The following is a 228,374-nucleotide window of genomic DNA, read 5'->3' as shown; positions in this document are numbered from 1 at the left end:
GTCGGCCCGCGGCGCGGACTGCTTCCTGATCCAGAGCCACACGGCTCCGATCAACAAGTGGATCATGGAACAGCTGATCATGATCGATGCGCTGAAGCGGGCCTCGGCCCGGAGCATCACCGTGATCATCCCGTCGTACGGCTACGCCCGTCAGGACAAGAAGCACCGCGGCCGCGAGCCGATCTCGGCGCGTCTGGTGGCGGACCTGCTGAAGACGGCGGGCGCGCACCGCATCCTGACGGTGGACCTCCACACGGACCAGATCCAGGGCTTCTTCGACGGCCCGGTGGACCACCTGTCGGCGCTGCCGGTGCTCGCGGACTACGTGGGTGCGAAGGTCGACCGCTCCAAGCTGACGATCGTCTCCCCGGACGCGGGCCGCGTGCGGGTCGCCGACCGCTGGTGCGACCGTCTGGACGCCCCGCTGGCGATCGTGCACAAGCGTCGTGACAAGGACGTCGCCAACCAGGTCACCGTGCACGAGGTCGTCGGTGACGTGAAGGGCCGCGTCTGTGTCCTGGTGGACGACATGGTCGACACCGGCGGCACGATCTGCGCCGCCGCGGACGCGCTGTTCGCGCACGGCGCGGAGGACGTCATCGTGACGGCCACGCACGGCATCCTGTCGGGCCCGGCCGCGGACCGGCTGAAGAACTCCAAGGTGAGCGAGTTCGTGTTCACGGACACGCTGCCCGTGCCGGGCGCCCTGGAGCTGGACAAGATCACCGTGCTGTCGATCGCGCCGACCATCGCGCGCGCGGTGCGCGAGGTGTTCGAGGACGGTTCGGTGACGAGCCTCTTCGAGGAGCACTGAGCCGCAGCGGCACAGCAGGCACGAGGGCCGTTCCCCGTTCGGGGGAGCGGCCCTCCGCCGTGTTCCGGGGGTTTCGGTGATCGAATTGGGTGGTAAGGCGGCGGGCCGGTAGACTGCCGTAGTTGCTCGGCGAGGGAGGCCGTACCCGTACGGATGTACAGGGTCACGGCGGTCCGTTATCGACGCGCTCTTCGTAGCAGGCCATCGCCAGTCGTGGCCGGGTGACCACTTTTTTCGTCACCTTTCTACGAGGAGTGCACCATGTCCGAGGTCAAGATCGCCGCTGCCGTCCGCACCGAGTTCGGCAAGGGCGCCGCCCGTGCGATCCGCCGCGCCAGCCAGGTTCCCGCCGTCGTCTACGGCCACGGCTCGGAGCCGGCGCACGTGACCCTCCCGGCCCACGAGCTTGCCCTCGCCCTGCGTACGCCCAACGTCCTGCTCTCCCTGGACGTCGACGGCAAGAACGAGCTGGCGATCCCGAAGGCCGTCCAGCGTGACGCCATCAAGGGCTTCCTGGTCCACGTCGACCTGCTCCTCGTGAAGCGCGGCGAGAAGGTCACCGTCGAGATCCCCGTGCAGGCCGAGGGCGAGCTCGCCGCCGGTGGCAACCTGCTGGAGCACGTCCTCAGCACCCTCTCCATCGAGGCCGAGGCCACCCACCTCCCCGAGTCCGTCACGGTCTCCGTGGAGGGCCTGGAGGCCGGTGCCTCCGTCCTCGCCAAGGACATCGCCCTCCCGAAGGGCTCCACCCTGGTGACCGACGCCGACGCCGTCGTCCTCCAGGTCCTGGCCGCGCAGGCCGAGGAGCCGTCCGCCGAGGCCGAGGCCACCGAGGGTGACGAGGCCTGAGCCGTAGGCTCTGTCTGACGTGACGGGGTGACGGGCCACACGGCCCGTCACCCCGTTTCTCTGTTCTTCCGCTGTTCTCTTTTCCCGGTTCCGGTACGCATACGAGGAGACCTGACGCACATGACGGACGACGCGAACGCCCCCTGGCTGATCGTCGGCCTCGGCAATCCGGGGCCGGAGTACGCGGCCAACCGCCACAACGTGGGCTTCATGGTCGTGGATCTGCTCGCGGACCGGATGCGCGGCTCCTTCAAGCGGGCGCAGAAGGCCCAGGCGCAGGTCGTCGAGGGCCGGATGGGGCCGCCGGGACCCGCGAGCCGCCGGGTGGTCCTCGCGAAGCCGATGTCGTACATGAACCTGTCGGGCGGCCCGGTGACGGCGCTGCGCGACTTCTACAAGGTGCCGACGGCGAACATCGTGGCGATCCACGACGAGCTGGACATCGACTACGGCGTGCTGCGGCTGAAGATCGGCGGCGGTGACAACGGGCACAACGGACTGAAGTCGATGACGAAGGCGATGGGCGCGGAGTACCACCGGGTGCGGTGCGGGATCGGGCGTCCGCCGGGCCGGATGCAGGTGGCGGACTTCGTCCTGAAGGACTTCTCCTCGACGGAGCGCAAGGATCTGGACTGGTTCGTGGACCGGGCGGCGGACTCGGTGGAGTGCCTGGTGGCGGAGGGCCTGGAGCGGGCCCAGTCGGCGTACAACACGTAGCCCTCTGGCGGTCGGAGCGTACGACTGTACGATCGCGGGTCATGACGCACGTCCGTAACGCCGCCATGGCCCTGGTCGCCCTCCTTCTCGTCGTCGCGGGCGCCTGGGCCTCCTGGAACTCGGCCCAGCACGTCCTGCTCGCCAAGGGACGGGAGCACGGCACGCTGACGGTGACCGGCTGCACGGAGAAGACCTGCACCGGCCGCTACGCCCCGGAGGACCCCTCCTCGACGCGCCGCACGCTGACGATCGCGCGCTCGGTCGCGGCGGAGCCGGGCGCGACGATACCGGTGGTGGTGAAGCCGGGCACGGACGAGGGCGTGCGCACGGGCTGGGGCGGCGGGCTGCACGCCTGGCTGCCGCTGGGCGGGGCGCTGCTGCTCGCCGCCCCGCTGATAGGCGGCGGCCTGCGGCTGCCGAGGACGGCGTGGTCGCTGGCGGGGGCGGGCGGCGCGCTGCTGGTGGCGGCGTTCTTCGCGCTCTGACGCGGACCACGGGGAAGCCCCCGCCGGAAGGGTTCCGGCGGGGGCTTCCGTGTGTGCGGGGGGTGTCAGCCGGTGTTGCGGAGACCCGCCGCCACGCCGTTGACGGTGAGGAGCAGGGCCCGTGCGAGCAGCGGGTCCGGGTCCTCGCCGCGCTCGGCGGCGCCGCGCTGGCGGGCGAGGAGGGCGACCTGGAGGTAGGAGATCGGGTCCAGGTAGGCGTCGCGGATGGCGAAGGTCTGCTGGAGGACCGGGTTGGAGTCCAGGAGCTTCTCGCCGCCGGTGATCTTGAGGACCTCGGCGACGGTCAGCGCGTGCTCGGCCTCGATGGTGTCGAAGACGTGCTTGAGGTCGTCGGGGACCAGGGTGTCGACGTAGTGGCGGGCGATCCGCAGGTCGGTCTTCGCGAGCGTCATCTCGACGTTGGAGAGGAAGTTGCGGAAGAAGTGCCACTTCTCGTACATCTCGCCGAGGACCGGGTCGAGGCCCGCCTCGCGCAGCGCCTTGAGGCCGGAGCCGACGCCGAACCAGCCGGGCACGATCTGGCGGGACTGGGTCCAGCCGAACACCCAGGGGATGGCGCGGAGTCCGTCGAGGGAGACGCCCGAGCCGGGGCGGCGCGAGGGCCGTGAGCCCAGGTGCAGGTCGGCGAGCTGGTCGACGGGGGTGGAGGCGAGGAAGTACGCCGGCAGGCCGGGGTCCTCGACGAGCGTGCGGTACGCGGTGTGGGCGGCGTCCGAGACGGTGTCCATGGCCGCGTCCCAGCGGGCCAGGGACTCGTCCGACTGGCGGGGCGCGGTGTGCAGGGCGGAGGCCTGCAGCGTGGCGGCGACCGTCAGCTCCAGGTTCTCCCGCGCCAGCGACGGGATGAGGTACTTGTCGGAGATGACCTCGCCCTGCTCGGTCACCTTGATCTCGCCCTCCAGGGTGCCCCAGGGCTGGGCGAGGATCGCGTCGTGCGAGGGGCCGCCGCCGCGGCCCACGGTGCCGCCGCGGCCGTGGAACAGGCGCAGCCGGACCCCGTAGCGGTGGGCGACGTCCCGCAGTCTCCGCTGGGCGCGGTGGATCTCCCACTGGGAGGTGGTGATGCCGCCGAACTTGGAGGAGTCCGAGTAGCCGAGCATGACCTCCTGGACGTCGCCGCGGAGCGAGACGAGGCGTCGGTAGGAGGGGTCGGCGAGCATCCCGTCGAGGATGACGTCGGCGGCCTTGAGCTCGTCGGTGGTCTCCAGGAGCGGCACGATGCCGATCTTGGCCCAGCCGCCGTGGAGGTCGATCAGACCGGCCTCGCGGGCGAGGACTGCGGCGGCGAAGACGTCGTCGGCGCCCTGGCACATCGAGATGATGTAGGACTCGATGACCTCGGGGCCGAAGCGCTCGAAGGCTTCCTTGATGGTGTGGAAGACGCCGAGGGTCTTCTCGCCGGCGGCGTCCAGCGGGGCCGGGGTCGGGGCGAGCGGGCGGCGCGAGCGGAGCTCCTTGGCGAGGAGCTTCTGCCGGTAGTCGCGCGGCATGTCGGCGTACCGCCAGGACTCCTCGCCGAGGCGGTCGAAGAGCTGACCGAGGGCGTGGTGGTGGGCGTCGGCGTGCTCGCGGACGTCCATGGTGGCGAGCTGGAGGCCGAAGGCGGAGAGGGTGCGGATGGTGCGGTCCATCCGGCCGTCCGCGAAGAGGGCGCCCCGGTGCTCGCGGAGCGAGGTCTGGATGAGGGTGAGGTCGTGGACGAGCTCGGCGGTGCCGAGGTAGTCGCGGCCGTCCTGGTGCGGGGTGCCGGAGGCGAGGCGCTCGCGGGTGTTGACGAGCTTCTGCCGGATGCAGGTGGCCTTGAGCCGGTACGGCTCCTCGGCGTTGAGGCGCTTGTAGCGGGGGCTGATCTCCGGGAGGAGTTCCAGGTCGTGCTGGAGCGAGTCCAGGAGTTCCTGGGTGGCTCCGGTGTAGCGGATGGAGTTGGAGAGGAGTCCGCGCAGGAAGTCGACGAGTTCGAGGGCGTCGGTGATGCCGTGCTCGTGCTGGAGGATCAGGACGTCCCGGGTCACCTGGGGCGTGACGTTGGGGTTGCCGTCGCGGTCGCCGCCGATCCAGGTGCCGAAGGTGAGCGGGCGGGTGCCGGAGGGCAGTTCGACGCCGACGCGCTCCAGTTCGGCGGCGAGGTCCTCCAGGACGTCGCCGACGGCGTTGGCGTGCAGCTCGTCGAGGTAGTAGATCGCGTTGCGGGCCTCGTCGGCGGGCTCGGGGCGGACGACCCGGAGTTCGTCGGTCTGCCAGATGAGGTCGATGTTCTCGGCGAGCCGGAGGTCGTGGCGGCGCCGGTCGGCCTCGATGACCGGGGTCTCCAGGAGGGCGGCGATCCGGCGCAGCTTGTTGAGGACGGAGCGGCGGGCGGCTTCGGTGGGGTGCGCGGTGAAGACGGGCCGTACGTTGAGGTTCTTGACCGTCTCGCGGACGTGCTCGGGGTCGCCGTCCTTGAGCATGTCGGCGGTGCGGGCGAGGAGACTGCCCTCGGCGGCGCGCTTCTCGCGGAGCTCGCGGCCGCGGTGAACCTGCTCGGTGACATTCGCGAGGTGGAAGTAGGTGGAGAAGGCGCGCACCAGCTTCGCGGCCGTCTCCAGCTCGACGCCTCGGAGCAGCTCGGCGGCTGCCTCGCCGTCCTCACGGGTGAGGCTGCGGACGCGCTCGACGAGGTCGAGGAGGTCGTGGCCCTCCTGACGGACGAGGGTCTCGCCGAGGAGATCGCCCAGTCGGCGGATGTCGGCGCGCAGCTCGGTGCTGGCGGTGGGGGTCTGGTCGGCACTGCTCACAGGTGCGGCTCCTTGCAGTGTTTGGGCACGTCTGGAGAGGTACTGGAGGCTTGCGGACCGCGCTGTCCGACGCACCCAGGATAGGTGTCCATCCATCGGACAGCGGCCAGGGTCCTCTCGTGCCCTCTTGCCGCGCGCCACGTCGCTGCCATACTTACGACGCCGTAGGTTACGGAGGCGTAGCCACGGCCGCGTTTTCTCGCACTTTCCCTCACCCTCACCCCCCAGGGGACTCCCATGACCACTAGCCCCGAGGTGACCTCGGCGCCCGAGGCACCCGCCGGTGCCACGGCTCTGCCCTCCGCCACGCTGGGCGGGGACAGCAAGGGTTCGATCGAGCAGGTCGCGCTGCTGTTCTTCATCGTGGTGCCGTTCCTGGCGCTGCTCGCGGCGGTGCCGCTGGCCTGGGGCTGGGGGGTGAGCTGGCTGGATCTGGGTCTGATGGTCGCGATGTACTACATCGGCTGCCACGGGATCACGATCGGTTTCCACCGCTACTTCACGCACGGTTCCTTCAAGGCGAAGCGGCCGCTGCGGATCGCTCTCGCGGTCATGGGTTCGCTGGCCGTCGAGGGTCCGCTGGTGCGCTGGGTGGCGGATCACCGCAAGCACCACAAGTTCTCGGACGCGGAGGGTGACCCGCACTCGCCGTGGCGGTTCGGCGAGACGCTTCCGGCGCTGATGAAGGGCCTGTGGTGGGCGCACATCGGCTGGATGTTCGACGAGGAGCGGACCCCTCAGCACAAGTACGCGCCCGATCTCATCAAGGACCCGGCGATCCGGGCGATCTCGCGCCAGTTCCTGTGGTGGACGATCCTGTCGCTGGCGATCCCGCCGGTGGTGGGCGGTCTGGTGACGATGTCGTGGTGGGGCGCGTTCACGGCGTTCTTCTGGGGTTCGCTGGTGCGCGTGGCGCTGCTGCACCACGTGACGTGGTCGATCAACTCGATCTGCCACGCGGTGGGCAAGCGTCCGTTCAAGTCGCGGGACCGTTCGGGCAACGTGTGGTGGCTGGCGGTGCTGTCGTGCGGCGAGTCCTGGCACAACCTGCACCACGCGGACCCGACGTCGGCCCGGCACGGGGTGCTGCGCGGCCAGGTCGACTCCAGTGCGCGGCTGATCCGCTGGTTCGAGCAGGCGGGGTGGGCGTACGACGTGCGCTGGCCGGCGAAGGAGCGCATCGAAGCCCGCCGCCAGAGCGCGTCCGCAGAAGCGGCATGATGGAAGACGTGGCGATCGACGGCAGGACCGGCAGCACCGGCAGTGGCGAGCAGAAGCCCCGGCGGGGGCGCCGGGTGCGGATGACGGGCGCGGAGCGGCGGGAGCAGCTTCTCGACATCGGCCGCACGCTCTTCGCGGAGAAGGGTTTCGAGGGCACGTCGGTGGAGGAGATCGCGGCGAAGGCCGGGGTCTCCAAGCCGGTGGTGTACGAGCACTTCGGCGGCAAGGAGGGGCTGTACGCGGTCGTGGTCGACCGGGAGATGCGTCAGCTCCTGGACGGGGTGACGGGCGCGCTGACGGCCGGGCATCCGCGGGAGCTCCTGGAGCAGGCGGCGTTCGCGCTGCTGGACTACATCGAGAACTACACGGACGGTTTCCGGATTCTCGTACGGGACTCCCCGGTGGCGCAGTCGACGGGGACGTTCGCGTCGCTGATCAGTGACATCGCCACGCAGGTCGAGGACATCCTGGGGCTGGAGTTCAAGGCCCGCGGCTTCGATCCGAAGCTGGCTCCGCTGTACGCGCAGGCCCTGGTGGGCAGTGTGGCGCTGACGGGGCAGTGGTGGCTGGACGTCCGCAAGCCGAAGAAGGCGGAGGTCGCGGCGCACCTGGTGAACCTGGCGTGGCACGGCCTGGACGGCCTGGAGCCGAAGCCCCGGTTGATAGGGCACCGGAAGAGCTGACGCCGGTGGGCGAGAACTGACCGGACGGTCGGATTCGGCGGGGTGAACCCCTGGTGCGACGCCCTCCCGTGGGTAGAATCGTGTTCAACATCCGGGGGGGTGTTCCGGCCGTTACGAGGTCGTCTCCGCGTGCCTTCCGTCACGCGCTGACGCCGTTCGGCCCTGTGCGACCCCCTCCTGTTGGTTCTGTCGAACCTCTGATCCCTGGGGGGGATCTTCTTGTTCTTCCTGCATTCCAAGCGTGCGCGCCGGGTCGCCGGCTGCACCGCTCTCGCCCTCTCCGCGGGCATGCTCCTGGCGGGCCCCGCGTCCGCCGACTCCCCGGCGCCGCGCCCGTCCGTGGAGAAGCCCGCCGCGCCCTCCACCGTTCCGTCGGGGCGGTTCCTGCCGCAGGACGGTGCCCGGTCCGCCGGGGCCGCGGGCGCCACGGCGACCCTGCCGTCGCGCGCGGACTTCGACGGCGACGGCCGTACCGACCTCGTCTTCCGCACGGGCGACGGCAAGGTCTGGACGTCGACGACCACGGGCAACGGCTCGGAGTTCGTCTCGACCGACGAGTTCGTCGAGGACATCGTCCCGATCGGCGACCAGGACGCGAACGGCGGCCGTCCCGAGGTCCTGACGCTGACCAAGTTCGGCCGTCTGTCGGTCTATGGGGACGCGTCCCCGTCCTACGCCGGTCTCCGCTGGTCCGGTGCCGGCTGGGAGATCTACAACAAGGTCTTCTCGCCCGGCGACCTCAGCGGTGACGGCCGCGCGGACGTGCTGGCCCGTACGCCCGCCGGCGAGCTGTACGTGTACGTCTCGACGGGCGTGTACAACGCCCCGTTCCACGCCCGCAAGCTGGTCGGCAAGGGCTGGACGGCCTACGACCAGCTGATCGGTCTCGGCGACAGCGACGGCGACGGCCGGGGCGACTTCCTGGCCCGTACGCCCTCCGGCGCCCTGTACTACTACGGCAGCACCGGCAACCCGCAGACGGTGAAGGGTGGCAAGCAGGTCGGCCGCGGCTGGCATGAGTACAACCAGATCGTCGGCATCGACGACGACAACGGCAACGGCGTCGGCGACCTCGTGGCGCGCGGCTCGGACGGCACGCTGTGGATCTACTACGGCACGGGCGGCGGTCACTTCACGGCCCGCAAGCAGGCCAGTGACGGCGGCGGCTGGGCCGGTGTCGCTCAGTTCGGCGGGGCGGGCAACGTGCCGGCGCACGGCAAGGAGGGGCTGATCGCCCGCGACAAGGCCGGCACGCTCTTCTGGTACAGCCCGGCGGGCACCGGCAAGCTGACCCCCCGCCAGCAGGTCAGCGACGACGGCGGCTGGGCCGGCGCGAACATCTTCGAGGTCAACTCGCTGGGCCGCGACAACGTCTCGGACACCCTGGAGATCTACGACGGTCGTCTCCACCACGGCGACACGGACTTCGGCGGCGGCTGGGGTGCCGTCAACCTCATCGCGGGTCCGGGCGACCTGAACGGTGACGGCACCGGCGACTTCGTGGCCCGGGACCGTTCCGGCGTCCTGTGGCTCTACCGGAGCAACGTCGACGGCACCGCGCTGCACGCGCGCGTCAGGGTCGGCTCCGGCTGGGGCGCGTACGACCGGATCGTCGGTTCGGGCGACCTGAGCGGCGACGGTCTGAACGACCTGGTGGCCCGCGCCAAGGACGGCACGCTCTACCTGTACCAGGGCACCGGTCAGGCCGGTAACCCGTTCAAGCCCCGCGTCCGGATCGGCGGCGGCTGGAACGCGTACCCGAAGCTGGTGGCGCCCGGTGACATCACGGGCGACGGCAAGGCCGACCTGCTCGCGGTGAACGCGGGCGGCGAGCTGTTCCGCTACTCGGGCCAGGGCGAGGCGGGCCAGGTCTTCAAGCCGCGCGTCTCGATCGGCCGCGGCTACCAGATCTACAACGGCCTGTACTAGTCGTACCCGGCACCACCGCTTCACCGCTTCACGTCGAGCGCCCCGCACCGGACCTCCGGTGCGGGGCGTTCCGCGTGGGTCAGAAGCTCTTGCGGGCGACGGCGAAGACGCGGCGGAAGGGGAAGACCGTGCCGTGCGGGCCCGGCGGGTAGGCCTCGCGGAGCAGGGCGCGGTACTGGCCGAGGAAGGCGTCGACCGCCTCCCGGTCGTCGCCCAGGGTGGTGAGGACGGGCCGCAGGGCCGTGCCCTTGACCCAGTCGAGGACGGGGTCCTCGCCCTGGAGCAGCTGGCAGTACGTGGTCTCCCAGACATCCGTCTCGCAGCCGAGGTCGGTGAGGCGGGTGAGGTAGTCGGCGGTGTCGAGGATGTGGACGAAGCGCCGGCCCTGTTCGCCGAGGCGGTCGCGCCACTCGGGGGTGTCGCAGAGTTCGCCGAGCAGGGCGTGGCTGGGCGAGGTGAAGTTCCCGGGGACCTGGAAGGCGAGGGTGCCGCCGGGGCGGAGTCCGTCGATCCAGTCGGCGAAGGACTCGGGGTGGTTGGGCACCCACTGGAGGGCCGCGTTGGAGACGATCAGGTCGTAGGGCTCGTCGGGGGTCCAGTGCGCGGCGTCGGCGGCCCTGAAGTCGATCCAGCCGCCGCCCGGGGTGGTCCCGGACCACTCCTTCTCGGCGGTCTCCAGCATGGTGGGCGAGAGGTCGAACCCGGTGATGTGCGCGTCGGCCCACCGGTCGGCGAGGAGGGCCGTCACGTTGCCGGGTCCGCAGCCGAGGTCGGCGATGCGGGCGGGCCGGTCCCGGGCTGGGAGGTGGGGTATTCGGTTGAGCAGGTCGAGGAAGGGCCGGGTGCGGTGGCCGGAGTGTCGGAGGTACTGCTGCGGATCCCACGTGGGTACGGCGGATTCCACGGAATGCATGTTCGAAGCCCCCTTGCTGGCACGAGTTGCCGAAGCGGAACGGAGTTCCGGCCGGGTCCCTTCCCCGTAGTCCAGGGAAATATATCTTGAAACCAAGATACTCTGCAGCAAGAGACTCGACATCAAGAGACTTTATGTCAACAGACCCTCTACACTGATCGTCATGGAGGACGAGGTCGACCGACTGGTCGCAGCATGGCGCCGCGAGCGCCCCGACCTCGACGTGGAACCGCTCGAGGTGCTCAGCCGCGTCTCGCGGCTCGCCCGGCACCTCGACCGCGCCCGTCGGCTCGCCTTCTCCGAGCACCAGCTGGAGCCCTGGGAGTTCGACGTCCTGACCTCCCTGCGCCGGGCCGGAGCTCCCTACCAGCTCTCCCCCGGCCAGCTCCTGACCCAGACCCTGGTCACCTCCGGCACCATGACCAACCGCATCGACCGGCTCACCAAGAAGGGCCTCGTCGAGCGGCTCCCCGACCCCAGCGACCGCCGCGGGGTCCTCGTCCGGCTCACCCCGGAGGGACGCGACCGCGCCGACGAGGCGCTCGCCGGCCTCCTCGCCCAGGAGCGCGCCATCCTGGCGCAGCTCTCCCGCGCCCAGCGCGGCGAACTGGCCGCGCTGCTACGCCAGCTGACCGCCCCGTTCGACAACGTCCCCGGATAGCCGCGCCAGCGGCACCTCGCCCAGCTGGGCCGGTCCCACGCCCGCCCGGCGGGCCAGCGCCACCGCGGCCAGCGTCGAGTGCACGCCCAGCTTCCCCAGCACGTTCTGCATATGGGTGCGGACGGTGTGCGGGGAGAGGAAGAGGCGCTCGGCGACCGCCTTGCGGCCCAGGCCCGCGACCATGCAGCGCAGCACCTCCCGCTCGCGCGGGGTCAGCGACTCCACGAGCCGCTCGCTGTCCGTCCGGTGCTTGCGGGCCGCCGTCAGCTCCCGCAGCACTCCGGTGAGCAGCGCGGGCGGCAGATGCGTCTCGTCCCGCAGCACCCCCCGGACCACGGCGAGCAGCCGCTGGAGCGAGCAGTCCTTCGCCACCCAGCCGCAGGCCCCGGCCTGGAGGGCGAGCGCCGCCCGGTGCGGGTCGTCCCTCTCCGCGAGGACGACCGTGCGGACCGCGGGCTGGACCCGGCGCACCCCCGCCACCAGGGAGATCCCGTCGACGGCGCCCTCGGCGTCGTCCGGCACGGCGCGGGCCACGGCCGCCCCCGGGGGGTCGACGCCGAGGTCGGCGTCGACGAGCAGCACGTCGAACCTGCGCCCCTCCGCCGCGGCGCGGTCCAGGCACCGCAGGGCGGCCGGGCCGCTACCGGCGGCGGCGACGTCGACATCGGGCTCGGCCGCGAGTGCGGCGGCCAGCGACTCGGCGAAGACGCGGTGGTCGTCCACCACGAGGACACGGATACGTGCCACGGACACTCCCAAGTGTCGAGGAACGGAACCGACGCGGGTACGGCGCCGGGGGCGGGTCCGTGGTTCGCGCGGCCGCCGCCGTGCGTTGACTACCCCGCTTCCGGCGCCGTACCCGACCGGGTCTCGACCCCTGAACAGCACCGGCCCCCACCGGCGCTGCCCCTCAGAGTAGGGGCGGGGCGTCGCGGTGGGGGCCGATTCGCGGAACTGTCCGAAGTCGTACCGGCGTACGCGGGCTCACGGGGGCGTGGCCCGGAGGTGCCGGGGCGCGGGGGCGGGGAGTCTCAGAGCCGGCGCGCGCCCGCCGAGGGGACGGCCGGGAAGATCCCGGGGGCGGCGTACCCGGCCTCGGCGAAGGCCTTCCCGACGGCGGCGGCGACCGTGTCCGCCCGGTCGGTGTCGACGAGGACGAGGGCCGAGCCGCCGAAGCCGCCGCCGGTCATCCGGGCGCCGAGCGCCCCGGCGGCGTTCGCCGCCTCGACGACGAGGTCCAGTTCGGGGCAGGAGACGCGCAGGTCGTCCCGGAGGGAGGCGTGGCCCTCGGTGAGGACGGCGCCGACGGCCCGGGTGTCCCCGGCGTCGAGGAGTTCGAGCGTCCGCTCCACGCGCGCGTTGTCGGTGACGACGTGCCGTACGTAGCTCCGCACCGTCGCGTCGTCCAGGAGTGCGAGGGATGCGGGGAGACGCGCGGCGCTGACGTCGCGCAGGGCCTCGACTCCGAGCGCCCGCGCACCGGCCTCACACCCGGCGCGCCGCTCCGCGTACGCGCCGTCCCCGAGCGCGTGCTTCACGCGGGTGTCGACGACGAGCAGCCGCAGCCCCTCGCGGGCGAGGTCGAAGGGGACCTGACGGTACGAGAGGTCCCGGGTGTCCAGATGGAGGGCGTGACCCTCCTCGGCACAGGCGGAGGCCATCTGGTCCATGACCCCGCACGGCACGCCGACGAAGGCGTTCTCGGCGCGCTGCGCGAGCCGGGCGAGCTCGGGCCGGGAGATCCCGAGCCCGAACAGGTCGTTCAGGGCGAGCGCCGTGACGACCTCCAGGGCCGCCGAGGAGGAGAGCCCGGCGCCGGTCGGCACGGTCGAGGTCAGGTGGACGTCCGCGCCCGTCACCGGGTGTCCGGCCTCCCGCAGCGCCCAGACGACCCCGGCGGGGTAGGCCGCCCAGCCGCCGCCGGGGAGCGGTGCGAGGGCGTCCACCTCCAGCTGGACGATCCCGCCGTCGATGTCGGCGGAGTGCAGGCGCAGGACTCCGTCGTCACGGCGGGAGACGGCGGCGACGGTGGTGTGCGGCAGCGCGAGCGGCAGCACGAAGCCGTCGTTGAAGTCGGTGTACTCACCGATGAGGTTGACCCGCCCGGGGGCGGCCCAGACGCCGTCGGGGGAGGCGCCGTACAGCGCCTCGAAAGCGGCCGCGACGCTCATCCGCGCCCCTCCGTGTCCTGTCGGCGGGCGAAGGCCCAGGCGTCGGCGACGACATCGGCCAGGTCGGGGCGGGACGGCGTCCAGCCGAGCCGCTCGCGGGCGGCGTCGGCGGAGGCGACGAGGACCGCCGGGTCCCCGGCGCGGCGCGGGGCGGTGATCTCCGGGACCGGGTGCCCGGTGACCCGCCGCACGGTCTCGACGACCTCGCGGACGGAGAAGCCGTTGCCGTTGCCCAGGTTGCAGATCAGGTGCTCGCCCGGGGTCATGGCGTCGAGCGCCAGGAGGTGGGCCTCGGCGAGGTCGGCGACGTGGATGTAGTCGCGGACGCAGGTGCCGTCCGGGGTCGGGTAGTCCTCGCCGTACACGGAGATCGCCTCGCGCCGGCCGAGGGCGACCTGGAGGACGAGCGGGATCAGGTGCGACTCGGGCGCGTGCCGCTCGCCGAGCGAGCCGTACGCCCCGGCGACGTTGAAGTAGCGCAGGGAGACGGCGGCCAGGCCGTGGGCGGTGCACTCCCCGCCGATCATGTGGTCGACGGCGAGCTTGCTCGCCCCGTAGGGGCTGGTGGGGGCGGTCGGCGCGGTCTCGGTGATCGGCACGGTCGCCGGTTCGCCGTAGGTGGCGGCGGTGGAGGAGAAGACCAGCCTGCGCACCCCGGCGGAGCGCATGGCGTCGAGGAGGGCGACGGTGCCGCCGACGTTGTTCTCCCAGTACTTCTCGGGGTGGACGACGGACTCGCCGACCTGGGAGAAGGCGGCGAAGTGCAGGACGCCGTCGTAGGAGCCGTCGAGCCACTTCCCGGCGTCCTGGATCCGTCCCTGGACGAACTCGGCGCCCTCCGGGACGGCTTCGGCGAAACCGGTGGAGAGGTCGTCGAGGACGGTGACCCGGTGGCCCCGCTCCAGGAGGTGGGCGGCGACCACGCTGCCCACGTACCCCGCCCCGCCCGTCACCAGATACCGCTGCGTCATGCGCCTGCCACCTCTCGGAGTCGTCGGGCCGCGTCTTCCGGCCGTACGTCGTTCATGAACGCCCCCATGCCGGACTCGGTGCCCGCCAGGAACTTCAGTCTGCCGGGGGCCCGGCGGACGGTGAAGAGCTCCAGGTGCAGGCCGAAGTCCTCGCGCCGCGGGTCCGTGAACGGCGCCTGGTGCCAGGCGGCGATGTAGGGCGTCGGCGGTTCGTCCGGGCCGAAGATCCGGTCGAACCGCCCCAAGAGTTCCAGGTAGACCTGTGCGCACTCTGTGCGGGCGGCCCCGTCGAGGGCGAGGAGGTCGGGCACCCGCCGCTTGGGGTGGAGGTGCACCTCGTACGGCCAGTGGGCGGCGTACGGCACGAAGGCGATCCAGTGCTCGGTCTCCAGGACCACCCGCTCGGCGTCGGCGCGCTCCCGTTCGACGACGTCGTCGAAGAGGTTCCGGCCGGTCTCGGCGCGGTGCTCGTCGATCCGGCGGCGCATGGCGGCCGTCCGGGGGGCCACGTAGGGGAAGGCGTAGATCTGGCCGTGCGCGTGGGGCAGGGTGACGCCGATCTCCGCGCCGCGGTTCTCGAAGCAGTAGACCTGCTCGACGCCGGGGAACGCGGAGAGCGCCGCGGTGCGGTCGGTCCAGGCGTCGAGGACGAGGGAGACCCGTTCCTCGGTGAGGTCGGCGAAGGAGAGCGTGTGGTCGTCGGTGAAGCAGACCACCTCGCAGCGGCCGACACCGCCGGAGAGGGAGGGGAAGCGGTTCTCGAAGACCACCACCTCGTAGCTCTCCTCGGGGATCTCGCTCTCGCGTCCGTCCCGGGCGGGGCAGAGCGGGCAGGCGTCGGCCGGCGGGTGGTAGGTGCGGGCCTGCCGGTGCGAGGCGACGGCGACGGGGTCGCCGGTGAGGGCGTCGTACCGGATCTCGGAGCGGGAGACGACGGGGGTGAGGGGGCGCGGGTCCACGGCGCCGCGGACGGTGCCGTCGCGCGTGTCGTAGTAGATGAGCTCGCGCCCGTCGGCGAGCGTGGTGGCGGTCTTCTTCACGGGGTACCCTCCGGCGCAATCAAACACAACCACGCACAAGGAACCACATTCAAACATGCCCGTCAATGACGAAACTCGGCCCCGCACCGAACGGGACCGGGCTTCGGCGGAGTCGGTCAGACGGACCCGCGCGGCGCCGGCAGCGCCCGGTCGAGCAGCCCCGTACGGGCCGCGAGGGCCGCCGCCTCCAGGCGCGACCCCACCCCCAGCTTCATCAGCACCCGCTGCACGTGCGTGCGCGCGGTGCTCGGCGCGATCCCCATCCCCGCCGCGATCAGCCGGGTGTCCTCCCCCTCCGCGACCCGGACGAGGACCTCCACCTCGCGCTGCGTCAGGAGCCGCAGCAGCCGCTGCCCCTCGTCGTCGGGCTGCGCCGACGGGTGCAGCAGCTCCGCGAAGGCCGACTGGAGCAGCTGCGGCGCCACCGCCGACTCCCCCGCCCTGGCCTTCACCAGGGCCCGCTCGACACCCTCGATGCGCTCGTCATGCCGGACGTACCCCGAGGCCCCGGCCGCGAACGCCGCCGCGATCCCGCGCGGCGACGGCACCGGACCCAGCACCACGACCGCCACCTGCGGCCGCTCCCGCTTGATCCGTACGACCACGTCGAAGGCGCCCGGCTCGGCCGGAGCGGCCGTGCCCAGGAGACAGACCTCCGGCGCCCGGCTCACCACGAGCTCCGCGGCCCCCGCCACCGGCGCCGCCGCCGCGAGCACCCGGTGCCCGCGCAGCTTCAGCGCCGAGGCGAGCGCCTCCGCGAGCAGGCGGTGGTCGTCCACCACCACGAGCCGTACGCCCATCCCGGTCATCCCCCATCCTCCGCACCGCCGGAGGCCCCGGCACGCCTGACCCGGCAAACTACACGCTCCCCCGCCCCGCACCGCCCCAACCACGGAAAGCGCGCGGGCCCCTCCGGAGAACCGGAGGGGCCCGCGCACGGGGTGGCGGCCGTCAGCCCGCGGTGCTGAAGGAGACGACCAGGTACTCCTTGTCGTACGTCGACGTGGACTCGCGCGTCTTGCTCACGAGCGTCTCCGCGATGAAGAACCGGCCCGCCTCGAAACGGAATTCGGCCCCGTTCAGGCTGAAGCTCGTCTCGGCGCTCCGGATCGACTTGTCCCCCGGGTTCTCCAGGAGCAGCGTCTCCTTCATCGTGCCGCCGTCCAGGGACACGATCTGGCCGCCCTTGTCGTAGGGCGGGACCTTGTACGCGATGAGGTTGCCGCCGTCCATGCGGAGCGGGACCAGGGTGTACTTGTCACCCGCGTCGGCCTTCTCCGGCACCATCCGCCCGTTGGCCAGTTCGAAGGCGATGACCTCGTTGGTCTCGTCGCCGTACTCGCCGGTGCTGCCCTCGTGCTCCTCGGTGGGCACGTAGAGGCGGCCGTTGCCGACGACCGCCTGGGAGCAGGACTCGACCTTCGTCGAACGGCAGCGGGCCGCGTACTGGTCGGCGTCCGCCGTGATCTTCGCCTTCAGCTTCCCGGTCTTCTCGTCGATCGAGAAGAAGTCCGAGATGCCGCTGCCGTCGCCGGCGGTCTCGCCGACGTCGGCCGCCACGACCAGCGGCTTGGTGGAGACCACCGACGCGTACTTCACACCGGCCGGCATCTTGTACTGCGAGAGGGGGGCGCCCGTCATCGGGTCCAGGTTCTGGACCATCACGTACTGGGCGTCGTACGCACCGCACTTGCGGACCGCGACGAGCCCCTCTCCGCCGCCGTACCCCAGGTCGTAGCAGTTCTCGTCGTTGGCCTGCGGCTTCCAGCGCGCGTTGCCGTTGGCGGCGTCGAAGGCCGCGCCGCCGTCGGTGCCACCGGCCGCGACGGTCTTCCCGCTGAGCGTGATCTCGCCGAAGCGGGCCTTCTCGTCACCGGCGGTGCCGCCCGTGACCGAGGTCGACCACAGCAGCTTGCCGGTGTTCAGGTCGACCATGCCGACCTCGGTGCACTGCTGGTAGTAGCGGGGCGCGACCCGCTTCTTGGCCTCGAAGAGGATCGGCACCTTGTTGTCGGCGGACTTGTGGCGCGAGGCGCCGCAGACCTGGCCGGTCAGCGGCAGGGTCCACAGGGGCGTGCCCTTGTCCAGGTCGTAGGCGACGACCGAGTTGACGCCGGGCTTCACGAACGCCTTGTCGGTGACCCAGGAGCCGGAGACGTCGGTGACGTCCGGGACCTTCGGCTGGGGCAGCTGGAACGCCACCTTCGCCTTGGTGTTCGCGGGCGCCTTCTCCTTGCCGCCACCGCCGAGGCCCTTGGTGTCACCGGACCCGCCGGTGCCGTTGGCGCCCTGCGAGGTGCCGGCCGTGCCCTTGGCCTCGTCGCCCTTGCCCTCGCCGCCACCGGAGTTGGCGTACCAGACGCCGGCGCCGACGATCAGGACGACCGCGACGACCGCCGCGATGACGATCTGCATCTGGGCCGACAGCTTCCTGCCGGCGCCGGGCGCGGGGGCGGGGGCGGGCTGCTGGTAGCCGCCGTAGGCCTGCTGCGGCTGGGTCGGGTAGCCGTACGGGGGCTGCGCCGGCTGCTGGTGGCCGCCGGCGTAGGGCTGCTGCGGCTGCGTGGGCGGCTGGCCCGGGTAGCCGTACGGCTGCTGCGGAGGCGTCGCCGGCGGCTGCTGCGGATACCCGTAGCCGGGGTCCGGCTGCTGCTGCGGGTAGCCGTAGCCCTGATCGGGCTGCTGCGGATACCCGTACCCCTGGTCGGGCTGCTGCGGCGGATAGGCGTAACCGGGGTCCGGCTGCTGCGGCGGGGGCGTCGGCGCGCCGAAGCCCCCCTGCGGGTCCGGGGGCTGGTTCGGTGGGGGTGGCTGCGTCATCGGTCCGTGCACCTCACTTGCTGAACGCCATCATCGTCTTGACCTGCTTCTCTTCCTTGTCGTTCGACGCGGAGACGCGACCGCTCGCCACGACGAAGGTGCCGGCGCCGTAGGCGTAGCCCGCGCTGTAGAAGCTGTTCTCGATCTGGGCCGTCGACACCGGGTGCTGGAGCAGGATCTTCGGCGCGCCGCCGGCCGGGGAGAGGGTCGCGACCGCGCCGCCCTTGTCGTACGCCGGGTCCACGTACAGCAGGACCTCGGAACCCTCCATGCCCAGCGGGATCATGGACTGCTCACCGGGCGCCTTGGAGCGCCACTTGGCCTTGCCGTTCTTCAGGTCGAAGGCGACGACCTCGTTGGGGGTGCCGTACGAGGTCTCGGTGGCCATGTAGAAGGTGTTCGCGTCGGCGGCGACACCCGTGCAGCCCTGGAGGTTCTTGCCGAAGATGACGAAGCCGCCGCCGCACGACGGGGCGAACTTGTCCTTGCCGCCCTGGATCTGCGAGCGGAGCGAACCGTTGGCGTTGAGCGCGAAGATGGTCCACTTCTTCTGCTCGCGCTGGGTGGCCGAGACGACCAGCGGGTCGATCGAGTAGACCCGGTCCACCTCCCAGTTGGCCTCCAGCTTGAAGGTCCACCGGGGCTTGCCCGTGTTCGCGTCGACCTGGCTGACGCCCTGGACCTTCTTGGTGGTGCTGCCCGACGGGCAGTCCACGGCGGCGATCAGCTTGCTGCCGCCCGCGTACGCGAAGGGCTTGCAGCCGGTGGTGGCGCCGGCGAACAGCTGCTTGCCGTCGGTCAGGGAGAAGCCGTACGAGCTGCTCGTACCGGCGACGGTGACCGTGTTGCCGCTGATGGACAGGGTGTTGTCCGAGAAGGCGAAGAGGCCCTTGGGCTTGGGAACGGCCTTCTTCCAGCCCGTCTTGCCCGTCTTCAGGTCGACCTGGAGCAGCGAGGTGCACTTGGCGCCGTCCTTGGCGCTCTCGGCGTAGGCGAAGACCATCAGCCCGCTCGGCGAGGGCGCGGACGGCGCCGCGCACAGCTCGAACGGCACGTCGACGTGCCACTTCGTGGCGCCGTCGGCCAGGCCGTAGCCGTCGATGCTCTTGTACATGGCCTTGACGGCGGTGTCGCCGACGATCCACGGGCCGAGGACGTCGGAGCCGTTGCGCGGCAGGTCGACGTTGTTCTTGAGCAGCCAGTTGACCTTGGCCTCGCCGTCCTTGCGGCCCGCGTTGAGGTCGTCCTCGCCCTTGTCGCCGTCACCCGTGCCGTCGCCCTTGTCCACCGACTCGGTGGGCTTGGGGAGGCCCGAGGAGGGGGTGGCGGAGGTGGTCGGCCCGGCGATCGGCTCGTCGTCGCCGCCCCCGCCGACGACGGCCCAGGTGCCGACGGCTGCCACCAGGACGGCCGCGACGGCCACGATCGCGATGACACCGGTCCGGCCCTTGAAGGGACCGCCGCCGGACGGCGGCGGGGTGGGGGCGCCCGGGTACATCGGCTGGGTCGGGTAGCCGCCGTAGGGGTTCTGCTGCTGCTGTCCGTAGGGGCCCGGCTGCTGCTGTCCGTACGGGCCCGGCTGCTGCTGCGGGTAGCCGTACGGGGGCTGCTGGCCGTACGGTCCCGGCTGGCCCTGCTGCGGGTAGCCGTAACCGGGCTGCGGCTGCTGACCGTACGGTCCGGGCGCGGCCGGCGGAGCGGTGGGCGGCCCGGACGGCGGCGGCGGGGTCTGCGGCGCCTGCGGCGGGACGGGCGGCACCGGCGGGACCTGGTTCGGATCCTGGGGAGCTCCGAAGCCCCCCGGCGGCTGGTTGCTGGGCGGCTGGGTCATCAGCGGTTCCCCCTTGACGTGAGCGGGTTTTCTTTCTACCACCCACGCCCTGGCGCAAAAGCGACCGGTCCGCCCCTTGTACCCAAGGGAGGACCGGCCTGTGATGCCCTCGTTATGCGTCCTCGGCCAGTTCGAGCCAGCGCATCTCCAATTCCTCGCGCTCCCCGACGAGTTCCCGGAGCTCGGCGTCGAGCTTCGCGACCTTCTCGAAATCGGTGGCGTTGTCGGCGATCTGCGTGTGCAGCTTCGCCTCCTTCTGCGAGACCTTGTCGAGCTGCCGCTCGACCTTCTGCAGCTCCTTCTTGGCGGCTCGGGCGTCCGCGGCCGAGACACCCGGCTTCGTCTGCGCGGGGGCGGCGGCGGGCGTCGGGACGGCCGCGTCGATCATCTTCCGGCGCCGCTCCAGGTACTCGTCGATGCCGCGCGGCAGCATCCGCAGCGCCCGGTCGCCGAGGAGCGCGAGCGTCTTGTCCGTGGTGCGCTCGATGAAGAACCGGTCGTGGGAGATGACGACCATGGAGCCGGGCCAGCCGTCGAGGAGGTCCTCCAGCTGGGTCAGCGTCTCGATGTCGAGGTCGTTGGTGGGCTCGTCGAGGAAGAGGACGTTCGGCTCGTCCATCAGCAGCCGGAGCAGCTGGAGGCGGCGGCGCTCACCGCCGGAGAGGTCGCCGACGGGCGTCCACTGCTTCTCCTTGGTGAAGCCGAACTGCTCGCAGAGCTGCCCGGCCGTCATCTCGCGGCCCTTGCCGAGGTCGACGCGGTCGCGGATCTGCTGGACGGCCTCCAGGACCCGCAGGGAGCCGGGGAGCTCGGTGACGTCCTGGGAGAGGTAGGCGAGCCGGACGGTCTTGCCGACGGTGACGCTGCCGGCCGCGGGCTGGATCTCGCCCTGGCTGACGGCGGCGTCGGCGAGGGCGCGCAGGAGTGAGGTCTTGCCCGCGCCGTTGACGCCGACGAGACCGATGCGGTCGCCGGGGCCGAGCTGCCAGGTGAGGTGCTCCAGGAGGGTCTTGGGACCGGCGGTGACGGTCACGTCCTCCAGGTCGAAGACCGTCTTGCCGAGCCGGGCGTTGGCGAACTTCATCAGCTCGGAGGTGTCGCGCGGCGGCGGCACGTCGGCGATCAGCTCGTTGGCGGCCTCGATGCGGTAGCGCGGCTTGGAGGTACGGGCGGGGGCGCCGCGCCGCAGCCAGGCCAGCTCCTTGCGCATCAGGTTCTGCCGCTTGGTCTCCTCGGTGGCGGCGATGCGCTCACGCTCGGCGCGGGCGAAGACGTAGTCGGAGTAGCCGCCCTCGTACTCGTGCACGTCACCGCGCTGCACGTCCCACATGCGGGTGCAGACCTGGTCGAGGAACCAGCGGTCGTGGGTGACGCAGACGAGCGCGGAGCGGCGCTCCTGGAGGTGCTTGGCGAGCCAGGAGATGCCCTCGACGTCGAGGTGGTTGGTGGGCTCGTCGAGGACGATCAGGTCCTGGTCGTCGATGAGGAGCTTGGCCAGCGCGATCCGGCGGCGCTCGCCACCGGAGAGCGGGCCGATGACGGTGTCGAGACCGTTCTCGAAGCCGGGCAGGTCCAGGCCGCCGAAGAGCCCGGTGAGCACGTCGCGGATCTTGGCGCTGCCGGCCCACTCGTGGTCGGCCATGACGCCGATGACCTCGTGCCGGACGGTGGCCTCCGGGTCGAGCGAGTCGTGCTGGGTGAGCACGCCGAGGCGCAGCCCGCCGCTGTGCGTGACCCGGCCGGTGTCGGCCTCCTCCAGCTTCGCGAGCATCCGGATGAGGGTGGTCTTGCCGTCGCCGTTGCGGCCCACGACCCCGATCCGGTCCCCCTCGGAGACACCGAGCGAGACCCCGTCGAGGAGGGCACGGGTGCCGTAGACCTTGCTGACGGTCTCGACATTGACCAGGTTGACGGCCACGTTGACTCCTGTACGGGGTGATCGATCGACGTCCCAGGGTACGTCCCCGCACGGACGGCCCCGGGCGCCCGTCTTCAGGCACCGGGCCGCCCGCCGCCGAGGCACCGGGCCGCCGGGCGTCGGAGGCGGGGCCGCCGGGCGTCAGAGCCGGGGCCGCCGGGCCGGAGGCGGCCCGGCGCTCCTCCCCGCCCGCTCCACCAGGAGCCAGCCCGCCAGGGCCAGGGCCACCGCCGCCGGGGCGGTGACCGGGACGGCGATCAGGGTGGCCGAGTGGCCGGTCAGGAGGCCGGCGAAGCCCGTCAGGGAGAGGCCCAGGACCCCGAACAGGGCGAGGGTGATGCCGAGGGCGGCGACCGGGCCGCCGGAGTCGGTGGCCGGGGCGGCCGGGACCGGGGCCTCGAAGCGGCGGAAGACCGCGACGAGCAGGGCGGTGAGCACCCCCGCCGCCGCGAACCGGAGCGGGACCTGCGCCCACCAGGCGCCGGTGGCCGGGGCGGGCAGGCCGGGTCCGAGGCCGAGCATCGCCCCGTACACGCCGAGCATGGCCGTCAGGTGCCAGAGGAAGGCCGTCATCGCGATCCCGTTGGCGGCGACCACCGCGCGCCACACCCCGGCGCGGGCGACGAGCCGGGCCCCGGGGCCCCGGAGCAGCTCGACCGCGCCGACCAGCCACAGGCCGTGGCAGAGCAGGGCGAGGGTCGGCGGAGCCATGTTCGAGACCTCCTCGCCCGGCATTCCCACCATGGACAGCGGGTACGGGCCGAGGGCGACCAGCGCGGTCGCGCCGAGCAGCCCCGCGCCGCCGAGCAGAGCGGGGCGGCGGATCATGCCGTCGGCGCGCAGGAAGCCGAGCTGGTGGACGGCGAGCCAGACGAACGCGAAGTTCAGGAACCCGACGAACGGGACGTCCGCCGTGAACCGCAGCACGTCGACGGCGACCGCGCCGCCCGCCAGCGCGCCGAACGCGCCCCACCCCCACCGCTCGTGCAGCCGCAGCAGCGGCGGGGTGAACGCGACCATCGCCAGATAGATCCCGATGAACCAGAGCGGCTGGGTGACGAGCCGCAGCGCGACCCCGGTGAGCCCGTCGTCCGCCCCGGACAGCTGGAGCGCCAGCGCGGCGGCGCCCCACACCCCGACGAAGACCATCGTCGGCCGCAGCAGCCGCTGGAGCCGGGCCCGGAGGAAGGCCGCGTACCGCGGCCGCGAGCGGTGGGCGAGGGCGTGCGAGAAGCCGCCGACGAAGAAGAACACCGGCATCACCTGGAACACCCAGGTGGCCGGCTGGAGTTCCGGCACGACGGCGAGGAGGTTCCCGACCTGCCCGTCGGCGGTGACGGCCGCCATCAGCCAGTGGCCGAGGACGACGACCGCAAGCGAGGCGACCCTGAGGAGGTCGACGTACCGGTCCCGGCCCGCCGGCGTGGCGGCGGCGAGGTCACGCGCGCTGAGGCGGCTGCTGCTTCCCATGCGGGTACCGTCCCGCGACCGGCGGGGGGCCCGACAGGGCGCGGATACTCAGACCCGTACCCGAGTACCTACCGGACGCGGGCGCCCGGCGCCGGGGACGTCGTCACGCGGGCCGTGCGGCAGGTGCCGGAGGCCTTCAGGGCGGCGGCGACCGTCTCCGCGGCCTCCGCGTCCTTCACCAGGAACGCCGTCGTCGGGCCCGAGCCGGAGACCAGCGCGGCCAGCGCGCCCGCGTCCGTGCCCGTCGCCAGGGTCGCGGCGAGCGAGGGGCGCAGGGAGAGCGCCGCCGCCTGGAGGTCGTTGGCGAGGGTGCCCGCGAGCGCGGTCGTGTCACCGGCGCGCAGGGCGTCGAGCAGCGCGGGGGAGGCGGTCGGCGCGGGGACGTCGACGCCCTCGGTGAGCCGGTCGAACTCGCCGAAGACCACCGGGGTCGAGAGCCCGCCGTCGGCGACGGCGAACACCCAGTGGAACTCGCCGCCCACCGGGAGCTCCGTCAGCTTCTCGCCCCGCCCGGTGCCGAGCGCCGCCCCGCCGACGAGGCTGAACGGCACGTCGCTGCCGAGTTCGGCGCAGATCTCCAGGAGTTCCTCGCGGGAGGAGTCGAGGCCCCACAGCGCGTCGCAGGCGAGCAGGGCGCCCGCGCCGTCCGCGCTGCCGCCCGCCATGCCGCCGGCGACCGGGATGTCCTTGACGATGTGCAGGTGCACGTCCGGGGAGATGCCGTGCCGGGCGGCGAGCAGCTCGGCGGCCCGGGCCGCCAGGTTCGTGCGGTCGAGCGGCACCTTGTCGGCGTCGGGGCCCTCGCAGCTGACCGTCAGCCCGGCGGCGGGCGTCGCGGTGACCTCGTCGAAGAGGGAGACGGCGAGGAAGACGTTGGCCAGGTCGTGGAAGCCGTCGGGGCGGGCGGCGCCGACCGCGAGCTGGACGTTGACCTTGGCGGGGACGCGGACGGTGACGGAGGCCCGGGGGGTCCGCGTACCCGCGCTCACGCCTTCGCCTCCGCGATCCGGGCGAACTCCTCCACCGTCAGCGCCTCGCCGCGCGCCTGCGGCGAGATGCCCGCCTTCACCAGGGCCTCCTCGGCCGCGGCGGGCGATCCCGCCCAGGTGGCGAGGGCCGCGCGCAGCGTCTTGCGGCGCTGGGCGAAGGCCGCGTCGACGACCGCGAAGACCTCCTGCCGGGTGGCGGTGGTCGCCAGCGGCTCGGTGCGGCGGACCAGGGAGACGAGGCCGGAGTCGACGTTCGGCGCGGGCCAGAAGACGTTGCGGCCGATGGACCCGGCCCGCTTGACCTCCGCGTACCAGTTGGCCTTCACCGACGGCACGCCGTACACCTTGTTGCCGGGCTTGGCGGCGAGCCGGTCGGCGACCTCCGCCTGGACCATGACGAGGGTCCGCTCGATGCTCGGGAAGCGCTCCAGCATGTGCAGCAGGACCGGCACGGCGACGTTGTACGGCAGGTTGGCGACGAGCGCGGTCGGCGCCGGGCCCGGCAGCTCCCGCACCTGCATCGCGTCGGAGTGCACGAGCGCGAAGCGGTCGGCGCGCGCGGGCATGCGGGCGACGATCGTCGCGGGCAGCGCGGCGGCGAGCACGTCGTCGATCTCGACGGCCGTCACCCGGTCCGCGGCCTCCAGGAGGGCCAGGGTGAGGGAGCCGAGTCCGGGCCCCACCTCCACGACGACGTCGTCGGGCCGTACCCCGGCCGTGCGGACGATCCGCCGGACGGTGTTGGCGTCGATGACGAAGTTCTGGCCCTTCTGCTTCGTGGGGCGCACGCCGAGGACGGCGGCCAGCTCACGGATGTCGGCGGGGCCGAGGAGGGCGTCGGGGCTTTCGGGGCCGGTGGTGGTGCTCACCGGTACAGCCTACGGCTCGCGGGCGGGGCCCACGGCTCACGGGCACGGCCACGCGCCGCTCACCCGTGCAGTCGGCGGCCGCAGTGGGGCCACGGGCTCGCCCCCCGCTGCACGTAGAGCTTCTTCGCCCGGAACGTCTGCTCGGCGGCGGGCGCGTTCTGGGCGGTGCCGCTGCCGCCGAGGGAGCGCCAGGTGCCGGGGTCGAACTGGTAGAGCCCGCCGTACGTCCCCGAGGGGTCGACGGCGTTCGGGCGTCCGCCGGACTCGCAGGCGGCGAGCGCGCCCCAGTCGAGTCCGTCGGCACCGGCGACGGACGTGGGCGGCCGCCGGGTGCCGACCCGCACCGTGCGGGTGACGGGCTCTCGGACGATCTCCTCCCCGGTCCTGCGGGGCCGCTGCTTGACGCCGTTGACCGTGCGCAGGCTGTACGTGACGCGGCGGACGCCGGTCACGCCCTGCCGTTCGACGACCTCGGTGCCCGCGAACAGCTCCGGGTCCCGGACCCTCTCGACCGCGTACGGGATCGCCTCCTCCCGCACCTGCCGGGAGCCGGTGATCCGCAGCACGTTCACGGTCTGGCCGTCGCGGGGGAAGGAGTCGGCGGCGACGGAGGTGGTGTCCTGCCCGGAGAGCGTGATCCCGGCCTCGGCGAGCGCCTCGCGGACGCTGGCGGCGTTCGTGCGGACGGTCCGCTCCCGCCCGTCCGCGAGGAAGGTGATCGTCCGCTCGGTCCGTACGTCGAGGGCGAGGCCCTGCCGGGAGATGGGGGCGCCCCGTGAGACCGAGAGGTGGGCGCCCTCCGCCCGGACCCCGAGCTGGCGCAGCGCCCCCTCGACGGTCCGGGCGGTCGTCCAGACCTGGCGGCGCTGCCCGTCGAGCGTGAGGGCGACCGGCCGCCCGTACCGGACGACGATCTCGTCGCCGCTGCTCAGCTCCTCGGCGGGGGCGGGCGCGACGATGTCGTGCGCGCCCACCGAGACGCCCTCGTCGGCGAGGAGCTCCTCCACGTCGTCGGCGAAGGTGTGGAAGGTGCGCGGGACGCCGTCGACGGTGAGCCGGACGGCCTTGTCGTCGGCGACGAAGGCGCTGGTGCCGCCCGCGAGGAAGGCGACGACGAGGGCCTGCGGGACGAGCCTGCGCAGGCTCTCCCCGGCGGGTCCGGAGGCCTTGCGGCGGCGGGCGGCCCGCCGGGCGCCGGTGCGGGAGCCCTGGCCGGGAACGGTTCCGGCGGCGGGTCCCGCGGCGGGGGGCACGAGGGGTGCCGCCTGCGTCGGCTGCTCGTGCACGGGCAGGGTCGCGGCCGCGCCCCGCCGTCCCGCTCGGTGACTGCCCTGGGAAGTGCTCACGAGGCCGGGACCCTAGCGCCGACTCCGGTCACGACCCGCGACGACCCGACCGCGAAACGTAATCGTTATGGATCGGTCCCGCCGCGGCCCGGTCGTGGCTCAGTAGTCGAAGGCGCGGGCGGTGTTCACGGCGATCGCCTCGGCCATCGCCTCCTCCCCGATCCCCCGCACCTCCGCCATCGCCCGGAGGGTGACGGGGATCAGGTACGGGGCGTTCGGGCGGCCCCGGTAGGGCGCCGGGGTGAGGAAGGGGGCGTCGGTCTCGACGAGGACGAGTTCGAGCGGGGCGACGGCGAGCGCGTCCCGCAGGTGCTGGGCGTTCTTGAAGGTGACGTTGCCGGCGAAGGACATGTAGTAGCCCTTGGCGGCGCAGATCTCGGCCATGGCGGCGTCGCCGGAGTAGCAGTGGAAGACGGTCCGCTCGGGGGCGCCCTCCTCGTCGAGGACGCGGAGCACGTCGGCGTGGGCCTCGCGGTCGTGGATGACGAGCGCCTTGCCGTGCCGTTTGGCGATCTCGATGTGGGCGCGGAAGGAACGCTCCTGCGCGGCGATGCCCTCGGGGCCCGTACGGAAGAAGTCGAGGCCGGTCTCGCCCACGCCGCGGACGTACGGCAGGGCGGCGAGCCGGTCGATCTCGCCGAGCGCGTCGTCGAGCGCCGCCTCGCCGCCGCCCTCGCGGGCCCCCTGCCGGGACCCCTCTCCCCCGGGGTCGCCGAGGACGATCCGGGGCGCTTCGTTGGGGTGCAGGGCGACGGCCGCGTGCACGTGCTCGTGGGCGGCGGCGGTCTCCGCGGCCCACTGGGAGCCCTTCACGTCGCAGCCGACCTGCACGACCGTCGTCACCCCGACGGCGGCGGCCTTCACGAGGGCCTCCTCGACGGTCCCGGACTGCAGGTCCAGGTGGGTGTGCGAGTCCGCGACCTCCACGAGGAGGGGTTCGGGCAGCGGCGGCGGGGCGTCCTTGGCACTCATGGCCCCGATCGTACGAGGCTCATGAGTGCCGGCGCACGGCATGTCCCGGGCGCGCGACCGGACCCGGGGGTGCTGTCAGTGGTGGCGCCGGAAGGGGTGCAGAAGGTCCGACAGGTGCCAGTGGTGCGGCACCGGCGGCTCGTCGGCGCCCTCGGTCAGTTCCTGGCCGATGGGGCCGGCCGGCCCGATCGGCTTGGTCTCCTTCGATCCGCGCCGGTGCTGCTCCGTCGCGGCGATCAGGTCGAGCACGGACGACACCTGCCCCGCGCGCATGATCCTGACGACGTGGCCGCCGCAGTTCATGCAGGTGGGCTTGGACAGCGGGGACGGGACCCGCTCCCCGTCGGCCTTGTAGACGACGTACGCGTGGCCGGCGGCGTCGACGTGGTGCTCGATGTCGTACGCCTGCTCCCAGCCGTATCCACAGCGCATGCAGGCGAAGGCGTACGCCTCATGGGCGACGGATATGCCGGTGCCGGTGATCTCGCTCATGCCAGCTCCTCTCCACTGATCAGTGGACGCCTTTTCGGGCCGGAGCGCATCAGCGCGGGGCGAACCATGGAAGGCTTTTGGCTCTTCCCTTGCCTAGGGCCCTGGGAAATGTCCCGGCGCCGGGTTCGGCTTTACCTTTCAGAGTAATTCAGCGGGGGAATCCGCGGCGGCCGAGCCCGACGGCCCCCGCCCGGTGCGGGGCGGGGGCCGTCGGGCCGGTGGGCCTAGGCGACGGTGTTGAACGTCGTGCCCTCGCCCGCGTACAGCGAGGTCGTCCGACGGCTGAAGGGGGCCGTGGCGGAGCCCGTCGAGGCGTAGACGTACGTGCCGCCCGCCCCGTACGCGATCAGGTCCGGCCGCCCGTCGCTGTCGACGTCGCCGGCGCCGACGAGCTGGGTGAAGGCGTTCCAGCCGCCGCCGATCCGCACGCGGGGGGCGACTCCGCCGGTGCCGTTGCCCTGGTACAGCCAGAGGACGCCGGAGGTGTCGCGGGCGACGAGGTCCCCGGCGGCCGTGCCGGTGATGTTCCCGACGGAGGTGACCTGGTTGTAGACGCCCCAGCCGCCGCCGACGCGCGCGCGGGCGGCGAAGGGGGCGGTCGCGGAGCCCGTGCCCTTGTAGAGCCACAGGACGCCGGAGGTGTCCGTGGCGAGGAGGTCGGCGCGGCCGTCGCCGTTGAGGTCCGAGCCGCCGGTGAGCTTGTCGTAGACGCCCCAGCCGCCGCCGATCCGGACCCGGGGGGCGAACGTGCCGTCGCCCTTGCCGAGGTAGTGCCAGAGCACCCCGGAGGCGTCGGCGGCGACCACGTCGCCGACCGCGTCGCCCGCGATGTCGCCGACGGCCTCGACCTGCTTGTAGATCTGCCAGCCCCAGCCGGCCTGGGTGCGCCGGGCGGAGGTGATCGTGCCGTCCACCGGCCGGTCCCGCAGGTCGTCGCGCCACAGCACGCCCCCGGCGTCCCGGGCGAGGACGTCGGTGGAGCCGTTGTCGGTGTAGTCGTGCGGGTTGGCCGCGCGGACCACCTTCATGAGCCAGCCCTGGTAGACCGGCTCGCCGGTGCCGTCGAGCGGCGTCGCCTCGGCCTCCACCCCGTACGAGCCGTTCGGCGCGTCCACGCCGTCGATGGTGCCGTCCCAGGTGAAGGAGAAGCGGGTGCCCTCGGCGGGGGCGTCCACGCGCGTGCGGAACTCCTTGCCGGTGGCGGTGTGCGTGAGCGTGACGTCCAGGCGGGCGTCGCGCTGCGAGAGCGTCCACCCCAGCGTCGCCGTGCCGCCGGTCCGGTCGAGGTCCACCGTGTCGGGGACGTGGACCTCCTCGATCTTCAGGGCGGGCAGCGGGCCGTCGACGGCCACCTTGGTGACCTTCGGCGTGCCGTCCTGCGCGGTCTCGATCCGGAACAGGCCCGCGCCGTCGGAGGCCCGCGCGCCGCGCACCACCGCGGTGCCGTCGCTCGCGGTCGCCGCGGCGGAGCCGGAGTCCAGGAGGTCGCGGATCTCGCCGGTGGTCAGGGAGACGGCCCGGACCCGGCTGGTGGGGTTGCCGTAGATCAGCCAGTCGCCCATGAGGGCGGTGTACCACTCGGCGGTGTGGGCGCCCAGGACGGTCCGCTTCACCTCGCGCGTGCGGCGGTCGACGGAGCGGATGATCCCTCCGGTGCCGGCCTCGTACTCGTACCAGGTGATGTGGGAGGCGGAGAACTCCAGGGTCCGGTAGTCGTACCAGGACTCGGTGGCGGAGTACGTCTCGGTCACCGTCCCGGCCGCCAGGTCGATGACGGCCCGGCCGCCGGTCCGCCGGTCCTCCGGCCCCGTCGCGTAGCCGACGACGGCGAAGCCGTCCCGGGCCGTGGGGCCGAAGTAGTCCTTGGCGTCCGCGGGCAGGCCCTCGATCCTGCGGGTGGTCGTCGTGGCGCCGTTCTTGGTCACGACGTGCAGTTCGGAGGTGCCGTCGTCCTTGTTGAGCTGGGCGAGCACGCTCGTCGGGCCGAGCACGGTCACGTGGTCGGCGTTCAGCGCGCCGAGGTCGATCTCCACGACCGGGGCGGCCGGGGCGGCCATGTTCCGCAGCCCGATCCGGCGCGTCTCGTCGGAACGGCGGACGGCGATGTCGCTGCCCTGCGCGTACCAGTCGTCCCCGTCGGACTCCTGGAGCGGGATCGGGGCACCGCCGTCGTAGGGCGTCCAGAGCAGCCGCTTGGTGGTGTCCTGGGCGAAGTAGTAGGTCAGGAAGCCGGAGGGGCCCACGCCCGCGAGATCGGTGCCCTCCGGGTAGACGGGCAGGCCGTCGGCCTGCTGGGCCGGGGTCGCGGCCGCACCCGGGACGGGGCCGGCGGCGAGGGCGGCCGGGGCCGTGGCCAGCGTGCCGGCGCCGAGGGCCGTGGCGGCGAGGACGGCGGTGACGGCCAGGGCGAGCCGGGTGGAGCGGAACTGCAAGGTGAACCCCCACGAGAAGGACGGACACGGGGAGTGCCGTATCCATCCGGACTCATGATCGGGTCGAGTGGTTGTACGAGAACCTCGACGAACTGTTCGACGCGGTTCGGTTCGTCACCGTACGTCCGGTCCGGCCGCGTTCTTCGCCGCCACGACCGCGTCGAACACCTCTCGCTTGGGAAGTCCCGCGTCGGCCGCCACGGCGGCGATCGCCTCCTTGCGCCGCTCCCCCGCCTCCTCGCGCACCCGCACCCTGCGGACCAGCTCCTCGGCGTCGAGTTCGGCCGGTCCGGTCTCCGGGGCGCCCTCGACGACGACGGTGATCTCGCCGCGGACGCCCTCGGCCGCCCAGCTGGCGAGCTCGGCCAGCGGGCCGCGCTTGACCTCCTCGTACGTCTTGGTCAGCTCACGGCAGACGGCGGCCCGGCGGTCGGCGCCGAAGACCTCGGCCATCGCGGCGAGCGTGTCGTCGAGCCGGTGCGGGGCCTCGAAGTAGACGAGGGTGCGCCGCTCGTCGGCGACCTCGCGCAGCCGGCCGAGCCGCTCGCCGGCCTTCCTCGGCAGGAAACCCTCGAAGCAGAAACGGTCCACCGGCAGCCCGGAGAGGGCGAGCGCGGTGAGCACGGCGGACGGGCCGGGCACGGCCGTCACCTTGATGTCCTGCTCGACGGCGGCGGCGACGAGCCGGTAGCCGGGGTCCGAGACGGACGGCATGCCCGCGTCGGTCACCAGCAGCACCCGGGCGCCGCCGACCAGGGCCTCGACCAGCTCGGGCGTACGGGCGGACTCGTTGCCCTCGAAGTACGACACGACCCGGCCCGAGGTGTGGATACCGAGCGCACGGGTGAGTCCCCGCAGCCTCCGGGTGTCCTCGGCGGCCACGATGTCCGCGTTCTGCAGCTCGGTGGCGAGCCGGGGCGGAGCGTCCGCGATGTCACCGATGGGGGTCCCTGCGAGTACCAGCGTTCCTGTCACACGCACCATCCTCCCAGCCCGGACGGACGACGCGCACAGGCGCGTTCCCTACGATGGCGCGGTGACCAGTACCGCACCCGAGACCCTGGAGGGCCGGCACGCCGTGGCAGAGCCCTCTTCGTGGCAGCAGCGGCTCCGGCGGTTCGGCTACGCGCCGCCCGCCGGAAGCGCCGCACCCATCGGGCTGCGGGAGCGGCTCGTCCCCCCGTACACCCGTCCCTCCGAGCGCGTCATGTCGCTCCTCGGCCTCGGCCCCGACCGGGCCGAACGGCTGTGGCGGCTGATGGCCTGGGGCGGTCCGCTCCTGGTCACGGCGGTCGCGGGGCTGCTCAGGTTCTGGAACCTGGGCAAGCCGCGCGCGGTGATATTCGACGAGACGTACTACGCCAAGGACTCCTGGGCCCTGATCAACCAGGGGTACGAGGGGGCGTGGCCGAAGGACATCGACAAGACGATCCTGAGCGACCCGGGCTCGGTGCTGATCCCCACCGACCCCGGCTATGTCGTCCACCCGCCGATGGGCAAGTGGATGATCGGCGTCGGCGAGAAGCTCTTCGGCTTCGAGCCGTTCGGCTGGCGCTTCATGGTGGCGCTGCTCGGCACGCTGTCGGTCCTGATGCTGTGCCGGATCGGCCGGCGCCTCTTCCGGTCGACGTTCCTGGGCTGTCTGGCGGGTCTGCTGCTCGCCGTCGACGGACTGCACTTCGTGATGAGCCGTACCGCGCTCCTCGACCAGGTGCTGATGTTCTTCGTCCTGGCCTCCTTCGGCTGCCTCGTCCTCGACCGCGACCGGACCAGGAAGCGGCTCGCGGAAGCGCTGCCCGAGGACGAGGAAGGGGTGCTGCGGCCCGACGCGGAGATCGCGGAGACCGTACGCCTGGGGTGGCGGCCCTGGCGGATCGCGGCCGGCGTGATGCTGGGCCTGGCGGCGGCGACCAAGTGGAACGGCCTGTACGTCATGGTGGGCTTCGGCCTGATGACGGTCCTGTGGGACGTGGCCGGCCGCCGCACGGCCGGCGCGGTCCGCCCGCACCTCGCGGTCATCAGGAAGGACCTGGTGCCGGCGTTCGTGTCGGTGGTGCCGGTGGCCATCGCCACGTACCTGGTGACCTGGACCGGCTGGATCGTCAGCGACAAGGGCTACTTCCGCGACTGGGCCGCCAAGCAGGACAAGATGTACGGCGAGGGCACCTGGGGCTGGCTGCCGGAGTGGCTGCGCAGCCTCTGGCACTACGAGTCCGAGGTCTACTCCTTCCACGTGGGCCTGACCTCGCCGCACACGTACGAGTCGAACCCCTGGTCCTGGATCGTCCTCGGCCGCCCGGTCTCCTACTTCTACGAGTCCCCCGCCCCCGGCACCGCCGGCTGCCCGGCGACCGCGAAGGAGAAGTGCGCCCAGGAGGTCCTGGCCCTCGGCACCCCGCTCCTCTGGTGGGCCGCCTGCTTCGCGATCCTGTACGTGCTGTGGCGCTGGGCCTTCCGCCGCGACTGGCGCGCGGGCGCCATCGCCTGCGGCATCGCGGCCGGCTGGGTCCCCTGGTTCCTCTACCAGGAACGCACCATCTTCCTTTTCTACGCGGTCGTCTTCGTGCCGTTCCTGTGCCTGGCGGTGGCGATGATGCTGGGGGCGATCGTCGGCCCCGCGGGTTCATCGGAAAGACGCCGCACTTTGGGCGCGGTGGCCGCGGGCTGCGTCGTCCTCCTCATCATCTGGAATTTCATCTATTTCTGGCCCATCTACACCGGGACTCCCATTCCGCTCGACCAATGGCGCAATCGGATGTGGCTGGACACGTGGGTTTAGCGGGGACGCGGCGCCGGGGAGGCGCGTCTGACGTATGTGGCGGTAGTTGCTCGACACACCGGCCGCGTGGCTGCTTCACTCGTGGGTCCACCTGGGGAGGGGAACCGCAGTCATGCGCAGTGGAGCCAAGGTCGCGATAGTCGGGGGCGTGTTCGCCGTCGTGGCGGGAGGCGTCGGATACGGGGGCTACAACCTCTGGAACGGCGTCACCGGCGGCGAGAAGACCGTGGACTCCCGGTCCGGGGACGCGCCCAGATCGGGGCCCGTCACGGCCGAGGAGATCACCGCCACCTCACGCGACTTCCTCGCCGCCTGGGCCGCGGGGGAGTCGGACCGCGCGGCGCAGCTGACGAACGACCCGGTCACGGCGGGGCCCGCGCTCCTCTCGTTCCGGGAGGGCGCGAAGGTCACGAAGGCGGTCATCGCGCCGGGGGCGGCGGTCGGGGCGACGGTGCCGTTCACCGTACGGGCGACGATCTCGTACGAGGGCGTGACGAAGGACCTGTCGTACGCGTCCCGGCTCAGCGTGGTGCGGGGGCAGACCACCGGCCGTCCGCTGGTGCAGTGGAAGCCGACCGTGCTCCACCCCAAGCTGACGTCGGCCGGGACCCTGCGCACGGGCGGGGCGAAGTCCGCCACCGTGAAGGCCGTCGACCGGAACGGCGACGAGCTGTCGGTGGAGAAGTACCCCTCGCTCGCGCCGGTCATCGCCGAACTGCGCACGCGGTACGGCTCGAAGGTGGGCGGCTCGGCCGGTGTCGAGACCTGGATCGACTCCGGCAGCGAGGCCGTGCCCGACACCACGCTCCTGGTCCTGTCGAAGGGGAAGCCGGGCACGCTGAAGACCACCATCGACGCGGACGTCCAGGCGGCGGCGGAGAAGGCGGTCGCGGCGTACGGCCAGGCGGCGGTGGCGGCGATCGAGCCGTCGACCGGCGCGGTACGGGCGGTCGCCAACAGCCCGGCGGGCGGCTTCAACACGGCGTTCGACGGGAAGCAGGCCCCCGGCTCGACGATGAAGATCGTCACGGCGGCGATGATGATGCAGCAGGGCGTGGCCACGCCAGGCGACCGCGTCGAGTGTCCGCCCACCGTGCAGTGGGACGGCTACCCGTTCCACAACCTGGAGGACTTCAAGATCGACAACGGCACCCTCACCGATGCCTTCCGCCGCTCGTGCAACACCGCCTTCATCAAGGCGATCACCCCGCTCAAGGCGAAGGGCATCCACAACACCGCCCTCGGTGACACCGCTCGCCGCTCCTTCGGCATCGGCCTCAACTGGCAGGTCGGCATCCCGGCGGCGGACGGCAGCGTCCCCGCGTCGGAGTCGGTGGAGACGGCCGCCTCGTACATCGGCCAGGGCAAGATCACGATGAGCGCCCTGAACGTCGCCTCGCTCTCCGCGACCGTGAAGAACGGCGGTTTCCTCCAGCCGTACCTGGTGGCGCGGGAGCTCGACGACCGGGAGTTCGCCGAGGCCGAACCGCTCTCCCGCGAGGTCGCCACGGGGCTGCGCCGGATGATGAACGCGGCGGCGACGGACGGCACCGCGACGAAGGCGATGACCGGAGTCCCGTCCCCCAAGGGCGCGAAGACCGGCTCGGCGGAGGTCGACGGCAGGTCCACCTCCAACAGCTGGTTCACCGGCTACTCGGGCGACCTCGCGGCGGCGGCCGTCGTCCAGTCGGGCGGCCACGGCGGCGACACGGCGGGCCCGGTGGTGGCGCGGGTCCTCAAGGCGGGCTGAGGGGAGCGGGGGCGCGGCCGTCCGAGCCGTGGAAGTCGTTCGCGTGCCCCCTACACGGACCGCTAGCGTGCGCCCCATGAGCACTGAGCACACGGAGACCACCGAGCGCCCCGACCCCTCCCCCGCCCACCCCCGGTTCGCCGCCGCCCTCGCGGAGCTGGGCCTCGACGTCGAGGTCCGCCGCTTCCCGGACGAGACCCGGACCGCGCACCAGGCCGCCGAGGCGATCGGCTGCCAGGTCTCGGAGATCGTGAAGTCGCTGATCTTCGCGGCCGACGGGGTGCCGGTCCTCGTCCTGATGGACGGCGCGTCGCGGGTGGACGTCGAGCGGGTACGGGAGGAGCTGGGCGCGGCGAAGGTGACCCGGGCGGACGCGCAGGTGGTCCGGGAGACGACCGGGTACGCGATCGGGGGCGTCCCGCCGTTCGGCCACCGCACCCGGACCCGGGTCCTCGCCGACCGCGGCCTCCTCGACCACGCGCTCGTGTGGGCGGCGGCGGGCACCCCGCACACGGTCTTCGCCCTCGACCCGACGTCACTGGTGGCGCACGCGGGCGCGACCCTGGCGGACGTCCGCGAGCCCTCCGCGTGACCCCGCTGGTCACGGTCGCCGTCCTGATCGCCGCCGTCACGCACGCGAGCTGGAACGCGATCGCGCACGCCATCAAGGACCAGCTGCTCTCGTTCACCCTGATCTCGGGCGGCGGGGCCCTGATCGGCCTGGTCGCGGCGGTGTTCGTGCCGCTGCCCGCGGCGGAGGCCTGGCCGTACCTGGTGGTGTCGGCGCTGCTGCACGTGGGCTACATGGCGCTGCTCATGCGCTCGTTCACGCTCGGCGACTTCGGCCAGATGTACCCGATCGCACGCGGTACGGCCCCGCTGATCGTGACCGCCCTCGCGGCCGTCTTCGTCGACGAGGTGCCGGACGGCTGGCAGTTGCTGGGTGTCGCGGTGGCGTGCGCGGGCCTGACGGGCCTGGCGGTCTGGGGCATCCGGGGCAAGGGCACGCGACCGCACTGGCCGGCGCTCCTCGCGGCGGGCGCGACGGGCCTGTCCATCGCGCTGTACACGGTGGTGGACGGCGTGGGCGTCCGCGCCTCGGGCACCGCGCTCGGCTACATCGCCTGGCTGATGGTCCTGGAGGGCCTGGCGATCCCGGCGTACGCCCTCTGGACCCGCCGCGCGGCCCTCCTCCCCCAGCTCCGCCCCTACGCGGCCAGGGGCCTCCTGGGCGCCGCCCTCTCGGTCAGCGCGTACGCCCTGGTCCTCTGGGCCCAGACGAAGGCCCCCCTGGCCCCGATCGCGGCCCTCCGCGAGTCCTCGATCATCGTGGGCGCGGCCATAGGAGCCCTCTTCTTCAAGGAACGCTTCGGCACCCCGAGAATCGCGGCGGCCGGCCTGATGGTGGCGGGCATCGGCCTGATGCTGCACGCGGGGTGAACGGGGCCGGCGGCGCGTGACCGCCGGACCCGACCGTCACTCCAGCGACGCCAGCGCGGCCGTGACGAGAGCACGTGCCGCGGCGCCTCGTGCGGCACCCTGGGAAAGTCGTTCGAAAGCTCGCGTGTACAGCTCGATCTGGCCCGGCTGCGTCAGGGTGGAAGCCGCGTCCAGGGTGTCCGCGTGCACCCTGCCGCCGTCGAAGATCGTGAAGGTCGGCATGGGCCACACGGTTCGCCGCACCGAGAACGGGACGATCCCCAGGGCGACGTTGCGGAGATCCATGACCGCGAGCAGGTGGCCGAGCTGGGCCGCCATGGTGTCCGCGGCACACGGCCGGGAGCGCAGGACCGATTCCTCCAGAACGAACGAGAACCGGTGCGCTCCGTCGTCCAGGACCGCGTTGCGCCGCATGCGGACCGCCACGGCATCGCTCACATCGTCAGGGGTCCCTCTGAAGTCCGCGATCGAGGACAAGAGCGCCGAGGCGTAACCGGGTGTCTGGAGAAAACCCGGGACGACATCGGACACGTACACCCGGAAGACACGGGTTCGCCGGTAGAGGCTCTCCGTGGACTCCTGCACGTGCCGGAGGCCGGTGTGCTGGAGACGCCTCCACTGCACATGCGCGTCTACGGACTGCCTGTTCGCCGCGACCAGGTCGGGCGCCCGGTCGTCGGCGCCGCAGGCTCGGCACCACGCGCGGATGTCCGAGTCGGCGGGCGGCGTCCTGGCGTTCTCGATCCGGGACGACTTCGATTCCGACCAGCCGCACCTGGCAGCCAGCTCCCGTCCGCTGATCCCCGCGTCCCTGCGGATCTCGCGCAGTCGGCCGGCGAGTTCTTCGCGGGCCTTCTGAACGCTCGAAGAGGGATGCGGGGGCATGGAGCGGCTTTCGTCAGATCTCGTACAGGTGGTGCGGGACCGCTCGTCGCCAGACCGTCTCGAAGGCGGTGGTGCACAGCTTCGCCGTCTCGGCGTCCTCGGTGATCTCATCCTCGACCACCACGCCGTCGCCTGAGAAGTGGTGCACGCGGAGAAGAGCGCCGTCGAACAGCCAGAAGTCGTTTCCGGGCAGGGGGATGTCCGTGGCCCGTCGTCGGGGTAGCCAGCGGACTTCCTCCCCGGCCGTGACGTTGGCGTGGGTGACGTAGTGCTCCCACCGGATGTACTCCGTCACGGGCTCGGAGACGATCCGGGCTCGGCGGATCGACACACCCCTGGACACGGTGTCGCTGATCAACTGGTCGTACGGGTGCCACCAGGACTCACGGTCGGACCAGTCGATCCGCTCGCCGCGCTTCCACGCGGCGAAGCGGTCGGTGGGGGCGTACGAGTCACGCAGTTCCAGATGAACGGCGGACCGCTCACATCGGCCGAGGAGCTCAGCGAAGCCGGGCACGCTCGACGGCATCGCACGCCTCCCTGATCATCGGAATCATGCGGGCCGGAATCCTGACGATGGCCTCGCTGTCGGGTACCGGACCGTTCGCGGGGCTGCCCGCCTCGCACTGGGCCTGAGTCTCCGCGCTCGGCTTCCACCCCTGCAACAAGATCTCCTGGGCTTCCGCGTCCGCCCACACCGTCGGGCAGTGGTCGCGATCGGTGTCGGGGTCGATACCGACGAACTCTACGGCCATGGCCGGCTCCCTGGACCAGATGTTTGCTCGGACTTGCACGAGCGTCGCTGAGCAGCAGACATGCCGTCAATATCGTTATCGGTCACAGCAATTGGCGTGCAAGTCCGTGCAAGCTCATGGAGCGCGAGAGGGCCTTGCTCCTAGCGTCGGGGTGCACCGCCGAATCCGAGCGGAGAGCGGTGAGTGGATTTCCGCGGAAGGCGTCACCCGAGAGGAGACCGGGATGGGTTGGGGAACGGGTAAGGGCGGCGGGGGAGGCGGCGGGCAGCACTCCGGGAACAAGGACCCGGGGACCAGCAAGCCGTCGAGCGACACGGCCAAGCCGAAGGATCCGCCGAAGCACAAGAAGGACCGGTAGGTGACGCCACCGAATCTCACGGCGGCCGAGCAGATCGCCATCCGCGATCTGCTCGGCGCGGTGAACAACGACATGGACGCGCCCCTGGCGCCCGAGTGGGAACGCGCGGCGTGGGCCGTCCCCCGGTCCGCGTTCGTCCCCGAGCGGGTGTACCTGGGTGACGAGTGGGAGCCCTGCGACCGCACCGAAGACCCGGAAGCATGGCTGCGGGCGGTCTGCGCCGACGACAGCGTGGTCACCCAGATCAACGACGGCATGGACCCCGTGGACGGAGACAGGTGGCCGTCGTCGTCCGCCTCGGCTCCGTCCATCGTGTTCCGGATGCTGCACATGCTCGGCGTGGCGCCCGAACACCGGGTCCTGGAGATCGGCACCGGAACAGGGTGGAACGCGGGCCTCCTGGCCTGCGTCGCCGGCCCGGAGAACGTGACGACCGTCGAAGTCGACCCCGTGTTGGCGTCCGAAGCCCGGGAGCGCCTTCGTCGTGCGGGACTCCCGGTGGAAGTCGTCACCGGTGACGGAGCCGAGGGGCACGCCGGCACCACTCCGTACGACCGGCTGGTAGCCACCTGCTCCGTACGGTCCGTCCCTCGCCCATGGCTCGCGCAGGTACGCCCCGGCGGCGTCATCCTCACCCCGTGGGACAGCCCTTGGGTCTGCTACGGGCTGCTCGGCATGACCGTGGACGACACCGGAAGCGCGTCGGGCCGGTTCGCACCGCACTCCGCGTTCATGCTCATGAGGCGACAGCGGACCGACCTACGGATCTTCCGGGACGTGGTGCGCGACGACCACCGCCCGGAGGAGTCGACCACCACCCTGCCGCCGTGGCGGGTGGCCGGTGACGATCTCGCCGCGCAGTTCGCCATGGGGCTTCAGCTCCGTGACGTGTGGCGGACGTGGCACGACGACCCGGATGTCGCGGGGGTGGCATCCCGGCTGTGGCTGGCCACCACCGACGCCACGTCGTGGGCGGCCGTGGACTGGGACGGGACGTCGGACGACCGGTTCACGGTCTGGCAGTACGGACCACGGCGCCTCTGGAACGAGGCGGAGGCCGCGTACACGTGGTGGACGCTGCACGACCGTCCCGGCCCCGAACGGTTCGGTCTGACCGTGACCGCCACAGGTGAGACTCCGTGGCTGGACAACCCGGACCAGCCGATCCCCACGACCGGCTGACCGGCCCCGACCGGGCCGGCGCACGCGCCACGGATGAGGCCCGTACGACGCCGGGTGCGGCGGCCCGGCGACCGGCCCCCTGTCAGTCCCCCAGCACCTCGCCGAAGTGGGTGTTCACCGCCAGCAGGCCTCCGTCCACGCGGAGGACCGTGCCGGTGATCCAGGAGGCGTCCCGCGAGGCCAGGAAGGCGACCGCGGCCGCCACGTCCTCCGGGGTGCCCACGCGGGCCAGGGGGTAGACGCGGTCGGCCAGGGCGGTCAGTTGGGGGCCGCGGTCCTGCCAGGACGCCGTCGCGATCGTGCCCGGGTTGATCTGGTTCACGCGGACCCCGCGCGGCGCCGCGTCGCCCGCCAGCGTGCGGGTGAGGGACGCGAGGCCCGCCTTCGCCGCGCTGTAGGCGTGGCCGCCGAAGTCCGCCTCCGCGTTGACCGAGCCGATGGTGACGATCGCCCCGCGTCCGCCGGCCGCCGCCAGGTGCGGCAGGGCCGCGCGGGAGCAGCGGACGGCTCCCATGAACGTGACGTCGTGCTGGGTGGCCCAGATCCCGTCGGGCTCGTCCTCGAAGCGGTCCCGGTCGGGGACGACCGGGCCGTAGGCGTTGTTGACGAGGACGTCCAGGCCGCCGAAGGTCCGCACGGCGTGGGCGACCGCCGCGTCCACCGAGGGCTGGGAGGCCACGTCGCAGGGGTGGGCCTCCGCCCCGGGGATGTCCGCCGCCGTCCTGCGCGCCTCGTCCTCGTCGATGTCCGTGACGAGGACCCGCGCCCCCTCCGCCGCGAGCCGTCGCGCGGTGGCCGCGCCGATCCCGCGTGCCGCGCCCGTGATCAGTACCGCGTACCCGCCGAAGCGTTCCCTGAGGTCCATGGGGTTCATGGGTCGATCTCAGCATCCGGCTCCGCTCCCGCGCCAGCCGCCCGCAACACTCCGTTCACGAATTGCCCGGGATAAAGGCGAAGACAAAGCCTTCATACGGCGATTCGGCCAGGGCCGAAAGGCTTTGACACACCCCTGGCGCGAATACCACGATTACTGCGCCGCCGAACACTTGGACCACAGGGGGAAATCATGTCTTCGTCGTCTTCGCTGACCTTGTCGAATCCGTCGTACCAGGCCGGTGTCGAGGAAATTGCCGAGTCCCTTTCCTCCCGGAGCTACGACCTGATCTCCAGTGAGAAGGTGAAGCAGCTCCTCCTCCACCGGTCCGAGTCCGCGCTCGACGACCTGGAGCCCTTCCGCGACAGCTGGACCCGGATGCCGCTCGACAGCTACATGGCGGACGGCGGCCGCTACCGCCGCCGCCGGCACGCCACGCTGAGCGCGCCCCGGGCGAGCGTCGACTACCGCGTCGAGGCGCACCAGCCGCACTACCAGGGGCTCGACTACAACACCCTCAACGGTGGCGTGGCCCGCCACTACGAGCCGTTCGAGGAGCAGAGCCTGCGCGGCCGCACGATGGACGGCCTGCTCACGCTCGGCCTCGACGTCTTCGGCCGGCTCGCCCCGTACTCGGGCTGGCACATCGAGGCGCACCAGTTCCGCATCGAGGTCGACGGCGAGGAGGTCGGCCTGCCCACGCCGGAGGGTGTCCACCGCGACGGTGTCACCTTCGTCCTGATGGCGATGATCGGCCGTTCGAACGCCACCGGCGGCGAGAGCACCGTGTTCAACCTGGACAAGCAGCCGGTCGAGAAGTTCGAGCTCACGGACCCGCTCGACGTGGCCCTCGTCAACGACGAGCGGGTCTACCACGGCGTCACGCCCATCGAGCAGATCGACTCCGGCGCCCCGGCCTCGCGCGACGTGCTGGTCATCACCTACCGTCACAAGCCCTGATGTCAGGCGCGGGTGCGGGGGCCGGCGTCCGCGAAGGCGCCGCCCCCCGCCCGCGTACCCCTTGAGTGAGAAGACGGGAAGACGGGTACATGGGTCAGCTCATCGCCGTGGCGGTCATCACCATTCTGGCTGTCATCAGCCCCGGCGCGGATTTCGCGATGACCGTCCGCAACAGTTATCTGTACGGACGGACCGCAGGCGTTCTCGCCGCCGTCGGAATTGCGCTGGGCGTTCTCGTCCACGTCACCTACACGATGCTGGGCGTGGGTCTTCTGGTTTCCAGGAGCCCGATGCTTTTCATGGCGATGAAACTGATCGGCGCCGCCTATCTCATCTACATCGGGTACAAGACGTTCGTCACCAAGACCGAGGTGGACATCGACCTGTCGAGCGACGGCGGTCTGTCGAAGGCGGGCGCGCTGCGCACCGGTTTCCTGACGAACGCGCTCAACCCGAAGACGATGCTGTTCGTGCTGAGCACGTACACACAGGTCGTCAGCGCCGACACCCCCGTCTTCCAGCAGGTCGGCTACGGCCTGTTCATGTCGTTCGCCCACCTGGTCTGGTTCGCGCTGGCCGCGCTCCTCTTCTCCCAGCAGAGCCTGCGCTCCCGGCTGCTGAAGCGGCAGACGGTGCTCAACAAGGTCATCGGCACCGTGCTCGTCGGCCTGGGGATGGTGCTGGCGCTGACGCCCGCCATGGCGTGATCCCGGGTCGCGGGAGGGTCAGTCGGTCGAGACCCGCTCCACGCGCGGCTCGGCGATCGACCGGTAGTCCTCCGCCGACAGGGCGATCGAACGGTCGAGCCGCGCCGCGTTGAAGTAGAACTCCGGGTGGACCAGCAGGTCCGGGTCGACGAGGAGTTCGAGGCGCTCGTCGAAGGAGAACGGCAGGATCGTGCCGCTCGGCGATCCTGCCAGGTCCTCGGCGATCTCCGGGGAGGCGAAGGAGACGTAGGTGCCGCCGTACAGCGCCTTCACGGCGCCCAGGTCGATCCGGCGGTCGCCGGGGACGACGACCAGCGCGAAGCGCTTCTCCTTCTTGCCGATCTTCACCATCGCGATGATGCACTTGGCCGCCTCGGCGAGCGTGTGACCCCGCAGCGCGCTGACCGCCTCGGTGGCGCCCTCGGGGGCGTGCTCGATCACCCGGTACGCCGCCCCGCGCTCGTCGAGCAGGGCGATCAGCTTCTCGTAGGTGGCGTTCGTGGCGTCCGCGGCGCTCGTCGCGTCCGCGGCGTTCTCGTCGGTCATGTGGTTCCTCCTCGTTGCTGCGTGTATCAACTGGTTTCGCACGACGGCGCGTTGACCCTACGCCAGTTGTCGAGGTGCCTGAGCAGCACGACACCCGAGCCGTCCAGCTCGTACAGCACCCGCACGCCCGCCCGGCGGCGCCGCACGACCCCCGCGGCCACCAGCGAGGTGAGGTGCTCGGAGACCGTGCTGGGGGCGAGTCCCAGCGTCGTCGCCAGGTCCGAGGTGGTGGTCGGCGCGACGAGCGCGCGGACGACGCCGGCCCGGCTGCGGCCGAGCAGGATCTCCAGGCGGTCGCCGCGCGCGGGTTCGTCGGCCCGCCGGCCGGGCCGCATCTCGCCGGCGAGTACGGCGGCCCCCTCGGCCTGGTACGACACGGCCGTCGCACCGTCCGGGGCGGAGCCGACGAGGGACGCCCCCCGGCCGAACACCAGGGGGACGAGGACGACGCGGGAGGCGTGCGGCACCCCGGCGCCACCGCCGGGACCGCCGCCGCCGGGCAGGGTCCCGCCCGGCCCGGCCACGCCCGGCGTCCTGACGTTCAGCCTCAGGACGTCGCCGTGCCGGGAGAGCCGGCCGCGCAGGCCGCCGAGGAGTTTCTCCGGGCCCTGGGTCGCGAGGACGCGGGCGCGGAGCAGGATGTCGTCCTCCGTGACGGCCCGCAGGGGTCCCCCGAACGGGGCAAGGGCGGCCCGCCAGTAGCGCGGGAGGAAGGCGCACAGCTCGGCGATCCGCGCCTCCGGGTCCGCGTGCAGCGGGCGCACCTCGGCGGGGACGCCCTGCGGGAACCACCGTTCCAGCTCCTCGCGCACCCGGGCCGGGGACACGGACCGGAGGGACGCGATCTCCTCCGCCAGGCCGGCCTGCGGGGCGGAGGTCGGGACGGGCAGGAGGAAGGAGGGCAGGGTTCCGCCGCTGACCCGGTAGAGGTGGACGAGCCACCCCGGGATGGTCACGTCGGCCCGCATCAGCGAACGGCGGGTCGCCCTGCCCCAGTTGGTGTACGGCCAGGGGGCGAGCCCCCGGTGCGCGGACAGCAGCCCGATGCTGCCGAAGGTCTCCCAGAGCCGGCTTTCGGCGATCCGAATCGTCCCGCGTTCGGAAGTCGTCAACGGAATCTCGATCACATGCGCCCCCGTGCGCCTGGTCCACCGGACGGTGGAGCGGGCACACGGTACCGGCGGCTTGATCACCGCTCCGCGCGACGTGCGCGCAGAATGTCAGGTCGGGTCCGCCCTATGTCAGGTCCGGGAGGGCCCGGACCCTCAAGGACGGCCTTCCGTCACCGACTTGACCGCTCTCACCAGCGACTGAGCCCTGGGGTCGGCCGTCACCGTCTTCCGCATGCCGTTCGTCACGTACCCCAGGGCGATGCCCGCGTCGGGGTCGGCGAAGCCCAGCGAGCCGCCGCGTCCGGGGTGGCCGAAAGACGAGGGTCCGAGCAGCGGGGAGGCCGGGCCGTGCAGCATGTGGCCGAGGCCGAAGCGGGTGCCGACGAGCAGCACCCGGTCCGGCCCCGCGGACTCCTCGGTCCGTGCGAGCGCGAGGGTGTCCGGGGTGAAGAGGCGCGGGGCGCCGTCCACGGGACCGAGGGTGGCCGCGTAGAAGCCGGCGAGGGCGCGGGCGGTCGCCACCCCGGCCGAGCCGGGCAGCTCGGCGGCGCGGTAGACCGGGTCGTTCTCGTCGGGCTTGGGGTCGATGACCCCGAAGGCGCGGCGGGTGAGGGAGGCCGGGTCCCGGTACGCCTCGGAGACGGAGCGCTTGGGGCGGAGCCTGAGGGCGCCGCCGCCCGCCGGTTCGATCTCCTCGACGGGGCCGATCCTGCCGACCCGGTGGGTCTCGGCGGCCGGGAGCCCGATCCACAGGTCGAGGCCGAGGGGGCCGGTGATCTCCTCGGCGAGCCAGTGGCCGATGGTGCGGCCGGTGACCCGGTGGACGAGGCCGGAGAGCAGCCAGCTGAAGGTGTGGGCGTGGTAGCCGTGGGCGGTGCCGGGCTCCCAGACGGGGGCCTGGGCGGCTGTCGCGCCGGTCGCGGTCGGCAGGTCGACGGCCTCGGCGAGGGTGAGCGGCCGGTCCAGGACGGGGACGCCGGCCCGGTGCGCGAGCAGCTGCCGTACGGTCACGCGGTCCTTGCCGGCCGCCTTGAACTCGGGCCAGTACACGGCGACGGGGGCGTCCAGGTCGAGCAGGCCGCGCTGGTGCAGCAGCAGGGGTACGGCGGCGGCGACGCCCTTGGTGGCCGAGCGGACGACCTGGGCGGTGTCGGCGGTCCAGGGGGCCGCGTCGGCACCGGGGTCGACGTCGCGGGTGCCCGCCCACAGGTCCACGACCCGCACCCCGTCGTGGTGGACGGCGACCGCCGCCCCGCGCTCGCCGCGCTGCTCGAAGTTGCGCAGGAACGCGTCCCTGACCGGCTCCCAGCCCGCCGCCACCGTGCCCAGGACGTCCACCCGACCCACTCTCCCTTGCGATACGACCGGCTCCCATGGTGCAACGCGGGCCGCGGGGGACGGATTCCGGGGGTCAGGCCACGGAGCGCGGGACGAAGCCGAACGGCAGCTCCAGGCGGTGCCGGGCCATCAGCTCCTCGTCGGCGAGGATCTCGCCGGTGCGCCCGTCGGCGGCGATGACGCCCTCGCTGAGGATCACCGCGCGCGGGCAGAGCTCCAGGGCGTACGGCAGGTCGTGGGTGACCATGAGGACGGTGACGTCGAGCGTACGGAGGATGTCGGCGAGCTCGCGGCGCGAGGCCGGGTCCAGGTTGGAGGAGGGCTCGTCGAGGACGAGGATCTCCGGCTCCATGGCGAGGACGGTGGCGACGGCGACCCGGCGGCGCTGCCCGAAGGACAGGTGGTGCGGCGGCCGGTCCGCGTACTCCGCCATCCCGACCCTCTCCAGCGCGCGGGTCACGACGGCCTCCAGCTCGGCGCCCCGCAGGCCCGCGGCGGCCGGCCCGAAGGCCACGTCCTCGCGGACGGTCGGCATGAAGAGCTGGTCGTCGGGGTCCTGGAAGACGATGCCGACCTTGCGCCGGATCGCGGCGAGGTGCTTCTTGCCGACGGGGAGCCCGGCGACGGTGACGCCGCCCGCGCCGCCGGTGAGGATGCCGTTGAGGTGGAGGACGAGGGTGGTCTTGCCCGCGCCGTTGGGGCCGAGGAGGGCGACCCGTTCGCCGCGCGCGACGGTCAGGTCCACGCCGAACAGGGCCTGGTGGCCGTCGGGGTACGCGTACGCGAGGCCGGTCACTTCGAGCGAAGGGGCGGTCATAGGGTCCATCCCAGGAGGCAGATCAGAAGCGCGGTGAGCGGGAGCGCGGCCGCGTACGCCCACTGGGCGCGGGTCGCCGTCACCTCGTCGATGACGGGCATGGTGCCCGTGTACCCCCGGCTGACCATGGCGAGGTGGACCCGCTCCCCGCGCTCGTACGAGCGGATGAAGAGCGCGCCCGCCGACTTGGCGAGGACGCCCCAGTGGCGGACGCCCCGCGCCTCGAAGCCGCGCGAGCGGCGGGCGACGGACATCCGGCGCATCTCGTCGGTGATGACGTCGCCGTACCGGATCATGAACGAGGCGATCTGCACCAGCAGCGGGGGCAGCCTCAGCCGCTGGAGGCCGAGGAGCAGGGCGCGGAGTTCGGTGGTGGAGGCGAGGAGCACGGAGGCGGCGACGCCGAGGGTGCCCTTGGCGAGGACGTTCCAGGCGCCCCACAGTCCGGGGACGCTCAGCGACACCCCGAGGACGGTCGTCCGCTCGCCGGGGACGACGAAGGGCATGAGCAGCGCGAACGCGACGAACGGCACCTCGATGAGGAGCCGCTTCAGCAGGAAGCCGGCCGGGATCCGGGCCTTCGCCGCCACGGCCGCGAGGAGCACGGCGTAGAGGGCGAAGGCCCAGACGGCCTCGCGGGGCGTCGAGACGACGACCACGACGAAGCCGAGGACCGCGGCGAGCTTGGTGTGCGGGGGCAGCTCGTGGACCGGCGAGCGGGCGTGCCGGTAGAGCTTGTGGGCGTGCCCGGCTCCCATGTCAGCGCGCTCCCCTGCCGGTGCCCCGGGCCCGTGTCAGACCCGCGCCCCGGTCTCGTTCCTGCGGCGGCGGACGGCCACGAAGGCGCCGGTGCCGACGGCGAGGGTCGCGCCGACGCCGATCACGCCGGCGAGTCCGCCGGAGAGCCGGGCGGTCTCGATGCCCTTGACGCCGTAGTCGGCGAGCGGGGAGTCCGCGGTGGCGTGCTCGTACTCCTCGGCCTTGGCGTCGATGCCCTTGTCGGCGGCGACCTTCTCCAGGCCGTCGGGGCTGGCGGAGGCGTAGAAGGAGACGAAGCCGGCGAGGACGAGGGCGGTGACGACACCGCCGATCCACAGCTTCTTCGGGGACCGGGCGGGCGCGGGCGCGGCGGCGGGCGCCGCGTCGACCAGCTCGCCGTCGACGCGGAGCTTGAGCGGGGCGGTCAGGCCCCGGGCGCCGTAGACCAGGTCGGGGCGGACGGCGATGACCGCGCCGACGGTCAGCATGGTGATGACGGCCTCGCCGATGCCGATGAGGACGTGGACTCCGACCATGGCCGTGAGGACCTTGGGGAGCGGTACGTCGGTGGTGCCGCCGATCGCGTAGACGAGGGTGAAGGCGGCGGCCGCGGCCGGTACGGAGACGAGCGCGGCGACGAAGGAGGCCGCGGTGACCGAGGCGCGGGTGCGGGGCAGCACCAGGACGAGGCCGCGGAAGAGCGCGTAGGCGACGACGACCGTGACGACGCCCATGACGGTGATGTTCACGCCGAGGGCGGTGAGGCCGCCGTCGGCGAAGAGGATGCCCTGCATCAGCAGGACGACGGCGATGCAGAGGACGCCGGTCCAGGGACCGACGAGTATCGCCGCGAGCGCGCCGCCCAGGAGGTGTCCGCTGGTCCCGGCGGCGACCGGGAAGTTCAGCATCTGCACGGCGAAGACGAAGGCGGCGACGAGTCCGGCGAGCGGGGCGGTCCGGTCGTCCAGCTCGCGGCGGGCTCCGCGCAGGCTGACGGCGACGGCGCCGGCGGCGACGACTCCGGCGACGACCGATACGGGGGCGTTGATGAATCCGTCAGGTACATGCACGTCCCGAATGATGAGCGCTCCTGCGAAGCACTTGCAAGAGCGCACAGGTCACAGAACGGCGGCGCGCGGCCGCGGGTGACCCCGCCCACACCTGTGCTCACCTGTGCATGGCCCGCGCTCGCACGGGGAAAGAGTGGGACATTGAGTACAGCGAGGTACAAAAGAGACGGCTGTGAGGAGCACTTCCATGCGCGCCCCGGAAGACCGTGAAGACGCCCGCGCCACCGACGCCCATGGAATCGAGGACCACGCCAAGGGACGGATCATCAGCGACGCCCCGCTCTCGCGCCCCGTTCCGGTGGCCCTCCGCTACGACCCCGACTTCTCCCCCGCCACCGTGCGCTTCGCCTTCCCCGGCGAGGAGTGGTCGTTCCCCCGCGTCCTCCTGGAGACCGGGCTGCGCGCCCCGACCCGCCGCGGCGACATAGGCGTCTGGCCCTGCGGCCGGGTCCAGACGGTCGTCGAGCTCCACAAGGACGACGGGGTCACGGTCGTCCAGTTCGACACGACGGCCCTGCTCCGCTTCCTGAAACACACGTACGCCGCCGGTGCGTCGATGACGACACACTGACGGCGTACGCGAGCTGTTCCGGTGCGGGTCAGACCTTCACGAGGTCCGGCTTCGCGCCGGAGGACCCGTCGGCTGACGTCCCCGCGGCGAGCCCCTCGCCCTCCACGTCCACGTTCGGCAGGATCCGGTCCAGCCACTTCGGCAGCCACCAGGCCTTGTGGCCGAGGAGCGCGAGCACGGCCGGGACGATCGCCATCCGGACCACGAAGGCGTCGAAGAGGACCGCGACGGCCAGGCCGAAGCCGATCATCTTGATCATCTGGTCCGTCATGCCGATGAAGCCGGCGAAGACCGCGATCATGATCACCGCGGCGGCGGTGACCACCCGGGCGCTGTGCCGGAAGCCGGTCACGATCGCCTCGCCGGGCCGCTCCCCGTGGACGTACGCCTCACGCATGCGGGTGACGAGGAAGACCTCGTAGTCCATCGCGAGACCGAAGACGACACCCACCATGAAGATCGGCATCATCGACATGATCGGGCCGGTCTGCTCGACCCCGAAGAGGCTGCCGAGCCAGCCCCACTGGAAGACCGCGACGACCGCGCCGAGCGCCGCGACCACCGAGAGCAGGAAGCCCAGGGCCGCCTTCAGGGGGACGAGGACCGAGCGGAAGACCAGGGTCAGGAGCAGGAAGGCCAGGCCGACGACGAGGGCCAGGTACGGCACCAGGGCGTCGTTCATCTTCTGCGAGAAGTCGATGTTCATCGCGGTGGCGCCGGTGACGAGCACGTCGTCGCCGGTGGCGTCCCGGATGTCGTGGACGAGTCCCTCGGTGGCGACCGAGGACGGGCGGTCCTTCGGGACCACCGTGATCATCGCGGCGTCGCCGGCCTTGTTCGGGGTCGCCGGGGTGACCGCCGCCCAGCCTTCGAGGCCCTTGATCGTGGAGACCGTCCGGTCGGCGGTCGCCTTGTCGCCGTCCACGACGACGAGCAGCGGGCCGTTGAAGCCGGGGCCGAAGCCGTCGGACAGGGTGTCGTACGCCCGGCGCTCGGTGGTGGAGGTCGGCTTGGCGCCGTCGTCCGGGAGGCCCATCTCCAGGGAGGCGGCAGGCAGCGCGATCGCGCCGAGGCCGAGGACGCCGACGAGCAGCACCATGACGGGGCGGCGGATGACGAAGCGGGCCCAGCGGGTGCCGCCGTTCGGCTTGTCGGCCTTGGCCCCGGTGGAGGCAGCGACGTCACCCGCGGCACCGGCCTTCGCGGCCTTGCGCTGCTTGCGGCCGACGACCTTGTCGCCGGCGAAGCCCAGCAGGGCCGGGATCAGGGTGAGCGCGATCAGGACGGCGATCACGACCGTGCCCGCGGCGGCGAAGCCCATCTTCGTCAGCATCGGGATGTTGACGACGGCCAGGCCGACCAGGGCGATGACGACGGTGAGTCCGGCGAAGACGACGGCGGAGCCCGCCGTGCCGACCGCGCGGCCCGCCGCGTCCTCCTTCTCGCGCCCGTCGGCGAGCTCCGCGCGGTAGCGGGAGACGATGAAGAGGGCGTAGTCGATGCCGACCGCGAGGCCGATCATCATCGCGAGGGTGGAGGTGGTGGAGCCCAGGTCGAGGACGTTCGCGAGCGCGGTGATCGAGGAGACGCCGATGCCGACGCCGATGATCGCCGTGAGCAGCGGGAGTCCGGCGGCGACGAGCGAGCCGAAGGTCATGACCAGGACGATGCCGGCGATGACGACGCCGATGATCTCGCTGGAGCCGGTCTCCGGCATGGTCTGGAGGGCGTCACCGCCGACCTCGACGGTCAGCCCCTTGCCCTGCGCGTTCTCGCCGGCCTGGGTCAGCGCCTCGCGCGTCCCGTCGGTGAGCTCCATCGCGTTGACCTTGTAGGCGACGGAGACGTAGGCGGTGGATCCGTTCTGGGAGACGGCCTGCGCGGTGTACGGGTCGGTGACCGAGACGATCTGGTCGGACCCGTTCTTCAGCGCGGAGACGGTCTCCTCGACGACGGCCTTGTGCGCCGGGTCGGTCATCTTCTGGCCCTCGGGGGCCTTGAAGACGACCCGGGCGGTGGCCCCGTCGGCTCCGGCGCCCGGGAAGCGCTCTTCGAGCAGGTCGAAGGCGCGCTGGGCCTCGGTGCCGGGGATGGAGAAGGAGCCGGAGGTCGCGGCGGGTGCGGTGGCGGCGCCGATCCCGGCGACCGCCAGGAGGGCCACCCAGAGGAGGGCGACGAGCCGTCGGCGCCGGAAGGCGGAACGGCCCAACTTGTACAGGAACGTGGCCACGGGGGCGTACTCCCAGTGTGGGTGGGACAGGGCATGGGGAGCCGGCCCGACGGCGAGAGCGGAGCGCGTCAGGGGGTACTGGTGCTGTCGGGAGGGGTGCTCCGGCCGGGGACGCCGGTGCGGGTGACAGGTGGCTCTAGACGCCGAGTGAGGGGAGCACGACGGCGTCGACATAGGCGCTGAGGAACGCGTGGTCGACCGGCTGATCCTCGATCAGCGGGCGGGCGACGAACGCGCCGATCAGCATGTGCGGAACGAGGTTCAGTGCCGGGTTCCCGGCGTCGACCTCGCCCCGGCGGACCGCTCGGCGCAGTACTTCGTCGAGGCCGTTCATCTCGGGTTCGATAAGCAGCTCGCGCAGCGCACGGTGCAGTTCGGGGTTGGTGTGGACGGCATGGGCCAGACCCCGCATCAGCGCGGAGTCCTTCTCCATCTGGCAGTCGTCGGTCCGGTCGAGGAGCTCGTGGAAGTCGCCGCGCAGCGAGCCGGTGTCGATCTGCGAGAGATCGGCCGGCTTGTTGTCGCGCAGCGCCCTGGCGACCAGCTCGGGCTTGCTCCCCCACTGGCGGTAGAGGGTGGCCTTGCTGGAGTGGGTGCGGGCGGCGACGGCGTCCATGGTGAGGGCGTCGTAGCCGACTTCGCGGAGGAGGTCGAGCACGGCCGCGTACAGCTCGGACTCCCGCTCGGGAGTGAGTCTGCTGCGTGCCATGGCCGTGTCTCCGTTCAGGTCCGGGTGTAACGAGCGAAACGACTTCGTACCGTACGAAGATACCCCCGCTCTCAGCGAAACGAAACCGTTTCGTACGTGTCCTGGACCACATCGGGCTCTCCCCTTCGGAGACGCCCGCATACACGTACGAGTTGCCTCACCCCCTCCACGCGGAAAGCATGAACAGGTGAGTGACGACGTCGCGTATCTCCGTTTCCCGCACCTCCACGACGACCTGCTGTGCTTCGCCGCCGAGGACGACCTGTGGATCGCCCCCCTCGCCCCCGAGGGCCAACGCCCCGGCCGGGCCTGGCGGCTCACCGTCGACCGCACGCGGGTCGGCCACCCGCGCTTCTCGCCGGACGGGCGCCTCATCGCGTACACGAACTGGCGCAGCCTCGACCCGGAGATCCATCTCGTGCCCATCGAGGGCGGGGCCGCCCGGCGCCTCACCTACTGGGGCTCCACCGACACCCGGGTCTGCGGCTGGACACCCCCCGACAAGGACGGCCGCTCCGACATCCTCGCCGTCTCCTCGCACGGGCAGCCCTTCTCGTACTTCTCCTGGGCCTACACCGTCCCCACCGACGGGACCCCCGGCAGCAAGCTGCCCTGGGGCCCGGTCTCCGACATCGCGGTCACCGACGACACCGCCATCACCGGCGACGCCTCCCGCCCCGACCACGAGGGCGAGCGCCGCTCCCTCCTCCTCACCGGAAAGCCGCCCCACGAGCCGGCCGCCTGGAAACGCTACCTCGGCGGCGCCACCGGCCGCCTCTGGCTGCACGGCGAACGGCTGCTGCCCGACATCGGCGGCCACCTCGACAGCCCCATGGCCGTCGGCGGCCGCGTCGCCTTCCTCTCCGACCACGAGGGCGTCGGCAACCTCTACTCCTGCCGGCCCGACGGCACCGACCTGCGCCGCCACACCGACCACGACGAGTTCTACGCCCGGCACGCCTCCACCGACGGACAGCGGGTCGTCTACCAGTGCGCCGGCGACCTGTGGATCGTCGACGCCCTCACCCCCGACTCCCGCCCCCGGAGGCTGGAGGTGCGGCTCGGCGGCCAGCGCGTCGGCCGCCGCTCCTACCAGGTGCCCGCCGCCCACCACGTCGACGCGGTCACCGTCGACGAGACCGGCCGGGCCAGCGCCGTCTCCGTGCGCGGCAGCCTGTACTGGCTGACGCACCGCGACGGCCCGGCCCGCACGATCATCGACTCCCCGGGCGTCCGGGTCAGGCTCCCCGAGATGCTGGGCAGCGGCGGCCAGGTCGCGTACGTCACCGACGCCGAGGGAGAGGACGCCGTCGAGATCGCCTCCCTGCCGCGCGCCAGCGGCGACCGCCCCCCGCGCCGCCTCGCCTCCGGCGACCTCGGCCGCGTCGAGGAGCTCGTCGCCGACCCCGACGGCGAGCGGCTCGCCATCGCCTCCCACGACGGACGGCTCCTGCTCCTGGACACCGCGGAGGAGTCCGGACCGGACGCGGACACCTCCCCGGCCGAGGGCTCCGGGGGAGTCACCGAGCTGATCAGGTCCGTCAACGGGCCCGTCCGCGACCTCGCCTTCTCCCCCGACGGCGCCTGGCTCACCTGGTCCCACCCCGGCATCGGCCGCTCCCTGCGCTCCATCAAGATGGCGCGGATCTCCGGCCCCGGCGCCCGGACCGTCGTCGACGTCACCAACGGCCGCTTCGAGGACGAGAACCCCGTCTTCACCCGGGACGGCCGCTACCTCGCCTTCCTCTCCTGGCGGGGCTTCGACCCGGTGTACGACGTGCACACCGGCGACCTGTCGTTCCCGCTCGGCTGCCGCCCCTACCTCGTGCCGCTCTCCTCCGCCACGCCCTCCCCCTTCGCGCTGCTCCCCGACGGGCGCCCGGCGGCCGGCGGTCTCGACCCCGCCGACGACGACACGGAGACGGCCGACGGAACGGTCACCGTCGAGATCGAGGGGCTCCCCGACCGGGTCACGCCCTTCCCGGTCACCGCCTCCAAGTACTCCGCCCTGCACCCGGTCAGCGGCGGCGGCCTGGTCTGGCTGCGCTGGCCCATCTCGGGCGCGCTCGGCGAGACGTTCGCCAACCCCGCCGACACCTCCGGCCGCCCCACCCTGGAGTACTTCTCCATCACCAAGGCCCGCAAGAGCGAACTCGCCAAGGACCTCGACTGGTTCGCGGTCAGCGGCGACGGCACCCGGCTCGTCGTCGCCGACGAGGGCGAGCTGCGGGCCGTCCCCGCCACCGAGTCCGGGGACGGCGACTCCACCGTCTACCTGGACCTGCGGCGCATCCTCCACGAGGTCGACCCGGGCGCCGAGTGGCGGCAGGCCTTCGACGAGGCCGGCCGGATCGTCCGCGCCTACTTCTGGGAGCCCGGCATGGGCGGGGTCGACTGGACGGCCGTCCTCGACCAGTACCGGCCCCTCGTCGAACGGATCGCCTCCCCCGACGAGTTCGCCGACCTGCTCCGGGAGGTCGTCGGCGAACTGGGCACCTCCCACGCGTACGTCACCCCCGCCCGCCGCAACGAGGGACCGCCGCACTACCAGCGGCCCATGGGCCTCCTCGGGTCCAACCTCGTCCTCCGGGAGAACGGCTGGACGGTGAAGCGGATCCTGCCCGGCGAGTCCTCCGACTCCAAGGCCCGCTCCCCGCTGGCCGGTACGGGCATCCGCGCGGGCGCCGTCCTCACCCACGTCGACGGCCGGCCCGTGGACCCGGTCACCGGCCCGTACCCGCTGCTCTCCGGCACCGGCGGCACCACCGTCGAACTCACCTTCACCCCCGCCGAGGGCGAGGGCAGGGCCCGCCGCGTCGCCGTCGTCCCGCTCGTCGACGAACGCCCGCTGCGCTACCAGGACTGGGTCGCCAAACGCCGTGCGGTGGTACGGGAGATCAGCGGCGGCCGCTGCGGCTACCTGCACATCCCCGACATGGGCGGCTCGGGCTGGGCCCAGTTCAACCGCGACCTGCGCATGGAGGTCTCCCGGCCGGCCCTCATCGTCGACGTGCGCGGCAACGCGGGCGGCAACATCAGCGAACTCGTCATCGAGAAGCTCACCCGCAAGATCCTCGGCTGGGACCTCACCCGCAACGCCCAGCCCGTCGCGTACGCCTCCAACGCCCCGCGCGGCCCCATCGTCGCCCTCGCCGACGAGGCCACCTCCTCCGACGGCGACATGATCACCGCCGCGTTCAAACTCCTCGGCCTCGGCCCGGTCGTCGGCCAGCGCACCTGGGGCGGGGTGGTGGGCATGACCGGCCGCCACCGGCTCGGCGACGGCACCCAGATCACCGTCCCGATGAACGCGGCCTGGTTCCCCGAGTACGGCTGGTCTTTGGAGAACCACGGCGTCGAACCCGACCTCGCGGTCCTGCGCACCCCGCTCGACTGGGCCGAGGGCCGCCACGCCCAGCTCGACGACGCGGTCCACGTCGCCCTCGCGCTCCTCACCGAGACCCCGGCGGCGAGCCCGCCGGGGTACGAGGACCTCCCGGACCGCTCCCGCCCGAAGCTGCCCCCGAGGCGGGACGTTCCCTAGACGCCGACGAGGCCGGGGGCGTGGCTCAGGTCCAGCTCGTACGAGGTGCCCGGCCGCCCGTCGAGCGTCACGCTCCCCACCGCGCCGAAGCCGACCCGGCCCAGCACGACCCTCGACCCGTCGTTGTCGAGGGTCGTGACGGCGGTGAGCCGGCTCAGCCCGTACTCCTCGCGCGCCAGCCGGCACACCGCGCGGACCCCGGCGGTCGCCACCCCGCGCCCGGCCGCCCGCTCGGCCACCCGGTACCCCAACTCGGCGGCCCCGTCGGCGACGTCGACGAGGTTGAACCGCCCGAGGATCCCGCCGTCCTCCCCCACGAGCACGTGGAAGTGGATCGCCCCGGCCCCCTGCTCGTCGAGCAGCGCCCGGTGCCGCTCCTCGAAGTCGGTGAAGTAGGCGTCCCCCCGGTCGGGCACGGACGCGGCGAAGTACCCCCGGTTCTCCCGCTCGAAGGCGAGCAGGGCGGGCGCGTGGTCGGATCGCAGTCGCTCAAGTACGGCCATGGGCGCCACGGTACGAAGATCCGCCCTCCGGCGCGTACGACTTTTCGGCCCATGACGCGAGGAGACGCACCCGGTCACCCGGGTGCGCCTCCTTCAAGGATTCCGCGAGGACTCCGCGCGAAGCGGGCCGACGTCAGGCGTCGTAGTCCTGGTCCATCCGGTCCTGGGCCTCCTGCTGGGCCCTGCGGGTCTCGTCGCCGGAGCGGTCCCGGCCCCGGGAGGCACGCTCGGACGCCTCGTCCTTCGCCTTGCCCGCGGCCTGCCTGGCCTGCTCCTTGAGCTGCTCCGCCTTGTCCTTGAACTGGTCTGCCATGCCCATGAAGGTTCACTCCTAAAAGGGTGTGAGGGGGCCGGGGCGGTGCGCCCCTTGGGCCTCGACCAGCCTTGCACGAGCGAACATTCCACGCATTTCGATCAGTTACGTTCCGTACGCGGGGGCGTTCCGGCACGGCCCCCGGTACGGCCCCGCGTACGGGCGCCCGTCAGACGCGGCCCTTCCGCGCCTGCTCGTCGGCCGCGCCGCCCGCGCCCACCAGCCCCTTGGAGACCGAGGCCAGGCGCGGCTCGAAGCGCTCCATCTCGCGCCGTCCGACCGTCGCGATCATGCCGGGCAGGTAGCCGCGGACCGACTGCATCCCCCGCAGCCACCACTGCGCGTACACATGGGCCGAGCGCCGCTCGATGCCCGCCACGATCCGGTCGACGGCCGGGCCGAGGGGGTACGTGCGGTTCGAGGGCCACGGCAGCCGCTGCCGCAGTTCCTTCATCACGTCGTCCTGGTCCGCGCCCCGCACCATGTCCGTGTCGGTCCAGGACAGATAGCCGACCCCGACCTTCACGCCCTTGTAGGCGACCTCGGCGCGCAGGCTGTGCGCGAAGGCCTCGACGCCCGACTTGGAGGCGCAGTACGCCGTCATCATCGGGGCCGGGGTGAGCGCGGCGAGCGAGGCGATCTGGAGGAAGTACCCCCGGGACTCCATGAGGACGGGCAGGAACGCCCGGCCCGTCACCGCGCCGCCGATCAGGTTGACCTCGATGACCCGTCGCCAGGCCGCCGGGTCGGAGTCGACGAACGGACCGCCCGCCGCGACACCGGCGTTGGCGACGACGATGTCGACCTTCCCGAACCGCTCCTTCACCTCGGCCGCGACCCGGGCCATCGCCTCGTGGTCGGTGACGTCGGCGTGCCACCAGTCGGCCTCCGTGTGGAGCCGGCCCGCGACCTCCTTGAGCTGCTCCGGCTCCAGGCCGACGAGCGCGATCCTCGCGCCGCGTGCGGAGAGCTTGCGGGCGAGGAGCTCCCCGACGCCTCGGGCTCCTCCGGTGACGACCGCGACCTGTCCTTCCAGGCTCACCCTGCTCATGCCTGCTCCTTCTCCTTCTCGCCGGACTTCGCGCCCAGGTACGTGAGGGTCAGTTCGCGGATCTGCGCGGTGACGGCCTCGGGGGCCTCCACCGGCGTCATGTGGCCCATGCCGGCCAGCTGGACGAGGCCCGTGCAGTGCGGCAGCGCGTCCGCCATCGCACGGGAGTGGACGGCCGGGGTGAGCCGGTCGGCGGTGCCGACGAGCACGGCCACCGGCAGCCGCAGCGCCCGCAGTCCGGCTTCGAGGTCGATCCCGGCCAGGACCTGTGACCAGCCGTACCGGGCGCCGCGCGGGCAGGCGTGCACGATCCGGGCGCAGGTCTCGACCCGGTCCGGCGCCGAGCCGGGTCCCATGGTCGCGTACCTGAGGACCTTCTTCGAGACGGCGTTGACCGGGCCGAGCGGCGCCTTCGCGCCGAGGACGGCCCTGGTCAGCCGGCTGCGCAGACCGCCGGGCCGCAGCGGTACGACAGTGGCCTCGGCCGTCAGCCGCGAGGACCCGGTGGAGCAGAGCAGGACGGCGGCGGCGTGCTGCCGGAAGCCGGGGCGCTCGGCGGCGGCCATGATGGTCATGCCGCCCATGGAGTGGCCGGCCAGGACGGCCCGCTCACCGGGGCCGAGGGTGGCGGCGAGCACCGCCTCCAGGTCGTCGGCGAGCGCGGTCGTCGAGTAGCCCGCGCCGCCGTCGGGGGCGGGGGCCGGGGTCCGGCCGTGGCCGCGCTGGTCGTAGGCGATGACCCGGTGGTCGGCGGCGAGGGCCCGGATCTGCTCGGCCCAGAAGGTGATCGAGCAGGTCCAGCCGTGGGCGAGGACGACGGCGGGCGCGTCCTCGGGGCCGTACACCTCGACGTGGATCGGGGCGCCGTCGGCGGAGAGGGCGGTGAGTTCGCGGGGCGTGGGCAGCGAGGTCAGGTGCCGGTTCACTGGGCGGCCTCCTTCTTGCGGGAGGCGGTGCGCGTCCCGGTCGCCGGGACCGGGCCGGTCGCGCGGATCACCTCGTACTCGGAGAGGTCGACCTGCCGGGTCTCCCGCCGGAACTCGCCGGTCGTGCCCGGCCACAGCGTGGTGTTGCGGCCGTTGGCGTCGAGGTACCAGCTCTCGCAGCCGCCCGCCTTCCAGACGGTCCGCTCCATCCGGGCCTGCACCTTGCGGTTCCAGGCACCGACGGCCGAGGGCCGGACGGCGAGGGCGGCGCGCCCGCCGAGCACGTCGAGCTGGCGCAGGTAGTCGGCCATGTAGTTCAGCTGGGACTCGATCATGAGGATCATGGAGGAGTTCCCGAGGCCCGTGTTGGGGCCGATGACCGTCATGAAGTTGGGGAAGCCGGCGGCGGTGGCGCCGCGCAGCGCCTCCATGCCGCCCTTCCAGGTCTCGGCGAGGGTCCTGCCCTCGGCGCCGACGACCCGTTCGGCGATCGGCATGTCGGTGACGTGGAAGCCGGTGCCGAAGACGATCGCGTCGACCTCGGTCTCGGTGCCGTCGGCGGCGATCAGGGTCGAGCCGCGGACCTCGCGGAGTCCGGAGGCGACCACGTCGACGTTGGGCTGCGCGACGGCCGGGTAGTACGTGCTGGAGAGCAGGATGCGCTTGCAGCCGATGCGGTACGAGGGCGTCAGCTTGGCGCGGAGCACCGGGTCCTTGATGGACTTGGAGATGTTGGCCTTGGCGAGCTTCTCGACGAGCCCGAGTTCGTTCGGGTGCTTGGTGAAGGCGCCGACCTGGAGTTCGCGGATGCCCCAGAGCAGGCCGCGGCGCAGGGTGCCGGTGGCGGGCACGGCGCGGTGGAGCCAGCGCTCGGGGCCGGTGATCGCCCGGTCCATGCGGCGCATGACCCACGGGGGCGTGCGCTGGAAGAGCGTCAGCCGGCCGACCCGGGGCTGGATCGCGGGCACGATCTGGATGGCGGAGGCGCCGGTGCCGATCATGGCGACGCGCTTGCCGGTGAGGTCGTAGTCGTGGTCCCAGCGGGCGGAGTGGAAGACCTTGCCGGGGAAGTCGGCGAGCCCCGGGATGTCCGGGATCTTGGGGTCGGAGAGCGGCCCGGTGGCGGAGACGACGACCTCGGCGCTGAAGCTGCCCCGGCTGGTCTCGATCTCCCAGCGGAGCGTCTCGGTGTCCCACTCCATCCGCCGCACCTCGTGGCCGAGGCGCAGGTGGGGGCGGATCCCGAAGGTGTCCGTGACATGCTCCAGGTACGCGCGGATGTGGCGCTGTCCGGAGAAGGTCCGCGGCCAGTCGGGGTTGGGCGCGAAGGAGAAGGAGTAGAGGTGGGAGGGGACGTCGCAGGCACAGCCGGGGTAGCTGTTGTCCCGCCATGTTCCGCCCACGGAGTCGGCCCGCTCCAGGACCACGAAGTCGGTGATCCCCTCGCGGCGCAGCCGGACCGCGGCGCCGAGGCCACCGAATCCCGATCCGATCACCGCCACCCGTACGTGCTCGTGCTTCGCCATGCCGCCTCCCGTGCGCCCGGCCAATCCCGCCAGCAATCACTGGCACAGTCGGGACTGTAGAGCAGCTCCATACCGAGCGGTAGGGGTACGACGAGGGAAAGTTACCGGCGGTACAACATAGGCTGGCGGGCGTGGCAGAAGGATCAGGCGAAGCATCGGAACCCACCGCGGGCGCCCGCGAGGACGCGCACGCGGGCCTGCGCGCGGGCGCGCGCGAGGCCGGACGCGCGGGCGCGCACGAGGCCCCGCGGACCGGCCCGAACGAGACCGCCCCGCACCCCGGCGTCCGCGAGTACCGCATGGAGGAGCTGGCGTCCGCCGCCGGCATCACCGTGCGCACCCTGCGCTTCTACCGCGAGCGCGGCCTGATCCCCCCGCCCCGCCGCGAGGGCCGGATCGCCTGGTACGACGAGCAGCACCTGGCCCGGCTGCGCACCATCGCCGCCCTCCTGGAGCGCGGCCACACCCTCAACGGCATCGCCGACCTCACCACCGCCTTCGAGAGCGGCCGCAACGTCCGCGAGGTCCTCGCCATCGACGTCCCCAGCGAGGAGGAGCCGGTCCGGCTGACCCCCGGGGAGCTGGCCGACCACTTCGCCGGCGAGGTCACCCCCGAGAACCTCGCCGCCGCCCTCGACCTGGGCTACCTCGCCACCGACGGCGAGGAGATCGTCCACATCAGCCGCCGCCTGCTCGACGTCTCCGCCGCCCTCGTCCGCGAGGGCGTCCCGCTCGCCGAGGTGCTCACGGCGGGCGCCCGCGTCCGCGAACACGCCGACGCCCTCGCGGAGCTCTTCACCGACCTGCTGCGCACCCACGCCGCCGAGGACGACCTGTGGCGGCTGCGCCCGCTCGCGAAGAGCGTGGTGGAGGCGGAACTGTCGATGGCCCTGGACCGGCGCCTGCGCACGGCGGGCACGCCGGAGGGCGACGGACCGGCCCGCTGACCGCGCGGCGCCGAAGGGGTCACATCTCGTAGACGGCGGTCACGGGCGCGTGGTCGCTCCACCGCTCGGCGTGGGTGGCGGCCCGCTCGACGTAGGCCTTCACGGCCTTGGCGGCGAGACCGGGGGTGGCCAGCTGGTAGTCGATGCGCCAGCCGCTGTCGTTGTCGAAGGCGCGACCCCGGTAGGACCACCAGGAGTAGGGCCCCTCCTGCTCGGGGTGGAGGGCCCGCACGACGTCGACGTAGCCGCCGTCCTCCTCCTCCAGGACCCGGGACAGCCACTCCCGCTCCTCGGGCAGGAAGCCGGCGTTCTTCTTGTTGGCCTTCCAGTTCTTGAGGTCGGCCTCGCGGTGGGCGATGTTCCAGTCGCCGCAGACGACGACCTCGCGCCCGTCGGCGGCGGCCCGGGTCCTGAGCTCCTTCAGGTACGGCAGGAACTCGCCCATGAACCGGTACTTCTCGTCCTGGCGCTCGGTGCCGACCTCACCGGAGGGCAGGTAGAGGCTGGCGACGGTGACGCCGGGCAGGTCGGCCTCGACGTACCGGCCGCTGCCGTCGAACTCTCCCGACCCGAAGCCGACGCGCACCTGGTCGGGCTCGCGGCGCGTGTAGAGGGAGACCCCGGCGCGGCCCTTGGCGGCGGCGGGCGCGTGGACGGTGAACCAGCCCTCGGGCGCCCGCACCTCCTCGGGCAGCTGCGCCTCCTCGGCGCGCACCTCCTGGAGGCAGACGGCATCGGCGGAGGTCCCGCCCAGCCACTCGACGAAGCCCTTCTTGGCGGCGGCGCGGAGCCCGTTGACATTCACGCTGGTGACAGTGAGCATCCCGGGAGAATACCGACACGAAGACCCCCGCCCACGAGTCGCATAGATGTACGATACTTCGCATGAACATCCAGCCCACCCCCTATGACCACCCCGACGCCGTGAATCTCAACGACGCCGTGCAGGCGGAGTACGCCGTCCGCTACGACGACGAGGGCGATGTCACACCGCTGGACGCCGGAATGTTCGTCCCTCCCCACGGCCTCTACCTCCTCGCCTACGACCCCGAGGGCAACCCGCTGGCCACCGGCGGCTGGCGCACCCAGGACGAGAACGAGCAGGGCTACGCGGACGGCGACGCCGAACTCAAGCGCATGTACGTGATCCCCGAGGCCCGCGGCCTGGGCCTGGCCCGCCGCATCCTGAGCGCCCTGGAATCCGACGCCCGCTCGGCCGGCCGCACCCGCATGGTCCTGGAGACCGGCACCGCCCAGCCCGAGGCGATAGCCCTCTACACCTCCAGCGGCTACGCGCCCTGCGCCAAGTTCGGCCACTACCGCGACCACCCGGCCAGCCGCTGCTTCGCGAAGCCGCTGATCTGACCTCCGCGGGAGACGACGGACGACGGGGCTCCCGAGAAGGGGGCCCCTCTCTCCGTCCGCTTTCCTTCCGCTTTCCGTCCGGGAAAGCGGAAATCCCGCCCGATCTTTCGATCGGACGGGATTCCCGTTGTCTGTGGACCTGTGGGGATTTGAACCCCAGACCCCCTCGATGCGAACGAGGTGCGCTACCAGACTGCGCCACAGGCCCTTGCGACGTGTGAAACATTAGCATCCCGACGGGCCCAGACAAAAATCCGTTCCCTCGCAGGTCAGCCGGGGGCCGTCGTGCGCCCCCGGCCGGGGTCATTCGTTGGCCGCCCGGGGGCGGTCGTCGTCCGCGTACTGGTCGAAGAGCGGGGTGCGGCCGTGGTCGCGGTCGCGGTCGCGGCGGGGCGGGTTGGCGCGCTGACGGGGGGCCGGGGACGGGGCGGGGGCCGGGTCGGCCGCCGTGGAGGAGCGGGCCGCGCTCCAGGTCTCCGGGTCCGTGATGTCGATGCCGCTCGTGGCGCGCGGGGCGACCGGCGCGGTGACGTACGTTGGGAGCGGCACCGGGACCGGGTCCCAGCTGTCGCCGCGGGCCGGGCCCCGGTCGCGCTGCTGGTCGACCCACTCCGCGTGGTCGGTCTGCTCGACCAGGGCGCGCCGGTCCGCCTCCTGCGGGGAGGGGGCCGAAGAGGCCTCGGGCGACAGTTCGGGCGTGGGGGCCGGGCGCCGGCTCTCGCGGAGCCGGGCCGCCGCCGCCTCGGCGCGCCGGCGGTCCATCACGTACACGAAGCGGCGGCGTTCCTGGGTCCGCAGGTGGACGATGTACGCGCTGAGGAGCAGCGCGGGGACGGCGGGCACCCAGAGGAAGGCGATGCCGCCGACGGCCGCGACGACCGCGCCGAGGGTGAAGCCCGCGAAGAGGAGCGTCGTGGTGCGCCGGCGCCGGGCGAGGACCTTGCCGCGCCGGGCGCGCTCGGCGGCGGCGCCGGTGGCGGGGCGGGCCGGGGCGGGCGCGGGTTCCTGTTCGGGCTCCGGGAGTTCCATGCGCGCCTCGGTCCTGGCCGCGGGCGCGGAGAAGGCCCGGACGTCGACCGAGCTGACTTGCTCGGTTTCCGCGTCCGGGTCCACGTCGGGTGTCGGGCCGTCCACCGTACGGTCCCGCTGCTTGAGCTCCTTGGCGTACCGGCGCTCCATGCCCGCCCGTCCGGAAAGCAGCCGGATGGCGGTGCTGAAGCGTTCCGTAGGACGGGCTTCGTTCAGCTCGTCCTGCCTGCGGAGCCACATCGGCACCAAGTAGGCGGCCCAGGCCCCGACGATGACTGCGTAGATGAGGCCGCTGCTGCTCACGCCTCACACGGTAGAGGGGTTCCGTTACGGGCATCGGCCAATTGGCCCGGTGTGTCGCACGATCTGGCTGATATCACTGAACTTTTTTGTGATTGTTCAGATCGATTGACTGTCAACTACCGATTAAATTCGAACACTTATTTCATTCTCGCCTGACGCCAGCGACGCAGAAGCCCTTCCGGGACCTCCTCGACGGTCAGCGCGAAGACCAGATGATCCCGCCACGCGCCGTCGATGTGGAGGTAGCGGGGCCGCAACCCCTCCTCGCGGAAGCCCAGTTTCTCCACGACCCGGCGCGAAGGCCCGTTCTCCGGGCGGATACAGACCTCCATCCGGTGCAGCCCGACCGCGCGGAAGCAGTGGTCGACGGCGAGCGCGACGGCCGTCGGCATCACCCCGCGCCCGGCCACCTCGCTGTCGACCCAGTAGCCCACGTGCCCCGAGCACATCGAACCCCAGGTGATGCCGGCCACCGTCAACTGGCCGACGAGCCGGCCCCGGTACTCGATGACGAAGGGCAGCATCCGGCCCGCGTTCGCCTCCGCGCGCAGATGGCGGACCATCTGGCGGTACGTCGGCCGCTGGGCCACCGGCCCGCCCGGGGGCGGCGGCGGAACCGTCGCCTCCCAGGGCCGCAGCCACTCGCGGTTGCGCCGGTTCACCTCGCGCCAGGCCGCGTGGTCACGCAGCTTGATCGGGCGGAGCACCACCTCGCCGTCGACGAGGACCACCGGCCAGGACGGGATCACGACGGTCTCGGGTGGTCGCCGCCGCGGATCTGGTCGACGGCGTGCCGCAGGAGCGGCTCCAGGACGGCCAGCCCGTCCCGTACCCCGCCGGGCGATCCCGGCAGGTTCACGATCAGCGTGCAGCCCGCGACGCCCGCGAGGCCCCGCGAGAGCGCCGCCGTCGGCACCTTCTCCCGGCCGTACGCCCGGATCGCCTCCGGGATGCCCGGGATCTCCCGCTCCAGGACCCGGCGGGTCGCCTCGGGCGTCTCGTCGGTGGGCGAGATGCCCGTGCCTCCGGTGGTCACGACGGCGTCGTACCCGGCGGCGACCGCCGCCCGCAGCGCCGCCTCGACCGGCGCCCCGTCCGGCACGACCTGCGGGCCGTCCACGGCGAAGCCCGTCCGGGCCAGGCCCTCGACGATCAGCGGACCGCCCTTGTCCTCGTAGACCCCGGCGGCCGCCCGGTTGGAGGCGGTGACGACGAGCGCGGCGTAGGGGGCGAGGAGCGCGCCGCCGACGCCCGCGTCGAGCACCGCCGGAGGGTGCTCCTCCCGCGCGGGGCCCTTGTGGCCGTCGCCGTCGTGGCCAGGGCCCTCGTGGCCGTGCGCTCCGGACACCCGGCCGCCGCGGCTCACGACCCGCTCCGCGTCCAGTGGCCCGACTTTCCGCCCGTCTTCTCCTCCACCCGTACGTCGGAGATGACCGCGCCCTTGTCGACCGCCTTCACCATGTCGACCACCGTGAGGGCCGCCACCGAGACCGCCGTCAGGGCCTCCATCTCGACGCCCGTGCGGTCCGTCGTCCTCACCGTCGCCAGGATCTCGACCGCCTCGTCCGTGACCGCCAGGTCCAGCGTCACGCCGGACACGGCGAGCGGATGGCAGAGCGGGATGAGCTCCGGGGTCTTCTTGGCGCCCATGATCCCGGCGATCCGGGCGGTGGCGAGCGCGTCGCCCTTCGGGACGCCCTCGCCGCGCAGCAGCTCGATCACGCGCGGCGAGACGAGGACCCGCCCGCTGGCGCGCGCCGTACGGGACGTGACGTCCTTCGCCGATACGTCGACCATGCGGGCCGCGCCCGCCTCGTCGATGTGGGTGAGACCTTGCTGCGTGCTCATCGCCGTGACACTCCCGGTCGCTGTGTGGGACGACACCGTACCCCCACCCTCGCCCCCTCAGCCGAGGAGGACCACTTCCAGCTCGGCGCCCGGCTCCACGCTCTCCGTCTCCTCGGGCACCACGAGCAGGCAGTCCGCGTGCGCGAGGGCCGCGATCAGGTGGGAGCCCGCACCGCCCACCGGGGTGACGGTGCCCGCCTCCGGGTCGTACGTCCCCCGGAGGAACTGCCTCCGCCCGGCGGGTGAGGAGAGCGTCCTGCCGCCGGCCAGCTCCGCCCGCACCCGGGGCCGGTGCAGCTCCTCGACGCCCATGAGGGCCCGGATCGCGGGCCGGACGAACAGCTCGAAGGAGACGTACGAGGAGACCGGGTTGCCCGGCAGCGCGAGCAGCGGGATCTGCTCGGCGCCGATCGCGCCGAAGCCCTGCGGCTTGCCCGGCTGCATGGCCAGCTTGCGGAAGTCGACCTGCCCGTCGGCGCTCAGCGCCTCCTTGACGACGTCGTACGCGCCGACGCTCACCCCGCCGGTGGTCACGATCAGATCGGCCCGGATGAGCTGGTCCTCGATGGTGGCGCGCAGCGACTCCGCGTCGTCGGCGACCGCGCCCACCCGGTACGCGAGGGCGCCCGCGTCCCGCGCGGCCGCGGCGAGCGCGAAGCTGTTGGAGTCGTGGATCTGGCCCTCGCCGAGCGGCTCGCCGGGCTGGACCAGCTCGCTGCCGGTGGACATCACGACCACCCGGGGGCGCGGCCGCACCCGCACGGTGCCGCGCCCGATCGCGGCGAGGAGCCCGATCTGCGGCGGCCCGAGGACCGTGCCGGCCGCGAGGGCCAGCTCCCCGGCCCGTACGTCGCTGCCCCGCGTGCGGACATGGGCGCCGGCCTCGGCGGAGCGGTGCACCCGGACCTCGCCGGCCGCGCCCTCGGGGGCGGAGCTCGCGGCGGTCATGCCGGTGGCCGCGCCCCCGCCCGTACCGCCGTCGGTCCATTCGACGGGGACGACGGCCTCGGCGCCGGGCGGCAGAGGGGCGCCGGTCATGATCCGGGCGGCCTGGCCGGGCCCGACCTCGGGCAGGCCGCCGGCGCCCGCGGCGACGTCGCCGACGACGGTGAGGACGGCCGGGAACTCCTCGGTGGCTCCGGCGACATCGGCGACCCGGACCGCGTACCCGTCCATGGAGCTGTTGTCGAAGGGGGGCAGCGCGACCGGCACCGTCACGTCCTCGACGAGGACGCAACCCTGCGCGTCGAGGAGTTGCAGCTCGATGGGTTCGAGCGGGCCGACCGTCGCGAGGATGTCGGCGAGGTGCTCGTCCACCGACCACAGGCCGCGCGCGGGCCCCGCGCAGGGGTCGGCCGCGCCCTGGGGGTCGCTCCGCTCGTCGCCGTGGACGTCGTGGTCGTGGCCGTGGTCGCCGGGGGACGGCGACGGTGCCGGGCTGCTGCTCAAGGTGCTACATCTCCTCGCTGACGTATCTCCGGAGCCAGGCCCGGAAGTCCGGTCCCAGATCTTCACGTTCGCACGCGAGTCTGACAATGGCACGCAGATAGTCCCCGCGGTCACCGGTGTCATAGCGGCGCCCCTTGAACACGACGCCGTGCACCGGGCCGCCGATCTTCTCGTCCGAGGCGAGCTTCTGCAGCGCGTCGGTCAGCTGGATCTCCCCGCCGCGGCCCGGCTCGGTCTCCCGCAGCATCCCGAAGACGGCCGGATCCAGCACGTAACGGCCGATGATCGCGTAGTTGCTGGGCGCCTCGCCGACGTCCGGCTTCTCGACCAGGTCCGTCACCTTCACGACGTCCGCGTCGACGGTCGCCTCGACCGCCGCGCAGCCGTACTGATGGATCTGCGAGGGCTCGACCTCCATGAGGGCGATCACGCTGCCGCCCTCCCGCTCCTGGATCTCCACCATCCGCGAGAGCAGCGGGTCGCGCGGGTCGATCAGGTCGTCGCCGAGGAGCACCGCGAAGGGCTGGTCGCCGACGTGCGGGGCGGCGCAGAGCACGGCGTGGCCGAGGCCGCGCGGGGCCCCCTGGCGCACGTAGTGCATGGTGGCGAGGTCGTTGGACTCCTGGACCTTGGAGAGACGTTCGCCGTCGCCCTTCCGGCTCAGGGCCTCCTCCAGCTCGTAGTTCCGGTCGAAGTGGTCCTCCAGGGGACGCTTGTTCCGGCCGGTGATCATCAGGACGTCGGAGAGACCGGCCGCGACGGCCTCCTCGACGACGTACTGGATGGCCGGCTTGTCGACGACCGGCAGCATCTCCTTCGGCGTCGCCTTGGTCGCCGGGAGGAAGCGGGTGCCGAGGCCGGCGGCCGGGATGACAGCCTTGCTGATCCGGCCGAGCCTGGGGAGCGACTGATTCATGCGGTGCACCTTAGTCGTTCGGAATGAGAGGAAGATGTGGCTTCGGTTAACTTCCTTCACATAAAGACAGTTACGTGAGTTTCGTCGATGGACAGGGGCCCGTCATGACACCGGAGATGTCCGAAAAGACCGTGCTGCGCGGCCGACTTCTCGCCGATCGTGCCGCGTTGAGCGCCGAATCCCTGGCGCTCACGGCCGATTCCCTCGCCCGCCGGGGACTGGAACTGGCCGAACTCGCCGGGGCGTCCACCGTCGCCGCCTATGTGTCCGTGGGGCGCGAGCCGGGCACGCGCGCGTTGCTCGACGCGCTCCGCGCGCGCGGGGTACGGGTCCTGCTCCCCGTCCTGCTCCCCGACAACGACCTGGACTGGGCCGCGTACGAGGGGCGGGAGGCGCTGGCGAAGGCCGGCCGCGGGCTGCTGGAGCCGACCGGGCCCCGGCTCGGCCCCGACGCCGTCTGCGCCGCCGACACCGTCCTGCTCCCGGGCCTCGCCGTCGACGGGCGCGGGATGCGGCTCGGGCGGGGCGGCGGCTCGTACGACCGGGTGCTCGCCCGGCTCACGCGCGCGGGCGCCGATCCGGCCCTGGTGGTGCTCCTGTACGCGGACGAGGTGGTCGCCCGGGTCCCGGAGGAACCGCACGACCACCCCGTGCACGCGGTGGTGACCCCGGAGGGAGTCACCCGCTTCCGGCCCTGAGCCCCGCCCGGCCCCCGGTCAGGGCCTGAGCTTCAGCGTGTCCTTCGTCGCCGCGTCCACGGCCGCCCTGCCGTACGCCCAGTCGAAGAGCTCGCCCTTCGCCCACGCGTCCGTCTGGTCGGTGTAGTGGGAGTTGAAGGCGTGCCCGGAGGCGCCGGTCAGGTTGATCCAGCGGGACTTGTCCCAGTCGCCGACGTTGACGACCATCCGCATCGACGGCACCCAGATCACCTCGTAGCCGCCGGCCGCGTTCCAGCCGGTGGCGTCGACGGCCGCCTCGCCGCCGCCCAGGTTCCACGGGCCCCGGTTGAGGAGCTGCTGCACGACGCCGGGTCCGGCGGTGCCGAGGGTCTGGTTCTTGAGGGTCAGCTGGTGGAGCCGGCCCCAGCTCCAGCTGGAGACGTCCTTGCCGAGCTTGGCGGTCAGCTCCCAGCGCGCGTCCTTCATGGCGCGGGCGAGCAGCTGGTCACGGGTCTCGGTGGCCTGGTCGGTGCGGTTGCCCGGGGTGACCCACCACTCGCTCTTCTCCTGCTTGAGGAGCGGGCGGACCACCTCGTACCAGCGGTCGCCGCCGTCCGGCTGCGCCGAGTCGGCGTCGCGCTGGCCGCATTCCCGTACGAGCTTGTTCTGCTCGTCGACCGGGCCGGTGGCGTCGGCCGGGCGGACGTTGATGCAGTCGCCCTCGGCGCGCAGCTCCTTGGGGAGCTTGTTGCCGAAGGAGAGCTTGAGGACGTTGCGCCAGACCGCGTTGAAGTAGGCGGCGGCGGCCGAGTCGGGCTCCTGGGTGTAGTCCCAGCCCTCCAGCAGCTTCTGCGCCTCGCGGACGGACGGGTCCGAGATGTCGATCTTCAGCAGGAGCGGGTTCAGCAGGGTCGCGATCTCGCTGCGGTTGTCCGTCTGCATGGTCCGCATGTCGTCCGGCGAGATCTTTCCGCCGTCCTTGGTCTTCGACTCGATCAGGTCGTTGATCCGCTGGCTGCGCGAGCCGTAGCCCCAGTCCTTGGTGAGCAGGTCGGGGTAGGTCCTGGAGTCGATCACGGCCTGGTTGGCGGTGACGATGTAGCCGCGCTTCGGGTTGTACTCGTACGGCAGCTGCTCGAAGGGGACGTACCCCTTCCACCGGTACTTCGCGTCCCAGCCGGGCGCCGGAAGCGTGCCGTCACCGGTGGCGCGCCGCGGGATCTTGCCCGGGGACTGGTAGCCGATGTTGCCCTCGGTGTCGGCGTAGATCAGGTTCTGCGAGGGGACCTCGAAGTCCTTGGCGGCGGCCCGGAACTCCTCGAAGTCCTGGGCGCGGTCGAGGGCGAAGATCGCGTCCATCGACCTGCCGGGCTGGAGCGCGGTCCACTGGAGGGAGACGCCGTAGCCGGTGCCGCGGTCGGGGGCCGCGTTGCCGACGGGGGCCTTCTGGCCGACCTTCTCCAGTTCGGAGGAGCGGTCGGAGACGAGCGGGCCGTGACCGGTGGAGCGGACGGTGATCTTCCGGTCGCTGCCGCCGGCGACCTTGATGGTCTCCTCGCGGGTGATGAAGGGCTCGACCTTGCCGTCGACGAGGTAGCCGTCCGGGCCGATGCGCTCCAGGTAGAGGTCGGTGACGTCGGCGCCGAGGTTGGTGAGACCCCAGGCAATCTTGTCGTTGTGTCCGATGATCACACCGGGCATGCCGGAGAAGGTGTAGCCCGACACGTCGTAACGGCAGGTCGCCGAGACCGAGCGGCAGTGCAGGCCCATCTGGTACCAGAGGGACGGCAGCTGGGGCGCGAGGTGCGGGTCGTTGGCGAGCAGCGGCTTGCCGGAGGTCGTGTACTGCCCGGAGACGACCCAGGAGTTCGAGCCGATGCCGTTGCCGTTGGGGCCGAGGAGGGCGGGGATGCCGTCCAGGACCTCGGAGAGCGCGCCGAGCTGGGACTGCGTACCGAGGTCGTCGGAGGAACCGGAGCCGGGAACGCTGCCCTCGGTCTCACCGGTGGTCAGGTCGTCGTCCTCGCCGGCCCTGGCCTTCGGGTCGAACTTCCCGGTGGACTCGTCGACCGCGCCCTGACCGACGATCGGCTGGTGGAGCGCGTACGGGTACTCCGGGTACAGCTGCTTGATCTGGCTCGCGCTCATCCGGCTCGTCATCAGCGAGCGGTCGATCTCGTCCTGCATGTTGCCGCGCAGGTCCCAGGCCATCGCCTTGAGCCAGGCCACCGAGTCGACCGGCGTCCACGGCTCGATCGCGTAGTCGTTGGTGAAGCCCAGGGCCGCGTACTCGACGGAGATGTCGGCGGGGTCCCGGTCCTTCAGGTAGGCGTTGACGCCCTCGGCGTACGCCTGGAGGTACTTCTTCGTCTCCGCCGAGAGGACCTTGTCGTACTCCTCCTGCGCGACCCGGCGCCAGCCGAGCGTGCGCAGGAACGAGTCGGTCTCGACCTGGCTCTCGCCGAACATCTCGGAGAGCCGGCCCGCGGTCACGTGCCGCCGGACGTCCATCTCGTAGAAGCGGTCCTGCGCCTGGACGTAGCCCTGGGCGCGGAAGAGGTCCGACTCGTTGTCCGCGTAGATCTGCGGGACGCCGTTCGCGTCGCGCTTCACCTCGACCTCGCCGGACAGCTTGTCGAGCCGGATCTCGCCCGTGGTCTGCGGGAACGAGGCCCGGACGGTGCTCACACCCCAGTACCCGCCGTATCCGACGCCCGCGACCAGGGCGAGGACCAGGACGAGGAGGATCAGGCGGGCGCGCCGCCCTTTCTTCTTGGCGGGAGGCGCGGTCGTGTTGGAGGGCATCGCTGTCCTTCGAGGGGCAGGGTGGTCCTGGAGTACGGGAGCAACCTTAGGCGCAGCGTCCGGACGGCCCGGACGCGGTGTCAGGAAGAGAACCGTACTGGTGAGCGGGAAGACGAGGAGAAGGCGTCAAGAAAACGTTAAAGATTAGGTAAGGTAACGAAGTGTCGGCCGCTGGAGGAACGATCCAGCTGCATGTGAGGGGAAGGAACGGCCACTGACTGTCCACGAGCTCAACGAACTCCTGCTCATCAGCTCCCTCGTGCTGCTGATCGCGGTCGCGGCCGTACGGATCTCGTCCCGGAGCGGGCTCCCCAGCCTGCTGCTCTACCTCGGCATCGGCATCGCCATCGGCCAGGACGGCATCGGCAACGTCGCCTTCGACAACGCCGAACTCACGCAGGTCATCGGCTACGCCGCCCTCGTCGTGATCCTCGCCGAGGGTGGCCTCGGCACGAAGTGGAAGGAGATCAAGCCGGCACTTCCCGCCGCGGTCGTCCTCTCCACGGTCGGCGTCGCGGTGAGCGTGGGCATCACGGCCGCCGCCGCGCACTACCTCGTCGGTCTCGACTGGCGACAGGCCCTGATCATCGGCGCCGTCGTCTCCTCCACCGACGCCGCCGCGGTCTTCTCCGTCCTGCGCAAGGTGCCCCTGCCCTCACGGGTCACCGGTGTCCTGGAGGCCGAGTCCGGCTTCAACGACGCCCCCGTCGTGATCCTCGTCGTCGCCTTCTCCACCGCGGGACCGGTCGACCACTGGTACGTCCTCGTCGGGGAGATCGCCCTCGAACTCGCCATCGGCGCGGCCATCGGCCTCGCGGTCGGCTTCCTCGGCGCCTACGGGCTCCGCCACGTCGCCCTGCCCGCCTCCGGCCTCTACCCGATCGCCGTCATGGCCATCGCCGTCGTCGCGTACGCCGCCGGCGCCATGGCCCACGGCTCCGGCTTCCTCGCCGTCTATCTGACCTCGATGGTCCTCGGCAACGCCAAGCTGCCCCACGCGCCCGCGAACCGCGGCTTCGCCGAGGGGCTCGGCTGGATCGCCCAGATCGGCATGTTCGTCCTGCTCGGCCTGCTCGTCACCCCGCACGAGCTCGGCCACGACTTCTGGCCCGCCGTCGTCATCGGACTGGTCCTGACGGTGGTCGCCCGGCCCATGGAGGTCCTGGTCAGCCTGGCGCCGTTCCGCATCCCCTGGCAGGAGCAGGCCCTCATGTCCTGGGCCGGCCTGCGCGGAGCCGTCCCCATCATCCTCGCCACCATCCCCATGGTGGCGAAGATCGAGGGCAGCGAACGGATCTTCAACATCGTCTTCGTCCTCGTCGTCGTCTACACCCTCATCCAGGGCCCGACCCTGCCCTGGCTGGCGAAGGCCCTGAAGCTCGGCGACTCCGGCGAGGCCGCCGACCTCGGCGTCGAGTCCGCGCCCCTGGAGCGGCTGCGCGGACACCTGCTCTCCGTCGCCATCCCCGAGCACTCCCGGATGCACGGCGTCGAGGTGGCCGAACTGCGCCTCCCGGCCGGAGCGGCGGTCACCCTCGTCGTACGGGAGGAGCGGAGCTTCGTACCGGGGCCCGCGACGGTCCTGCGGCGCGGCGACGAACTCCTCGTGGTCGCCACCGACCCGGTACGGGACGCCACCGAGCGGCGCCTGCGCGCGGTCGGCCAGGGGGGCAAGCTCGCCGGCTGGCTGGGCACGGGGGGCGCCACCGCGGCCTCCACCCCCACCGGCACGGCCCTGCGCTTCCACCGCTCAGGTGAGCGGCACCAATGATCATCCGATTAATCTGAGGCATTAATTACAGGGAGGAGCATTTTCCCAGGCGGGAAGCGGCTCCTCCCTGTACCATGAAGGCACACCTGATCGAACCAACTCTGCCTGACGCAGAGCTGGCGCGACCGTATGGCGGCCGTGGCGCCCCTCCGCAGTGGGGCCGGCCCGGTATCTACCGCAGTGACGCGCATGAGGACAGCTCTCGGCGACACCCGCACCACACATGCCGGGGACGCGCTACCAGGCGGCAGAAAGGCCAGGACCGTGGCGTCCACGGTCATCTCGGACAAGCGGCCCGGCTACGGCCGGCTGCTGCGCACACCCGGTGCGCTGTCCTTCCTTCTCCCCGGCTTCGCCGCCCGGCAGCCCTTCGCGATGCTGACCATCGGCATCGTCCTGCTCGTCCAGCACACCACCGGCTCCTTCGGCAGCGCCGGCGCGGTCGCCGCCGTCACCGGCGTCTCGATGGCGCTCTTCGCGCCGCAGAGCGGCAAGCTCGCCGACCGCTTCGGCCAGCGGGCCGTCCTGATCCCCGGCGTCCTCGTCCACACCGCCTCCGTCTCCCTGCTCGTGGTGCTCGCCCTCAGCGACGCCCCGCTCTGGGCCCTGTTCCTGGCCGCCGTGCCCGCCGGCGCCTCCGTGCCCCAGGTCGGACCGATGGTCCGGGCCCGCTGGGCCGCCAAGCTGGACGGCACCCCGCTGATGCCGACGGCCGCGGCCTTCGAGTCCGTGACGGACGAGTTCACCTTCGTCGTCGGACCCGTCCTCGCCACCGCCCTGTGCACCGGCGTCCACCCGGCCGCCGGACTGATCGCCGAGGCCGCCCTCACCCTCTTCGGCGGACTCTTCTTCGCCGCCCAGCGCGCCACCCAGCCCGCCTTCGGCGCCTCCTCGGCCACCGCCGGCGAGCCCCACCGCTCGGCGCTCTCCATCCCCGGCGTCCGTGTCCTCGTCGTCGCCTTCCTCGGCATCGGCTCCGTCTTCGGCGGCATGCAGGTCTCCCTCACCGCCTTCACCGAGGAGATCGGCAACCCCGGCGCCAACGGTCTCCTGTACGGCGTCTTCGCCGCCGGCAACATGCTCGCGGGCATCGCCATGGGCGCCGTCGCCTGGAAGACCGGCCCCCGCCGCCGCCTGATCCTCGGCTACGCCGGCCTCACCGTCGCCGCGTCCCTGCTGTGGACCACCCACTCGGTGCTGCTCCTCGGCGCCCTGGGCCTGGTCGTGGGCCTCTGCATCGCCCCCGCCCTGATCACCGGCTACACCATCGTCGAGACCCTGATCCCGGCCTCCGCCCGCACCGAGGCCTTCACCTGGCTCACCGGCGCCGTCGCGCTCGGCCAGGCCGCGGCCGTCACGGTCGCCGGCCGCCTCGCCGACGCGCACGGCGCGAGCACCGGATTCCTGGTGCCGATGGTGGGCACGGCGCTCGCCCTGGTCACGCTCCTCGCCCTGCGCTCGCGCCTCAAGCCGCGCGAGACGAGCCGGGTCGCGGCGCGTGGTATCGGTCACCGCGTGCCGGTGGCGGTGGACTGATCCCGCGGAATACGTCAGTATGGATTGTCGTTAGCACTCGATGAGTGTGAGTGCCAGGAGGAAGACAAGTGCCGACCTACCAGTACCAGTGCACCGAGTGCGGCGAAGGCCTCGAGGCGGTGCAGAAGTTCACCGATGACGCGCTGACCGAGTGCCCCCAGTGCGAGGGCCGCCTGAAGAAGGTGTTCTCGGCCGTCGGCATCGTCTTCAAGGGATCCGGCTTCTACCGGAACGACAGCCGCGGCTCGTCGTCCAGCAGCTCGCCGGCCGCGTCGAAGTCCGCGACCCCGTCGACTCCGTCCACGTCGTCCTCGACGTCGGACGCGAAGCCGGCCGCGTCGACCTCTTCGTCGTCCGCCTCCGCCTCCTCGACGTCCTCGTCGAGCACCGGAAGCTCGGTCGCCTGAGCCCTGCCGCCTGACCCCGGACGACGTCCTCACGTCCGTTCCGCATGTTCCTCACCGAGGGGCCCCGTCGCGTGCGACGGGGCCCCTCGGCGTTCCCGGGGGTGGCTGGGGGGGGCGGGGGCGGCTTGGGGTCCGGGGGCAGCTTGGGGTCCGGGGCGGCTGAGGGTCCGGGGCGGCTGGGGGTCCGGGGCGGCTGGGGTTCGGGAGCGGTTTGGGGTTCGGGGGCGGTTTGGGGTTCGGCGCTTCCCCGGGCGCCCCGTCCGCCGCGCATAGGGTGACCGCCATGGCGACCCATGATGCGTACGCGGACATCGGCGTGATCGGCGGCTCCGGCTTCTACTCCTTCCTGGAGGACGTCACGGAGGTGTCCGTCGACACCCCGTACGGCACCCCCAGCGACTCCCTGTTCCTCGGCGGGATCGCCGGCCGGAAGGTCGCCTTCCTCCCCCGCCACGGCCGCGGCCACACCGTCCCGCCCCACCTCATCAACTACCGCGCCAACCTCTGGGCCCTGCGCTCCGTGGGCGTACGGCAGATCCTCGGCCCCTGCGCCGTCGGCGGGCTCGCCGAGGAGTACGGGCCGGGCACGCTCGTCGTCCCCGACCAGCTCGTCGACCGTACGAAGGCCCGGGCGCAGACCTACTTCGACGGGGAGCGGCGGGCCGACGGGAGCGTGCCCCGGGTCGTCCACGTGACCTTCGCGGACCCGTACTGCCCCGACGGGCGGCGGGTCGCGGTCAAGGCCGCCCGGGGACGGGGCTGGGACCCGGTGGACGGCGGCACGATGGTCGTGATCGAGGGGCCGCGCTTCTCGACCCGGGCCGAGTCCCGGTGGCACGCGGCGGCCGGCTGGTCGGTCGTCGGCATGACCGGGCACCCCGAGGCCGTCCTCGCCCGTGAGCTGGGCCTCTGCTACACCTCGCTGGCGCTCGTGACCGACCTGGACGCGGGCGCCGAGACCGGTGAGGGCGTCTCCCACACCGAGGTGCTGCGGGTGTTCGGCGAGAACGTGGAGCGGCTGCGGGAGGTGCTGTCCGACGCGGTCGGCGCCCTGCCGGCCACCCTGGACCGGGACTGCCTGTGCACCCATGCGCACGACGGCTGGGACCTGGGGATCGAGCTGCCGTAGCCGGGGCAAACCACCCTGAGGGGTGAGGGAGTTGTCCACAGACGGGAGTCGATCCCCAGGCCGGAGCGGGGAGATGGGGCGGCCGGGAGAGTGGGAGCCGGGTCCGAGCGGACCCACTTCCCGAACCGACCCGAACCGACCCGACCAGGACGGCATCCCGATGACGACACTCTTCTCCTCTTCTCCTCCCGCGCCTTCCCTTTCTCCCTCCCCCTCCCCCTCTCCCTCCCTCTCCTCCTCCCTCGCCACGTCTCCGTCTTCGTCCTTCGCCCGGTCGTCCGTTCCGGCGGCGTGCGTGGTGCCGGACTTCGAGCCGCTGCGGGTACGGGGGCGGCACCGGCTGCGCAGGGCGGTGCGGCGGGGGCGGTGGGCACCGGCGGTGGTCCTGGCCCTGGTGGCGGCCGCACTCGCCGTCGCGAGCGGTGGGCCGGGGCCGCAGACTCCGTCGGCGGCGGGGGCGGGGGCGGGTGCGGGTGCTCCGATCTCCACCGTCGCCGCTCGCGCGCGGCCGCCCGTCGCCGTCCGACTGGTGTCCGCTCCGGTACGGATCGCCGACGCCGCGACCGTACGGCTGCTGCGCCCCGGCGACCGGGTCGACGTCATCGCCGCGCCCAACTCGGCGCTCGGCGGGGAGGGTGAGGCCCGTGTGGTCGCGACGGGCGCACGGGTGGCCGAAGTTCCGGACCCGGGCGAGACTCGTGCGGACGGAGGGGCGCTCGTCGTCCTCTCCGTGCCGCGTTCGACGGCGGCGACCCTCGCGGGTGCGGGTGTCACGTCCCAACTGGCGGTGACGATGTGCTGATTCGCACGGACTCCCTGGCAAGTCACCGTTCCGTGTGTACGGATTGGACGCCTCTGCGCCGTTCGCGGCCTAATGGCACGGCACACAGCATCACAAGCGACGAAAGGCACCTTGGTGGCCGAGAAGAAGGAAAGTCTGCTGGGAGGCTTCAAAGCCTTCCTGATGCGTGGCAACGTGATCGACCTGGCTGTGGCCGTCGTCATCGGTGCCGCGTTCACCAACATCGTGAACTCGGTGGTCAAGGGCATCATCAACCCGCTCGTGGGCGCCTTCGGCACGAAGGACCTGGAGAGCTACGCGTCCTGCCTGAAGGACCCCTGCAAGGTGGTCAACGGGGAGATGCAGGGCATCCAGATCCAGTGGGGCCTGGTCCTCAGCGCGATCCTGAGCTTCCTGATCACCGCGGCCGTCGTCTACTTCCTGATGGTCCTGCCGATGGCGAAGATCCTCGCGAAGCGCGCTGCGCACGACAAGGCGAAGGAAGGCGTCGCGGAGACCATGGAGATCAGCGAGCTGGAGGTGCTCAAGGAGATCCGCGACCACCTCGTCGCCCAGCGCGGCCCCGTCACGGGGACGGGCACGGGCACGGGTACGGGTGGCGGTTCGGGCCCGGCCGGTGGTTCGGGGACGCACCCCACCTCCTGACCGGCGGCCCGGGCCGGACTCAGAGGTGGTGCGGCGGCTTCTCGTCGAGGAAGCGCGCGAGGTCGGCAGCGCTGTCGCCGCCGGCCGGAGGCCGCTCGCCCCAACCACGGTCCGTGTCGTCCGAGGACTGCTGGTCCAGCGGATCGTCGAAGACGAGTGCCGGCTTCGGAGTGTTCTCGGGGCTCGTGCTTGCGCCGGGCCGCTTCGCGTCTCGCGGTCCGTGGGCGGGGGCGGTGCTCATACCTTCAGGGTACGCCCGCTCCCCCGCCCCGTACCCCTCTGATCAGCACTCTTCCGGCCCGCGCTCCTCTGATCAGCACTCTCCTGGTCAGCGCTCTCCTGATCCGGACTCTCCTGCTCGGCACCCTCCTGGTCAGCGGTCCTTCGGGTCGATCAGCCAGAGGCCGAGCACCACGAGGAACGACAGGACGAGGAAGCCCGCGCCCCACCACGCGGTGCCGGTGTTCCCGGCCATCCACTCGTCCACCAGGATGGTCAGGCCCCAGAGCTGGCCGATGACGACCGTGAGCGCCAGCGTCAGACGCGCCGACAGCTTCGAGGAGCGCTCCGGCTCCTGTTCCGTACCGGCTCCCGGTCCCGGCCCGGTGTGCCGGATCCGGGCATCGCCGTACCCACTGGTGGGCCGGATCTGTGGATACCGCTCGCGCACGGGCCGGTTCAGGCGCGGCTGCGCACTGCCGGGGGTGTACGCGGGGGGCCGAGGCGGCTCGGGGGCCGGGGCCGGCTCCGGTGTCCTGGACGGCTCCGGTGCTTCCGGGTCCCGGGGGAACGGGCTCTCGTGGGGGAACGGGTCCTCGCTCACGTCCGCTCACTCCTCTCCGTCACATCGGCCCGCGCGGAGGCGCCGGGGCAGCCCAGGCGCTCGGTCAGTTCGGGCCGGGCGTCGCCGAGCTCGCGGCAGAGGCCCTCGCGGGCGCTCTCGCCCGAGCGGGCGGTGCCGATCGCCCACACGCTGCCGTCGGCCTCCTCCACCAGCACCACCTTCGGCAGCCCACGGGGCGGCGGGCCCGCCGTGACCTCTCCCGTGCGGGCGTCGAAGATGCCCTCGTGGCAGGGGCAGTACAACTCGCCCTCGCTGCCCCGTTCCTTGCGCCAGAGCACCGCGCAGGCGAGGTGGGTGCAGACGGCGGAGTAGCCGGCGAGGGTGCCGTCCTCCAGGCGGACGGCGACCGCTCGGTCCTCGGCGCCGGGGTAGCGGAAGGCGAGGGACTCGCCGGGCAGGATCCCGTCGGCGATCCTCTTCGCCTCGGGCGGCCCCTCGGCGTCCCCGTGCCGGTGCAGGATGCCGGAGGCGACGCCGATGCCGCCGACGGCGAGGCCGCCGGAGACGGTGGCGACGATCCGCAGGTAGTCGCGGCGGGTGGTGAGCGAGTCGGCGGCGATCCGGTCGTGGAGCGCTTCCTGGGCCGCGTCGGAGTGGGGACCCGACGTGGGCGGCTGCGGGTCGGTGACGCTCAACGGACGTCCCTTCCATTGATCTCGACGACGGGGAGCCCGCCGGGAACCGGCCACTGCACCTTGTCGGCGGGGACGACCATCGCGACGCCGGTGGAGACGGTCGTGGTGCCGAAGGTGAAGGAGTCGGCGACCTGGACGCCGGGGCGTTCGGTCTGGAGCTCTTCGAGGGTTCCGTAGAAGAGGGCGCCGGTGGGGCAGACGGTGGCGCACATCGGGGCCAGGCCGTAGGCGGTGCGGTCGTAGCAGAGGTTGCACTTCATCTGGAGCTTCGCCTGGAGGTCGATCTTGGGGACGCCGAAGGGGCAGGCGTTGACGCAGTTGGCGCAGCCGATGCAGCGGGTGGCGTCGGCCTGCTGCACGACGCCGTCGGCGGTGACGAGGATCGCGTCGGCGGGGCAGACCTCGGCGCAGGGGGCGACGGGGTCCTCGCAGTGCATGCAGACGGTGGGGAGGGAGGCGACGGAGTGGCCCTCGTCGGGGTAGTCGAGGTGGATCATCGACTTGCCGCGGTGGGAGTCGCATTCGCGGCAGGCGGAGACGCAGGCCTGGCAGCCGATGCAGCGGCCCGGGTCGATGAAGATCGTGCGGCCCATCATGTGCGGGTCAGCTCCTCTCCGCGGTGCCGCGGCCCTGGGGGGAGGTGGGGGGCAGCGGGTCGGTGCGGGAGACCTGGGTCTCCGGGTAGGCCTGGTGGCCGGGGGCGGTGGGTGGGGCGGGGACCTCGTCGATCCGTTCGGCGGCCTCGATGCGGGCGGCGCAGACCTTGTACTCCGGGATCTTGGAGCGCGGGTCGAGGGCGTCGATGGTGAGGGCGTTGGCGGCGGTGGGGACCGGCCAGTGGTACGGGACGAAGACGGTGTCCGGCCGGATGGCCTCGGTGACGAGGGCCGGGAAGACCTCACTGCCGCGGCGGGTGACGACACGGACGGGTTCGCCGTTGCGGAAGCCGTGGGAGGGGTGGACCTCGACCCAGGGGCGCGGGGTCTGTTCGACGAGGGCGCCGAGGCGGCGGGTCTGGTTGCCGGAGAGGAAGTGGGCGACGGTGCGGCCGGTGGTCAGCGAGAGGGGGTACTCCTCGCTGTACGGGTCCATGGGCAGGTGCCATTCGACGACCTGCATGTGGATCTTGCCGTCGGGGTGGTAGGTGCGGCCGTCCTCGAAGAGGCGGGGGGTGCCGGGGTGCTCGGTGGTGGGGCACGGCCAGGCGATGCCGCCGGTCTCCTCCAGGCGTTCGTAGGTGATGCCGTAGTAGTCGTTGACGGTTCCGGCGGAGGCGATCCGGAGTTCCTCGAAGACGGAGCGGGAGTCGGGGAACTCGAACTTGTCGCCCGCGCCGAGCCGGCGGGCGAGTTCGCACATGACCCAGGTGTCGGTGCGGACGCCGGCCGGGGGTTCCTGGGCCTTGTTGTGCTTGACGACCCGGGCCTCGGCGTTGGCCATGACGCCCTCGTCCTCGGCCCACACGGTGACGGGGAAGACCACGTGCGCGTTGGCGGCGGTCTCGGAGAGGAAGAAGTCGAACTGGGCGTGGAACTCGAGGGTGTCGTAGCCGTCCTTGACGGTGGCGTAGTTCGGCAGCGAGACGAAGGGGTTGTTGCAGATGCCGACGAGGCCGCGGATCTCCTTGCGCTGCATCTGCCAGACCATCTCCATCATGGAGGTGCCGGCGAGCGGGAGTTCCGCCTCGTCGATGCCCCAGATCTCGCAGATCTGGCGGCGGTGCTCCGGGTTGGTGATGGAGCGGCCGCCGGGCAGGAGGTCGGACTTCTGGCCGTGCTCGCGGCCGCCCTGGCCGTTGCCCTGGCCGGTGATGGTGCCGTAGCCGGCGCCGGGCTTGCCGATGTTCCCGGTGGCGGCGCACAGGTTGATGATGCTGAGGCAGTTCTCGACGCCCTGGGAGTGGTGCTCGACGCCGCGGGCGTGCCAGGCCATGGAACGTCCGGCGCCCGCGAACATGCGGGCGACCTGGACGATCTGCGCCTCGGGGACGCCGCAGATCTCGGCCGACCGGGCGGGCGGGTAGGCGGCGACGGTCGCCTTGACCTCCTCCCAGCCGGTGGCGTGGGCGGCGAGGTAGGCCTCGTCGGTGAGGCCCTCGGCGACGACGACGTGGAGGACGGCGTTGAAGAAGGCGGAGTCGGTGCCGGGCTTGAGGGCGACGTGGACGTCGGCGGTGCGGGCGATCGCCGTCTCGCGGGGGTCGACGACGATGAGGCTGGCGCCCCGGTCGCGGGCGCCCCACAGGTACTGGGTCATGACGGGGAAGCACTCGCCGACGTTGGAGCCCGCGATGAGGAGGCAGTCGGTGAGGAGGATGTCGGAGAAGGGGTTGCCGGCACGGTCGATGCCGAAGGCGAGCTTGTTGGCGCCAGCGGCGGAGACCATGCAGAGGCGCCCGTTGTAGTCGACGTGCCGGGACTTGAGGGCGACCCGGGCGAACTTGCCGACGAGGTAGGTCTTCTCGGAGTAGAGGCTGGCGCCGCCGAGGAGTCCGAAGGCGTCGTTGCCGTACTCGACCTGGATGCGGCGGATCTCGGCGACGGTGCGGTCGAGCGCCTCGTCCCAGCTGACCTCGCGGAACGGCTCGTCGCGGTTGTCGCGCATGAGGGGCGCGGTGAGCCGGTCGGGGTGGTTGACCTGCTGGTAGGCGTTGATGCCCTTGGGGCAGAGCCGCATCCGGTTGATGTCGTGGTTGCGGGGTTCGACGCCGAAGACCTTGCCGTGCCGGTCGACGCGCAGGTACATGCCGCACTGGACGCCGCAGAAGCAGCAGTGGGTGGGGACGAGGGTCTCGCCGTTCTGGTCGGCGTGCCAGCGGTCGGCGGGGATGCCGCCGGCGTCGCGGAAGTTGCGGGTGCCGGGCGGGGCGAGGGAGGGGTCGAGCGGCAGCGCCCGGTTGGGGTCGGTCGCGGTCACTTGAAGCCCTTCTTCACGTGGTCGAGGTAGGCGTTGCCGCGCAGGACGCGCTTGCAGCGGGGGCAGTACTCGGCCCACCCCTCGAAGCCGAGGTCGAGGTCGCGCATGGTGCCCTGAAGGTTCTCCACGTACGGGGCGGTGTCGATGGGCTCGTGGCAGCGGCGGCAGGCGAGCACCTCCTCGTCCTTGCGGCGGGAGGTGTACTTGAAGAGCTGCATGCCGACGGCGGCGGGCCGCTGGACGATGTGGAAGAACTTCCCGAACGGGATGTAGATGAGGGTGAAGACGACGGACACCATGTGGAGGATCGCGAGGAACTCGTAGCCTCCGCCGTGCAGGAAGATCGACGAGAAGGTGAGCAGGAGCCCGGTCACGGAGATGACGATGAGGGCGATCAGCGGCACCAGGTCGTAGGCGAAGCGCTGGCCGGTGATGGCGCCGCGGTCCTTCATGCGGCGCCGGAGGAAGTAGGCGGCGCCGGAGATGACGAGGACGGCGGCGATGTCGAGGCCGTGGAACATGAGCCAGCCGAAGACGCTGAGGGCGTCGAAGCCGAGGACCTTGATCCCCCAGATCCGCATCTCGTAGCCGGGGCCCGAGCCGGTGGACGAGGTGAAGGTGAACCAGCCCCAGGTGAGGGGGAAGGTGATCGCCGCGGCCAGCAGGCAGCCCCAGAAGATGAGCTGGTGGGCGGCCCAGCGGGCGTGGGAGCGGGCGCCGAGGAACTTCTGGAAGCCGAGGTAGGTGGCGATCATCTTCGGCAGCGCGGTGGGCGCCTTGCGGAAGTTCTCGACGGAGAAGAAGGAGCCCCAGCCCTTGTGGAAGAGGCGGCGGGCGCCGGGCGCGGAGATCCAGACGGTGTACCGGTAGGCGACGCCGAAGGCGAGGAAGACGGTGGCGACGGCGTACGGGAGCAGCGCCGAGTCGAAGTCGCGGAGCAGACGGCTGCCGAAGACGATCGCGAGGATCAGCAGCACGGAGACGACGGTGCCCGCGAGGGTCGCGCGGCGGCGGACCGCGGCGGGGGTCTGTGGTGGGGGCCCGGCGGCTGCGGGGTCCCCGGACGCGGGGCCGACGGGGACAGGGCTCGGCTCGGCTGTCTGCGGTGGCTCGGTCACGCCGCCACGGTAAAGGCGTACGCCCGATTTCGTCCTGTTTTGCGGGTTTCTGGAGTGAGCGCGTCGCTCAGACGGCGTTCAGGCCGTGGGCGCGGAAGACCTCGCGGACCTCGGCGATCCGCTCGGGCGTCGGGGACGGTGTGTCGTGCAGGGTGAACGGCATGGCGAGTGCCTGCCACTTCGCTTCGCCGAGCTTGTGGAAGGGCAGGATGTCCACGCGGGAGACGTTGCCGAGACCCCCGGCGAAGGCGGCGACTCCCTCGACGTTGGCGGGGTCGTCGGTGAGCCCCGGGACGAGGACGAAGCGGACGTGGACCTCCTGGCCGAGGTCGGCGAGCCGCCTGGCGAAGTCGAGGGTCGGCGCGAGCGGCCGGCCGGTGACCTTCCTGTACGTGGCGGGGTCCCAGGACTTGATGTCGAGCAGGACCAGGTCGGTGTCGCGCAGCAGGGCGTCGGTGGCGCGGGCGCCCAGGAAGCCCGAGGTGTCGAGGGCCGTGTGCAGGCCGAGCTCGTGCTTCATCCGGTGCAGGAGCTCGCCGGTGAAGACGGGCTGGAGGAGCGGTTCGCCGCCGGAGACGGTGGCGCCTCCCCCGGAGGCCGAGATGAAGCGGACGTACTTGGCCGCCTCGGCGATGACGTCGTCGGCGGAGGTGCGCTTGCCGTTGCGCATCCTCCAGGTGTCGGGGTTGTGGCAGTAGAGACAGGTGAGGGGGCAGCCGGAGAGGAAGGTGACGAAGCGGGTACCGGGGCCGTCGACGCCGGTGGACAGGTCCCAGGAGTGGAGCGAGCCCTCGGACGGCCGCTGGGTCGCGGCGGCGGCCGGGGTGGCGGGGCACGCCCCGGCGCCCGGAGCGGCGGCGGTCGTGGTGGCCGGGGTGAGGGGCCCGGGGGCGAGGCTGGTCATGGCAGGGCCTCTTTCGATCGTGTCGGGCGCGCCCCGGGGCCGGGGTGAGGGCCGCCGGCCCCGGGGCGCGGTCGGGGGGCTACAGCGAGCCGTGGAAGGTGCGGTTCAGGACGTCCAGCTGCTGCTCGCGGGTGAGCCGGACGAAGTTGACCGCGTATCCGGAGACCCGGATGGTCAGCTGCGGGTGGTTCTCCGGGTGCTCCATGGCGTCCATGAGGACGTCGCGGTTGAGGACGTTGACGTTCATGTGGAAGCCGTCGCTGGCCATGTAGCCGTCCAGGACGCCCGCGAGGTTCTTGATCCGCTCCTCGGGGGTGCGGCCCAGGCCGTCGGGGGTGACGGTGTTGGTCAGCGAGATGCCGTCCTCGGCGTCCTCGTACGGGAGCTTGGCGACCGACAGGGCCGAGGCGACGTAGCCGTGGGTGTCGCGGCCGTTCATCGGGTTGGCGCCCGGCGAGAAGGGCTCACCGGCGCGGCGCCCGTCGGGGGTGTTGCCGGTCTTCTTGCCGTAGACGACGTTGGAGGTGATGGTCAGGACGGACTGGGTGTGCTCGGCGTCGCGGTAGGTGGGGTGCCTGCGGACCTTCCGCATGAACTCCTCGACGAGCCGGACCGCGATCTCGTCGACGCGCTCGTCGTTGTTGCCGTACGCCGGGTAGTCGCCCTCGATGACGTAGTCGGTGACGAGGCCGGTCTCGTCCCGGACCGGGGTGACCCGGGCGTACTTCACGGCGGCGAGGGAGTCGGCGGCGACCGAGAGGCCGGCGATGCCGCAGGCCATGGTGCGGCGCACGTCGCGGTCGTGGAGGGCCATCTCGACGCGCTCGTAGGCGTACCGGTCGTGCATGTAGTGGATGACGTTCAGGGCGTGGACGTAGACCTCGGCGAGCCACTCCATCTGCTCGTCGAACTTCGCCATGACCTCGTCGTAGTCGAGGACGTCGGAGGTGAGGGCTCCGGTGGCGGGGCCGACCTGGGCGCCGGACTTCTCGTCCCGGCCGCCGTTGATCGCGTAGAGGAGGGTCTTGGCGAGGTTCACGCGGGCGCCGAAGAACTGCATCTGCTTGCCGACGGGCATCGCGGAGACGCAGCAGGCGATGGCGGTGTCGTCGCCGAAGCGGGGGCGCATCAGCTCGTCCGACTCGTACTGGACGGAGGAGGTGTCGATGGAGACCTTCGCGCAGAACTCCTTGAAGCCCTGCGGGAGCCGCGGCGACCAGAAGACGGTCATGTTCGGCTCGGGGGCCGGGCCGAGGTTGTAGAGCGTCTGGAGGTAGCGGAAGGAGGTCCGGGTGACCAGCGGGCGGCCGTCCTCGCCCATGCCGGCGATGGACTCGGTGACCCAGGTGGGGTCGCCGGAGAACAGCTCGTCGTACTCGGGGGTGCGCAGGAAGCGGACGATGCGGAGCTTGATGATGAAGTCGTCGACGAGTTCCTGGGCCTGCTCCTCGGTGAGGAGACCGGCCTCGATGTCGCGCTGGAGGTAGACGTCGAGGAAGGTGGAGGTCCGGCCGAGGGACATCGCGGCGCCGTTCTGCTCCTTCACGGCGGCGAGGTAGGCGAAGTAGAGCCACTGGACGGCCTCGCGGCCGGTGGTGGCGGGGCCGGAGATGTCGTGACCGTAGGAGGCGGCCATCGCCTTCAGCTCGCCGAGGGCCCGGATCTGCTCGGAGAGTTCCTCGCGGAGCCGGATCGTCTCCTCCAGCGAACGGTTCCCGGCGGGGAGGGAGTTGAGCTCCTCCTTCTCCTCCTTCTTCACCTCGACGAGGCGGTCGACGCCGTAGAGGGCGGCCCGGCGGTAGTCGCCGATGATGCGGCCGCGGCCGTAGGCGTCGGGGAGTCCGGTGACGATGCCGGCCTTGCGGGCGGCGCGGATCTCGGGGGTGTACGCGTCGAAGACACCGGCGTTGTGGGTCTTGCGGTACTCGGTGAAGACCTTCTCCAGCTCCGGGGAGACGGGGTAGCCGTAGGTCTCCAGGGCGCCGGCGACCATGCGCCAGCCGCCGTACGGCATGATCGCGCGCTTGAGCGGGGCGTCGGTCTGGAGGCCGACGATCAGGTCCTTGTCGCGGTCGATCCAGCCGGGGGCGTGGGAGGTGATGGTGGAGGGGATGTCGTACGAGACGTCGTGGACGCCCTTGGCTCGCTCCTCGGGGAACCTGTCCGTGATCGCCTTCCACACGGCGGTGGTGCGCTCGGTGGGTCCGGCGAGGAAGGAGTCGTCACCTTCGTACGGCGTGTAGTTCTGCTGGATGAAGTCGCGGACGTCGATGGCGTCGCGCCAGAGTCCGCCCTTGAAGCCCTTCCAGGCCCGCTCGTTCACCGTTGCCTCAGCAGGGGTCGCAGTCACTGCCCGCACCGCCTTCTTCGATTCATTCGATCGCGTCGTTGCTTACCTCCATTGCACTCCTTTTGATCGATCATCTCGGTCGGCAATGGTCACCTTCCGGCGGCCTTAGGTCCCTTTCCGGGGATGCGGAAAGGCCCCGCCGTGGCGGGGCCTTCCGCGCCGGGGACCTGCCGCTCCCGACCGGGGGTCGGGGGCGGGGGCCCGGCTGGGGGACGGGGATCAGCTGGGCGCCTCGGCGTTCCTGCGGGCGTAGAACCACCAGGTCACGACCATGCAGCTGAGGTAGAAGGCGACGAAGCCCCACATCGCGCTGGTCACGGCCACCGAGCCGAAGAGGGCCGGGATGAAGAAGAAGCCGTAGGCCGCGATGGCCGAGGTGAAGCCGGTGACCGCGCCGGACTCCATTTCCGCCTGCTTCAGCGCCTTCGTGTACTCCGGGGTGCCCTCCGTGAGGCCCTTGAGGTGGGTGCCCCGGAAGATGACCGGGATCTGGCGGAACGTGGAGCCGTTGCCGATGCCGGAGAAGAAGAACGCGGCGAGGAAGCAGAAGAAGAAGCCGTAGAACGAGCCGCCGTCACCGCCCGAGGGCAGGAAGTTGATCACGCCGATGATCGATACGGCCATGCCCACGAAGGACAGGATGGTGACCCGGGCGCCGCCCCACTTGTCGGCGATCCAGCCGCCGCCCCAGCGGGCGAGGGCGCCCACGGCGGGGCCCATCCAGGCGTAGGTCGCGATCGAGTAGTCCGGGAACGTGGTCTTGATCAGCATCGGCAGGGCGGCGGCGAAGCCGATGAAGGAGCCGAAGGTGCCGACGTACAGCCAGGTCATCAGCCAGTTGTGCTTGCGCCTGAAGATGATCTTCTGCTGGCGGAAGGGGGTCGCTGCCACCTTGAGGTCGTTCTGCCCGAACCAGGCGACGGCCGCGAGGATCAGCAGGATCGGCACCCAGAGGAACGCGGCGTTCTGCAGGTGGACGGGGGTGCCGTCGGCCTTGTGCTGGGCCGAGCCGATCGCGATGGTCGACCAGGTGATGACGATCGGGGTGAGCAGCTGGACGACGGAGACGCCGAGGTTGCCGAGACCGCCGTTGATGCCGGTCGCGCTGCCCTTCTTCGCCTTGGGGAAGAAGAAGCCGATGTTGGCGAGGGAGGAGGCGAAGTTCGCGCCGCCGATGCCGCAGAGGGCGGCGATCGCGACCATCACCCCGTACGGGGTCGTCGGGTCCTGGATGGCGATGCCGAGCCAGATCAGCGGCACGATCAGGACGACCGTCGACAGGGCGGTGAAGCGGCGCTGGCCGACCATCGGGCCCAGGAAGGTGTAGAAGATCCGGGCCGTGCCGCCGGTCAGGCCGGGGATGGCCGTCAGCCAGAACAGTTGGGAGGTCGAGAAGCCGAAGCCGACGTCCTTCAGGTTGGTCGCGGTGACCGACCACACCTGCCAGACCACGAAGGCCACGAGGAGCGCCGGCACCGCGATCCACAGGTTGCGGTTCGCGACCTTCTTGCCGATGGACTTCCAGAAGAGCTCGTTCTCCGGCTCCCAGTCGGTGATCGGCTTGCCGGGGCGGTACTGCTCCGTGTCGTACGAGGCGGCGGGCCCGCCCGTCCTTCTGCTGTCCTGGACTACGGAACTCATGGCGCTTCCCTGACTTCCCTGACGTTCGAGGCTTTCCTTGCCCTTCCAGGCTCCGCCGCGACACGGGGGGTTCGTGAGTGCCGATGGTCGCCGGCCGGGCGGGCCTAGGTCGGCCCGTCCGGCGGGCCTAGGTCCCCTCCGGATCAGGTCGTAGGCACCGGGGGCGCGGGCTGCGCGGCCGACGCGGGACCCACCGGCAAGGCGGGTGGCACCGGCAGGGCGGCAGGCACCGGCAGGACCGGGAGGGTCACGGCCGGGTCGTCGAGGCAGGCGCCGGTCCGCAGGTCGAACTCCTGCTTGTGCATCGGGGACGCCACCACCGGCACCCCGTCCCGGCTGCCCATGATCCCGTTCGCGATGACGTCGGCGCCCGAGAACGGATCCCGGTTGCCCACCGCGTACACCTCGCCGTCCCCGTCCCGGAACAGCGCCGCCTCGGTGCCGTCCGCGAGGACCGCCGCCCGCCCCCGGCCGGGCTCAAGGAACTCCACCCCGGCCACGTGCGGCTCGAAGCGGGCCAGCGCCGCCGGGTCGTCGAGGACGGCCTGCCACTCGTCGCGGTACGCGGCCACGTGCCGGTCCATCTGGGCCTCCAGCTCCGCGCCGATCCCCAGCGAGTCCTCGATCAGGACCTCCCTGAGGTGGCCGGTCCCGCCGCCGAGCCGCTCCAGCCACGCCGAGGTGCGTTCGAGGCGCTCCCCGGTCCGTACGTAGTACATGAGGAAGCGGTCGATCAGCGCGAACAGCTCGGCGGCCGTCAGGTCGGAGGCGAGCAGGTCGGCGTGGCGGGGGGTGGTGCCGCCGTTGCCGCAGACGTACAGGTTCCAGCCGCCGGCGGTGGCGATGACGCCGATGTCCTTGCCCCGGGCCTCCGCGCACTCGCGCAGACAGCCCGAGACCCCGCCCTTGATCTTGTGCGGGGCGCGCAGGCCCCGGTAGCGGAGCTCCAGGTCGATCGCGAGCTGCACCGAGTCGCCCTGCCCGAAGCGGCAGAAGCGGGAGCCGACGCAGGACTTGACCGTGCGCAGCGACTTTCCGTAGGCCTGCCCCGACTCGAAGCCGACCGCGATCAGCTTCCGCCAGATCCCGGGGAGCTCCTCCTTCCGCGCGCCGAAGAGGTCGATCCGCTGGCCGCCGGTGATCTTGCTGTAGAGGCCGTGGTCGCGGGCCACCTCGCCGATCGCGATGAGCTGCTCGGCGGTGATCTCGCCGCCGGGGACGCGCGGCACGACCGAGTAGGTGCCGTCCTTCTGGAGGTTGGCGAGGAAGAGGTCGTTGGAGTCCTGGAGCGCGGCCTGTTCGCCGTCGAGGACGTGCCGCAGGCCGAGTTCGGGGGCGAGGGTGCCGAGGACGTTGGCGACGAGGGGCTTGCAGACGGTGCAGCCCGCGCCGCCGGAGCCGTACCGCTCCAGCAACTCCGTGTACGAACGGATGCGTTCGGCGCGGATCAGTGCGTAGATCTCGGGGCGGGAGAGCTCGGGGAAGTGCTCGCACAGGCCCCTCCGCCGCTCCACCCCCGCCGCGTCGAGGACGGCCTGGAGGGTGTTCACGCAGCCGCCGCAGCCGGTGCCGGCCTTGGTGCACCGCTTGAGCCCGCCGATGTCGGTCAGGCCGTGCTCGGCGATCGCCCCGGCCACGGCGCCCTTGGTCACGTTGTGACAGGAGCAGACGACGGCGTCGTCGGGCAACGCGTCCGCGCCGGGCGGCTCCGCGCCGGAGGCGGAGGCCGGGAGGAGGAACGCCTCGGGCGGGGCGGGCAGCCGGCGGCCCGCGTGCGGCTTGAGGGAGCCGTACGCCTCGGCGTCACCGACCAGGATGCCGCCGAGGAGCTGCCCCTCGGGGCCGAGCAGCAGCTTCTTGTAGACGCCCTCGCGCCCGTCCGAGAACACGATCTCGGTGGCCTGGGGACCGCCGGCGAACGGGTCGCCGAAGGAGGCCACGTCCGCTCCGAGCAGCTTCAGCTTGGTGGAGGTGTCGGCGCCCGTGAACACCGTCGCCCCGGAGCCCGCGAGCTGGTCGGCGACCGCCTCCGCCATCTGGTAGCCGGGCGCGACCAGGCCGTACACCCGCCCGTCGGAGGTCTGCGCGCACTCCCCGACCGCGTACACGTACGGGTCGGTCGTCCGGCAGCGCTCGTCCACCGCCACGCCCCCGCGGTCCCCGACCGCGAGCCCCGCCTCCCGGGCGAGCCGGTCGCGCGGCCGCACCCCGGCGGAGAAGACGACGACGTCGGCGGGGAGCCTCTCACCGTCCGACAGCCGCAGACCGGAGACCTTCCCGTCGGTGTCCGTCTCGACCTCGGCGGCGCCGACACCGGTGTGCACGGCCACGCCCATCGACTCGATCGTCGCGCGCAGGGCGGCCGCGCCGCCGTCGTCGACCTGGAGCGGCATCAGCCGGGGCGCGAACTCGACGACGTGGGTGGCGAGTCCGAGGGTGCGGAGCGCCCCGGCCGCCTCCAGGCCGAGCAGACCACCGCCGATGACGACACCGGTACGGGTCCGCCCGACGTCGGTACGGGCCTGCCCGGCGTCGGCAGGGGACTGCTCGCCGCCGGTACGGGGCTGCCCGGCGCCGGTACGGAGCCGCTCGGCGTACGAGGTGAGGGCGTCGACGTCGTACAGCGTGCGGTACGTGAAGCAGCCGGGCGCGTCGGCGCCGGGGATCGGCGGCACGAACGGGTACGAGCCGGTCGCCAGGACCAGCGCGTCGTACCCGACGACGGCGCCGGAGGTCGTGGTGACCGTGCGCGTCGCCGTGTCGATGTGCTCGGCCGGGTCCCCCAGCCGCAGGTCGATGCCGTTCCCGGCGAGGAACTCGGGCGTCGAGAGGCCCAGTTGATCGGGGCCGGTGCCGGTGAACACGGACGACAGGTGCACCCGGTCGTAGGCGGGCACGTCCTCCTCGGCGAGCACGGTCACCCGCCAGCCGGGGCCGTCGGGCACGGCCGGGTCGGCGAGCGCGCCCCGCTCGGCCAGCGCCTCCAGGAGCCGGTGGCCGACCATGCCGTGGCCGATGAGCACGAGGGTCTGTGTCCGTGGGGCGGCCATGACGGTCTCCGTGGGGGGTCGCGTACGAGTGCTTCGGGTTCTCCCGGGTCCTGCCCTTGCGCCTCCCGGGTCCTGCCCTTCCGACCGTAGGGGGGCGGGACGGGCGTGTCGGGGCCGTGAAGGGCCCGAGGATCCGGGACTTGCGGCCCTGCCGGCGGGGCCGAACGGCGCGGGCGCGGGGCGGCGGCGCGGGCTTAGCGTGAACGGGTGGGGCCGCGCCGGCGCACGACACCGCCGCGCGGCCCCCGGGGTGACCGGGCGGCACCCGGCCTGCCGTGCGGAGCCGCCCGGGAGCCGCCGGGCCCCGGACACCCGGCACCGAACCGGAACGGAACGGGCGGGCGGGCGGGTGGAGGCACCGATGACATCGCGACGGCCGGGGCGGGTGGAGGTACGGATGACGCGGAACCTGGTCCTCGCCGTGCACGGGAGCGCCTTGCCCGGGGCGGGCGCGACGGTCGACCGGCTCGCCGACTCCGTCCGCCGGCTCACGGGCGCGCCGGTCGCCGTCGGCCACCTCGACCACCAGACGCCCTCCCTGCCGCACGTCCTCGCGGACCGGCCGGGCGCGGTCGTCGTCCCGCTGCTCCTCGGCGACGGCTACCACCGCACCGTCGACATCCCGGCCGTCGCCCGCCACTTCGACTGCGTGGTGACGCGCGGGCTGAGCGGCGAGCACGGGGTGGCGCTGGCGCTGTACGACCGGCTGCGGGCCGCCGAGCGGGCGGCGGGCGGCCCCGCGGACGCGGTCGTCGTCGCCGGGGCGGGCTCCTCCCGGCCGGGCGGCAACGACGGCACGCTCGCGGCGGTCCGGCAGCTGGGCCTGCTCCTGCCGGTCCCGGTGACCGCCGCCTACTGCTCGGCGAGCGATCCGGCCCCGGCCGACGCGGTCGCGCGGCTGCGCGCCCACGGCTTCCGCCGGGTCGCGGTGGCCACCCACCTCCTCGCCCCGGGCCGCTTCACGCGCGCGCTCGCCACGGTCCCGGACACCTGGGCGGTCGCGGAACCGATCGCCGACCACGCGCGCGTGGCGGGCCTGGTGGCGGCGAGGTACGCGGAGGCGGCGACGGACGGGGACCCGCGCCGGGCCCCTGCCGGACCCCGCTCCCGGTCCCTGCCCGGATCCCCGTACCCCGTGGCGTGGCATACGGGCCGGAGAACCACGCCCTCTGCTGTGCTGGGTCCATGACGCAACCGTTCCTCCCCCTCACCGCGCGCTCCCGCGCGGAGTCGCACCGGGCCGCCACGCCCCTGGAGCTCTTCTTCGACCTGTGTTTCGTCGTCGCCGTCGCCCAGGCGGGCGCGGAGCTCGTGCACGCGGTCGCCGAGGGCCACGCGGGCGAGGGGATCATCAACTACGCGATGATCTTCTTCGCGATCTGGTGGGCGTGGATGAACTTCACCTGGTTCGCCTCGGCCTACGACAACGACGACGTGCTGTACCGCGTCGTCACCCTCGTCCAGATCGCCGGCGTGCTGATCCTCGCGGCCGGGGTGTCCAGGGCCTTCGAGGAGCACGACTTCCTCGTCCTCTACCTCGGCTACCTCGTCATGCGGCTCGCGCTCGCCTCGCAGTGGCTGCGCGCCGCCCACCACGCCACCGACCCCGCCGAGCGGACGATGTGCCGGCGGTACGCGGGCGGGGTCCTCGCCTGCCAGATCGGCTGGCTCGCGCTGGTCCTCGTGCCGGAGCCGGCCCGCCCCTGGATCTTCCTCGCCATGGTGGTGGCCGAGCTGGCCGTGCCCGTGTACGCGGAGAAGGACGCGTCCAGCACCTGGCACCCGCACCACATCGCCGAGCGGTACGGCCTGTTCACCATCATCGTGCTCGGTGAGACCGTCGCGGCCGCGACCGTCGCCGTGAAGACCGGCATCGCGGAGAACGACGCCCTCGGCGAGGTGCTGCCGATCGCCGCCGGCGGTCTGCTGCTCGTCTTCGCCGCCTGGTGGATCTACTTCGTCGTCCCCGCCCACGACCGGCTGACCTCCAACCGCCAGGGCTTCCTGTGGGGGTACGGCCACTACGTGATCTTCGCGTCGGCCGCCGCCGTCGGCGCGGGCCTGGAGATCGCCGTGGAGCAGGCCGTCGGCAAGGCGCACATCTCCACGCTCGCCGCCTCCGCGTCGGTGACGATCCCGTCGGCCGTGTTCCTGCTGTCCGTGTGGCTCCTGCACGCCCGCTACTTCAAGGTGGGCATCGCCCAGCAGCTCGTCCTGCCCGTCTCGGCGCTCGCGATCCTGATGTCCTCCTTCGCCGGCCACTGGGCGGTCCTGGTCGCCGGTCTGGTCGCGGCGGCCACGGTGGTCGTCGGGGTGACCCTGGCGGCGAGGAACCCGGCCACCAGGGGCGGGCCGGGCACGGCCGCCACGGGCGCCTGACACCCCGGCCCGGACCCGGGCGCCGCGCCGACGCGCGTGGTAGGCAAGGGACATGACTGAGCCCGAGCGGACACGTGGACACGACGGGGACCGGGACGGGGACGGAGGGCGGCCCCGGGACGGGATCACCGATGTGAGCGGTCTGCGCGTGGGGCACGCGCGCGTGGCCGGGGCCGGGGCGCTGAGCGGCACCACGGTGGTGCTGGCCCCGGAGGGCGGGATGGTCGCCGCCGTGGACGTACGGGGCGGGGGGCCCGGCACACGGGAGACGGACGCCCTGGACCCGAGGAACGTCGTCCAGCGGATCGACGCGGTCGTCCTGACCGGGGGCAGCGCGTACGGCCTGGAGTCCGCCGCCGGGGTGATGGCCTGGCTGGAGGAGCGGCACCGGGGCGTGCGGGTGGGCCCCGATCCGTCCCACGTGGTGCCGGTGGTGCCCGCCGCGTGCGTCTTCGACCTGGGCAGGGGCGGCGACTTCGGGGCCCGGCCGGACGCGTCGACGGGGCGGGCGGCGGCGGAGGCCGCCGACGCGAGCGGCGACCACGCGCGCGTGGAGACGGGTGCCGTCGGCGCGGGCACGGGCGCCGTGGTCGGCGGCCTCCGGGGCGGGGTGGGCACGGCGAGCACGGTCCTGGAGTCGGGGATCACGGTCGGCGCCCTGGTGGTGGTGAACGCGGTGGGCTCCGCCGTCGACCCGGCGACGGGCGCGCTGTACGGGAGTTACTACGACGGAGGCCGGCCCTCCTTCCCCGACGCGGCGGTGCACGACGCGGCGGTGCGGCGCCTCGCGGAGGCCCGGGCGGCGGCCGCCCCTCCCCCGCTGAACACCACGCTCGCCGTCGTCGCCACGGACGCGGTGCTGACCCGCGCGCAGGCGCGGAAGGTCGCCGGGACGGCGCACGACGGCATCGCGCGCGCCCTGCGCCCGGTGCACCTGATGAACGACGGGGACACCGTCTTCGCGCTCGCCACCGGGGCGCGGGAGCTGCCGGAGGCGCCCGGCCCGCTCGCCCTGAACGAGATCCTGGCGGCCGGCGCCGACCTGGTGACCCGGGCGATCGTCCGGGCGGTCCTCGCCGCCCCCGGCGGCCGGCGCGGACCGGGCGGGGACTTCCCCTCGTACGGCGAGCTCTACGGAGAGCTTTCGGGCCCGTACTCCCGGTAAGCTCAAGGGAGTTGGGTACGGACGGCGGAAACGGGGCGGGAACTTCCCCCGTACGCCCTTCGTTTTCCGGAACGCCGGACACGATGTCAGACCCAGGGACTACGTTAAGCAAGCACCAAGTGACATGCGGCGACGGCCTGGAGACCCTCTTGAACGATCCGCAGGATCCTCACGATCCGTACGAGACGACCGAGACGCACCTTGAGCGGCTCCTCGGCCGGGCGCTCAACTCCTTCGATCTGCCCGACTCGACCGTCGAGCGCCTCGGCACGGCGCTCGCACACTCCAGCGCGCTGCACTCCTCGCACCACAGCGCGTCGCTCCACCGCAGCACCTACCGCCACACGTACCTGCTGAGCGACGGCTCCGCGCTCAGCCTCTGGGAACTCACGCACAACGCGGGCCGGGACGGCACCGAGCAGCACGAGCTGTACGCGGAGGAGGCGGAGGCCCGGCTCGCCGCCTCCCGCCTCCCGACCGGCACGCCGCCGGGGTGGACCGCCGAGCGGTCCGACGGCCGGGCCCTCGACGAGGACGACGACCTGGAGCTGCTGAGCGCCCTGCTCGCCCGGCCGATACCCGCCCAGCCCCGGATGTACGTGCCGGACAACTCCGCCGACCACGCGCGCCGCGTCCTGCGGCGCGCGGAGAACGCGGACCGGCCGGGCGAGCGGACGGCCCGCCGGCTCCGGCTGGCCTTCGCGCACCACATCACCCAGGCCTTCGGGCGCCACTGCCCGCCGGAGGGCGGCCGGGACGCCGGCTTCACCCTCTACGAGCACCAGTTCCTGCTGCTGGACGGCAGCGAGGTCAGCCTCTGGGAGGTCGAACACACGGCGACGCCGGACGGTCGCCACATGTGCGAGGTGTACGAGGACGAGCGCGCGGCCCGCGAGGCGATGGAGTCCCGCCCCCGGGTGCGCTGAATCCCGCCGGACACGGCCGGGGGCGGCGGGCTCCACGAGCCCGCCGCCCCCGGTCCGTTCCGCGCGGGTCAGGCCGCGACGGTCACCCCGGTCCCGGCCTGGGCCGACTCCCCGTCCGGCTCCACCGCCGGGGCGGTCCTCCGGGCACCCTTGAGGAGGATGACGAGTCCGGCGCTGACGACCGTGCCCGCGACGATCGCGAGCAGGTAGAGCAGCGGGTTGCCGGTCAGCGGGAGGACGAAGAGCCCGCCGTGCGGGGCCCGCAGGGTGCATTCGAAGGCCATCGACAGGGCGCCGGTGACCGCGCCGCCCGCCATCGTCGCGGGGATGACCCGCAGCGGGTCGGCGGCGGCGAACGGGATCGCGCCCTCGGAGATGAACGAGGCCCCGAGGACCCAGGCCGCCTTGCCGTTCTCGCGTTCGGTCCGGGTGAAGAGCCTGCCCCGGACGGCCGTGGCGAGGGCCATCGCGAGCGGCGGCACCATGCCCGCCGCCATCACGGCGGCCATGACCTTGAGGGAGCCCTCGTTCGGGTTGGCGAGGCCGCCGACGGCGAAGGCGTACGCGACCTTGTTGACCGGACCGCCCAGGTCGAAGCACATCATCAGGCCGAGGAGGACGCCGAGGATGACCGCGTTGGCGCCGGAGAGCCCGGACAGCCAGTCGGTGAGCGCCTTCTGGAGCGAGGCGATGGGCTTGCCGACGACGAGGAACATCAGGAAGCCGACGACGATCGAGGACACCAGCGGGATCACGACCACCGGCATGATGCCCCTGAGGACCGGTGGGATCCTCACCCTCTGGATGGCGAGGACGGTGCCGCCCGCGAGCAGACCGGCGACGAGTCCGCCGAGGAAGCCCGCGTTGACGGTGAGCGCGATCGCGCCGCCGACGAACCCGGGGACCAGACCGGGACGGTCGGCCATCCCGTACGAGATGTAGCCGGCGAGGACCGGTACGAGGAAGCTGAACGCGAGCCCGCCGATCTGGAACATCAGGGCGGCCCAGCTGTCGACCTGGCCCCAGGCGAAGTGCTCGGTGACGGACGGGGCCTTGTCGATGTCCCAGCCGCCGAGGGCGAAGCCGAGGGCGATGAGGAGGCCTCCGGCGGCGACGAACGGGACCATGTAACTCACACCGGACATGAGCCACTTGCGGAGCCTGGTGCCGTACCCCTCGCCGGGTTCGCCCGCCCTGTCGACGGGCGTGGCGGCGGTGGCGGGTGCGGAGACCTCGCCGCGCGCGGCCTTCTCGCGGACCTCGGCGATCAGTTCGGCGGGACGGTTGATGCCGGCCTTGACGCCGACGTCGACGGTCGGCTTTCCGGCGAACCGCTCCTTCTCCCGTACGGGCACGTCGTGGGCGAAGATCACGCCGTCGGCGGCGGCGACGACGGCCGGATCGAGCCGGGTGAACCCGGCGGAGCCCTGCGTCTCGACCACCAGCTCCACTCCGGCCGTACGGCCGGCCTTCTCCAGGGATTCGGCGGCCATGTAGGTGTGGGCGATGCCGGTGGGGCAGGAGGTGACGGCGACGATCCGGAAGGGCGCGTCGGCCTCAGGGCCCCGCCCCGAAACCGACGCCGAAGCCGACGGCTCCCCCGCCGACCGCGACTCCGACTCCGGCTGCGGCTGCGGCTCCCCCGCCGGCTCCGGCTCCGGCTCCGGCTCCTCCCCCGCGATCAGCGCCGCCGCCTCCGCCGGTGAGGTCGCGGCGCGCAGGGCGCGCGTGAACTCCTCGTCCATCAGGTGGCGGGCGAGCGAGGAGAGGATCGTCAGGTGGGCGTCGTCCGCGCCCGCCGGGGCGGCGATCAGGAAGATCAGGTCCGCCGGACCGTCCGGGGCCCCGAAGTCGACACCGGCGGCCGAGCGGCCGAAGGCGAGGGTCGGCTCGGTGACATGGGCGCTGCGGCAGTGCGGGATGCCGATGCCGCCGTCCAGGCCGGTCGGCATCTGGGCCTCGCGGGCGGCGACGTCCGCGAGGAAGCCGTCCAGGTCGGTCACCCGGCCGCGGGCGACCATGCGCTCCGCGAGCGAACGGGCCGCCGCCTCCCTGGTGTCGGCGGACAGGTCGAGATCGACCAGATCCGCGGCGATCATCCTGCTCATCGCGGGCTCCCTTGCTCGCTGAGTACTCGGTCGAGGGGTACGTCGGCGGTCACCGTGACCGCCGCCGGATCCAGGTCGCCCGGGGTGGGCATCTCGCTGCCGGGCAGCTGGACGGCGGCCGCGCCGTGGGCGACGGCGGCCGCGAGGGCGCCGGGCCCTTCGCCGCCGGCCGCGAGGAAGCCCGCGAGGGAGGCGTCACCGGCCCCCACGTTGGAGCGGACGGCGTCCACCGGGGCCGAGCCGAACCAGACGCCGGCCGCCGAGACGAGGAGTTGTCCGTCGGCGCCGAGGCTGGCGAGGACGGCGCCCGCGCCCAGTCCCCGGAGCTCCTCCGCCGCCTTGACCGCGTCGCCGACGGTGAGCAGGGGGCGGCCGACGGCCTCGGCCAGCTCGTCGGCGTTGGGCTTGACGACGTCCGGGCGGGCGGTGAGCGCCGCGAGCAGGGACGGACCGGAGGTGTCGAGGGCGATCCGGGCCCCGGCGCCGTGGGCGCGGGTCACGAGCCGGGCGTACCACTCGGGCGCGAGGCCGCGCGGGAGGCTGCCGCAGCAGGCGATCCAGTCGGCGGTGGGCGAGTGGGCGCCGACGGTCGCGAGCAGGGTCTCCGACTCCTCCTCCGTCAGCTCCGGGCCGGGCGCGTTGACCTTGGTGAGGGTCCCGTCCGGCTCGGCGAGCGCGATGTTGGAGCGGGTGTGGCCGGCCACCGGGACCGGGGCGACCTCGATGCCCCGGCCGGCGAGGAGCCGGGCGACGAGCGCGCCGGGGGCCCCGCCGAGCGGGACGACGGCGACGGTGCGGTGTCCGGCGGCGGCGACGGCCCGGGAGACGTTGACGCCCTTGCCGCCGGGGTCGACGCGCTCGGCGGCGGCGCGCAGCACGGCGCCGCGCTCCAGGGCGGGGACCTCGTACGTCCGGTCCAGGGAGGGGTTGGGGGTGACGGTGAGGATCATGCGCGGACGACCTCCGTTCCGGCCGCCTCGATGGCGGCGGCGTCCTCGGGACCGAGGCCGCTGTCGGTGACGATCAGGTCGACGTCGGTCAGGTCGCCGAAGCGGGCGAAGTGCTCCTGGCCGTGCTTGGCGGAGTCGGCGAGGAGGACGACCCGGCGGGCGGCGGCGACGACGGCCCGCTTGACGGCGGCCTCGGCGAGGTCGGGGGTGGTGAGTCCGTGCTCGGGCGAGAAGCCGTTGGCGCCGACGAAGGCGACGTCGGCGCGGATCTCCCCGTACGCCCGGAGCGCCCAGGCGTCGACGGCGGCGCGGGTGCGGTGCCGTACCCGCCCGCCGACGAGGTGGAGGTCGATGCCGGGGTGGTCGGCGAGGCGGGCGGCCACGGGCAGGGCGTGGGTGACGACGGTCAGCGCGCGGTCGAGGGGGAACTCGGCGGCGAGCCGGGCGACGGTCGAGCCGGCGTCGAGGACGACGCTGCCCTCCTCGGGCAGTTCGGCGAGGGCGGCCCGGACGATCCGGTCCTTCTCGTCGGCGGCGGTGGACTCCCGCTCGGCGAGGTCGGGCTCGAAGTCGAGCCGCCCGGCGGGGATGGCGCCGCCGTGCACCCGGCGGACGAGCCCGGCCCGGTCGAGGGCCTTGAGGTCACGCCGTACGGTCTCGGCGGTGACCTGGAACTCCTCGGCGAGGGAGAGGACGTCGACGCGTCCGCTCTCGCGGGCGAGCCGCAGGATCTGTTGCTGACGCTCCGGTGCGTACATGAGGTTTTACGTCCGTTCGATGCCCGAACCTGTGGTTTCAGGGTCAGGCTACGCCCGGGCTTCCGCAAAGTAAACGGATTCGGGCGTGATTCAGGCACAAACGGACATGAGGGGTCGTCCGACCCTGCACGGATGGAGGGGCGGGGGCCGTCCGGACGGAACAGCGGGGGTCGTCGGCACGGAGCACCGGGGGCCGACCGGCCCGCCCGGGCACGACGAAGGGCCCCACCCCCCGGACGTGTCCCGGGGGTGGGGCCCTGCCTGCCGCAGAGCTGCCGCAGGCCTGTCTCAGCCGCGTGGGCGGCTCAGTGCGAGAGCGCCGGCTCCTTCTCGATCACGACGCCGTCGTCGTCACCGCCACCCTCCAGGTGCTGCTTCGGCTTCGCCGGAAGCGCGAACATCACCAGGAAGATCACGGCGAGCACGCCCGCGACCCAGCCCATCGCGTTCTGGAAGGCGTCCGTGAACGCCGCCCCCGCCTCGGCCGGGGACTTCGGCGCGGGCTTGCCGTCGATCACGCCGAAGAAGACCACCGACACCAGGCCGAGCCCGAGCGCGTTGCCCATCTGCCCGGTCGTGTTGATCAGACCGGAGGCCGACCCCGCGTGCTCCTTCGGCACCTCCGAGAGGACCGCGTCCGTCAGCGGCGCCACGATCAGACCCATGCCGAGACCCATGACCACCAGCGGCGGGATCATCTGCCAGGACTCGATCCCGGACCCGTACCGCCCGGCCTCGAAGAGGTAGAGCAGCACGCCCGCGATCATCGTCAGCGCGCCCGCCTGGAGCACCTTCCGGCCGAAGCGCGGCACCAGCTTCTGCACCGAGAGACCGGCGGCCGTCGAGACCGCGATGGAGAACGGCACCCCGGTCAGGCCCGCCCGCAGCGGGCTCCAGCCGAGCCCGATCTGCATGTACAGCGTCCAGACCAGGAAGAAGATGCCCATCACGACGCCGAAGGTCAGCTGCACCGCGATGCCCGCCGCAAAGCTCTTCACCCTGAACAGCGACAGCTCGACGAGCGGCGAACCGTCCTTCGCCGTCTTGTACTTCTCGTACGCGATGAGCGCGGCGAACACGAGCACGCTGCCGGCCATCATCAGGTGGCCCCACAGCGGCCAGTCCAGCTCGCGGCCGCGCGTCAGCGGGTAGATCAGCATCAGCAGCGCGGCCGTCACCAGGAGCATGCCCACGATGTCGAGGCGGAGCGCCTTGGGCGCCTTCGACTCGGTGATGAACTTGCGTCCCAGCAGCAGGCCCGCGATGCCGACCGGCAGGTTGATCAGGAAGATCGGCCGCCACTCCAGGCCCGCGATGTTCCACTGCGTGAGCAGCGCGCCGAGCAGCGGGCCCGAGACCGCGCCGAGACCGATGATCGCGCCGAAGAGGCCGAAGACCTTGCCGCGCTCGTGCGCCGGGAAGGTGACGTGGATGATCGAGAGGACCTGCGGCACCATCATCGCGGCCGCCGCGCCCTGGAGGAGGCGGGAGGCGACCAGCATCTCCTGGTTGGCCGCGAAGCCGCAGAGCGCGGAGGCGACCGTGAAGCCCGCCGTGCCGAGGAGGAAGAGCCGCTTGCGGCCGTAGATGTCACCGAGGCGTCCGCCGGTGATCAGTCCGGCGGCGAACGCGAGCGCGTACCCGGCGGTGATCCACTGGATGGCCCCGAAGGAGGCGCCGAGGTCCCGCTCGATGCTGGGGATCGCGATGTTGACGATCGTCGCGTCGACCAGGTCCATGAAGGCGGCCGTCATGACGATGGCCAGGGCTATCCAGCGTCGCTTGTCGCTCGTGTCGGTGGGGGCCGCGTCCGTGGTGACGCCGGCGTCGTGTGCACTCATACGGAGAAGATAAAGGCCATCTAGGTCAAAAGATGGCCTAGATGGCCCGCATTCTGAAACGTATGACGGACACCCCGGTACGACTCCTGAACCTGCTCTCGCTCCTTCAGACCCCGCGCGAGTGGCCCGGAAGCGAACTCGCCGAACGGCTCTCGGTCTCCCCGCGCACCATCCGGCGGGACATCGACCGGCTCCGCGACCTCGGCTACCCCGTCGAAGCGACCCTCGGCGCGGTCGGCGGCTACCGCCTCGTCGCCGGCACGGCCATGCCGCCGCTCCTCCTCGACGACGAGGAGGCCGTCGCCATCGCCGTCGGCCTGCGCGCCGGGGCCGGGCACGCCATCGAGGGCGTGGAGGAGGCGTCCGTACGGGCCCTGGCCAAGCTGGAACAGGTCCTCCCGGCCCGCCTCCGGCACCGGGTCTCCACCCTCCAGAACGCGACGCTCCCCCTGACGCGGGGCGACGGCGCCACGGTCGCCCCCGCGACCCTGACCACCCTGGCGGGCACGGTGACGGGCCGGGAGAAACTGCGCTTCGGCTACCGGGCGGGCGACGGGGCCGAGACGAAACGCCTGGTCGAGCCCTACCGACTGGTCTCCACCGGCCACCGCTGGTACCTCGTGGCTTACGACCTGGAGCGCGACGACTGGCGCACCTTCCGGGTGGACCGGGTCAGCGACCCGCTCGCCACGGGAGCCCGCTTCACCCCGCGCGACCTGCCGGCCGGCGACGCCGCCCAGCTCCTCGCCCGCTCCATGTCCCGGACCCAGCCCGAACTCGACCTGGACGTCACCTTCGAGGCCCCCGCCGACTTCGTCACGGCCCGCCTCCCCTCCCACCTGGTCCCCACCCCGACGGGCCCGACCACCTGCCGGCTCCGCACCCGCTCGGCGGACTCCGTCGAATGGCTGGCCCTCCGCCTGGCCCTGGTGGACGCCCCCTTCACGATCCACGGCCCCGGCTCCCTCCACCAGTACGTGGAACACCTGGCGGGCCGCCTGGCCGCGTCGACACGGGGGTGAACGCGGAGAGGGGCCCGGGGACGGATACGTCCCCGGGCCCCTCTCTCCGGCCGCACTAGGCCACCGCGTCGAAGCCCGTGTCGTGGGCCATCTTCTTCAGTTCCAGAAGCGCGTGCTTCTCGATCTGGCGGATCCGCTCACGCGTGAGGCCGTGCTGCTTGCCGACCTCCGTCAGCGTCCGCTCGCGCCCGTCCTCGATCCCGTACCGCATCCGGATGATGGACGCCGTCCGGTGGTCGAGCTTGTCGATGAGGTCGTCGAGCTCCTCGCTGCGCAGCAGCGTGAGCACCGACTGCTCCGGCGAGACCGCCGACGTGTCCTCCAGGAGGTCGCCGAACTGCGTCTCGCCCTGGTCGTCCACCGACATGTTCAGCGAGACCGGGTCGCGCGCCCAGTCCAGCACGTCGACGACCCGCTCCGGCGTCGAACCGAGCTCCGTGGCGACCTCCGCGGGCTCGGGCTCCCGCCCGTTCTCCCGGTTGAACTCGCGCTGCACCCGCCTGATCCGACCGAGCTCCTCCACCAGGTGGACGGGGAGCCGGATCGTGCGGGACTGGTCGGCGATGGACCGGGTGATGGCCTGGCGGATCCACCACGTCGCGTACGTGGAGAACTTGAAGCCCTTCGCGTAGTCGAACTTCTCGACCGCGCGCACCAGGCCCGCGTTCCCTTCCTGGATCAGGTCGAGCAACGGAAGTCCGCTGCGCGGGTAGCGCCGGGCGACGGCCACGACGAGCCGCAGGTTGGACTTGATGAAGAGCTCTTTGGCCCGCTCGCCCGCGGCGACCAGCGCTTCGAGCTCCTCACGGGCGGCTCCGCCCGCCTCGCTCTCGATCTCCCCCTCGAGGATCTGCCGGGCGTAGACACCCGCCTCGATCGTCTGGGAGAGCTCGACCTCCTTGGCGGCGTCGAGCAGGGGTGTGCGCGCGATCTCGTCGAGGTACATGCCGACCAGGTCGCGGTCGGCGATCTCCCCGCCCACGGCGCGAACGCTGCTTGCCCGGCCGGCCCCGCTCTTGGCGGAGGTCTGACGACGGGCGACGGCACGGGTTGCCATGCGTGCTCCCTTGCTGAGTAGGTCGCGACACCCTTTCGGGTGCCCTGCATCCGACGGAAACAACGACTGGAATCAGGACAGAATTCCCACCCGGCACATGGATTTTCGCGATCATGCAGTATCCTGCGCGGCCGCCGCCCCTGGGGGCATGCCTTCGATATCCACGGAAGTGCAGGTCAGACCGGGCACGGAGGGTTTCCCGGCGCCGCTCGCGAGGCCCTCGACCACACTGTCGGTGAGACCGCGATCACACGCGCCGCCGTCTGTTCAGACGCCGGGACGGGCCGATGGGTTGCCCGCCCCTCCCGGGATGCCGAAGGAGAGGACCTCCGGCCCGGAAGGGCCCGCGCCTCCGGCCCCGGACGGGCCGTCCTCGCGGCCTCGGGCGGGAGGCCTAGGTCCCCAGCCCGTTACGCCCCCGCCCCTCCCCGCCCTAGCGTCGCCCCATGAGCGACGCACCCGGCACCGCCCTGTCCAGCACCGACGCACCCGGCGCCGCCCCGTCCGGCGCCGCCCCGCACCGCGCCGACGACGCCCCGCACCGCACGCCCGCACCCGGCGCCGACGCGTCCGGCACCCTCGACGAAGCCCTCGAACGCCTCCACACCACCGGCCCCGAGCGCGACGGCTGGCTCAGCAACCACGCCCCCATGGCCGTCGAGGCCCTGGTCCGCCACGGCCGCGCCCCGGCCGTGCACCGCTGGCTGGATCAGTACGCCCACAAGCTGGAGGAGCCGCCGCCCCCGTCCCGCCCGGTCACCGCCGGCGACTGGCACGAGGCGCTCGGCGACCCGGCCCGGACCACCGACTGGACCCGTTTCTTCGCGCGGGAGCTCGACGGCGCCGAGGCGCGCCCCTGGCGGGAGGTCCTCGCCGAGTGGTGGCCCCGGCTGCTCCCGGGCATCGCGGGAGGTGCCACGCACCCCGTGATCCGCACCGGTCACGCCGTACGGACCCTCCTGACGCCCGGGGAGGCCGGGACGGCGCCGCGCCGGGCCGAGCTGGCGCACGCCCTCGGCTACTGGGCAGCCCGCCACCGGCCCCTCCCGTCGCTGACCCCGCTGGCCGTGGCGCCGGACGCGGCCGCCGCCCTCGACGCCGTACCGCCGGTCCCGGAGCAGGACGGCGGGATCCGGGCCCGGCTCGCGCAGCTGACGGCCTTCCCCGACTGGGGCACGGCGCCGGACCCGGACACGGCTCGGGCGCTGCTCACCGACCTGGTGACGGCGGCGACGCACCGGTACGCGACCCACGGCCACGGCGAGCCGATCATGCTGGTGCACGCCGCGACCGCGCCGAACGCCGTGCTGCGCGCCCTGCCCGCGCTCCCCCGCGAGCTGTGGGCGCCGAGTCTGGCGGCGGCGTGGGCGGCGGCGGCCGCGGTGACCGCCGCGTACACACCGCCGGAGGCGGGCCCGTACGCGACGACCTCCCTCACCGCCGAGGAGGTCTTCGAACGGGCGGCGGCGCACGGGGACGACCACACGATCAAGTTCACGGACACGGCGCTCGACGTGGGCGACCCGCTCGCGCTGGCCGCCGCCGTCCGCTCCATCGAGCTGAACACCCCGGCGTTCTGATGCCGGCCCGGGCCGCGGGGCTCCGGGGCTGGGGGCTCCGGGGCCGCAGGGCTTCGGGGCTGCGGGGCCGCGGGCCCGCGAGGCCGCGGGCTCAGCCGAACTGGACCGACCGCTTGGCGAGACCCAGCCAGAACCCGTCGATCACCGACCGCTCCGCGTCGAGGTCCCCGGCCGCGTCCGCCGCGCCCATGGTGACGAAGAGCGGGGCGAAGTGCTCCGTACGCGGGTGGGCGAGGCGTCCGGCCGGCGACTTGTGCTCGAAGTCGAGCAGCGCGTCGACGTCGTGCGCGGCGAGGGCCTCGTACCCCCAGGCGTCGAACTCGGCGGACCAGCCCGGCACCCCGCCGCCGGTGTGGCGGAGGGCGGCGAGGTTGTGGGTGAAGAAGCCGCTGCCCACGATCAGGACGCCCTCGTCGCGGAGCGGCGCGAGCTTGCGCCCGATGTCCATGAGGCGGCGCGGGTCGAGGGTCGGCATGGAGATCTGGAGCACGGGGATGTCGGCGCCGGGGAACATCTCGACGAGCGGCACGTACGCGCCGTGGTCGAGACCCCGGTCGGGGATGTCCTGCACGGGCGTGCCGGGCGCGCGGAGCAGCTTGCGGACGGACTCGGCCAGCCGGGGCGCGCCGGGGGCCGCGTACTGGACGCGGTAGTAGTGCTCGGGGAAGCCCCAGAAGTCGTAGACCAGCGGGATCGTCTCGGTGGCGCCGAGGGCGAGCGGGGCCTCCTCCCAGTGGGCGGAGATCATGAGGATCGCCGTGGGGCGCGGGAGGTCGGCGGACCAGGCGGCGAGCTCGCCGGGCCAGACGGGGTCGTCGGCGAGCGGCGGGGCGCCGTGGGACAGGTAGAGGGCGGGCATCCGTTCGAGCGTGGTGTCCATGGCGACGGCCTCCGGCTTCCGGCGTTGGCGAGGGCGTGATTCTTGAAACTTCAAGTTCACTCCTGCGCAGGATAAGCCGACATAGTTCAACTTTCAAGAACGAGTCGTACGATGGGAACCATGGGAGACATGACCGAACCACGCTGGCTCAGCGACGAGGAGCAGCACGTCTGGCGCTCGTACCTGCACGCCACCACGCTCCTGGAGGATCACCTCGACCGCCAGTTGCAGCGCGACGCCGGGATGCCGCACATCTACTACGGCCTGCTCGTCCAGCTCTCCCAGGCACCCCGCCGGCGGCTGCGGATGACCGAGCTCGCCAAGAGCGCCAAGATCACCCGTTCCCGCCTCTCCCACGCGATCGCCCGGCTGGAGAAGAACGGCTGGGTCCGCCGCGAGAACTGCCCCTCCGACAAGCGCGGACAGTTCGCGCAGCTCACGGACGAGGGCATGGAGGTACTGCGCAGGACCGCGCCGGGCCATGTGACGGCCGTACGCCAGGCCCTCTTCGACCGGCTCGCGCCCGAGCAGGTCGAACAGCTCGGCGCGATCATGCGCGTCATGGCCGAGGGCCTCGAACCGGCGGACCCGGACGCGGACCTGCCCTGGCTCCGCTGAGCACGGGGCTCGCGGAACCAGGGCGGGTGACGGTCAGGGCGGGAACCGTGACGGGTGACGGCCGGAGTGGGGAATCGGGCCGGGTGACGGCCGCCAGGGTGGGGAACCGGGCTCGGGTGACGGCCGCCAGGGTGGGGAACCGTGACGGGTGACGGCCGCCAGGGTGGGGAACCGGGCTCGGGTCAGTGGGCGATGACCGGGACCTTCATCTCGTCGTCGGCGCCCGCGCCGGACCCGACGACGGCCCCGGTGTCCGGCTTCCCGGTGTTGATCAGGACGAAGGCGATCGCGGCCGAGGCGACCAGGATGCCCACGGCCCACCAGATGGCCGCGGTGTAGCCCTCGACCATGCCCTGGAGCTGGAGCAGCTTCTGGGCGGCCGGGGTGGTCGCGCCCGCCGCGTTGTCCGTCAGGTACGCGGTGGTCGCCGAGGCGGCGATCGTGTTCAGCAGGGCCGTACCGATGGCGCCGCCGACCTGCTGCGAGGTGTTGACCATCGCGGAGGCCACACCGGCGTCACGCGGGTCCACGCCGAGCGTCGCGAGCGACATCGCCGGCATGAAGGCCGTACCCATGCCCAGGCCGAGCAGCAGCTGCGCGGGCAGGATCAGACCGGCGTACGAGGTGCCGATCTCCAGCTGGGTGAGGAGCAGCATGCCGAGGCCGGCGGTCAGGAAGCCGGGGGCCATGAGCAGGCGCGGCGGGACGCGGGTCATCAGCCGCGTGCCGATCTGCGTCGATCCGATGATCATGCCCGCGATCATCGGGAGGAACGCGAAGCCCGTCATGACCGGCGAGTAGCCCTTCACGACCTGGAGGTAGTAGGTCAGGAAGAGGAAGAGGCCGAACATCGAGATGACGGCGAGACCCAGGGACAGGTAGACACCGCCGCGGTTGCGGTCGGTCAGGACGCGCAGCGGGAGCAGCGGGGACTTCACCCTCGCCTCGGTGAGCACGAAGGCGAGGAGCAGGACGGCCGAGCCGACGAAGAGGCCGATGGTGCCGGTGTCGCTCCAGCCCTCGGACTCGGCGCGGGTGAAGCCGTACACGAGCGCGACCAGGCCCAGGGTGGACAGGATGACGCCGGGGATGTCGAGCGTGGAGCGGTTGCGGCCGCCCGCGGGCTCGCGGATGACCAGGTACGCGCCGACGGCGGCGACCACGGCGAACGGGATGTTGACGAAGAAGGTCCAGCGCCAGTTCAGGTACTCGGTGAGGAATCCGCCGAGGATCAGACCCACGGCGCCGCCACCACCGGCGATCGCGCCGTAGATGCCGAAGGCCTTGGCGCGCTCCTTGCCGTCGGTGAAGGTCACGGCGAGCAGCGAGAGCGCGGCGGGCGCGAGGAGCGCGCCGAAGGCGCCCTGGAGCGCGCGGGCACCGAGCATCATCGCCTCGCCGGTCGCGGCCCCGCCGAGTGCGGAGGCGAGGGCGAAGCCGATCAGGCCGACGACGAAGGTGCGCTTACGGCCCCACAGGTCGGCGATGCGGCCGCCGAAGAGGAGCAGACCGCCGAAGGCGAGGGCGTAGGCGGTGATGACCCACTGCCGGTTGCCGTCCGAGATGCCGAGGTCCTGCTGCGCGGAGGGCAGGGCGATGTTCACGATCGTCGCGTCGAGCACGACCATCAGCTGGGCGAGGGCGATGAAGACGAGCGCTTTCCAGCGGCCGGGGTCGGCTTGGGTCACGGTGTCGTCGGGGATTTTCGGCATGGGGGTAGCCACCTCTTGGCGCGTACTGGTGAAAAAGGACGTAAAAGCGATGGGGGTCGTGCGGGGCGTACAGGTCACGCGGGTCGTACAGGTCACGCGGGTCGTGCGGGTCGTAAAGGTCACGCGGGTCATGCGGGTCGCACGGGTCACACAGATCGTGCGGGTCAGGCGGGTCGCACGGGTCGTCCGACGGGTTCAGCCGGACGGGCGGCCCCGACCGGCGGTCACGGCGTGCGCGGCGAGCAGGAGTCGCGCCTCAGGTCCTCCAGGGTCGCGGCCGTCCCGGGCAGCTCGGAGCGCGCGGGCGCCTCCAGGCCGTCGAGGAACAGTTGCAGGTGACGGTGGACGAACTGGTCGAAGTTGGCGCCGCAGGCCGTACCCGGCAGGGGGCGGGTCAGCTGGGACACCGCCACCATCAGGTCTCCGACGCCGACGTCGGAGCGGAGCCGGCCGGCCCGCTGGGCGCGGTCGACGAGCGACTGGACGGCTTCCTCCAGGCGTTCGCGTTCGGCCGTCAGGTCGGGGTGGTCCTTGTCGAAGGCCCCGTCGAGCATCGGGCACAGGGCGCCGATGCGTTCGTCGGCGGCGGCGTGGGTGAAGCGCCGGAGGGCGGCGAAGGTGTCGTCCTCCTCCGTGGCCCGCTCGGCGAGCTCGGTGACGCGGGCCATGATCGAGAGCACGACCTCGCGGACGAGGTCGTTGCGCTCGGGGAAGTTCCGGTAGAGCGTGGCGTTCCCGACGCCGGCCCGGCGCGCGACCTCGTCGTACGGCACCTGGGGGCCGAACTCGACGAACATCTCGCGGGCGGTCGTCACGATCCGCTCGCGGTTGCGCAGGGCGTCGGCGCGCGGTCGGGGTACGCGGCGGGCGGGCGCGGTGTCGGCGACGTCGCTGGTCACGCCGCGGCCTCCTCACTTCACTCGTCACTCGGGGTCTCCGGCTCTTCCGCCGGACCCTTCGGTTCCGGGGACGGACTCCCCACTTCGCTGAACACAGTCATAAACGGGGACCGAGTCCCCGGTTATTTCCCGCCACACATGTGACCTGGGTCACATGTCGGGTGCCGGCCGGAATACCCACGATCGGGCCACCCGGCGCGCGCGCCGCAACCTCTCGTCACAGGCTGATCGCACAGCGCGGTCGCCCGCGGACCCATGGGGTCACGGGCGGCCGCACGCCGGGACGGACGCGACCCGCGTGGGCCCGCGCCGGGACGGACGGGGCCACGCGGGCCCCTGCCCGAACGGATGCGGCTCACGCGGACCCCTGCCGGAACGGATGCGGCCCCCACGGACCCGCGCTGACCGGAAGGGGTCGTTCCGCCGACCTGCCCCCTCGGAGAGGCGACCGTATGCAGCACCCCCGCCGACGGATACGCAGACCCGTCGCCCTGGCCGCGACCACGGCGCTCTCCCTCACGCTGCTCGCCTCCGCGAGCTCCACCCTGCCCGGCCCCGCCCCCGCCTCGGCCGGCCCGGTGGCCGCCGCGCCCGGCGGAGCCCAGCTGGGGCCGTGCCGCATCGCGACCACGATGGGCGTGCAGATGTCGGAGGGGCTGCCCACCGCCCCCGGATACGTGCGCTCCACGGGCCAGGTCAGGGCCCTCAACCTGATGATCGACTTCCCGGACGCCACCGGCGACGGCACGGCGATGAGCCGCTTCCGCGAGTTCTTCCCGCAGACCGCCGAGTGGTTCCGCACCAGCTCGTACGGGCGCCTGCACTACCGCGCCGAGGCCCCGATACCCGACTGGCTGCGGATGCCCAAGGCGTTCTCCGCGTACGGGATCGAGCGCGGCTCACCGTACGAACCGGGCTACCGCTCCCTCGTCGAGGACATCGTGAAGGCGGCCGACCCGAAGGTGGACTTCAGCGCGTACGACCTGGTCAACGTCCTCGTCACACCGAACGCCGGGCCCTCGGCCCTCGACACCGTCCTGTCCGTGACCTTCTCCGGCAACGACGACGCCCCCTACGCGGACGGCGTGCCGCTCGCCAACACGTCCTTCGTCTACAGCCGCCAGGACGACGGCTCCGGCAGCTTCGCCGAGACCGGCTACCGCGTCCTGCCGCACGAGAACGGGCACGTCTTCGGGCTGCCCGACCTGTACACCTCGGACGGCGGCGGGACCGTCGGGCACTGGGACATCATGTCCGAGGACTGGGGGGCCAACAACGACCTGCTCGGCTGGCACAAGTGGAAACTGGGCTGGCTCGACAACGACCAGGTCGGCTGCGCGTCCGACCCCGGCACCGGCGACTACACCCTCACCCCGCTGGCCGTCCCGGGCGGCCCCAAGCTCGCCTTCGTCCCGCTCTCCGACACCTCCGGGTACGCGGTCGAGGTCCGCAGCAAGGACGGCAACGACGAGGCGGTCTGCGAACAGGGCGTCCTCGTCTACCGGGTGGAGTCCGACGTGGACACCGGCCACGGCCCGGTGACCGTGTCCGACAGCGAGCACGCGAGCGGCGGCTGCACGCGCCGCGCGAACGTCCACGCGGAGCTGTCGGACGCCCCCTACCGCCCCGGCGAGACCTTCACGGACCGCGCCAACGGCATAAGGATCACCGTCCTGGACGAGGACGAGAACGGCACCTACCGGGTCCGGATCACCCGCCCGTGACCAGGCTGCCCCTCAGCTCGCGCTTGAGGAGCTTCCCGGTCGGGTTCCGGGGCAGCTCCTCCTCCCGTACGAGGACCCGGGCGGGCACCTTGAAGGCGGCGAGGCGCGCGCCCACGTGCGCGCGCAGCTCCTCGACCCCGACGGCGGCGCCGGGCCGCAGCCGGACGACGGCCGCGACCTCCTCCCCGAGGAGGGGATGCGGGACGCCGAGCACGGCGGCGTCGACGACGTCGGGGTGCTCGTGCAGGACGCCCTCGACCTCGACGCAGTAGACGTTCTCGCCGCCGCGGATCACCATGTCGGTGAGCCGGTCGACGACGAAGACCCGCCCCTCAGCGTCCACGCGCCCGAGGTCCCCGGTCCGGAACCACCCGCCGTCGGCGAACGCCGCGCGGGTCGCCGGCTCGTCCCCCCAGTACCCCCGGATCAGCGACTGCCCGCGCAGCCACAGCTCCCCCACACCCTCCGCGTCGGGCCGGTCGACCCGCACCTCGGTGACGGGCGAGGGCCGGCCGACGCTCCCGGGATGGGCGCGGTACTCGGCGCCGACGTTCGACAGGACCCCGCCGCAGGTCTCGGTGAGCCCGTAGCCGTTCCGGGGCTCGACGCGCTCCCCGTACCCGGCGGAGATCCCGTCGACGATGCCCGGCGGGGCGGCGGCGCCCCCGGTGCTGAGCAGGGTGAGGCTCTCCAGCCGGTCGCCGGTCGCCCGGGCGAGGTCGAGGAGCTGGAGCGCGGTGGTCGGCACCCCGGCGTAGTGCGTGACGCGATGCTCGCGGATCAGCTCCAGGGCCCGGCCCGCGTCCCACTTCCGCATCATCACCAGCGTCCCGCCGGCCGCCATGACCCCGTAGAACGACGTGAACGCGGCCACGTGGAAGAAGGGGAAGGTGGTCAGCGAGACGGGTGCGGGCCCCGTCCCGGGCACGTCACCGCGCGCGAGGGCCGCGGCGGCGGCGAAGTACCGGGGGTTCATGGCCGCCCCGGCCTGCGCGAGATGGGTGGCGACGGCGCCCTTGGGCCGCCCGGTGGTGCCGGAGGTGTAGACGACGGTGGCGTCGTGCTCGGGCAGGACGTCGACGGGCGGCGGCCCGAGGAACGGATCGGTGTCGGGCACGTACGCCCGGAAGCCCGAGGGAAGCGGCCCTTCCGGCTCGAAGACGATCCCGGGCACCCGGTTCCGCCCGGCCCACTCCTCGGCCCGCCCGACCCGCTCCCCGTCGACGAGCAGCACGCCCGGGGCACAGTCGTCGAGCGCGTACGCGAACTCGTCCTCGGTCCACCAGGCGTTGAGGGGTACGGCGACGAGCCCGGCGAGCTGGGCGGCCCAGAAGGCGATCTGCCACTCGGGCAGGTTCCGCATGGCGACGACGACACGGTCGCCCGGGCGCAGCCCGCACTCCCCGAGAAGCCGCCGGGCGAGCCCACAGGAGGCGTCGAAGAACTCCCGATACGTCAGAACCCGCCCCTCGGCCACGAGGAAGACCTGGTCCCCGTACCCCCAGACGACCTCGACGAACTCGCGCAGGGTCCGCGGCCCGGAGGCGTAGACCCCCTCGCTCACCTCGAAGGGCGCCCCGACAGCGGTCAGCCGCGCTTCCACCACGAGCCCTCCTCGACACCTGCTCCACCGGCCCGGCGACGCTATGCGCCCCGCGCGAACAGGGTCAACCCCGCACCGGGACGCGCCGCAGCCGGCACAGGCCCCCGGAGACCACGGCACCGAAGCGGGCGAGCGGCGGCACAACGGCGAGCGCCGGATTCACATGACCGGGGACGAGAACGCCGCCCCCCGGACCGCGTCGTACCGCCGCAGGGTGCCGGGCGCGAACCGAGACCCCAGACAAACGACAAGCCCCACCAGGACAGCCGCACCGACGAAGAGCCCCACGACGAGCACTCCGGGTTCGTGCCCCCGCCAGGGACCGGCAGCCAAGCCCACGTCAGCCCCCCTCAGGTCCTCACGAGGACCGTGGCCCACCGCCCACCCACAGGAAAGACCACACCCACCCCACCAAAGATCACGCACCCCACGGAACACAACGCGGCCAGACCCTGTCCCCCGTACACCGACCACACCACCCGCTACACTGACGGCGGCGAAGCGACCCCACGGGCCGCTCCCCACCCGGCCTTCGTAGCTCAGGGGATAGAGCACCGCTCTCCTAAAGCGGGTGTCGCAGGTTCGAATCCTGCCGGGGGCACAGGGACATGGGCCACACCTGAACGTTGGGGTGTGGCCCATCGACGTCAACGGCCGGCCTCGCACCCGTACGTCTCACGCGCGGGAGTCGCTTCCTGTGGTCAGGAAGGCTCTCGTCGCGGCGCTGCTCGATGAGGACGCCCAACGTGGCGCACCTCAGGTCGTCGACGCGTTCGCCCGGCGTATGTCTGAGGACCCGGGCGGGCTTCCCTTCTGACCGCCACACCAGCGTCAGAAGGGCTCACCACAAGCGCGAAGGCCGCGCCTGAAGGTTCAGGTGCGGCCCTCGGTGGTTCTGGGGTTCATCGCACCACGACGTTGTGGGCCGGGATGATCGTGGGCTGGAGGTCGGGGTGGCCCAGGGCGGTCAGGATGGGGGCGAAGGTCTTCGCGTGGGTCTCCAGGGCTTCCGCGCTTTCCCAGACCTCGGTCACGCGGAATCCTCCGTCGATCGGGCCCGCCGCGTGGGAGACGAGGCCGGGGTTCGGCAGGTCCGCGAACCGGGTGAAGCCGCGTCCGGCGGTCACGCGCTCGATGACCGTGTCGTAGAGCTCCTGTCCGGCGCCCGGGAGGTCGAAGGTGACGATGATGGCCATGCGGATGCCCCTGTCTCGGTCCGCCGCGCGGCCGCGGCAGTGCCCGCGAGCATAGCGGTAGGTAAGTGGACGGGTTCGGAGAGTGATTGTGAGGAGATCGCGGGCCTTGTTGAGGGGGCAGGGAGTCGGTAGTTTCGCGGTGTGGAACCACTGCCGTTCGTCGACGAGCACTCCGTCGTCGTCGGCGTGCGCGGTGAGGTGTTGTGGCCTCGGCTTCTGCTCGGGGTCGAGCGGGCGCTCTCGGGGGCCTTCGGCGCCTGGTACGTGCGGCGCGTGCGCGGGGTGCCCCGTGGGCATGCCGGGGTCCGGCCGCTTGCCGAGGGTTCGGAGTATCCCGGGTTCCGGGTCGTCCGGGTGCTGCCCGGGCGGGAGCTGGCCCTGGAGGGCCGCCACCGGTTCTCCACGTACAGCCTCGTGTTCCGGATCCAGGAGCTGACGGACGGGCGCTGCCGGCTGCGCGCCGAGACCCGGGCCGTCTTTCCCGGCGCGGCCGGGTGGGTCTACCGGCTCCTCGTCATCCGCAGCGGCGGCCACGCCCTCGGGATGCGCCGGATGCTCGACGGGTACCGCAGGCCGTAGCCCGCGTCAGCGCAGTTCCTCCGGGCAGGCCGTGCCCCTGGAGAGCTTGTACGGGGCCGCCAGGCGGTAGACGCCGGGCTTCGGGGCGATCAGTTCCGTCCACTCGTCGCCCTCCACGTCCGCCTCCGTCTTGAAGAGGCAGCCGTGCTCGTTGGCGAAGACCTTCGGGATCTCGGTGTCCGACTCCTCGCGGGCCAGCTTCGAGGCCTCGGTCTCCTGCGGGGGTTCGACCTTGGCGCCGTTCTCGTCGATGAGCGCCAGCCACGGCGAGTACGGGACCCGGATGAGGACCCGGCCGGGGGTGCCGACGCGGATCACGACCTCGTTCTCCTCCGCGCTCCGCACCTCGGCCGGCGGGTCGGCGAGCGGGGTCGGGTTCTCGACCTCGTACAGGCGCCAGTTCTCGTCCGACCAGACCTGGTTCAGGTACGGCAGGCCCTCGCCGACCAGTTCCGCCTCCTGCTCGGCGCCCGAATCGGGGGCCCCGGTGGGCAGCACCACGTAGTGGACGGCCCAGCGGTGGAGCCAGTCCTCGTAGTTCACCGCGTTCAGGGTGTCGTCGTAGAAGAGCGGGTTGCGCTCCATGTCCGCCTGGCGGTTCCAGCCCCGCGCCAGGTTGATGTACGGGCTGAGCGCCGAGGACTCGCGGTGGCTGGACGCCGGGACGACCTCCACCCGCGCCTTGCCCGCGTCCCGTACCTGGAGCTGGTTGATCAGCGGCGCGAGCTCGCGCGCCCAGGAGGCGTCGGGGGCGGTGCGGATCACGTCGTCGACGCCCTTGAAGCCGATCCAGAAGTTCAGGCCGGCGAAGGCGAGCAGCAGCGCGTACCAACGGCGTGAACGCGGCGCCGTGTACGGCAGGGCCGCGAGCAGCACGACGCCCGCGAAGAGCATCGGGAGCCGCGAGATGTTCGAGCCGATCTGCGAGTCGATCAGCCAGGTGAGCAGCGTGCCGACCGTGTACACGGCGGCGGCCGTGCGGACCGTCCGCCAGTCCCTCGGGACCAGCACGAAGACCAGGGCGCCGAACAGCAGCGGCAGCGCGGTCGAGCCGAACGCCATCGGCTGCGTGCCCGAGAAGGGGAAGAGCCAGGAGGAGAGGGCGACCACGAGCACCGGGGCGAGACCGAGGGCGTACGCGCCCGGGCGCCGGCGGTTCAGGAACAGCGCCGCCGCCGCGACCCCCAGGAAGAGCCCCGCGACCGGGCTGCACGCCGTCGCCAGACCGGCGAGCGGCGCGGCCACCGCGGCCTTCGCCCAGCGCTTGCGGCGCCAGCGGTGCGGCCAGCAGAACACGGCCGCCACCGCGCCGACCGCGAACATCATGCCGAGGCCGAAGGTCACCCGCCCCGACAGGGCGTTGCACAGGAACGCGAAGACGCCCGCGACCGAGCAGGCCAGCGGATTGCGGACCGCCCGCACCCGCACCAGGATCAGCGCGGTCAGCGCGGCCGACAGGGTCCCGGCGATCATCATCGTGCTGCGCACGCCGAGCAGCGACATCAGGTACGGCGACACGACGCTGTACGAGACCGGGTGCATCCCGCCGTACCAGGCGAGGTTGTACGCGGAGTCAGGGTGCCGGCCGACGAACTCGGCCCACGCGTCCTGCGCGGCCAGGTCCCCGCCGCTGTTGGCGAAGAAGAAGAACCACAGGATGTGGGTGACCGCCGCGAGGCCCGTGGCCGCCATGACCGTGTAGCGGCGCTTCCGCCGCGGAGTCTGTCTCCGGGCCGGGGCCTGGGCGGGAGGCGCCGGGGCCGGCCGCTGCGCCGGTAGCACTATTCGCGAAGGGGAAGAGGCTTCCCCGTTCCCCGAGTCGGAGTCCAGGGGGGAAGGAGCGCCGGAAGGGCTGCCGGAAGGGGCGTCGGAAGCCGTGCCGGAGTCAGGGTCGGAGTCCGCGCGGTCGGCGCGTTTCGGCTCGGCGGTGGTCACTGCGGCCCTTTCCCGTGCTGCCCGGCTCTCTTCCCCCGTGCGTCATGTGTGCGCACGCATGGTTCTCGTCCCCCGGAAACGCTAACAGCAGGGCGCCCCGGAGAACCGGGGCGCCCAGCCGAGCGAGTGGCTTCTCAGCCCACGCGGGTGAGCTTCTTGTCGAAGCCCGGCTCCACCAGGTCCGCCTGGAGGGCGACGGGAGAGCTGACCTTGCCGACGCCGGTGCCGATCGACACCTGGCCGACGACGTCGCCCGCCTTGCCGGTGTGCGCGAGGGCCTTGCCGCCGTCGGTGAGCTCCAGCTTCACCTGGAGACCCGGCCAGCCGACCGCCCGCAGCTCCTTGGTGGCGACGACCGGGGTCCGGCCGCCGAGGCCGTCGTCCACGTAGCCGAGGATCTGGCCCTTGCGGACCACGGCGGCCGAGGTGACGTCCTTCTGCGCCTTCTTGATCAGCTCGTAGCTGTAGTCGATGGAGAGCTGGAGCTTCTCACCGAGCTGCTTCGCGTCCTTGGCCCCCATCACGATGCCGAGGATGCGCCGGTTCTTGCCGTCGACGACCGTGTTCGCCGACCAGAGCAGGTTGCCGCCGGCCGGGGTGGAGGAGCCGGTCTTGATGCCGCTCACACCCGGCTTGAGCAGGATGTTGTTGTTGTTCTCGATCCGGCCGGGGATGCCGTCGACGGTCACGTTCGGCATGTTCACGATCTCGCGGAACACGTCGTACTGCATGACCGCCTTCGCCAGCTTCAGCTGGTCCTGCGGGGTCGACACGGTGCTGTCGAGCAGACCCGACGGGTCCGTGTACGTCGACTGCGACATGCCCAGGTCCTTGGCCGCGGCGTTCATCTTCTCGACGAACGCGGCCTCCGAACCGGCGTCCCAGCGGGCCAGCAGCCGGGCCACGTTGTTCGCGGACGGGATCATGAGGAGCTGCAGGAGCTCCTTCTCCGTGTACGTCTGGCCCTCCTGGACCGCCGCCGTCGACTCGTGCTCCGCCTTGCCCTGATCGGCGGCCTTCTTGTCGATCTCGATCTCGGGGCCCTTCTGGTTCCCCTTGAGCGGGTGGTCGCGGAGGATCACGTACGCCGTCATCGTCTTCGTGACGCTCGCGATCGGGGCCGGCTTCTGCGCCCCGTACGTGCCCATCGAACCGACGCCCTCGACCTCGACGGCGCCCTGTCCCTCGGTGGGCCACGGCATCTTCAGCTCGCCGCCCTCGAAGGAGAAGGTCGGCGCGGCGGAGAGCGTGAGAACGGGCGCGGGCAGCGGGCGGACCATCTGCACGATCGCAAAGACGATCAGCACGAGCAGCACCAGCGGGGTCCAGATCCGCACCCGGCGCATGGTCGTCCGCAGCGGGGTCGGCGCGGGCGGCGGCGTGTTCGTCAGCTCGGCGAGCAGGTCGAGCGGGGGCAGCGGCGGCAAGGGCTGCTGCCGCGTCCGCTCGGGCTCGGCGAGAGCCGGCGACGGCACGGGCGCCGGAGCCGGCTTCGCCGCGGGAGCGGCAGCGGAGGCCGCGGAGGCGGCGGGCTTGGGCGCCCCGGGCGTCTGGGGGGCCTTGGGGGCTCCCGGGGCCTTGGAGGCGGCCTCCTGGGCCTTCTGCTCGGCCGGGATGTCCGCACGCAGCGGCAGGAAGGTGCTCGTGCGCTCGCTGTCGGAGCCCTCGCGCAGGGACGGCGGGAGCTTCAGCGCGGTCGTCGGCTGGTCCACGGGCGGCGCGGCCGGCGGCCGGACGGCCTTGAACATGGTCGTCGGCTGGTCGACCGGCTCCTCGTCGACGTCGCCGGAGCCGTCGTCAGGGCCGTCGTCGGGGCCGTTGGCCTGGACGTAGACGGGGACGTCATCGGAGGCGTCATCGGAGGCATCGGGGGCGTCGGCGGTGGTGTCGGTGGCGCCTTCGGTCGCCGAGTCGTCCGAGGACGGCTCCTCGCGCTTCGGCGCCTCCGCCGGCTTCCGCGACGCGAACCAGGACTCCGCGGGCGCCTTCGCCTCGGCGGACGCCGTCGCCTGGACGGGCTCCTCGTCCGCGTCGTCGTCCGCGTCGGCCTCCGCCTCGTCCTCGGGCTCGGCGTCCTCCGGCTCGTCCCCGTCCCCGTCCTCGGGGTCGTCCTCGGGGTCGTCCTCATCGGCCGTGTCCGACTCCGCGTCAGACGCGGAGGCGGAGGCAGACGCAGGCTCAGGCTCGGTCAGCGACTCCGCATCCGGCTCCGGCTCGTCCGCGCCGGACTCGCCGGCCTCGGCCCCGTCCTCGACCTCGGCCCCAGTCGCCGACCCCGAACCCTCGGCCGCCGTCGAAGCCGCGCCCTCGGACTCGCCCTCGGACTCCGCCTCCGGCTCCTCCGCCGTCGCGACCCACGCCGCCACCGCGGCCTTCAGGCGCTCGCTCTCCGGCTCCGGCGTGGCCGCCGGCGCGTCGTCCTCCGGAGTCCGCGGCGCCAGGTTCTTGAAGACGGCCGTCGGCTGGTCGACCTGAACCGACGAAGCCGAAGTCGAAGCCGAACCCGAGGCCGAAGTCGAGGTCGCCGACGAAGCCGAAGAGGCCGGCGTCGAACCCGAGGACGCAACCGCGGCCGACGACGAGGCGTCTGACTCATGGAACACGGAAAGCCGAGGATCCCGGCCGCCGCCGCCCGAGGCCGTCGTCTCCTGAGACGGTCCCTGCTGCTCCGCCCTGTCGGGGGACTCGCCCGCCACCGTGCCTCCTCCATGCGTCATGCGTACGTACGGACCATGTACCGGTCCGTGTACCAGTGTCCTGTGTGAACCCCTTGGCCCCCGTGCTAGACGAGAACGACATACCTACTGGTTCCCGGATGAACCACCCAGGCACTCTCGACAGATGAATGTGAGAGGGGTCACCCTGTCATTCATCCACGCGGGGAGGCATGGATGGGCAGGAGCCGCAGAACCATTCCGGAGGAGCTTCTGCTGCTCGCTCTGGACCCGACCACGGGTACCACAGCGCAGCCGCAGTCGCTCGACCTCGGCCTGGCCGGTGCACAGCTAGTGGAGCTGGCATTGGCAGGCCGGATAGCCCCTGACGGGGATCGTATCGCCGTGGTGATGCCACGGCCGACCGGAGATCCGACCTTGGACTCCGCACTGGAGCTGCTGCGCAGGCGTGGCAGCCCGGTTCGGGCCGTCCACTGGATCGGCGGACCCCGACTGGGGCTCCGCCAGACGTATCTCTCGCATCTGGAGCGATGCGGCATGGTGCATGCCGTGGAGGGCCAGATGTGCGGGGTGTTGCCGACGACTCGCTACCAGGCGACGGACACGGCGATCAGTCGGGAGATCCGTTCCCGGCTGGACAGTGCGATCCGCACCGGCGTACCGCCGGACCCGCGGACCGCGGCGCTTGCCGCGCTGGCCCATGCGGTCGGTCTCGGGAAGCACCTCTACCCCGGCAACGAAGGACGGTCGTCGCGGTCCCGGCTGCGCGATCTGATCCGGCACGACCCGATGGGCGGACTCGTGGCGCACGCCGTGATGGACGTCCAGAACGGCGCGGCTGCACAGCCGCGTCGGAGCGCCGCGGGTGTCCCGGCGCAGCCTCGCGGCAGCATGGCCCGCGCGGCGGCGCACTAGACACCCCGGAGCGAAGACCCACCCCGGGAGCCGCACAAGTGTGCGGGGCGGTCAGGACGGCCGCCCCGCACATGTGCGTCCCGGTGCGCGCGACGCCCAGGTGCGTCGCGCCACCGGCGTTTCCGGTGCTCACCAGGCATACGTTGTGGTCATTTTCCAGCGCACGCCCGGCCATTGGTGGCAGTCTGCCAAGCGGTAGGTACTCACAGCTACGCAGCAGACAGCCGGAGGTGCAGTTTCCGTGGCGTCCAACGTCAACCCCACCGTCAGGCGACGCCGATTGGGCCAGGAGCTGCGCAAGCTCCGCGAGGCGAAGAACATGACGGCCGAGCAGGTCGCCGAGCGCCTCCTCGTCTCGCAGTCCAAGATCAGCCGGCTGGAGAACGGCCGTCGCTCGATCAGCCAGCGCGATGTGCGCGACCTCTGCGGTGTGTACGAGGTCGAGGACGAGCGCATGGTCGACTCGCTCATGCAGATGGCCAAGGACTCGCGCCAGCAGGGCTGGTGGCACGCCTTCGGCGACATCCCGTACAGCGTCTACATCGGTCTGGAGACGGACGCGGAGAGCCTGCGGATGTACGAGCCGCAGATCATCCCGGGGCTCCTCCAGACGCACGCGTACGCGGAGGCCGTGATCACGGGCGCGCTGCCGGAGTCGACGCCGGCCGACATCGAGAAGCGGGTCACGGTCCGCACCCGCCGTCAGGAGCGGATCCGGGACGAGGAGCGTCCGCTGCGGCTCTGGGCGGTGATCGACGAGGGCGCGCTGCACCGGATCGTCGGGAGCCGGCAGTTGATGGTGGAGCAGCTGGAGCACCTCGTCGAGCAGTCGCACCTGCCGCACGTCACCGTGCAGGTGATCCCGTTCGAGATGGGCGCGCACCCGGGGATCAGCGGTCAGTACTCGATCCTGGAGTTCCCGGACACGTCGGACTCCAGCGTCGTCTACATCGAGGGCGTCACGAGCGATCTGTACCTGGAGAAGGCGCAGGACGTCGGCAAGTACAGCGTCATGTACGAGCACCTCAGGGCGCAGGCGCTGAACGTCGAGCAGAGCCGTGACTTCATCTCGGAGATGGTGAAGAAGCACGCCAGGGGATGAGCCGGAACCGGCCATGAGGACAGCGGGGCATGTACGGTACACGGCGTACTCGCTCCCACGGAAGCTCAGTTGGAATATGCCACTCGGACGTGTGAACGCCGGTCCCGCCGGACGGGACCGACGAGTAGCGTCGATCACGCCGGCAAGAACGTTGGCGCGACACACCCCACTGGCAGAACCGGAGCTGAGCAGCATGGCGATTATTCAGGGCGGTACGGACACCTGGACGAAGTCCTCGTACTCCGGAGGGAACGGGGCCTGCGTCGAGGTGAAGTCCCCCGTCGTTGCCGCGATCGCGGTGCGGGACTCCAAGGCCCCCGAGGGACCGTCCCTCTCTTTCGGACCGGGATCGTGGAACGCCTTCGTCGGCGAGGTGAGCAACGGGGCGCTCTGAGCCCCGTCGCTCAAGTCGCCACGGCGGTAGACATCACCGCCGTACGCATCACCGCCGTACGCATCACAGCAGCACGTATCACAGCAGCACGTATCACCGCAGTACGCATCACCGCAGTACGCATCACAGCAGTACGCAGGAGCCCTCTCGTCCGGTCCGCCGTCCTGGCCGAGGGGGCTCGGCCTTTTCCCCGGCCCGTGGGACGAGGCGAGGCCGTGGCGCGAGCGGCCTGGATCAGCGCAGTTCGTCCACGTACCGGTCCGTCCCCGGGACCGTCGGGACGAACGGTGCCACCAGCTCCACCCGGCCCTCCTCGCCGCCCAGTTCCTCCAGGTCCGCGAAGTGCCGCGACCAGCAGGCGCGGGGGTCGCGCTCCAGGAACCACAGCAGGGTCAGCCGGGTGTCGATCCCCTCGACCTGCTTCACGTACGTCATGCGGTCGCCCGGCAGCGGGGTGGGGCGGAAGACGGTGACCATCGCCGCCGGTGAGCCGGCGAGGCGGCGGGGCAGGTCCCGGGTGCGGAGGCGTTCGAGCAGGGCCGCCCGTTCCGCCGGGCCCTCGGCGTCGATGACCTGGAGGATCAGCCCGGCGTAGGGGTGGTCGAGGGCGTGGAAGTCGCGCGGGCCGGCCGCCCCGTCGCGGTAGACGGTCGCCTCGTGGTCCTGGAACGAGGTGAAGACGTGGGTGCGCTCCTGGTGGACGCGGGCGTCGCGGTTGAGCCGTTTGTTGATGCCGACGGTCCACTTCATGTGGTCGTCGTAGCGGCCCTCGGTGATCCAGTACGTGGAGAGGTAGCAGCCGGTGGTGACGGGCCGGGCGACGGCGGACTTCTCGGGGCTCCGCAGCTCCTGGAGCGCGCGGGTGGCGACCCAGCGGCGGCCCGCGTACATCCAGGGCATGGCCATGGCGCCGGCGTAGTAGTGGTCGTCCTCGTACCAGCGGTTGTACGCGTACTCGTGGCCCGGATGCGGTTCGACCATGGTGATCAGCGCGTGGCCGGGCCGCACCCCGTACGGGCCGACGGAGGCCAGTTCCGCGTAGGTCTCGCTGCGGTTCTCCTCGCTCACTTCGTACCCCTTCCCAAGTCGGTGACGGGCACCTACTCTGACGGACCGTCAGATACTTGGCCAGGGTCGAGAGGGGTCCGGATGCTGCTCCAGGGGAAGACGGTCGTCGTGTCGGGGGTCGGCGCCGGGCTCGGCCACCGCGTCGCCGAGACGGTGGTGCGGGACGGCGGCAACGCGGTCCTCGGCGCCCGCACCGAGGCGAACCTCGCCAAGTCCGCCGCCGAGATCGACCCGGAGGGGCGCCGCACCGCGTACCGGGCGACCGACATCACCGACGAGGCACAGTGCGAGGCCCTCGCCGCCCTCGCGGCCGAGCGCTTCGGCGGGATCGACGCGGTCGTCCACGTCGCCGCCTGGGACTCCTACTTCGGCGGCCTGGAGGACGCCGACTTCGCGACCTGGCAGGGGGTCCTGGACGTGAACCTGCTCGGCACCCTCCGGATGACCCGGGCCTGCCTGCCGGCGCTCAGGGAGCGCGGGGGTTCCGTGGTCCTGATCGGGACGCAGTCGGCGGTGGCCGCCCCCTCGCAGGTGCGGCAGGCGGCGTACGCGGCCTCGAAGGGGGCGCTGACCTCGGCGATGTACTCGCTCGCGCACGAGCTGGGGCCGCACCGGATCCGGGTCAACACCGTGCTGCCGGGGTGGATGTGGGGACCGCCGGTGCAGGCGTACGTCCAGTTCGCCGCGCACACCGAGGGGGTGCCGGAGGCGGAGGTGCTCGCCCGGCTGACCGAACGGATGGCGCTGCCGGAGCTCGCGACGGACGGGGACGTGGCGGAGGCGGCGGCCTTCCTCGCCTCGGACCGGGCGCGGGCGATCACGGGACAGTCGTTGCTGGTCAACGCGGGCGAGCTGATGCGATGACCGTTCCGTAGCCACGCGCCGGCCGGGACCGTCGCCCATGCGCACAAGTTCATAGACGTGAACAAGGGTCAGTAAGCAGAACGATTTTACTGTCCCTTGACCCTCCATTGCATTGTCCCCGCCTTGCAACACGCCACACCATGAACGGCGTTCACAAGGCGGACCAGACCCCTTGGAGGGGGCTCCATGAACAGTCTCGACTGGGCCGTGCTCATCGGCTACTTCGGCGTGATGGTCGCGATCGGCGTCTGGTCCCACAAGCGCGTGGACACCGTCTCCGACTTCTTCACCGCCGGCGGCCGGATGCCCTGGTGGCTCTCCGGCATCTCCCACCACATGTCCGGCTACAGCGCCGTGATGTTCACCGGCTACGCGGGCATCGCCTACACCTACGGCGTCACCTCGTACGTCACGTGGTCCTTCCCCATCGCCATCGGCATCGCCATCGGCGCCCACCTCTTCGCGCCCCGGCTCAACCGGCTGCGCTCCCGGCTCAAGGTGGCCTCCCCGCTCGAATACCTCAAGGACCGCTACAACCTCCCGACCCAGCAGGCCCTCGCCTGGTCCGGCGTCCTCCTGAAGATCGTCGACGTGGGCGCCAAGTGGGCCGCCATCGCCACCCTGCTCTCGGTCTTCACCGGCATCTCCCTGAACCAGGGCATCCTCATCACCGGCGTCGTCACCGGCGTCTACTGCACGGTCGGCGGGCTCTGGGCCGACGCCCTCACCGAACTCGGCCAGTTCGTCATCCAGTTCTTCGCCGGCATCGCCATGCTCGTCGCCGTCCTCGGCAAGCTCGGCGGGTTCAGCGCGCTGTGGACCGTCTGGGACCGGCCCGAGCTCCAGGGCCACACCGCGCCGACGGCCGGCCCGTACACGATGACCTTCCTGCTCGCCTACCTCTTCATCAAGACCTTCGAGTACAGCGGCGGCATGTGGAACCAGGCCCAGCGCTACATGGCCACCCCGTCCGCCCGCGAGGCCACCCGCTCCGGCCGGCTCTCCGCCGTGCTCTGGTTCGTGTGGCCGCTCGTCCTCTTCTTCCCCATGTGGTGCGCGCCGCTGCTCGTCGACCCGAAGAAGCCCGACGGCTCCGACGCGTACGCCCTCATGACCGAGCAGCTGCTGCCGCACGGCCTCCTCGGCCTCGTCGTCGTCGGCTTCTTCTCGCACACCATGGCCATGTGCTCCTCCGACGCCAACGCCATCGCGGCCGTCTTCACCCGGGACATCGCCCCGGTCCTCAGCAGGGCCGCCCGGAGCTGGACGCAGCGGGCCGGGCTGCTCGCCGCCCGCTGGTCGACGATCGCCTTCCTCGCCCTGTCGATGGCGGTCGCGACCCAGGTCAACTCCCCCACCTTCAAGGACATCATCACCGTCGTCATCAAATGGGTCGCCGGACTGATGGGACCGATCGCGATCCCGTTCATGCTCGGACTGCTGCGCGCCTTCCGGAAGTCGGGCCCGACGGCGGCGCTCGTCTCCTGGGCGGCCGGACTCTTCGTCTTCTGGCTCACCAACTACGGCCTCGACGGCGTCGAGCTCCAGATCCAGATCGTCTCCCCGCTCGCCACCTCCCTCGTCCTGTACGTCCTGATCGGCTTCGTCAGGCCGGAGGACACCCCGGAGCGGGACGCGCTCCTGGACCGGATCGGCTCGGACCCGGACGGGGACGGGGACGGGACCGCCGCGATCCCCGCACAGGGCGGCGAGCGCGCCGGTCAGCCCCTCGGGTAGCGCGCGAGCCAGCCCGGCGAGGACTCCGTGGGGCCGTGCAGGGCGGCCCCCTGCGTCATCTCCATCGAGAAGTCGTCCGCGAGCTCCAGGACCGTCGCACGGCCCTCCAGTTCGGCCAGCCAGGCCGGCGGGAGGGCCGTCTCGCCGTGCAGGGCGCCGAGGAGGGCGCCGGTGAGCGCCCCCGTCGCCGCCGAGGGCCCGTCGTGGTTGACCGCGAGCCGCAGCCCGTGCCGTACGTCCTCGCCGACCAGGGCGCAGTAGACGGCCGCCGCGAGCTGGCCCTCCGCCCGGTCCTCGGTCGCGCCGAGGGCGGCCACCCGCTCCGGGTCCGGCACCCCCTCCCGTACGGCTCCGAGGGCGCGGCCGAGGGCCTCGGTGACCGGCTCGTGGCCGGGGCGCGCCGCCAGCTGGCCGAGCGCCCGGTCGACGGAGGTCTCCACGGAGCCGCCGCGGGCGAGTCCGTGGACGACGACCGCGAAGGCGCCGGCGGCGAGGCCGGCGGCCGGGGCTCCGTGGGTCTGGGCGGCGCACTCGACGGCGAGCTGGCAGACGAGCTGCGGCTCCCAGCCGACGAGCAGCCCGAAGGGGGCCGAGCGGACCAGGGCGCCGGAGTCGCCGGCCGTGGGGTTCTTGGGCTTGTCGAGGGTGCCGAGGCGCTCGTCGCCGAGGCCGGTGAGGCAGGCGCGGGGCGGGTTGCGGCGGGCGTAGAGCCACTCCTCGTGGGCGAGCCAGCCGTTGTCCTTGCGGCGTTCGTCGGGGCCCCAGTCGCGCTGGGTGGCGGCCCAGCGCAGATGCGCCCGGTGGACGTCGGTGGGCGGGTGCCAGGCGCCGGTGTCGCGGCGGACCTGGGCGCGGATCAGGCCGTCGACGGTGAAGAGGCCCATCTGGGTCGCGGCGGTGACGGCGCCGCGGCGGCCGAAGGCGGGCGCGGGCTCGGTGAGTCCGTCAGGTCCGTGGGCCTCGCGGAGCGCGGCGAGGGTGCGGCCCTCGGCGCCCGCTCCCAGCGCGTCGCCGAGGGCGCCGCCGAGCAGGCAGCCGCGTACGCGGGCGCGGAAGTCCTGCTGTTCGGCGCGGCCCCACACGGCCGCGGCTGTCGTGGCCACGTCGTGCCCTCCCCCCGTAGACCGGTCTGCGCAGCACTGTAATGGACCGGGTACGTCCGTTCGGGGGCCGGAACGTTATGTGATCCGACGCCCTTCAGGCCGGTTTTGACCGCAGTTCACCCGAGGTTCGGGCAGGACTTGAACGATCCGCGTCATGAACCCCGTGACACGAGTCAAATCCCTCTCCGCCGCGGCCGTCGCCGCCGTCCTGCTGACCGGGCTGACCGCGCCGACCGCCTCCGCGCACCCCTTCGCCCCCTCGCACCCCCACCACGGCGGGCGGCACCAGGGCGCCCCGCGGATCCCCTTCACCGTCGCGACCGTCACGGAGAACGCCGACGGCACCCACACCGTCGCGTGGCGGGCCCCCGGCACCCGCGGCGTCACGATCCGCACCGACGGCCGCACCGTCCACCGCGGCGGGGCGACCGGCTCGGTCACCGTCCGGGGGCTCGCCGCCACCGACCGGCGCTGGTTCGACCTCGTCCCCGACCGGGGCACCCCGCTGCGCCTCGCCGACCGGCTGATCCGCCTCCAGGGCACGGTCAACTTCCGTGACGCGGGCGGCTACCGCACCACCGACGGCCACTGGGTGAGGATGGGCGAGGTCTACCGCTCCGACTCCCTGGAGAAGCTCACCGACGCCGACCTCGCCAAGCTGGGGCGCCTCGGTGTCCGTACGGTCTTCGACCTGCGCATGGAGTCCGAGCGGACCACCGCGCCCGACCGCGTCCCGGCCGGCGCCGCGCACGTCGTCGCCGACGTCCTCGCCGGCACCGGCACCTTCACCTCGATGCCGAAGAGCCCCGCCGAGGCCGAGGCGATGATGGTCGAGGGCAACCGCTTCATGGTGGGCGGCGCCACCGCCCGTGCCGCGTACACCACCGTCTTCGACGGCATCGGCTCCGACCGGAGGCGCGGTGTCCTCTTCCACTGCACCGCCGGCAAGGACCGCACCGGCTGGTCGAACGCGGCCCTGCTGACCGCCCTCGGGGTCCCCGAGGAGACGGTCATGGCCGACTACCTCGCCAGCAACACCTACCGGGCCGCCGCCAACGAGGCGATCCTCTCCCACCTGCCGGCCCAGCAGGCCGCCGTCTACAAGCCGCTCCTCGACGTCCGCCCCGGGTACCTCAACGCGAGCTTCGACGAGGTCGAGGAGGAGTACGGCTCCTTCCGCGGGTACCTGCGGAAGGGCCTCGGCATCGACGACCGGGAGCTCGGGGAGCTGCGGAAGGACCTCCTGGTCGGCTAGGGCCCGTCCTTCGGGCCGGGCGCGCGGGCCCGGCCCGATCCGGGGGACGCGGCCCGGGGATCACTCGGCCGGCAGCACCGGCAGCAGTTCCGGGAGGTGGCCGTCCGAGGCCCTCGCCGTGCGCTGCCGCTCCTGCGGCACCTCGCCGTACAGGGTCGTCCGGGGCTTCGCCGGGCGGCCCGCCGCCTCCGCGATGGCCTCCAGGTCACGGATCGAGCGGTACGAGCCGTAACTCGACCCGGCCATGCGGGAGATGGTCTCCTCCATCAGCGTGCCGCCCAGGTCGTTGGCGCCCGAGCGGAGCATCTCGGCGGCTCCCTCGGTGCCCAGCTTCACCCAGCTGGTCTGGATGTTGGGGATGTGCGGGTGGAGGAGCAGCCGGGCCATCGCGATGACCGCGCGGTTGTCGCGGGCCGTCGGGCCGGGGCGGGCGATGCCCGCGAGGTAGACGGGCGCGTTGGTGTGGATGAAGGGGAGGGTCACGAACTCGGTGAACCCGCCGGTCTCCTGCTGGATGCGGGAGAGGGTGCGGAAGTGGCCGAGCCAGTGCCGGGGCTGGTCCACGTGTCCGTACATCATCGTGGACGAGGAGCGGATGCCCAGCTCGTGGGCGGTGGTGACGACCTCGATCCAGGTGGCCGTGGGCAGCTTGCCCTTGGTGAGGACCCAGCGGACCTCGTCGTCGAGGATCTCGGCGGCGGTGCCGGGGATCGAGTCGAGCCCGGCCTCCTTGGCGGCCGTCAGCCACTCGCGGATCGAGAGGCCGGTCCGGGTGGCGCCGTTGACGACCTCCATCGGCGAGAAGGCGTGCACGTGCATGCCGGGGACGCGCTTCTTCACCGCCCGCGCGATGTCGAAGTAGGCGGTGCCGGGCAGGTCGGGGTGGATGCCGCCCTGCATGCAGACCTCGACGGCGCCGACCTCCCAGGCCTGCTCGGCGCGGTCCGCGACCTGGTCGAGGGAGAGGGTGTACGCGTCGGCGTCGGTACGGCGCTGGGCGAAGGCGCAGAAGCGGCAGCCGGTGTAGCAGACGTTCGTGAAGTTGATGTTCCGGGTGACGATATACGTGACGTCGTCGCCGGACACGGACCTGCGGACGTCGTCCGCGATGCGGGTGAGGGCGTCGAGCGCGGGCCCGTCGGCGTGCAGCAGGGCGAGCGCCTGGGCGTCGGTGAGCTTCGTCGGGTCGTCGGCGGCGACGGCGAGGGCCTCGCGGACGTCGGCGTCGACGCGCTCGGGAACCATGCCGGGGGCGGCGGCCTCGCGCAGCGCCTCCCAGTCGCCGTACACCTCGTCGAAGTCGTCGCGGCGGTCGTGGGTGCGGCCGGTGGTGTCGATGGTGGCGTGCAGATCGGTGCGGCCGGCGGCGGTGAACGCCTCGTCGGGCTCCTGCCAGGGCAGGCCCCGTACGGGCGCGTCGGGGTTCGCCAGACCGGTCTCGGGGTCGGCGAGGGCGCGGACGTGCGGGAGGAGCCGGGGGTCGAGCCAGGGTTCACCCCGAGTGACGAACTCGGGGTAGACGCAGAGGCGTTCGCGCAGCTCGAAACCGGCGGCGCGGGAGCGCTCGGCCAGCTCCTCGATCTGCGGCCAGGGCCGCTCGGGGTTGACGTGGTCGATGGTGAGCGGGGAGACGCCGCCCCAGTCGTCGACGCCGGCGGCGATGAGTCGTTCGTACTCGGAGTCGACGAGGTTCGGCGGGGCCTGGAGGCAGGCGGTGGGGCCCATGATGTGCCGGGCGACGGCGACGGTGGCGACGAGGTCGTCGAGGTCGGCGTCCGGCATTCCGCGCATGGCCGTGTCCGGCTTGGCGCGGAAGTTCTGGATGATCAGTTCCTGGATCGAGTGGTACGCCCGGGAGACCCGGCGCAGCGCGAAGAGGGACTCGGCCCGTTCCTCCGGCGTCTCGCCGATGCCCAGGAGCAGCCCCGAGGTGAAGGGCACCGAGGACCGGCCGGCGTCCTCCAGGACGCGGAGCCGTACCGCCGGTTCCTTGTCGGGGGACCCGTGGTGGGGGCCGCCGGGCTCCGACCAGAGGCGGGTGGCGGTGGTCTCCAGCATCATGCCCATGGAGGGGGCGACCGGCTTGAGCCGCTGGAAGTCGGTCCAGGAGAGGACCCCGGGGTTGAGGTGCGGGAGGAGTCCGGTCTCCTCCAGGATGCGGATCGCCATGGCCCGTACGTAGGCGATGGTGTCGTCGTACCCGTGCGCGTCGAGCCACTCCCGGGCCTCGGGCCACCGGTCCTCGGGCTTGTCACCCAGGGTGATCAAAGCCTCCTTGCACCCCATCGCGGCGCCGCGCCGGGCGACGTCGAGCACCTCGTCCGGCGACATGAACATCCCGTGTCCGTCGCGGCGGAGCTTGCCGGGGACGGTGACGAAGGTGCAGTAGTGGCACTTGTCCCGGCAGAGTCGGGTGAGGGGTATGAACACGCTCTTCGAGTACGTGATCACCCCGGGCCGCCCCGCCGCCGCGAGTCCGGCGTCCCGCACGCGTCCGGCGGAGGCGACCAGGTCCGCCAGGTCCTCCCCGCGCGCCCGCAGCAGCACGGCGGCCTCGGTCACATCGAGCGCGACCCCGTCCCTGGCCCTCTTGAGGGCGCGGCGCATGGCGTTGGCGGTGGGCCGGTTGTCCTGGTCGTCCGTCATGAAACGAGCATACGAGCGGGCGGGGAGGGGAGGTGGCGGGGAGGCCGAGGTCACCGTGGACCGCCCGGTGGTTCAGAGGTACCGGGCGTACGCGTCCAGGGTGCGCAGGACCTCCGGCTCCGGGGACGGCGGCAGCTGGAGAACGACCTCCTCGCAGCCCAGTTCGGCGTAGTGGGCGAGCTTGCCGGGGGTCGGGAGGACCGCGTACGGGACGATGTGGAGGGTCTTCGGGTCGCGGCCCGCGGTCTCCCAGGCCTCGCGCAGGAGCGGCAGGGTCTCCGTCAGGCCCCGGCCGCCGATCGGCATCCAGCCGTCCGCGTCCGCGACGATCCGCGCGAGGAGCTGGGGGCCCGCCGCGCCGCCGAGCAGGACGCGGGGCGCGCCGCCCGCCGGTTTGGGCCAGGCCTCCGAGGCGCGGACGGAGCGGCCGGACTCCCCCTCGTACGCGGTGGGTTCCGGCGCCCACAGGGCCCGCATCAGGGCCAGCCGGTCGTGGGTGACCTCCCGGCGCGTGGACCAGTCGACGCCGTGGTCGACGGCCTCCTCCCGGTTCCAGCCGTAGCCGACGCCGAGGGTGAAGCGGCCGCCGGAGAGGTGGTCGAGGGTCGCGATCTGTTTGGCGAGGGCGATCGGGTCGTGCTCGGCGATCAGCGTGACGCCGGTGCCGAGGCCGAGGTGTTCGGTGACGGCGGCGGCCTGGCCGAGGGCGACGAAGGGGTCGAGGGTGCGGCCGTACTCGCGGGGCAGCTCGCCGCCCGCCGGGTAGGGCGTGTCCCGCGCGACGGGGATGTGGGTGTGCTCGGGGAGGTAGAGCCCGCCGAATCCGCGCTGTTCGAGTGCGCGCGCGAGCCGCACGGGGGTGATGGTCTCGTCGGTCAGGAAGATCGTGGTCGAGATCCGCATAGCGGCACGGTAGGGGCTGCGGCCGGGATTTCCGAGAGGTGCGGCGCCGCGGGCCTCTCGCGTTGTTCGTCGGTCCGCGTGCCGACCGCCCTTGACCTGAACCTTGGTTGAGGTAAGAGGCTTCTCACATGAACGACACCAGCGCAGCCCTCGCCCCCGCCGACGTCACCGCCGACACCGCCGCCATCACCCGTCTCTTCGACCGCTACCTCCGCTCCCTGGACGACCGGGGCGCGTTCGACGGGAGCTGGGCGGCCTCCTTCTTCACCGAGGACGCGACGACCTCCACCCCCGCCGGGGACGTGCGCGGCCGGGACGCCATCGCGGCCAACGTGCGCATGGCGATGGGGCTCTTCGACCGGACCGTGCACTTCGGCTCGAACTACCTGATCGACGTGGACGGCGACCGCGCCACCCTGCTCGGCAACCAGCTCTCCACCCACGTCCTCGCGTCCGGCGGCGAACTGTTCGTCTCCGGCGGGCGGACGGAGAACGAACTCGTCCGCACCGCCGGGGGATGGCGGCTCTCCCGGGCCGATCTGCGCATCGCCTGGACCCAGGGAAATCCGCCTGTGCTTCCGTAGCGCGGCTGCTTGGATGGCGGTCATGCTGAGCCGTATCGAGACGTACTACGACGCCGTGCCCCGATCCGCCTGCCGTGTCGAGGGGTTCGGGCCGCTGAGCCTCTTCGTGAGGGAGGGGGACGGCTGGCCGTACTACGCGCGGCCCGCGCTCGGGCACTCCGGTGACGTGTCCGTCGCGGACGTGCAGCGCGTACGGGAGCGCCAGCGGGAGCTGGGCGTGCCCGAGGCGTTCGAGTGGGTGGCGGAGACGACCCCGGGACTGCGCGCCGCCGTCGAGAAGAGCGGGCTCGTGGTGCACGAGCATCCCCTGATGGTCCTGGAGGGGGAGGGCGTGCTCCCCGCCCCGCCCGAGGGCGTCACGGTACGGATGGTGGGCGCCGAGGACGCCGCCCTCCCCGGCGCGGTCGCCGCCCCGTACGCGGCCTTCGGCGCCGAGCCCTCACCGGAGGCCGTCGCCCAGGTCGCCGCCCGGCTCACCGCGGGCCGCACCCGCCTGGCCGCCGCCCTGGACGCCTCGGGGACGGCGCTCTCGGCCGGTCAGCACCAGCCCGTCGGGGCCGTCTCCGAGGTGGTCGGCGTCGGCACGGTCCCGGAGGCCCGGCGGCGCGGCCTGGGGCTCGCGGTCACCGCGGCCCTCGTCGCGGACGCCCGTGCGGGCGGCGTGGAGACGGTCTTCCTGTCGGCGTCGGACGAGGGGGTGGCCCGCCTCTACGGCCGCCTCGGATTCCGCACGGTCGCCACGGCGCTGATCGCGGAGGCGGGCTGATCACCGGGGCCCGACCGGCGTCACCGTCCACCGGCGGGCCGGCGCGGCCCCGGGGCGGGTACCGCCTCGCGCACCATCAGCACGTCCACCGGGTCCTCGGACTCCGGTGTGAAGCCCTCCCGCTCGTAGAGGCGGCGGGCGGCGCTGCCCTGGAGCACGATCAGGCGGACCCGGAGCCCCTCCTCGTCCGCCCGTGCGAGCAGCTCCCGCAGCACCGCCGTCCCGAGGCCCCTCCCCTGGGCCTCGGGGGCCAGGTAGAAGTGCTCCAGGTAGAGCCCCTCGCCGTTCTCGTACGGGCGCATCGTGACGCTGCCCGCGAAGCGGCCGTCGATCTCGACGACCGAGGTGTGCGCGGGCGAGAAGCCGTCGCGCAGCCGCTGGCGCACCCGGTGCTCGTCGTAGCGGCCGAGGCGCACCAGGTCGTCCCGCATGACGAGCGCCCTCAGTTCGGCGACGGCCTCGACGTCCTCCGGCCGCCCCGGGCGCGTGGACCAGTTGCTCTCGCTGTGCATGGGCGCATCCTAGGGAGCGTCCGCCGAGCGCCCGGGACCCGGTGGCAGTAACCGGACCGGCGCCGTCCGCGTTGGTCGGGCATGAAGAAGATGCTCACCGCAGTAGCCCTGACCTGTTTCGCCGCGACGGGCGGCCTGGCCGCCGCCGGGACCGCGGCCGCCGACACCGGCGGTGTGAACCTGCCCTCGGTGGTGCCGCTCAGCGGCGTCCTGACCCCGAAGGCGAAGCCGGCCGGCACGCCCGGCCTGCCGCCCGCCAACGCGGCGGTGGAACACCTGCTCCCCGGGCACTGACCGGCGCGGCGGGGACAGGACGAAAGTGGCGGGACCCCCCACGGGCCCGCCACTTTCGCGTCTCTGTGACTCAGGGACGTACGGCCGTCAGTCGGCGACGACGAGCGACGGCGTCTCCTTGGTCAGGACCTCGCCCCGGAAGAAGGCGGGGCTCCTGCGCTGCATGACCAGCATGATCACCACGCCGATGAGCAGCAGGCCGACGCCGATGACGAAGACCGAGCCGACGCCGAAGACCGCGGAGCCGGAGCCGTACGCCGGGTCCCACATGTCGTACAGGGTCTTGCCGAAGACGGCGGTGAGCATCAGGCCGCCGAGCAGCGGCATGAGGCCCTTGTAGGCGAAGTCCCGGCCGGAGCGGAACAGCTCGCGGCGGAAGTACCAGACGCAGGCGAAGGCCGTGAGCGCGTAGTAGAAGCAGATCATCAGGCCGAGCGCGTAGATGGTGTCGACCAGGACGTTCTCGCTGAGCAGGGTCATCACGGTGTAGAAGGCGCCGGTGGCGACGCCGGCGACGACGGTGGCCTTGCCGGGGGTCTTGAAGACCGGGTGGACCTTGGTGAAGGACTTCGGCAGCGCCTCGTACGTGGACATCGCGAGCACCGTGCGGGCGACCGGGATGAACGTGGTCTGGAGGCTGGCGGCGGCCGAGGCGAGGACCGCGACGAAGAGCAGGACGCCGAGCGTGGGGCCCATGACCGGGCCGGCGAGCGCGGCGAAGACGTTGTCGGAGGTCTCGGGGTTGGCGAGGCCGAGGCCGGCGTCGCCGGAGCCGACGACCATCTGGGCGGCGATGCCGGTGGCCAGGTAGGAGCCGACCAGGACGACCATCGCGATGAGCGCGGCGCGGCCGGGGGTCTTGGCGCTGCCGGTGGTCTCCTCGTTGGTCGCCATGCAGGCGTCCCAGCCCCAGTACATGAAGATCGAGAGCGAGAGTCCGGCGGTGAAGGCGGCGAAGGACTGGACCGCGAAGGGGTTCATCCAGGACCAGGAGAAGTCGACCGAGGTCTCGAAGGACCCGGCCTTCGTCAGGGCCATGCCCACGAAGACGGCGAGGACGACGAGCTGGAGGCCGACGAGGGTGTACTGGACGCCCTTGGTGGCGGTCATGCCGCGGTAGCTGATCGCGGTGGCGGCGGCGATGAGGGCGAGGCAGGTGACGATGTGGACGGCTTTGTTGTCGTCCAGGGCGGCGACGGATTCGCTGCCGCTGATCTCACCCGCGAGGAGCCAGAAGTAGGAGGTCGCGACGCCGGCCAGGTTGGACAGCACGATGATCGTCGCGATGACGAGGCCCCAGCCGCACATCCAGCCGATCTTGGGCCCGAAGGCCTTCACGGTCCAGGTGAAGGAGGTGCCGCAGTCGGGCATGACCCGGTTGAGCTCCCGGTACGCGAAGGCGACGAGGAGCATCGGCAGGAAGCCCGCGAGGAAGACGGCGGGCATCTGCAGTCCGACCTCGCCGGCGGTGGAGCCGAGCGTGGAGGTCAGACAGTAGACGGGGGCGACGGTCGAGATGCCGATGACGGCACTGCCGAGGAGGCCGACGGAGTTCCCGCCGAGGCCTTTGGTGCGCACGCCGCTGGTGTCGCCCGGGGCCTTGACGCCCCTTACCGTGTCTCCGGCCTGGGGCCGCGCTTCCACCTGAGTCATGAACAGGACGTTAAATGCTGCGGTTTCCACATCCGGAGGATCGAAATCCGCTCATCTGATCGATCGGCGCCTTTCAATCTGGTGGTCGAGGCGGATCATCACCAATGATTGAAAGATCGACGACCGGCACCGACCGACCAACTGGTAGGTCGGTCGGCCGATGTCCGATATGCGGGAACCGCAGCTCGGTCCGGAATGTCCGTTTCCAAATTTTCCCGAGGAATTTTCGGGAAGACCCTCCGGACGTCGCCGACCCGGGCAGGGCCCGGGCTCAGCCCGGCCAGACCACCGCCTGCAGCTCGCTGTAGGCGTGCAGCGCGTACGAGCCCACGTCCCGCCCGACCCCGCTCTTCTTGAATCCGCCGAACGGCGCCTCCATGTTCCGTCCGATCGTGTTCACGCCCACCCCGCCGGCCCGCAGCCGGGCCGCGATCCGGAAGGCACGGGCCACGTCTCCCGACCACACGTAGTCGATCAGCCCGTAGTCGCTGTCGTTGGCGAGCGCGATCCCCTCCTCCTCGTCGTCGAAGGGGACGACCACGACGACCGGCCCGAAGATCTCCTCCCGGACCACCCGCATCCCGTTCGTGCAGTCGGCGAGCAGCGTCGGCGCCACGTAGAAGCCCTTCGCGAGGTCCGGGCGCTCGCCGCCCGCGACGACCCGCGCCCCTTCCTTGCGCCCCAGCTCGACGTACGACTCCACCCGGTCGCGGTGGGCCGCCGAGATCACCGGGCCGACGATCGTGCCCTTCTCCGCCGGGTCCCCGACCTTCATGTAGGCCAGATATCCGGTGAGCCGCTCGACCAGCCGCTCGTAGATACCGCGCTGCGCGAGCACCCGGGTCGGGGCCGTGCAGATCTGTCCGCTGTAGAAGGAGAACGTCGTCCCGATCCCCATGACCGCCGAGTCCAGGTCGGCGTCGTCGAGGACGAGCGCGGCGCCCTTCCCGCCCAGCTCCATCAGCTGCCGCTTCAGCTCGCGGCCGCAGACCTCGCCGATCGCCTGCCCGACCGCCGTGGAACCGGTGAACGACACCATGTCGACGTCCGGGGAGTCCACGGCCGCCCGCCCGGCCTCCACCGAGGAGCCGGTGACCACGTTGACGACGCCCGGCGGGACTCCGGCCTCCTCCAGGGCCCGGGTCATCGCGTACACGGAGAGCGGGTCCTGCGGGGCCGGCTTCACCAGCACCGTGTTGCCCATCGCCAGCGCCGGGGCGACCTTGCCCGCCGGGTTGGCCCACGGGTTGTTGTACGAGGTGATGCAGGTGACCACGCCGACCGGGCGCCGCACCGCGACCGCGCCGAACACCCCGGCCCTCCCCATCGGGCCCGCCTCGTTGATCTGCGGGGGCAGCGCCCGCTCGACCGGTTCCAGGGCGCCCCGCGCGTACCGCCGGAAGCGGGCGGCGCCGACCGCGACCTGCATCCCGCGCGCGGTACCGGTCGTCGCTCCCGTCTCGGCCCGCGCCAGGAGCGTGTTCGCCTCGGCGTCCCTGGCCATCAGGTCGGCGGCCCGGTCCAGGATCGCCGCCCGCTCCTCCGGCCTCGTGCGGGACCAGGAGGCGAAGGCCTCGCGGGCGGCGGCCGCCGCCTCGTACACCTGGCTCCGGGAGGCCTCCGGCGCCAGGCCGACGACCTCCTCCGAGGCCGGGTCGACCACCTCGTAGTGCCCGCCGTCGGGCTCGACCCATTCGCCGCCGATGAAGAGCCGCTCGGTCCTCACCCGGTGCCCCCGTCCCCGCCGATGAAGAACCGCTCCGTGGGGGTCATCGTGTGCTCACCGTCCTCGTGTCACGGCCGGAGCGCAGCACCCTGCCCGGGACCGCGCCGGTCACCTCGTCGTCCCGTACCGTCTCCACCCCGTTGACGCGCACCGACACGATCCCGACCGCACGCGAGTCGAGCCGCGGGCTGTCCCCCGGCAGGTCGTGCACGAGGGTCGCCGGGCCGGCGTCGATCCGCTCCGGGTCGAAGAGGACCAGGTCGGCGTGGAAGCCCTCGGTGATCCGGCCGCGCTCACGGAGTCCGAAGAGCCGGGCCGGGTCGTCGGTCAGCATCCGCACCGCCCGCTCCAGGGGGACGAGCCTCCGGCCGCGCAGGCAGTCCCCGAGGAAACGGGTCGTGTACGGGGCTCCGCACATCCGGTCCAGGTGGGCGCCGGCGTCCGAGCCGCCGAGCATGACGTCCTCGTGGTCCCAGGTCTCGCGGCGCAGCGCCCAGGAGGCCGGGTCGTTGTCGCTGGGCATCGGCCACAGGATCGTCCTGAGCTCGTCGTTGGCGCAGATCTCGACGAGGCACTGGAAGGGGTCCTGGCCGCGTTCGGCGGCGATGTCCCGCACCACCCGGCCGGTGAGGCCCTCGTTCTCCCGGCTGTACGTGTCGCCGATGACGTACCGGTCGAAGTGGGCGAGGCGCCGGAAGACCCCCGCCTCCCTGGAGTCGGCGCGCCGCAGCATCTCGGCCCGCACCTCGGGGTCGCGGAGTCTCGCGATCCGCTCGGGGACGGGGAGGGCGAGGATCTCGCCCCAGCCGGGGATGAGGTTGAGCGCGCAGAAGGTGCCGAGGGACATGTTCATGGGGGTGAGGATCGGCATGGTCAGGGCGACGATCCGGCCGCCTGACTTGCGGGCCCGCTCGGAGGCGGTGAGCTGGCGCGGGACGCGCTCGGGGACGGCCGCGTCGATGGTGAGGACGTTCCAGTTGAGGGGCCTGCCCGCCGCCGCCGTCATCTCCACGAAGAGGTCGATCTCGGCGTCGGAGAACTGGTCGAGGCAGCCCGCGAGGATCGCCTCCAGCTGGGTGCCCTCGTACTCGCCGACCGCCCGGGAGAGGGCGATCAGCTCCTCGGGCGTCGCGTGCCGGGAGGCGACGGGGGCGCCGTCGCCGTCGGAGTGGGTGGCCGACTGGGTGGTGGAGAGGCCCCAGGCCCCGGCCGCCATGGCGTCCTTGAGGAGCCCGACCATCTGCTCCAGCTGCTCGGGCGTGGGCTGCCCGCCGACGGCGTCGGCGCCCATCACGTACCGGCGCAGGGCGCAGTGGCCGACCATGAAACCGGCGTTGACGGCGATCCGGCCGTCGAGGGCGTCGAGGTACTCGGCGAAGGACGACCAGCTCCAGTCGACGCCCTCCTCCAGGGCCTTGAGGGCCATGCCCTCGACCTTGGACATCATGCGGCGGGTGTAGTCGGCGTCCTCGGGCCGGTCCGGGTGGAGCGGGGCGAGGGTGAACCCGCAGTTGCCGCCGGCGACGGTGGTGACGCCGTGGTTCATGGACGGGGTGGCGTACGGGTCCCAGAACAGCTGGGCGTCGTAGTGGGTGTGCGGGTCGACGAAGCCGGGGGTGAGGACGAGACCGGCGGCGTCCTGCTCCGTCCGGGCCTCCTCGCGTACGGTCCCGGGTTCGGCGACGACGGCGATGCGGCCGTCGCGTATCCCGACGTCGGCGGTGAAGGCGGGGGCGCCGGTGCCGTCCACGACGGTGGCGCCCTTGATCAGGTGATCGAGCATGACGTTCCCTCTCTGGACGGGGACACGGGTGTGCCCCGGACCGGGGGCCGCCGCGGAACGGCCTCCGGCCGGGGCCGGTACGGGGCGGCGGTCCGGGAAGACACCACCCCGCGCTCGTACGCCGGGGGCCGGCGCGGCGGTCCCGTCAGGAGCCGGACGACTGGCGGAAGCGGGTGGTGCGGTGGACGGGGTCGGTGTCGATCTCGGGGATCACGTGCTCGCCGATCAGCTTGATCGAGTTCATCGTGTCCTCGTACGAGATCCCGATCGGCAGTCCGAAGGACAGCTGGTCCGCGCCCGCCCGCTCCCACCGCCTGCACTGGGCGAGCACCTCCGACGGGTCGCCGCAGATCATCAGCTCCTCCTGGATGAGGAGTTCGATGATCTCGGCCGAGTACTCGGGGAGGAGCTCGGGCCACTCGGGGACGCCCTCGGGGCGGGGGAAGGTGTCGTGGTAGCGGAAGAGCAGCGACTGGAGGTAGTTGAGGCCGCCGCCGACGGCGATCTCGACCGCCTTGTCGTGGGTCTCGGCGCAGATCGCGGTGGAGGTGACCATGACGTTGTCGTTGACGAAGTCGCCGATCGCCTTGGCCTCCTTGATCGCGGTCTTGTAGGACTCGACGACCCACTCCATGTCGGAGACCTTCTGCACGCTGAAGCCGAGGACGCCGAGGCCCTTGCGGCCGGCCATGGCGTACGAGGAGGGGGACCCGGCCGCGTACCACATGGCGGGGTGGGACTTCCCGTACGGCTTGGGGAGGACCTTGCGGGGCGGCAGCGACCAGTGCTTGCCCTGGAAGCCGACGTACTCGTCCTGGAGCCACATCTTGGGGAACTCGGCGATCGTCTCCTCCCACAGCTCCTTGGTGTAGTTCATGTCGGTGACGCCCGGCATGAACCCGAGGATCTCGTGGGAGCCCGCGCCCCGGCCGGAGCCGAACTCGAACCGCCCGCCTGAGAGGTGGTCGAGCATGGCGACCTTCTCGGCGACCTTCACGGGGTGGTTGACGGGGGCGAGGGGGTTGAAGATGCCGGAGCCGAGGTGGATCCGGTCGGTGGCGTGGGCGAGGTAGCCCAGGTAGACGTCGTTGGCGGAGAGGTGCGAGTACTCCTCCAGGAAGTGGTGCTCCGAGGCCCAGGCGTACTTGAAGCCGGACCTGTCCGCCTGGATGACGTACTCGGTCTCCTCCATGAGCGCCTTGTGCTCGGCTTCGGGATCGGTCTCGGCGCGCTTGCCGACGTATCCCTGTACGAAGATCCCGAATTCCAAGGGGGTTCACCGTCCTCGTGAGTTTCTGACGGAGTTTCTGACGAGCCGTCAGATTCGTGATGTGCCCGACTGTGGCACCGCGGGGTGGACCCGTCAATACCTGACGAGTCGTCAGCTCTGCTCAGAAGAGGCTGACGCCGGCCAGCCAGCCGCCGTCGATCACGAAGGGCTGGCCCGTGATGTACGCCGAGTCCTCGCCCGTCAGGAAGAGCGCGAGGGCCGCCACCTCGTCCGGGCGCCCGATCCGCCCGAGCGGCACGAGCTTGCGGTACAGCCCGGCCGTCGCCTCCGGATCCACGCCCTCCGGGTTGCTCATGGGGGTGTCGATGGCCCCCGGGCAGACCGCGTTGACCCGGATCCCGCTGGCCGCCAGCTCCAGGGCCGCGACCCGGGTGAGCCCGAGCACGGCGTGCTTGCTCGCCGCGTACGCGCCGACGCCCGCCATCCCCGTGAGCCCCGTGTACGAGGCGGTGTTGACGATCGTCCCGCCGCCGGCCGCCGCGATCTCCGGCGCGACCGTCCGGATGCCCAGGAAGCAGCCGGTCTGGTTGACCGAGACGATCGCCTGGAACTCCTCCAGGGGCGTGGCGAGCAGCTCGTTGAAGCGGAGGATGCCCGCGTTGTTGACGAGCCCGTCGATCTTCCCGAACCGCCCCTTGGCGAAGGCGACGGCGGCCGTCCACTCCTCCTCCCTGGTGACGTCCAGGTGGACGTAGGCCGCCCGCTCCTCCCCCAGCTCCTTCGCCAGCGCCTCCCCGGCGTCGTCGAGGACGTCCGCGAGGACGACCCTGGCCCCCTCCCCGGCGAACAACCGGGCCTCCTGCTCGCCCTGCCCGCGCGCCGCGCCCGTGACGAGGACGACCCGCCCGTCCAGCTTGCCCATGTCCGCACTCCCTAGAGGTGGGGGGCGACCTCCGTGCCGAAGGCCGCCATCTGGTCGATGAGTTCGGTACGGCTCCGGGAGCGGAACCGGACCTGGATCTGGTCCACGCCCATCTCCCCGTACGCGCGCAGGGAGGCGGCGATCTCCTCCGGGCGGCCGCTCAGGGTCCGCCGGCCGACCTGCCAGCCGGGCGTCCCCACGTACAGGGGCTCGGCGATCGCGCCGACCGTCAGCGGCTCCGTGATCCCGGCCTCGGCGCGCAGGCGCAGCAGCCGCCGGATCTGCTCGGCGAGCCTGTCCCGCGGGTCGCCCTGGGGGAGCCAGCCGTCGCCCTTGAGCGCGGCCCGGCGCACGGCGGCCGGGGAGGAGCCGCCCACCCAGAGGGGGACCCGCTCCTGCGCGGGCCGGGGCAGCTGGCCCAGCTCCTTGAAGGCGAACCGCTCCCCCGTGTGCTCCGGGTACTCCTCGGGTCCGAGCGCCGCCCGCAGCGCGTCGACGGTCTCGTCGAGCACGGCCCCCCGGCGCGCGAAGTCCACGCCGAGCGCCTCGAACTCCTCCTGGACGTGCCCGGCGCCGACCCCGAGGACCAGCCGGCCGCCGGAGAGGTGGTCGAGCGTCGCGTACGCCTTGGCGGTGACGAGCGGATGGCGGAGCCCGACGACGGCGACGTGCGAGAGGAGCCGGACCCGCTCGGTGGCGGCGGCGAGGAAGGAGAGCGTGGCGACCGGGTCGTACCAGACGGTGCTCATGGCCTCGGCGAGCCGGCGCGGGATGGCGACGTGGTCGCAGCTCGCGAGGTAGTCGAAGCCGTGGGCCTCGGCGGCGCGGGCGACGGCGAGCAGGTCCTCCGGTCCGGCCGCCGCCTCCCAGGGCTCGGCGTAGATGACGCTCTGCGACTGGACCGGCAGCTGCATTCCGTAGACCACCATGAGGAACCCCTTTGCACCCCGGGCTCGGCACCCGTATCTGACGAACCGTCATTTTCGCGAGCGAGGCCCATGCTCGTACCTGACGGTTCATCAGACAAGGGGTGGGACGGCCGCTACGGCCGCCAGAGGCCTTCGGGGGTCAGGCCGAGGAGGTCGATCGCGTTGCCGCGGACGATCCGCTCGACGACATCCGGGGCCAGGTGCCCCATCTGCGCCTCGCCCACCTCCCGCGACTTGGGCCAGGTGGAGTCCGAGTGCGGGTAGTCCGTCTCGTAGAGGACGTTCCCGGCCCCGATCGCGTCGAGGTTCCGCAGCCCGAAGGCGTCGTCGAAGAAGCAGCCGAAGACGTGCCCGGCGAACAGCTCGGACGGCGGGCGCAGCACCTTGTCGGCGACCCCGCCCCAGCCCCGGTTCTCCTCCCAGACGACGTCGGCGCGCTCCAGGATGTACGGGATCCAGCCGATCTGTCCCTCGGCGTACATGATCCTCAGGTTCGGGAAGCGCTCGAACTTGCCGCTCATCAGCCAGTCGACCATCGAGAAGCAGCAGTTGGCGAAGGTGATGGTGGAACCGACCGCCGGCGGGGCGTCGGCGGAGGTGGACGGCATCCGACTGGAGGAGCCGATGTGCATCGCGATGACCGTGCCGGTCTCGTCGCAGGCGCGGAAGAAGGGGTCCCAGTGGTCCGTGTGGACCGAGGGGAGGCCGAGGTGCGGCGGGATCTCGGAGAACGCGACGGCCCGGACCCCGCGCGCGGCGTTGCGGCGCACCTCGGCGGCGGCGAGTTCGGGGTCCCAGAGCGGGATGAGGGTGAGCGGGATGAGCCGCCCCCGGGCCTCGGGCCCGCACCACTCCTCCACCATCCAGTCGTTGTACGCGCGGACGCAGAGCAGCCCGAGCTCGCGGTCGCTCGCCTCGGTGAAGGTCTGCCCGCAGAAGCGGGGGAAGGTGGGGAAGCAGAGGGCGGACTGGACGTGGTTGACGTCCATGTCGGCGAGCCGCTCGGGCACCGAGTGGGAGCCGGGCCGCATCTGCTCGTAGGTGATGACTTCGAGCCGTATCTCGTCACGGTCGTAGCCGACGGCGGTGTCGAGCCGGGTGAGGGGCCGGTGCAGGTCCTCGTAGACCCACCAGTCGCCGATCGGCCCGTCGTCGCCCCTTGCCCCCATGACCGGGGCGAACTTCCCGCCGAGGAAGGTCATTTCCTTGAGCGGGGCACGGACGATCCGGGGGCCGGTGCCGTGGTACCGGGACGGGAGCCGGTCCCGCCAGACGTGCGGGGGCTCCACGGTGTGGTCGTCCACCGAGATGATCTTCGGGAAGGTCTCCATGGCCTTCACGGTAGCGCTGATCTGACGACCCGTCAGCTATCGTGCGTCAGATCGGCGGGGTGACGGCGTCACTACGGCCTTGTCACAGCCCGCACTCCGGCCGACCCGATGCTGACGGACCCCCTCCGGACAAGGCAGACTGTCAAGGGCGAAACCAGCGGCAGCGGTACGGGCAGGGGGAGCGATGGACCGTGAGAACGGGCCGCGAGTTCCGGCGCAACGGGCTCCGACGACGGGTGGAGGCGCCCCGGTGAACACGGACGCCCCGGCGGCGACGGACGAGAGCGGCACGGGCGCGGCTGCGCACCACGACACGCGCGCGGGCGGCGACACGACCGCCCGCCACGACACGGCAGCGAGCACGGACGCCGCCACGAGCACGGCTGCGGCCGCGCGCCGCGACAGCGAGGCGGGCCCGGGCGCGGAACCGGCGGCCGGGGCCGGAACCGGCCGGGGCGAGGACCCCGCCCCGGCCGCGCGCCGAGAGGCCGAATCCGGCCGTGGCACGCACCCGGGCCGCACCGCCGGCACCGGTGGCGCCACCGCCCCCGGCGGGACGCGCGCGGACGCCGGCCCGGACACCGCCACCGACCACCCCGCCCCCGGCCTCCTCCGCTTCGCCGTGCTCGGACCCGTCCGCGCCTGGCGCGACGGTGAGCCGGTCCCCACCGGTTCGCCGCAGCAGCGCGCGCTGCTCGCCGCCCTGCTCCTGCGCGGCGGGCGCACCGCCACCGCCGCCGAGCTGATCGACGCGCTGTGGGGCGAGGAACCGCCCTCGCAGGCCCTCGCGGCCGTACGGACCTACGCCTCCCGGCTCCGCAAGGCCCTCGGCCCCCAGGTCCTCGTCAGCGAGTCCGGCGGCTACGCCCTGCGCACCTCCACCGCCGCCCTCGACCTCGCAACCGCCCAGGAGTGCGCCGCCGAGGGCGAGAAGCTGCGGGCCGCCGGCGACCGCGCCGCCGCCCGGGACCGGCTCGCCGAGGCGCTCGACCTGTGGGACGGCGAGGTACTGGCCTCCCTGCCCGGGCCGTACGCCGAGACACAGCGGGCCCGGCTGGAGGAGTGGCGGCTCACCCTCCTGGAGACCCGGCTCGACATCGACCTGGAGATCGGCGCGCACGCGGAGGCCGTGTCCGAGCTGACCGCGCTCACCGCAGCCCACCCGCTGCGCGAGCGGCTCCGCGAACTGCTCATGCTGGCGCTCTACCGCAGCGGCCGGCAGGCCGAGGCGCTCGCCGTGTACGCCGACACGCGCCGGCTCCTCGCCGACGAGCTCGGCGTCGACCCCACCCCCGAACTCTCCCGGCTCCAGCAGCGCATCCTGCAGGCCGACGCCGAACTCGCCCGCCCGGTCGAGGAGGCCGCCCCGGCCGCCGCGCCCCTCGCCCGTCCCGCCCAACTCCCGGCCACCGTGCCGGACTTCACCGGCCGCGCCGCCTTCGTGCGGGAGCTGAGCTCCCGGCTCGCCACCGCCGACGGCCACATCATGGCGGTCTCGGCGCTCGCGGGCATCGGGGGCGTCGGCAAGACGACGCTGGCCGTGCACGTCGCCCACGAGGCCCGGCCGCACTTCCCGGACGGCCAGCTGTACGTGGACCTCCAGGGCGCCGGCTCCGGCGCCGCCGCGCCGGAGACCGTCCTCGGCTCGTTCCTCCGCGCGCTCGGCACCCCGGACTCCGCCATCCCGGACTCGCTCGACGACCGGGCGGCGCTCTACCGCTCGACGCTCGACGGACGCCGGGTCCTCATCCTCCTGGACAACGCCCGCGACGCCGCCCAGATCCGCCCGCTGCTGCCCGGCACGGCGGGCTGCGCGGCCCTCGTCACCAGCCGGATCCGCATGGTGGACCTGGCGGGCGCGCACCTGGTGGACCTCGACGTGATGTCCCCCGAGGAGGCGCTCCAGCTCTTCACGAGGATCGTCGGCACGGAGCGGGTCCAGGCCGAACGGGAGGCCGCCCTCGACGTGGTCGCCGCCTGCGGCTTCCTCCCCCTCGCGATCCGCATCGCCGCGTCCCGCCTGGCGGCCCGCCGCACCTGGACGGTCTCCGTGCTGGCGGCCAAGCTGGCGGACGAGCGGCGGCGCCTGGACGAACTCCAGGCCGGGGACCTCGCGGTGAAGGCCACGTTCGAGCTGGGCTACGGCCAGCTGGAGCCGGCCCAGGCCCGCGCCTTCCGGCTGCTCGGCCTCGCCGACGGCCCGGACATCTCCCTCGCGGCCGCCGCCGCCGTCCTGGACCTTCCGCTCCGGGACACCGAGGACCTCCTGGAGGCCCTCGTCGACACCTCGCTCCTCGAGTCGGCGGCGCCCGGCCGCTACCGCTACCACGACCTGGTCCGCCTCTACGCGCGCGCCTGCGCCGACCGCGACGAGCAGCCGCCGTCGGAGAAGGAGGCGGCGCTCTCCCGGCTCCTCGACTTCTACCTGTCGACGGCGGCCCGGGTGTACGCGATCGAGCGCCCCGGCGACCGTCTCGTCGACCACCTGGAACCCACCGGGTACCAGGGCCTGGTCTTCACCGGCCGCCACGAGGCCCAGGACTGGCTCTACGCCGAGGCCAACTGCCTGCTGGCCACCGTCCGCCAGTCCGCCACCGCCCCCTCGGCCCTGCGCCGGGGCGTGGACCTGCTGTGGGCGTCGCTGGACCTCGGGGAGTCGGGGGCGAACGCCCGGGAGTTCGAGGCGACAGGAGCCGTCGTGCGCGACGCCGCCCTCGCGCTGGCGGACGACAGGGCCGCGGGCCGCGCGTTCATGGTGCTCGCCGGAGTGCACCACACGGCCGGCCGCTTCAAGGAGGCCGACCGGGACGCCGAACTCACGCTGCCGCACGCGGAGCGGGCCGGGGACCCGATCCCGGCCTGCTGGTCCGCGAACGCCCGGGGCATCATCGCGCTCTACCAGAACCGCTTCGCCGAGGGCGAGCAGTACCTCACCGAGGCCATCGAACGCTTCCGCGGCATCGGCGACGAACCCGGCGAGGCCAGCGCCCTCTGCAACCTCTCCCGCATCCGGCTGGCCACCGGACGCACGTCGAGCGCGATCGCCCTCGCCCGGCAGGGCACCGAGATCTACGACGCGATGGGCCACGCCCTCCGGGGCGCCAACGGGCGGTACGCGCTCGCGCTGGCCCTCACCCAGGACAACCAGCTCGCCGCGGCGGGCGAACGGCTCCGCGAGGCGCTGGCCGTCTTCGCCGACAGCAGGCAGCGGCTCTGGGAGGGGATGACCCTCTTCCGGCTCGCCGAGGTGGACCTGGCCGCGCACCGGAGCGCCCAGGCGGCCTCGAACGCGGAGATGGCGCTCACGGTGCTGCGCGGCATCGGCGGCGAGTGGCGCCGCGGCAACGTCCTCACCGTGCTCGGCCGGGCCCTCTTCGGCATCGGCCAGAGCGGACGGGCGCTGGTCTGCTGGCGGGAGGCCCTCGACATCTTCGAGGAACTCGGGGCGCCGGAAGCCGCGGAGGTGCGCGCCCTGCTCGCCCCGGCGACGGCCGCATAGCTCGTCGAAACCGTCCTGGCCAGTGCGTTCATCGTTCGTTTATCACCGCCCGGCAAGCTCTTCCTCACGACGATCCGTCGCGTCGGGGGGCAGGCGGGTCGCCGGTGAGGTCGAGGTCCCTGAGTACTAGGGTGATCGGCCCCGGAGATTCGTCCAGCTGTCCACGGGGGAACGGCTGGACGAGTCTCCCCACATCTCGGACATCACACGCAGGAGTTGACGAGCATGACCGACCCGATCAAGCAGGACCCGATCATCACCACCAAGGACATGCACGCCACCTCGGAGCCGGCCCTGGACTCGATCACGGCGAAGATCAAGGGCACCGGGGAGGCGTCGATCACCACCAAGGACATGCACGCCACCTCGGAGCCGGCGATCGACGCGATCACCGCCAAGGTGACGGACGCGGACCTCGAGAACCACCCGGTCAAGCCGGTCGACTAGCCACTCCTGACGGGGATGGACCGCGGCGGCGACTTCGGGGGAGCCGCCGCGGACCACCGGGAGGGTCCGGTCGACGGGGGAGCACACGGGCTCGGGGGACGCCCGACGGAACCAGGGGGGATCCGTCCGGGCAGGGCCCGTGCGCAACGCGATCGGACCACCACGAAGAGGGGCCGGGCAGCTGCCCGGCCCCTCCGGTGTGCGTCGCGCGGAAGGCGTCGTCCTCACGCGTCCTCACGCGTCGGCGGGCGTGGCCGCGGGGTCCGGGGGCGAGGTCCGGGTCCGTGCCGGGGCCGGGGCCGGGGTCGGGGTCTCGTCGGTGCCGTCCCCGCGCGCCCTCAGCTCTCCCTTCACCACCTTGCCGCTCGCGTTCCTCGGGAGTTCCGTCACGAACTCGACCTGCCTCGGCACCTTGTAGTTCGCCATCTCCCGCCGCGACCAGGCGATCAGGTCGTCCGCGGTGATCCTCGCCCCCCGCCTCCGCACCGCGAAGGCCTTGCCGACCTCGCCCAGACGGGCGTCGGGGATCCCGATCACGGCGACGTCCGCGATGTCGGGGTGGAGGCCGAGGAGTTGCTCGATCTCGGCCGGGTAGGCGTTGAAGCCGCCCACGATGAACATGTCCTTGAGCCGGTCGGTGATCCGCAGGTTGCCGGCCTCGTCGAGGACGCCGATGTCGCCGGTGCGGAGCCAGCCGTCCCCGTCGACCGCCGCCGCCGTCGCCTCCTCGTCCTCGAAGTAGCCGCTCATCACGTGGTGGCCCCGGACCAGGACCTCGCCGGTCTCGGAGAGGCGCACCTCGGTGCCGGGGATCGCGCGGCCCGAGGTGGTGGCGACGGTCGTGTCCGGGTCGTCGCGGCGGCACATGGTGACGATGCCGCTCGCCTCGGAGAGGCCGTACGCGGTGAGGACCGTGCCGACGCCCAGGTCGGTGCGGAGGCGTTCGACGAGCCGCAGCGGGACCACGGCCGCCCCGGTCACGACGAGGCGCAGGGAGGAGAGGTCGTGGGCCGGGCGGGCGGGGTGGTCGAGCAGGGACTGGTGGAGGGTGGGCGGGCCCGGCAGGACGGTGATGCGTTCGGCGGTGATGTGGGCGAGGACGGTGTCGACGGTGAAGACGGACTGCGGGACGATCACCGCCCCCCGCATCAGGCAGGCGAGGATCCCGGCCTTGTAGCCGAAGGTGTGGAAGAAGGGGTTGACCACGAGGTAGCGGTCGCCCGCGCGGAGGCCGGCGAGCTCGGCCCAGATCGCGTAGCAGCGCAGGCTCTGGGCGTGGCTGATGACGGCGCCCTTGGGACGGCCGGTGGTGCCGGAGGTGTAGATGATGTCGGAGGGCGCCGTGGGGTCGATGGCGGCGGCCCGTGCGTGGACCCGGGCGGCCGGGACGGCGTCGCCCTCGGCGAGGAAGGCCTTCCAGGTGGTCCACTCCGCCTCGTCGGGCGCGGTGTCGCCGAGGACCACGACCTTCTCCAGGTGCGGGAGGGCGACTCCGGAGCGGCGCAGGGAGGCCACGTACGAGGTGCCGAGGAAGGTGCCGGTGACGAAGAGCAGCCGGGCCCGTGAGCGCTGGAGGACGTGGGCTGCCTCGGTGCCCTTGAAGCGGGTGTTGAGGGGGACGAGGACGGCTCCGGCGGTGACGGCGCCGAGGGCGGAGACGATCCAGTCGAGGGTGTTGGGGGCCCAGATCGCGACCCGGTCCCCCGCCCGTAGGCCGGTGGCGAGACAGGCGGCCGCCGCCCGTTCGACGCGTTCGCCGAGTTCGGCGTAGCTGACGCGGGTGCGGCCGTCGACGACGGCCTCCCGCGCTCCGTACCGCCTCGCCGCCGCCCGTACGAGACCGGGGATCGTTCCCCACTCCAGGTCGCCGCGCATCTCCACCTCGACCACTCCCGTTCCACCGAACCCGTGAGCTGACTATCCGTCAGATTAGTTGTAACCTGACGCGCTGTCAGTAGCGCTGCCACACGGGGAGGTCGCCTTGCTCAAGGACGCCACTGCCATCGTCGGGATAGGACAGACCGCCTTCGCCAAACGGCTTCCCGAGACGGAGAGGACGCTCGCCTGCCGGGCGATCCTCGCCGCCCTCGACGACGCCGGGATCCACCCCTCCGAGGTCGACGGCTTCGCCTCCTACACGATGGAGGAGACCGACGAGGTCGAGGTCGCCAAGGCGATCGGCGCCGGCGACGTCACCTTCTTCTCCAAGGTCGGCTACGGCGGCGGCGGCTCCTGCGCCACCGTCGGCCACCTCGCCGCCGCCGTCGCCACCGGACAGGCGAGCGTCGGCGTCGCCTGGCGGTCCCGCAAACGGGGCAGCGGCCCCCGCCCCTGGAAGAACACCGCCGTCCAGCTGCCCACCCCCGGCCAGTGGACCCGCCCGTTCGGGCTGCTCCGCCCCGCCGACGAGATCGGCATGCTCGCCCGCCGCTACATGCACGAGTACGGCGCCACCCGCGACCACCTCTTCAACGTGGCCCTGGCCTGCCGCAACCGCGCCAACCAGAACCCCGCGGCGATCATGTACGAACGCCCGCTGACCCGCGAGATGTACATGACCTCCCGCTGGATCAGCGAACCCCTCTGCCTCTTCGACAACTGCCTGGAGACCGACGGCGCCCTCGCCTGCGTCATCGTCTCCGCCGAACGGGCCCGCGACTGCCGGCGGAAGCCGGTGTACGTCCACTCCGCCGCCCAGGGCCTGCCCTCCCAGCACCACGGGATGGTCAACTACTGGAACGACGACCCGCTCTCCGGACCCGCCTGGACCGCCGCACGGCACCTCTGGAAGCAGGCCGACTTCGGCCCCCAGGACGTCGACGTCGCCCAGATCTACGACGCGTTCACCCCGCTCGTCCCGCTCTCCCTGGAGGGGTACGGCTTCTGCGGACGCGGCGAGGGCGCCGCCTTCACCGAGGGCGGCGCGCTGGAGGTCGGCGGCCGGCTGCCCCTCAACACCGGCGGCGGCGGGCTCTCGGAGGCGTACGTCCACGGCTTCAACCTCATCAACGAGGGCGTGAAGCAGCTCCGCGGCACCTCCACCGCCCAAGTCCCCGACGCCGCCACCTGCCTCGTCACGGCGGGCGAGGGCGTCCCCACCTCCGCGATCCTGCTGCGTTCCTGACCCTGCCGCGTTCCTGAGGAGTTGGTCCCGCCATGCTGACCCCCGTCACCGACGAGGACGGCGCCCCCTTCTGGGAGTACGCCGCCCGGGGCGAACTGCGCGTCCAGAGCTGCGCCGACTGCGGCGAGCTGCGCTTCCCGCCCCGCCCCTGCTGCCCGCACTGCCAGTCCTTCGCGAGCGAGTGGCGCCGGATGTCCGGACGCGGCCGGATCTGGTCGTACGTCCTGCCCCACCCGCCCCTGCTGCCCGAGTACGCCGCCCAGGCCCCGTACAACGCGGTGCTCGTCGAACTCGCCGACGCCCCCCGCATCCGCCTCGTCGGCAACGTCGTCGCCGCCCCCGACGCCCTCCTGAACTCGGTCGACCCGAGCCGGCTCCGCATCGGCGCCCCGGTGAAGGTGGCCTTCACCGAGATCGACGGACTCGCCGTCCCCCGCTGGCTCCTGGAGCGCGGATGAGCGTCCCCGGCGTCACCGTCGAGCGCGACAAGGAGACGGGGGTCGCGGTCGTCACCCTCGACCGGGCGGCGAAGCACAACGCGATCACCCTGGAGATGGCGCGCGGGCTGAGCGCCGTCTGGCGGGGGTTCCGGTACGAGGACGAGATCCGCGCGATCGTCGTCACCGGGGCCGGCGGGCGGGCCTTCTGCACCGGCGTCGACCGCTCGGCCGAGGTGCCGCAGCCCTCCTCCCCCTACACGATCGACGACCCGCTCCTCACGATCGGGCCCAAGGCGAACGACCTGTGGAAGCCGGTCGTCGCCGCCGTCGAGGGCATGGCCTGCGGCGGGGCGTTCTACCTGCTCGGCGAGGCGGAGTTCCTCGTCGCGGGCGAGGACGCCACCTTCTTCGACCCGCACACCACCTACGGGATGGTCAGCGCCTTCGAGACCGTCCACATGGCGCAGCGGATGCCGTTCGGGGAGGTCGCCCGGATGGCGCTGATGGGCGGCGCGGAACGGATCTCGGCCCGGCGGGCCCACGAGATCGGCCTCGTCTCCGAACTGACCCCGCCGGGCGGGGCGCTGGCCGCGGCCCTCGCGGCGGCCGGCGTCATCGCCGGCCATCCGACGGAGGCCGTGCAGGGCACGGTCCGGGCGCTCTGGTCGGTCCGCGAGGCCGCCCGCGCCCAGGCCCTGGCCCACGCCCCCCACCTGGTCGCCCTCGGCAATCTGCCGCCGGAACGCCAGGCGGAGCTGTTCGACGGGAGGTCGACGGGGCACCGCGTGCGATGAGGGACGCGCCGCAGGACGGGCGGGGGCCGGCGCCAGGACCGGGACCGGGGCCGGAACCGGACCGGGGCCGGCCCCGCGTCCGGCGCCCCTACCGCTCGCGCACCGTGCCGATCTCGCAGTTCTTCACCCGGTCGACCGTCTTCGGGTTCCGCATGGGCACGTCGACGGTCTGCGTCTCGCCGTCCGCCATGGTGACCTCGACGGCCCGCCCGTCGACCGTCGCGCCCTTGGCGTCCTTGAACGCCAGGACGATCTCGTAGGTCCCCCGGACCCGCCAGTCCCTCGGGGTGACCTCCACGGTCGCCGTGGTGTCGGCGGACCGGGCCGGTCTGCCCTTGCGCTTCCTCTGTCCGGGCTCCACGCAGTCGACGACGACCACCTCGACCGGCGCCGTCGACGAGGTGACGCTCGGCGTGGCCGTGGCGGTCTCCGTCACGCCGCCTCCCGACCCGCCGGAGCTGTCGTCGTGGTCCTCGTAGTCGTCGTTGCTCTTCTTGGAGCTGGAGCAGCCGCCGCCGTCGGAGTCACCGCTCCGGCTCTTGCTCTTCCCGCTGCCGCCGCCGCTGCTGCTACTGCCGTGGCCGGTCTGGAACCCGGTCAGCGCGAGCACCACCACGGTGAGCGTCGCCGCCATCTTCAGGCGCGTACGCACCATCGGCCCTCCCCGTTCTGTCTGTCGTGTCCGCGCCAGCCTAGGGCCTGTCCGGTGCCACGTGGCGGCAGGCCCCAGGGCCTGTCCGGTGCCACGTGGCGGGCCCCCCGCACCCGGCGTAGCGTCGGGAGCGAGAGCCGACCGCCCAGGAGGCCGCAACGATGATTCGCAACATCGTCGGCTCGGTGGTGGCTCTCGCAGGAGCGGCGGCCGCCGTCCGGAGCCCCTTCCGTGCCTGGTACGACGGCCGTCCCGGGCGGGACTACGCGATCGACGAACTCTTCACCGGCGTCACCGACGCCAGGGCCGAGCTGTTCGGATCGATCCTGCTGCCCTTCCTCTTCGCCGCCCTCGTCACCGTCCTCGGCGTGGTGCTGCGCTCGCGTCTCCTCGTCGCCTTCGCCGGACTCGTCGTCCTCGGCTTCACGATCCTGTGGATGGTGCGGTTCGGGCAGGCCGAGGGCGGGCTCACGGTCGGCGGCGACGGCAGGGGGCTCGGCGAGGGCGTCGCGACCGCCCTCGGCGGCGGGATCCTGCTGCTGCTCGGCGCGCTCGTCATGTCCGGCCGGGCCCGACCGCCGCACCACGGCGACCGGCCGCCCCGGTCCGCCGGTCCCCCGCTCGGCTGGACGCCGCCGCGGGACCCGTCGGCACCGCCCCGGCCGGCGGACCCGTATCCCGCCCCGGAGGAGCCTCGCCGCGACCCGCGGGCCTCGGCGCCGTACGCGGCGACGCGGACCTTCGACGTACCGGCCCCGGACCCGGAACGGGAGAACCCGCCGCCGAAGGGCTAGGCCCTTCCACGGCGGGTCCGTCGTTCCCTACGGGCGCGCGGCGGAGCCCCTGCCCGTCGCCGTGCCCTTGACCGCGTCGAGCGCGTACACGCAGCGGTCCTTGCTGCACGCGTACACGACCCCGCCCTTCGCCACCGGCGAGCCGGTGATCTCACCACCGGTCGCGAGCTTCCAGCGCAGCTGCCCGCCGGTCGCGTCCAGGGTGTAGAGGACGTGGTCGGCGGAGCCGAAGTGCACCCGGCCGTCGGCGACGACCGGGGAGCCGACCAGTTCGCCGCCGGCCGCGAAGCGCCACCTGGGCGTGCCGGTGACCGCGTCGAGCGTGTAGAGCGCGCTGCCGCTGCCGACGTGGACGCTGCCGTCGGCGACGAGCACCGGCTCGGCCGACTGGCGCGGCTCGGTGGCGATCCGCCAGCGGTCCTGCCCGGTGGTCGCGTCGATCGCGTACACCGTGCCGAGGTGGTCGGAGAGGTACACCCCGCCGCCCGTGACGGCGGGCCCCGGGGCGAACGCCGGCGGGGAGAGGAAGACGGCCGGTGCCTCGAAGTGCCAGCGGACGTGCCCGGCGGCGATGTCGATCGACAGGACCCGGTTCCCGGCGGAGACGTACACGCAGCCGTCCTCGGCCGGGGCGACCCGGACGGGCACGTTGGCGCAGGAGGCGGCGTCGCCGATCGGGTACGACCAGCGCTCCACGCCCGTCCGGGCGTCGAGGGCCTGGAGCCGGGCCTCCCGCCACACGTACACGGTGTCGCCGTGCACGGCGGGACCCGCCTCCGGGGTCTCGAAGTCCGTCTGGGCGCCGGTGACCTCCCACAGCTTGGCGCCGTTGGAGGCCTCCCAGCCCTGCACCCCGCCACCGCGCGTGCCGGTGACGACGGTGCCCCGGTCGACCTGGAGCGAGTACACCCAGGCGTCCGTCCGCAGCCGCCAGCGCTCGCTTCCGTCGGTCGCGTCGAGCGCGTAGAGGGTGGGCCCGTCGGAGGCGTGGATACGGCCCGCGGCGACGGCCATGGACCAGGCCACGTCCCGGGTCTTGAACTGGCGCCGGCCGCTGCCGGTGTCCAGGGCGTGTACCTCGAAAGAGGTCACGTAGAGGAGGTCGCCCTCCACGACCGGGGTGCCCCAGACGTCGTTCGACATCCGGAAGCGCCACGGCCGCCAGGGGCCGGGCTCCGGCGGCGGGGCCTGGTCGGGGCCCTGGGAGGGGACGCCCACCGGGCGGGAGCCGGGCGGCGGGCCGGGCTCCCCGGCGTACGAACCGTGGTCCGCGCCGTGCGGGCCGCCACCGGGCGGCCGGATCCAGCCGGTCGCCGGGCCCGCGTCGGCGCTCCGGCCGACGGCGAGCGCGGCGCGGGTGTCGGCGACCCGGGGGCCGGGGCCGATCGGCACGGTCGCGCCGCTCAGGCGTACGGGCCCGCCCGCGCTCTCGGCGGGACCCGCGTGCCGGCCACCGCCGACGGGCGCGGGGTCGCCGTGACGGCCGCCGGCGGGTGCCTGGTCGGGAAAGCGCGGGTCGCCGCCCGGGGGGTCGGCGGGCCGGCGCGGCGGGCGCGGCGGCATGGGCGGCGCGGTCGGCGCCGGTGCCGGGCGGCCGCCGCGACGGGTCTCGATCATCTCGGTGGCGCTCTGCGGCAGCCAGGCCGAGGCCGTTCCGCTGTCGTCGCTGCCGGGGCCGAAGAGGTGCGGGGCCAGCTGCGCCTGGAGGTCGGCCGGGGTGGGCCTGCGGGTGACGTCCATCTGCATGCAGGACTCGATGAGGGGCCGCAGCTCCTCGGGCAGGCCCTCCAGGTCGGGGCCCTCGCGGAGCAGCATGAAGACGGTCTCGACCGGGTTGGCGCCGTGGAAGGGCGCGTGGCCGGTGGCGGCGAAGACCAGCATCGAGCCCAGCGAGAAGACGTCGCTGGCGCCGGTGACGCTGCGCGAGTCGCGGGCCTGCTCGGGCGACATGTAGGCCGGGGTGCCGACGGCGACGTTGGTCATGGTCAGGCGCGTGTTGGAGACGCCCGACGCGATGCCGAAGTCGATCACCCGGGGGCCGTCCTCGACGACGAGCACGTTGGAGGGCTTGAGGTCACGGTGGACCAGGCCCGCGCCGTGGATGGACTGCAGGGCCTCGGCGACGCCGGCGGCCAGCCAGCGCACGGCCTGGGCCGGGAGCGGTCCGCACTCGTTCACTATTTCCTCGAGCGAGGGCGCGGGGACGTAGGCGGTCGCCAGCCAGGGCACGGCGGCCCGCGGGTCGGCGTCCACGACGGCGGCCGTGTAGAAGCCGGAGACCGCCCGCGCGGCCTCCACCTCACGGGTGAACCGGACGCGGAACAGCTGGTCCTCCGCGAGCTCCGTGCGCACGGTCTTGATCGCCACGCGCCGGCCCGAGGCCGAGCGCGCGAGATAGACCAGGCCCATTCCGCCCGCGCCGAGCCGGCCCAGCACCTCGAAGGGCCCGATACGTCTCGGGTCGTGCTGCGTCAGCTGTTCCACTTGCCTGCCACCTCCCCGTACGGGCCATGAGGGTACGGCCCCGTGGCCCTGATTCTTCCTGTCCGAGGGCCCGGTTGCGAACCCGGGGGCGGATCGGGGTGTCACGGGTCATATGGGGAGTGGTCCGGTACGGGACGCGCCGGGTGGCGAAGGCGGGACTTCTCAGGCGGTACCGGCCGGTTTCGGTTCGGCGAGGACCGCGAAGCGGGCGCCCTGGTTGTCGTGGAGGACGGCGATGCGGCCGTGCGGGGTGTCGAAGGCCGGGGTGGCGACCCGGCCGCCGAGCCGGACGGTGGTCGCGCAGGCCTCGTCGCAGTCGTGGACGGTGAAGTAGACGAGGACGTGGCCGGGCATCGCGGCGGGGAAGTCGTCGGTGATGACGGCACGTCCGCCGAAGGCGCTGTCGTCGCCGGGGCGGGAGCCGGGGGGCGACCAGACGCGGTAGTCGAAGCCGCCGTCCCTGCCCTCCTCGTCGGCGTCGGCCTGGCGGCCGAGGTAGCCGAAGACGGTGGCGTAGAAGGTGTCGACGGCGTCGGGACGGCGGGTGTACACCTCCATCCAGCAGAAGGAGCCCGGCTCGTTCGTCGTCTCGAAGCCGTCGTCGTCGCCGGTCTGCCGCAGTCCGAAGACGGCGCCGCCGGGGTCGGCGGCGAGGGCGAGGACGCCGAAGGGGCCGACGGGGTAGGGCTCCATGACCATCTGTCCGCCCGCGGCCTTGATCCGGGCGGCGAGGGTGCCCGCGTTCCCGGTGGCGAGGTAGAGGGTCCAGGTGGTGGGCATGCGGCCGTCGCGCTTGGGGAGGAGTCCGGCGACGCGTCGGCCGCGGAGGAGGGCCTCGTCGCGGTCGGGGTCGAAGGTCCAGCCGAAGAGCTCACCGTAGAAGCGCTTGCCCGCTTCGAGGTCGGGAAGCTGTGCGTCCACCCAGCAGGGGGTGCCCTCAGTGCGTACGGCCATGGCTCCACGCTAGGTCCGAGAGGGCGGCGGCGCAGGCCCCCGCGTACCTCCACCCACCCCGACATGCGAACAAAGTGGCGATTTATCGGGGCAGAACCCTTGGGGCGCTTGAGTTGTCCACCGAAGTTGTCCACAGGCTGTTCATAAGCCTATTCGGGTGCGGGGCTCCGGGCGCCGCCCTCGTCCCGCTCCAGAACTGGCGCGATCCCGCCCCTCCGTCCGGAGCCACTCCGGCACACACACCCGCGCCGACCTCGCAGAACGCGGCCGGACGTGGGGTGCACCCCATTTGCAGTCGGCCGAATCGCGCGCCGACCCCCCCTCGGTAAGCTGACGGCATGACAGGACAAGTACGCACCGTCGACGGCCGCGTGGCCGGACGACGCGGCCAGGCGACGCGGCAGAAGCTGCTCGACTGCCTCGGTGAGATGCTCAGCTCCTCGCCCTACCGGGACGTCAAGGTCATCGATGTGGCCCGGAAGGCGGGTACTTCACCCGCGACGTTCTATCAGTACTTCCCGGACGTCGAGGGAGCGGTTCTCGAGATCGCGGAGGAGATGGCCAAGGAGGGCGCCGGGCTGACCGAGTTGGTCTCCGGACGCTCCTGGGTCGGCAAGGCCGGCTGGCAGACCTCCGAGGAACTCGTCGAAGGCTTCCTGGACTTCTGGCGGAAGCACGACGCGATCCTCCGGGTCGTGGACCTCGGCGCGGCGGAGGGCGACAAGCGGTTCTACAAGATCCGCATGAAGATCCTGAACTCGGTCACCAACTCCCTGACGGACGCGGTGAAGGAGCTCCAGGCCAAGGGCAAGGTCGACAAGGAGGTCAGCCCCGCCGCCATGGCCGGCTCGCTCGTGGCGATGCTGGCCGCGGTCGCCGGACACCAGAAGGGCTTCACGACCTGGGGCGTGAAGCAGGCCGAACTCAAGCCGAACCTGGCCCTGTTGGTGCATCTGGGCATCACCGGCAAGAAGCCGACCAGATAGCCCCGACCACTCCTTCTCCCGTCCTGTCGTCGACGCCGACGGCGGCCCGCCCCGCCCCCGCGGAGCGCAACCGCCGTCGGCGTCGCCGTGTCCGGACCACGCCCGGAACCCCGCGCCCGGGTCGGGGCGGGCGGGGCGGGGCCCTGAGGGGCCGGTCCGCCGAGGGGCCGGGTCCACCGAGGGACCGGGTGCACCGAGGGACCGGGTCCACCGAGAGAGCGGGTCCACCGAGAGGGCGGGCCCCACGGTTCGGCTTCCCGGGAGGACTCACCGCCGGGTCAGCCGGAAGAGTCTGATCTCGCGCTCGATCCGCGCCTGGTACGTGGCGTACGGCGGCCAGAACTCCAGCGCCGCCCGCCAGGCCGCCGCCCGCTCCTCCCCCGTGAGCAGCCGCGCCCGTACGGGGACGTCCTCGCCCCGCCAGTTCACCTCGGCCTCCGGATGGGCGAGCAGGTTCGCCGTCCACGCGGGGTGGCCGGGGCGGCCGAAGTTGGAGCCGACGAGCAGCCAGCCGCCGTCCGGCTCGGGCATGCAGGCGAGCGGGGTCACCCGGGGCAGTCCGCTCCTCGCGCCCCGGGCGGTGAGCACGACCCCGGGCAGCATCTGGGCGCTGAGCAGTACCTTTCCCCTGGTCAGCCGGTGTACGGCCTTGTCCATGGCGGGGATGACGTGCGGGCCGATCCGGGCGAAGGTCCGGGTCGAGGACATCTTCTGCATCAGTCTGCGTCCGACGGGCATCTACGCCGCCACCTCTCCGAAGAGTCCGGTCCGTTCCGCCGCCCGTGCGCGCAGCCGCCGCACGGGCCCGAAGAGCAGTTCGTCGGAGGCGGCCCGCTTGAAGAAGAGGTGCGCCTCGTGTTCCCAGGTGAAACCGATGCCGCCGTGGAGCTGGATGGACTCCCCAGCGGTGGTGCGCAGCGCCTCCAGGGCGTGGGCGAGCGCGAGGGGACCGCTCTCGGGTCCCGGGCCGGGTTCGCGGGCCGCGCAGTGGGTGAGCGCGCGGGCGGCCTCGACCTGGACGTAGAGGTCGGCGAGCCGGTGCTTGACCGCCTGGAAGGAGCCGACGGGCCGGCCGAACTGTTCGCGCGCGCCGACGTGGGCGACGGTCCGGTCGAGGGCCTCGCCGGCCGCGCCGACGGCTTCGGCGGCGAGCATGACGGCGGCGGCGCGGCCGGTGGTGGCGAGGGCGCCGAGGACGTCGGCCGGTTCCCCGCCGAGGAGTTCGGCTCGGGTGTCCCTGAACTGGACGGTGGCCTGGGTGCGGGTGAGGTCCAGGGTGGGCTGCCGGGTGCGGACGAGCGCGGTGGAAGGGTCGTCGCCCTCCGCGTGGACGAGGAAGAGGAGGGTGCGGCTGCGGGCGAAGCCGCCCGCGTGGGCGGCGACGAGCAGGAGTCCGGCGCTGTGCCCGTCGACGACCTGGGGGGCCTCGCCGTACAGCCGCCAGCCTCCGTCGGCCGCGTGCGCCTGGACGCCTCCGGCGCGGCCGCCGCCGGACCAGGCCTCGGCGGCGTTGTCGCCGGTGAGGCCGAGGGCGAGGGCGAGGGGGCCGGGGACGGCGAGGGCGCAGGTGAGGCTTCCGTCGGCGAGCCGCGGGAGGAGCGCGGCGCGCTGGTCGGGGGTGCCGAGGGCGGCGAGGAGCGGGGCGGCGAGGACGCTGGTGGCGAGGAGCGGGGAGGGGGCGAGGGCGCGGCCGGTCTCCTCGCAGGCGAGGGCGAGTTCGGCGGGCCCGCAGCCGACGCCTCCGTACTCCTCGGGGAGGGCGAGCCCGGCGAGGCCGAGGGTGCCGGACATCCGGGCCCAGAGCTCGGGGTCGTACCCCTGGGGGGTGGCGGTGGCCGCGCGGTTCTCCCGCGGCCCGGCCCGTTCGGCGAGCAGGTCCCGCAGGGTGCGGCGGATCTCCCGCTGCTCCTCGGTGAGCGGGGCGGCGAGCGAGGCGGTTCCGGCGGCGGCGAGCGCTGTGCTGTCGGCGGCGTCCATGAGGCTCCCTCCGTATCTGACGGTGCGTCATGCTAGAGCGGGGCGAGGCCCGTTGCCCAGAGAGGCGCCGGTCCCGATCGCATAAATCTGATGTACCGTCAGATTCATGCCCACCACCACGCGCAGCTCCCGCCGCGTCGCCGTCGTCGGCGTCTCCCTCGCCGACTGCGGACGCGTCGACGAGGCCACCCCCTACGCCCTGCACGCCCAGGCCGCCCGGCGCGCCCTCGCGGACAGCGGCCTCGACCGCTCCCTGATCGACGGCCTCGCCTCGGCGGGCCTCGGCACCCTCGCCCCGGTCGAGGTCGCCGAGTACCTGGGCCTGCGCCCCCGCTGGGTGGACTCGACCGCCGTCGGCGGCGCCACCTGGGAGGTCATGGCGGCGCACGCCGCCGACGCGATCGCCGCGGGCCACGCCAACGCGGTCCTCCTCGTGTACGGCTCCACCGCGCGCGCCGACATCCGCGCCCGCCGCCGGACCGGGAACCTCTCCTTCGGGGCGCGCGGCCCGCTCCAGTTCGAGGTCCCGTACGGGCACACCCTGATCGCGAAGTACGCGATGGCCGCGCGCCGTCACATGCACGAGTACGGGACGACCCTGGAGCAGCTCGCCGAGGTGGCCGTCCGGGCGCGGGCGAACGCGGCGCTCAACCCCGAGGCGATGTTCCGCGAGCCGATCACCGTCGACGACGTCCTGTCCGGGCCGATGATCGCGGACCCGTTCACCAAACTGCACTGCTGCCTGCGCAGCGACGGCGGCTGCGCGGTGCTGCTCGTCGCCGAGGAGTACGTCCAGGACTGCCGTACCGCCCCGGTCTGGGTGCTCGGCACGGGCGAGCACGTGTCGCACACCACGATGTCGGAGTGGGAGGACTTCACGGTCTCCCCGGCGGCGGTCAGCGGCCGGCTCGCCTTCGAGCGGGCGGGCGTCCGGCCGGCCGACGTGGACGTCGCCGAGATCTACGACGCCTTCACCTACATGACGCTGGTGACCCTGGAGGACCTGGGCTTCTGCGCGAAGGGCGAGGGCGGGGCGTTCGTCCAGGAGAAGGACCGGCTGCCGGTGAACACGGACGGCGGCGGCCTCTCCGCCTGCCACCCCGGGATGCGGGGGCTCTTCCTCCTGGTGGAGGCGGTGCGGCAGTTGCGCGGCGAGGCTCCGGGGCTCCAGGTACGGCGACCGGACGGCTCGCTGCCGGAGGTGGCGGTGGCGTCGGGGACGGGGGGCTGGTTCTGCTCGTCGGGGACGGTGGTGCTGGGGCGCGGCTGAGCCCGGGCGGGGGCGGCCCAGGATCTATACAAGCGTCATAGACAAGCGTGTAGGACGTCCGTATAGTCATGGCCGTGGGCAGGGGAAGGCCCACACCATCCGACAAGGAGTCCTGCCATGAGCAGCACCGCCCGCCCCGCCCGGACCGTCCTGATCTCCGGCGCCTCGGTCGCCGGCCCGGCCCTCGCCCTCCGGCTCCACCGGCACGGCTTCACCCCCACCGTCGTCGAGCGCGCCCCCGAACTGCGCACCGGCGGCTACAAGGTCGACATCCGGGGCACCGCGATCGAGGTCTGCCGCCGGATGGGGATCCTCGACGAGATCCGCGCGCACTCCACGGACATGCGGGGCGGTTCGTACGTCGACTCCGCCGGCCGCACCATCGGCGAACTCCCCGCCGACGTCTTCGGCGGGCGCGTCGAGGAGGACGACGAGATCATGCGCGGCGAGCTCGCCCGCATCCTGTACGAGCGGACCCGCGACGACGTCGAGTACCTCTTCGGCGACTCGGTCGCCGCCCTCGCCGAGGACGCCGACGGCGTCACGGTCACCTTCGAGAGCGGCACCGTCCGCCGCTTCGACCTCGTCGTCGGCGCCGACGGCCTCCACTCGAACACCCGCCGGCTCGTCTTCGGCCCGGAGGAGCGGTTCAAGCGCCACCTCGGCGCGTACATCTCCATCTTCACCGCCCCCAACCACCTGGGACTGGACCGCTGGGAGACCTACCACGCGCTCCCCGGGAAGCTGGTCTGCGTCTACAGCTCGGCCGGCGAGTCCGGCAGGACCCCTGCACCCCGCGGGTCCGACGCGGGCGGCGCGGGCGGCGCGGGCGGCGCGGGCGGCGCGGGCGGCGCGGGCGGCGCGGCCGACGCCAAGAACCTCTTCGTCTTCTCCGCGCCGGAACAGCCCCACCTCCGGGACACCGCCGCCCAGAAGCGCCTGCTCGCCGAGGCCTTCGCAGGTGACGGCTGGGAGATCCCGCGGCTCCTCGGCCACGCGGCCGACGCCGACGACTTCTACCTCGACTCGATCTCCCTCGTCGAGATGGACCGCTGGTCGAAGGGGCGCGTCGTCCTCCTCGGCGACGCCGCCCACTGCGCCTCCCTCGCCTCCGGCCAGGGCACCGGACTCGCCCTCACCGGCGCGTACGTCCTGGCGGCCGAACTGGCCCGGGCCGACGGCGACCACACCGTCGCCTTCGCCCGCTACGAGGCGCACATGCGGCCGGGCGTGGAGCAGAACCAGAGGATGGCGGAGGGCTTCGTCAAGGAGATGACCGTGGGCTCCCGGTGGAGGATCCGGCTGCGCATGCTCATGGTGCGGACCCTGCCGAGGACCCCGTGGAAGAACCTCGTGGCCAGGAAGATCCGCGACGGGATCCAGGCGGCGGCGAACGCCGTCCCGCTCCCCGACGAGGCCCCGGCCCCGCGCTCTACGGTGTCCCCATGACCGACTTCCACCACGCCCTGCGCTCCCTGAAGGTCTGGGACACCGAGCTCCCCGCCTTCGACCCGGCGGCCACCCCGGCCGAACCGCTCCCCCTCTTCCACGACTGGTTCACGGCGGCGGTCGCGGCCGGCCAGACGGAGCCGCACACCCTCTCCCTGGCCACCGCGGACGAGGCCGGCCGGCCCGACGTCCGTACGGTGATGCTGCACGACGCCGACGCCCGCGGCTGGCACTTCGCCTCGCACGCCACCAGCGCCAAGGGCCGTCAGCTCGCCGCCCGCCCCGAGGCCGCGCTCGGCTTCTACTGGCCGGTCCAGGGCCGCCAGGTCCGGATCCGGGGCCGTGTCACCACCGGCACCCCGGAGGAGGCGTACGAGGACCTCCACGCCCGCACCACCGGTTCCCTCGCCTCGGCCCTGGTGGGCCGGCAGAGCGAGGTCCTGGACTCGCCGGAGACCCTCGCGAAGGCGAGCGCGGCGGCCTGGCGGCGCGCGGAGGCGGAACCGGGGGCGGCCGCCCCCACCTGGACCCTGTACGTCGTCGAGCCGGCCGAGGTCGAGTTCTTCCAGGGCGACGCCCGCCGTCGCCACCTCCGCCTGCGCTACCGCCGCGACCCGGCGACGGCCACCGGCTGGACGCGCGAACTCCTCTGGCCGTGACGGCGGTCCGGAGGACTACTCGACGTCCCCGGAGCGGTACATCTCGTCGACCTCCCGGGCGAAGTCCCGCAGCACCGCCCGCCGTCTGAGCTTCAGGGACGGGGTCAGGTGCCCGGAGGACTCCGAGAACTCGGCGGTCAGCACCCGGAACGCGCGGATCGACTCCGCCCGCGAGACCAGCCGGTTGGCGTCGTCCACCGCCCGCTGGAGCGCGTCGAGCAGCTCCGCGTCCCGGGTCAGCTCCCAGAGCGCCAGGTGGTCCTTGTGCCGCATCCGCCGCCAGTGCGTCAGGCCCTCGTGGTCCAGGGTGATCAGGGCCGTGACGTACGGGCGGTCGTCGCCGAGGACCACGCACTGGGCGACCAGCGGGTGCGCGCGCAGCCAGTCCTCCAGCGGGGCCGGGGCCACGTTCTTGCCGGCCGAGGTGATGAGGATGTCCTTCTTGCGGCCGGTGATCCGCAGATAGCCGTCGGCGTCGAGCGAGCCCAGGTCGCCGGTGGGGAACCAGCCGTCGTCGGTGTACGGCACGGCCGCCCCGCGCGGGGCGTCCCAGTACCCGGCGAAGACATGGCCGCCCCTGAGCCACACCTCCCCGTCGTCGGCGATCCGGACGGCCGTGCCGGGCAGCGGCCACCCGACGGTTCCGGTGCGGGGCCGCTGCGGCGGGGTGACCGTCGACGCGGCCGTCGTCTCGGTCAGGCCGTACCCCTCGAAGACCTCGACGCCCGCGCCCGCGAAGAACTCCGCGAGGCGCGCGCCGAGCGGGGAGCCGCCGCAGATCACGTACCGCACCCGGCCGCCGAGGGCGGCCCGGATGCGCCGGTAGACGAGCGCGTCGTACAGGGTCCGCGCGGCCCGCAGGGAGAGCGAGGGCGCGGCCTCCCGCCCGTAGTCGCGGGCGACCCGGGCGGCCCGGTCGAAGGAGGCCGCCTTCCCGCCGCGTTCGGCGGTGGCCCGGGCGCTGTTGAAGACCTTCTCCAGGACGTACGGGATGGCGAGGAGGAAGGTGGGGCGGAACCCGGCGAGGTCGGTGAGGAGTTCCTCGCCCTCGACCGAGGGGGCGTGGCCGACCCGGACCCGGGCGCGGACGCAGCCGACGGCGACCATCCGCCCGAAGACGTGGGAGAGCGGCAGGAAGAGCAGGGTGGCGGCGGGCTCCTTGCTCCCGGAGACGAAGACGGGGTGGAGGAGCTTGACGGCGTTGTCGACCTCGGCGAAGAAGTTGGCGTGGGTGAGGGCGCAGCCCTTGGGGCGGCCGGTGGTGCCGGAGGTGTACACGAGGGTGGCGAGGGTCTCGGGGGTGAGCAGTCCCCGGCGGGCGGTGACGGCCTCGTCGGCGACCCGCGAGCCCGCGCGGCGGAGCTGGTCGACGGCGCCGGTGTCCAGGGCCCAGAGGTGGGCGAGGCCGGGCAGCTGCCGCCGCTCGGCGGAGACCAGCCGGGCCTGGGCGGGGTCCTCGACGACACAGGCGGCGGCGCCGGAGTCCTGGAGGATCCAGCGGGTCTGGAAGGCGGAGGAGGTGGGGTAGACGGGGACGGTGACGAGTCCGGCGGCCCAGGCGGCGAAGTCGATCAGGGTCCACTCGTAGGTGGTCCGTGCCATGAGGGCGAGCCGGTCGCCGGGCCGCAGGCCGTGGGCGATGAGCCCCTTGGCGACGGAGTGGACCTCGGCGGCGAAGGCGGCGGCCGTGACGTCGGTCCACTCCCCCCGGGGTCCCTTGCGGGAGAAGAGGACGGCCTCGGGGTCCTGGCGGGCGTTGTCGTACGGCAGGTCGGCGAGGGAGCCGCGGCGGACGGCGGGCACGAGGGCGGGGACGGAGACCTCCCGCACCACCCCGTCCACCAGGACCTTGCGGGGTTCGACCGGCTCGGTCCCGGATGCGGCGGTGGCGACGGACACGTGCGGCTCCTCGGTTGTCGCGATGAACTGAGGTCGTGCGTCGGTACGTTGCACCCTGAAGGGGCTTAACCAGTCGGTAACCTTACTGCGCGGTAAGCCTCAACGGGGAGACCAGCGCTCGCTTTTCATGAGGTTCCCGAGACCGGACCACGCGAAGTTCATCAGCGTCGCGGCCGCCTCCTTCGCCGTCACCCCCGGCGTCTCGTTCGCCCAGCTCGCCAGCGACTCGGCGGAGCCGACCAGCGCCTGCGCGAGCGCGGCGACGTCCCGCCCCGTGATGTCGGCGCCGTCCGGCGCCTCCCGCGCCGCCTCGCCGATCAGCCCGGCGACGAAGGCCGTGATCTCGTCCCGCATCCGGGCCGCCTCCCCGGCGAACGGCTCCCCCTGCGTCCGCGCCTGACGGCTGAGCACCGTCCAGGAGTCGGGGTGCCCGGCCGCGTACCCGAAGAAGGCCGAGAGCCCCGCCCACAGCCGCTCGTCGGGCGGCCCGCTCCGGTCGACGACCGCCTCGGCCACCACGGCGAGCAGCGCCTGCGCCTCCCGCCGGATCACGGCGGTGAAGAGCTCCTCCTTGGAGCGCAGGTAGAGGTACACCAGCGGCTTGGAGACCCCCGCGAGCTCGGCGATCTCGTCCATGGAGGCCGCCTGGTACCCGTTCCGCGCGAAGCACCGCACGGCCGCGTCCATCATCTGCCGCTCCCGCACGGCCCGCGGCAGCCGCCGCGCCTTCGCACCGTCGCCCATGGCGACCCACCCCTGCTTCCAAGATCCACTGGATGCCCCGCGAAAGCCTACGTGCCCCCTGCCCGGACGGGGGCAGGAGGCACGTGGGCACCGCTGGGAACGTACGGCCGGGAGATCAGGCGGCGGCGGTGACCGCGACCTTCCGGTCGGTCTCGTCGGCCTCGACCAGGTCGTCGATCGGGGACGACGAGGCGTTCTCGTACGCCGTGAGGTCGAGGATCTTCTCCTTGGCGGCGACGATCACCGGGACGGCCGCCTGGCCCGCCACGTTGGTGGCGGTGCGCATCATGTCGAGGATCGGGTCGATCGCCATGAGCAGGCCGACGCCCTCCAGGGGCAGGCCCAGGGTGGAGAGGGTCAGGGTCAGCATGACCGTCGCGCCGGTGAGGCCGGCGGTGGCCGCCGAGCCGATGACCGAGACGAAGGCGATGAGCAGGTAGTCACCGATGCCGAGCTGCACGTCGAAGATCTGCGCGATGAAGATCGCGGCGAGCGCCGGGTAGATCGCGGCGCAGCCGTCCATCTTGGTGGTGGCGCCGAACGGGACGGCGAAGGAGGCGTACTCCTTCGGGACGCCGAGGCGCTCGGTGACCTTCTGGGTGACCGGCATGGTGCCGACCGAGGAGCGGGAGACGAAGGCCAGCTGGATGGCCGGCCAGGCGCCCTTGTAGAACTGGATCGGGTTGACCTTGGCGACCGTCGCGAGCAGCAGCGGGTAGACGCCGAACATGACCAGGGCGCAGCCGATGTAGATGTCGGCGGTGAAGGTCGCGTACTTGCCGATCAGGTCCCAGCCGTAGTCGGCGATGGCGAAGCCGATGAGGCCGACGGTGCCGAGCGGGGCGAGGCGGATGACCCACCACAGGGCCTTCTGGAGGAGCTCCAGGATCGACTCGGAGAGGGTGAGGATCGGCTTGGCGCGGTCACCGAGCTTGAGGGCGGCGATGCCCGCGACTGCGGCCATGAAAACAATTTGAAGGACGTTCAGCTCAGTGAACGGTGTCACGACGTCCGTCGGGATGATGCCGGTCAGGAAGTCGATCCAGGAGCCCTCGCGCTTCGGCAGCTTGCCGTCCTGCGGGGTGAGGCCGGTGCCGGCGCCCGGGTTGGTGATCAGGCCGATGGCGAGACCGATGGCCACCGCGATCAGCGAGGTGATCATGAACCAGAGCAGCGTGCGGGTGGCGAGCCTGGCGGCGTTGTTCACCTTCCGCAGGTTGGTGATCGAGACCAGGATCGCGAAGAAGACGAGCGGGGCGACGGCCAGCTTCAGGAGCTGGACGAAGATGTCGCCGACCTGGCCGAGGGTCTCCTTCAGCCAGGAGACGTCCTGGCTGCGGGCGATCCAGCCGAGCAGGGCGCCGAGGACGAGACCGGCGATGATCTGGGCCCAGAAGGGGACCTTCGGTATGCGCGAGGAAGCGGGGGACTTCTCTTCGGGCGTGGTCGCGGACGCGGACACAGACACACTCCACAGGTGCGTATCGGGCAATACGGGGACGGGGGTGCGGCACACACGCGCTTTCACGCGGGCCGCTGCATGATGCCGGGTCAGAGCTCGCGGCAACAGACCGCGGACATACAGCGGCACAGATCGACGTGCAGGCGCGCCACGAGCGGGATGCTCGCGGCATGAGAGGGGCGCACTGCTGTCGTCATGTCGAACACGTTAACACTTGAACTTTGAGAACCTCAAAGCCCTTCTTTGGGGTAGACGGAGCCCCCTCTCACCTCCGAAACGCAGAACACCCCAGGCGGGAGCCTTGGAAGCTCCGACTGGGGTGTCCGGGGTTGTACGGGTCTGTGATGAACCTTACGCAGCCTTTACAGGGGCGCGGCGACCCCTCGCGGGTCGCCGGACCGGACCGCGGGGCCGGTGCCGGAGCCCCGGGCCCGAGGCCGCGGCGGCCTCCTACAGCGCGTCCTCCTGGGACCGGTTGGCGGCCAGCTTGCCCTTGGCGCGGTCGACCTTCTCCACGACCGCGGCGCTCGCCTCGTCGCGTACCTTGCGCAGCAGGACGAAGCTGAGCGGCGCGGAGACGACGAGGGAGAGGACGAGGACCCAGAGCAGGTTGGAGTCGCCGAGGCCGCGCGGCAGCGCACCGACGTAGACCAGGCCCCACAGGGCGAGGAAGCACCCGGCGAAGATGCCGAGACGCATCAGCGTGTAGCGGAGCATGTCAGCCCACTCTTCCGTTCCGACGGTTCCGAAATGCTCCCAAGATCCCTTACGGGCCCGGGAGCCCCTCCAGTGAAGCACGGTACGGCGGGCCTCCCGGGGCCGGGCCTCCGGAGCGCCCCGAAGGTACCCCTTGAGCACCCCAGTCGTAATGTCTAAACTCCCGGCATGACCCTTACCTTCGAGGTGGACCCGGCGGTCGACCCCGCACTGCGCGACGGCGTGCTCTCCCTCTGGGCCGACGTCTCCAACGCCGGCGGCGCGGTCGGCTTCGTTCCCCCCGTCACCCCCGACGAGATCCGCCCCGCCCTGCTCAGGCACCTCGTCGCGATGAGCGAGGGCGGCACCCGGCTGCTCGTCGGCCGCGACGAGGACGGCGAGGTCGCCGCCACCGCCTTCTTCACCTTCAACAGCCACCCCCTGATGACGCACTGGGTGTGGCTCTACACGGTGATGGTCCATCCCCGCCACCAGGGCCGGGGGTACGGCCTCGACCTGATGGCCGCCGTCGAGCACACCGCCCGCACCGCCGGGGGCTTCGAGACCATCGAGGCGGTCCGGCTGACCTGCCGGGGCGGCACCGGCGTCGACGGCTTCTACGCCAGGGCGGGCTACAAGGAGGTCGGCCGCGTCCCCGACGCGATCCGGGTCGCCCCCGGCGACGACCGCGACGACATCATCATGCTGCTGTCCCTGAAGTGACCCGCCCGGCCCCGCCCCGGCCCGCGCCCGCCCGGCCCGACCCGAGTCGACCCGACCGGAACGGGCACGGATAGTCGGGTCCGGGGCCCCCGCCCCTTCCTACGGTGAGGACACGGAAGAGGAAGGACGGACCACGTGCTGGAGCGGCTCAACCAGGCACTCGACCACATCGAGGAGCGCCTCGGCGGCGACCTCGACCCGGCCGAGCTGGCCCGGATCGCGACGACCTCGGAGTACCACTTCCGGCGGCTGTTCTCGGCGCTCGCCGGGATGCCCCTGTCGGAGTACGTCCGGCGCCGGCGGCTCACCGTCGCGGGCGCCGAGGTGCTGGCCGGGGAGCGGACGCTCCTGGAGATCGCGGTGCGCCACGGCTACGGCTCCGGGGAGGCCTTCGCCCGCGCGTTCCGCGCGGTGCACGGGGTCGGCCCCGGGGAGGCCCGCCGCACCGGGGCCGCGCTGCGCTCCCAGCCGCGGATCTCCTTCCGCCTCGTCGTCGAAGGGAACAGCACCATGCGGTACAGGGTCGTGGAGAAGAAGGACCTGCGGGTCGTCGGGCGCAGGGCGCGGGTCCCGCTGGTCCACGAGGGGGAGAACCCGGCCATCGCCGCGCACATCCGCTCCCTCGGCCAGGAGACGATCGCGCGGCTCGCGCGGCTCTCGGACCAGGAGCCCCGGGGTGTCGTCTCGGCGGTCGTGCACCTCTCCGACAGCCGGGAGGAGGGCGCCGAACTCGACTACTGGCACGCGGTGGTGAGCGACGCCGAGGTCCCCGAGGAGTTCGAGGTGCTCGACGTGCCCGCCGGGACCTGGGCGGTCTTCGAGAACGAGGGCCCGTACCCGCGGGCCCTGCAGTACCTGTGGCGGGACATCTTCACCCAGTGGTTCCCGTCCAACCCGTACGCGAGCAGGCCGGGCCCCGAGTTCATGAGCATCCACCCGGCGGAGGACTGGAGCACGGCGCGCACGGAGCTGTGGATCCCGGTGGAGCACACGGCGGCGTAGCGGCGGGTCCGTACAGCGGTGAAGGGCCGGCGGGAATCCCCACCGGCCCTTCACCGCACGGACGTCAGACCGTCGGAACCGTCAGAACCGCATCAGCTGCGGCGACTCCCGCCGCTCCGCGTCCGGCCCCGGGTACTCGCGGATGATCTCGTACCGGGTGTTCCGCTCGACCGGCTGGAAGCCCGCGTCACGGATCAGTTCGAGCAGGTCCTCGCGGCCCAGCTTGTTCGGCGTGCCGTAGTTGTCGGCGTCGTGCGTGATCTTGTACTCGACGACCGAGCCGTCCATGTCGTCGGCGCCGTGCTGGAGCGCCAGCTGCGCCGTCTGGACGCCGTGCATGACCCAGAAGACCTTGACGTGCGGCACGTTGTCGAAGAGGAGCCGGGAGACCGCGAAGGTCTTCAGGGCCTCGGCGCCGGTCGCCATCGTGGTGCGCGCCTGGAGCTTGTTGCGGACCTTGCCGTCCTGCATGTCCACGAAGTCGTGCTGGTAGCGCAGCGGGATGAAGACCTGGAAGCCGCCGGTCTCGTCCTGGAGCTCACGCAGCCGCAGCACGTGGTCCACGCGGTGACGGGGCTCCTCGATGTGCCCGTACAGCATGGTCGAGGGGGTCTTGAGCCCCTTCTCGTGGGCGAGCCGGTGGATCCGGGACCAGTCCTCCCAGTGGGTGCGGTGGTCCACGATGTGCTGCCGGACCTCCCAGTCGAAGATCTCGGCGCCGCCGCCGGTCAGCGACTCCAGGCCGGCCTCGATGAGCTCGTCGAGGATGTCGGAGGCGGACATCCCGGAGATCGTCTCGAAGTGGTGGATCTCCGTGGCGGTGAAGGCCTTGAGGGAGACGTTCGGCAGGGCCTTCTTGAGCTCGGAGAGGGAGCGCGGGTAGTACCGCCAGGGCAGGTTCGGGTGGAGCCCGTTGACGATGTGCAGCTCGGTGAGGTTCTCGTTCTCCATCGCCTTCGCGAGGCGCACGGCCTCTTCGATGCGCATGGTGTACGCGTCCTTCTCGCCCGGCTTGCGCTGGAAGGAGCAGTAGGCGCAGGAGGCGGTGCAGACGTTGGTCATGTTCAGATGCCGGTTGACATTGAAGTGGACCACGTCGCCGTTCTTGCGCGTCCGGACCTCGTGGGCCAGGCCGCCGAGCCAGGCGAGGTCGTCGGACTCGTACAGGGCGATGCCGTCCTCACGGCTCAGCCGCTCACCGTCCCGGACCTTCTGCTCAAGGTCGCGCTTGAGCCCAGCGTCCATCTCCGGCCGCCTCCCTTTTCTCCGAAATCTGACGTCGTCGTTCACCGTACTCTCAGGCCCGGCGCCGGCCTCCTCCGGGACTCTCCGGCCCGGTGTCAGTCCTCTTCGGGCAGCTCGCCGACCCGGTTCTCCCACTTGGTGGAGAGCACGATCGTCGTGCGGGTGCGGGAGACGCCCTTGGTGCCGCTGAGCCGGCGGATCGTCTTCTCCAGGCCGTCGACGTCGCCCACGCGGACCTTGAGCATGAACGAGTCGTCGCCGGCGATGAACCAGCAGTCCTCGATCTCGGCGAGGTCCTTGAGGCGGCGGGCCACGTCCTCGTGGTCGGCGGCGTCGGAGAGCGAGATGCCGATGAGGGCGGTGACGCCGAGGCCGAGGGAGGCGGCGTCGACGGTGGCGCGGTAGCCGGTGATGACTCCGGCGGCCTCAAGACGGTTGATGCGGTCGGTGACGGAGGGGCCGGAGAGCCCGACGAGCCGGCCGAGCTCGGCGTACGAGGCACGACCGTTCTCGCGCAGAGCCTGGATGAGCTGCCTGTCCACGGCGTCCATAGGTATGAAGCCTTCCATTGTCCAGCGATACCGCGAGTTTAGGTATAGAATCTAAGGTACACAGGGAAGACGCCCTGTGAATCTTTCAGCAGATCAAAGACGATCTTTCAGGAGTGGTGTTCACCGTGTACACGATCGAGATGGCCTACGCCCGTATGCGCGAGCTGCAGGAGATGGCCAACCGCTCGCGTGCCCACCAGCCGACCGCCGCCGCGAAGCGTGCCGAGAAGAAGCACGCCAAGAAGCGCTAACCAGACCGGGGGGTCGCTCCACCGAGCTCTCCCTCCCACCGGCGGTACAGCCGATGCGGCACCCCTGCCGCGTCGAGCACCCGCCCGGCGACGAAGTCCACCAGATCCTGGATGTGCGTCGCCCCCGCGTAGAACGCCGGAGAGGCGGGCAGCACCACAGCGCCCGCCTCGTCCAGCGCCACCATGTGCCGGAGCGTCTGCCCGTTCAGCGGGGTCTCCCGCACCGCGACCACCAGCGGCCGCCGCTCCTTCAGCGTCACGCTCGCGACCCGCTGCAGCAGGTCCTTCGAGAGCCCCAGCGCCACTCCCGCCACCGCCGCGGTCGAGGCCGGCACCACCAGCATCCCCTTCGCCGGGTACGAACCCGAGGACGGCCCCGCGGCCAGGTCACCGGCCGCCCAGTACCGCACGTCCGCCAGCCGGTCCGCGAGGTCGAACGTGTCGGGCTTCCCGTCGGCGCCCCGCGCCAGCCAGGCCGCCAGGTCCTCGCGCCAGTGCGCGTCCCGGAAGGAGATCCCCGTCTCGTCGAGCAGCGTGAGCCGCGAGGCCCGCGACACGACGAGGTCGACGCTCTCCCCCGCGGCGAGCAGCCCCCTCAGCACGGCGGCGGCGTACGGCGTGCCCGACGCCCCGGAAACCCCCACGATCCAGGGGGTGCGCTTGCCGTCGTTCATCCGTCGAGCCTATCCGTCATCGGGCCGGTGCTACGGGGTGAGCCCGCGGACCAGCAGGTCGAGGAGGGCGCACACGAACAGGGCGATCCCGATGAACCCGTTCACCGTGAAGAACGCCCGGTTCAGCCGGGACAGGTCGTCCGGCTTCACGATCGAGTGCTCGTAGCAGAACGCCACCGCGGCGATCACCAGACCGGTCCAGAAGAAGACCCCCGCGTCCGTGACCAGCGCGTACCAGACCAGCAGTCCGGTGGCGACGACCGCCGAGGCGCGGGCCCCCCACAGCGCGGCCGGGATGCCGAAGCGGGCCGGCACGGACATCACGCCGTGCGCGCGGTCCGCCTGGACGTCCTGGCAGGCGAAGATCAGATCGAAGCCGCCGATCCAGAAGCCGACCGCGAGGCCCAGGATCACCGCGTCCCAGGACCACTCCCCCGTCACCGCGAGCCAGGCCCCGATGGGCCCTATGGCCTGCGCGAGGCCGAGGATCGCGTGCGGGAAGTTCGTGAACCGCTTGCCGTACGGGTAGACCACCATCGGCACCACGGCGAGCGGCGCGAGCGCCAGGCAGAGCGGGTTGAGCAGGGCGGCGGCGCCGAGGAAGACCACGACGGCGATCCCGGCCCCGGTCCACGCGGAGCGCACGGAGACCGCGCCGGTCACCAGCTCGCGGTGGGCGGTCCGGGGATTACGCGCGTCGATCTCGCGGTCGATGATCCGGTTGCAGGCCATGGCGAAGGTCCGCAGACCCACCATGCAGACGGTGACGAGGAACAGCGTCCACCAGTGGATGTTCCTGTCCACCTGGTACATCGCGGTGAGCGCGGCGATGTACGCGAAGGGCAGCGCGAAGACCGAGTGCTCGATCATCACGAGCCGCAGGAACGACGGGACACCCCCGCGTTTGCGGGGACCAGCGGGCTCCGCGCTGCCACCGCCCAGAATGGCATCGCTGCTCACAGCCCGTACTCCTTCCAGCGACGGGTCACCCGTTCAGCGGTATCCGGGTCCGACTCGACCATGTCCGGCCAGCCGCCGTCCCGGGTGTAGCCCTCCTCGGGCAGCTTCTTCGTGGCGTCGATGCCCGCCTTGCCGCCCCAGAACTGCTGGTAGGAGGCGTGGTCGAGGTGGTCGACCGGGCCCTCGACGACCGTGAGGTCGCGGGCGTAGTCGGTGTTGCCGAGGGCCCGCCAGGACACCTCGTGCAGGTCGTGGACGTCGCAGTCCTTGTCCACGACGACGATCAGCTTGGTCAGCGACATCATGTGCGCGCCCCAGATGGCGTGCATGACCTTCTGCGCGTGCTTCGGGTACTTCTTGTCGATCGAGATGATCGCGCAGTTGTGGAAGCCGCCCGACTCCGGCAGGTGGTAGTCGACGATGTCCGGCACGATGATCTTGAGGAGCGGCAGGAAGAAGCGCTCCGTCGCACGGCCGAGCGGACCGTCCTCGGTCGGCGGCCGGCCCACGACGATCGACTGGATCAGCGGACGCTTCCGCATCGTCACGCAGTCGATCTTCAGCGCGGGGAAGGGCTCCTGCGGCGTGTAGAAGCCGGTGTGGTCGCCGAAGGGACCCTCCGGCAGCGTCTCGCCGGGCTCCAGCCAGCCCTCGATGACGACCTCGGCCTGCGCCGGGACCTGGAGCGGGACGGTCTTGCAGTCGACCATCTCGATCCGCTTGCCCTGCACGAAGCCGGCGAAGAGGTACTCGTCGATGTCGCCCGGCAGCGGGGCCGTCGAGGCGTACGTGACGGCCGGCGGGCAGCCGAAGGCAATCGCGACCGGCAGCCGCTCGCCCCTCGCCGCCGCGACGGCGTAGTGGTTGCGGCTGTCCTTGTGGATCTGCCAGTGCATGCCGATGGTGCGCTTGTCGTGCCGCTGGAGCCGGTAGAGGCCCAGGTTCCGCACGCCCGTCTCCGGGTGCTTGGTGTGGGTGAGCCCCAGGTTGAAGAAGGAGCCGCCGTCCTTCGGCCAGGTGAAGAGCGCCGGGAGCCTGTCGAGGTCGACGTCGTCACCGGTGAGCACGACCTCCTGCACGGGGGCGTTCTCGGCCTTCACCTTCTTCGGCGGCACGTGGACCATCGAGCCCAGCTTGCCGAAGGCCTCGCGGACGCCGATGAAGCCCTGCGGCAGCTCGGGCTTGAGCAGGCCGCCGATCTTCTCGCTGATCTCGCCGTACGACTTCAGGCCGAGGGCCTTGAGCAGCCGGCGGTCCGTCCCGAAGACGTTCATCGCGAGCGGCATCGAGGAGCCCTTGACGTTCTCGAAGAGGAGCGCCGGACCGCCTGCCTTGTTCACCCGGTCGACGATCTCCCCGACCTCCAGGTACGGGTCGACTTCGGCCTTGATGCGCTTGAGGTCGCCTTCACGCTCGAGAGCCCTGAGCAGCGAGCGGAGATCGTCGTAAGCCATAGGGGCAAGTATCGGTCACCGGCTACCCTTGACCTGTCACCGGGGCCGCCGAAACGCGCCCCCGCCACCTCTTCCAAGGGGCTCTCCCACATGCTCAGGGCGCTGCTGTTCATCCTGCCGCTGGCGCTGATGATCTACGCCTTCATCGACTGCCTGAACACCCCCGAGGAAGAGGTCAAGCACCTCCCGAAGCCGGTCTGGGCGATCGTCGTCCTGCTGTTCTCGGTGGTCGGGGCGATCGGCTGGATCGTCGCGGGCAAGGAGCGGCGGCCGAGGACGGGGCGCGGAGCGGGAGCGGGCGGCTGGGTGGCCCCCGACGACAACCCGGAGTTCCTGAAGTCCCTGAAGGACGAGCAGCGGGGCGGCGCCACCGGCCCGAAGGCGGACGACGAGGACCGGAAGAAGAGCGATCCCGACCGCGAGCGCGAGCGCGACGAGGACACCGAGAGCTGATGGAGCTGCGGCTCCTCGCCACCTTCGAGAAGGTGGCGACGGTCCTCTCCTTCACCCGGGCCGCCGCCGAGCTCGGCTACGCGCAGTCCAGCGTCACCGGCCAGATCAAGTCGCTGGAGTCCTCGCTCGGCGTGGAGCTCTTCGAGCGGCTCGGCAGCCGCATCCGGCTCACCGGGGCCGGGGAGCGGCTCCTGCCGTACGCCCGCCGGATGGGCGAGCTGGCCGAGGAGGCGCGAGGAGCGGTGACGGAGGCGGCGGAGCCGTCCGGCCCGATCTCCGTCGGCACCATGGAGTCCCTCACCTCCTACCGGCTCCCGCCGCTCCTGGAGTACTTCCACCACCGCTATCCGGGGGTGCGCCTGACGCTGCGGCCGACGCTCGGCGACGAGACGCGGCAGGCGCTGCGGCAGGGCACGTACGACGTCGGCTTCCTGATGGAGCCGGACACGGAGCACGAGGGCCTGGAGTCGGAGGTCCTGGCGCCGGAGCCGCTGGTCCTGGTGGCGGCCCCGGACCACCCGCTGGCCGGCCGCACGGCCCTGTCGACGGAGGACCTGGCGGCGTCCCGCCTCCTCGGCACGGAACCGGGCTGCCCGTACCGCGACCTCTTCGAGGAGGAGCTGCGGGAGTGGGCGCCGCCGTTCATGGAGTTCGGCACGATCGAGGCGACGAAGCGCGGGGTGGCGGCGGGTCTCGGGGTGGCGCTGCTGCCCCGGGTGGCGGTCGCGGCGGAGCTGTCGGCCAGAACCCTGGTCCCCCTCCCCTGGGAGGCCCCGTTCACCCTCTTCACCCAGCTCGCGTGGCGACGGGGGAAGCGGCTTCCGGCTCATGTGCGGCTGTTCGTGGAGCAGGCACGGCGGCTGGTGGCCGAGCAGCGAGGATGACCTTGAGGCTGGCGAGGACGATCAGCGGGACGCCGAGCGCCTGGACGAGCCCGATGTGGTGGCCGTACACGGCCCAGTCGACGCCCATGGCGACGGCGGGGTAGACGAAGGCGAGCACGGCGATCTTGGCGAGGGGCAGCCGGGCGTAGGCGGCGTACATGAGCACGTACATCACCCCGGTGTGCACGACCCCGAGCCCGACGAGCCACACCCACCCGCTCCCGAGCCCGCTCGCACCGCCGAGGTCGACGAACGGCAGCAGCACCGGCAGCCCCACGAGGACCTGGACGAGCGCGATCAGATGGGGCCGCACCCCGCTGATCCGCTTGGTGACGAAGGTGGCGAGGGCGTAGAGGACGGCGGCGGCGAGGGCGAACCCGAGCCCCTTGAGGGAGGCCGTCTCGCCCGGCCGCACGCCGGAGACGAGGATCAGCCCGGCGAAGGCGAGCGCGAGCCAGCCGAGCCTGCCCGCGGAGATCCGCTCCCTCGTGAAGACCGCGCCCAGCAGCACCAGGAAGAAGGGCTGCGTGTGGTAGACGACGGTGGCGAGCGAGATCGAGGCGGCGTCGTAGGCCTCGAAGAGGAAGACCCAGTTGAAGACGATGAACACCCCGCCGAGGGCGGCGAGCCCCAGCGACCGCCCGGTGAACCCGTGCCCGGTGAAGAACCCCCGCGCCAGGCTGTAGGCGCCGAGCGCGGCGGCGCCGAAGAGGCACCGGAAGAACACGACCTCGAAGGGCGAGGCCCCGGACTCGACGACGAAGACGCCGAGGGTGCCGGAGAGCACCATGGCGAGGGTGAGTTCGACGGCTCCCCGCGTTTCGTTTCTCATGACAGGGACGCTACGAGCGCTCCGGGACCCGGTCCACGAGCCAGTGGGGACAGCTGCCGATGCCCCCGATCGGCTGTGCCGATCGGGGGCGTCGGAGGGGATCAGTTGTCGGAGCCGACCGTGTTGTCGTGACCGGCGTTGAAGACGTCGTCGTGCGCGAACTGGAGCCAGTCGCCGAAGACGATGGTGTGCGAGGTTTCGGGCTCGTAGTCGACGTAGACGTCGGCGCTGGCGGCACCGGCGGCGCCGAGGACGAGGGCACCGGTGGCGAGGGCGGTCAGCAGGGAACGCATGGAAGACCTCTCGGTAGAACGGCGGAACGCTCCGCGAGTCCGTGGAGCACCCGGCAAGCTAAGTCCACGGCCCGCCCCTCCTCCGGCCGCCGGGCCGGTGGGACCCGGGCCCTCAGCCGATCGGCGGCAGCGGCGGGGCGGGCCGCGCACCGCCGGGGTCACCGGCGGGGGTGACGGCCGGGGTCCATCGGGGAAGGCTCCCCCCATGGATCAGGAACAAGCCCGCCGGTGGCTCGCCACCGCCCTCGGCGAGGCCCGTGCCGGGCTCGCCGCCGGGGGGATTCCCATCGGGGCCGCCCTGTACGGGCCCGACGGCACCCTCCTCGGCCGTGGCCACAATCGGCGCGTGCAGGACGGGGACCCCTCCCTCCATGCCGAGACCGCCGCCTTCCGGGCCGCCGGACGGCAGCGCTCGTACCGGGGGACGACCATGGTGACGACCCTCTCGCCGTGCTGGTACTGCTCCGGCCTCGTCCGGCAGTTCGGGATCTCGCGCGTGGTCGTCGGGGAGGCCGAGACCTTCCACGGCGGGCACGACTGGCTGGCCGAGCACGGGGTCGAGGTGCTCGTGCTCGACGATCCCGAGTGCGTCGGGCTGATGCGCGAGTTCGTCGAGAAGCACCCCGCCCTGTGGAACGAGGACATCGGCCATGAGTGAGGCGCCCGCGGCCCGGCTGCCCACCATCGACCTCGGGCGCGATCCCGCCTCCCAGCTTCCGGCCGTCGACCGTGCTCTGCGCGAGGCCGGGTTCCTGCTGGTGAAGGGCCACGGCGTGGATCCGGGGCTACGGGCGGCGATCCGGGCGAGCGCGCGCCGCTTCTTCCACCTGCCGCCCGCCGCCAAGGAGCCGTACGCCGTGCGGGTCGGCGGGCGCGGCTGGCTCGGGCCCGGCGCCGAGGCCAACGGGTACGCGGAGGGGACGGCGACCCCGCCCGACCTGAAGGAGTCGCTGTCGTTCGCGGCGGACGAGCCGACCGGCGACCCCGTCGTGGACGCCGAGTGGTTCCTGCCGAACACCTGGCCCGCCGAGGTCCCCGAGCTGAGGCCCCTGGTGGAGACGTACCTGGGAGAGATGAAGGAGCTGTCCGACCGGGTCCTCGACCTGCTCGGCGTCGCGCTCGGCGAGGAGCGGGACTTCTTCACCCGGCACACCGGGCACCCCACGTTCGGCTTCAACGTCAACTGGTACCCGGGGCGGGAGCGGACGGGCGAGCCGGAGCCGGGGCAGTTCCGGATCGGACCCCACACGGACTTCGGCACGGTGACCGTCCTGGACCGGGAGGCGGGCAAGGGGGGACTCCAGGTCTTCACCGAGGCCGACGGGTGGCGGGACGCCCCGTACGACCCCGCCGCGTTCACCGTCAACATCGGAGACCTGATGGCGGGCTGGACGGGCGGACGGTGGCGTTCCGGGCGGCACCGGGTGCTGCCGCCGCCGGCCGACGCGCCGGAGGAGGAGCTGATGTCACTGGTGTACTTCTACGAGTGCGCCCCGGGGACGACGATCCACGGCATCGAGTCGCACGGATACCTGCGGGCCCAGCTCGACGCCATCGCCACCACGGACTGACCCGTCGACAGGAACCGGTCCCGCCACAGACCGGCAACGCCTCCACAACAGAGTCGAAAAGCCCACCGCTTTCCCAACACACCGTCGATATCCTGGAGTTGACTGTGACGGGGGTGACGGGGCGTGGACAGAGAGCTGTACGGCCGCGAAGCGGCACTGCACGAGACCGGGCTGGTCGCACGTCTCAGCGGGCTCACGGAGCGCGCCACCTCACGGGTGCCGTTCGAGCACGGCGACGACCCGCCGGTCACGGTCTTCACCGGTGGCCGGGGCACGGGGAAGACGGCCCTGCTCAAGGAGGTCCGCAACCGCTACAAGGGGTTCACCCCGCTCGCCCTCCTCGACTGCGCGCACGTCGAACCGCCCGCAGACCACGGCCCCGGCTGGACCCCGGTCACCGGGGCCCTCGCCGAACTCGCCGTACAGCTGTCGCCGAGGGTGCTCGGCGCCCGCCCGGTGCGGTTCCCCCGGCTCTCGCTCGGCCTGGTGGCCGTCGCCTCGCTCGGCTGGTCCCAGGAGGACGACGAGCGGGCCCGCCGCGACCTCCAGCGGCTCGGACCGCTGCTCGCGACCGTCGACGCGACCAGGGGCGCCGCGACCAACTGGGTCGGCAAGGTCCTCGCCAAGCTCGCCGCCACCTTCGCCGAGGCCACCGTGCCGCTCGCCGGACTGCTCGCCGAGGCCACCGTGGAGACCGTCCTCGAAGAGGTGTTCGGCCGCCTCCAGCGCACCTCCGAGAGCTGGTACGGCAGCTACCGCAACGCGGGCGGCCGCGGGAAGGCCGGGCTCCAGCAGCTCGCGATCGACTTCGAGCAGGGCGGCAGACGCCGCCGCGAGGCCGAGGACTTCCTCGTCGGCGCCCTGACCGAGGACCTGCTCCACCCGTACGTCGGGATGCGGCGCGGCAGCCGGATCGGCCGCCCGCTGCTCCTCCTCGACAACGCCCACGAACCGCTCGGCCGGCAGCTCGTCGAACCGATCCTGCGCGCCCGCACCGACGGCCGCCGCGACCGGGTCGTCGTCCTCGCCTCCTCCCGCGTCCACGAGCACGAGGGGCTGCGGCACGCCACCAGGACCCGGCTGCCGGAGACCGCGCACCGGGCGCCCTGCCCGCGCGACGCCCGCGTCGGCTCCGGCATCCTCGCCGTCGAGCTCACCCCGCTCTCCCCCGCCCAGACCCGGTCCGTCTTCGACCGCCACGACCCGGCGGGGCGCACCCCGGCCGGACTGGCCCGCGCCGTCCACCGGCTGACCGGCGGCCGGCCCCTCGGCGTGGCCCTCCTCGGCCGGGCCGCCGGCGAGGCCCCCGCGGCCGTCCGGGCCGCCCTCACCCCGGGCCGGCTGCTCGACCTGACCGTGGAACTGCGCGAGGACACCCCGCCGGTCCCCCTCGCCCCCACCCTCCTCGCCGAACTGCTGCCGGTGCACCGGCCGGGGCCGTACGCGGTGCTGGCCGCCGCCCACGACGAGGAGTCGGCCCGGATGCTCGCCCACGCCCGGCTCCAGGGCGAGTCACTGGACGGGGACGTGGCGCTGCGCGTCCGCGACCGGCTGCGGTCCGAGAACTGGACGGCGCCCACGCAGGAGTCGCGCCACTTCGTCGCCGACCCGCTGCTGCGCGCCCTGCTCCTGCACCGGCTGCGCTTCGAGGACGACGACCACCCCCGGTACGCGGCCTGGCGCGCGGTCCACGAGACCCTGCACCGGCACTACGGCCCCGCCCCCGGCCCGTACCGGCTCCACCACGATCTGGCGCTCGGCCGCACCGAACCGGCCGTCACCCGGCTGCGGACGACCTTCGCGGAGCCGGACGTCCTGGGCTGGCTGGGCGCCCTGCGGTTCATCGGCTCCGCGCCGTACCCCCGGGAGCGCGGCCGGAGCGGGCCCGACCCGCGGCGGGCGATCGCCCTGGGCCGGGGTCCGGCGGACGACCTGCCGCCGGAGCTCTCGGCCGAGGCCGTCGAGGTCGTCGAACTCCATCTGTCCGTACGGCGGTTGCTGCACGCCGTATGGCTGCTCACCGATCCGCTCGCACTGCCCGACGACGAGGTGGCCGACCGCCTCGCGCACGAGCTGCGCCGCCTCTCCGGCCGTCATCTGTCGGGCAGCGGTTCGCTCTGGGACGCGGCCACCCACTGGCCGCGCGACATCCGCGCCTGGCGGGAGCTCTCGCTGCCGCCGGGCCGCGAGGACGGAGTCTGACGCCATGCCCGACCGACGGACCGCGCAAGGACCCGACCACGGACCCGGCCGAGGACCAGGCCGAGGACCGGGCGGGCGGGCCGACCGACCGCTCGACCGGGTGCGACGCCGGGTCTTCCGCACGCCCCGCCAGAAGGTCGTCACCTCGATCGTCGTGGCCGCCCTCGTCCTCGGCCTGGGCGGCTACGGCGTCGCGCGGCTCACCACCCCGGAGGACCGTTCCTGCGCGGCGGGCGTCGAGAAGCCGGTCGGCAGCACCGAGTGCGTCGGCGTCAACGGCGACGGCCATGCCTTCGGCATCCCCGAACTCGCGGAGATCGCCGGGGCCATCGGCCGCGAGAACGCCACGCTGAAGCCCGGCGAGTACGCGACCGTCGCCGTCCTCCTGCCGATGACCTCGACCGACGGCGGCATGCGGGTCAAGGTGCTGCACGAACTCCAGGGCGCGTACGCCTACCAGTACCGGGCCAACCACGCGTCCAACAGCGAGACGCCCAAGATCCGTCTCGTCCTGGCCAACACCGGCAAGGGCAACGCCCACTGGCGCGGCACCGTCGACCGGCTCATCGCCATGACCGGCGGCCCCGACCGGCTGCGGGCCGTCTCCGGCGTCGCCACCTCCTCCACCCAGGTACGGGAGTCGGTGGCCGCCCTCACCGGGGCCGGGATCGCCGTCGTCGGCACCACCATCACCGCCGACGACATCGCCAACAGCCCCGCGGCCGGGAACCGCTACCCCGGTCTGGCCCGCGTCTCCCCCACCAACAGCGACGAGGCCAGGGCCCTCGCCGCGTACGGCCGGGTCGACGCCGCCAAGGCCCTCCTCGTCGAGGACACCCGCGAGGGCGACCACTACACCGACACCCTCAAGGCCGCCTTCTCCGCCACCCTCAAGGGCGCCCCGTACGAACCGCAGCTCTTCACCTCGCCGCCCGACCCGACCGAGGAGGGCACGACGGCCAACACCTTCCGGCAGATCACCCATCTGATCTGCGACACCCGCGCCGAGACGATCTTCTTCGCGGGCCGCCACACCCAGCTGCGCCAGTTCATCAACGCGCTCGGCGCGCGCGGCTGCGTCGACCGCCCGTTCACGATCCTGACCGGCGACGAGGGCTCGTACCTGGGGGCGGACGAGAAGCTCGACCGGAACGCCCTGAAGGCGAAGCTGACCGTGCGGTACGCCGCGCTCGCCCACCCGGACGCCTGGAAGCCGGCGGCGGGGCGGCCGGTCCCGGCGACCGGCGGCTCGGTGGCCGCGTACACGACGTTCACGGCCGACATCGCCCGCGCGGCGAAGGAGCCGGTGGCGCTCGCGGACGGCCAGGCGATCATCGCCTACGACGCGATGGCGACGGCGGTCCACGCGATCCGCCAGGCCACCCCGCAGGGCGCCCAGTACCCCGAGGTGGCGGCCGTGGGCACCCAGTGGCCGCAGGTCAAGGGCTCGCTGCGGGTCCAGGGCGCCAGCGGCTGGATCTGCCTCGACAACTACGGCAACCCGTACAACAAGGCGGTGCCGATCGTGGAACTGGCCCGGGACGGCTCGCAGCGCTTCGTCCAGATGGCCTGGCCGGAGGGCCGCCCGCCGGCGGCGGCGTGCCTGCCGCCGAAGCGCGGCTGACCCGCGCGGGCCGGGAACGCGAGGCGGGGCCCGGCCGCGGGGCCCGCGGGCCTACGGCTCCCACTTCGGCCAGGGCGCCTCGTCCCGCTCGTACAGCCGCCGCAGCTGCTCCCACCGCTCGGCCGACCAGGAACCCCAGTCGGCGGGAGTGCCGTCGAGGGCGTCGGCCAGCAGCTCGAAGTGGTCGTGCCACCCCGCGAGACAGTCCAGCCGGTACGCGCGGGTCCCGCGCGTCTCGTTGGTGAAACGCAGCACGGTCGACCCGGCGCCCCCGGCGGACCCCGGCTCCAGATGGAACCGGATCCGCCCGTGCGTCGGACCGACCGTGTACTCGGCCACGTACTCCGGGTCCCAGGCGGTCACCCGCCCCGAGACCACCGTGTCGCCGTTCAGCCAGCGGAGGGTGACCGGGCCGCCGAGCCGTGGCTCCAGCGGGTCCGCCGCGCACAGCCACCCCGCCAGGCCCTCGGGGGTGGCGACCGCGGCCCACACGTCGGGCAGGGGATGCGGCAGCTCGACGGCGAACCGCAGCAGATGCGCGTCGCCGTCGTGGGTCTCGCACCTGCCCCGGGGTATCTCGCTCATACCTCAAGCGTGGCCCCGGGGCCCGTCACCCGCGAGCTCAGACGCCCGCGTACGAGTGCTTGCTGCTGACGAAGATGTTCACGCCGTAGTAGTTGAAGAGGAAGCAGGCGAAGGCGATGAGCGCGATGTACGCGGCCTTCCGCCCCTTCCAGCCGGCGGTCGCGCGCGCGTGCAGGTACGCGGCGTAGCCGACCCAGGTGATGAAGGACCAGACCTCCTTGGCGTCCCAGCCCCAGTAGCGGCCCCACGCGTCGCCGGCCCAGATCGCGCCCGCGATGATCGTGAAGGTCCACAGCGGGAAGACGGCCGCGTTGACCCGGTACGAGAACTTGTCGAGCGAGGCCGCCGAGGGCAGCCGCTCCATGACGGAACGGGCGAAGCCACCCGGGTTCCCGCCGGTCGCGAGCTTGTTCTCGTACGAGTCGCGGAAGAGGTACAGCAGGGTGGCGACGGCGCCCAGGTAGAAGACCGCGCCGCAGAAGATCGCGGTGGAGACGTGGATCCACAGCCAGTACGAGTCGAGCGCCGGGACCAGCTGGTCGCTGGGGGTCTTCAGCCAGGTGGTGGCCATGCCCAGGTCGAGCAGGACGGTCGTGACCAGCGGCAGACCGAGCCAGCGGACGTTCTTCTTGGCGACGAGGAAGCCGAGGTACGCGCCGACCGCCACCGTGGAGAAGGTGGTGGAGAACTCGTACATGTTGCCCCAGGGGGCCCGCTGCACGGCGAGCGCGCGGGCGACCACGCCCGAGGCCTCGACCAGGAAGGCGAGGACGGTCAGCGAGACCGCGATCCGGCCGTACAGGTCGCCCTTGGCGGTGCCGCCGGCCGCCCCGGGACCGTCCGGCACGTCACGGGCGCCGGCCGCTGCGCGGGTGACGACCTTCGGCTTCTCCAGGACGGTGGTGCCGCCGGCCTGCTTGACCTGGACGGTCACGGCGGGGGTGGCGGCGCCACCGCGCGAGGTGAGCGCGGCGGCCGTACGGCCGACCTTGCTGCGGCTGCCGAGGACCCACTCGGCGATGTGGGCGAAGAAGGCCAGGGTGTAGACGGCCATCGAGGAGTAGATGAGCAGGTCGCTCATCCGCGCCAGGCTCTCGTTGGTCGTGGCGGCGAGGATCACTTGTCGGCCTCTCCAGAAGGGGCAGGGTCTTCGGGTACGGCGGGGGGTGCCGCCTCAGCTGGTACGGCCTCCGGATCGGCGTCCGGCGCCGGCGGCGCGTCCGCCGTGAGGGCGACCGCGAGGTCGCCCAGCTCCTCGGGGAGCTTGGCGGACTCACTGCGGCCCAGGCCCGCCATCTCGACGACGGTCACGCCGTCCTCGCCCCGCACGGCCCGGACCCAGACCCGGCGCCGCTGGATGAAGAGCGAGCCGGTCAGACCGGCGATCGCGGCGATGGCGCCCGCCAGGGCGAGGCCGTTGCCCGGCTGCTGGGAGACCTGGAAGCTCGCCCACTCCTTGACGTCCTTCTCGAAGGTGATCGAGCCGGCGCCGTTCGGCAGGGTCATCGTCTCGCCCGGCAGCATCCGCTGGGCGAGCTTGCCGCCCGACGCGTCCGTGAACTGGGTCATCTTGGACTTGTCGAGCTGGTACACGTTCTGCGGAAGACCGGAGTTGACCCGCAGGTCGCCGTGGAACCCGGTGAGCGCCATCACGGGGAAGTCGAGCGCCGGGAACTGGGAGAACATCGTGCCCTTGCCGGCGCCCGCGAACGTCGGCACGAAGAAGGCCTGGAAGCCCAGCTGCTCCTTCTTGCCGTTCTTGTCGCGGTAGCCGTCCATCACCTTGATGGCGCCGGTGGACGTGATGTTGTTGTCGATGGGCAGCAGCGGCACGGCGCCGTGGAAGACGGTCTTGCCGCGACCGTCCTTGACGGTGACGACCGGCGCGTAGCCGTGGGCGATCAGGTAGACCTTGGAGTCGCCCACCTTCAGCGGCTCGTTGACCCGGATGACGGCCTTCTCGGCCTCGCCGCCCCGGGAGTAGGAGACCTTGGCCTCGAAGGTGCGGGGGGTGCCGCGCTGGGGGCCGTTCTTCTCGTACGTGCCGTCGAAGGCGTCGAGCTTGAAGCTGAACGGCTCCAGCTCGTCGATGCCGAACTGCGAGCCCGACTTGAAGTCGTCGTACTGGGTGAGCGTGTTGGAGAAGCCGTCGCCCTCGACGATCAGCTTGCCGCCCTCGGACTTGAAGAGCTGGCCCCAGGCGAAGGCGACGAGCATCACGATCAGGGCGACGTGGAAGGCCAGGTTCCCGGCCTCACGGAGGTAGCCCTTCTCGGCGGCGATCGCGTCGCCCTCGGGGTGGGCGCGGAAGCGGCGTCCCTTGAGGAGGGTGAGCGCGGCCCCACGGACCTGCTCGGGCTCTGCCCCGGTGCGCCAGGTGGTGTACGCGGGGAGCCGGTCGAGGCGCCGGGGGGCGCCCGGCGGACGGCTGCGGAGCTGGCCGACGAACTGCCAGCTGCGCGGCACGATGCAGCCGATGAGGGAGACGAACAGCAGGATGTAGATCGCGGAGAACCACACCGAGCTGTAGACGTCGAAGAACTGGAGCTTCTCGTAGAGCGGCGTGAGGGTCTTGTGGGCGTCCTTGAAGGCCTGCGCCTTCATCTCGTCCGCGCTGGTCTGCGGGATGAGGGAGCCGGGGACGGCGCCGAGGGAGAGCATGAAGAGCAGGATCAGCGCGACCCGCATGGAGGTCAGCTGCCGCCAGAACCAGCGGACCCAGCCGACGACCCCGAGGGTGGGTCCGCCGACGACGGTGTCGCCGCGGTCCTCGGTGGGTGCGGTGGAGAGCTGGGCGCCGGCCGCTTCGTCGGCCTTCCGCTCGTTCTCCGTCGTATCGGATGTGTCGGTCGTGCTCATGGAACTCAGATCCCCACCGTGAAACCGCTGGACCAGCCCTGCATCGTGGCGACCATGCTGTCCCACGCGCCCGTGAGGAGCAGGACACCGGTGACGAGCATCATGCCGCCGCCGATCCGCATCACCCACACATAGTGCTTCTTGACCCATCCGAACGCGCCGAGCGCCTTGCGGAAGGCTACGGCGGCGAGCACGAACGGTACGCCGAGGCCCAGGCAGTACGCGAAGGCGAGCAGCGCTCCGCGGCCGGCGCTGGCCTGCTCCAGGGCGAGCGCGTTGACCGAGGCGAGCGTCGGGCCGATGCACGGGGTCCAGCCGATGCCGAAGAGCGCGCCGAGCAGCGGGGCGCCGACCAGGCCGGCGACGGGCTTCTTGTGGAAGCGGAACTCGCGCTGGGTGAACCAGGGCATCAGGCCGAGGAAGAACACGCCCATGAGGATCATGAGCACGCCGAGGATCGTGGTGAGCGTCTCCCGGTACTCCTGGAGGGTCGACCCGAAGTAGCCGAAGAGCGCGCCGCCGGAGACGAACACGGCGGTGAAGCCGAGGACGAACAGGACGGCCCCGGCGGTCATCCGGCCGCGGCGGCTCTCGGCGAGGTCCGTGCCGGTGACCCCGGTGACGTAGCTGAGGTAGCCGGGGACGAGCGGGAGGACGCACGGCGAGAAGAAGGAGACGAGCCCGCCGAGGACCGCGAGGGGCAGGGCGAGCAGCAGGGCTCCGCTGGTGACCGTCTCGTTCACCGGCTCACTTCTCCTTGAGGAGGGGCTCGATCATCGACTTCAGCTTCTCCTCGTTGAGCGCCATGAGGGAGCGTGCGGCGATCTTGCCCTCCTTGTCGAGAACGACGGTGGAGGGGATGGACTGCGGGCTCAGCGTGCCCTTGGGGAAGCCGAAGAGGATCAGTTCGCCCTGTGGGTCGTAGAGGCTCGGGTAGGTCACCCCGTAGTCCTCCTCGAAGGCGAGCGCGGGCTGCTTGTTGGGGTCGCGGGTGTTGAGCCCGACGAACTCGACGCCCTGGGCCTTGAGGTCCTTGGCGGCCTTCGCGAAGTGCGGGGCCTCGGCGCGGCAGGGCGCGCACCACGAGCCCCAGACGTTGAGGACGACGACCTTGCCCCTGAGGTCGGCGACGTCGAGCTGCTTGCCGTCGAGGGTCTCGCCCGCGAGCTTTCCGGTGGCCGCGCGTTCGCCCTTGGCCGCGGTGGAGATGCCGCCCGTGTTGGTCACGAAGTTGGTGTTGCCACCGCCGCCGGACTTGCCGTTGCTGTCGCCGCCGCAGGCCGAGAGGGTGAGGGCGGCGGACAGCACTCCGACGGCGAGCAGGGTGCGGCGAGGGGCACGGTCAAGGCTCATGTGAAAAGTTTCGCATGGGCGTTTGGGGGATCTTGGGCACCCCCCTACGTGCCCGTAAAGCCCCTTGTCAAGATCGCCTAAGCGATCGGCGGCCCCGCGCCCCGGTGGAACTAGGCGGTCGGCGTGGACGAGGGGGTCGTCGTGGCGCCCGACGCGGGCCTGAGGAAAGTATTCCACCCGCCCGTGGGCTTCTCGCCGACCCCCAGCGAACGCAGCCGGTCGAGGATCTTCGGGTCCTGGACGTCGAGCCAGTCCACGAACTGCCGGAAGGAGACGAGCCGGACGTCCTTCTTCCCGGCCATTCCCTTGAGCGCCTCTTCGACGGCGTCCATGTAGATGCCGCCGTTCCACTGCTCGAAGTGGTTGCCGATGAAGAAGGGCGCGCGGTTGGACTCGTACGCGCGCGTGAAGCCGGCGAGGTAGGCCTCGGCCGCCTGCTTGCGCCAGCCCGGGTAGCGCGAGGGCATGCCCTTCGTCGTGTTCTTCGACTGGTTGGCGAGCATGTTGTAGTCCATGGACAGGACCTCGAAGGAGTGCCCGGGGAAGGGCACGGCCTGGAGCGGGAGGTCCCAGACGCCCTGGCGCTTGACGGGCCAGGTCTGGCGGCCGCCGGGCGAGCTGGCGTCGTAACGCCAGTTCAGGCGCTTGGCGGTGGGGAGCAGGTTGTCCTGGCCGAGGAGGCAGGGGGTGCGGCCGCCGACCAGCTCCTTGGAGTAGTCGAAGGGCAGCGGGTCGAGTTCGGTCCAGCCGCTGTTCGTCTTCCACTCGGTGACGAACTTCATGGCCTGGTCGATCTCGCTCTGCCACTGGGCCGGGGTCCAGTTGCCGACGGAGCCGGAGCCGCCGCAGAAGTGCCCGTTGAAGTGGGTGCCGATCTCGTGGCCTTCGAGCCAGGCCTGCCGGACGTACTTCAGCGTGTCCTTGATGTGGTCGTCGGTGAGGTAGCCGATGTCGGAGGCGCCGACGCGGTTGTTCGGCGGGCGGTAGAGGTTCTTCTTCGACTCGGGGAGGACGTAGACCCCGGAGAGGAAGAAGGTCATGGCCGCGTCGTGGTTCTTGGCGAGTTCGAGGAAGCGCGGGAAGAGGCCGTTGCCGACCTCGCCCGCGCCGTCCCAGGAGAAGATCACGAACTGCGGCGGGGTCTGGCCGGGTTCGAGCGGGACGGGGGCGTCGGGCTGGTGCGGCTGCTTCCCGGTGTCGGCGGTGGAGCCGTCGCCGATGAGCCGTACCCGGTCCTTGGTCGGGGTGGGGGTGCTCGGATCCGCCGAGACGTCGCCCCCCTTCCCGGGTCCGGAACGTCCGGGCTTGTCCTGATTGCCGGAACTGCACGCGGCGACGCCCATCGCCGCAGTGGCACCAACACCGGCCCCGAGCAGCCCCCTTCGACTGATCCCACTGATTCCGCGCATGACATCCCCATTCGCGCTGACGTATGACCTGAACGTCATCCAAACCGACAATGAGTGAGATGCCGGGAGGAACACGTAGGTTCCGGGAATTCGCACAAAAATTTCAGGGCGGTCGATTGGCATGAACACCATCGACCGCCCTGAACTCTGGACCTTGTGCTCCCGCACTGTCCAGTCGGGTTGTACGACCATCCCGAAGAACTCCGGCGCCCTCCCGCGAAACCGCTCCGCGCCGTGGAGAACACTGCCGCGACATGGAGAACAGCGCCGCGTCGCGACGGACCGCGGCGCGTTGTGAAGAACCCTCGCCGCGTTGTGGAGAACTACGCCCCGAAAGCCTTCGACTTCCCCTTGACCGGCTTCGCGCCGGCCAGCAGATGCGCCGGTACGAGATCCCGGGCCGGCTCGCTGTACCCGACCGACACGATCTTGTCGCCCCGGTACGTGAAGGAGGTCAGCGAGGCCAGCGTGCACTGCCGCCGCCGCGGGTCGTGCCAGAGCCGGCGCCTCTCCACGAAGCTGCGGACGATCCAGATCGGCAGCTGGTGGCTGACGCAGACCGCCTCGTGCCCCCGGGCCGCGTCCTTCGCCGCGTCGAGCGCGCCCATCATCCGGACGACCTGCTCCACGTACGGCTCGCCCCAGGACGGCTGGAACGGGTTGGTCAGGTGCTTCCAGTTCGCCGGCTTGCGCAGCGCCCCGTCCCCGACGCCGAAGGTCTTGCCCTCGAAGACGTTCGCCGCCTCGATGAGCCGCCCGTCGCTCGCCAGGTCCAGACCGTGGGCCTTCGCGACCGGCATCGCCGTCTCCTGCGCCCGCTCCAGCGGCGAGGCCACGACGTGCGTGATGTCCCGTCCGGCCAGGTGCTCGGCGACCCGGTCGGCCATCTGCCGGCCGAGCTCGGAGAGGTGGTACCCGGCACGGCGCCCGTAGAGGACACCGTCCGGGTTGTGGACCTCGCCGTGCCGCATCAGATGGACGACGGTGATGTCCTCGTCGGGGACGTCCCGCTCCCGCACGGGGGCGTTCGGCTCGCTCATGCCGTCGCCTCCGCGGCGGCGCGGGCGGCGGCCGGCAGCGCGGCGGCGATCCGCTCGATCGCCCGCTCGTCGTGGGAGGCCGACACGAACCAGGACTCGAAGGCGGACGGCGGCAGGTAGACGCCGTCGGCCAGCATCGAGTGGAAGAAGGCGTTGAAGCGGAAGGCCTCCTGCCGCTTCGCCTCGTCGTAGTTCCGCACCTCGTCGGCGGTGAAGAAGACCGAGAACATGTTGGACGCGGTCTGCAGCCGGTGCGCCACGCCCTCCTTGGCGAGCGCGCCCGTGACCAGGCCCTGGATCTCCGCCGAGACCGCGTTCACCTTCTCGTACGCCGCGTCGTCCAGCAGCCGCAGCTGCGCGAGCCCGGCGGCGGTCGCGATCGGGTTACCGGAGAGGGTGCCCGCCTGGTAGACCGGCCCGGCCGGAGCCAGGTGGCCCATGACGTCGGCGCGACCGCCGAACGCGGCGGCCGGGAAGCCGCCGCCCATGACCTTGCCGAAGGTCAGCAGGTCGGCCCGGACGCCGTCGACGCCGTACCAGCCGGCCTTCGAGGTACGGAATCCGGTCATCACCTCGTCGGAGATGTACAGCGCGCCGTTCTCCCGGCACACGTCCGCGAGGCCCTGGTTGAAGCCCTCCGCCGGCGGCACGACGCCCATGTTGCCGGGCGAGGCCTCGGTGATGACGCAGGCGACCTCGCCCGGGTGCGCGGCGAACGCGGCCCGCACCGCGGCCAGGTCGTTGTAGGGCAGCACGATCGTGTCCCCGGCCTGAGCGCCGGTCACGCCGGGCGTGTCGGGCAGGCCCAGGGTGGCGACGCCGGAGCCGGCCGCGGCCAGCAGCGCGTCCACGTGGCCGTGGTAGCAGCCCGCGAACTTGACGACCTTGGCGCGCCCGGTGAAACCGCGGGCGAGCCGGATCGCGGACATCGTGGCCTCGGTGCCGGAGGAGACCAGGCGCACCTGCTCGACCGGCTCGACGCGGGCCACGATCTCCTCGGCGAGCGCGACCTCGCCCTCGCCGGGGGTGCCGAAGGAGGTGCCGCGGGCCACGGCTTCCTGCACCGCGGCGGTGACCTCGGGGTGCGCGTGGCCGAGGATCATCGGACCCCAGGAGCACACCAGGTCGACGTACTCACGGCCGTCCGCGTCGGTGAGGTAGGGACCGGAACCGGACACCATGAACCGGGGCGTTCCGCCCACGGCCCGGAAGGCCCGCACCGGTGAGTTCACGCCGCCGGGCGTCACGAGGGAAGCGCGGTCGAAAAGCGTCTGTGAGACTGGGGCTTCGTATGAATACGGCACTGTGATCCTGACCTGCGAGAACGACGTCGGGCACGACATAGGGAACGGAGGGTCGGCGTGGACATCCTGTGTATTACGCCGGGGCGTTCGCCCTCCGCGTCTGCGAAACTGGGGCGTCATAGGGATGACTCACGGAATCCATGGTGTCAGAGGCCACGGCGTTCTTGCGGACAGGTGTTTCACCGTACGAACGCGGGGGAGGTCACTGACACGATGATCGGGTTGCGCGGCGGGGTCGTGTTGCCGAGAAAAAGCAGTCGGGTGGAGATATGCATCGCGGTGGCGGACCGGGCGAGGGGACGGACGATCTGGGTCCGGAGTCTGCCCGCCGGGGGAGACACCGGCGCCGGCGGAGCGAGGACCCGAGCGCGGGAACCCCGGGTGTTCCCAGCATTCCCGGCACATCGGGCCCTCCGGGAGCACCGGTCGCCGGAGGCGGGAGTGGCCGGTTGGGGGTGACGTACAAGTACTTCGGCGCGCCCGACGGCGCGACGGCGGCCAGGGTCCCGATCTCGATGCGTCCGGAGGAGCTCGGCGGCGACGAGCTCGGCATGGGCGGCATGTTCACCAAGATCAAGCCGGAGACCATAGCCGCCATGGTCCTGACCGGCATCCAGGGCATGCCCCTGCACAAGGTGCCCCCGCTGGAGCTGGTGGTCCTGCACCCGGACTACGCGGTGGTGAAGCTGCCGATGACCGTGGTCGACCCGCTGCGCGCGATCGGCGAGGAGTCGGTCGGCGCCGCCGCCTTCATCTGGTCCACGGTCCCGGACCGCGGCGGCCCGCGCGACGCGTTCGACGTCTACCAGCTGCTCCACGAGTGGCAGGACTTCTCGGTCCGCCTCCACGAGGCGGGTCACCAGCCCTACTGCCTGGTCTGGCCGTAGGGACGCGCGGTCGCCGGAGAGGACCGAAGAGGACCGAAGAGGACCGGGAGTGAGACCGGGAGAGGGCCGGCCCGCGACCGGCGGGGACCGGCCCCCGATCAGGTCCGGTCCTCGGCCGCCTTCGCGTCGTCCGCCGCCCGCGCGCGCTCGGCGGCGAGTTCGCGGGCCGAGGCCAGCCGGTACGGCACGTCGATGACCACGACGTTCTTCATGAACAGCAGCCGGGCCTTGAGGCGCAGCGCGCTCTGGTTGTGCAGCGGCTGCTCCCACCAGTGCCCGACCACGTACTCGGGGATGACCACCGAGATCACCGCGTTCCCGGTCCGCTCGGGCGCCTCCCGGACGTGCCGCAGGACCGGCTGGACGATCGAGCGGTACGGGGAGCTGAGCACCCGCAGCGGTACGTCGATGCCGCGCGCCTCCCAGGTCGCGCGGAGCACCTCCGCCTCCGCCGGGTCCTCGGCGACGGTGACCGCCGTGAGGGAGGTGGGGCGCAGGGTCTTCGCGTACGACAGGGCCCGGAGGCTGGGCGCGTTGACCGAGGCCACCAGGACGAGGACGTGGTTCCCGGCGAGGGCGCGGGGCAGCTCGTGGGGGCCGACGGCGACCTCGGAGGCGACGGTGTCGTAGTGCCGCCGCACCCCCTTCATCCCGGCGAAGAGCACCGGCATCGCGATGACGACGATCCAGGCGCCGTGGGTGAACTTGGTGATGAGGACGATGACGAGGACGACCGCCGTCAGACAGGCCCCGAAGGCGTTGATGGCGAGGCTGCGGTGGATGCGGCGGCGGCCCGCGCGGGTGGTGGGGTCGTCGGAGCCTCCGGGCGTGGCGTGGCTTCCGGGCGTGGCGGGTCTGGCGAGTTCTCGCCGCCAGTGCTTGACCATGCCGGCCTGGGAAAGGGTGAAGGAGACGAAGACGCCGATGATGTACAGCTGGATGAGGCGGGTCAGCTGCGCGTCGAAGGCGACGATGAGGGCCATCGCGGCGAGCGCGAGGAGCACGATGCCGTTGGAGTAGACGAGCCGGTCGCCGCGGTGGAAGAGCTGGCGGGGCGCGTAGCGGTCCCGGCCGAGGACGGAGGCGAGCATCGGGAAGCCGTTGAAGGCGGTGTTGGCCGCCAGGATGAGGACGCCCGCGGTGACGGCCTGCAGCGCGTAGAACAGGACGTGCCAGTCGCCGAAGGTGGCGCGCCCGATCTGGGCGAGGGCGGTGGACGTCGGGGTGCCGGGGGCGAGTCCGAGCTCGGTGGGGTCCTCGGCGACGTGGACCTCGTAGACCATGGCGAGCACCGTGATCCCGAAGAACATGGTCACGGAGAGCCCGCCCATGATCGCGAGGGTCATCGCCGCGTTGCGGCTCTTGGGCTTGGCGAACGCCGGTACGCCGTTGCTGACCGCCTCGACGCCGGTGAGCGCGGTGCAGCCGGAGGCGAAGGCGCGCATGGCGAGCAGCACGAGGGCGATCCCCGAGTAGGTGGAGACCTCCTCGACGGGCAGGTCGGCGGATTCGGCCCGGATCGTCGAGCCGGTCGCCATCCGTACCGCGGCCACCGCGAACATCAGGTAGATGACGGTGATGAAGGCGTAGGTGGGGAGGGCGAACCAGCGCCCCGACTCGCGCACCCCGCGCAGGTTCAGCCAGGCGAGCACCGCGACGAAGAACACCGACATGGCCACGGCGTGCCCGTCGAGCGAGGGGACGGCCGAGGTGATGGCGGCGACCCCGGAGACGACGGAGACGGCGACGGTCATCACGTAGTCGATGAGCAGCGCGGAGGCGGCGGTGAGCGCGGCCGTCTGTCCGAGGTTCTCGGCGGAGACGACGTAGGCCCCGCCACCGCCCGGGTAGGCGTAGCAGGTCTGGCGGTACGAGGCGACGACGACCAGGAGCAGGACGACGATGCCGGCCGCCGCGTACCAGGCCAGATGGAGCACGGCGAGGCCGCCGAGGGCGAGGACCAGCAGGATCTCCTCGGTGGCGTACGCGACCGAGGAGAGCGGGTCGCTGCAGAAGATCGGCAGGGCGACCCGTTTCGGCAACAGGGTCTCCCCGAGCCGTCCGCTGTCCAACGGACGACCTACGAGCAGGCGTTTCGCCGCACTTCCAGCTCTCATAAGTGATGAAGTTAGGACGAATGGTATGTAATGCGCGGAAGCCGCGCCCGGTGGGAGCCCCCGTACGCCCTGTGGGAGCCCCGTACGAGGAAGGAACCGACGCGTGAGCGGAGTACGAGGAGTGCCAGGAATGCTGGGAGCACGGATGACCGGCGAGCCCATGCAGATCGGCGAGGTCGCCGCACGGACCGAACTGTCCCTGCGCACGATCCGGCAGTACGAGGACAGCGGTCTGGTCGTCCCGTCCGCGGCCTCGCCGGGCGGCTTCCCGCTCTACACGGACGCGGACGTGTCGCGGCTGATGGTGGTCCGCCGGATGAAGCCGCTCGGCTTCACCCTCGACGAGACCCGCGAACTCCTCACGGCCGTGGACCGGCTGGCGGCCGAGCGCGCGGGCACCGAGACGGAGCTCGACCCGGACGAGCGGACCGCGCTGGTGGCCCGCGTCCGCCGCTACGAACAGGCCGCCGCGGAGCGGGTCGCCGAACTGCGGGCCCAGCTGGCCCGCGCGGAGGAGTTCGCCGACTCCCTCCGCCGCACCAGGCTGACGCCCGCCCCGGCGTAGCGGAGCGGGCTCCGGGGCGGGGCGGGTCGGGGCCGGGTGGGTCGGGTCCGGTCGGGCCGGGCTCGGTCGGACCGGCTCCGGTCGGCTCGGCCCTCGATCGGCTCGGCTCCGGTCGGGCCGGCTCCGGTCGGTCGGCGGTGTCGGCCGGCTCAGGCCGCGAGCGCCTCGGCCAGCTCGCGGAAGAAGCGTGCGTAGGCGGCCGGGCTGGGCGGGGTCTCCGGGTTCCACGGCGTGGACCGGATACCCGCCAGGACCTCGTCCGGCGCCGTCGCGTGGGCCCGGCTGTCGAAGAGGACCAGGTCAGGACGGAGTTCGGCCGCCCGGGCCCAGTCGCCGGTGAGCCAGTTGGCACCGGGCCCGGGGCCCGGGTCGACGAGCCGGACACCCAGCTCGGCGAGGTGCGCCAGCTCCGGCCAGGCCTGCGGCCGGGCCAGGTGCACCTGGTCGGGACCGGCCCCGGAGAGGGCGAGCACGGTGAGCGCGCTCCGGTCGGCGGCCTCCCGCAGGGCGTCCTCGGCGGCCCGCAGCCCGGCCCGGGAAACGGACCCGCCACCCGGGTCGGCCTCCGCACCCGCCCCGGCGTCCGGCACACCCGAAGCGGCGTCCGCCCCGGCCGTACCGGCGTCCGCCGCGGCCCCCAGGCTCACCGCCAGTTCGCCGAAACGGTCGAGGATCGCCGGCAGGGTGAGCTCGTTGCCGACGGAGAGCGCGACGAGCGGCACCCCGAGCCGTTCCACGACGGCCTCGTCGAGCGCGTACGGGCTCTTCCCGTCGTAGGTCACGTCGACGATCACGTCCGGCCGCAGCTCCCGCAGCGGCGCCTCGTCCAGGCGCCGGCCCGGCCCGAGGTACGTCACCGCCGCCGCCCGCAGCCCGCCCTCCTTCGCCGGATCCAGGACGTCGTCGTCGTGCCCGGAGCCGTACACCGCGACCGGCGTCACGCCCAGGTCACACAGGGCCGCCCCGGCCCGCACGTACGCGATCACCCGCCGCGGCACGCGCGCAGCCCCCACCTCCGTACCTCTGTCGTCCGTGAATCCCCACACCAGTGCCCCGGACATACGGCTGCTCCCTCCCCGGCCGGAATGCGCCTCTTCCGCCACCTTGGAGCGGTTCCCCGGCCCGCACAAGAGGGCCTGCGGCCATGCCCGCCCGGCGGTGCCGCGGGGGGCGGGACCAAGGTCCCGAACCCCCCTGCCGAAAGTCCCCCAGGGTGGTGTTAACTGAACGGGTCGGGAGGAAGCAGTAGGAATCGTCGCTGCCGTCGCGCCCGCGCGCCACCTGCCGGGGCGCGCCGCGTGCGGGCGGCCCTCACGTCCTGGAGTGAGTCATGTCCTTGCCCGGCCAGTTCTCCGACCCCCGTGTGCTCGCGCTCTTCGGCCTGCTCGCCGTCTCCACGGTGGCGTGGGTCGCGCTCGGTCTGCGCGCCCGTGCCCGCGTCCGCCGCGACCGGGCGCGCACCCCGCTGGAGCGGATCTGGCACCCGCAGGAGTCGACCGTGCTGACGCCCGAGGAGGAGCACGCCTTCGGCCAGGTCGTCTCCCGGCTCTCCCTGGGCGGACCGGGCCGCCTGCGCTGACCGGCGGGCCGACGAACCCCGGCCCTCAGGACTCGGGACTCAGGCCTTGGGACTCAGGACTCGGGACTCAGGACTCGGGACTCAGGACTCGGGACTCAGGACTCGGGACTCGGGACTCAGGCCTTCCAGGCCCGCGGATCACGCCCCGTGGTCGCAAGCAGGCGCTCGAAGACGGTGGCGTCCCCGGGCGGCTCGACGGCCTCGCCGAAGACGTTCATCTTCCGGGCCATGGGCGCCATCCGCTCCACCTCCTCGACGAGCCCCGCGACCACCGCCGGGTCGGCCTCGTAGCTCCGCCCGGTGGCGCGGGCCAGGTCCCAGGCGTGCACGGTCAGGTCGAGCAGCACCATCGAGCCGACGGTCCGCGCGGGCAGCCCCATGGCGCCGGTGGTGCCCTCCTCGGCGTCCGGCGCCGACCAGGCCTCGACGAGCTTCCCGGTCTCGGCCTCGAAGCGCTCGCGCCAGTCGGCCTCGGCGAGCCGGTCGGGAGTCGAGGCGAAGTCGGCCGACTGCTTGGCGGCGAGGGCCTGGAAGTTCACGACGACGCCGAAGAGGTGGTTCAGCAGGGCGCGCACGTCGTACTCGCCGCAGGGCGTGGGCGCGCCGAGCGAGGTGTCGGCGGTGTCCCTGATCAGGGGCGTGGCGTGGGTGGCCGCGGTACGGAGCAGGTCACCGATGCGGGGCGGGGCCTCGTTCGTCATGGGAGCGACGCTAGGGGAGCGCCCCGGTCGCCGTCTTGAAGAAACACGCCAGGACGACCCCGTCCCCCGGTTCCGGCCCCGTCGCCGGCCCCCGATTCCTTCCCCGGCTCCCGGTTCCGGCCTCGGCCCCCGGTGTTCCGGCCTCGGACCCCGGTGTTCCGGCCTCGGACCCCGCCACGGGCTGCGGTCCCGGCCACGGGGCTCTCCGACGGACCCGGCCGTGATCCGCCGGGCGGCCCTAGCATCGGAGGATGTCCGACTCCGCTCCCCGCCGGGACACCCGGGGCATCGTCGACCCCGCCGAGCTGCTCTCCCGCGTCCGTTTCCGCCGCCACACCCCGGCGCCGGAGCTGCGGCCCTACCTGGAGCACTACTGGCTGATCGACTGGGAGCTGCCGGAGCCGTACGCGACCCATGTCGTCCCGCACCCGTCGGTGAACATCGTCTTCCAGCGGTACGGAGCGCTCGGCGCCCCGGCGAAGCCGGCGGACGCGTCCGCCGAGGTCGCCGGGATCGGGCTCGGGCTCTTCACCCAGAAGCTGGCGGAGACGGGGCGGGTCTGCGGGGTGCAGTTCCGACCGGGCGGCTTCCGCCCCTTCGCGCCCGCGTGGCCGGTGTCGACCTGGACGGGCCGCCGGGTCCCCCTCACCGAGGTGTTCCCGGACACGGACCCCGACCTGCCGTCCACCGTCCTCTCCCCCGACACCGACCACGCGCGCGTGGCGGCGCTCGACGCCTTCCTCCTGGCCCACGGCCCCGCCCCCGACCCGGTCGCCGACCGGGCCATGGAGCTGGTGGACCTGGTCCGCTCGGACCGCGCGGTCCGCAAGGTGTCCCAGCTGGCGGCGGCATCGGGGCTGTCGGCGCGCTCGCTCCAGCGCCTCTTCGCGACCGGCGTCGGCGTGGGCCCGAAGTGGGTGATCCTGCGCTACCGCATCCACGAGGCCCTGGAACGCGCCGAGGCCGCGGAGGCGGCGGGCGCCCCGGACTGGGCGGCGCTGGCGACCGAGCTGGGCTACAGCGACCAGGCCCATCTCGTAAGGGACTTCACGGCGACGGTCGGGGTGCCGCCGACGGCGTACGCCCGGGGGCGCTCCGAACCAAGCCCCTAGGAGGCGTCGTCCGGTGCGGTGAGCGTCCGGGAGAAGTGGAAGGCCACGATGTCGAAGCGCTCGCGCAGGTAGAAGCGGTGGGCCCCGGTGCGGTGAGTGCCGGAGTCGAGGGTGAGCTCGTGGCAGCCGGCGGCGCGGGCGTGGCCCTCCAGGTGGGCGACGAGCGCGTGACCGACCCCGGTGGAGCGGGAGGCGGCGGCGGTCACGAGGTCGTCGACGTAGAGATTGCGCAGGGTGCTGGTGTTGTTGACGACGCGCCAGCCGGCCGCGCCGACACAGCGGCCCTCGTCGGTGTAGGCGGCGCTGAAGCGCAGGCCCTGGGGGTGCCCCGCCTCGTACACCTCCCGGAAGAGCTCCGGGGTGAGGTGGGGGCGGAGCTCGGAGAGTACGGGCAGGAGGTCGCTCTCCAGCCGGGGGTCGCCGGGACCGAGGTCGATGATCTTCATGCCGGGACCGTACCTCAGGGTTTTGTCCGGGTTGACGCGTGTGGCACGACCCTGGATATTTATCTGCGTGACGCAGATGATGTGTCACGCAGGTGTGAATACGCTCTCCGTCCCGGAAGGACACCCCCATGACCGTTCTCGTCACCGGTGGCCGCGGCCGCGCCGCCGCCGCCCTGCTCGACCTTCTCGACGCCGCCGGCATCGAGGCGAAAGCCGGTTCCAGGAACCCGGCGGACCTCTCACCACCCTCCGGGGTCGACACCGCCCCCGCCCCACCCTGGCCTCGCCCCCGCCCTGGCCCCGCCCCCGCCCCGGGCAGCGCCGAATTACCTGGCCGTCCCTCCCGCCCCGGTGCGATCCTGTCCCGGTGAACGGACCGGAGATCCACATCAGTTTCGCCCCCGGCCTGGGGCTGTTCGTATCGGCGGAGCGCCGCTCGGGCCGGACGGCCGTGACCACCGACGGCGCCTCCTCGCTCGGCCATGTCGTGGAGTCGCTCGGCGTCCCGCTCACCGAGGCCGGACGGCTCCTGGTCGACGGGCGGCCCGTCGACACCTCGCACGTCCCGGCCGCGGGCGAGACGGTCGAGGTGGAGAGCGTCGCCCGCCCGCAGCGGGTGCCGGGAGCGCCGCTCCGCTTCCTGCTCGACGTGCATCTGGGCACGCTGGCCCGGCGCCTGCGGCTGCTCGGGGTGGACGCGGCGTACGAGAGCGAGGACATCGGCGACCCCGCCCTCGCCGCGCTCTCGGCGCGGGAGGAGCGGGTGATGCTCTCGCGGGACCGCGGTCTGCTGCGCCGCCGCGAGCTGTGGGCGGGGGCCTACGTCTACAGCGACCGCCCGGACGACCAGCTCCGCGACGTCCTTGAGCGGTTCGCGCCGCCGCTCGCGCCCTGGACGCGGTGCACGGCGTGCAACGGACGGCTGAGCGACGCCGACAAGGACGCGGTGCGCGAGCGCCTGGAGCAGGGCACGGAGAAGACGTACGACGTGTTCGCCGAGTGCGTGGAGTGCGGCCGGGTCTACTGGCGCGGCGCCCACCACGCCCGCCTGGAGGCGATCGTCTCCGACGCGGTACGGGAGTTCGGCGCCACGAAGACCGGCTGACGACGACCGACGGACGGCACCCGGCACCCCCGCACCCGCCGCCGGGCCGGCGGCCGGCCCGGAGCGACCCCCGTCGCTCCGGGTTGCTCCAGGTCGCTCCGGGGCCCCCGCGGTTCAGTCCAGGTCGCCGCCGCGCAACCGATCGATCTGCGCGGCGCTGACCTCGACGGTGCGTCGCATATGGGCGATGAGCAGGGCGACCTCGGCGTCGCTGTAGACGTCGAACATCGTGCCCCAGGCCCCGTTGAGCTTGCGCCACAGGGCGCCGAACTCCGCGATCCGCTCGGGCACGAGGGCGACCAGGACCCGGCGCCGGTCCTCGGTGTCCCGTTCGCGCGTCACATAACCGGACCGCTCCAGGCGGTCGACCAGCCGGGTCGCGGAACCGGTGGTGAGCCCGGTCAGCTCGGCGACCCGTCCGGTGGTCACCGGCCCCGGCTCCAGGCTGAGCAGGTTCAGGCACTGCACATCGGTCGGGTGGAGCCCCAGATGGTCGGCGACGGCCTGGTTGAACAGGGCGTAGGCCGCCATGTAGCGGCGCGCCTCCCCGTACAGCTCGGTCATCAGCGCGCCGCGCCGGGCGGAACTCTTCTGCGTCATGCAGGGATTGTACGAACCGGACACCGCCCCGCCCCGGGCCCGTGGGCCCGGCCGCCTCAGGGCGTCTCGGCCGTCAGATAGCGCTGCACGGTCGGGGCCAGCCAGGCGACGATCTCCTCGCGGGACATCTCGACGGCCGGCGGCAGGCGCAGCACGTAGCGGGTGAGCGCCATGCCGAGGATCTGGGACGCGACGAGCGCGGCCCGCTTCGGGGCCTCCGCCGGGTCGGGACAGACGCCCCGGGTGACGGGCCCGAGCTGCGAGGCGAAGATCTCCTGCATCCGTTCGGCCCCGGCGGCGTTGGTGACCCCCACCCGCAGCATCCCGGTGAGGACCTCGTCCCGCTCCCAGCGCTCCAGGAAGTGGGTGACCAGGACGGCCCCGATGTGCCGCGCGGGCAGGGCGCCCAGCTCCGGCAGGCCGATCTCGATCTCGGAGGCGGCGGCGAACAGGCCCTCCTTGTTGCCGTAGTAGCGCATGACCATCGACGGATCGATCCCGGCGTCGCGCGCGATGGCCCGGATGGTGGCGCGGTCGTATCCGTCGGAGGCGAAGCGCTCGCGGGCGGCCTCCAGGATGGCGGCCCTGGTGGCGTCGGAGCGGCGGGCGGTCGTCATATCAACGACTGTAGGCCAACAGGCGTTGACACTCCATCGGAGCCGCCCCTACAGTTGCCAACAAGCGTTGACCAACAGGCGTTGGCCAACGGTCGTGGGCACCCTGGAGGCAGCCATGAGCAGCACGGAGCGGACCGACACCCAGGTACTCGTCATCGGCGCCGGCCCCACCGGCCTGCTCCTCGCCGGCGACCTCGCCGCCGCCGGCGTCGACGTCACCCTCGTCGAGCGCCGCCCGCACGGCCTCGCCAACATGACCCGCGCCTTCGGCGTCCACGCCCGCACCCTGGAGCAGCTCGACGCCCGCGGTCTCGCCGACGAACTCCTCACCACCGGCACGACCCTCGGCCGCGCCCGGCTCTTCGGCCGCCTCGACCTCGACCTCACCCGGCTGCCCAGCCGCTTCAACCACCTGCTCGTCACCCCGCAGTACGAGGTCGAGCGCCTCCTGGAGCGCCGCGCGGAGGCCGCCGGGGTCACCTTCCGGTACGGGACGGAGCTGCGCGGAGTGCGCCAGGACGCCGACACGGTCACGGCCGAGCTCACCGGCCCCGACGGAACCCGGCACACCCTCACCGCCCGGCACCTGGTCGGCACGGACGGCGTCCGCAGCGCCGTCCGCAGCGCCCTCGGCCTGCCGTTCCCCGGCGGCTCCGTCATCCGCTCCCTCGTCCTGGCCGACGTCCGTCTGACGGACGAGCCCACCGAGTCGTTCAGCGTCGACGGCTCCGGCGACAGCTTCGCCTTCCTCGCCCCCTTCGGCGACGGCTGGTACCGGGTGATGGGCTGGAGCCGCACCCGTCAGGTCGACGACGGCGAACCCGTCGACCTGGACGAACTCCGCGAGATCACCCGCGGCGCCCTCGGCACCGACCTCGGCATGCACGACCCCCGCTGGATCTCCCGCTTCCACAGCGACGAGCGCCAGTCCCCCTCCTACCGGGTGGGCCGGGTCTTCCTCGCCGGCGACGCCGCCCACGTCCACTCCCCGGCCGGCGGCCAGGGCATGAACACCGGACTGCAGGACGCCGCCAACCTCTCCTGGAAGCTCACCGCCGTCCTGCGCGGCACCGCCCCCGACCCGGACGCCCTCCTCGACAGCTACCACTCCGAGCGCCACCCGGTCGGCGCCACGGTGCTGCGCACCAGCGGCGCGCTCGTCCGCCTCGCGATGGCCCACAGCCCCCTCACCCGGGCCGCCCGCTCCCTCGCCGCGGGCTTTCTCAACGCGGTGCGGCCCGCCTCGGCCCGCGCCATGGGCATGATCAGCGGAATCGGCATCGCCTACGCGCCCCCGGCGGGCTCCCACCGCCCCGCGGGCCGCCGCGCACCGGACATACGGCTGCGCGAGGGCCGGCTCTACGAACTGCTGCGCGCGGGCGAGTTCGTCCTGATCGCGCCGGAGGGACCTCCCCCGGCCCTGCCCGCGGCCGCCCCCGTCTCCCCCGGCCACCTGGTGCGGGCCACCTGGCCGGACCCGGCGCGACGGACCGCGGTACTGATCCGCCCCGACGGCCACATCCACTGGACGAGCCGCTGAGAAGGACCCCACCTCACCGGAGGCAGCGGTCAGAAGACGTACGGATCACCGGTGGCGAGGACGAGCACGCGGTGGCGGTCGTTGACCGGGTTCCGGTCGGTCGCCCCGTCCCGCCAGGCGGTGGTGATGTCCACGGTCAGCTCGTCCGGGAAGCCCGCGGTCCGCAGGTCGAAGGCCAGCTCACCGCCGCCTCCCGCGACCCGCAGCTCGCCCGTACGGCAGGAGACCACCCGGTCGCTGCTCCACAGACAGGCCTGCGGCAGCTCCTGGCCACCCGCCATCGGCTCCGAGAAGGCGAGCCGGACGGTCGCCTGGGAGAGGTCGGAAGGGCCGAGGTTCTCGCTCACCAGCCAGACACCGACGCCGCCGCCCCAGAGGGAGACATGACCGTGATGGGCCACGTCCGCCTCGGGTGCGACCACCGGCCCCACGGCGCCGGCACTCGCGCCCGCGCCCGACACCACCGTGGCCACGAGAGCGACCCCCAGCACACCCTTCCGAAATCCATACATAAGCTCAAAATACCCACAGACCAGCCCACCTTCTGACAATCCGCCAGCCAGCGTGTCCCCCGGCGCGCCACCCGGCCGACCGGCCGCCCGGCGTCTCCGCGAGGGCCGGCCCGGCACCCGCCTATCCTGGCCGGGCGATCGACGTAATCGACCATCTGCGCGAGGAGCACCACGTCATGACTGCCCCCGGTACCCCCATCGCCGTCGTCACCGGAGCGAGCAGCGGAATCGGCGCCGCAACGGCCAGGCAGCTGGCCGCCGCCGGTTACCGCGTGGTCCTCACCGCCCGCCGCAAGGACCGCATCGAGGCCCTGGCCGCCGAGATCAACGAGGCCGGGCACCAGGCCGCCGCCTACGCCCTCGACGTCACCGACCGCACGGCGGTCGACGAGTTCGCCACCGCCTTCCGCACCGTCGCCGTCCTCGTCAACAACGCGGGCGGCGCGCTCGGCGCCGACCCCGTCGCCACCGGCGACCCCGCCGACTGGCGCCAGATGTTCGAGGTCAACGTCATCGGCACCCTCCACATGACGCAGGCCCTGCTCCCCGCCCTCACCGCGAGCGGCGACGGCACGGTCGTCGTCCTCTCCTCCACCGCCGGCCACTCCACCTACGAGGGCGGCGCCGGCTACGTCGCCGCGAAGAACGGCGCCCGCGTCCTCGCGGAGACCCTCCGCCTGGAGATCGTGGGCACCCCGGTCCGTGTCATCGAGATCGCCCCCGGCATGGTCAAGACGGACGAGTTCGCCACCACCCGCTTCCGCGGCGACACCGACAAGGCCGCCAAGGTCTACGCGGGCGTGGCCGAACCCCTCACCGCGGACGACGTGGCCGACACCATCACCTGGGCCTGCACCCGCCCCCCGCACGTCAACATCGACCTCCTGGTCGTGCGCCCCCGGGCCCAGGCCTCCAACACCAAGGTCCACCGCGAGCTCTGAGCACACGGAAGGGGCCGGCGCGCCGCGCCGGCCCCTTCCACCCCCGTGCGGGGAGGGCTCACCCCTTCACGCAGATGACCTGCTTCAGCTTGGCGACGACCTCCACCAGGTCCCGCTGCTGGTCGATGACCTTCTCGATCGGCTTGTACGCGCCGGGGATCTCGTCCACCACACCGGAGTCCTTGCGGCACTCCACGCCCCGCGTCTGCTCCTCCAGGTCCCGCGTCGAGAACCGCCGCTTCGCCTCGCTCCGGCTCATCTTCCGGCCCGCGCCGTGCGAGGCCGAGTTGAAGGACGCGGTGCTCCCGAGGCCCTTCACGATGTACGAGCCGGTGCCCATCGAGCCCGGGATGATCCCGAACTCCCCGGAGCCGGCGCGGATCGCGCCCTTCCGCGTGACCAGCAGGTCCATGCCCTCGTACCGCTCCTCCGCCACGTAGTTGTGGTGGCAGGAGATCACCTGGTCGAAGGTCACCCGGGCCTTGCGGAACTCCCGCCGGACGACCTCCTGGTACAGCGCCATCATGATCGCGCGGTTGTACTTCGCGTACTCCTGGGCCCAGAACAGGTCGTGCCGGTAGGCCGCCATCTGCGGGGTGTCCGCGACGAACACCGCCAGGTCACGGTCGACGAGCCCCTGGTTGTGCGGCAGCTTCTGCGCTTCGCCGATGTGGAACTCCGCCAGCTCCTTGCCGATGTTCCGCGACCCGGAGTGCAGCATCAGCCACACCGAACCGGAAGTATCGATACAGAACTCCACGAAGTGGTTGCCGGCTCCGAGCGTTCCCATCTGCAGCGAGGCCCGTTCGCGACGGAACTTCACCGCATCCGCCACCCCGTCGAACCGCGACCAGAAGTCGCCCCACCCCGCCGTCGGGAACTGGTAGAGCCGCCCCGGGTCCACCTCGGAGCGGTGCATCCCCCGCCCCACCGGAATCGCCTGCTCGATCTTCGACCGGAGCCTCGACAGATCGCCCGGCAGGTCGTTCGCCGTCAGCGAGGTCTTGACCGCCGACATGCCGCAGCCGATGTCGACCCCGACCGCCGCCGGACAGACCGCCCCCTGCATCGCGATCACCGAACCGACCGTCGCGCCCTTGCCGTAGTGCACGTCCGGCATCACGGCGAGGCCCTTGATCCACGGCAGCGTCGCCACGTTCCGCAGCTGCTGCATGGCACCGCCCTCCACCGTGGAGGGGTCCGCCCACATCCGAATGGGAACGTTCGCCCCAGGTACCTCTACGTACGACATACTTCCTCGATTCCCCCGAAAAGTCTGATAACGCAAAAACCGGCGCCAAAGCCCGTACAGGTGACAGCGGACCGGCATCAACAGCTGCGTGTGCGATAGACATTGTGTCCATCGGCCGGCTTCGCGCGGCAAACAGTTTTCGGGAAAGACTTCGGGAGAAGGGAGCCTGGGACCGTGCAGCGAAAGAGGTACGCCCCCGGCCGCACCGGGTCCACGGCTCGCACCGCCGTCGTCCTCGCACTCGGCCTCGGCCTGGGAATCGGCCTCACCGGCTGCTCCTCGGGCACACCGGCCGACGACATCGCCGTCGACGCCAAGGCCGGCCCCGCCGCGCCCGTCGCGCCGCCCGGCCGCTACCGCACGCTCTTCGAGCCCTGCGGCGCCGTCCCCCAGGGCGCGCTCAAGGAGCTGCTCCCCGGCGCCGCCGCCCTGGCCGACCCGGAGCGCGACAAGGCGTACCGCGGCGTCGCCGCCGTGACGTACGACACCGACCGGCGCGTCGGCTGCACGTGGCGAGCCGACACCCCCGACATCTCGCACCGGCTCGCGCTCGACATCGAGCGGGTCGTCTCGTACGACACCACCATCAGCGACGACGACCGGGCGCAGGACGTCTACGCCCGCAAGCAGGTCGCGGCCGGCATCCCGCTGCCCCAGACCACCCCGACGCCGACGCCCTCCGGCACGTCGACGGCCACCGGCGGGACGCCGGGCGGCACCCCTTCGGCCACGACCCCGCCCGGCAAGGCCACGAAGGGCACCACCGCCCCCGCCTCCGGCGCCACCCCCGCGGACCCCGCCGCCACGGGTCTCGAACCGCGCGTCCTGGAGGGCCTCGGGGAGATCGCGTACCTCGACGACGTCCTGAGCACGGTCGGCGCGAACGGCCATCAGCGCGCCGTCAGCGTGGTGTTCCGCACATCCAACGTCATCGTGACCGTCTCCTACCAGGAGCAGACCACCGGTTCCGCCGAGGCCCCGGACAGCCTGGAACTGCAGGAAAGGGCCCGGAATCTGGCCCGGCTGCTCGCCGAGCGCCTGGAGGAGTAGCCCTCCGCACCCTCTCCGCGAGCGGACGACGACCACGTAACGTGTCGGCGTACCCGTGGCCCCACGCCGTGGCCGTACCCGTGGCCGCCGGAGCACCGGCCGGACCGTACGACAAGCGACTGAAGGAACCATGCAGCGATCAGCCCCGCGACTCACCCGCATACTCGCCTGCGCCGCCGTCCCGGTGATGCTCGTCGTCGCCGGCTGCTCCTCGGACTCCGGCGACAGCGGCTCCGGCTCGGGTTCGAAGGACAAGGCGGGCCCGTCGGCGTCCGCGACCCCCTCGCCCTCGCAGACGACGAAGGCCGTCGAGCCGGCGAAGTTCGCGAAGCTGCCGCAGGCCTGCAAGTCGGTCACCGCGAAGACGACGGCCGCGCTGGTGCCCAAGGCGAAGACGAAGAGCGGCACGCCGGCCGTCTCCAGCGACCTCGCCAGCCGCGGCGGCTGCTCGTGGAACGGTCTCGACGACAAGGGCGTGAAGGGCTCTCAGTACCGCTGGCTCGACGTGTCGTTCTACCGGTACGACTCCGACTCCTCGCTCGGCAGCGGCCAGGACCGCGCGCGGGAGAACCTCGCCAAGGAGCTCGCCAAGATCGAGGCGACGCCGAGCGCGAAGAAGCTCCGCACCACGACGGCCACGGGGATCGGCGACGAGGCGACGTCCGTCGCGTACCAGGTGCGCAAGACCGACGAGGACTTCGTCTACGGCTCGATCGTGGCGCGCACGGGCAACGTGCTGGTGCTGCTCTCGTACAACGGCGCCGGATACGCGGGCGCGGCCACCCCGTCGGAGAAGACGGTCATGGACGGCGCGGTGAAGGCGGCCAAGGAGGCCGTGGCAGCGGTCGCGGCCGCAAACAAGTAGGCACAAACCCGCACAGAGCGATACGTAAGAGCGGAGCCCGTCCCTCCCCCGGGGGCCGGGCTTCGTTCACATGTGCCACTCTGTGCGCGCGAGATGTCGATTGACGGGAGGGATCGCGGGTGGCCGCGATGCAGCTGACACGCACACACCGGATACTCATCGGCCTCGTCATCGCCGGTGCGCTGATCATCGCGGGGATCGGTTTCGCGGGTTCGTACGCCGCCGTGCGCGAGCTCGCACTGCAGAAGGGCTTCGGCACCTTCTCGTACTTCTTCCCGATCGGCATCGACGCGGGCATCTGTGTGCTGCTCGCCCTCGACCTGCTGCTGACGTGGCTGCGCATCCCCTTCCCGCTGCTGCGGCAGACGGCCTGGGTGCTGACGGCGGCGACGATCGCCTTCAACGGCGCGGCCGCCTGGCCCGACCCGCTGGGCGTCGGCATGCACGCGGTGATCCCGGTGCTGTTCGTCGTGGCCGTCGAGGCCGCGCGGCACGCGGTGGGCCGGATCGCGGACATCACGGCCGACAAGCACATGGAGGGTGTCCGGATCACCCGCTGGCTGCTCTCCCCGGTGCCGACGTTCCGGCTGTGGCGCCGGATGAAGCTCTGGGAGCTGCGCTCCTACGAGCAGGTCATCAAGTTGGAGCAGGAGCGGCTGATCTACCAGGCGCGTCTCCAGGCCCGTTACGGGCGGAGCTGGCGCCGCAAGGCGCCGGTGGAGGCGCTGATGCCGCTGCGGCTCGCGCGGTACGGCGTGCCGCTGGCGGAGACGGCGGCGGCGGGTCTCGCGGCGGCCGGCATCGAGCCGGCGGTGCTCCCCGCCCAGGGGCAGTCGCAGGTGGAGCTGGCGCAGTCGGCTCAGCAGCCGCAGCTCCAGCCGGTGGCGCAGGCTCCCCAGCCGCAGCAGCTGCCGCAGCCGGGTCAGCCGCAGCTCCCCCAGGGCCAGGCACAGGGCCAGGGGCCCGTGCAGGGCCAGGGCCCGGCACAGGGTCCGGTACAGGGCCGGCCTCAGCCGCAGAGTCAGCCTCAGGCGCAAGGTCAGGCGCAGGGCCAGGCGCAGGGGCCCTCGCAGGGCCCGGCGCAGGACCCGTCCGAGCCGCCGAACCACCACAGCCCGTGGTTCCAGTCGCCGCAGCTCCCGTCGGAGGCCCACGAGACGGCGTACGCCCCCCAGTTCGTCGAGGGCCTGGAGCCGACCCCGGTCGCGGTGCCGCTCGGCCCCGAGGACGCCCCGCTCCCCGACCCCCGGCAGGAGCAGGGCCCCGAGAGCTTCGAGGAGTACCCCGAGTACGTCGATCCGGAGCCCCCGGTCGACGACTTCGAGGAGTCCGTCTACAAGCTCACGTGGTCGTACGCCCACGAGAACAACCGGTTCCCGGCCGAGGGCGAGCTCCAGCGACTGGTCGCGGACCACTACGGCCTCCAGGAGTTCCCGGACACCGAGGTCGACGCCCTGCGTCAGCTGGCCCCCAGGGTCGAGCAGCGCATCCAGCGGGAGATGGCCGACTTCGACACCCCCTGACATCCCGCGCACAGCGAGAAGGGCCGCCGCCCGGAATCCGGGCGGCGGCCCTTTCGCACGCCGAGGTCACTCCCTCGGGTCAAAGGCTCACGCGCCGAGCAGCTTCCTCACCCGGTCCGCGCCCACGGCCAGGAGCAGCGTGGGCAGACGCGGCCCGGTCTCCCGGCTGACGAGGAGCTTGTAGAGCAGGGCGAAGAAGGCGCGCTGCGCCAGCTTCAGCTCGGGCGTCGGCTTGGCCTCGGGGTCGAGACCGGCCATGATCTTCGGCACGCCGTAGACGAGGGTGGTGAGCCCGTCGAGCGACCAGTGGGTGTCGAGGCCCTCCAAGAGCAGACGGAGCGACTCGCGGCCCTCGTCGTCGAGGGAGCCGAGGAGCTCGGTGTCGGGCTCCTCGCGGACGATGGTCCGCTGGTCGGCCGGGACCTGGCTGGTGATCCAGTTCTCGGCACGGTCGAGCCGCGGCCGGACCTCGTCGAGCGTGGTGACCGGGTTCTCCGGGTCGAGCTCGGTGAGGATGCGGAGGGTCTGCTCGTCGTGGCCCGCGGTGATGTCCATGACCGAGGCGAGCGTCCGGTACGGGAGCGGGCGCGGGGTGCGCGGGAGCTCGCCCGCGGCCGTGCGGGCGGCGCGGGAGTGCGCCGCGGCGTCGGCCGGCAGCACGGTGCCGTCGGCGACCTTGGCCTCCAGCTTGTCCCACTCGTCGTAGAGCCGCTGGATCTCCTGGTCGAAGGCGATCTTGAAGGACTGGTTGGGCCTGCGGCGGGCGTACAGCCAGCGCAGCAGCGGCGCCTCCATGATCTTCAGCGCGTCGGCGGCGGTCGGCACGCCCCCGCGCGAGGAGGACATCTTGGCCATGCCGCTGATGCCGACGAAGGCGTACATGGGGCCGATCGGCTGGACGCCGTCGAAGATCTCACGGACGATCTGGCCGCCGACGACGAAGGACGAGCCGGGCGAGGAGTGGTCCACGCCGGAGGGCTCGAAGATGACGCCCTCGTACGCCCAGCGCATGGGCCAGTCGACCTTCCAGACCAGCTTGCCGCGGTTGAACTCGCTGAGCTTCACGGTCTCGGCGAAGCCGCAGTCGGCGCAGGTGTAGGCGAGCTCGGTGGTCTCGTCGTCGTACGAGGTGACGGTCGTCAGGTCCTTCTCGCACCGTCCGCAGTACGGCTTGTACGGGAAGTAGCCCGAGGCGCCGCCGGAGCCGTCGTCCTCGCTCGCGGCGCCGGAGCCCTCCTCGGCCTCCAGCTCCGCCTCGTCGAGCGGCTTCTGCGACTGCTTCTTCGGCGCCTTCTTCGTCCGGTACTGGTCGAGGATGGCGTCGATGTCGCCGCGGTGCCTCATGGCGTGCAGGATCTGCTCGCGGTAGGTACCGGCGGTGTACTGCTCGGTCTGGCTGATCGGGTCGTACTCGACGCCCAGCTCGGCCAGGGCCTCGACCATGGCGGCCTTGAAGTGCTCGGCCCAGTTCGGGTGGGACGAGCCGGCGGGGGCCGGGACGGAGGTCAGCGGCTTGCCGATGTGCTCGGCCCAGGACGCGTCGATGCCCTCGATGCCGCCCGGCACCTTGCGGTAGCGGTCGTAGTCGTCCCAGGAGATCAGGTGCCTGACCTCGTGTCCGCGGCGACGGATCTCGTCGGCGACCAGGTGCGGGGTCATGACCTCGCGGAGGTTGCCGAGGTGGATCGGGCCGGACGGGGAGAGGCCGGAGGCGACGACGACCGGTTTGCCAGGCGCACGTCGCTCCGACTCGGCGATGACCTCGTCCGCGAAACGGGAGACCCAGTCGGTCTCGGTGCTGCTCTGAGCCACGGTCGGTACGTCCTTCTTCCTGAGGAGTGCTGCCTGACAGCCCTACGTGAGCCATTCTCCCAGACGGAAGAGCGCACTCCGTGGTTGTCCACAGCCGGAGATCGTGTGCTGCCCGAGGTTGTCCACAGGCGGGGAAATCACGTTGCGCTCCCATGGGACACTTGACAAGCGAATTAGACCTGACGAACTCAACAGGAACGGAAGCTCATGGCCTCGGTCCCTTCCCTCGCTTCGACCGTGCAGCAGCGCCTCGCGGACGGCCTCTCGGCGGCTCTGCCGGATGCCGGCTCCGCCGACCCGCTGCTGCGACGAAGCGACCGGGCCGACTTCCAGGCCAACGGCATCCTGGCGCTCGCGAAGAAGCTCAAGGGGAACCCGCGTGAGCTGGCGACCCAGGTCGTCGCCGCGATCCCGGAGAACGACGTCCTGGCGGAGATCGAGGTGTCGGGCCCCGGCTTCCTGAACATCACGGTGACGGACGCGGCGATCGTGCGGACCCTCGCGGCCCGTGCCGCCGACGCCCGGCTCGGCGTGCCGTTCAACGAGTCGGCGGGCACGACGGTCATCGACTACGCCCAGCCGAACGTGGCGAAGGAGATGCACGTCGGGCACCTGCGGTCCGCCGTCATCGGTGCCGCGATGGTCGAGATCCTGGAGTTCACCGGCGAGAGCGTGGTCCGCCGGCACCACATCGGCGACTGGGGCACCCAGTTCGGCATGCTCATCCAGTTCCTGATCGAGCACCCGCACGAGCTGGACCACAGGGCCGAGGACGGCGGCGAGGTCTCCGGCGAGGAGGCCATGTCGAACCTGAACCGGCTCTACAAGGCCTCGCGCGCGCTCTTCGACTCCGACGAGGAGTTCAAGACGAGGGCCCGTGCGCGGGTGGTGGACCTCCAGGCCGGTGACGCGGAGACGCTCGCGCTCTGGCAGCGGTTCGTCGACGAGTCGAAGATCTACTTCTACTCGGTCTTCGACAAGCTCGACATGGACATCCGGGACGCCGACGTCGTCGGCGAGTCCGGCTACAACGACATGCTGGCGGAGACCTGCGCCATCCTGGAGGAGTCGGGCGTCGCCGTCCGCTCCGAGGGCGCGCTGTGTGTCTTCTTCGACGACGTGAAGGGTCCGGACGGCAACCCGACCCCGCTGATCGTCCAGAAGTCCGACGGCGGCTTCGGCTACGCGGCGACGGACCTGTCCGCGATCCGGGACCGGGTGCGGAACCTGAAGGCGACGACCCTGCTGTACGTGGTCGACGCCCGCCAGTCGCTGCACTTCAAGATGGTCTTCGAAACGGCCCGCCGGGCCGGCTGGCTGAACGACGACGTGAAGGCCGTCCAGCTTGCCTTCGGCACGGTCCTCGGCAAGGACGGCAAGCCGTTCAAGACCCGTGAGGGCGAGACGGTCCGGCTGGTGGACCTGCTGGACGAGGCGATCGACCGGGCCTCGGCCGTCGTCCGCGAGAAGGCCCAGGACCTCACCGAGGAGGAGATCGCCGAGCGCGGTACCCAGGTGGGCATCGGCGCGGTGAAGTACGCGGACCTGTCGACCTCGGCGGCCCGTGACTACAAGTTCGACCTGGACCAGATGGTCTCGCTCCACGGCGACACCTCGGTGTACCTGCAGTACGCGTACGCCCGTATCCAGTCGATCCTGCGCAAGGCGGGCGACGCCAGGCCGGTCGCCCACCCCGAGCTGGCCCTGGCCCCTTCGGAGCGCGCCCTCGGCCTGCACCTGGACGCCTTCGGCGAGCAGATCGCGGAGACGGCCGCGGAGTACGCGCCGCACAAGCTGGCGGCGTACCTCTACCAGCTGGCCTCGCACTACACGACGTTCTACTCGGAGTGCCCGGTCCTGAAGGCGGACACCCCGGAGCAGGTCGAGAACCGTCTCTTCCTCTGCGAGCTGACCGCCCGCACGCTCCACCAGGGCATGGCCCTCCTGGGCATCCGGACGCCCGAGCGCCTCTGACGGCCCCGCGGCACGGCGACAGGGCGAAGCCCCCGATACGGAACACCGTGCCGGGGGCTTCGTCGTCGGATCTCCGTCGGATCGTCGTCGGGGGTCAGCGGAGATTGTGCGAGGTCCGGCCCGACACCTGGTCGATCTCGGTGTGGGCCTTCTGGAGCAGCTGGGAGGCGAGGTCCATCAGCGCGCGTGCGCCGGCGATCTCCTCGCCCACCCTCAGCTGGTCCGGGTCGGAGGGGTGCCGGTTGGCGGTGCCGTGGGCCCGGAACTCGGTGCCGTCGGAGAGCCGGACCATGGCCGCGGCCCGTGTCCGGTCGCCTTCCTCCTGGAACTCCATCTCCACGTGCCATCCGACAAGCGTGTGCATCATGAGGACCACCTCCAGCGAGGTACCTGTCGGCTACCTCTCCAGAGTGCGCCGGACGGCCCTCAGTGGCGAGCCGACCCGAGGTTCCGCGCGGCCTCGGTGGCCCAGTAGGTCAGGATCATCTGGGCGCCGGCCCGGCGGATTCCGGTGAGGGTCTCCATGATCGCCCTGTCGCGGTCGATCCAGCCCTTCTCGGCGGCGGCCTCGACCATCGAGTACTCACCGCTGATCTGGTAGGCGGCGACGGGCACGTCCACGGACGCGGCGACCTTCGCGAGGACGTCGAGGTAGGGCCCGGCGGGCTTCACCATCACCATGTCGGCTCCCTCCTCCAGGTCGAGGGCGAGTTCGCGCATCGACTCGCGGAGGTTGGCGGGGTCCTGCTGGTAGGTCTTGCGGTCGCCCTTGAGGGAGGAGCCGACGGCCTCGCGGAAGGGGCCGTAGAACGCGGAGGAGTACTTCGCGGTGTACGCGAGGATCGACACGTCCTCCCGGCCGATGGTGTCGAGGGCGTCGCGGACCACGCCGACCTGGCCGTCCATCATTCCGGAGGGGCCGACGACGTGGACGCCGGCGTCGGCCTGGACCTGGGCCATCTCGGCGTAACGTTCCAGCGTGGCGTCGTTGTCGACGCGGCCCTCGGCGTCGAGGACGCCGCAGTGCCCGTGGTCGGTGAACTCGTCGAGGCACAGGTCGGACATGACGACCAGCTCGTCGCCGACCTCGGACCTCACGTCGCGGATCGCGAGCTGGAGGATTCCGTCGGGGTCGGTGCCCGCCGTACCGACGGCGTCCTTCTTCGCGTCGTCGGGGACGCCGAAGAGCATGATCCCGGAGACTCCCGCCTCCAGCGCCTCGACGGCGGCCTTCCGCAGCGTGTCGCGCGTGTGCTGGACGACGCCCGGCATGGCCTGGATGGGCACGGGCTCGGTGATCCCCTCGCGCACGAACGCGGGGAGGATCAGATCGGCGGGGTGCAGCCGCGTCTCGGCCACCATCCGCCGGAGGGCAGGCGTCGTCCGCAGCCGCCGCGGCCGCGCCCCGGGAAAGGATCCGTACGAGTTCATAAACCCGAGGCTACGCCCGCCCAAACAGTGGTTTTACCGACACGGTGTTGCCGCCGGGCACGCGAATCCCCGGGCACGCGAAGGGGCGGGGCCCGAAAGGCCCCGCCCCGAGTACCGCCCAGGTCGTGCGACAGCACCGCCTAGGTCGTGCGACGCCTCCGCGCCCCCGGCCGCCGCTCGCTGGGCCGCGTCACCGGATCGCCCGCCTCCAGGGCAGACTCCCGTCGCCGCGTCCCGAAGTCCGCGAGCGCCTCCGCCAGCTTGTGCACGGACGGCTCGGGCGAGAGCACGTCCACGCGCAGCCCGTGCTCCTCGGCGGTCTTCGCCGTGGCGGGACCGATGCACGCGATGACGGTCACGTTGTGCGGCTTGCCGGCGATGCCGACCAGGTTCCGCACGGTGGAGGACGACGTGAAGAGCACCGCGTCGAACCCGCCGCCCTTGATCGCCTCCCGCGTGTCCGCCGGCGGCGGCGAAGCCCGTACGGTCCGGTAGGCGGTGACGTCGTCGACCTCCCACCCGAGCTCGATGAGGCCCGCGACCAGCGTCTCCGTGGCGATGTCGGCCCGCGGCAGGAAGACGCGGTCGATCGGGTCGAAGACCGGGTCGTACGGAGGCCAGTCCTCCAGGAGTCCGGCGGCGGACTGCTCACCGCTGGGCACCAGGTCCGGCTTCACACCGAAGTCGACGAGCGCGGCGGCGGTCTGCTCGCCGACCGCGGCGACCTTGATCCCGGCGAAGGCGCGCGCGTCGAGCCCGTACTCCTCGAACTTCTCCCGCACCGCCTTGACCGCGTTGACCGAGGTGAAGGCGATCCACTCGTACCGCCCGGTGACCAGGCCCTTGACCGCGCGCTCCATCTGCTGAGGGGTGCGCGGCGGCTCGACGGCGATGGTCGGCACCTCGTGCGGCACGGCGCCGTACGAACGCAGCTGGTCGGAGAGCGAGGCGGACTGCTCCTTGGTGCGCGGTACGAGGACGCGCCAGCCGAAGAGGGGCTTCGACTCGAACCACGACAGCTGGTCCCGCTGCGCCGGGGCGCTGCGCTCGCCGACCACGGCTATGACCGGCCGGTGGCCCTCGGGCGAGGGGAGGACCTTGCCCTGCTTGAAGACCTGGGCGATGGTGCCGAGGGTGGCGTTCCAGGTCCGCTGGCGGGTGGTGGTGCCGGCGATGGTGACGGTGAGCGGGGTGTCCGGCTTACGGCCTGCCGCCACCAGTTCACCGGCGGCCGCCGCCACCGAGTCGAGCGAGGTGGAGACGACGACGGTGCCGTCGGAGGCGCCGACCTCGGTCCAGCACCGCTCGTCGGCGGTGCGGGCGTCGACGAAGCGCACGTCGGTGCCCTGGGCGTCGCGGAGCGGGACACCGGCGTACGCGGGTACGCCGACGGCCGTGGCGACACCGGGGACGACCTCGAAGGGGATGCCCTCGGCGGCGCAGACGAGCATCTCGGCTCCCGCGTTCCCGTCGAGGCCGGGGTCGCCGGTCACCGCTCGGACGACCCGCCTGCCGCCCCTCGCGGCCTCCATGACAAGATTGGCCGCGTCCCTCAACACGGGGACACCGGCGGTTGTTGACGCCTCGTCAACAACCGTCAGCTCCGGCGTGCTCACCCCCGCGCGCGCGTGGCCGCGAACGACTTCGAGGACCTCCGGCTCGGCGATCAGGACATCCGCTCCGGCGAGGGCCTCCACGGCCCTGAGGGTCAGGAGACCGGGGTCACCGGGGCCTGCGCCGAGGAATGTGACGTGCCCATGGCCCGCGAAGGCCGGGGACAGCGGGCTGGTGGTCGGGCTGGTGGGGTTCAAAGTGCTCGCTCCCCCATAAGACCGGCCGCACCCTTGGCGAGCATCTCGTCCGCGAGTTCGCGTCCGAGCGCCATGGCCTCGTCGTGCGAGGTGGGTACGGGTCCGGTGGTGGACAGCTGCACCAGCGTCGAGCCGTCGGTGGTGCCGACGACGCCGCGCAGGCGCATTTCGGTGACAACCTGCCCGTGACCGGGGTCGTCGGCCAACAGGTCGGCCAGCGCACCCACGGGTGCGGAGCAGCCGGCCTCAAGGGCGGCGAGCAGGGATCGCTCGGCGGTCACGGCGGCCCGCGTGTGCGGGTCGTCGAGCGCGGCGAGCGTGGCGACGAGCGCGGCGTCGGACGCCGGGCACTCGATCGCCAGGGCCCCCTGGCCGGGGGCGGGCAGGACGGAGTCGACCGACAGGTGGTCGAGCGACAGGGAGCCGGTGAGCTCCTCCGTACCGCCGATGCGGTTGAGGCCCGCCGCGGCGAGGACCACCGCGTCGAGTTCTCCGCTGCGCACGTAGCCGACCCGGGTGTCGATGTTCCCCCGGATCGGGACGCAGGTGATCTCCAGGCCGTGGCTGCGGGCGTACGCGTGGAGCTGGGCCATGCGTCGCGGCGAGCCGGTGCCGACCCGGGCGCCCTTGGGCAGCCGGTCGAGCGTCAGGCCGTCGCGGGCGATCAGCACGTCGCGCGGGTCCTCGCGCTCCGGGATCGCGGCCAGCACCAGGTCGGGATGGAGCGTGGTCGGCAGGTCCTTCAGGGAGTGGACGGCGAAGTCCACCTCGCCGGCGAGCAGCGCGTCACGCAGGGCGGCGACGAAGACGCCGGTGCCGCCGATCTGCGCGAGGTGCTCCCGGGAGGTGTCCCCGTACGTCGTGATCTCCACGAGCTCGACGGGCCGGCCGGTCAGCCGCCGGACGGCGTCGGCCACGTGCCCGGACTGGGCCAGGGCGAGCTTGCTGCGCCTGGTCCCGAGCCTCAGTGCCCTCTCGGTCATACTCGCCCTCGGTTCTTGACGTCGGCGTCATTCAGGTCGGCCCGGCTGACGGATGCGACCGTCTCCGGGTCGAGGTCGAAGAGTGTCCGCAGCGCGTCCGCGTACCCGGCGCCGCCGGGCTCGCTGGCCAGCTGCTTGACCCGCACGGTCGGCGCGTGCAGGAGCTTGTCGACCACGCGTCGCACGGTCTGGGTGATCTCGGCGCGCTGCTTCTCGTCGAGGCCGGGCAGCCGGCCCTCGAGCCGGGCGACCTCGCCGGCCACCACGTCGGCGGCCATGGTGCGCAGCGCGACGACGGTGGGGGTGATGTGGGCGGCGCGCTGGGCGGCGCCGAAGGCGGCGACCTCGTCGGAGACGATGCCGCGCACCTGGTCGACGTCGGCGGCCATGGGGGCGTCGGCGGAGGCCTCGGCGAGCGACTCGATGTCGACGAGCCGGACTCCGGGGACCCGGTGGGCGGCGGCGTCGATGTCGCGGGGCATGGCGAGGTCGAGCAGGGCGAGCGGGGTGCGGCGGCCCTGTACGGCGGTCTCCACGTCGTCGCCGGTGAGGACGAGTCCGGTGGCGCCGGTGCAGGAGACGACGACGTCGGCACGTGTCAGTTCGTCGCCGACGGCAACCATCTCGACCGCGTGGGCGGCCACGCCCGTTCCCCCGGCCTCGCCCAGGATCTGGGCGAGCCGCTCGGCGCGGGCGAGGGTGCGGTTGGCGATGACGATCTCGGAGACGCCGGAGCGCGCGAGCGTGGCGGCGGCGAGCGAGGACATCGAGCCGGCGCCGATGACGAGCGCCTTCTTGCCCTTGGCCCAGGTGTCGACGTCGGTGCCGTCGGCGAGCTGCTCCAGTCCGAAGGTGACGAGCGACTGCCCGGCCCGGTCGATCCCGGTCTCGCTGTGGGCGCGCTTGCCGACCCTCAGGGCCTGCTGGAACAGGTCGTTGAGGAGGCGGCCGGCGGTGTGCAGTTCCTGGCCGAGGGCGAGGGCGTCCTTGATCTGGCCGAGGATCTGGCCCTCGCCGACGACCATGGAGTCGAGTCCGCAGGCCACCGAGAAGAGGTGGTGGACGGCCCGGTCCTCGTAGTGCACGTAGAGATAGGGGGTGAGCTCGTCCAGGCCGACGCCGCTGTGCTGGGCGAGGAGCGTGGACAGCTCGGCGACACCGGCGTGGAACTTGTCCACGTCGGCGTAGAGCTCGATGCGGTTGCAGGTGGCGAGGACGGTGCCCTCGGCGGCCGGTTCGGCGGCGAGGGTGTCCTGGAGGAGCTTGGCCTGGGTGTCCGCCGACAGCGCGGCCCGCTCCAGGATGGAGACCGGGGCGCTGCGGTGGCTGAGGCCGACGACGAGGAGACTCATGCCGGCATCACGGCGGGGACGTCCCCGTCGGGTCCCTTGCGGCCGGTGCCGGTGGCGCCGCGGGGGGCGGGCGGTGCGGCGGGCGCGGCGGCCTCCGCCTCGGCGCCCGGGTCCGTACCGGTCTCGGCGTTCGACTCCTCGCCGGCCTTCCGCTGCTCGTGGAAGGCGAGGATCTGCAGCTCGATGGAGAGGTCGACCTTGCGCACGTCCACGCCGTCGGGCACGGAGAGCACGGTCGGGGCGAAGTTCAGGATGGAGGTGACTCCGGCGGCCACCAGCCGGTCGCAGACCTGCTGGGCGACGCCGGCCGGGGTCGCGATGACGCCGATGGAGACGCCGTCCTCCTCGATGATCTTCTCGAGTTCGTCGCTGTGCTGCACGGGGATCCCGGCGACGGGCCTGCCGGTCATGGCGGGGTCGGCGTCGATCAGCGCGGCGACCCGGAAGCCACGGGAGGCGAAGCCGCCGTAGCCGGCGAGCGCGGCGCCGAGGTTACCGATGCCGACGATGACGACCGGCCAGTCCTGGGTGAGCCCCAGCTCGCGGGAGATCTGGTAGACGAGGTACTCGACGTCGTACCCGACACCGCGGGTGCCGTAGGAGCCGAGGTAGCTGAAGTCCTTGCGCAGCTTCGCGGAGTTGACCCCGGCCGCGGCCGCGAGCTCCTCGGAGGAGACCGTGGGTACGGAGCGCTCCGAGAGCGCGGTGAGTGCGCGGAGATACAGCGGAAGCCGGGCGACGGTGGCCTCGGGAATTCCTCGGCTACGGGTCGCCGGTCGGTGAGTTCGGCCAGTTGCCACGGTGCTCCTGCGGGATGAGCGGGGCTGCAGGCGGCCATATGTCCCAAGACCGCCCCGTCGAATGCAGGCTATGTCTTTGTGAACGCGTGCACAAAGATGGTGTCCGTTTTGTCTGCCCAAAGTGACCGGGGTCACGCGGCTGGTTCGTATCGTCACGGAACCGCGAAGGGGGTCAGCGCGTTGAGAACCCAAAGGGGGCAAAATCGCACACACTCCTCACGACACGACCCCCGAAGCCCAACAAAACGTCCATGATGGTAACCGTCTTTCGGTCACGCACCCAGTTCGCGCCGGAGCCGCTCGGCGTCGACACGCCAGAAGGTGTGCTGTTCGCCGTCGACGAGGACGACGGGAATCTGCTCCCAGTACGCCCGGTGGAGCTCCTCGTCCCGGGTGATGTCCTTCTCCTCCCAGCGCGCCCCCGTCTCCGCGCACACGGCCTCCACGACCGCGCGGGCGTCGTCGCACAGATGGCATCCCGGCTTGCCGATGAGCGTCACGGTGCGCGCCCCGGCGTCCGTCTTCTTCTTCGTCCGTCCGAACATGGCGTCCATTCTGTCCCGTCGGCCGCGCCGAGCACCGCTCCGGCGGGACGGGACCCGATTAACAGGGGAGCCCCGCAGTGTTCACGCCCCGGCATCGTCACAAGTCAGGAAGTTCCGAACAGACTGGCTATGCTCACGACATGGCCGCTCTGGGATGGCTCACCCCTCGTAGGCGCTCCGCCACCGCGCGCAGCGTCCTCGCAGGCGAGGCCGCTGCCGAGGCAGCGCGCAAGTCCTCGCTCCAGCTGGAACAGGAGCGGGAGGAGGCGGCCGCGGAGGCCGAGGCTCCGGTCGAACCCGAGTTCCCGGTCGTCGGCGACGTGCGGGCCGCGGCCTTCTTCGACCTCGACAACACGGTGATGCAGGGCGCCTCGATCTTCCACCTCGGCCGGGGGCTGTACAAGCGGAAGTTCTTCCAGCGCCGCGAGCTCGCCCGCTTCGCCTGGCAGCAGGCCTGGTTCCGGCTCGCCGGCATCGAGGACCCCGAGCACATGCAGGACGCCCGCGACAGCGCCCTGTCCATCGTCAAGGGCCACCGCGTCTCCGAACTGACGAGCATCGGCGAGGAGATCTACGACGAGTACATGGCCGACCGCATCTGGCCCGGCACCCGTGGCCTCGCCCAGGCGCACCTGGACGCGGGCCAGAAGGTCTGGCTGGTCACGGCCGCCCCGGTCGAGACGGCCACGATCATCGCCCGCCGGCTCGGCCTGACCGGCGCGCTCGGCACGGTCGCCGAGTCCGTCGACGGCGTCTACACCGGCAAGCTGGTCGGCGAGCCCCTGCACGGACCGGCGAAGGCCGAGGCCGTTCGGGCCCTCGCCGCCGCCGAGGGGCTCGACCTGAGCCGCTGCGCCGCGTACAGCGACTCGCACAACGACATCCCGATGCTCTCGCTCGTCGGGCACCCGTACGCGATCAACCCGGACACCAAGCTCCGCAAGCACGCGAAGGCCCGGGACTGGCGGCTGCGCGACTACCGGACCGGCCGCAAGGCGGCCAAGGTCGGCATCCCCGCCGCGGCGGGCCTCGGGGCGCTGGCCGGCGGCACGGCCGCCGCGGTCGCCCTGCACCGCCGCCGCCACTGACCCCGGCCACCCCCTGCTCCCCCGCGAGGCGCCTCGGCGCGCCCGGAGGATCTGCCGATACGTTTCGGCTGCGATCATCTGCGACAACCCCGGACCAGGCGGCCTCACCCATCCGTGGTCGAACAGCACCGCACAGGTCGACTCACCGGCATTCGGGGCTCCTTACCCCGCAGCGGCCCCGATCACTCACCGGTCCCGCACTTGAGCACAACGCAACGCCCGCGCTGTCACAGTCGGAAGCAAATCGATCAACAACCGGTCACAAACTGTGCCTTGATGCGACTACAAGCAGTAACAGAACGGTCGGAACCGGTGATTTGAGCAACTGGGTGTAGCGCTGCCTGTACGAAGCGTTATTCTCCTCAGACGCACAAAGGACCCCTCACGTCGTCACGACGGGTGAACGGTCCCGCACTGCACGTGATGGAAGCTCTGCCTCTGGGAGTCCCGTGTACCCACACGTCGGGGTTGACACCTCGGGCCTGGCTACGCTGCGCGCAACGGTCCTCGACCACTTGCGCGGCTTCGTCCCCACCGCGTACGCCGGCCCTGTCCCCGCATTCGCCTTCGCCGCCCCGGCACCCGCCGGCCCTTGCTATGCCCTGGCCGACGGCAGCGCCGCCGTGGGCAGACGCGGTGCCCGCTCCGGAACCTCGACCCCCGCCCGCCGCCCCACCGCCGACAGCGACAGCGCTCGCATGATGGACCTGGTCGAGCGCGCCCAGGCGGGCGAGGCCGAGGCCTTCGGCCGCCTGTACGACCAGTACAGCGACACGGTCTACCGCTACATCTACTACCGCGTCGGCGGGAAGGCGACAGCGGAGGACCTGACCAGCGAGACGTTCCTGCGCGCCCTGCGCCGGATCTCCACCTTCACCTGGCAGGGCCGCGACTTCGGCGCCTGGCTCGTCACCATCGCCAGGAACCTGGTCGCCGACCACTTCAAGTCCAGCCGCTTCCGGCTGGAGGTCACCACCGGCGAGATGCTCGACGCCAACGAGGTCGAGCGCAGCCCGGAGGACTCCGTCCTGGAGTCCCTCTCCAACGCCGCACTCCTCGACGCCGTCCGCCGCCTCAACCCCCAGCAGCAGGAGTGTGTGACCCTGCGCTTCCTCCAGGGCCTCTCGGTCGCCGAGACCGCCCGGGTCATGGGGAAGAACGAGGGGGCCATCAAGACCCTCCAGTACCGGGCCGTCCGCACCCTGGCCCGGCTCCTCCCGGACGACGCCCGCTGACCGGTCCGCGCCCCCCACACGCGCCCCCACACCCCGGTCCGCGCCCCTGCGGCCGTCCCTCCCCCCACGCCCCCACGACCCCCGCCCAACTCACAGTCGGTGACGCCTCGATGACGCACTGGTCCGATCATCTTTCGCGCGTAACCCAAGTGCCGCGCCGCTCGTTGTGCGGGATGCAGGCTCCCTGTGGACACGCCATGTCCGCAGCCACTCACTCTTTCGTGTGGATGCGCTCAAGGTGTGCAACCTTCCGGACACCCCGGGGAGTCGACCGTCATGACGAGAGGAGGTGCCGCCAGTGATCGCGAACGTATCGGCGCACCGGCGGGCGAACGCCTTCGCCCAAGCCATGGAGGACCGGGCGTCCGAGGACGCGGCGGCCGAGCAGCCCGAGGCCCCGGCCGAACCGGCCGAGCAGGGGCGGCTGTTGGCCTTGGCGAACGGCCTCGGCGAACTGCCGAAGCCACAGCTCGACCCCGAGGTCAAGGTGGTGCAACGAGCGCAGCTCGTCGCCGCCATGGAAGCGATGCTCATGGAGGGGAGCGCGGCCGCGGGACCAACGGTGCCCGAGCAGCGCACCTCCGGCGGCAAGGGAGCCCACCGGGCGTCCCCGCTGCGGAAACTGCGTCCCCGCTCACGCTGGTCGAAGGGGCTCGCCGCCGGCGGCCTCACGGTCGGCGTCGCGGCGGGCGCGTTCGGCGGCGTGGCGGCCGCCAGCTCCGACGCGCTTCCGGGTGACTCGCTCTACGGGCTCAAGCGAGGCATGGAAGACATCAAGCTGGGGATGGCGGACGACGACGCGGACCGCGGCGGCATCTACCTCGACCAGGCGTCCACCCGCCTCAGCGAGGCGCGCCGACTCATGGAGCGAGGTCGCACGGGCGACCTCGACCACGAGTCCCTCACCGAGATCCGCCGGGTCCTCGGCGGAATGAAGCACGACGCCAGCGAGGGCCACCGCCTGCTCCGTCAGGCGTACGACCGGGACGGAAAGATCGCCCCGATGGCCCGGCTCAACTCCTTCGCCCAGGCCCACCGGGACACCTGGAACGGCCTCCGCGACCGTCTCCCCGTCCAGCTGGCGGACGTCGGCAGCGAGGTGACACACGTCTTCGACGCCATGGACGATGACGTCGAACCGCTCCAGTCGGTGCTCCCCCGCACCCCGGAGAAGGGCGCGATCGGCTCGGAGAGCCCCAGCGGCAGCCCCAGCGCACCGAGGAACCCCCAGGGCACGGACACCCAGCGTCCGCCGTCCGCCGACGAGGCTCCTCCCTCGGGCAGCCACTCCGCACCGCCCCGCCCGTCCGGCCCCAGCACGGGCACCAGCCCGAGCGCGGACAGCGGCACCGACTCACCGGAGGACGACGGCATCCTCGGCGGCAGCGCCGGCGGACTGCTCAAGCCCTCCCCGACCGGGACACCGACGGTTCCGTCCGGCGGCCAGGCGCCGCCCGACGTGCCCGACGTGACTCTTCCGCCACTCCTGCCGGGCCTGCTTCCAGGCCTCGGCATCGACAGCGAGGACGCTCGCTGACAAGGAGAAGGGGCGCCCCCACGGACGGGGGGCGCCCCTTCTTCCTTCACCCGCTCGGACTCCCCCGCCGCTCCCCTCAGAAGAAGACCGACCGCCGCTGCACCAGCAGCTTGTAGAGCGTGTGCTGGATCTGCTCCCGCACCTGATCCGTCAGGTTGAACATCAGCATCGGGTCCTCCGCCGCCTCCGGCGCGTACGAGTCCGTCGGGATCGGCTCCCCGAACTGGATCGTCCACTTCGTCGGCAGCGGCAGCGCCCCGAGCGGCCCCAGCCACGGGAAGGTCGGGGTGAGCGGGAAGTAGGGGAAACCGAGCACCCGTGCCAGCGTCTTGGCGTTCCCGATCATCGGGTATATCTCCTCGGCCCCGACGATCGAGCAGGGCACGATCGGCACCCCGGCCCGCAGCGCCGTCGAGACGAATCCGCCCCGGCCGAACCGCTGGAGCTTGTACCGCTCCCCGAAGGGCTTCCCGATCCCCTTGAAGCCCTCCGGCATCACGCCGACGATCTCACCGGCGCGCAGCAGCCTCTCCGCGTCCTCCGCGCACGCCAGCGTGTGTCCCGCCTTGCGGGCCAGCTCGTTGACGACCGGCAGGACGAAGACCAGGTCGGCGGCGAGCAGCCGCAGGTGGCGCCCGGCCGGATGGTGGTCGTGGACGGCGACCTGCATCATCAGCCCGTCCAGCGGCAGGGTCCCCGAGTGGTTGGCGACGATCAGCGCCCCGCCCTCGGCCGGGATGTTCTCGACGCCCTTCACCTCGACCCGGAAGTACTTCTCGTACAGCGGGCGGATCAGCGACATCAGGACCTGGTCGGTGAGCTCCTCGTCGTAGCCGAACTCGTCGACCTCGTAGTCGCCGGTGACCCGGCGCCGCAGGAACGCCAGCCCGCCCGCGAGCCGCCGCTCCCAGCCGCCGCCCCGGGCACCGGCCTCGGCCGCCGCCCCGGAGCCCGCGTCGGCACCGCTCGCCGCACCGGCCTCCGGAGCGGTCCCGGCACCCTGGACACCCTCCCGGGCCCCCTGCGGCTCCTGGGGGCCCTGCTGCGGCCCTGGCAGGGCCCGTACGGCCGCCGCCTCGCCGTCGGTGCGGCCGGGCCGTCGCCGGGCCCGCGACCGGTCGTCGTCGAACGGAATGACCTTGGCGTCCGCCATCGCTGTCCGGTCTCCTCAGGCGCCGTCGTGAACGGGATGAACAGGTGAAGCAGATGAAGCGGGAGGGACGGCCGGCCGGGCCGTCGCCGGGGCGAGACGCCCCGCGATCCGGTCCACCGCCCCGGCGAGCATCTCCGGCGGCAGCAGCCCCGGCCCGCGGCCGCGTACGAAGTCGGCGAAGGCCTCCGCCGTGGTGTAGCGCGTCGAGAACCCGAGGACCTCGCGCGTCTGCGCCGTCGACACGACCCGGCCGTGGGTGAGCAGCCGGATCTGCTCGGGCGCGAAGTCGGTGATCCCGACCGTGCGCAGCGCCGTCCCCACCCAGGTGACCGCCGGCAGCAGCACCGGCACCGTCGGGCGGCCGAGCCGCCGCGCGCACTGGGAGAGCAGCAGCACCCCGTCCCCGGCCACGTTGAAGGTGCCGCTGTTCAGGGTGGCCCTGCGGGGCTCGTGCGCCGCCAGGCGCAGCACGTCGATGACGTCGTCCTCGTGGACGAACTGCAGTCTCGGGTCGTACCCCAGGACGGTCGGCAGGATCGGCAGCGCCAGGTACTCGGCCAGCGGCGAGTCGATCCGCGGCCCGAGGATGTTCGCGAACCGCAGCACGCACACGGCCACGTCCGGGCGACGCCGGGCGAAGCCCCGTACGTACCCCTCGACCTCGACGGCGTCCTTCGCGAAGCCCCCGCTGGGCAGCGACTTCGCGGGCGTCGTCTCGGTGAAGACCGCCGGGTCGCGGGGCGCGGAGCCGTAGACGCTCGTACTGGACTTGATCACGAGCCGACTGATCCGCGGCGACTTCTGGCAGGCCCCGAGGAGCTGCATGGTGCCGATGACGTTGGTCTCCTTGACCGACGTACGGCCGCCGCCGCCGAGCGCGATACCGGTGACGTCCAGATGGACCACCGTGTCGACGTCGTGCTCGGCGAGGACCTTGGCGATCTCCGGCCGGCGGATGTCCGCCCGTACGAACTCGGCGGCGCCGAGCTGGTGCGCCGGGTCGACCGCGTCCACCGCGATGACCCGCTCCACCTCCGGATCCCGCTGGATCCGCCGCACGAAGCGGCCCCCGAGATACCGGGCGGCACCGGTGACGAGCACGACCTTGCCCAAGATCAGCGCCTTCCGTCCGTCTTCCGTTGGTCGCCACCGTAGCGCCTCAAGATTTCCGCGCAAATAAAACGTGGCCCTTCACCGCGAACGGTGAAGGGCCACGCCTGGCGCGAAATGCTGCGGTGCAGCGGTCGCCTTACTTCTTGTTGCGACGCTGAACGCGCGTGCGCTTCAGCAGCTTGCGGTGCTTCTTCTTCGCCATCCGCTTGCGCCGCTTCTTGATAACAGAGCCCACGACTACCCTCGCTCACTTCTCGGAACATCCCCGCCTCCCGGCGGGGATCGGTGCGGGGCGTCTGGGCCCACACGACCTACGTCGGCCTAGCCTACCGTCCCGAGCACTCCGCTTGTAATCCGAGGGACATACGGAGCTTTCCCGGCGTTGTTCGCCGCGCTCGCGCTACGCGGTCCCCACCCCCACGAAGGACTCCCGCAGGTACTCGTGAACCGCCTGTTCCGGCACCCGGAAGGACCTGCCCACCCGGATCGCCGGCAGATGACCGCTGTGCACCAAGCGGTACACGGTCATCTTGGACACGCGCATCACCGAGGCGACTTCCGCCACGGTCAGAAACTTGACCTCGTTGAGAGGTCGTTCGCCAGCAGCCATGACCCACCTGTACCTTCCGCCGCGACGCCCACCGGCTTCCCCTCCGGTGACTCTTCGTCGCCGAGCGCTCACTCTCCAGACTAGGGGCGGGTGGTACGAGTGGGGAAGAGGAGCTACCACCAGCCGTTTACCGTGACAGACACGCTCGATTGAGTACATAGCGAGTCAGCGGACGGTAGTAGTCCGAGCGCACGCCGTCATCAAGCGGAACGGCCACCGACACCTGCCCCTCCGCCTCACCGACGAACAGCGCCGGATCATCCGTATCGGCGAGACCGATGGCCTCGATACCCAGCTGACCTGCCCCGCAGACCCATCCGTGGTCCCCCACCACGAGCTCCGGCAGCGGCCCGCCGCCCTCGGCCGCGCTCTCCAGGGCGGCCCTAACCGGCAGCGGGGAGTGGGAGTGCGCCCCCGGCTCGCGCCCGCCCCCTGACGGCCCCGGCTCTCGCACCAGTGCGACCCCCCGGACGTAGTCGAGAAGGTACGTGCGTACGCCGAACCGGGTCGTTATGTCGACACATCGCCCCTGCGCCGGGGTGAGAACAAGACATCCCGCCGCCGACAAAGCGTCTGCGAGAGCGACGTAGAAACCGAGCAGACGGTGCGGATGACCCGTCCCGATGAGCACCGGAACCCGCCGCGCCGCCGCCGCCCCCAACCGATCCGCGAAGGCGTCGAGCCCCCTCAACGTACGCTCGGGATCGATGACATCGGGCCCCGACCGGTGCTCCGGATCGTCCGACACCCCGCATTTGTCGGCCATCAACCGCAGCAGATCGGCCTCACCCCACCCCCACGTGGGATCGAGCCCCAGGAGCACCCGCGGATCACGCGCGGCGAAGAGCCGATAGCTCCGCAGACTCTCCTCCCGCGACGTCGCCACCGTGCCCGCCAACCCCGCCGCCAACAGATGCGCCCGCAGCGCTCCGGTACTCAACACCCTCCCGATGCTGCCGGAACCCCCCTCCCCCGGAGCCGAAACCCCCGGGACACCGCACAGTCGGCGTAACGCCCACCGGAACGATCCGGAGCTGCCCCCACTCAGGCGGCCGCTTCCTCTAGGCGAGCAGTCCCCGCAACGGAAAGGCCGCCTTCCGCGTCGCGAGCACCGCCTGGTCCAGCCGGTCCGCCGGGTCGTACCCCTCGGACCACTCGGGGAAGCCCACCGGCCACCGCCCGTCCGTCATCCGCAGGGGCCCCGGCTGCCGGGTCCGCGCGTACGCCTCGTCCCGCCAGGACGACGGGATCACCGACTCCGGATCCACCGGAGCGTGCGCCGCGATCCCCACCAGATGCGTCCACGACCGCGGTACGACGTCCACCACCGCGTATCCGCCGCCGCCCAGGGCCAGCCAGCGCCCGTCGGCGTACTCGTGCGCCAGCTCGTGACAGGCCTCCTGGACCGCCCGCTGCGCGTCCAGCGACACCGCCAGATGGGCCAGCGGGTCCTCGAAGTGCGTGTCGGCCCCGTGCTGCGTGACGAGCACCTGCGGCCGGAAGTCCGCGATCAGCTCCGGCACCACCGCGTGGAAGGCCCGCAGCCACCCGGCGTCGCCCGTCCCGGCCGGCAGGGCCACGTTCACGGCCCCGCCCTCGCCCGGCCCGGCCGCGCCCGTCTCCTCCGGCCACCCCGTCTGCGGGAAGAGCGTCCGCGGATGCTCGTGCAGCGAGACCGTCAGCACCCGGGGGTCCTCCCAGAACGCCGCCTGCACCCCGTCCCCGTGGTGCACGTCCACATCCACGTACGCGACCCGCTCCGCGCCCAGTTCGAGCAGCCGGGCGATCGCCAGCGAGGCGTCGTTGTAGATGCAGAACCCCGAGGCCGCCCCCGGCATCGCGTGGTGCAGACCGCCCGCGAAGTTCACCGCGTGCGCGGCCTCCCCGCGCCACACGGCCTCCGCCGCGCCCACGGACTGGCCGGCGATCAGCGCCGACACCTCGTGCATCCCGGCGAACGCCGGATCGTCGACCGTACCGAGCCCGTACGCCTGGTCGGCGCGGCGCGGATCCGCCGACGCGGCCCGCACCGCCGCCACGTAGTCCTCGCGGTGGACGAGCCGCAGCGTCGAGTCCCCGGCGGGCTTCGCCGCGACCACGTCGACCGCCCGGTCGAGCCCGTAGGCCCGCACCAGCGACATCGTCAGCGCGAGCCGTACCGGATCCATCGGATGCTCGGACCCGAAGTCGTACTGCGTGACAGCTTCATCCCACATCAACAGTGCGCGGCCGCTCATGCCCGCCACCGTATCGGGCCGCTCGCGCACCGAACGACGTGGCGTACACCACCGTCACGAGGACCAGCACCATCGGCACCAGCATGGCCCCCCGATAGCTCCAGCCGTCCCCGAGCGCCCCCACCAGGGGCGACCCGATGAGGAATCCGACGTAGTTGAAGACGTTGAGCCGCGCCACCGCCGCGTCGCTCGCCCCCGGACCGTGGTTCTCGTACGCCAGCCGCCCCGCCGCCGCGAAGGTCTGCGGCACGATCACGCTCAGCCCGAGCCCGAGCACCGTGAACCCGGCGATCCCCGCCCAGGCCCCCGGCGCCACCGCCACCACCGCGAACCCGAGCGCGGCGAGCACGGCCCCGGCCCGCACGACCACCGCGGCCCCCAGCCGCCGCACCCCGAAGTCCCCCACGGCCCGCCCGAGGAGCGTCGTCACCATGTACGCGTTGTACGGCACGGTCGCCACCTCCTCCGAGCTGCCCAGCACGTCCTGGAGGTACTTGGCACTCCAGTTGGAGACGGTGGAGTCCCCGATGTACGCGAAGGTCATCACCAGACAGAGCGGCAGCAGCAGCTTGAAGGCGACACCGCTCCCCTTGCTCTCCCCCACCGCCACGGCGGGCGCGTCGCCGCCGGCCGCGTACCACCGGCTCCCGAGGAGCGCGAGGGGCAGCAGCACCGCCACCACCGGCAGGTACGACACGAACAGCGACAGCTGCCAGTGGGCCCCCACCCAGGCGAGCGAGGCCCCGACGATCCCCCCGAGGCTGTACGAGGCGTGGAAGCCGAGCATGATGCTCCGCCCGTACGCCCGCTGGAGGCTGACGCCCAGCATGTTCATGGAGGCGTCCAGGGCACCGACCGCGAGCCCGAAGAGCCCCAGGGCGACGGCCGCCTGCCAGAGCTCCGATCCCGTGCCCACGGCGAGCAGCGACAGGAGGACGAACGGCTGAGCCCACCGCAGCACCACCGCGGAGCCCACCCTGGCCACGACCTTCTCGGTCACGACGCTCGCCACCCCGGCGAGGATCGGCACGGCGGCCAGGAAGGCGGGCAGCAGCCCGTCCGAGATCCCGTACCGGTCCTGGATCGCCGGTATTCGGGTCACGAGCAGGGCGAAGGTGACCCCCTGCACGAAGAAGCTGACCGCCAGGGATCCCCGCCCACGCCGCAACCGCGCATCCGTCATGGCGGCACAGCGTAGGGCCGGAACCTACCGGGGGGTAGATGGATCACAGTCCCAATATCGCCGGCAGCTCGTCCATGCTCCGGAAGAACCCTTCGGCCCCGGCGAGCTTCTTCTCGGGCGTCATCGCGGTGAACCCGTACACGTCCATCCCGGCCGCCACCGCCGCCTCCACCCCGAGCGCGCTGTCCTCGACGACCACACACCGCTCGGGCGCCACCCCCATCCGCGCGGCGGCGTGGAGGAACAGGTCGGGCGACGGCTTGCCGCGACCGACGTCCTCGGCGCTGAAGACGATCTCGTCCCGGAACAGGCCGTCGAGCCCGGTCTTCCGGTGCCCCACCCGAATCCGCTCATGGCTTCCGGAGGAGGCCACACAGTACGGAACCCCGGCGCCGGCCAGCTGCTCGACCACCTCGGCCGCCCCGGGCACGGCCTCCAGCTCGGCCTGGAACGCGGCGAACACCCGCCCGTGGAAGGTCTCGTCGAACTCCGCCGGCAACCGCTGCCCGCTCCGCTCCTCGACGAGCTCGTGAATGCGGTGCATGGCCGACCCCATGTAGTCACGCACCGATTCCTCGTACGTGGTGGGGTGCCCGAGCTCCGTCAGATAGCCGGCCAACAGCGTGTTGGAAATCGGCTCGCTGTCCACGAGCACACCGTCGTTGTCAAAGATGACCAGGTCGTAGCGCATGCGCCCAGCTTAGAACGCAAAAATGCCTCAACCCCCGGACAGAGTCCGGGGGTTGAGGCTAAAAATTGTTCGGCGGCGTCCTACTCTCCCACAGGGTCCCCCCTGCAGTACCATCGGCGCTGAAAGGCTTAGCTTCCGGGTTCGGAATGTAACCGGGCGTTTCCCTAACGCTATGACCACCGAAACTCTATGAAGTTAACCAACCGGAAATCGGCACAGTTCGTTACTTCAGAACTAACACAGTGGACGCGAGCAACTGAGGACAAGCCCTCGGCCTATTAGTACCGGTCAGCTCCACCCATTACTGGGCTTCCACATCCG

General features: G+C 72.3%; 204 protein-coding genes, 2 tRNA genes and 1 rRNA gene (1 of these 207 running past the window's edge). 79 read left to right on the top strand and 128 right to left on the bottom strand.

Annotated elements, in window-relative coordinates; genetic code table 11:
- The 4 genes from ABT129_RS06920 to ABT129_RS06905 form a co-directional block, all read left to right on the top strand.
- A protein-coding gene (locus tag ABT129_RS06920; protein WP_030216703.1) for a ribose-phosphate diphosphokinase crosses the window boundary here: on the top strand, positions 1–814 show its 3' portion. Its footprint begins 161 nt before the window's first position; the window shows 814 of its 975 coding nt (coding positions 162–975); its start codon lies off the left edge, out of view; the stop codon is at positions 812–814.
- A 261-nt stretch (positions 815–1,075) separates the two neighbouring features.
- Entirely contained in the window at positions 1,076–1,663 is a 588-nt protein-coding gene (locus ABT129_RS06915; RefSeq protein ID WP_351897519.1) for a 50S ribosomal protein L25/general stress protein Ctc, read from the top strand.
- Positions 1,664–1,783: 120 nt separating this feature from the next.
- Positions 1,784–2,380, top strand: coding sequence for an aminoacyl-tRNA hydrolase (gene pth, locus ABT129_RS06910; RefSeq protein WP_351897517.1), 597 nt, complete (start codon positions 1,784–1,786; stop codon positions 2,378–2,380).
- A 41-nt stretch (positions 2,381–2,421) separates the two neighbouring features.
- Entirely contained in the window at positions 2,422–2,865 is a 444-nt protein-coding gene (locus tag ABT129_RS06905) for a hypothetical protein (protein WP_351897515.1), read from the top strand.
- A gap of 65 nt (positions 2,866–2,930) precedes the next feature.
- On the opposite strand, the gene ppc is transcribed toward ABT129_RS06905, so the two are convergent.
- Positions 2,931–5,660 carry a phosphoenolpyruvate carboxylase gene (ppc, locus tag ABT129_RS06900; protein WP_351897513.1) on the bottom strand — a complete coding sequence of 910 codons (2,730 nt, stop codon included), beginning with the start codon at positions 5,658–5,660 and terminating at the stop codon, positions 2,931–2,933.
- A 237-nt stretch (positions 5,661–5,897) separates the two neighbouring features.
- Between ppc and ABT129_RS06895 the strand changes: the two genes are divergently transcribed.
- From ABT129_RS06895 to ABT129_RS06885, 3 genes are all read left to right on the top strand, one after another.
- Positions 5,898–6,881, top strand: a complete 984-nt coding sequence (locus ABT129_RS06895; protein WP_351897511.1) for an acyl-CoA desaturase — start codon at positions 5,898–5,900, stop codon at positions 6,879–6,881.
- Positions 6,878–7,564, top strand: coding sequence for a TetR/AcrR family transcriptional regulator (locus tag ABT129_RS06890; RefSeq protein WP_015034155.1), 687 nt, complete (start codon positions 6,878–6,880; stop codon positions 7,562–7,564). Before ABT129_RS06895 ends, ABT129_RS06890 begins: the two co-directional genes overlap by 4 nt.
- A 219-nt stretch (positions 7,565–7,783) precedes the next feature.
- Positions 7,784–9,493: an FG-GAP repeat domain-containing protein gene (locus ABT129_RS06885; protein ID WP_351897508.1), complete on the top strand. Its 1,710-nt coding sequence runs from the start codon at positions 7,784–7,786 to the stop codon at positions 9,491–9,493.
- A 79-nt stretch (positions 9,494–9,572) separates the two neighbouring features.
- Here ABT129_RS06885 and ABT129_RS06880 read toward each other — a convergent pair whose 3' ends face one another.
- Complete coding sequence (locus tag ABT129_RS06880; protein WP_351897506.1) at positions 9,573–10,406, bottom strand: trans-aconitate 2-methyltransferase; 834 nt, start codon at positions 10,404–10,406, stop codon at positions 9,573–9,575.
- 163 nt (positions 10,407–10,569) lie between these two features.
- Here ABT129_RS06880 and ABT129_RS06875 point away from each other — a divergent pair, with 163 nt between their 5' ends.
- Positions 10,570–11,067, top strand: a complete 498-nt coding sequence (locus tag ABT129_RS06875) for a MarR family winged helix-turn-helix transcriptional regulator (protein WP_351897504.1) — start codon at positions 10,570–10,572, stop codon at positions 11,065–11,067.
- Here ABT129_RS06875 and ABT129_RS06870 read toward each other — a convergent pair.
- The 16 genes from ABT129_RS06870 to rsmI form a co-directional block, all read right to left on the bottom strand.
- Positions 11,026–11,814, bottom strand: a complete 789-nt coding sequence (locus tag ABT129_RS06870) for a LuxR C-terminal-related transcriptional regulator (RefSeq protein ID WP_351897501.1) — start codon at positions 11,812–11,814, stop codon at positions 11,026–11,028. The two genes, ABT129_RS06875 and ABT129_RS06870, sit on opposite strands and share 42 nt — an antisense overlap.
- A 284-nt stretch (positions 11,815–12,098) precedes the next feature.
- Positions 12,099–13,238, bottom strand: a complete 1,140-nt coding sequence (gene galK / locus ABT129_RS06865; protein ID WP_351897499.1) for a galactokinase — start codon at positions 13,236–13,238, stop codon at positions 12,099–12,101.
- A complete protein-coding gene (gene galE, locus ABT129_RS06860; RefSeq protein WP_351897497.1) occupies positions 13,235–14,209 on the bottom strand; it encodes a UDP-glucose 4-epimerase GalE in 975 nt (324 codons plus the stop codon). The genes galK and galE overlap by 4 nt, the downstream gene beginning before the upstream one ends.
- On the bottom strand, positions 14,206–15,249 hold the full coding sequence (gene galT / locus ABT129_RS06855; protein ID WP_351897495.1) for a galactose-1-phosphate uridylyltransferase: 1,044 nt from the start codon (positions 15,247–15,249) through the stop codon (positions 14,206–14,208). Before galT ends, galE begins: the two co-directional genes overlap by 4 nt.
- Before the next feature lie 116 nt (positions 15,250–15,365).
- A complete protein-coding gene (locus ABT129_RS06850) occupies positions 15,366–16,049 on the bottom strand; it encodes a response regulator transcription factor (protein WP_351897598.1) in 684 nt (227 codons plus the stop codon).
- Positions 16,050–16,200: 151 nt separating this feature from the next.
- On the bottom strand, positions 16,201–18,069 hold the full coding sequence (locus tag ABT129_RS06845) for an outer membrane protein assembly factor BamB family protein (protein WP_351897493.1): 1,869 nt from the start codon (positions 18,067–18,069) through the stop codon (positions 16,201–16,203).
- 13 nt (positions 18,070–18,082) lie between these two features.
- Positions 18,083–19,900, bottom strand: coding sequence for an outer membrane protein assembly factor BamB family protein (locus tag ABT129_RS06840; protein WP_351897490.1), 1,818 nt, complete (start codon positions 19,898–19,900; stop codon positions 18,083–18,085).
- A gap of 112 nt (positions 19,901–20,012) precedes the next feature.
- Entirely contained in the window at positions 20,013–21,818 is a 1,806-nt protein-coding gene (locus tag ABT129_RS06835; protein WP_351897488.1) for an ABC-F family ATP-binding cassette domain-containing protein, read from the bottom strand.
- A gap of 141 nt (positions 21,819–21,959) precedes the next feature.
- Positions 21,960–23,288: an acyltransferase family protein gene (locus tag ABT129_RS06830; protein WP_351897485.1), complete on the bottom strand. Its 1,329-nt coding sequence runs from the start codon at positions 23,286–23,288 to the stop codon at positions 21,960–21,962.
- 68 nt (positions 23,289–23,356) lie between these two features.
- A complete protein-coding gene (locus ABT129_RS06825) occupies positions 23,357–24,277 on the bottom strand; it encodes a 4-(cytidine 5'-diphospho)-2-C-methyl-D-erythritol kinase (protein ID WP_351897482.1) in 921 nt (306 codons plus the stop codon).
- Positions 24,274–25,146, bottom strand: a complete 873-nt coding sequence (rsmA, locus tag ABT129_RS06820; RefSeq protein ID WP_351897479.1) for a 16S rRNA (adenine(1518)-N(6)/adenine(1519)-N(6))-dimethyltransferase RsmA — start codon at positions 25,144–25,146, stop codon at positions 24,274–24,276. The genes ABT129_RS06825 and rsmA overlap by 4 nt, the downstream gene beginning before the upstream one ends.
- A gap of 59 nt (positions 25,147–25,205) precedes the next feature.
- Positions 25,206–26,492, bottom strand: coding sequence for a resuscitation-promoting factor (locus tag ABT129_RS06815; protein ID WP_351897477.1), 1,287 nt, complete (start codon positions 26,490–26,492; stop codon positions 25,206–25,208).
- Positions 26,493–26,591: 99 nt separating this feature from the next.
- Complete coding sequence (locus tag ABT129_RS06810) at positions 26,592–27,464, bottom strand: TatD family hydrolase (protein ID WP_351897475.1); 873 nt, start codon at positions 27,462–27,464, stop codon at positions 26,592–26,594.
- Positions 27,465–27,539: 75 nt separating this feature from the next.
- Positions 27,540–27,956 carry a hypothetical protein gene (locus ABT129_RS06805; protein ID WP_351897473.1) on the bottom strand — a complete coding sequence of 139 codons (417 nt, stop codon included), beginning with the start codon at positions 27,954–27,956 and terminating at the stop codon, positions 27,540–27,542.
- 224 nt (positions 27,957–28,180) lie between these two features.
- Complete coding sequence (locus tag ABT129_RS06800; protein WP_351897471.1) at positions 28,181–30,388, bottom strand: FG-GAP-like repeat-containing protein; 2,208 nt, start codon at positions 30,386–30,388, stop codon at positions 28,181–28,183.
- A 114-nt stretch (positions 30,389–30,502) separates the two neighbouring features.
- Positions 30,503–31,372, bottom strand: a complete 870-nt coding sequence (rsmI, locus tag ABT129_RS06795) for a 16S rRNA (cytidine(1402)-2'-O)-methyltransferase (RefSeq protein WP_351897468.1) — start codon at positions 31,370–31,372, stop codon at positions 30,503–30,505.
- A 52-nt stretch (positions 31,373–31,424) separates the two neighbouring features.
- Here rsmI and ABT129_RS06790 point away from each other — a divergent pair, with 52 nt between their 5' ends.
- The 4 genes from ABT129_RS06790 (at position 31,425) to ABT129_RS06775 (ending at position 36,357) form a co-directional block, all read left to right on the top strand.
- Positions 31,425–33,167 (top strand): dolichyl-phosphate-mannose--protein mannosyltransferase, encoded by a 1,743-nt coding sequence (locus ABT129_RS06790; protein WP_351897466.1) that lies wholly within the window; start codon positions 31,425–31,427, stop codon positions 33,165–33,167.
- A gap of 112 nt (positions 33,168–33,279) precedes the next feature.
- A complete protein-coding gene (locus tag ABT129_RS06785; RefSeq protein ID WP_351897464.1) occupies positions 33,280–34,917 on the top strand; it encodes a penicillin-binding transpeptidase domain-containing protein in 1,638 nt (545 codons plus the stop codon).
- Between the two features lie 76 nt (positions 34,918–34,993).
- Positions 34,994–35,509 carry a YbaK/EbsC family protein gene (locus tag ABT129_RS06780; protein ID WP_351897461.1) on the top strand — a complete coding sequence of 172 codons (516 nt, stop codon included), beginning with the start codon at positions 34,994–34,996 and terminating at the stop codon, positions 35,507–35,509.
- Positions 35,506–36,357, top strand: coding sequence for an EamA family transporter (locus ABT129_RS06775; protein WP_351897459.1), 852 nt, complete (start codon positions 35,506–35,508; stop codon positions 36,355–36,357). The genes ABT129_RS06780 and ABT129_RS06775 overlap by 4 nt, the downstream gene beginning before the upstream one ends.
- A gap of 36 nt (positions 36,358–36,393) precedes the next feature.
- Here ABT129_RS06775 and ABT129_RS06770 read toward each other — a convergent pair whose 3' ends face one another.
- Genes ABT129_RS06770 through ABT129_RS06760 form a run of 3 tightly spaced genes read right to left on the bottom strand, consistent with a single transcriptional unit; the run spans position 36,394 to position 37,997 of the window.
- Positions 36,394–37,242: a helix-turn-helix domain-containing protein gene (locus tag ABT129_RS06770; RefSeq protein WP_351897457.1), complete on the bottom strand. Its 849-nt coding sequence runs from the start codon at positions 37,240–37,242 to the stop codon at positions 36,394–36,396.
- A 13-nt stretch (positions 37,243–37,255) separates the two neighbouring features.
- Entirely contained in the window at positions 37,256–37,771 is a 516-nt protein-coding gene (locus ABT129_RS06765; RefSeq protein ID WP_351897455.1) for a DUF6879 family protein, read from the bottom strand.
- Positions 37,743–37,997 carry a hypothetical protein gene (locus ABT129_RS06760; RefSeq protein ID WP_351897453.1) on the bottom strand — a complete coding sequence of 85 codons (255 nt, stop codon included), beginning with the start codon at positions 37,995–37,997 and terminating at the stop codon, positions 37,743–37,745. Before ABT129_RS06760 ends, ABT129_RS06765 begins: the two co-directional genes overlap by 29 nt.
- A 223-nt stretch (positions 37,998–38,220) precedes the next feature.
- Between ABT129_RS06760 and ABT129_RS06755 the strand changes: the two genes are divergently transcribed.
- Positions 38,221–38,355: a hypothetical protein gene (locus ABT129_RS06755; RefSeq protein WP_351897451.1), complete on the top strand. Its 135-nt coding sequence runs from the start codon at positions 38,221–38,223 to the stop codon at positions 38,353–38,355.
- On the top strand, positions 38,356–39,537 hold the full coding sequence (locus ABT129_RS06750) for a methyltransferase domain-containing protein (RefSeq protein WP_351897449.1): 1,182 nt from the start codon (positions 38,356–38,358) through the stop codon (positions 39,535–39,537). It begins immediately after the preceding gene.
- Between the two features lie 82 nt (positions 39,538–39,619).
- Here ABT129_RS06750 and ABT129_RS06745 read toward each other — a convergent pair whose 3' ends face one another.
- On the bottom strand, positions 39,620–40,402 hold the full coding sequence (locus ABT129_RS06745) for an SDR family NAD(P)-dependent oxidoreductase (protein ID WP_351897596.1): 783 nt from the start codon (positions 40,400–40,402) through the stop codon (positions 39,620–39,622).
- 201 nt (positions 40,403–40,603) lie between these two features.
- Between ABT129_RS06745 and ABT129_RS06740 the strand changes: the two genes are divergently transcribed.
- Positions 40,604–41,371 (top strand): 2OG-Fe dioxygenase family protein, encoded by a 768-nt coding sequence (locus ABT129_RS06740; RefSeq protein WP_351897447.1) that lies wholly within the window; start codon positions 40,604–40,606, stop codon positions 41,369–41,371.
- 89 nt (positions 41,372–41,460) lie between these two features.
- Positions 41,461–42,078, top strand: coding sequence for a LysE family translocator (locus ABT129_RS06735; protein WP_351897445.1), 618 nt, complete (start codon positions 41,461–41,463; stop codon positions 42,076–42,078).
- 18 nt (positions 42,079–42,096) lie between these two features.
- Here ABT129_RS06735 and ABT129_RS06730 read toward each other — a convergent pair whose 3' ends face one another.
- The 6 genes from ABT129_RS06730 to ABT129_RS06705 all read right to left on the bottom strand — a co-directional run bounded on the left by ABT129_RS06730 (position 42,097) and on the right by ABT129_RS06705 (position 47,720).
- On the bottom strand, positions 42,097–42,624 hold the full coding sequence (locus ABT129_RS06730; RefSeq protein WP_351897443.1) for a YbaK/EbsC family protein: 528 nt from the start codon (positions 42,622–42,624) through the stop codon (positions 42,097–42,099).
- A 26-nt stretch (positions 42,625–42,650) separates the two neighbouring features.
- A complete protein-coding gene (locus tag ABT129_RS06725; protein WP_351897440.1) occupies positions 42,651–43,736 on the bottom strand; it encodes a helix-turn-helix domain-containing protein in 1,086 nt (361 codons plus the stop codon).
- A 153-nt stretch (positions 43,737–43,889) separates the two neighbouring features.
- Positions 43,890–45,074 (bottom strand): serine hydrolase domain-containing protein, encoded by a 1,185-nt coding sequence (locus tag ABT129_RS06720; protein WP_351897437.1) that lies wholly within the window; start codon positions 45,072–45,074, stop codon positions 43,890–43,892.
- Positions 45,075–45,147: 73 nt separating this feature from the next.
- Complete coding sequence (locus tag ABT129_RS06715; RefSeq protein WP_502981671.1) at positions 45,148–45,900, bottom strand: energy-coupling factor ABC transporter ATP-binding protein; 753 nt, start codon at positions 45,898–45,900, stop codon at positions 45,148–45,150.
- Entirely contained in the window at positions 45,888–46,649 is a 762-nt protein-coding gene (gene cbiQ, locus ABT129_RS06710; RefSeq protein ID WP_351897432.1) for a cobalt ECF transporter T component CbiQ, read from the bottom strand. Before cbiQ ends, ABT129_RS06715 begins: the two co-directional genes overlap by 13 nt.
- Before the next feature lie 36 nt (positions 46,650–46,685).
- On the bottom strand, positions 46,686–47,720 hold the full coding sequence (locus ABT129_RS06705; RefSeq protein ID WP_351897429.1) for an energy-coupling factor ABC transporter permease: 1,035 nt from the start codon (positions 47,718–47,720) through the stop codon (positions 46,686–46,688).
- A 187-nt stretch (positions 47,721–47,907) separates the two neighbouring features.
- On the opposite strand from ABT129_RS06705, the gene ABT129_RS06700 reads away from it, so the two are divergent.
- Positions 47,908–48,291, top strand: a complete 384-nt coding sequence (locus ABT129_RS06700; RefSeq protein WP_351897427.1) for an SsgA family sporulation/cell division regulator — start codon at positions 47,908–47,910, stop codon at positions 48,289–48,291.
- Positions 48,292–48,319: 28 nt separating this feature from the next.
- Here ABT129_RS06700 and ABT129_RS06695 read toward each other — a convergent pair whose 3' ends face one another.
- Both ABT129_RS06695 and ABT129_RS06690 read right to left on the bottom strand, forming a co-directional pair.
- A complete protein-coding gene (locus tag ABT129_RS06695; RefSeq protein WP_351897424.1) occupies positions 48,320–50,521 on the bottom strand; it encodes an MMPL family transporter in 2,202 nt (733 codons plus the stop codon).
- 136 nt (positions 50,522–50,657) lie between these two features.
- Complete coding sequence (locus ABT129_RS06690; RefSeq protein ID WP_351897421.1) at positions 50,658–51,230, bottom strand: TetR/AcrR family transcriptional regulator; 573 nt, start codon at positions 51,228–51,230, stop codon at positions 50,658–50,660.
- 187 nt (positions 51,231–51,417) lie between these two features.
- On the opposite strand from ABT129_RS06690, the gene ABT129_RS06685 reads away from it, so the two are divergent.
- On the top strand, positions 51,418–54,774 hold the full coding sequence (locus ABT129_RS06685; protein WP_351897419.1) for a S41 family peptidase: 3,357 nt from the start codon (positions 51,418–51,420) through the stop codon (positions 54,772–54,774).
- On the opposite strand, the gene ABT129_RS06680 is transcribed toward ABT129_RS06685, so the two are convergent.
- The 5 genes from ABT129_RS06680 to ABT129_RS06660 form a co-directional block, all read right to left on the bottom strand.
- Positions 54,771–55,277, bottom strand: coding sequence for a GNAT family N-acetyltransferase (locus ABT129_RS06680; protein WP_351897417.1), 507 nt, complete (start codon positions 55,275–55,277; stop codon positions 54,771–54,773). The two genes, ABT129_RS06685 and ABT129_RS06680, sit on opposite strands and share 4 nt — an antisense overlap.
- A gap of 133 nt (positions 55,278–55,410) precedes the next feature.
- Positions 55,411–55,596, bottom strand: coding sequence for a hypothetical protein (locus tag ABT129_RS06675; protein WP_351897415.1), 186 nt, complete (start codon positions 55,594–55,596; stop codon positions 55,411–55,413).
- 163 nt (positions 55,597–55,759) lie between these two features.
- Positions 55,760–56,641, bottom strand: coding sequence for an SDR family oxidoreductase (locus tag ABT129_RS06670; RefSeq protein ID WP_351897412.1), 882 nt, complete (start codon positions 56,639–56,641; stop codon positions 55,760–55,762).
- Positions 56,638–57,567: an alpha/beta fold hydrolase gene (locus ABT129_RS06665; RefSeq protein ID WP_351897410.1), complete on the bottom strand. Its 930-nt coding sequence runs from the start codon at positions 57,565–57,567 to the stop codon at positions 56,638–56,640. The genes ABT129_RS06670 and ABT129_RS06665 overlap by 4 nt, the downstream gene beginning before the upstream one ends.
- Positions 57,564–59,093 carry a flavin-containing monooxygenase gene (locus tag ABT129_RS06660; RefSeq protein WP_351897408.1) on the bottom strand — a complete coding sequence of 510 codons (1,530 nt, stop codon included), beginning with the start codon at positions 59,091–59,093 and terminating at the stop codon, positions 57,564–57,566. The genes ABT129_RS06665 and ABT129_RS06660 overlap by 4 nt, the downstream gene beginning before the upstream one ends.
- Before the next feature lie 299 nt (positions 59,094–59,392).
- Between ABT129_RS06660 and ABT129_RS06655 the strand changes: the two genes are divergently transcribed.
- Positions 59,393–60,040 carry a MerR family transcriptional regulator gene (locus tag ABT129_RS06655; protein WP_351897594.1) on the top strand — a complete coding sequence of 216 codons (648 nt, stop codon included), beginning with the start codon at positions 59,393–59,395 and terminating at the stop codon, positions 60,038–60,040.
- Positions 60,041–60,059: 19 nt separating this feature from the next.
- Here the strand turns inward: ABT129_RS06655 and ABT129_RS06650 are convergent, their stop codons facing one another.
- Positions 60,060–60,863: an exodeoxyribonuclease III gene (locus ABT129_RS06650; RefSeq protein WP_351897405.1), complete on the bottom strand. Its 804-nt coding sequence runs from the start codon at positions 60,861–60,863 to the stop codon at positions 60,060–60,062.
- A 62-nt stretch (positions 60,864–60,925) separates the two neighbouring features.
- Between ABT129_RS06650 and ABT129_RS06645 the strand changes: the two genes are divergently transcribed.
- Entirely contained in the window at positions 60,926–61,405 is a 480-nt protein-coding gene (locus ABT129_RS06645) for a GNAT family N-acetyltransferase (RefSeq protein WP_351897404.1), read from the top strand.
- A gap of 134 nt (positions 61,406–61,539) precedes the next feature.
- Here ABT129_RS06645 and ABT129_RS06640 read toward each other — a convergent pair.
- The 7 genes from ABT129_RS06640 to galU all read right to left on the bottom strand — a co-directional run bounded on the left by ABT129_RS06640 (position 61,540) and on the right by galU (position 66,950).
- Positions 61,540–61,613, bottom strand: a tRNA-Ala gene (locus ABT129_RS06640).
- Between the two features lie 95 nt (positions 61,614–61,708).
- Positions 61,709–62,737, bottom strand: a complete 1,029-nt coding sequence (gene sepX / locus ABT129_RS06635; protein WP_351897401.1) for a divisome protein SepX/GlpR — start codon at positions 62,735–62,737, stop codon at positions 61,709–61,711.
- 137 nt (positions 62,738–62,874) lie between these two features.
- Complete coding sequence (locus ABT129_RS06630) at positions 62,875–63,468, bottom strand: GNAT family N-acetyltransferase (protein WP_502981674.1); 594 nt, start codon at positions 63,466–63,468, stop codon at positions 62,875–62,877.
- A 14-nt stretch (positions 63,469–63,482) separates the two neighbouring features.
- On the bottom strand, positions 63,483–64,001 hold the full coding sequence (locus ABT129_RS06625) for a MogA/MoaB family molybdenum cofactor biosynthesis protein (RefSeq protein ID WP_351897592.1): 519 nt from the start codon (positions 63,999–64,001) through the stop codon (positions 63,483–63,485).
- Between the two features lie 98 nt (positions 64,002–64,099).
- On the bottom strand, positions 64,100–64,585 hold the full coding sequence (gene moaC, locus ABT129_RS06620; protein WP_351897397.1) for a cyclic pyranopterin monophosphate synthase MoaC: 486 nt from the start codon (positions 64,583–64,585) through the stop codon (positions 64,100–64,102).
- 57 nt (positions 64,586–64,642) lie between these two features.
- Complete coding sequence (gene glp, locus ABT129_RS06615) at positions 64,643–66,034, bottom strand: molybdotransferase-like divisome protein Glp (protein ID WP_502981669.1); 1,392 nt, start codon at positions 66,032–66,034, stop codon at positions 64,643–64,645.
- Between the two features lie 4 nt (positions 66,035–66,038).
- Complete coding sequence (galU, locus tag ABT129_RS06610; protein WP_351897395.1) at positions 66,039–66,950, bottom strand: UTP--glucose-1-phosphate uridylyltransferase GalU; 912 nt, start codon at positions 66,948–66,950, stop codon at positions 66,039–66,041.
- Positions 66,951–67,054: 104 nt separating this feature from the next.
- Here galU and ABT129_RS06605 point away from each other — a divergent pair, with 104 nt between their 5' ends.
- A complete protein-coding gene (locus ABT129_RS06605; protein WP_351897392.1) occupies positions 67,055–67,648 on the top strand; it encodes a 5-formyltetrahydrofolate cyclo-ligase in 594 nt (197 codons plus the stop codon).
- 18 nt (positions 67,649–67,666) lie between these two features.
- On the opposite strand, the gene ABT129_RS06600 is transcribed toward ABT129_RS06605, so the two are convergent.
- Positions 67,667–70,414, bottom strand: a complete 2,748-nt coding sequence (locus tag ABT129_RS06600; RefSeq protein ID WP_351897388.1) for a penicillin acylase family protein — start codon at positions 70,412–70,414, stop codon at positions 67,667–67,669.
- Positions 70,415–70,673: 259 nt separating this feature from the next.
- Here ABT129_RS06600 and ABT129_RS06595 point away from each other — a divergent pair, with 259 nt between their 5' ends.
- From ABT129_RS06595 to mscL, 6 genes are all read left to right on the top strand, one after another.
- Positions 70,674–72,185, top strand: coding sequence for a potassium/proton antiporter (locus ABT129_RS06595; RefSeq protein ID WP_351897385.1), 1,512 nt, complete (start codon positions 70,674–70,676; stop codon positions 72,183–72,185).
- 264 nt (positions 72,186–72,449) lie between these two features.
- Positions 72,450–73,721, top strand: coding sequence for an MFS transporter (locus ABT129_RS06590; RefSeq protein ID WP_351897383.1), 1,272 nt, complete (start codon positions 72,450–72,452; stop codon positions 73,719–73,721).
- A 68-nt stretch (positions 73,722–73,789) separates the two neighbouring features.
- Entirely contained in the window at positions 73,790–74,128 is a 339-nt protein-coding gene (locus tag ABT129_RS06585) for an FmdB family zinc ribbon protein (RefSeq protein ID WP_351897380.1), read from the top strand.
- A 283-nt stretch (positions 74,129–74,411) separates the two neighbouring features.
- A complete protein-coding gene (locus ABT129_RS06580; RefSeq protein WP_351897378.1) occupies positions 74,412–75,257 on the top strand; it encodes an S-methyl-5'-thioadenosine phosphorylase in 846 nt (281 codons plus the stop codon).
- Between the two features lie 298 nt (positions 75,258–75,555).
- Complete coding sequence (locus ABT129_RS06575) at positions 75,556–76,059, top strand: hypothetical protein (protein ID WP_351897376.1); 504 nt, start codon at positions 75,556–75,558, stop codon at positions 76,057–76,059.
- Between the two features lie 114 nt (positions 76,060–76,173).
- Positions 76,174–76,704, top strand: a complete 531-nt coding sequence (mscL, locus tag ABT129_RS06570) for a large conductance mechanosensitive channel protein MscL (protein WP_351897373.1) — start codon at positions 76,174–76,176, stop codon at positions 76,702–76,704.
- A 19-nt stretch (positions 76,705–76,723) separates the two neighbouring features.
- On the opposite strand, the gene ABT129_RS06565 is transcribed toward mscL, so the two are convergent.
- The 10 genes from ABT129_RS06565 to nirB all read right to left on the bottom strand — a co-directional run bounded on the left by ABT129_RS06565 (position 76,724) and on the right by nirB (position 90,162).
- Positions 76,724–76,945 (bottom strand): hypothetical protein, encoded by a 222-nt coding sequence (locus ABT129_RS06565; protein ID WP_351897371.1) that lies wholly within the window; start codon positions 76,943–76,945, stop codon positions 76,724–76,726.
- A 132-nt stretch (positions 76,946–77,077) separates the two neighbouring features.
- Positions 77,078–77,527 (bottom strand): hypothetical protein, encoded by a 450-nt coding sequence (locus ABT129_RS06560; RefSeq protein WP_351897368.1) that lies wholly within the window; start codon positions 77,525–77,527, stop codon positions 77,078–77,080.
- Entirely contained in the window at positions 77,524–78,183 is a 660-nt protein-coding gene (locus tag ABT129_RS06555) for a Rieske (2Fe-2S) protein (RefSeq protein ID WP_351897367.1), read from the bottom strand. The genes ABT129_RS06560 and ABT129_RS06555 overlap by 4 nt, the downstream gene beginning before the upstream one ends.
- Positions 78,180–78,779, bottom strand: a complete 600-nt coding sequence (locus tag ABT129_RS06550; protein WP_351897365.1) for a 4Fe-4S dicluster domain-containing protein — start codon at positions 78,777–78,779, stop codon at positions 78,180–78,182. The genes ABT129_RS06555 and ABT129_RS06550 overlap by 4 nt, the downstream gene beginning before the upstream one ends.
- A 7-nt stretch (positions 78,780–78,786) precedes the next feature.
- Positions 78,787–81,099, bottom strand: a complete 2,313-nt coding sequence (locus ABT129_RS06545; protein ID WP_351897362.1) for a molybdopterin oxidoreductase family protein — start codon at positions 81,097–81,099, stop codon at positions 78,787–78,789.
- Positions 81,096–82,217, bottom strand: a complete 1,122-nt coding sequence (locus ABT129_RS06540; RefSeq protein ID WP_351897360.1) for an MFS transporter — start codon at positions 82,215–82,217, stop codon at positions 81,096–81,098. Before ABT129_RS06540 ends, ABT129_RS06545 begins: the two co-directional genes overlap by 4 nt.
- Before the next feature lie 67 nt (positions 82,218–82,284).
- A complete protein-coding gene (pflA, locus tag ABT129_RS06535; RefSeq protein WP_351897358.1) occupies positions 82,285–83,121 on the bottom strand; it encodes a pyruvate formate-lyase-activating protein in 837 nt (278 codons plus the stop codon).
- 79 nt (positions 83,122–83,200) lie between these two features.
- Entirely contained in the window at positions 83,201–85,480 is a 2,280-nt protein-coding gene (gene pflB / locus ABT129_RS06530) for a formate C-acetyltransferase (protein ID WP_351897356.1), read from the bottom strand.
- 210 nt (positions 85,481–85,690) lie between these two features.
- Positions 85,691–87,112, bottom strand: a complete 1,422-nt coding sequence (locus ABT129_RS06525; RefSeq protein WP_351897355.1) for an MFS transporter — start codon at positions 87,110–87,112, stop codon at positions 85,691–85,693.
- Between the two features lie 143 nt (positions 87,113–87,255).
- A complete protein-coding gene (gene nirB / locus ABT129_RS06520; RefSeq protein ID WP_351897353.1) occupies positions 87,256–90,162 on the bottom strand; it encodes a nitrite reductase large subunit NirB in 2,907 nt (968 codons plus the stop codon).
- A gap of 397 nt (positions 90,163–90,559) precedes the next feature.
- Here nirB and ABT129_RS06515 point away from each other — a divergent pair, with 397 nt between their 5' ends.
- The 4 genes from ABT129_RS06515 (at position 90,560) to ABT129_RS06500 (ending at position 94,632) form a co-directional block, all read left to right on the top strand.
- Positions 90,560–91,351: a sirohydrochlorin chelatase gene (locus ABT129_RS06515; protein WP_351897350.1), complete on the top strand. Its 792-nt coding sequence runs from the start codon at positions 90,560–90,562 to the stop codon at positions 91,349–91,351.
- Positions 91,348–92,541, top strand: coding sequence for a low temperature requirement protein A (locus ABT129_RS06510; protein WP_351897349.1), 1,194 nt, complete (start codon positions 91,348–91,350; stop codon positions 92,539–92,541). Before ABT129_RS06515 ends, ABT129_RS06510 begins: the two co-directional genes overlap by 4 nt.
- 52 nt (positions 92,542–92,593) lie before the next feature.
- Complete coding sequence (locus tag ABT129_RS06505) at positions 92,594–93,706, top strand: P1 family peptidase (RefSeq protein ID WP_351897347.1); 1,113 nt, start codon at positions 92,594–92,596, stop codon at positions 93,704–93,706.
- A gap of 83 nt (positions 93,707–93,789) precedes the next feature.
- On the top strand, positions 93,790–94,632 hold the full coding sequence (locus ABT129_RS06500; protein WP_351897344.1) for a DUF6227 family protein: 843 nt from the start codon (positions 93,790–93,792) through the stop codon (positions 94,630–94,632).
- A gap of 68 nt (positions 94,633–94,700) precedes the next feature.
- Here ABT129_RS06500 and ABT129_RS06495 read toward each other — a convergent pair whose 3' ends face one another.
- The 4 genes from ABT129_RS06495 to ABT129_RS06480 form a co-directional block, all read right to left on the bottom strand.
- The gene (locus ABT129_RS06495) at positions 94,701–96,740 is read right to left on the bottom strand and encodes a PTS fructose transporter subunit IIABC (RefSeq protein ID WP_351897342.1); all 2,040 of its coding nucleotides are present in this window, start codon (positions 96,738–96,740) and stop codon (positions 94,701–94,703) included.
- Positions 96,737–97,690: a 1-phosphofructokinase gene (pfkB, locus tag ABT129_RS06490; protein WP_351897339.1), complete on the bottom strand. Its 954-nt coding sequence runs from the start codon at positions 97,688–97,690 to the stop codon at positions 96,737–96,739. Before pfkB ends, ABT129_RS06495 begins: the two co-directional genes overlap by 4 nt.
- The gene (locus tag ABT129_RS06485; RefSeq protein WP_351897337.1) at positions 97,687–98,448 is read right to left on the bottom strand and encodes a DeoR/GlpR family DNA-binding transcription regulator; all 762 of its coding nucleotides are present in this window, start codon (positions 98,446–98,448) and stop codon (positions 97,687–97,689) included. Before ABT129_RS06485 ends, pfkB begins: the two co-directional genes overlap by 4 nt.
- 305 nt (positions 98,449–98,753) lie before the next feature.
- Positions 98,754–100,289, bottom strand: coding sequence for an MFS transporter (locus ABT129_RS06480; protein WP_351897335.1), 1,536 nt, complete (start codon positions 100,287–100,289; stop codon positions 98,754–98,756).
- A 62-nt stretch (positions 100,290–100,351) separates the two neighbouring features.
- Here ABT129_RS06480 and ABT129_RS06475 point away from each other — a divergent pair, with 62 nt between their 5' ends.
- Complete coding sequence (locus ABT129_RS06475; protein WP_351897332.1) at positions 100,352–101,311, top strand: helix-turn-helix transcriptional regulator; 960 nt, start codon at positions 100,352–100,354, stop codon at positions 101,309–101,311.
- A 55-nt stretch (positions 101,312–101,366) separates the two neighbouring features.
- Here ABT129_RS06475 and ABT129_RS06470 read toward each other — a convergent pair whose 3' ends face one another.
- Positions 101,367–102,368 carry a sigma-70 family RNA polymerase sigma factor gene (locus ABT129_RS06470; RefSeq protein ID WP_351897330.1) on the bottom strand — a complete coding sequence of 334 codons (1,002 nt, stop codon included), beginning with the start codon at positions 102,366–102,368 and terminating at the stop codon, positions 101,367–101,369.
- 446 nt (positions 102,369–102,814) lie between these two features.
- Here ABT129_RS06470 and ABT129_RS06465 point away from each other — a divergent pair, with 446 nt between their 5' ends.
- Positions 102,815–103,948: a questin oxidase family protein gene (locus ABT129_RS06465; protein WP_351897328.1), complete on the top strand. Its 1,134-nt coding sequence runs from the start codon at positions 102,815–102,817 to the stop codon at positions 103,946–103,948.
- A gap of 91 nt (positions 103,949–104,039) precedes the next feature.
- Here the strand turns inward: ABT129_RS06465 and ABT129_RS06460 are convergent, their stop codons facing one another.
- On the bottom strand, positions 104,040–104,828 hold the full coding sequence (locus ABT129_RS06460; protein WP_351897326.1) for a dioxygenase family protein: 789 nt from the start codon (positions 104,826–104,828) through the stop codon (positions 104,040–104,042).
- 129 nt (positions 104,829–104,957) lie between these two features.
- Between ABT129_RS06460 and ABT129_RS06455 the strand changes: the two genes are divergently transcribed.
- Positions 104,958–105,446, top strand: a complete 489-nt coding sequence (locus ABT129_RS06455) for a MarR family winged helix-turn-helix transcriptional regulator (RefSeq protein ID WP_351897322.1) — start codon at positions 104,958–104,960, stop codon at positions 105,444–105,446.
- A 182-nt stretch (positions 105,447–105,628) separates the two neighbouring features.
- Here the strand turns inward: ABT129_RS06455 and ABT129_RS06450 are convergent, their stop codons facing one another.
- Both ABT129_RS06450 and ABT129_RS06445 read right to left on the bottom strand, forming a co-directional pair.
- On the bottom strand, positions 105,629–107,158 hold the full coding sequence (locus ABT129_RS06450) for an MFS transporter (RefSeq protein ID WP_351897320.1): 1,530 nt from the start codon (positions 107,156–107,158) through the stop codon (positions 105,629–105,631).
- Between the two features lie 224 nt (positions 107,159–107,382).
- Positions 107,383–108,057 carry a TetR/AcrR family transcriptional regulator gene (locus ABT129_RS06445; protein WP_351897317.1) on the bottom strand — a complete coding sequence of 225 codons (675 nt, stop codon included), beginning with the start codon at positions 108,055–108,057 and terminating at the stop codon, positions 107,383–107,385.
- A gap of 452 nt (positions 108,058–108,509) precedes the next feature.
- On the opposite strand from ABT129_RS06445, the gene ABT129_RS06440 reads away from it, so the two are divergent.
- Positions 108,510–109,781 (top strand): M6 family metalloprotease domain-containing protein, encoded by a 1,272-nt coding sequence (locus ABT129_RS06440; protein ID WP_351897315.1) that lies wholly within the window; start codon positions 108,510–108,512, stop codon positions 109,779–109,781.
- Here the strand turns inward: ABT129_RS06440 and ABT129_RS06435 are convergent.
- Entirely contained in the window at positions 109,768–111,387 is a 1,620-nt protein-coding gene (locus ABT129_RS06435) for a class I adenylate-forming enzyme family protein (protein ID WP_351897312.1), read from the bottom strand. The two genes, ABT129_RS06440 and ABT129_RS06435, sit on opposite strands and share 14 nt — an antisense overlap.
- Before the next feature lie 525 nt (positions 111,388–111,912).
- Here ABT129_RS06435 and ABT129_RS06430 point away from each other — a divergent pair.
- Positions 111,913–111,985 (top strand) — tRNA-Arg (locus tag ABT129_RS06430).
- Positions 111,986–112,286: 301 nt separating this feature from the next.
- Here ABT129_RS06430 and ABT129_RS06425 read toward each other — a convergent pair.
- A complete protein-coding gene (locus tag ABT129_RS06425; RefSeq protein WP_351897310.1) occupies positions 112,287–112,580 on the bottom strand; it encodes a hypothetical protein in 294 nt (97 codons plus the stop codon).
- 141 nt (positions 112,581–112,721) lie between these two features.
- On the opposite strand from ABT129_RS06425, the gene ABT129_RS06420 reads away from it, so the two are divergent.
- On the top strand, positions 112,722–113,159 hold the full coding sequence (locus tag ABT129_RS06420; RefSeq protein ID WP_351897309.1) for a hypothetical protein: 438 nt from the start codon (positions 112,722–112,724) through the stop codon (positions 113,157–113,159).
- A gap of 6 nt (positions 113,160–113,165) precedes the next feature.
- On the opposite strand, the gene ABT129_RS06415 is transcribed toward ABT129_RS06420, so the two are convergent.
- Both ABT129_RS06415 and ABT129_RS06410 read right to left on the bottom strand, forming a co-directional pair.
- Entirely contained in the window at positions 113,166–115,094 is a 1,929-nt protein-coding gene (locus tag ABT129_RS06415; protein WP_351897307.1) for a DUF8823 domain-containing protein, read from the bottom strand.
- Positions 115,095–115,228: 134 nt separating this feature from the next.
- Positions 115,229–117,811, bottom strand: a complete 2,583-nt coding sequence (locus ABT129_RS06410; RefSeq protein ID WP_502981667.1) for a D-alanyl-D-alanine carboxypeptidase family protein — start codon at positions 117,809–117,811, stop codon at positions 115,229–115,231.
- Positions 117,812–117,985: 174 nt separating this feature from the next.
- Here ABT129_RS06410 and ABT129_RS06405 point away from each other — a divergent pair, with 174 nt between their 5' ends.
- From ABT129_RS06405 to ABT129_RS06395, 3 genes are all read left to right on the top strand, one after another.
- Positions 117,986–118,684, top strand: a complete 699-nt coding sequence (locus ABT129_RS06405) for a GOLPH3/VPS74 family protein (RefSeq protein WP_030315572.1) — start codon at positions 117,986–117,988, stop codon at positions 118,682–118,684.
- A 241-nt stretch (positions 118,685–118,925) separates the two neighbouring features.
- The gene (locus ABT129_RS06400) at positions 118,926–119,786 is read left to right on the top strand and encodes a helix-turn-helix domain-containing protein (protein WP_351897304.1); all 861 of its coding nucleotides are present in this window, start codon (positions 118,926–118,928) and stop codon (positions 119,784–119,786) included.
- A 193-nt stretch (positions 119,787–119,979) separates the two neighbouring features.
- Positions 119,980–120,180, top strand: a complete 201-nt coding sequence (locus tag ABT129_RS06395) for a DUF397 domain-containing protein (protein ID WP_041133951.1) — start codon at positions 119,980–119,982, stop codon at positions 120,178–120,180.
- 234 nt (positions 120,181–120,414) lie between these two features.
- On the opposite strand, the gene ABT129_RS06390 is transcribed toward ABT129_RS06395, so the two are convergent.
- Positions 120,415–121,248, bottom strand: coding sequence for a hypothetical protein (locus ABT129_RS06390; RefSeq protein ID WP_351897302.1), 834 nt, complete (start codon positions 121,246–121,248; stop codon positions 120,415–120,417).
- An 81-nt stretch (positions 121,249–121,329) separates the two neighbouring features.
- On the opposite strand from ABT129_RS06390, the gene ABT129_RS06385 reads away from it, so the two are divergent.
- Together ABT129_RS06385 and ABT129_RS06380 are read left to right on the top strand one after the other, a co-directional pair.
- Positions 121,330–122,112 (top strand): SDR family oxidoreductase, encoded by a 783-nt coding sequence (locus ABT129_RS06385; RefSeq protein ID WP_351897299.1) that lies wholly within the window; start codon positions 121,330–121,332, stop codon positions 122,110–122,112.
- Between the two features lie 186 nt (positions 122,113–122,298).
- Positions 122,299–123,849: a sodium:solute symporter family protein gene (locus ABT129_RS06380; RefSeq protein ID WP_351897296.1), complete on the top strand. Its 1,551-nt coding sequence runs from the start codon at positions 122,299–122,301 to the stop codon at positions 123,847–123,849.
- On the opposite strand, the gene ABT129_RS06375 is transcribed toward ABT129_RS06380, so the two are convergent.
- Entirely contained in the window at positions 123,834–124,952 is a 1,119-nt protein-coding gene (locus tag ABT129_RS06375) for an ADP-ribosylglycohydrolase family protein (RefSeq protein WP_351897295.1), read from the bottom strand. The two genes, ABT129_RS06380 and ABT129_RS06375, sit on opposite strands and share 16 nt — an antisense overlap.
- Before the next feature lie 154 nt (positions 124,953–125,106).
- On the opposite strand from ABT129_RS06375, the gene ABT129_RS06370 reads away from it, so the two are divergent.
- Positions 125,107–126,207: a tyrosine-protein phosphatase gene (locus tag ABT129_RS06370; RefSeq protein WP_351897292.1), complete on the top strand. Its 1,101-nt coding sequence runs from the start codon at positions 125,107–125,109 to the stop codon at positions 126,205–126,207.
- A 60-nt stretch (positions 126,208–126,267) separates the two neighbouring features.
- Here ABT129_RS06370 and ABT129_RS06365 read toward each other — a convergent pair whose 3' ends face one another.
- Together ABT129_RS06365 and ABT129_RS06360 are read right to left on the bottom strand one after the other, a co-directional pair.
- The gene (locus tag ABT129_RS06365) at positions 126,268–128,853 is read right to left on the bottom strand and encodes a bifunctional FO biosynthesis protein CofGH (RefSeq protein WP_351897290.1); all 2,586 of its coding nucleotides are present in this window, start codon (positions 128,851–128,853) and stop codon (positions 126,268–126,270) included.
- 72 nt (positions 128,854–128,925) lie between these two features.
- On the bottom strand, positions 128,926–129,756 hold the full coding sequence (locus ABT129_RS06360; RefSeq protein ID WP_351897288.1) for an LLM class F420-dependent oxidoreductase: 831 nt from the start codon (positions 129,754–129,756) through the stop codon (positions 128,926–128,928).
- Positions 129,757–129,884: 128 nt separating this feature from the next.
- Between ABT129_RS06360 and ABT129_RS06355 the strand changes: the two genes are divergently transcribed.
- Positions 129,885–130,340, top strand: coding sequence for a nuclear transport factor 2 family protein (locus ABT129_RS06355; protein ID WP_351897285.1), 456 nt, complete (start codon positions 129,885–129,887; stop codon positions 130,338–130,340).
- A gap of 22 nt (positions 130,341–130,362) precedes the next feature.
- Positions 130,363–131,106, top strand: a complete 744-nt coding sequence (locus ABT129_RS06350; protein ID WP_502981666.1) for a GNAT family N-acetyltransferase — start codon at positions 130,363–130,365, stop codon at positions 131,104–131,106.
- Positions 131,107–131,126: 20 nt separating this feature from the next.
- Here the strand turns inward: ABT129_RS06350 and ABT129_RS06345 are convergent, their stop codons facing one another.
- A complete protein-coding gene (locus tag ABT129_RS06345; RefSeq protein ID WP_351897281.1) occupies positions 131,127–131,618 on the bottom strand; it encodes a GNAT family N-acetyltransferase in 492 nt (163 codons plus the stop codon).
- 90 nt (positions 131,619–131,708) lie between these two features.
- Between ABT129_RS06345 and ABT129_RS06340 the strand changes: the two genes are divergently transcribed.
- A complete protein-coding gene (locus ABT129_RS06340; RefSeq protein ID WP_351897278.1) occupies positions 131,709–131,912 on the top strand; it encodes a hypothetical protein in 204 nt (67 codons plus the stop codon).
- Positions 131,913–131,999: 87 nt separating this feature from the next.
- On the opposite strand, the gene ABT129_RS06335 is transcribed toward ABT129_RS06340, so the two are convergent.
- From ABT129_RS06335 to ABT129_RS06305, 7 genes are all read right to left on the bottom strand, one after another.
- Positions 132,000–133,565: an APC family permease gene (locus ABT129_RS06335; protein ID WP_351897276.1), complete on the bottom strand. Its 1,566-nt coding sequence runs from the start codon at positions 133,563–133,565 to the stop codon at positions 132,000–132,002.
- A 271-nt stretch (positions 133,566–133,836) separates the two neighbouring features.
- On the bottom strand, positions 133,837–135,291 hold the full coding sequence (locus tag ABT129_RS06330) for an aldehyde dehydrogenase family protein (RefSeq protein WP_351897273.1): 1,455 nt from the start codon (positions 135,289–135,291) through the stop codon (positions 133,837–133,839).
- A gap of 43 nt (positions 135,292–135,334) precedes the next feature.
- Positions 135,335–137,074, bottom strand: a complete 1,740-nt coding sequence (locus ABT129_RS06325) for an N-acyl-D-amino-acid deacylase family protein (RefSeq protein WP_351897271.1) — start codon at positions 137,072–137,074, stop codon at positions 135,335–135,337.
- A gap of 145 nt (positions 137,075–137,219) precedes the next feature.
- On the bottom strand, positions 137,220–138,344 hold the full coding sequence (locus ABT129_RS06320; protein WP_351897269.1) for an LLM class flavin-dependent oxidoreductase: 1,125 nt from the start codon (positions 138,342–138,344) through the stop codon (positions 137,220–137,222).
- A gap of 121 nt (positions 138,345–138,465) precedes the next feature.
- Positions 138,466–139,227 (bottom strand): SDR family NAD(P)-dependent oxidoreductase, encoded by a 762-nt coding sequence (locus ABT129_RS06315; protein WP_351897266.1) that lies wholly within the window; start codon positions 139,225–139,227, stop codon positions 138,466–138,468.
- Positions 139,228–139,238: 11 nt separating this feature from the next.
- Positions 139,239–140,156, bottom strand: coding sequence for an LLM class F420-dependent oxidoreductase (locus ABT129_RS06310; RefSeq protein WP_351897264.1), 918 nt, complete (start codon positions 140,154–140,156; stop codon positions 139,239–139,241).
- A gap of 113 nt (positions 140,157–140,269) precedes the next feature.
- Positions 140,270–141,487 carry an amidohydrolase family protein gene (locus ABT129_RS06305; protein WP_351897262.1) on the bottom strand — a complete coding sequence of 406 codons (1,218 nt, stop codon included), beginning with the start codon at positions 141,485–141,487 and terminating at the stop codon, positions 140,270–140,272.
- Positions 141,488–141,671: 184 nt separating this feature from the next.
- Between ABT129_RS06305 and afsR the strand changes: the two genes are divergently transcribed.
- Together afsR and ABT129_RS06295 are read left to right on the top strand one after the other, a co-directional pair.
- On the top strand, positions 141,672–144,986 hold the full coding sequence (gene afsR / locus ABT129_RS06300; protein WP_351897260.1) for an SARP-family global regulator AfsR: 3,315 nt from the start codon (positions 141,672–141,674) through the stop codon (positions 144,984–144,986).
- 225 nt (positions 144,987–145,211) lie between these two features.
- Positions 145,212–145,433, top strand: a complete 222-nt coding sequence (locus ABT129_RS06295; RefSeq protein WP_351897258.1) for a hypothetical protein — start codon at positions 145,212–145,214, stop codon at positions 145,431–145,433.
- A gap of 234 nt (positions 145,434–145,667) precedes the next feature.
- Here the strand turns inward: ABT129_RS06295 and ABT129_RS06290 are convergent, their stop codons facing one another.
- On the bottom strand, positions 145,668–147,308 hold the full coding sequence (locus tag ABT129_RS06290; RefSeq protein ID WP_351897584.1) for a FadD3 family acyl-CoA ligase: 1,641 nt from the start codon (positions 147,306–147,308) through the stop codon (positions 145,668–145,670).
- 106 nt (positions 147,309–147,414) lie between these two features.
- Here ABT129_RS06290 and ABT129_RS06285 point away from each other — a divergent pair, with 106 nt between their 5' ends.
- Genes ABT129_RS06285 through ABT129_RS06275 form a run of 3 tightly spaced genes read left to right on the top strand, consistent with a single transcriptional unit; the run spans position 147,415 to position 149,791 of the window.
- The gene (locus ABT129_RS06285) at positions 147,415–148,557 is read left to right on the top strand and encodes a lipid-transfer protein (RefSeq protein WP_351897255.1); all 1,143 of its coding nucleotides are present in this window, start codon (positions 147,415–147,417) and stop codon (positions 148,555–148,557) included.
- 32 nt (positions 148,558–148,589) lie between these two features.
- Entirely contained in the window at positions 148,590–149,015 is a 426-nt protein-coding gene (locus ABT129_RS06280; RefSeq protein WP_351897253.1) for a Zn-ribbon domain-containing OB-fold protein, read from the top strand.
- Positions 149,012–149,791, top strand: coding sequence for an enoyl-CoA hydratase/isomerase family protein (locus tag ABT129_RS06275; protein ID WP_351897250.1), 780 nt, complete (start codon positions 149,012–149,014; stop codon positions 149,789–149,791). The genes ABT129_RS06280 and ABT129_RS06275 overlap by 4 nt, the downstream gene beginning before the upstream one ends.
- An 88-nt stretch (positions 149,792–149,879) precedes the next feature.
- On the opposite strand, the gene ABT129_RS06270 is transcribed toward ABT129_RS06275, so the two are convergent.
- On the bottom strand, positions 149,880–150,446 hold the full coding sequence (locus ABT129_RS06270) for a hypothetical protein (protein ID WP_351897248.1): 567 nt from the start codon (positions 150,444–150,446) through the stop codon (positions 149,880–149,882).
- A gap of 158 nt (positions 150,447–150,604) precedes the next feature.
- On the opposite strand from ABT129_RS06270, the gene ABT129_RS06265 reads away from it, so the two are divergent.
- The gene (locus ABT129_RS06265) at positions 150,605–151,237 is read left to right on the top strand and encodes a hypothetical protein (RefSeq protein ID WP_351897246.1); all 633 of its coding nucleotides are present in this window, start codon (positions 150,605–150,607) and stop codon (positions 151,235–151,237) included.
- Positions 151,238–151,264: 27 nt separating this feature from the next.
- Here the strand turns inward: ABT129_RS06265 and afsK are convergent, their stop codons facing one another.
- Together afsK and ABT129_RS06255 are read right to left on the bottom strand one after the other, a co-directional pair.
- Positions 151,265–153,721 carry a protein serine/threonine kinase AfsK gene (gene afsK, locus ABT129_RS06260; protein ID WP_351897243.1) on the bottom strand — a complete coding sequence of 819 codons (2,457 nt, stop codon included), beginning with the start codon at positions 153,719–153,721 and terminating at the stop codon, positions 151,265–151,267.
- Between the two features lie 162 nt (positions 153,722–153,883).
- A complete protein-coding gene (locus ABT129_RS06255; RefSeq protein WP_351897241.1) occupies positions 153,884–154,675 on the bottom strand; it encodes a VOC family protein in 792 nt (263 codons plus the stop codon).
- Positions 154,676–155,013: 338 nt separating this feature from the next.
- Here ABT129_RS06255 and ABT129_RS06250 point away from each other — a divergent pair, with 338 nt between their 5' ends.
- Positions 155,014–155,661, top strand: a complete 648-nt coding sequence (locus tag ABT129_RS06250; RefSeq protein WP_030315615.1) for a TetR family transcriptional regulator — start codon at positions 155,014–155,016, stop codon at positions 155,659–155,661.
- 267 nt (positions 155,662–155,928) lie between these two features.
- On the opposite strand, the gene ABT129_RS06245 is transcribed toward ABT129_RS06250, so the two are convergent.
- Both ABT129_RS06245 and ABT129_RS06240 read right to left on the bottom strand, forming a co-directional pair.
- Complete coding sequence (locus tag ABT129_RS06245) at positions 155,929–156,399, bottom strand: nitroreductase family deazaflavin-dependent oxidoreductase (protein ID WP_351897238.1); 471 nt, start codon at positions 156,397–156,399, stop codon at positions 155,929–155,931.
- The gene (locus ABT129_RS06240; RefSeq protein ID WP_351897237.1) at positions 156,400–157,638 is read right to left on the bottom strand and encodes an acyl-CoA dehydrogenase family protein; all 1,239 of its coding nucleotides are present in this window, start codon (positions 157,636–157,638) and stop codon (positions 156,400–156,402) included.
- Between the two features lie 106 nt (positions 157,639–157,744).
- On the opposite strand from ABT129_RS06240, the gene ABT129_RS06235 reads away from it, so the two are divergent.
- The 3 genes from ABT129_RS06235 to ABT129_RS06225 all read left to right on the top strand — a co-directional run bounded on the left by ABT129_RS06235 (position 157,745) and on the right by ABT129_RS06225 (position 161,016).
- Positions 157,745–158,908 carry a thiolase C-terminal domain-containing protein gene (locus ABT129_RS06235; protein WP_351897234.1) on the top strand — a complete coding sequence of 388 codons (1,164 nt, stop codon included), beginning with the start codon at positions 157,745–157,747 and terminating at the stop codon, positions 158,906–158,908.
- A gap of 117 nt (positions 158,909–159,025) precedes the next feature.
- The gene (locus tag ABT129_RS06230) at positions 159,026–160,357 is read left to right on the top strand and encodes an FAD-dependent monooxygenase (RefSeq protein ID WP_351897232.1); all 1,332 of its coding nucleotides are present in this window, start codon (positions 159,026–159,028) and stop codon (positions 160,355–160,357) included.
- Positions 160,354–161,016 carry a pyridoxine/pyridoxamine 5'-phosphate oxidase gene (locus ABT129_RS06225; protein WP_351897229.1) on the top strand — a complete coding sequence of 221 codons (663 nt, stop codon included), beginning with the start codon at positions 160,354–160,356 and terminating at the stop codon, positions 161,014–161,016. Before ABT129_RS06230 ends, ABT129_RS06225 begins: the two co-directional genes overlap by 4 nt.
- Before the next feature lie 15 nt (positions 161,017–161,031).
- On the opposite strand, the gene ABT129_RS06220 is transcribed toward ABT129_RS06225, so the two are convergent.
- The 4 genes from ABT129_RS06220 to ABT129_RS06205 all read right to left on the bottom strand — a co-directional run bounded on the left by ABT129_RS06220 (position 161,032) and on the right by ABT129_RS06205 (position 165,838).
- A complete protein-coding gene (locus ABT129_RS06220; RefSeq protein ID WP_351897226.1) occupies positions 161,032–162,915 on the bottom strand; it encodes an AMP-dependent synthetase/ligase in 1,884 nt (627 codons plus the stop codon).
- A 99-nt stretch (positions 162,916–163,014) separates the two neighbouring features.
- Positions 163,015–163,659, bottom strand: coding sequence for a TetR/AcrR family transcriptional regulator (locus ABT129_RS06215; protein WP_351897223.1), 645 nt, complete (start codon positions 163,657–163,659; stop codon positions 163,015–163,017).
- 115 nt (positions 163,660–163,774) lie between these two features.
- A complete protein-coding gene (locus ABT129_RS06210) occupies positions 163,775–165,121 on the bottom strand; it encodes a dicarboxylate/amino acid:cation symporter (RefSeq protein WP_351897221.1) in 1,347 nt (448 codons plus the stop codon).
- Between the two features lie 450 nt (positions 165,122–165,571).
- The gene (locus ABT129_RS06205) at positions 165,572–165,838 is read right to left on the bottom strand and encodes a DUF4229 domain-containing protein (protein WP_351897219.1); all 267 of its coding nucleotides are present in this window, start codon (positions 165,836–165,838) and stop codon (positions 165,572–165,574) included.
- Positions 165,839–166,006: 168 nt separating this feature from the next.
- Here ABT129_RS06205 and ABT129_RS06200 point away from each other — a divergent pair, with 168 nt between their 5' ends.
- Positions 166,007–166,540, top strand: coding sequence for a GNAT family N-acetyltransferase (locus tag ABT129_RS06200; RefSeq protein ID WP_351897216.1), 534 nt, complete (start codon positions 166,007–166,009; stop codon positions 166,538–166,540).
- A gap of 135 nt (positions 166,541–166,675) precedes the next feature.
- On the top strand, positions 166,676–167,542 hold the full coding sequence (locus tag ABT129_RS06195; RefSeq protein WP_351897214.1) for a GyrI-like domain-containing protein: 867 nt from the start codon (positions 166,676–166,678) through the stop codon (positions 167,540–167,542).
- 81 nt (positions 167,543–167,623) lie between these two features.
- Here the strand turns inward: ABT129_RS06195 and mqnE are convergent, their stop codons facing one another.
- Together mqnE and ABT129_RS06185 are read right to left on the bottom strand one after the other, a co-directional pair.
- Positions 167,624–168,787 (bottom strand): aminofutalosine synthase MqnE, encoded by a 1,164-nt coding sequence (gene mqnE / locus ABT129_RS06190; RefSeq protein WP_351897212.1) that lies wholly within the window; start codon positions 168,785–168,787, stop codon positions 167,624–167,626.
- 95 nt (positions 168,788–168,882) lie between these two features.
- On the bottom strand, positions 168,883–169,338 hold the full coding sequence (locus ABT129_RS06185) for an Lrp/AsnC family transcriptional regulator (RefSeq protein WP_351897209.1): 456 nt from the start codon (positions 169,336–169,338) through the stop codon (positions 168,883–168,885).
- A 113-nt stretch (positions 169,339–169,451) separates the two neighbouring features.
- Here ABT129_RS06185 and ABT129_RS06180 point away from each other — a divergent pair, with 113 nt between their 5' ends.
- A complete protein-coding gene (locus ABT129_RS06180; protein ID WP_351897207.1) occupies positions 169,452–169,589 on the top strand; it encodes a hypothetical protein in 138 nt (45 codons plus the stop codon).
- Here ABT129_RS06180 and ABT129_RS06175 read toward each other — a convergent pair.
- Genes ABT129_RS06175 through ABT129_RS06165 form a run of 3 tightly spaced genes read right to left on the bottom strand, consistent with a single transcriptional unit; the run spans position 169,586 to position 172,677 of the window.
- Positions 169,586–170,263 (bottom strand): UbiX family flavin prenyltransferase, encoded by a 678-nt coding sequence (locus ABT129_RS06175; RefSeq protein ID WP_351897204.1) that lies wholly within the window; start codon positions 170,261–170,263, stop codon positions 169,586–169,588. The two genes, ABT129_RS06180 and ABT129_RS06175, sit on opposite strands and share 4 nt — an antisense overlap.
- Before the next feature lie 30 nt (positions 170,264–170,293).
- Positions 170,294–171,223 carry a menaquinone biosynthesis prenyltransferase MqnP gene (gene mqnP / locus ABT129_RS06170; RefSeq protein WP_351897202.1) on the bottom strand — a complete coding sequence of 310 codons (930 nt, stop codon included), beginning with the start codon at positions 171,221–171,223 and terminating at the stop codon, positions 170,294–170,296.
- Positions 171,220–172,677 carry a menaquinone biosynthesis decarboxylase gene (locus ABT129_RS06165; protein WP_351897200.1) on the bottom strand — a complete coding sequence of 486 codons (1,458 nt, stop codon included), beginning with the start codon at positions 172,675–172,677 and terminating at the stop codon, positions 171,220–171,222. Before ABT129_RS06165 ends, mqnP begins: the two co-directional genes overlap by 4 nt.
- Positions 172,678–172,767: 90 nt before the next feature.
- Here ABT129_RS06165 and ABT129_RS06160 point away from each other — a divergent pair, with 90 nt between their 5' ends.
- Complete coding sequence (locus ABT129_RS06160; RefSeq protein WP_351897198.1) at positions 172,768–173,130, top strand: PLD nuclease N-terminal domain-containing protein; 363 nt, start codon at positions 172,768–172,770, stop codon at positions 173,128–173,130.
- Positions 173,130–174,014 (top strand): LysR family transcriptional regulator, encoded by an 885-nt coding sequence (locus tag ABT129_RS06155; RefSeq protein WP_351897195.1) that lies wholly within the window; start codon positions 173,130–173,132, stop codon positions 174,012–174,014. The genes ABT129_RS06160 and ABT129_RS06155 overlap by 1 nt, the downstream gene beginning before the upstream one ends.
- Here the strand turns inward: ABT129_RS06155 and ABT129_RS06150 are convergent.
- Both ABT129_RS06150 and ABT129_RS06145 read right to left on the bottom strand, forming a co-directional pair.
- Positions 173,917–174,846 carry a DMT family transporter gene (locus tag ABT129_RS06150; RefSeq protein ID WP_351897193.1) on the bottom strand — a complete coding sequence of 310 codons (930 nt, stop codon included), beginning with the start codon at positions 174,844–174,846 and terminating at the stop codon, positions 173,917–173,919. The genes ABT129_RS06155 and ABT129_RS06150 overlap by 98 nt on opposite strands.
- Positions 174,847–174,947: 101 nt before the next feature.
- On the bottom strand, positions 174,948–175,139 hold the full coding sequence (locus ABT129_RS06145) for a hypothetical protein (protein WP_351897190.1): 192 nt from the start codon (positions 175,137–175,139) through the stop codon (positions 174,948–174,950).
- Between the two features lie 205 nt (positions 175,140–175,344).
- On the opposite strand from ABT129_RS06145, the gene ABT129_RS06140 reads away from it, so the two are divergent.
- The 4 genes from ABT129_RS06140 to ABT129_RS06125 all read left to right on the top strand — a co-directional run bounded on the left by ABT129_RS06140 (position 175,345) and on the right by ABT129_RS06125 (position 180,536).
- On the top strand, positions 175,345–175,797 hold the full coding sequence (locus ABT129_RS06140; protein ID WP_351897188.1) for a nucleoside deaminase: 453 nt from the start codon (positions 175,345–175,347) through the stop codon (positions 175,795–175,797).
- A complete protein-coding gene (locus tag ABT129_RS06135) occupies positions 175,790–176,710 on the top strand; it encodes an isopenicillin N synthase family dioxygenase (RefSeq protein WP_351897185.1) in 921 nt (306 codons plus the stop codon). The genes ABT129_RS06140 and ABT129_RS06135 overlap by 8 nt, the downstream gene beginning before the upstream one ends.
- Before the next feature lie 123 nt (positions 176,711–176,833).
- Complete coding sequence (locus tag ABT129_RS06130) at positions 176,834–178,912, top strand: amino acid adenylation domain-containing protein (protein WP_351897183.1); 2,079 nt, start codon at positions 176,834–176,836, stop codon at positions 178,910–178,912.
- A gap of 100 nt (positions 178,913–179,012) precedes the next feature.
- Positions 179,013–180,536, top strand: coding sequence for a hypothetical protein (locus ABT129_RS06125; RefSeq protein ID WP_351897181.1), 1,524 nt, complete (start codon positions 179,013–179,015; stop codon positions 180,534–180,536).
- 51 nt (positions 180,537–180,587) lie between these two features.
- Here ABT129_RS06125 and ABT129_RS06120 read toward each other — a convergent pair whose 3' ends face one another.
- The 8 genes from ABT129_RS06120 to hemL form a co-directional block, all read right to left on the bottom strand.
- On the bottom strand, positions 180,588–181,121 hold the full coding sequence (locus tag ABT129_RS06120) for an SRPBCC domain-containing protein (protein WP_351897178.1): 534 nt from the start codon (positions 181,119–181,121) through the stop codon (positions 180,588–180,590).
- A 37-nt stretch (positions 181,122–181,158) separates the two neighbouring features.
- Positions 181,159–182,241 (bottom strand): c-type cytochrome biogenesis protein CcsB, encoded by a 1,083-nt coding sequence (gene ccsB / locus ABT129_RS06115; RefSeq protein ID WP_351897175.1) that lies wholly within the window; start codon positions 182,239–182,241, stop codon positions 181,159–181,161.
- Positions 182,238–183,980: a cytochrome c biogenesis protein ResB gene (gene resB, locus ABT129_RS06110; RefSeq protein ID WP_351897172.1), complete on the bottom strand. Its 1,743-nt coding sequence runs from the start codon at positions 183,978–183,980 to the stop codon at positions 182,238–182,240. The genes ccsB and resB overlap by 4 nt, the downstream gene beginning before the upstream one ends.
- Positions 183,981–183,985: 5 nt before the next feature.
- Positions 183,986–184,723, bottom strand: coding sequence for a cytochrome c biogenesis CcdA family protein (locus ABT129_RS06105; RefSeq protein ID WP_351897169.1), 738 nt, complete (start codon positions 184,721–184,723; stop codon positions 183,986–183,988).
- A 4-nt stretch (positions 184,724–184,727) separates the two neighbouring features.
- Positions 184,728–185,333 (bottom strand): TlpA family protein disulfide reductase, encoded by a 606-nt coding sequence (locus ABT129_RS06100; RefSeq protein ID WP_351897166.1) that lies wholly within the window; start codon positions 185,331–185,333, stop codon positions 184,728–184,730.
- A 110-nt stretch (positions 185,334–185,443) separates the two neighbouring features.
- Positions 185,444–186,733, bottom strand: coding sequence for a polysaccharide deacetylase family protein (locus ABT129_RS06095; protein WP_351897582.1), 1,290 nt, complete (start codon positions 186,731–186,733; stop codon positions 185,444–185,446).
- 332 nt (positions 186,734–187,065) lie between these two features.
- Positions 187,066–187,782: a histidine phosphatase family protein gene (locus ABT129_RS06090; RefSeq protein WP_351897163.1), complete on the bottom strand. Its 717-nt coding sequence runs from the start codon at positions 187,780–187,782 to the stop codon at positions 187,066–187,068.
- Positions 187,779–189,125: a glutamate-1-semialdehyde 2,1-aminomutase gene (hemL, locus tag ABT129_RS06085; RefSeq protein ID WP_351897160.1), complete on the bottom strand. Its 1,347-nt coding sequence runs from the start codon at positions 189,123–189,125 to the stop codon at positions 187,779–187,781. The genes ABT129_RS06090 and hemL overlap by 4 nt, the downstream gene beginning before the upstream one ends.
- Positions 189,126–189,355: 230 nt before the next feature.
- Here hemL and ABT129_RS06080 point away from each other — a divergent pair, with 230 nt between their 5' ends.
- The gene (locus ABT129_RS06080; protein ID WP_351897157.1) at positions 189,356–189,973 is read left to right on the top strand and encodes a hypothetical protein; all 618 of its coding nucleotides are present in this window, start codon (positions 189,356–189,358) and stop codon (positions 189,971–189,973) included.
- A 98-nt stretch (positions 189,974–190,071) separates the two neighbouring features.
- On the opposite strand, the gene ABT129_RS06075 is transcribed toward ABT129_RS06080, so the two are convergent.
- Positions 190,072–192,090: an APC family permease gene (locus tag ABT129_RS06075; RefSeq protein ID WP_351897155.1), complete on the bottom strand. Its 2,019-nt coding sequence runs from the start codon at positions 192,088–192,090 to the stop codon at positions 190,072–190,074.
- Positions 192,091–192,235: 145 nt separating this feature from the next.
- Between ABT129_RS06075 and ABT129_RS06070 the strand changes: the two genes are divergently transcribed.
- The gene (locus ABT129_RS06070) at positions 192,236–192,655 is read left to right on the top strand and encodes a MerR family transcriptional regulator (RefSeq protein ID WP_351897580.1); all 420 of its coding nucleotides are present in this window, start codon (positions 192,236–192,238) and stop codon (positions 192,653–192,655) included.
- Positions 192,656–192,804: 149 nt separating this feature from the next.
- Here the strand turns inward: ABT129_RS06070 and ABT129_RS06065 are convergent, their stop codons facing one another.
- A complete protein-coding gene (locus ABT129_RS06065) occupies positions 192,805–193,668 on the bottom strand; it encodes a substrate-binding domain-containing protein (RefSeq protein WP_502981665.1) in 864 nt (287 codons plus the stop codon).
- Positions 193,669–193,985: 317 nt separating this feature from the next.
- Here ABT129_RS06065 and ABT129_RS06060 point away from each other — a divergent pair, with 317 nt between their 5' ends.
- Complete coding sequence (locus tag ABT129_RS06060) at positions 193,986–194,234, top strand: hypothetical protein (protein WP_351897150.1); 249 nt, start codon at positions 193,986–193,988, stop codon at positions 194,232–194,234.
- Positions 194,235–194,350: 116 nt separating this feature from the next.
- Here ABT129_RS06060 and ABT129_RS06055 read toward each other — a convergent pair whose 3' ends face one another.
- Positions 194,351–194,935 (bottom strand): TIGR03086 family metal-binding protein, encoded by a 585-nt coding sequence (locus tag ABT129_RS06055; RefSeq protein WP_351897147.1) that lies wholly within the window; start codon positions 194,933–194,935, stop codon positions 194,351–194,353.
- A gap of 251 nt (positions 194,936–195,186) precedes the next feature.
- On the opposite strand from ABT129_RS06055, the gene ABT129_RS06050 reads away from it, so the two are divergent.
- Positions 195,187–196,047, top strand: coding sequence for a DUF6597 domain-containing transcriptional factor (locus ABT129_RS06050; protein WP_351897145.1), 861 nt, complete (start codon positions 195,187–195,189; stop codon positions 196,045–196,047).
- Here ABT129_RS06050 and ABT129_RS06045 read toward each other — a convergent pair.
- Entirely contained in the window at positions 196,044–196,493 is a 450-nt protein-coding gene (locus ABT129_RS06045) for a GNAT family N-acetyltransferase (RefSeq protein ID WP_351897142.1), read from the bottom strand. The two genes, ABT129_RS06050 and ABT129_RS06045, sit on opposite strands and share 4 nt — an antisense overlap.
- A gap of 367 nt (positions 196,494–196,860) precedes the next feature.
- On the opposite strand from ABT129_RS06045, the gene ABT129_RS06040 reads away from it, so the two are divergent.
- On the top strand, positions 196,861–197,598 hold the full coding sequence (locus tag ABT129_RS06040) for a Mut7-C RNAse domain-containing protein (protein WP_351897139.1): 738 nt from the start codon (positions 196,861–196,863) through the stop codon (positions 197,596–197,598).
- A gap of 114 nt (positions 197,599–197,712) precedes the next feature.
- Here the strand turns inward: ABT129_RS06040 and ABT129_RS06035 are convergent, their stop codons facing one another.
- Both ABT129_RS06035 and ABT129_RS06030 read right to left on the bottom strand, forming a co-directional pair.
- A complete protein-coding gene (locus ABT129_RS06035) occupies positions 197,713–198,198 on the bottom strand; it encodes a MarR family winged helix-turn-helix transcriptional regulator (RefSeq protein ID WP_351897137.1) in 486 nt (161 codons plus the stop codon).
- 56 nt (positions 198,199–198,254) lie between these two features.
- Entirely contained in the window at positions 198,255–198,815 is a 561-nt protein-coding gene (locus ABT129_RS06030; protein WP_351897134.1) for a TetR/AcrR family transcriptional regulator, read from the bottom strand.
- Between the two features lie 115 nt (positions 198,816–198,930).
- On the opposite strand from ABT129_RS06030, the gene ABT129_RS06025 reads away from it, so the two are divergent.
- Positions 198,931–200,355, top strand: a complete 1,425-nt coding sequence (locus ABT129_RS06025) for an FAD-dependent monooxygenase (protein WP_351897132.1) — start codon at positions 198,931–198,933, stop codon at positions 200,353–200,355.
- A gap of 29 nt (positions 200,356–200,384) precedes the next feature.
- On the opposite strand, the gene ABT129_RS06020 is transcribed toward ABT129_RS06025, so the two are convergent.
- Positions 200,385–200,846, bottom strand: coding sequence for a hypothetical protein (locus ABT129_RS06020; protein WP_351897129.1), 462 nt, complete (start codon positions 200,844–200,846; stop codon positions 200,385–200,387).
- 197 nt (positions 200,847–201,043) lie between these two features.
- Between ABT129_RS06020 and ABT129_RS06015 the strand changes: the two genes are divergently transcribed.
- Positions 201,044–201,808 (top strand): SDR family NAD(P)-dependent oxidoreductase, encoded by a 765-nt coding sequence (locus ABT129_RS06015; RefSeq protein WP_351897127.1) that lies wholly within the window; start codon positions 201,044–201,046, stop codon positions 201,806–201,808.
- Between the two features lie 58 nt (positions 201,809–201,866).
- On the opposite strand, the gene ABT129_RS06010 is transcribed toward ABT129_RS06015, so the two are convergent.
- Positions 201,867–203,060, bottom strand: coding sequence for an RtcB family protein (locus tag ABT129_RS06010; RefSeq protein ID WP_351897124.1), 1,194 nt, complete (start codon positions 203,058–203,060; stop codon positions 201,867–201,869).
- Positions 203,061–203,234: 174 nt separating this feature from the next.
- Between ABT129_RS06010 and ABT129_RS06005 the strand changes: the two genes are divergently transcribed.
- The 3 genes from ABT129_RS06005 to ABT129_RS05995 all read left to right on the top strand — a co-directional run bounded on the left by ABT129_RS06005 (position 203,235) and on the right by ABT129_RS05995 (position 206,498).
- The gene (locus ABT129_RS06005; RefSeq protein WP_351897122.1) at positions 203,235–204,110 is read left to right on the top strand and encodes a DUF3558 domain-containing protein; all 876 of its coding nucleotides are present in this window, start codon (positions 203,235–203,237) and stop codon (positions 204,108–204,110) included.
- 130 nt (positions 204,111–204,240) lie between these two features.
- Positions 204,241–204,975, top strand: a complete 735-nt coding sequence (locus ABT129_RS06000; protein ID WP_351897120.1) for a DUF3558 domain-containing protein — start codon at positions 204,241–204,243, stop codon at positions 204,973–204,975.
- Between the two features lie 119 nt (positions 204,976–205,094).
- Positions 205,095–206,498 carry a DUF2637 domain-containing protein gene (locus tag ABT129_RS05995; protein ID WP_351897117.1) on the top strand — a complete coding sequence of 468 codons (1,404 nt, stop codon included), beginning with the start codon at positions 205,095–205,097 and terminating at the stop codon, positions 206,496–206,498.
- A gap of 87 nt (positions 206,499–206,585) precedes the next feature.
- Here ABT129_RS05995 and lysS read toward each other — a convergent pair whose 3' ends face one another.
- Complete coding sequence (lysS, locus tag ABT129_RS05990; RefSeq protein WP_351897115.1) at positions 206,586–208,310, bottom strand: lysine--tRNA ligase; 1,725 nt, start codon at positions 208,308–208,310, stop codon at positions 206,586–206,588.
- A 207-nt stretch (positions 208,311–208,517) separates the two neighbouring features.
- On the opposite strand from lysS, the gene argS reads away from it, so the two are divergent.
- Positions 208,518–210,284, top strand: a complete 1,767-nt coding sequence (gene argS / locus ABT129_RS05985) for an arginine--tRNA ligase (protein WP_351897112.1) — start codon at positions 208,518–208,520, stop codon at positions 210,282–210,284.
- A gap of 94 nt (positions 210,285–210,378) precedes the next feature.
- On the opposite strand, the gene ABT129_RS05980 is transcribed toward argS, so the two are convergent.
- From ABT129_RS05980 to ABT129_RS05950, 7 genes are all read right to left on the bottom strand, one after another.
- Positions 210,379–210,648 carry a DUF1876 domain-containing protein gene (locus ABT129_RS05980; RefSeq protein WP_351897578.1) on the bottom strand — a complete coding sequence of 90 codons (270 nt, stop codon included), beginning with the start codon at positions 210,646–210,648 and terminating at the stop codon, positions 210,379–210,381.
- 62 nt (positions 210,649–210,710) lie between these two features.
- Positions 210,711–211,715, bottom strand: coding sequence for a porphobilinogen synthase (hemB, locus tag ABT129_RS05975; RefSeq protein ID WP_351897110.1), 1,005 nt, complete (start codon positions 211,713–211,715; stop codon positions 210,711–210,713).
- 140 nt (positions 211,716–211,855) lie between these two features.
- Positions 211,856–213,526, bottom strand: coding sequence for a bifunctional uroporphyrinogen-III C-methyltransferase/uroporphyrinogen-III synthase (locus tag ABT129_RS05970; RefSeq protein WP_351897107.1), 1,671 nt, complete (start codon positions 213,524–213,526; stop codon positions 211,856–211,858).
- Positions 213,523–214,509 (bottom strand): hydroxymethylbilane synthase, encoded by a 987-nt coding sequence (hemC, locus tag ABT129_RS05965; protein WP_351897105.1) that lies wholly within the window; start codon positions 214,507–214,509, stop codon positions 213,523–213,525. The genes ABT129_RS05970 and hemC overlap by 4 nt, the downstream gene beginning before the upstream one ends.
- Entirely contained in the window at positions 214,506–215,861 is a 1,356-nt protein-coding gene (locus ABT129_RS05960) for a glutamyl-tRNA reductase (RefSeq protein ID WP_351897103.1), read from the bottom strand. The genes hemC and ABT129_RS05960 overlap by 4 nt, the downstream gene beginning before the upstream one ends.
- Complete coding sequence (locus ABT129_RS05955) at positions 215,858–216,661, bottom strand: redox-sensing transcriptional repressor Rex (RefSeq protein WP_351897101.1); 804 nt, start codon at positions 216,659–216,661, stop codon at positions 215,858–215,860. The genes ABT129_RS05960 and ABT129_RS05955 overlap by 4 nt, the downstream gene beginning before the upstream one ends.
- A 272-nt stretch (positions 216,662–216,933) precedes the next feature.
- Positions 216,934–217,215, bottom strand: coding sequence for a glutaredoxin family protein (locus ABT129_RS05950; protein WP_351897099.1), 282 nt, complete (start codon positions 217,213–217,215; stop codon positions 216,934–216,936).
- 131 nt (positions 217,216–217,346) lie between these two features.
- On the opposite strand from ABT129_RS05950, the gene ABT129_RS05945 reads away from it, so the two are divergent.
- From ABT129_RS05945 to ABT129_RS05935, 3 genes are all read left to right on the top strand, one after another.
- Positions 217,347–218,294: an HAD family hydrolase gene (locus ABT129_RS05945; protein ID WP_351897096.1), complete on the top strand. Its 948-nt coding sequence runs from the start codon at positions 217,347–217,349 to the stop codon at positions 218,292–218,294.
- 449 nt (positions 218,295–218,743) lie between these two features.
- The gene (locus tag ABT129_RS05940) at positions 218,744–219,529 is read left to right on the top strand and encodes an ECF subfamily RNA polymerase sigma factor, BldN family (protein ID WP_189836021.1); all 786 of its coding nucleotides are present in this window, start codon (positions 218,744–218,746) and stop codon (positions 219,527–219,529) included.
- 298 nt (positions 219,530–219,827) lie between these two features.
- Positions 219,828–221,066 carry a DUF5667 domain-containing protein gene (locus ABT129_RS05935; protein WP_351897093.1) on the top strand — a complete coding sequence of 413 codons (1,239 nt, stop codon included), beginning with the start codon at positions 219,828–219,830 and terminating at the stop codon, positions 221,064–221,066.
- Positions 221,067–221,142: 76 nt separating this feature from the next.
- On the opposite strand, the gene ABT129_RS05930 is transcribed toward ABT129_RS05935, so the two are convergent.
- The 9 genes from ABT129_RS05930 to rrf all read right to left on the bottom strand — a co-directional run bounded on the left by ABT129_RS05930 (position 221,143) and on the right by rrf (position 228,237).
- A complete protein-coding gene (locus ABT129_RS05930; protein ID WP_351897091.1) occupies positions 221,143–222,219 on the bottom strand; it encodes a lysophospholipid acyltransferase family protein in 1,077 nt (358 codons plus the stop codon).
- Positions 222,220–222,234: 15 nt separating this feature from the next.
- A complete protein-coding gene (locus tag ABT129_RS05925; protein WP_351897089.1) occupies positions 222,235–223,332 on the bottom strand; it encodes an NAD-dependent epimerase/dehydratase family protein in 1,098 nt (365 codons plus the stop codon).
- A gap of 136 nt (positions 223,333–223,468) precedes the next feature.
- Positions 223,469–223,567 carry a 30S ribosomal protein bS22 gene (locus tag ABT129_RS05920; RefSeq protein WP_003948845.1) on the bottom strand — a complete coding sequence of 33 codons (99 nt, stop codon included), beginning with the start codon at positions 223,565–223,567 and terminating at the stop codon, positions 223,469–223,471.
- A gap of 165 nt (positions 223,568–223,732) precedes the next feature.
- Entirely contained in the window at positions 223,733–223,942 is a 210-nt protein-coding gene (locus ABT129_RS05915) for a helix-turn-helix domain-containing protein (protein ID WP_015034391.1), read from the bottom strand.
- A 127-nt stretch (positions 223,943–224,069) separates the two neighbouring features.
- Positions 224,070–224,885, bottom strand: a complete 816-nt coding sequence (locus ABT129_RS05910) for a phosphatase (RefSeq protein ID WP_351897086.1) — start codon at positions 224,883–224,885, stop codon at positions 224,070–224,072.
- 118 nt (positions 224,886–225,003) lie between these two features.
- The gene (locus tag ABT129_RS05905; RefSeq protein WP_351897084.1) at positions 225,004–226,179 is read right to left on the bottom strand and encodes an acetoin utilization protein AcuC; all 1,176 of its coding nucleotides are present in this window, start codon (positions 226,177–226,179) and stop codon (positions 225,004–225,006) included.
- On the bottom strand, positions 226,148–227,362 hold the full coding sequence (locus ABT129_RS05900; RefSeq protein WP_351897082.1) for an MFS transporter: 1,215 nt from the start codon (positions 227,360–227,362) through the stop codon (positions 226,148–226,150). Before ABT129_RS05900 ends, ABT129_RS05905 begins: the two co-directional genes overlap by 32 nt.
- 43 nt (positions 227,363–227,405) lie before the next feature.
- A complete protein-coding gene (locus ABT129_RS05895; RefSeq protein ID WP_351897079.1) occupies positions 227,406–228,053 on the bottom strand; it encodes an HAD family hydrolase in 648 nt (215 codons plus the stop codon).
- 67 nt (positions 228,054–228,120) lie between these two features.
- Positions 228,121–228,237: ribosomal RNA gene (rrf, locus tag ABT129_RS05890) — 5S ribosomal RNA — on the bottom strand.
- Positions 228,238–228,374 lie beyond the last annotated feature (137 nt).

Origin of the sequence: Streptomyces sp. NPDC002057 (assembly GCF_040296665.1) — a bacterium.
GTDB lineage: Bacteria > Actinomycetota > Actinomycetes > Streptomycetales > Streptomycetaceae > Streptomyces.
Note: the sequence above shows the minus strand (reverse complement) of the source record. Positions and strands in the feature narration are given on the sequence as shown.

Coding starts and splice junctions, on each gene's coding strand:
- ABT129_RS06915 (WP_351897519.1), top strand. CDS start 1,076: ATGTCCGAGGTCAAGATCGCCGCTGCCGTCCGCACCGAGTTCGGCAAG.
- pth (WP_351897517.1), top strand. CDS start 1,784: ATGACGGACGACGCGAACGCCCCCTGGCTGATCGTCGGCCTCGGCAAT.
- ABT129_RS06905 (WP_351897515.1), top strand. CDS start 2,422: ATGACGCACGTCCGTAACGCCGCCATGGCCCTGGTCGCCCTCCTTCTC.
- ABT129_RS06895 (WP_351897511.1), top strand. CDS start 5,898: ATGACCACTAGCCCCGAGGTGACCTCGGCGCCCGAGGCACCCGCCGGT.
- ABT129_RS06890 (WP_015034155.1), top strand. CDS start 6,878: ATGATGGAAGACGTGGCGATCGACGGCAGGACCGGCAGCACCGGCAGT.
- ABT129_RS06880 (WP_351897506.1), bottom strand. CDS start 10,406: ATGCATTCCGTGGAATCCGCCGTACCCACGTGGGATCCGCAGCAGTAC.
- ABT129_RS06875 (WP_351897504.1), top strand. CDS start 10,570: ATGGAGGACGAGGTCGACCGACTGGTCGCAGCATGGCGCCGCGAGCGC.
- galK (WP_351897499.1), bottom strand. CDS start 13,238: ATGAGCGTCGCGGCCGCTTTCGAGGCGCTGTACGGCGCCTCCCCCGAC.
- galE (WP_351897497.1), bottom strand. CDS start 14,209: ATGACGCAGCGGTATCTGGTGACGGGCGGGGCGGGGTACGTGGGCAGC.
- ABT129_RS06850 (WP_351897598.1), bottom strand. CDS start 16,049: ATGGGCGTACGGCTCGTGGTGGTGGACGACCACCGCCTGCTCGCGGAG.
- ABT129_RS06845 (WP_351897493.1), bottom strand. CDS start 18,069: ATGACGCAGCCACCCCCACCGAACCAGCCCCCGGACCCGCAGGGGGGC.
- ABT129_RS06840 (WP_351897490.1), bottom strand. CDS start 19,900: ATGACCCAGCCGCCCAGCAACCAGCCGCCGGGGGGCTTCGGAGCTCCC.
- ABT129_RS06830 (WP_351897485.1), bottom strand. CDS start 23,288: ATGGGAAGCAGCAGCCGCCTCAGCGCGCGTGACCTCGCCGCCGCCACG.
- ABT129_RS06810 (WP_351897475.1), bottom strand. CDS start 27,464: ATGAGTGCCAAGGACGCCCCGCCGCCGCTGCCCGAACCCCTCCTCGTG.
- ABT129_RS06805 (WP_351897473.1), bottom strand. CDS start 27,956: ATGAGCGAGATCACCGGCACCGGCATATCCGTCGCCCATGAGGCGTAC.
- rsmI (WP_351897468.1), bottom strand. CDS start 31,372: ATGGTGCGTGTGACAGGAACGCTGGTACTCGCAGGGACCCCCATCGGT.
- ABT129_RS06785 (WP_351897464.1), top strand. CDS start 33,280: ATGCGCAGTGGAGCCAAGGTCGCGATAGTCGGGGGCGTGTTCGCCGTC.
- ABT129_RS06780 (WP_351897461.1), top strand. CDS start 34,994: ATGAGCACTGAGCACACGGAGACCACCGAGCGCCCCGACCCCTCCCCC.
- ABT129_RS06770 (WP_351897457.1), bottom strand. CDS start 37,242: ATGCCCCCGCATCCCTCTTCGAGCGTTCAGAAGGCCCGCGAAGAACTC.
- ABT129_RS06765 (WP_351897455.1), bottom strand. CDS start 37,771: ATGCCGTCGAGCGTGCCCGGCTTCGCTGAGCTCCTCGGCCGATGTGAG.
- ABT129_RS06760 (WP_351897453.1), bottom strand. CDS start 37,997: ATGGCCGTAGAGTTCGTCGGTATCGACCCCGACACCGATCGCGACCAC.
- ABT129_RS06755 (WP_351897451.1), top strand. CDS start 38,221: ATGGGTTGGGGAACGGGTAAGGGCGGCGGGGGAGGCGGCGGGCAGCAC.
- ABT129_RS06745 (WP_351897596.1), bottom strand. CDS start 40,402: ATGGACCTCAGGGAACGCTTCGGCGGGTACGCGGTACTGATCACGGGC.
- ABT129_RS06740 (WP_351897447.1), top strand. CDS start 40,604: ATGTCTTCGTCGTCTTCGCTGACCTTGTCGAATCCGTCGTACCAGGCC.
- ABT129_RS06735 (WP_351897445.1), top strand. CDS start 41,461: ATGGGTCAGCTCATCGCCGTGGCGGTCATCACCATTCTGGCTGTCATC.
- ABT129_RS06730 (WP_351897443.1), bottom strand. CDS start 42,624: ATGACCGACGAGAACGCCGCGGACGCGACGAGCGCCGCGGACGCCACG.
- ABT129_RS06715 (WP_502981671.1), bottom strand. CDS start 45,900: ATGGACCCTATGACCGCCCCTTCGCTCGAAGTGACCGGCCTCGCGTAC.
- cbiQ (WP_351897432.1), bottom strand. CDS start 46,649: ATGGGAGCCGGGCACGCCCACAAGCTCTACCGGCACGCCCGCTCGCCG.
- ABT129_RS06700 (WP_351897427.1), top strand. CDS start 47,908: ATGCGCGCCCCGGAAGACCGTGAAGACGCCCGCGCCACCGACGCCCAT.
- ABT129_RS06690 (WP_351897421.1), bottom strand. CDS start 51,230: ATGGCACGCAGCAGACTCACTCCCGAGCGGGAGTCCGAGCTGTACGCG.
- ABT129_RS06680 (WP_351897417.1), bottom strand. CDS start 55,277: ATGGCCGTACTTGAGCGACTGCGATCCGACCACGCGCCCGCCCTGCTC.
- ABT129_RS06675 (WP_351897415.1), bottom strand. CDS start 55,596: ATGGGCATGGCAGACCAGTTCAAGGACAAGGCGGAGCAGCTCAAGGAG.
- ABT129_RS06670 (WP_351897412.1), bottom strand. CDS start 56,641: ATGAGCAGGGTGAGCCTGGAAGGACAGGTCGCGGTCGTCACCGGAGGA.
- ABT129_RS06660 (WP_351897408.1), bottom strand. CDS start 59,093: ATGGCGAAGCACGAGCACGTACGGGTGGCGGTGATCGGATCGGGATTC.
- ABT129_RS06655 (WP_351897594.1), top strand. CDS start 59,393: ATGGAGGAGCTGGCGTCCGCCGCCGGCATCACCGTGCGCACCCTGCGC.
- ABT129_RS06650 (WP_351897405.1), bottom strand. CDS start 60,863: ATGCTCACTGTCACCAGCGTGAATGTCAACGGGCTCCGCGCCGCCGCC.
- ABT129_RS06645 (WP_351897404.1), top strand. CDS start 60,926: ATGAACATCCAGCCCACCCCCTATGACCACCCCGACGCCGTGAATCTC.
- moaC (WP_351897397.1), bottom strand. CDS start 64,585: ATGAGCACGCAGCAAGGTCTCACCCACATCGACGAGGCGGGCGCGGCC.
- galU (WP_351897395.1), bottom strand. CDS start 66,950: ATGAATCAGTCGCTCCCCAGGCTCGGCCGGATCAGCAAGGCTGTCATC.
- ABT129_RS06605 (WP_351897392.1), top strand. CDS start 67,055: ATGACACCGGAGATGTCCGAAAAGACCGTGCTGCGCGGCCGACTTCTC.
- ABT129_RS06600 (WP_351897388.1), bottom strand. CDS start 70,414: ATGCCCTCCAACACGACCGCGCCTCCCGCCAAGAAGAAAGGGCGGCGC.
- ABT129_RS06580 (WP_351897378.1), top strand. CDS start 74,412: ATGGCGACCCATGATGCGTACGCGGACATCGGCGTGATCGGCGGCTCC.
- ABT129_RS06565 (WP_351897371.1), bottom strand. CDS start 76,945: ATGAGCACCGCCCCCGCCCACGGACCGCGAGACGCGAAGCGGCCCGGC.
- ABT129_RS06550 (WP_351897365.1), bottom strand. CDS start 78,779: ATGATGGGCCGCACGATCTTCATCGACCCGGGCCGCTGCATCGGCTGC.
- pflA (WP_351897358.1), bottom strand. CDS start 83,121: ATGACCAGCCTCGCCCCCGGGCCCCTCACCCCGGCCACCACGACCGCC.
- ABT129_RS06525 (WP_351897355.1), bottom strand. CDS start 87,112: ATGAGTTCCGTAGTCCAGGACAGCAGAAGGACGGGCGGGCCCGCCGCC.
- nirB (WP_351897353.1), bottom strand. CDS start 90,162: ATGGCCGCCCCACGGACACAGACCCTCGTGCTCATCGGCCACGGCATG.
- ABT129_RS06515 (WP_351897350.1), top strand. CDS start 90,560: ATGACGCGGAACCTGGTCCTCGCCGTGCACGGGAGCGCCTTGCCCGGG.
- ABT129_RS06510 (WP_351897349.1), top strand. CDS start 91,348: ATGACGCAACCGTTCCTCCCCCTCACCGCGCGCTCCCGCGCGGAGTCG.
- ABT129_RS06505 (WP_351897347.1), top strand. CDS start 92,594: ATGACTGAGCCCGAGCGGACACGTGGACACGACGGGGACCGGGACGGG.
- ABT129_RS06500 (WP_351897344.1), top strand. CDS start 93,790: ATGTCAGACCCAGGGACTACGTTAAGCAAGCACCAAGTGACATGCGGC.
- ABT129_RS06495 (WP_351897342.1), bottom strand. CDS start 96,740: ATGAGCAGGATGATCGCCGCGGATCTGGTCGATCTCGACCTGTCCGCC.
- pfkB (WP_351897339.1), bottom strand. CDS start 97,690: ATGATCCTCACCGTCACCCCCAACCCCTCCCTGGACCGGACGTACGAG.
- ABT129_RS06485 (WP_351897337.1), bottom strand. CDS start 98,448: ATGTACGCACCGGAGCGTCAGCAACAGATCCTGCGGCTCGCCCGCGAG.
- ABT129_RS06480 (WP_351897335.1), bottom strand. CDS start 100,289: ATGAGTGCACACGACGCCGGCGTCACCACGGACGCGGCCCCCACCGAC.
- ABT129_RS06475 (WP_351897332.1), top strand. CDS start 100,352: ATGACGGACACCCCGGTACGACTCCTGAACCTGCTCTCGCTCCTTCAG.
- ABT129_RS06470 (WP_351897330.1), bottom strand. CDS start 102,368: ATGGCAACCCGTGCCGTCGCCCGTCGTCAGACCTCCGCCAAGAGCGGG.
- ABT129_RS06465 (WP_351897328.1), top strand. CDS start 102,815: ATGAGCGACGCACCCGGCACCGCCCTGTCCAGCACCGACGCACCCGGC.
- ABT129_RS06460 (WP_351897326.1), bottom strand. CDS start 104,828: ATGGACACCACGCTCGAACGGATGCCCGCCCTCTACCTGTCCCACGGC.
- ABT129_RS06455 (WP_351897322.1), top strand. CDS start 104,958: ATGACCGAACCACGCTGGCTCAGCGACGAGGAGCAGCACGTCTGGCGC.
- ABT129_RS06450 (WP_351897320.1), bottom strand. CDS start 107,158: ATGCCGAAAATCCCCGACGACACCGTGACCCAAGCCGACCCCGGCCGC.
- ABT129_RS06440 (WP_351897315.1), top strand. CDS start 108,510: ATGCAGCACCCCCGCCGACGGATACGCAGACCCGTCGCCCTGGCCGCG.
- ABT129_RS06425 (WP_351897310.1), bottom strand. CDS start 112,580: ATGGCCATCATCGTCACCTTCGACCTCCCGGGCGCCGGACAGGAGCTC.
- ABT129_RS06410 (WP_502981667.1), bottom strand. CDS start 117,811: ATGACGCATGGAGGAGGCACGGTGGCGGGCGAGTCCCCCGACAGGGCG.
- ABT129_RS06405 (WP_030315572.1), top strand. CDS start 117,986: ATGGGCAGGAGCCGCAGAACCATTCCGGAGGAGCTTCTGCTGCTCGCT.
- ABT129_RS06395 (WP_041133951.1), top strand. CDS start 119,980: ATGGCGATTATTCAGGGCGGTACGGACACCTGGACGAAGTCCTCGTAC.
- ABT129_RS06385 (WP_351897299.1), top strand. CDS start 121,330: ATGCTGCTCCAGGGGAAGACGGTCGTCGTGTCGGGGGTCGGCGCCGGG.
- ABT129_RS06380 (WP_351897296.1), top strand. CDS start 122,299: ATGAACAGTCTCGACTGGGCCGTGCTCATCGGCTACTTCGGCGTGATG.
- ABT129_RS06370 (WP_351897292.1), top strand. CDS start 125,107: ATGAACCCCGTGACACGAGTCAAATCCCTCTCCGCCGCGGCCGTCGCC.
- ABT129_RS06365 (WP_351897290.1), bottom strand. CDS start 128,853: ATGACGGACGACCAGGACAACCGGCCCACCGCCAACGCCATGCGCCGC.
- ABT129_RS06360 (WP_351897288.1), bottom strand. CDS start 129,756: ATGCGGATCTCGACCACGATCTTCCTGACCGACGAGACCATCACCCCC.
- ABT129_RS06355 (WP_351897285.1), top strand. CDS start 129,885: ATGAACGACACCAGCGCAGCCCTCGCCCCCGCCGACGTCACCGCCGAC.
- ABT129_RS06350 (WP_502981666.1), top strand. CDS start 130,363: ATGCTGAGCCGTATCGAGACGTACTACGACGCCGTGCCCCGATCCGCC.
- ABT129_RS06345 (WP_351897281.1), bottom strand. CDS start 131,618: ATGCACAGCGAGAGCAACTGGTCCACGCGCCCGGGGCGGCCGGAGGAC.
- ABT129_RS06340 (WP_351897278.1), top strand. CDS start 131,709: ATGCTCACCGCAGTAGCCCTGACCTGTTTCGCCGCGACGGGCGGCCTG.
- ABT129_RS06335 (WP_351897276.1), bottom strand. CDS start 133,565: ATGACTCAGGTGGAAGCGCGGCCCCAGGCCGGAGACACGGTAAGGGGC.
- ABT129_RS06325 (WP_351897271.1), bottom strand. CDS start 137,074: ATGCTCGATCACCTGATCAAGGGCGCCACCGTCGTGGACGGCACCGGC.
- ABT129_RS06315 (WP_351897266.1), bottom strand. CDS start 139,227: ATGGGCAAGCTGGACGGGCGGGTCGTCCTCGTCACGGGCGCGGCGCGC.
- ABT129_RS06310 (WP_351897264.1), bottom strand. CDS start 140,156: ATGGTGGTCTACGGAATGCAGCTGCCGGTCCAGTCGCAGAGCGTCATC.
- ABT129_RS06305 (WP_351897262.1), bottom strand. CDS start 141,487: ATGGAGACCTTCCCGAAGATCATCTCGGTGGACGACCACACCGTGGAG.
- afsR (WP_351897260.1), top strand. CDS start 141,672: ATGGACCGTGAGAACGGGCCGCGAGTTCCGGCGCAACGGGCTCCGACG.
- ABT129_RS06295 (WP_351897258.1), top strand. CDS start 145,212: ATGACCGACCCGATCAAGCAGGACCCGATCATCACCACCAAGGACATG.
- ABT129_RS06290 (WP_351897584.1), bottom strand. CDS start 147,308: ATGCGCGGCGACCTGGAGTGGGGAACGATCCCCGGTCTCGTACGGGCG.
- ABT129_RS06280 (WP_351897253.1), top strand. CDS start 148,590: ATGCTGACCCCCGTCACCGACGAGGACGGCGCCCCCTTCTGGGAGTAC.
- ABT129_RS06275 (WP_351897250.1), top strand. CDS start 149,012: ATGAGCGTCCCCGGCGTCACCGTCGAGCGCGACAAGGAGACGGGGGTC.
- ABT129_RS06270 (WP_351897248.1), bottom strand. CDS start 150,446: ATGGTGCGTACGCGCCTGAAGATGGCGGCGACGCTCACCGTGGTGGTG.
- ABT129_RS06265 (WP_351897246.1), top strand. CDS start 150,605: ATGATTCGCAACATCGTCGGCTCGGTGGTGGCTCTCGCAGGAGCGGCG.
- ABT129_RS06255 (WP_351897241.1), bottom strand. CDS start 154,675: ATGGCCGTACGCACTGAGGGCACCCCCTGCTGGGTGGACGCACAGCTT.
- ABT129_RS06250 (WP_030315615.1), top strand. CDS start 155,014: ATGACAGGACAAGTACGCACCGTCGACGGCCGCGTGGCCGGACGACGC.
- ABT129_RS06245 (WP_351897238.1), bottom strand. CDS start 156,399: ATGCCCGTCGGACGCAGACTGATGCAGAAGATGTCCTCGACCCGGACC.
- ABT129_RS06240 (WP_351897237.1), bottom strand. CDS start 157,638: ATGGACGCCGCCGACAGCACAGCGCTCGCCGCCGCCGGAACCGCCTCG.
- ABT129_RS06235 (WP_351897234.1), top strand. CDS start 157,745: ATGCCCACCACCACGCGCAGCTCCCGCCGCGTCGCCGTCGTCGGCGTC.
- ABT129_RS06230 (WP_351897232.1), top strand. CDS start 159,026: ATGAGCAGCACCGCCCGCCCCGCCCGGACCGTCCTGATCTCCGGCGCC.
- ABT129_RS06225 (WP_351897229.1), top strand. CDS start 160,354: ATGACCGACTTCCACCACGCCCTGCGCTCCCTGAAGGTCTGGGACACC.
- ABT129_RS06215 (WP_351897223.1), bottom strand. CDS start 163,659: ATGGGCGACGGTGCGAAGGCGCGGCGGCTGCCGCGGGCCGTGCGGGAG.
- ABT129_RS06205 (WP_351897219.1), bottom strand. CDS start 165,838: ATGCTCCGCTACACGCTGATGCGTCTCGGCATCTTCGCCGGGTGCTTC.
- ABT129_RS06200 (WP_351897216.1), top strand. CDS start 166,007: ATGACCCTTACCTTCGAGGTGGACCCGGCGGTCGACCCCGCACTGCGC.
- mqnE (WP_351897212.1), bottom strand. CDS start 168,787: ATGGACGCTGGGCTCAAGCGCGACCTTGAGCAGAAGGTCCGGGACGGT.
- ABT129_RS06185 (WP_351897209.1), bottom strand. CDS start 169,338: ATGGACGCCGTGGACAGGCAGCTCATCCAGGCTCTGCGCGAGAACGGT.
- ABT129_RS06175 (WP_351897204.1), bottom strand. CDS start 170,263: ATGAACGACGGCAAGCGCACCCCCTGGATCGTGGGGGTTTCCGGGGCG.
- ABT129_RS06165 (WP_351897200.1), bottom strand. CDS start 172,677: ATGGCTTACGACGATCTCCGCTCGCTGCTCAGGGCTCTCGAGCGTGAA.
- ABT129_RS06160 (WP_351897198.1), top strand. CDS start 172,768: ATGCTCAGGGCGCTGCTGTTCATCCTGCCGCTGGCGCTGATGATCTAC.
- ABT129_RS06155 (WP_351897195.1), top strand. CDS start 173,130: ATGGAGCTGCGGCTCCTCGCCACCTTCGAGAAGGTGGCGACGGTCCTC.
- ABT129_RS06150 (WP_351897193.1), bottom strand. CDS start 174,846: ATGAGAAACGAAACGCGGGGAGCCGTCGAACTCACCCTCGCCATGGTG.
- ABT129_RS06145 (WP_351897190.1), bottom strand. CDS start 175,139: ATGCGTTCCCTGCTGACCGCCCTCGCCACCGGTGCCCTCGTCCTCGGC.
- ABT129_RS06140 (WP_351897188.1), top strand. CDS start 175,345: ATGGATCAGGAACAAGCCCGCCGGTGGCTCGCCACCGCCCTCGGCGAG.
- ABT129_RS06135 (WP_351897185.1), top strand. CDS start 175,790: ATGAGTGAGGCGCCCGCGGCCCGGCTGCCCACCATCGACCTCGGGCGC.
- ABT129_RS06120 (WP_351897178.1), bottom strand. CDS start 181,121: ATGAGCGAGATACCCCGGGGCAGGTGCGAGACCCACGACGGCGACGCG.
- resB (WP_351897172.1), bottom strand. CDS start 183,980: ATGAGCACGACCGACACATCCGATACGACGGAGAACGAGCGGAAGGCC.
- ABT129_RS06100 (WP_351897166.1), bottom strand. CDS start 185,333: ATGAGCCTTGACCGTGCCCCTCGCCGCACCCTGCTCGCCGTCGGAGTG.
- ABT129_RS06090 (WP_351897163.1), bottom strand. CDS start 187,782: ATGAGCGAGCCGAACGCCCCCGTGCGGGAGCGGGACGTCCCCGACGAG.
- hemL (WP_351897160.1), bottom strand. CDS start 189,125: ATGTCGTGCCCGACGTCGTTCTCGCAGGTCAGGATCACAGTGCCGTAT.
- ABT129_RS06080 (WP_351897157.1), top strand. CDS start 189,356: ATGCATCGCGGTGGCGGACCGGGCGAGGGGACGGACGATCTGGGTCCG.
- ABT129_RS06075 (WP_351897155.1), bottom strand. CDS start 192,090: ATGAGAGCTGGAAGTGCGGCGAAACGCCTGCTCGTAGGTCGTCCGTTG.
- ABT129_RS06070 (WP_351897580.1), top strand. CDS start 192,236: ATGACCGGCGAGCCCATGCAGATCGGCGAGGTCGCCGCACGGACCGAA.
- ABT129_RS06060 (WP_351897150.1), top strand. CDS start 193,986: ATGTCCTTGCCCGGCCAGTTCTCCGACCCCCGTGTGCTCGCGCTCTTC.
- ABT129_RS06055 (WP_351897147.1), bottom strand. CDS start 194,935: ATGACGAACGAGGCCCCGCCCCGCATCGGTGACCTGCTCCGTACCGCG.
- ABT129_RS06050 (WP_351897145.1), top strand. CDS start 195,187: ATGTCCGACTCCGCTCCCCGCCGGGACACCCGGGGCATCGTCGACCCC.
- ABT129_RS06045 (WP_351897142.1), bottom strand. CDS start 196,493: ATGAAGATCATCGACCTCGGTCCCGGCGACCCCCGGCTGGAGAGCGAC.
- ABT129_RS06035 (WP_351897137.1), bottom strand. CDS start 198,198: ATGACGCAGAAGAGTTCCGCCCGGCGCGGCGCGCTGATGACCGAGCTG.
- ABT129_RS06030 (WP_351897134.1), bottom strand. CDS start 198,815: ATGACGACCGCCCGCCGCTCCGACGCCACCAGGGCCGCCATCCTGGAG.
- ABT129_RS06025 (WP_351897132.1), top strand. CDS start 198,931: ATGAGCAGCACGGAGCGGACCGACACCCAGGTACTCGTCATCGGCGCC.
- ABT129_RS06015 (WP_351897127.1), top strand. CDS start 201,044: ATGACTGCCCCCGGTACCCCCATCGCCGTCGTCACCGGAGCGAGCAGC.
- ABT129_RS06010 (WP_351897124.1), bottom strand. CDS start 203,060: ATGTCGTACGTAGAGGTACCTGGGGCGAACGTTCCCATTCGGATGTGG.
- ABT129_RS06000 (WP_351897120.1), top strand. CDS start 204,241: ATGCAGCGATCAGCCCCGCGACTCACCCGCATACTCGCCTGCGCCGCC.
- argS (WP_351897112.1), top strand. CDS start 208,518: ATGGCCTCGGTCCCTTCCCTCGCTTCGACCGTGCAGCAGCGCCTCGCG.
- ABT129_RS05980 (WP_351897578.1), bottom strand. CDS start 210,648: ATGCACACGCTTGTCGGATGGCACGTGGAGATGGAGTTCCAGGAGGAA.
- hemB (WP_351897110.1), bottom strand. CDS start 211,715: ATGAACTCGTACGGATCCTTTCCCGGGGCGCGGCCGCGGCGGCTGCGG.
- hemC (WP_351897105.1), bottom strand. CDS start 214,509: ATGACCGAGAGGGCACTGAGGCTCGGGACCAGGCGCAGCAAGCTCGCC.
- ABT129_RS05960 (WP_351897103.1), bottom strand. CDS start 215,861: ATGAGTCTCCTCGTCGTCGGCCTCAGCCACCGCAGCGCCCCGGTCTCC.
- ABT129_RS05950 (WP_351897099.1), bottom strand. CDS start 217,215: ATGGACGCCATGTTCGGACGGACGAAGAAGAAGACGGACGCCGGGGCG.
- ABT129_RS05945 (WP_351897096.1), top strand. CDS start 217,347: ATGGCCGCTCTGGGATGGCTCACCCCTCGTAGGCGCTCCGCCACCGCG.
- ABT129_RS05930 (WP_351897091.1), bottom strand. CDS start 222,219: ATGGCGGACGCCAAGGTCATTCCGTTCGACGACGACCGGTCGCGGGCC.
- ABT129_RS05915 (WP_015034391.1), bottom strand. CDS start 223,942: ATGGCTGCTGGCGAACGACCTCTCAACGAGGTCAAGTTTCTGACCGTG.
- ABT129_RS05905 (WP_351897084.1), bottom strand. CDS start 226,179: ATGAGCGGCCGCGCACTGTTGATGTGGGATGAAGCTGTCACGCAGTAC.
- ABT129_RS05900 (WP_351897082.1), bottom strand. CDS start 227,362: ATGACGGATGCGCGGTTGCGGCGTGGGCGGGGATCCCTGGCGGTCAGC.
- ABT129_RS05895 (WP_351897079.1), bottom strand. CDS start 228,053: ATGCGCTACGACCTGGTCATCTTTGACAACGACGGTGTGCTCGTGGAC.